Origin of the sequence: Chryseobacterium sp. KBW03 (assembly GCF_003852415.1) — a bacterium.
GTDB lineage: Bacteria > Bacteroidota > Bacteroidia > Flavobacteriales > Weeksellaceae > Chryseobacterium > Chryseobacterium viscerum.
The window spans coordinates 644,143-874,828 of record NZ_QAJO01000003.1 but is presented as its reverse complement, the minus strand read 5'-3'; the positions used below and the strand labels follow the sequence as shown (position 1 = coordinate 874,828).

The 230,686-nt window shown below is 35.8% G+C and carries 224 protein-coding genes and 1 other RNA gene (2 of these 225 running past the window's edge); 140 read left to right on the top strand and 85 right to left on the bottom strand.

Annotated features, from left to right (window positions below; translation table 11 throughout):
- Nucleotides 1–343, bottom strand: the beginning of a protein-coding gene (locus tag DBR39_RS07945) for a 2OG-Fe(II) oxygenase (RefSeq protein ID WP_124532022.1). 371 nt of this gene lie to the left of the window's left edge; only the first 343 of its 714 coding nucleotides appear in the window; the start codon lies at nucleotides 341–343; the stop codon falls past the left edge of the window.
- 192 nt (nucleotides 344–535) lie between these two features.
- Here DBR39_RS07945 and DBR39_RS07940 point away from each other — a divergent pair, with 192 nt between their 5' ends.
- The gene (locus tag DBR39_RS07940; RefSeq protein WP_124532020.1) at nucleotides 536–982 is read left to right on the top strand and encodes a GNAT family N-acetyltransferase; all 447 of its coding nucleotides are present in this window, start codon (nucleotides 536–538) and stop codon (nucleotides 980–982) included.
- A 368-nt stretch (nucleotides 983–1,350) separates the two neighbouring features.
- On the opposite strand, the gene DBR39_RS07935 is transcribed toward DBR39_RS07940, so the two are convergent.
- The 8 genes from DBR39_RS07935 to DBR39_RS07900 all read right to left on the bottom strand — a co-directional run bounded on the left by DBR39_RS07935 (nucleotide 1,351) and on the right by DBR39_RS07900 (nucleotide 7,911).
- A complete protein-coding gene (locus DBR39_RS07935) occupies nucleotides 1,351–1,932 on the bottom strand; it encodes a hypothetical protein (RefSeq protein WP_124532018.1) in 582 nt (193 codons plus the stop codon).
- Between the two features lie 330 nt (nucleotides 1,933–2,262).
- Nucleotides 2,263–2,829: a glutathione peroxidase gene (locus DBR39_RS07930; RefSeq protein ID WP_124532016.1), complete on the bottom strand. Its 567-nt coding sequence runs from the start codon at nucleotides 2,827–2,829 to the stop codon at nucleotides 2,263–2,265.
- Between the two features lie 38 nt (nucleotides 2,830–2,867).
- The gene (locus DBR39_RS07925; RefSeq protein WP_124532014.1) at nucleotides 2,868–3,536 is read right to left on the bottom strand and encodes a Crp/Fnr family transcriptional regulator; all 669 of its coding nucleotides are present in this window, start codon (nucleotides 3,534–3,536) and stop codon (nucleotides 2,868–2,870) included.
- 92 nt (nucleotides 3,537–3,628) lie between these two features.
- Nucleotides 3,629–4,396 (bottom strand): LytR/AlgR family response regulator transcription factor, encoded by a 768-nt coding sequence (locus DBR39_RS07920; protein WP_124532012.1) that lies wholly within the window; start codon nucleotides 4,394–4,396, stop codon nucleotides 3,629–3,631.
- Nucleotides 4,371–5,423, bottom strand: coding sequence for a sensor histidine kinase (locus DBR39_RS07915; protein WP_124532010.1), 1,053 nt, complete (start codon nucleotides 5,421–5,423; stop codon nucleotides 4,371–4,373). The genes DBR39_RS07920 and DBR39_RS07915 overlap by 26 nt, the downstream gene beginning before the upstream one ends.
- 104 nt (nucleotides 5,424–5,527) lie before the next feature.
- Entirely contained in the window at nucleotides 5,528–6,421 is an 894-nt protein-coding gene (locus DBR39_RS07910; RefSeq protein WP_124532008.1) for a hypothetical protein, read from the bottom strand.
- A gap of 56 nt (nucleotides 6,422–6,477) precedes the next feature.
- On the bottom strand, nucleotides 6,478–6,951 hold the full coding sequence (locus DBR39_RS07905; protein ID WP_124532005.1) for a hypothetical protein: 474 nt from the start codon (nucleotides 6,949–6,951) through the stop codon (nucleotides 6,478–6,480).
- 3 nt (nucleotides 6,952–6,954) lie between these two features.
- Nucleotides 6,955–7,911, bottom strand: coding sequence for a heme-binding domain-containing protein (locus DBR39_RS07900; RefSeq protein ID WP_124532003.1), 957 nt, complete (start codon nucleotides 7,909–7,911; stop codon nucleotides 6,955–6,957).
- Between the two features lie 529 nt (nucleotides 7,912–8,440).
- Between DBR39_RS07900 and DBR39_RS07895 the strand changes: the two genes are divergently transcribed.
- The 5 genes from DBR39_RS07895 (at nucleotide 8,441) to DBR39_RS07875 (ending at nucleotide 13,485) form a co-directional block, all read left to right on the top strand.
- The gene (locus tag DBR39_RS07895; RefSeq protein ID WP_103233056.1) at nucleotides 8,441–8,806 is read left to right on the top strand and encodes a BlaI/MecI/CopY family transcriptional regulator; all 366 of its coding nucleotides are present in this window, start codon (nucleotides 8,441–8,443) and stop codon (nucleotides 8,804–8,806) included.
- Nucleotides 8,807–8,810: 4 nt separating this feature from the next.
- On the top strand, nucleotides 8,811–10,853 hold the full coding sequence (locus tag DBR39_RS07890; protein ID WP_124532001.1) for a M56 family metallopeptidase: 2,043 nt from the start codon (nucleotides 8,811–8,813) through the stop codon (nucleotides 10,851–10,853).
- 56 nt (nucleotides 10,854–10,909) lie between these two features.
- The gene (locus tag DBR39_RS07885; RefSeq protein ID WP_124532000.1) at nucleotides 10,910–11,812 is read left to right on the top strand and encodes a GLPGLI family protein; all 903 of its coding nucleotides are present in this window, start codon (nucleotides 10,910–10,912) and stop codon (nucleotides 11,810–11,812) included.
- A 225-nt stretch (nucleotides 11,813–12,037) separates the two neighbouring features.
- Nucleotides 12,038–12,604, top strand: a complete 567-nt coding sequence (locus DBR39_RS07880) for a sugar O-acetyltransferase (protein ID WP_124531998.1) — start codon at nucleotides 12,038–12,040, stop codon at nucleotides 12,602–12,604.
- Between the two features lie 20 nt (nucleotides 12,605–12,624).
- Nucleotides 12,625–13,485: a GLPGLI family protein gene (locus DBR39_RS07875; RefSeq protein ID WP_124531997.1), complete on the top strand. Its 861-nt coding sequence runs from the start codon at nucleotides 12,625–12,627 to the stop codon at nucleotides 13,483–13,485.
- A gap of 48 nt (nucleotides 13,486–13,533) precedes the next feature.
- Here DBR39_RS07875 and DBR39_RS07870 read toward each other — a convergent pair whose 3' ends face one another.
- Both DBR39_RS07870 and fsa read right to left on the bottom strand, forming a co-directional pair.
- The gene (locus DBR39_RS07870; RefSeq protein WP_124531995.1) at nucleotides 13,534–14,526 is read right to left on the bottom strand and encodes a serine hydrolase domain-containing protein; all 993 of its coding nucleotides are present in this window, start codon (nucleotides 14,524–14,526) and stop codon (nucleotides 13,534–13,536) included.
- Between the two features lie 100 nt (nucleotides 14,527–14,626).
- The gene (fsa, locus tag DBR39_RS07865; protein ID WP_103234673.1) at nucleotides 14,627–15,280 is read right to left on the bottom strand and encodes a fructose-6-phosphate aldolase; all 654 of its coding nucleotides are present in this window, start codon (nucleotides 15,278–15,280) and stop codon (nucleotides 14,627–14,629) included.
- Nucleotides 15,281–15,490: 210 nt separating this feature from the next.
- Here fsa and DBR39_RS07860 point away from each other — a divergent pair, with 210 nt between their 5' ends.
- Entirely contained in the window at nucleotides 15,491–15,979 is a 489-nt protein-coding gene (locus DBR39_RS07860; protein ID WP_124531994.1) for a YdeI/OmpD-associated family protein, read from the top strand.
- Between the two features lie 79 nt (nucleotides 15,980–16,058).
- On the opposite strand, the gene DBR39_RS07855 is transcribed toward DBR39_RS07860, so the two are convergent.
- Nucleotides 16,059–16,595, bottom strand: coding sequence for a tetratricopeptide repeat protein (locus DBR39_RS07855; protein WP_228447789.1), 537 nt, complete (start codon nucleotides 16,593–16,595; stop codon nucleotides 16,059–16,061).
- A 195-nt stretch (nucleotides 16,596–16,790) separates the two neighbouring features.
- Here DBR39_RS07855 and pepE point away from each other — a divergent pair, with 195 nt between their 5' ends.
- The 4 genes from pepE (at nucleotide 16,791) to DBR39_RS07835 (ending at nucleotide 21,013) form a co-directional block, all read left to right on the top strand.
- Nucleotides 16,791–17,483 (top strand): dipeptidase PepE, encoded by a 693-nt coding sequence (pepE, locus tag DBR39_RS07850; RefSeq protein WP_124531990.1) that lies wholly within the window; start codon nucleotides 16,791–16,793, stop codon nucleotides 17,481–17,483.
- Complete coding sequence (locus tag DBR39_RS07845; RefSeq protein ID WP_124531988.1) at nucleotides 17,483–18,346, top strand: hypothetical protein; 864 nt, start codon at nucleotides 17,483–17,485, stop codon at nucleotides 18,344–18,346. The genes pepE and DBR39_RS07845 overlap by 1 nt, the downstream gene beginning before the upstream one ends.
- A gap of 110 nt (nucleotides 18,347–18,456) precedes the next feature.
- Entirely contained in the window at nucleotides 18,457–19,830 is a 1,374-nt protein-coding gene (gene dacB, locus DBR39_RS07840; RefSeq protein ID WP_124531986.1) for a D-alanyl-D-alanine carboxypeptidase/D-alanyl-D-alanine-endopeptidase, read from the top strand.
- 7 nt (nucleotides 19,831–19,837) lie between these two features.
- Complete coding sequence (locus DBR39_RS07835; RefSeq protein ID WP_124531984.1) at nucleotides 19,838–21,013, top strand: sensor histidine kinase; 1,176 nt, start codon at nucleotides 19,838–19,840, stop codon at nucleotides 21,011–21,013.
- 93 nt (nucleotides 21,014–21,106) lie between these two features.
- Here DBR39_RS07835 and DBR39_RS07830 read toward each other — a convergent pair whose 3' ends face one another.
- From DBR39_RS07830 to DBR39_RS07815, 4 genes are all read right to left on the bottom strand, one after another.
- A complete protein-coding gene (locus tag DBR39_RS07830) occupies nucleotides 21,107–22,963 on the bottom strand; it encodes a PDZ domain-containing protein (protein WP_124531982.1) in 1,857 nt (618 codons plus the stop codon).
- 134 nt (nucleotides 22,964–23,097) lie between these two features.
- Entirely contained in the window at nucleotides 23,098–24,729 is a 1,632-nt protein-coding gene (locus DBR39_RS07825; RefSeq protein ID WP_124531980.1) for a M1 family metallopeptidase, read from the bottom strand.
- Between the two features lie 142 nt (nucleotides 24,730–24,871).
- Nucleotides 24,872–25,699, bottom strand: coding sequence for a twin-arginine translocase subunit TatC (tatC, locus tag DBR39_RS07820; protein ID WP_124531978.1), 828 nt, complete (start codon nucleotides 25,697–25,699; stop codon nucleotides 24,872–24,874).
- Nucleotides 25,700–25,834: 135 nt separating this feature from the next.
- Nucleotides 25,835–26,794 (bottom strand): SIS domain-containing protein, encoded by a 960-nt coding sequence (locus DBR39_RS07815; RefSeq protein ID WP_124531976.1) that lies wholly within the window; start codon nucleotides 26,792–26,794, stop codon nucleotides 25,835–25,837.
- A gap of 157 nt (nucleotides 26,795–26,951) precedes the next feature.
- Here DBR39_RS07815 and recQ point away from each other — a divergent pair, with 157 nt between their 5' ends.
- The 7 genes from recQ to DBR39_RS07780 all read left to right on the top strand — a co-directional run bounded on the left by recQ (nucleotide 26,952) and on the right by DBR39_RS07780 (nucleotide 34,173).
- On the top strand, nucleotides 26,952–29,156 hold the full coding sequence (gene recQ / locus DBR39_RS07810) for a DNA helicase RecQ (RefSeq protein WP_124531974.1): 2,205 nt from the start codon (nucleotides 26,952–26,954) through the stop codon (nucleotides 29,154–29,156).
- A gap of 1 nt (nucleotide 29,157) precedes the next feature.
- The gene (locus tag DBR39_RS07805; RefSeq protein WP_124531972.1) at nucleotides 29,158–29,712 is read left to right on the top strand and encodes a hypothetical protein; all 555 of its coding nucleotides are present in this window, start codon (nucleotides 29,158–29,160) and stop codon (nucleotides 29,710–29,712) included.
- Nucleotides 29,713–29,722: 10 nt separating this feature from the next.
- Entirely contained in the window at nucleotides 29,723–30,802 is a 1,080-nt protein-coding gene (locus tag DBR39_RS07800) for a glycosyltransferase (protein WP_124531970.1), read from the top strand.
- Between the two features lie 68 nt (nucleotides 30,803–30,870).
- Nucleotides 30,871–31,215, top strand: a complete 345-nt coding sequence (locus tag DBR39_RS07795; protein ID WP_124531968.1) for a hypothetical protein — start codon at nucleotides 30,871–30,873, stop codon at nucleotides 31,213–31,215.
- A 50-nt stretch (nucleotides 31,216–31,265) separates the two neighbouring features.
- Complete coding sequence (locus DBR39_RS07790) at nucleotides 31,266–31,652, top strand: cupin domain-containing protein (protein ID WP_124531966.1); 387 nt, start codon at nucleotides 31,266–31,268, stop codon at nucleotides 31,650–31,652.
- Nucleotides 31,653–31,782: 130 nt separating this feature from the next.
- A complete protein-coding gene (gene lpdA / locus DBR39_RS07785) occupies nucleotides 31,783–33,186 on the top strand; it encodes a dihydrolipoyl dehydrogenase (RefSeq protein WP_124531964.1) in 1,404 nt (467 codons plus the stop codon).
- Between the two features lie 120 nt (nucleotides 33,187–33,306).
- On the top strand, nucleotides 33,307–34,173 hold the full coding sequence (locus DBR39_RS07780; RefSeq protein ID WP_124531962.1) for a DUF4476 domain-containing protein: 867 nt from the start codon (nucleotides 33,307–33,309) through the stop codon (nucleotides 34,171–34,173).
- 76 nt (nucleotides 34,174–34,249) lie between these two features.
- Here DBR39_RS07780 and DBR39_RS07775 read toward each other — a convergent pair whose 3' ends face one another.
- A complete protein-coding gene (locus tag DBR39_RS07775; protein ID WP_124531960.1) occupies nucleotides 34,250–34,696 on the bottom strand; it encodes a hypothetical protein in 447 nt (148 codons plus the stop codon).
- A 137-nt stretch (nucleotides 34,697–34,833) separates the two neighbouring features.
- On the opposite strand from DBR39_RS07775, the gene DBR39_RS07770 reads away from it, so the two are divergent.
- Nucleotides 34,834–35,658: a S1 RNA-binding domain-containing protein gene (locus tag DBR39_RS07770; protein ID WP_109738564.1), complete on the top strand. Its 825-nt coding sequence runs from the start codon at nucleotides 34,834–34,836 to the stop codon at nucleotides 35,656–35,658.
- 37 nt (nucleotides 35,659–35,695) lie between these two features.
- Here DBR39_RS07770 and DBR39_RS07765 read toward each other — a convergent pair whose 3' ends face one another.
- Nucleotides 35,696–39,721 (bottom strand): T9SS type B sorting domain-containing protein, encoded by a 4,026-nt coding sequence (locus DBR39_RS07765; protein WP_124531958.1) that lies wholly within the window; start codon nucleotides 39,719–39,721, stop codon nucleotides 35,696–35,698.
- A 178-nt stretch (nucleotides 39,722–39,899) separates the two neighbouring features.
- Here DBR39_RS07765 and DBR39_RS07760 point away from each other — a divergent pair, with 178 nt between their 5' ends.
- From DBR39_RS07760 to DBR39_RS07745, 4 genes are all read left to right on the top strand, one after another.
- Entirely contained in the window at nucleotides 39,900–40,493 is a 594-nt protein-coding gene (locus tag DBR39_RS07760; protein ID WP_124531956.1) for a TetR/AcrR family transcriptional regulator, read from the top strand.
- A 92-nt stretch (nucleotides 40,494–40,585) separates the two neighbouring features.
- On the top strand, nucleotides 40,586–41,938 hold the full coding sequence (locus tag DBR39_RS07755; protein WP_124531954.1) for a TolC family protein: 1,353 nt from the start codon (nucleotides 40,586–40,588) through the stop codon (nucleotides 41,936–41,938).
- A 9-nt stretch (nucleotides 41,939–41,947) separates the two neighbouring features.
- A complete protein-coding gene (locus DBR39_RS07750; protein ID WP_124531952.1) occupies nucleotides 41,948–43,009 on the top strand; it encodes an efflux RND transporter periplasmic adaptor subunit in 1,062 nt (353 codons plus the stop codon).
- Nucleotides 43,010–43,016: 7 nt separating this feature from the next.
- Nucleotides 43,017–46,205 (top strand): efflux RND transporter permease subunit, encoded by a 3,189-nt coding sequence (locus tag DBR39_RS07745; protein ID WP_124531950.1) that lies wholly within the window; start codon nucleotides 43,017–43,019, stop codon nucleotides 46,203–46,205.
- 84 nt (nucleotides 46,206–46,289) lie between these two features.
- Here the strand turns inward: DBR39_RS07745 and DBR39_RS07740 are convergent, their stop codons facing one another.
- Nucleotides 46,290–46,787, bottom strand: coding sequence for a hypothetical protein (locus DBR39_RS07740; RefSeq protein WP_124531948.1), 498 nt, complete (start codon nucleotides 46,785–46,787; stop codon nucleotides 46,290–46,292).
- A 226-nt stretch (nucleotides 46,788–47,013) separates the two neighbouring features.
- Between DBR39_RS07740 and DBR39_RS07735 the strand changes: the two genes are divergently transcribed.
- Together DBR39_RS07735 and DBR39_RS07730 are read left to right on the top strand one after the other, a co-directional pair.
- A complete protein-coding gene (locus DBR39_RS07735; protein WP_124531946.1) occupies nucleotides 47,014–47,208 on the top strand; it encodes a hypothetical protein in 195 nt (64 codons plus the stop codon).
- A gap of 54 nt (nucleotides 47,209–47,262) precedes the next feature.
- Nucleotides 47,263–48,039, top strand: coding sequence for a GLPGLI family protein (locus tag DBR39_RS07730; RefSeq protein WP_124531944.1), 777 nt, complete (start codon nucleotides 47,263–47,265; stop codon nucleotides 48,037–48,039).
- Between the two features lie 82 nt (nucleotides 48,040–48,121).
- On the opposite strand, the gene DBR39_RS07725 is transcribed toward DBR39_RS07730, so the two are convergent.
- From DBR39_RS07725 to DBR39_RS07655, 15 genes are all read right to left on the bottom strand, one after another.
- Complete coding sequence (locus tag DBR39_RS07725; protein ID WP_124531942.1) at nucleotides 48,122–48,568, bottom strand: KTSC domain-containing protein; 447 nt, start codon at nucleotides 48,566–48,568, stop codon at nucleotides 48,122–48,124.
- 143 nt (nucleotides 48,569–48,711) lie between these two features.
- Entirely contained in the window at nucleotides 48,712–49,614 is a 903-nt protein-coding gene (locus DBR39_RS07720; RefSeq protein ID WP_124531940.1) for a retropepsin-like aspartic protease, read from the bottom strand.
- A 201-nt stretch (nucleotides 49,615–49,815) separates the two neighbouring features.
- The gene (locus DBR39_RS07715; RefSeq protein ID WP_124531939.1) at nucleotides 49,816–50,580 is read right to left on the bottom strand and encodes a hypothetical protein; all 765 of its coding nucleotides are present in this window, start codon (nucleotides 50,578–50,580) and stop codon (nucleotides 49,816–49,818) included.
- Nucleotides 50,581–50,791: 211 nt separating this feature from the next.
- A complete protein-coding gene (locus tag DBR39_RS07710) occupies nucleotides 50,792–51,172 on the bottom strand; it encodes a VOC family protein (RefSeq protein WP_124531937.1) in 381 nt (126 codons plus the stop codon).
- 276 nt (nucleotides 51,173–51,448) lie between these two features.
- Entirely contained in the window at nucleotides 51,449–52,126 is a 678-nt protein-coding gene (locus DBR39_RS07705; RefSeq protein ID WP_124531935.1) for a DUF2306 domain-containing protein, read from the bottom strand.
- Nucleotides 52,127–52,152: 26 nt separating this feature from the next.
- Nucleotides 52,153–52,611, bottom strand: a complete 459-nt coding sequence (locus tag DBR39_RS07700; RefSeq protein ID WP_124531933.1) for a DUF2750 domain-containing protein — start codon at nucleotides 52,609–52,611, stop codon at nucleotides 52,153–52,155.
- Nucleotides 52,612–52,689: 78 nt separating this feature from the next.
- Nucleotides 52,690–53,064, bottom strand: a complete 375-nt coding sequence (locus tag DBR39_RS07695) for a hypothetical protein (protein ID WP_124531931.1) — start codon at nucleotides 53,062–53,064, stop codon at nucleotides 52,690–52,692.
- Nucleotides 53,065–53,153: 89 nt separating this feature from the next.
- Nucleotides 53,154–53,735 carry a GDP-mannose pyrophosphatase NudK gene (nudK, locus tag DBR39_RS07690; RefSeq protein ID WP_124531929.1) on the bottom strand — a complete coding sequence of 194 codons (582 nt, stop codon included), beginning with the start codon at nucleotides 53,733–53,735 and terminating at the stop codon, nucleotides 53,154–53,156.
- Nucleotides 53,736–53,790: 55 nt separating this feature from the next.
- Nucleotides 53,791–54,696, bottom strand: a complete 906-nt coding sequence (locus tag DBR39_RS07685) for a TIGR01777 family oxidoreductase (RefSeq protein WP_124531927.1) — start codon at nucleotides 54,694–54,696, stop codon at nucleotides 53,791–53,793.
- A gap of 27 nt (nucleotides 54,697–54,723) precedes the next feature.
- Nucleotides 54,724–55,068 (bottom strand): hypothetical protein, encoded by a 345-nt coding sequence (locus DBR39_RS07680; RefSeq protein WP_103233509.1) that lies wholly within the window; start codon nucleotides 55,066–55,068, stop codon nucleotides 54,724–54,726.
- 3 nt (nucleotides 55,069–55,071) lie between these two features.
- Entirely contained in the window at nucleotides 55,072–55,674 is a 603-nt protein-coding gene (locus tag DBR39_RS07675; protein ID WP_124531925.1) for an HPP family protein, read from the bottom strand.
- A gap of 171 nt (nucleotides 55,675–55,845) precedes the next feature.
- Complete coding sequence (locus DBR39_RS07670; RefSeq protein WP_124531923.1) at nucleotides 55,846–56,565, bottom strand: polysaccharide lyase family 7 protein; 720 nt, start codon at nucleotides 56,563–56,565, stop codon at nucleotides 55,846–55,848.
- Nucleotides 56,566–56,714: 149 nt separating this feature from the next.
- Entirely contained in the window at nucleotides 56,715–57,881 is a 1,167-nt protein-coding gene (locus DBR39_RS07665; RefSeq protein WP_124531921.1) for an iron-containing alcohol dehydrogenase, read from the bottom strand.
- Nucleotides 57,882–57,948: 67 nt separating this feature from the next.
- Nucleotides 57,949–58,824 (bottom strand): AraC family transcriptional regulator, encoded by an 876-nt coding sequence (locus DBR39_RS07660; protein WP_124531919.1) that lies wholly within the window; start codon nucleotides 58,822–58,824, stop codon nucleotides 57,949–57,951.
- Nucleotides 58,825–59,013: 189 nt separating this feature from the next.
- Complete coding sequence (locus DBR39_RS07655; RefSeq protein ID WP_124531917.1) at nucleotides 59,014–59,397, bottom strand: helix-turn-helix transcriptional regulator; 384 nt, start codon at nucleotides 59,395–59,397, stop codon at nucleotides 59,014–59,016.
- Nucleotides 59,398–59,745: 348 nt separating this feature from the next.
- Here DBR39_RS07655 and DBR39_RS07650 point away from each other — a divergent pair, with 348 nt between their 5' ends.
- The 11 genes from DBR39_RS07650 to DBR39_RS07600 all read left to right on the top strand — a co-directional run bounded on the left by DBR39_RS07650 (nucleotide 59,746) and on the right by DBR39_RS07600 (nucleotide 68,294).
- Nucleotides 59,746–60,078 carry a single-stranded DNA-binding protein gene (locus tag DBR39_RS07650; protein WP_076351611.1) on the top strand — a complete coding sequence of 111 codons (333 nt, stop codon included), beginning with the start codon at nucleotides 59,746–59,748 and terminating at the stop codon, nucleotides 60,076–60,078.
- Nucleotides 60,079–60,095: 17 nt separating this feature from the next.
- Nucleotides 60,096–60,548, top strand: coding sequence for an HRDC domain-containing protein (locus DBR39_RS07645; protein ID WP_124531915.1), 453 nt, complete (start codon nucleotides 60,096–60,098; stop codon nucleotides 60,546–60,548).
- A 147-nt stretch (nucleotides 60,549–60,695) separates the two neighbouring features.
- A complete protein-coding gene (locus tag DBR39_RS07640) occupies nucleotides 60,696–61,055 on the top strand; it encodes a hypothetical protein (RefSeq protein ID WP_124531913.1) in 360 nt (119 codons plus the stop codon).
- Nucleotides 61,056–61,176: 121 nt separating this feature from the next.
- Nucleotides 61,177–62,823, top strand: coding sequence for a histidine--tRNA ligase (hisS, locus tag DBR39_RS07635; RefSeq protein ID WP_124531911.1), 1,647 nt, complete (start codon nucleotides 61,177–61,179; stop codon nucleotides 62,821–62,823).
- A gap of 189 nt (nucleotides 62,824–63,012) precedes the next feature.
- Nucleotides 63,013–63,876 carry an SHOCT domain-containing protein gene (locus DBR39_RS07630; RefSeq protein ID WP_124532084.1) on the top strand — a complete coding sequence of 288 codons (864 nt, stop codon included), beginning with the start codon at nucleotides 63,013–63,015 and terminating at the stop codon, nucleotides 63,874–63,876.
- 11 nt (nucleotides 63,877–63,887) lie between these two features.
- Nucleotides 63,888–64,730, top strand: coding sequence for a PH domain-containing protein (locus DBR39_RS07625; protein ID WP_124531909.1), 843 nt, complete (start codon nucleotides 63,888–63,890; stop codon nucleotides 64,728–64,730).
- A 20-nt stretch (nucleotides 64,731–64,750) separates the two neighbouring features.
- A complete protein-coding gene (locus DBR39_RS07620) occupies nucleotides 64,751–65,398 on the top strand; it encodes a GNAT family N-acetyltransferase (RefSeq protein ID WP_124531907.1) in 648 nt (215 codons plus the stop codon).
- Between the two features lie 64 nt (nucleotides 65,399–65,462).
- The gene (locus tag DBR39_RS07615; RefSeq protein WP_124532082.1) at nucleotides 65,463–66,002 is read left to right on the top strand and encodes a PH domain-containing protein; all 540 of its coding nucleotides are present in this window, start codon (nucleotides 65,463–65,465) and stop codon (nucleotides 66,000–66,002) included.
- Nucleotides 66,003–66,189: 187 nt separating this feature from the next.
- Entirely contained in the window at nucleotides 66,190–66,717 is a 528-nt protein-coding gene (locus DBR39_RS07610) for a hypothetical protein (protein ID WP_124531905.1), read from the top strand.
- Between the two features lie 27 nt (nucleotides 66,718–66,744).
- Nucleotides 66,745–67,482, top strand: coding sequence for a hypothetical protein (locus DBR39_RS07605; RefSeq protein ID WP_124531903.1), 738 nt, complete (start codon nucleotides 66,745–66,747; stop codon nucleotides 67,480–67,482).
- A gap of 20 nt (nucleotides 67,483–67,502) precedes the next feature.
- On the top strand, nucleotides 67,503–68,294 hold the full coding sequence (locus DBR39_RS07600; RefSeq protein WP_124531901.1) for a class I SAM-dependent methyltransferase: 792 nt from the start codon (nucleotides 67,503–67,505) through the stop codon (nucleotides 68,292–68,294).
- Between the two features lie 167 nt (nucleotides 68,295–68,461).
- Here the strand turns inward: DBR39_RS07600 and DBR39_RS07595 are convergent, their stop codons facing one another.
- The 3 genes from DBR39_RS07595 to DBR39_RS07585 form a co-directional block, all read right to left on the bottom strand.
- Nucleotides 68,462–68,698 carry a YtxH domain-containing protein gene (locus tag DBR39_RS07595; RefSeq protein ID WP_124531899.1) on the bottom strand — a complete coding sequence of 79 codons (237 nt, stop codon included), beginning with the start codon at nucleotides 68,696–68,698 and terminating at the stop codon, nucleotides 68,462–68,464.
- A gap of 99 nt (nucleotides 68,699–68,797) precedes the next feature.
- A complete protein-coding gene (locus DBR39_RS07590) occupies nucleotides 68,798–69,640 on the bottom strand; it encodes an isoaspartyl peptidase/L-asparaginase (RefSeq protein ID WP_124531897.1) in 843 nt (280 codons plus the stop codon).
- 200 nt (nucleotides 69,641–69,840) lie between these two features.
- On the bottom strand, nucleotides 69,841–70,728 hold the full coding sequence (locus tag DBR39_RS07585) for a cyanophycinase (RefSeq protein ID WP_103234845.1): 888 nt from the start codon (nucleotides 70,726–70,728) through the stop codon (nucleotides 69,841–69,843).
- A gap of 201 nt (nucleotides 70,729–70,929) precedes the next feature.
- Here DBR39_RS07585 and cphA point away from each other — a divergent pair, with 201 nt between their 5' ends.
- On the top strand, nucleotides 70,930–73,560 hold the full coding sequence (gene cphA, locus DBR39_RS07580) for a cyanophycin synthetase (RefSeq protein WP_124531895.1): 2,631 nt from the start codon (nucleotides 70,930–70,932) through the stop codon (nucleotides 73,558–73,560).
- A gap of 65 nt (nucleotides 73,561–73,625) precedes the next feature.
- On the opposite strand, the gene DBR39_RS07575 is transcribed toward cphA, so the two are convergent.
- The 11 genes from DBR39_RS07575 to DBR39_RS07525 all read right to left on the bottom strand — a co-directional run bounded on the left by DBR39_RS07575 (nucleotide 73,626) and on the right by DBR39_RS07525 (nucleotide 84,586).
- Nucleotides 73,626–74,078, bottom strand: a complete 453-nt coding sequence (locus DBR39_RS07575) for a hypothetical protein (protein WP_124531893.1) — start codon at nucleotides 74,076–74,078, stop codon at nucleotides 73,626–73,628.
- Nucleotides 74,079–74,818: 740 nt separating this feature from the next.
- A complete protein-coding gene (locus DBR39_RS07570) occupies nucleotides 74,819–75,313 on the bottom strand; it encodes a hypothetical protein (protein WP_228447788.1) in 495 nt (164 codons plus the stop codon).
- Complete coding sequence (locus DBR39_RS07565; RefSeq protein ID WP_124531889.1) at nucleotides 75,306–76,484, bottom strand: hypothetical protein; 1,179 nt, start codon at nucleotides 76,482–76,484, stop codon at nucleotides 75,306–75,308. The genes DBR39_RS07570 and DBR39_RS07565 overlap by 8 nt, the downstream gene beginning before the upstream one ends.
- Nucleotides 76,485–76,558: 74 nt before the next feature.
- On the bottom strand, nucleotides 76,559–77,392 hold the full coding sequence (locus DBR39_RS07560; RefSeq protein ID WP_124531887.1) for a type 1 glutamine amidotransferase: 834 nt from the start codon (nucleotides 77,390–77,392) through the stop codon (nucleotides 76,559–76,561).
- Nucleotides 77,393–77,425: 33 nt separating this feature from the next.
- Nucleotides 77,426–78,544, bottom strand: coding sequence for a carboxylate-amine ligase (locus DBR39_RS07555; protein ID WP_103234824.1), 1,119 nt, complete (start codon nucleotides 78,542–78,544; stop codon nucleotides 77,426–77,428).
- A 27-nt stretch (nucleotides 78,545–78,571) separates the two neighbouring features.
- Nucleotides 78,572–79,525: a RimK family alpha-L-glutamate ligase gene (locus DBR39_RS07550; protein ID WP_124531885.1), complete on the bottom strand. Its 954-nt coding sequence runs from the start codon at nucleotides 79,523–79,525 to the stop codon at nucleotides 78,572–78,574.
- A 57-nt stretch (nucleotides 79,526–79,582) separates the two neighbouring features.
- Nucleotides 79,583–80,296: an alpha/beta hydrolase-fold protein gene (locus tag DBR39_RS07545; protein WP_124531883.1), complete on the bottom strand. Its 714-nt coding sequence runs from the start codon at nucleotides 80,294–80,296 to the stop codon at nucleotides 79,583–79,585.
- Between the two features lie 57 nt (nucleotides 80,297–80,353).
- The gene (locus tag DBR39_RS07540) at nucleotides 80,354–80,605 is read right to left on the bottom strand and encodes a hypothetical protein (RefSeq protein ID WP_124531881.1); all 252 of its coding nucleotides are present in this window, start codon (nucleotides 80,603–80,605) and stop codon (nucleotides 80,354–80,356) included.
- Between the two features lie 3 nt (nucleotides 80,606–80,608).
- Nucleotides 80,609–81,823, bottom strand: a complete 1,215-nt coding sequence (locus tag DBR39_RS07535) for an acetyl-CoA carboxylase biotin carboxylase subunit family protein (RefSeq protein WP_124531879.1) — start codon at nucleotides 81,821–81,823, stop codon at nucleotides 80,609–80,611.
- Nucleotides 81,824–81,964: 141 nt separating this feature from the next.
- Entirely contained in the window at nucleotides 81,965–83,380 is a 1,416-nt protein-coding gene (locus DBR39_RS07530; RefSeq protein ID WP_124531877.1) for a leucyl aminopeptidase family protein, read from the bottom strand.
- An 81-nt stretch (nucleotides 83,381–83,461) separates the two neighbouring features.
- Nucleotides 83,462–84,586 carry an alpha/beta hydrolase gene (locus DBR39_RS07525; RefSeq protein ID WP_228447787.1) on the bottom strand — a complete coding sequence of 375 codons (1,125 nt, stop codon included), beginning with the start codon at nucleotides 84,584–84,586 and terminating at the stop codon, nucleotides 83,462–83,464.
- Between the two features lie 196 nt (nucleotides 84,587–84,782).
- Here DBR39_RS07525 and glgB point away from each other — a divergent pair, with 196 nt between their 5' ends.
- The 8 genes from glgB to apaG all read left to right on the top strand — a co-directional run bounded on the left by glgB (nucleotide 84,783) and on the right by apaG (nucleotide 95,963).
- Complete coding sequence (gene glgB / locus DBR39_RS07520; protein WP_185147148.1) at nucleotides 84,783–86,729, top strand: 1,4-alpha-glucan branching protein GlgB; 1,947 nt, start codon at nucleotides 84,783–84,785, stop codon at nucleotides 86,727–86,729.
- Nucleotides 86,730–86,732: 3 nt separating this feature from the next.
- Nucleotides 86,733–88,139, top strand: a complete 1,407-nt coding sequence (locus DBR39_RS07515) for a glycogen synthase (protein WP_124531873.1) — start codon at nucleotides 86,733–86,735, stop codon at nucleotides 88,137–88,139.
- Between the two features lies 1 nt (nucleotide 88,140).
- Nucleotides 88,141–88,677 carry a hypothetical protein gene (locus tag DBR39_RS07510; protein ID WP_124531871.1) on the top strand — a complete coding sequence of 179 codons (537 nt, stop codon included), beginning with the start codon at nucleotides 88,141–88,143 and terminating at the stop codon, nucleotides 88,675–88,677.
- Nucleotides 88,678–88,694: 17 nt separating this feature from the next.
- Complete coding sequence (locus DBR39_RS07505) at nucleotides 88,695–89,963, top strand: glucose-1-phosphate adenylyltransferase (protein WP_124531869.1); 1,269 nt, start codon at nucleotides 88,695–88,697, stop codon at nucleotides 89,961–89,963.
- A 257-nt stretch (nucleotides 89,964–90,220) separates the two neighbouring features.
- Complete coding sequence (locus DBR39_RS07500; RefSeq protein WP_124531867.1) at nucleotides 90,221–91,261, top strand: SRPBCC domain-containing protein; 1,041 nt, start codon at nucleotides 90,221–90,223, stop codon at nucleotides 91,259–91,261.
- A gap of 125 nt (nucleotides 91,262–91,386) precedes the next feature.
- Nucleotides 91,387–94,200 carry a 2-oxoglutarate dehydrogenase E1 component gene (locus DBR39_RS07495; protein ID WP_124531865.1) on the top strand — a complete coding sequence of 938 codons (2,814 nt, stop codon included), beginning with the start codon at nucleotides 91,387–91,389 and terminating at the stop codon, nucleotides 94,198–94,200.
- A 39-nt stretch (nucleotides 94,201–94,239) separates the two neighbouring features.
- The gene (odhB, locus tag DBR39_RS07490) at nucleotides 94,240–95,493 is read left to right on the top strand and encodes a 2-oxoglutarate dehydrogenase complex dihydrolipoyllysine-residue succinyltransferase (protein WP_124531863.1); all 1,254 of its coding nucleotides are present in this window, start codon (nucleotides 94,240–94,242) and stop codon (nucleotides 95,491–95,493) included.
- 80 nt (nucleotides 95,494–95,573) lie between these two features.
- Nucleotides 95,574–95,963, top strand: coding sequence for a Co2+/Mg2+ efflux protein ApaG (gene apaG / locus DBR39_RS07485; RefSeq protein WP_065398091.1), 390 nt, complete (start codon nucleotides 95,574–95,576; stop codon nucleotides 95,961–95,963).
- 37 nt (nucleotides 95,964–96,000) lie between these two features.
- On the opposite strand, the gene DBR39_RS07480 is transcribed toward apaG, so the two are convergent.
- From DBR39_RS07480 to DBR39_RS07470, 3 genes are all read right to left on the bottom strand, one after another.
- Nucleotides 96,001–96,555, bottom strand: coding sequence for a 3'-5' exonuclease (locus tag DBR39_RS07480; protein WP_124531861.1), 555 nt, complete (start codon nucleotides 96,553–96,555; stop codon nucleotides 96,001–96,003).
- A gap of 176 nt (nucleotides 96,556–96,731) precedes the next feature.
- Nucleotides 96,732–97,709 (bottom strand): glycosyltransferase family 2 protein, encoded by a 978-nt coding sequence (locus tag DBR39_RS07475; RefSeq protein ID WP_124531858.1) that lies wholly within the window; start codon nucleotides 97,707–97,709, stop codon nucleotides 96,732–96,734.
- Between the two features lie 6 nt (nucleotides 97,710–97,715).
- Entirely contained in the window at nucleotides 97,716–98,600 is an 885-nt protein-coding gene (locus DBR39_RS07470) for a lysophospholipid acyltransferase family protein (protein WP_124531856.1), read from the bottom strand.
- Between the two features lie 83 nt (nucleotides 98,601–98,683).
- On the opposite strand from DBR39_RS07470, the gene DBR39_RS07465 reads away from it, so the two are divergent.
- Complete coding sequence (locus tag DBR39_RS07465; protein WP_124531854.1) at nucleotides 98,684–99,250, top strand: thioredoxin family protein; 567 nt, start codon at nucleotides 98,684–98,686, stop codon at nucleotides 99,248–99,250.
- Between the two features lie 48 nt (nucleotides 99,251–99,298).
- Here DBR39_RS07465 and DBR39_RS07460 read toward each other — a convergent pair whose 3' ends face one another.
- Both DBR39_RS07460 and DBR39_RS07455 read right to left on the bottom strand, forming a co-directional pair.
- Nucleotides 99,299–99,490, bottom strand: coding sequence for a bacteriocin-like protein (locus tag DBR39_RS07460; RefSeq protein WP_124531852.1), 192 nt, complete (start codon nucleotides 99,488–99,490; stop codon nucleotides 99,299–99,301).
- Nucleotides 99,491–99,558: 68 nt separating this feature from the next.
- A complete protein-coding gene (locus DBR39_RS07455) occupies nucleotides 99,559–100,920 on the bottom strand; it encodes an aldehyde dehydrogenase (protein WP_124531850.1) in 1,362 nt (453 codons plus the stop codon).
- Between the two features lie 189 nt (nucleotides 100,921–101,109).
- Between DBR39_RS07455 and DBR39_RS07450 the strand changes: the two genes are divergently transcribed.
- Entirely contained in the window at nucleotides 101,110–102,789 is a 1,680-nt protein-coding gene (locus tag DBR39_RS07450; RefSeq protein WP_124531848.1) for a hypothetical protein, read from the top strand.
- 18 nt (nucleotides 102,790–102,807) lie between these two features.
- Nucleotides 102,808–103,320 (top strand): hypothetical protein, encoded by a 513-nt coding sequence (locus tag DBR39_RS07445; protein ID WP_124531846.1) that lies wholly within the window; start codon nucleotides 102,808–102,810, stop codon nucleotides 103,318–103,320.
- A 2-nt stretch (nucleotides 103,321–103,322) separates the two neighbouring features.
- Here the strand turns inward: DBR39_RS07445 and DBR39_RS07440 are convergent, their stop codons facing one another.
- From DBR39_RS07440 to DBR39_RS07430, 3 genes are all read right to left on the bottom strand, one after another.
- Entirely contained in the window at nucleotides 103,323–104,885 is a 1,563-nt protein-coding gene (locus DBR39_RS07440; RefSeq protein ID WP_124531844.1) for a hypothetical protein, read from the bottom strand.
- A gap of 255 nt (nucleotides 104,886–105,140) precedes the next feature.
- Entirely contained in the window at nucleotides 105,141–106,187 is a 1,047-nt protein-coding gene (locus DBR39_RS07435; RefSeq protein WP_124531842.1) for an HlyD family secretion protein, read from the bottom strand.
- Nucleotides 106,188–106,192: 5 nt separating this feature from the next.
- Nucleotides 106,193–107,527 (bottom strand): TolC family protein, encoded by a 1,335-nt coding sequence (locus DBR39_RS07430; RefSeq protein WP_228447786.1) that lies wholly within the window; start codon nucleotides 107,525–107,527, stop codon nucleotides 106,193–106,195.
- A gap of 136 nt (nucleotides 107,528–107,663) precedes the next feature.
- Between DBR39_RS07430 and DBR39_RS07425 the strand changes: the two genes are divergently transcribed.
- Nucleotides 107,664–108,467, top strand: coding sequence for a helix-turn-helix domain-containing protein (locus DBR39_RS07425; protein ID WP_124531840.1), 804 nt, complete (start codon nucleotides 107,664–107,666; stop codon nucleotides 108,465–108,467).
- A 230-nt stretch (nucleotides 108,468–108,697) separates the two neighbouring features.
- Here DBR39_RS07425 and rplI read toward each other — a convergent pair whose 3' ends face one another.
- From rplI to DBR39_RS07390, 7 genes are all read right to left on the bottom strand, one after another.
- Nucleotides 108,698–109,201: a 50S ribosomal protein L9 gene (gene rplI, locus DBR39_RS07420; RefSeq protein WP_124531838.1), complete on the bottom strand. Its 504-nt coding sequence runs from the start codon at nucleotides 109,199–109,201 to the stop codon at nucleotides 108,698–108,700.
- 111 nt (nucleotides 109,202–109,312) lie between these two features.
- A complete protein-coding gene (gene rpsR / locus DBR39_RS07415) occupies nucleotides 109,313–109,615 on the bottom strand; it encodes a 30S ribosomal protein S18 (RefSeq protein ID WP_034706728.1) in 303 nt (100 codons plus the stop codon).
- A 32-nt stretch (nucleotides 109,616–109,647) separates the two neighbouring features.
- Nucleotides 109,648–109,989, bottom strand: a complete 342-nt coding sequence (gene rpsF, locus DBR39_RS07410) for a 30S ribosomal protein S6 (protein ID WP_103235592.1) — start codon at nucleotides 109,987–109,989, stop codon at nucleotides 109,648–109,650.
- 136 nt (nucleotides 109,990–110,125) lie between these two features.
- On the bottom strand, nucleotides 110,126–111,478 hold the full coding sequence (locus DBR39_RS07405) for a chloride channel protein (RefSeq protein WP_124531834.1): 1,353 nt from the start codon (nucleotides 111,476–111,478) through the stop codon (nucleotides 110,126–110,128).
- Between the two features lie 292 nt (nucleotides 111,479–111,770).
- Nucleotides 111,771–113,204 carry a serine hydrolase domain-containing protein gene (locus tag DBR39_RS07400; protein ID WP_124531832.1) on the bottom strand — a complete coding sequence of 478 codons (1,434 nt, stop codon included), beginning with the start codon at nucleotides 113,202–113,204 and terminating at the stop codon, nucleotides 111,771–111,773.
- A gap of 179 nt (nucleotides 113,205–113,383) precedes the next feature.
- A complete protein-coding gene (locus tag DBR39_RS07395; RefSeq protein WP_124531830.1) occupies nucleotides 113,384–114,691 on the bottom strand; it encodes a dihydrolipoamide acetyltransferase family protein in 1,308 nt (435 codons plus the stop codon).
- Nucleotides 114,692–114,754: 63 nt separating this feature from the next.
- On the bottom strand, nucleotides 114,755–115,582 hold the full coding sequence (locus DBR39_RS07390; RefSeq protein ID WP_124531828.1) for an S-adenosyl-l-methionine hydroxide adenosyltransferase family protein: 828 nt from the start codon (nucleotides 115,580–115,582) through the stop codon (nucleotides 114,755–114,757).
- Nucleotides 115,583–115,715: 133 nt separating this feature from the next.
- Between DBR39_RS07390 and DBR39_RS07385 the strand changes: the two genes are divergently transcribed.
- The 5 genes from DBR39_RS07385 to DBR39_RS07365 all read left to right on the top strand — a co-directional run bounded on the left by DBR39_RS07385 (nucleotide 115,716) and on the right by DBR39_RS07365 (nucleotide 120,074).
- Entirely contained in the window at nucleotides 115,716–116,675 is a 960-nt protein-coding gene (locus DBR39_RS07385; RefSeq protein ID WP_109738601.1) for a PhoH family protein, read from the top strand.
- A 120-nt stretch (nucleotides 116,676–116,795) separates the two neighbouring features.
- Nucleotides 116,796–117,461: a porin family protein gene (locus tag DBR39_RS07380; RefSeq protein ID WP_124531826.1), complete on the top strand. Its 666-nt coding sequence runs from the start codon at nucleotides 116,796–116,798 to the stop codon at nucleotides 117,459–117,461.
- 473 nt (nucleotides 117,462–117,934) lie between these two features.
- Nucleotides 117,935–118,591: an outer membrane beta-barrel protein gene (locus DBR39_RS07375; RefSeq protein WP_124531824.1), complete on the top strand. Its 657-nt coding sequence runs from the start codon at nucleotides 117,935–117,937 to the stop codon at nucleotides 118,589–118,591.
- 75 nt (nucleotides 118,592–118,666) lie between these two features.
- A complete protein-coding gene (locus tag DBR39_RS07370) occupies nucleotides 118,667–119,329 on the top strand; it encodes an outer membrane beta-barrel protein (RefSeq protein ID WP_124531822.1) in 663 nt (220 codons plus the stop codon).
- A 76-nt stretch (nucleotides 119,330–119,405) separates the two neighbouring features.
- Nucleotides 119,406–120,074, top strand: coding sequence for a porin family protein (locus tag DBR39_RS07365; RefSeq protein WP_124531820.1), 669 nt, complete (start codon nucleotides 119,406–119,408; stop codon nucleotides 120,072–120,074).
- A gap of 71 nt (nucleotides 120,075–120,145) precedes the next feature.
- Here DBR39_RS07365 and ffh read toward each other — a convergent pair whose 3' ends face one another.
- On the bottom strand, nucleotides 120,146–121,507 hold the full coding sequence (gene ffh / locus DBR39_RS07360) for a signal recognition particle protein (RefSeq protein WP_124531818.1): 1,362 nt from the start codon (nucleotides 121,505–121,507) through the stop codon (nucleotides 120,146–120,148).
- Between the two features lie 391 nt (nucleotides 121,508–121,898).
- Here ffh and DBR39_RS24200 point away from each other — a divergent pair, with 391 nt between their 5' ends.
- From DBR39_RS24200 to DBR39_RS07190, 35 genes are all read left to right on the top strand, one after another.
- Nucleotides 121,899–122,036, top strand: coding sequence for a hypothetical protein (locus DBR39_RS24200; protein WP_185147147.1), 138 nt, complete (start codon nucleotides 121,899–121,901; stop codon nucleotides 122,034–122,036).
- Nucleotides 122,037–122,095: 59 nt separating this feature from the next.
- Nucleotides 122,096–123,193, top strand: a complete 1,098-nt coding sequence (gene atpB / locus DBR39_RS07355; RefSeq protein WP_124531816.1) for a F0F1 ATP synthase subunit A — start codon at nucleotides 122,096–122,098, stop codon at nucleotides 123,191–123,193.
- 47 nt (nucleotides 123,194–123,240) lie between these two features.
- Entirely contained in the window at nucleotides 123,241–123,435 is a 195-nt protein-coding gene (atpE, locus tag DBR39_RS07350; protein WP_002979108.1) for an ATP synthase F0 subunit C, read from the top strand.
- Nucleotides 123,436–123,517: 82 nt separating this feature from the next.
- The gene (locus DBR39_RS07345) at nucleotides 123,518–124,015 is read left to right on the top strand and encodes a F0F1 ATP synthase subunit B (RefSeq protein ID WP_109738606.1); all 498 of its coding nucleotides are present in this window, start codon (nucleotides 123,518–123,520) and stop codon (nucleotides 124,013–124,015) included.
- Between the two features lie 2 nt (nucleotides 124,016–124,017).
- The gene (gene atpH, locus DBR39_RS07340) at nucleotides 124,018–124,557 is read left to right on the top strand and encodes an ATP synthase F1 subunit delta (RefSeq protein WP_103234313.1); all 540 of its coding nucleotides are present in this window, start codon (nucleotides 124,018–124,020) and stop codon (nucleotides 124,555–124,557) included.
- Between the two features lie 16 nt (nucleotides 124,558–124,573).
- The gene (atpA, locus tag DBR39_RS07335; protein WP_109738607.1) at nucleotides 124,574–126,151 is read left to right on the top strand and encodes a F0F1 ATP synthase subunit alpha; all 1,578 of its coding nucleotides are present in this window, start codon (nucleotides 124,574–124,576) and stop codon (nucleotides 126,149–126,151) included.
- Between the two features lie 76 nt (nucleotides 126,152–126,227).
- A complete protein-coding gene (gene atpG / locus DBR39_RS07330) occupies nucleotides 126,228–127,091 on the top strand; it encodes an ATP synthase F1 subunit gamma (protein WP_109738608.1) in 864 nt (287 codons plus the stop codon).
- 267 nt (nucleotides 127,092–127,358) lie between these two features.
- Nucleotides 127,359–128,717 carry a hemolysin family protein gene (locus tag DBR39_RS07325; protein ID WP_103234311.1) on the top strand — a complete coding sequence of 453 codons (1,359 nt, stop codon included), beginning with the start codon at nucleotides 127,359–127,361 and terminating at the stop codon, nucleotides 128,715–128,717.
- A 10-nt stretch (nucleotides 128,718–128,727) separates the two neighbouring features.
- Nucleotides 128,728–129,033: an ATP-dependent Clp protease adaptor ClpS gene (locus tag DBR39_RS07320; protein ID WP_124531814.1), complete on the top strand. Its 306-nt coding sequence runs from the start codon at nucleotides 128,728–128,730 to the stop codon at nucleotides 129,031–129,033.
- Nucleotides 129,034–129,242: 209 nt separating this feature from the next.
- The gene (gene udk, locus DBR39_RS07315) at nucleotides 129,243–129,857 is read left to right on the top strand and encodes a uridine kinase (protein ID WP_045497309.1); all 615 of its coding nucleotides are present in this window, start codon (nucleotides 129,243–129,245) and stop codon (nucleotides 129,855–129,857) included.
- 4 nt (nucleotides 129,858–129,861) lie between these two features.
- Nucleotides 129,862–130,218 carry an FtsB family cell division protein gene (locus DBR39_RS07310; RefSeq protein ID WP_103234308.1) on the top strand — a complete coding sequence of 119 codons (357 nt, stop codon included), beginning with the start codon at nucleotides 129,862–129,864 and terminating at the stop codon, nucleotides 130,216–130,218.
- Nucleotides 130,219–130,342: 124 nt separating this feature from the next.
- Nucleotides 130,343–131,506: a methylmalonyl-CoA mutase family protein gene (locus DBR39_RS07305; protein ID WP_124531812.1), complete on the top strand. Its 1,164-nt coding sequence runs from the start codon at nucleotides 130,343–130,345 to the stop codon at nucleotides 131,504–131,506.
- 15 nt (nucleotides 131,507–131,521) lie between these two features.
- Nucleotides 131,522–131,971 carry a hypothetical protein gene (locus DBR39_RS07300; protein ID WP_124531810.1) on the top strand — a complete coding sequence of 150 codons (450 nt, stop codon included), beginning with the start codon at nucleotides 131,522–131,524 and terminating at the stop codon, nucleotides 131,969–131,971.
- 9 nt (nucleotides 131,972–131,980) lie between these two features.
- On the top strand, nucleotides 131,981–132,421 hold the full coding sequence (locus DBR39_RS07295; protein WP_124531808.1) for a DinB family protein: 441 nt from the start codon (nucleotides 131,981–131,983) through the stop codon (nucleotides 132,419–132,421).
- Between the two features lie 42 nt (nucleotides 132,422–132,463).
- Complete coding sequence (locus tag DBR39_RS07290) at nucleotides 132,464–133,609, top strand: class I SAM-dependent methyltransferase (protein WP_124531806.1); 1,146 nt, start codon at nucleotides 132,464–132,466, stop codon at nucleotides 133,607–133,609.
- A 139-nt stretch (nucleotides 133,610–133,748) separates the two neighbouring features.
- Nucleotides 133,749–134,027 carry a hypothetical protein gene (locus tag DBR39_RS07285; RefSeq protein WP_103235351.1) on the top strand — a complete coding sequence of 93 codons (279 nt, stop codon included), beginning with the start codon at nucleotides 133,749–133,751 and terminating at the stop codon, nucleotides 134,025–134,027.
- 157 nt (nucleotides 134,028–134,184) lie between these two features.
- Complete coding sequence (locus DBR39_RS07280) at nucleotides 134,185–135,564, top strand: dipeptidase (protein ID WP_124531804.1); 1,380 nt, start codon at nucleotides 134,185–134,187, stop codon at nucleotides 135,562–135,564.
- A gap of 209 nt (nucleotides 135,565–135,773) precedes the next feature.
- Nucleotides 135,774–136,694 (top strand): T9SS type A sorting domain-containing protein, encoded by a 921-nt coding sequence (locus tag DBR39_RS07275; RefSeq protein WP_124531802.1) that lies wholly within the window; start codon nucleotides 135,774–135,776, stop codon nucleotides 136,692–136,694.
- Between the two features lie 210 nt (nucleotides 136,695–136,904).
- Nucleotides 136,905–137,828, top strand: a complete 924-nt coding sequence (locus DBR39_RS07270; protein WP_124531800.1) for a T9SS type A sorting domain-containing protein — start codon at nucleotides 136,905–136,907, stop codon at nucleotides 137,826–137,828.
- Nucleotides 137,829–137,908: 80 nt separating this feature from the next.
- The gene (locus DBR39_RS07265; RefSeq protein WP_121487973.1) at nucleotides 137,909–138,616 is read left to right on the top strand and encodes an SDR family oxidoreductase; all 708 of its coding nucleotides are present in this window, start codon (nucleotides 137,909–137,911) and stop codon (nucleotides 138,614–138,616) included.
- Nucleotides 138,617–138,765: 149 nt separating this feature from the next.
- On the top strand, nucleotides 138,766–139,512 hold the full coding sequence (locus DBR39_RS07260) for an electron transfer flavoprotein subunit beta/FixA family protein (RefSeq protein ID WP_103232816.1): 747 nt from the start codon (nucleotides 138,766–138,768) through the stop codon (nucleotides 139,510–139,512).
- A 49-nt stretch (nucleotides 139,513–139,561) separates the two neighbouring features.
- On the top strand, nucleotides 139,562–140,509 hold the full coding sequence (locus DBR39_RS07255; RefSeq protein WP_124531798.1) for an electron transfer flavoprotein subunit alpha/FixB family protein: 948 nt from the start codon (nucleotides 139,562–139,564) through the stop codon (nucleotides 140,507–140,509).
- A gap of 180 nt (nucleotides 140,510–140,689) precedes the next feature.
- Nucleotides 140,690–141,289, top strand: coding sequence for a bifunctional nuclease family protein (locus DBR39_RS07250; RefSeq protein WP_103232814.1), 600 nt, complete (start codon nucleotides 140,690–140,692; stop codon nucleotides 141,287–141,289).
- Nucleotides 141,290–141,311: 22 nt separating this feature from the next.
- Nucleotides 141,312–142,694, top strand: coding sequence for a nucleoside permease (locus DBR39_RS07245; protein WP_124531796.1), 1,383 nt, complete (start codon nucleotides 141,312–141,314; stop codon nucleotides 142,692–142,694).
- Nucleotides 142,695–142,808: 114 nt separating this feature from the next.
- Nucleotides 142,809–143,360, top strand: coding sequence for an RNA polymerase sigma factor (locus DBR39_RS07240; RefSeq protein ID WP_124531794.1), 552 nt, complete (start codon nucleotides 142,809–142,811; stop codon nucleotides 143,358–143,360).
- Nucleotides 143,326–144,033 (top strand): hypothetical protein, encoded by a 708-nt coding sequence (locus DBR39_RS07235; RefSeq protein WP_124531792.1) that lies wholly within the window; start codon nucleotides 143,326–143,328, stop codon nucleotides 144,031–144,033. The genes DBR39_RS07240 and DBR39_RS07235 overlap by 35 nt, the downstream gene beginning before the upstream one ends.
- Nucleotides 144,034–144,110: 77 nt before the next feature.
- Complete coding sequence (locus tag DBR39_RS07230) at nucleotides 144,111–145,205, top strand: hypothetical protein (RefSeq protein WP_124531790.1); 1,095 nt, start codon at nucleotides 144,111–144,113, stop codon at nucleotides 145,203–145,205.
- Between the two features lie 149 nt (nucleotides 145,206–145,354).
- Nucleotides 145,355–145,759 (top strand): hypothetical protein, encoded by a 405-nt coding sequence (locus tag DBR39_RS07225; protein ID WP_124531788.1) that lies wholly within the window; start codon nucleotides 145,355–145,357, stop codon nucleotides 145,757–145,759.
- Nucleotides 145,760–145,761: 2 nt separating this feature from the next.
- Nucleotides 145,762–146,172, top strand: coding sequence for a hypothetical protein (locus DBR39_RS07220; protein WP_124531786.1), 411 nt, complete (start codon nucleotides 145,762–145,764; stop codon nucleotides 146,170–146,172).
- A 59-nt stretch (nucleotides 146,173–146,231) separates the two neighbouring features.
- A complete protein-coding gene (locus DBR39_RS07215; protein WP_103232807.1) occupies nucleotides 146,232–147,410 on the top strand; it encodes an acetyl-CoA C-acyltransferase in 1,179 nt (392 codons plus the stop codon).
- Between the two features lie 106 nt (nucleotides 147,411–147,516).
- The gene (locus DBR39_RS07210) at nucleotides 147,517–149,007 is read left to right on the top strand and encodes an MFS transporter (RefSeq protein ID WP_124531784.1); all 1,491 of its coding nucleotides are present in this window, start codon (nucleotides 147,517–147,519) and stop codon (nucleotides 149,005–149,007) included.
- Between the two features lie 181 nt (nucleotides 149,008–149,188).
- Nucleotides 149,189–151,351: a M12 family metallo-peptidase gene (locus DBR39_RS07205; RefSeq protein WP_228447785.1), complete on the top strand. Its 2,163-nt coding sequence runs from the start codon at nucleotides 149,189–149,191 to the stop codon at nucleotides 151,349–151,351.
- 162 nt (nucleotides 151,352–151,513) lie between these two features.
- The gene (locus tag DBR39_RS07200; protein ID WP_124531782.1) at nucleotides 151,514–152,440 is read left to right on the top strand and encodes a mevalonate kinase; all 927 of its coding nucleotides are present in this window, start codon (nucleotides 151,514–151,516) and stop codon (nucleotides 152,438–152,440) included.
- Nucleotides 152,441–152,450: 10 nt separating this feature from the next.
- Nucleotides 152,451–153,380: a UbiA family prenyltransferase gene (locus DBR39_RS07195; RefSeq protein WP_124531780.1), complete on the top strand. Its 930-nt coding sequence runs from the start codon at nucleotides 152,451–152,453 to the stop codon at nucleotides 153,378–153,380.
- Between the two features lie 63 nt (nucleotides 153,381–153,443).
- A complete protein-coding gene (locus DBR39_RS07190; RefSeq protein ID WP_124531778.1) occupies nucleotides 153,444–154,610 on the top strand; it encodes a proline dehydrogenase family protein in 1,167 nt (388 codons plus the stop codon).
- A 485-nt stretch (nucleotides 154,611–155,095) separates the two neighbouring features.
- Here the strand turns inward: DBR39_RS07190 and DBR39_RS07185 are convergent, their stop codons facing one another.
- Nucleotides 155,096–155,632, bottom strand: a complete 537-nt coding sequence (locus DBR39_RS07185; RefSeq protein WP_124531776.1) for a helix-turn-helix domain-containing protein — start codon at nucleotides 155,630–155,632, stop codon at nucleotides 155,096–155,098.
- A gap of 968 nt (nucleotides 155,633–156,600) precedes the next feature.
- Here DBR39_RS07185 and DBR39_RS07180 point away from each other — a divergent pair.
- Nucleotides 156,601–157,710, top strand: coding sequence for a M14 family zinc carboxypeptidase (locus DBR39_RS07180; RefSeq protein ID WP_124531774.1), 1,110 nt, complete (start codon nucleotides 156,601–156,603; stop codon nucleotides 157,708–157,710).
- Between the two features lie 268 nt (nucleotides 157,711–157,978).
- Here DBR39_RS07180 and DBR39_RS07175 read toward each other — a convergent pair whose 3' ends face one another.
- A complete protein-coding gene (locus tag DBR39_RS07175; RefSeq protein ID WP_124531773.1) occupies nucleotides 157,979–158,476 on the bottom strand; it encodes a DUF4920 domain-containing protein in 498 nt (165 codons plus the stop codon).
- 142 nt (nucleotides 158,477–158,618) lie between these two features.
- On the opposite strand from DBR39_RS07175, the gene DBR39_RS07170 reads away from it, so the two are divergent.
- The 7 genes from DBR39_RS07170 to DBR39_RS07140 all read left to right on the top strand — a co-directional run bounded on the left by DBR39_RS07170 (nucleotide 158,619) and on the right by DBR39_RS07140 (nucleotide 167,646).
- Nucleotides 158,619–160,031, top strand: coding sequence for an APC family permease (locus tag DBR39_RS07170; protein WP_124531771.1), 1,413 nt, complete (start codon nucleotides 158,619–158,621; stop codon nucleotides 160,029–160,031).
- A gap of 170 nt (nucleotides 160,032–160,201) precedes the next feature.
- Nucleotides 160,202–160,642, top strand: a complete 441-nt coding sequence (locus DBR39_RS07165) for a GPW/gp25 family protein (protein ID WP_103235398.1) — start codon at nucleotides 160,202–160,204, stop codon at nucleotides 160,640–160,642.
- A 24-nt stretch (nucleotides 160,643–160,666) separates the two neighbouring features.
- A complete protein-coding gene (locus DBR39_RS07160; RefSeq protein ID WP_109738615.1) occupies nucleotides 160,667–162,550 on the top strand; it encodes a type VI secretion system baseplate subunit TssF in 1,884 nt (627 codons plus the stop codon).
- 143 nt (nucleotides 162,551–162,693) lie between these two features.
- Nucleotides 162,694–163,581, top strand: coding sequence for a class A beta-lactamase, subclass A2 (gene bla / locus DBR39_RS07155; protein ID WP_124531769.1), 888 nt, complete (start codon nucleotides 162,694–162,696; stop codon nucleotides 163,579–163,581).
- A gap of 293 nt (nucleotides 163,582–163,874) precedes the next feature.
- Complete coding sequence (gene uvrA, locus DBR39_RS07150; RefSeq protein ID WP_124531767.1) at nucleotides 163,875–166,706, top strand: excinuclease ABC subunit UvrA; 2,832 nt, start codon at nucleotides 163,875–163,877, stop codon at nucleotides 166,704–166,706.
- A 287-nt stretch (nucleotides 166,707–166,993) separates the two neighbouring features.
- Nucleotides 166,994–167,398, top strand: a complete 405-nt coding sequence (locus DBR39_RS07145) for a hypothetical protein (RefSeq protein ID WP_124531765.1) — start codon at nucleotides 166,994–166,996, stop codon at nucleotides 167,396–167,398.
- 113 nt (nucleotides 167,399–167,511) lie between these two features.
- Nucleotides 167,512–167,646, top strand: coding sequence for a bacteriocin-like protein (locus DBR39_RS07140; RefSeq protein ID WP_124531763.1), 135 nt, complete (start codon nucleotides 167,512–167,514; stop codon nucleotides 167,644–167,646).
- 34 nt (nucleotides 167,647–167,680) lie between these two features.
- On the opposite strand, the gene DBR39_RS07135 is transcribed toward DBR39_RS07140, so the two are convergent.
- Nucleotides 167,681–168,226, bottom strand: a complete 546-nt coding sequence (locus DBR39_RS07135; protein ID WP_124531761.1) for a DUF3828 domain-containing protein — start codon at nucleotides 168,224–168,226, stop codon at nucleotides 167,681–167,683.
- Nucleotides 168,227–168,418: 192 nt separating this feature from the next.
- On the opposite strand from DBR39_RS07135, the gene DBR39_RS07130 reads away from it, so the two are divergent.
- The 3 genes from DBR39_RS07130 (at nucleotide 168,419) to DBR39_RS07120 (ending at nucleotide 169,746) form a co-directional block, all read left to right on the top strand.
- Nucleotides 168,419–168,931 (top strand): DUF421 domain-containing protein, encoded by a 513-nt coding sequence (locus DBR39_RS07130; RefSeq protein WP_124531759.1) that lies wholly within the window; start codon nucleotides 168,419–168,421, stop codon nucleotides 168,929–168,931.
- A 5-nt stretch (nucleotides 168,932–168,936) separates the two neighbouring features.
- Nucleotides 168,937–169,428: a GNAT family N-acetyltransferase gene (locus DBR39_RS07125; protein WP_124531757.1), complete on the top strand. Its 492-nt coding sequence runs from the start codon at nucleotides 168,937–168,939 to the stop codon at nucleotides 169,426–169,428.
- 96 nt (nucleotides 169,429–169,524) lie between these two features.
- Nucleotides 169,525–169,746 carry a hypothetical protein gene (locus DBR39_RS07120; RefSeq protein ID WP_185147146.1) on the top strand — a complete coding sequence of 74 codons (222 nt, stop codon included), beginning with the start codon at nucleotides 169,525–169,527 and terminating at the stop codon, nucleotides 169,744–169,746.
- A gap of 34 nt (nucleotides 169,747–169,780) precedes the next feature.
- Here DBR39_RS07120 and DBR39_RS07115 read toward each other — a convergent pair whose 3' ends face one another.
- Entirely contained in the window at nucleotides 169,781–170,095 is a 315-nt protein-coding gene (locus tag DBR39_RS07115) for a DUF4286 family protein (RefSeq protein ID WP_228447784.1), read from the bottom strand.
- A gap of 149 nt (nucleotides 170,096–170,244) precedes the next feature.
- Here DBR39_RS07115 and gyrA point away from each other — a divergent pair, with 149 nt between their 5' ends.
- The 6 genes from gyrA (at nucleotide 170,245) to DBR39_RS07085 (ending at nucleotide 177,241) form a co-directional block, all read left to right on the top strand.
- On the top strand, nucleotides 170,245–172,845 hold the full coding sequence (gene gyrA, locus DBR39_RS07110; protein ID WP_124531751.1) for a DNA gyrase subunit A: 2,601 nt from the start codon (nucleotides 170,245–170,247) through the stop codon (nucleotides 172,843–172,845).
- Between the two features lie 28 nt (nucleotides 172,846–172,873).
- Nucleotides 172,874–173,908 carry a tetratricopeptide repeat protein gene (locus DBR39_RS07105; protein ID WP_124531749.1) on the top strand — a complete coding sequence of 345 codons (1,035 nt, stop codon included), beginning with the start codon at nucleotides 172,874–172,876 and terminating at the stop codon, nucleotides 173,906–173,908.
- 212 nt (nucleotides 173,909–174,120) lie between these two features.
- Nucleotides 174,121–174,957, top strand: coding sequence for a 1,4-dihydroxy-2-naphthoyl-CoA synthase (locus DBR39_RS07100; protein WP_124531747.1), 837 nt, complete (start codon nucleotides 174,121–174,123; stop codon nucleotides 174,955–174,957).
- An 85-nt stretch (nucleotides 174,958–175,042) separates the two neighbouring features.
- Nucleotides 175,043–175,972: a 1,4-dihydroxy-2-naphthoate octaprenyltransferase gene (gene menA, locus DBR39_RS07095; protein ID WP_124531745.1), complete on the top strand. Its 930-nt coding sequence runs from the start codon at nucleotides 175,043–175,045 to the stop codon at nucleotides 175,970–175,972.
- Between the two features lie 17 nt (nucleotides 175,973–175,989).
- Nucleotides 175,990–176,436: an SRPBCC family protein gene (locus DBR39_RS07090; protein WP_124531743.1), complete on the top strand. Its 447-nt coding sequence runs from the start codon at nucleotides 175,990–175,992 to the stop codon at nucleotides 176,434–176,436.
- A 118-nt stretch (nucleotides 176,437–176,554) separates the two neighbouring features.
- Nucleotides 176,555–177,241 (top strand): metal-dependent hydrolase, encoded by a 687-nt coding sequence (locus DBR39_RS07085; protein ID WP_103234280.1) that lies wholly within the window; start codon nucleotides 176,555–176,557, stop codon nucleotides 177,239–177,241.
- Between the two features lie 117 nt (nucleotides 177,242–177,358).
- On the opposite strand, the gene ffs is transcribed toward DBR39_RS07085, so the two are convergent.
- Nucleotides 177,359–177,456: signal recognition particle sRNA small type (ffs, locus tag DBR39_RS07080), an RNA gene on the bottom strand.
- A gap of 131 nt (nucleotides 177,457–177,587) precedes the next feature.
- On the opposite strand from ffs, the gene DBR39_RS07075 reads away from it, so the two are divergent.
- The 16 genes from DBR39_RS07075 to DBR39_RS07005 all read left to right on the top strand — a co-directional run bounded on the left by DBR39_RS07075 (nucleotide 177,588) and on the right by DBR39_RS07005 (nucleotide 191,233).
- The gene (locus DBR39_RS07075; RefSeq protein WP_124531741.1) at nucleotides 177,588–178,190 is read left to right on the top strand and encodes a DUF4199 domain-containing protein; all 603 of its coding nucleotides are present in this window, start codon (nucleotides 177,588–177,590) and stop codon (nucleotides 178,188–178,190) included.
- 16 nt (nucleotides 178,191–178,206) lie between these two features.
- Nucleotides 178,207–179,157 carry a glycosyltransferase family 2 protein gene (locus tag DBR39_RS07070; protein WP_103234278.1) on the top strand — a complete coding sequence of 317 codons (951 nt, stop codon included), beginning with the start codon at nucleotides 178,207–178,209 and terminating at the stop codon, nucleotides 179,155–179,157.
- A complete protein-coding gene (locus tag DBR39_RS07065; protein WP_124531739.1) occupies nucleotides 179,157–179,549 on the top strand; it encodes a hypothetical protein in 393 nt (130 codons plus the stop codon). The genes DBR39_RS07070 and DBR39_RS07065 overlap by 1 nt, the downstream gene beginning before the upstream one ends.
- 307 nt (nucleotides 179,550–179,856) lie before the next feature.
- Nucleotides 179,857–180,558 carry a GIN domain-containing protein gene (locus tag DBR39_RS07060; protein ID WP_124531737.1) on the top strand — a complete coding sequence of 234 codons (702 nt, stop codon included), beginning with the start codon at nucleotides 179,857–179,859 and terminating at the stop codon, nucleotides 180,556–180,558.
- 184 nt (nucleotides 180,559–180,742) lie between these two features.
- Nucleotides 180,743–181,099 (top strand): four helix bundle protein, encoded by a 357-nt coding sequence (locus DBR39_RS07055; protein ID WP_124531735.1) that lies wholly within the window; start codon nucleotides 180,743–180,745, stop codon nucleotides 181,097–181,099.
- Between the two features lie 204 nt (nucleotides 181,100–181,303).
- A complete protein-coding gene (locus DBR39_RS07050) occupies nucleotides 181,304–183,019 on the top strand; it encodes a phospho-sugar mutase (protein ID WP_124531733.1) in 1,716 nt (571 codons plus the stop codon).
- A 17-nt stretch (nucleotides 183,020–183,036) separates the two neighbouring features.
- On the top strand, nucleotides 183,037–183,948 hold the full coding sequence (locus DBR39_RS07045; protein ID WP_124531731.1) for a hypothetical protein: 912 nt from the start codon (nucleotides 183,037–183,039) through the stop codon (nucleotides 183,946–183,948).
- A 27-nt stretch (nucleotides 183,949–183,975) separates the two neighbouring features.
- Nucleotides 183,976–185,229 carry a pyridoxal phosphate-dependent aminotransferase gene (locus tag DBR39_RS07040; RefSeq protein ID WP_124531729.1) on the top strand — a complete coding sequence of 418 codons (1,254 nt, stop codon included), beginning with the start codon at nucleotides 183,976–183,978 and terminating at the stop codon, nucleotides 185,227–185,229.
- A 437-nt stretch (nucleotides 185,230–185,666) separates the two neighbouring features.
- On the top strand, nucleotides 185,667–185,939 hold the full coding sequence (locus tag DBR39_RS07035) for a hypothetical protein (protein WP_124531727.1): 273 nt from the start codon (nucleotides 185,667–185,669) through the stop codon (nucleotides 185,937–185,939).
- Between the two features lie 21 nt (nucleotides 185,940–185,960).
- Nucleotides 185,961–186,746, top strand: a complete 786-nt coding sequence (locus DBR39_RS07030) for a GLPGLI family protein (protein WP_124531725.1) — start codon at nucleotides 185,961–185,963, stop codon at nucleotides 186,744–186,746.
- A 109-nt stretch (nucleotides 186,747–186,855) separates the two neighbouring features.
- Nucleotides 186,856–187,002: a hypothetical protein gene (locus tag DBR39_RS24195; protein WP_185147145.1), complete on the top strand. Its 147-nt coding sequence runs from the start codon at nucleotides 186,856–186,858 to the stop codon at nucleotides 187,000–187,002.
- A 414-nt stretch (nucleotides 187,003–187,416) separates the two neighbouring features.
- The gene (locus DBR39_RS07025) at nucleotides 187,417–188,403 is read left to right on the top strand and encodes a phosphatase PAP2 family protein (protein ID WP_103234485.1); all 987 of its coding nucleotides are present in this window, start codon (nucleotides 187,417–187,419) and stop codon (nucleotides 188,401–188,403) included.
- 141 nt (nucleotides 188,404–188,544) lie between these two features.
- Nucleotides 188,545–189,267: a 3-deoxy-manno-octulosonate cytidylyltransferase gene (gene kdsB / locus DBR39_RS07020; protein ID WP_124531723.1), complete on the top strand. Its 723-nt coding sequence runs from the start codon at nucleotides 188,545–188,547 to the stop codon at nucleotides 189,265–189,267.
- A 101-nt stretch (nucleotides 189,268–189,368) separates the two neighbouring features.
- A complete protein-coding gene (locus DBR39_RS07015; RefSeq protein ID WP_124531721.1) occupies nucleotides 189,369–190,031 on the top strand; it encodes a histidine kinase in 663 nt (220 codons plus the stop codon).
- A 35-nt stretch (nucleotides 190,032–190,066) separates the two neighbouring features.
- A complete protein-coding gene (locus DBR39_RS07010) occupies nucleotides 190,067–190,642 on the top strand; it encodes a glutathione peroxidase (protein WP_103232275.1) in 576 nt (191 codons plus the stop codon).
- A gap of 75 nt (nucleotides 190,643–190,717) precedes the next feature.
- Entirely contained in the window at nucleotides 190,718–191,233 is a 516-nt protein-coding gene (locus DBR39_RS07005) for a VOC family protein (RefSeq protein WP_317127284.1), read from the top strand.
- Nucleotides 191,234–191,330: 97 nt separating this feature from the next.
- Here the strand turns inward: DBR39_RS07005 and DBR39_RS07000 are convergent, their stop codons facing one another.
- A complete protein-coding gene (locus DBR39_RS07000; RefSeq protein WP_124531719.1) occupies nucleotides 191,331–191,987 on the bottom strand; it encodes an NAD(P)H-binding protein in 657 nt (218 codons plus the stop codon).
- Between the two features lie 128 nt (nucleotides 191,988–192,115).
- Here DBR39_RS07000 and DBR39_RS06995 point away from each other — a divergent pair, with 128 nt between their 5' ends.
- Together DBR39_RS06995 and DBR39_RS06990 are read left to right on the top strand one after the other, a co-directional pair.
- The gene (locus DBR39_RS06995; protein WP_103232277.1) at nucleotides 192,116–192,469 is read left to right on the top strand and encodes an MmcQ/YjbR family DNA-binding protein; all 354 of its coding nucleotides are present in this window, start codon (nucleotides 192,116–192,118) and stop codon (nucleotides 192,467–192,469) included.
- 81 nt (nucleotides 192,470–192,550) lie between these two features.
- Entirely contained in the window at nucleotides 192,551–193,042 is a 492-nt protein-coding gene (locus DBR39_RS06990) for a YbaY family lipoprotein (RefSeq protein ID WP_228447783.1), read from the top strand.
- Between the two features lie 40 nt (nucleotides 193,043–193,082).
- Here DBR39_RS06990 and DBR39_RS06985 read toward each other — a convergent pair whose 3' ends face one another.
- On the bottom strand, nucleotides 193,083–194,003 hold the full coding sequence (locus DBR39_RS06985; protein ID WP_124531717.1) for a bifunctional riboflavin kinase/FAD synthetase: 921 nt from the start codon (nucleotides 194,001–194,003) through the stop codon (nucleotides 193,083–193,085).
- A 216-nt stretch (nucleotides 194,004–194,219) separates the two neighbouring features.
- On the opposite strand from DBR39_RS06985, the gene atpD reads away from it, so the two are divergent.
- The 3 genes from atpD (at nucleotide 194,220) to DBR39_RS06970 (ending at nucleotide 196,994) form a co-directional block, all read left to right on the top strand.
- Nucleotides 194,220–195,728 carry a F0F1 ATP synthase subunit beta gene (gene atpD / locus DBR39_RS06980; protein ID WP_124531715.1) on the top strand — a complete coding sequence of 503 codons (1,509 nt, stop codon included), beginning with the start codon at nucleotides 194,220–194,222 and terminating at the stop codon, nucleotides 195,726–195,728.
- An 85-nt stretch (nucleotides 195,729–195,813) separates the two neighbouring features.
- Complete coding sequence (locus DBR39_RS06975) at nucleotides 195,814–196,095, top strand: FoF1 ATP synthase subunit delta/epsilon (protein WP_103232280.1); 282 nt, start codon at nucleotides 195,814–195,816, stop codon at nucleotides 196,093–196,095.
- 80 nt (nucleotides 196,096–196,175) lie between these two features.
- The gene (locus DBR39_RS06970; protein ID WP_124531713.1) at nucleotides 196,176–196,994 is read left to right on the top strand and encodes a hypothetical protein; all 819 of its coding nucleotides are present in this window, start codon (nucleotides 196,176–196,178) and stop codon (nucleotides 196,992–196,994) included.
- A gap of 395 nt (nucleotides 196,995–197,389) precedes the next feature.
- On the opposite strand, the gene DBR39_RS06965 is transcribed toward DBR39_RS06970, so the two are convergent.
- Together DBR39_RS06965 and DBR39_RS06960 are read right to left on the bottom strand one after the other, a co-directional pair.
- A complete protein-coding gene (locus DBR39_RS06965; RefSeq protein WP_124531711.1) occupies nucleotides 197,390–199,579 on the bottom strand; it encodes a B12-binding domain-containing radical SAM protein in 2,190 nt (729 codons plus the stop codon).
- A 158-nt stretch (nucleotides 199,580–199,737) separates the two neighbouring features.
- Complete coding sequence (locus tag DBR39_RS06960) at nucleotides 199,738–200,499, bottom strand: hypothetical protein (protein ID WP_124531709.1); 762 nt, start codon at nucleotides 200,497–200,499, stop codon at nucleotides 199,738–199,740.
- Between the two features lie 562 nt (nucleotides 200,500–201,061).
- Between DBR39_RS06960 and DBR39_RS06950 the strand changes: the two genes are divergently transcribed.
- From DBR39_RS06950 to DBR39_RS06940, 3 genes are all read left to right on the top strand, one after another.
- Nucleotides 201,062–201,649, top strand: a complete 588-nt coding sequence (locus tag DBR39_RS06950) for a Crp/Fnr family transcriptional regulator (RefSeq protein ID WP_124531707.1) — start codon at nucleotides 201,062–201,064, stop codon at nucleotides 201,647–201,649.
- A 140-nt stretch (nucleotides 201,650–201,789) separates the two neighbouring features.
- Nucleotides 201,790–202,440: an NADPH-dependent F420 reductase gene (locus DBR39_RS06945; protein WP_124531705.1), complete on the top strand. Its 651-nt coding sequence runs from the start codon at nucleotides 201,790–201,792 to the stop codon at nucleotides 202,438–202,440.
- Nucleotides 202,441–202,544: 104 nt separating this feature from the next.
- Nucleotides 202,545–202,934, top strand: coding sequence for a YybH family protein (locus tag DBR39_RS06940; RefSeq protein ID WP_185147144.1), 390 nt, complete (start codon nucleotides 202,545–202,547; stop codon nucleotides 202,932–202,934).
- Between the two features lie 82 nt (nucleotides 202,935–203,016).
- On the opposite strand, the gene DBR39_RS06935 is transcribed toward DBR39_RS06940, so the two are convergent.
- From DBR39_RS06935 to DBR39_RS06925, 3 genes are all read right to left on the bottom strand, one after another.
- Nucleotides 203,017–203,895, bottom strand: a complete 879-nt coding sequence (locus DBR39_RS06935; protein WP_124531701.1) for a DMT family transporter — start codon at nucleotides 203,893–203,895, stop codon at nucleotides 203,017–203,019.
- Nucleotides 203,896–203,963: 68 nt separating this feature from the next.
- A complete protein-coding gene (locus DBR39_RS06930) occupies nucleotides 203,964–205,235 on the bottom strand; it encodes an aminotransferase class I/II-fold pyridoxal phosphate-dependent enzyme (RefSeq protein WP_185147150.1) in 1,272 nt (423 codons plus the stop codon).
- An 82-nt stretch (nucleotides 205,236–205,317) separates the two neighbouring features.
- Nucleotides 205,318–206,355 carry a PLP-dependent cysteine synthase family protein gene (locus DBR39_RS06925; protein ID WP_124531697.1) on the bottom strand — a complete coding sequence of 346 codons (1,038 nt, stop codon included), beginning with the start codon at nucleotides 206,353–206,355 and terminating at the stop codon, nucleotides 205,318–205,320.
- Between the two features lie 222 nt (nucleotides 206,356–206,577).
- Between DBR39_RS06925 and DBR39_RS06920 the strand changes: the two genes are divergently transcribed.
- The 8 genes from DBR39_RS06920 (at nucleotide 206,578) to DBR39_RS06885 (ending at nucleotide 219,449) form a co-directional block, all read left to right on the top strand.
- Nucleotides 206,578–210,063: a DUF2723 domain-containing protein gene (locus DBR39_RS06920; protein WP_124531695.1), complete on the top strand. Its 3,486-nt coding sequence runs from the start codon at nucleotides 206,578–206,580 to the stop codon at nucleotides 210,061–210,063.
- Between the two features lie 88 nt (nucleotides 210,064–210,151).
- Nucleotides 210,152–211,645, top strand: a complete 1,494-nt coding sequence (locus tag DBR39_RS06915) for a hypothetical protein (RefSeq protein ID WP_124531693.1) — start codon at nucleotides 210,152–210,154, stop codon at nucleotides 211,643–211,645.
- Between the two features lie 115 nt (nucleotides 211,646–211,760).
- Nucleotides 211,761–212,288 carry a DUF1697 domain-containing protein gene (locus DBR39_RS06910; RefSeq protein WP_124531691.1) on the top strand — a complete coding sequence of 176 codons (528 nt, stop codon included), beginning with the start codon at nucleotides 211,761–211,763 and terminating at the stop codon, nucleotides 212,286–212,288.
- 332 nt (nucleotides 212,289–212,620) lie between these two features.
- On the top strand, nucleotides 212,621–213,430 hold the full coding sequence (kdsA, locus tag DBR39_RS06905; protein ID WP_124531689.1) for a 3-deoxy-8-phosphooctulonate synthase: 810 nt from the start codon (nucleotides 212,621–212,623) through the stop codon (nucleotides 213,428–213,430).
- A gap of 43 nt (nucleotides 213,431–213,473) precedes the next feature.
- Nucleotides 213,474–215,711: a TonB-dependent receptor plug domain-containing protein gene (locus DBR39_RS06900; protein WP_124531687.1), complete on the top strand. Its 2,238-nt coding sequence runs from the start codon at nucleotides 213,474–213,476 to the stop codon at nucleotides 215,709–215,711.
- A 128-nt stretch (nucleotides 215,712–215,839) separates the two neighbouring features.
- Nucleotides 215,840–216,220, top strand: a complete 381-nt coding sequence (locus tag DBR39_RS06895) for an HYC_CC_PP family protein (RefSeq protein ID WP_228447782.1) — start codon at nucleotides 215,840–215,842, stop codon at nucleotides 216,218–216,220.
- A gap of 113 nt (nucleotides 216,221–216,333) precedes the next feature.
- The gene (locus tag DBR39_RS06890; protein ID WP_124531685.1) at nucleotides 216,334–216,807 is read left to right on the top strand and encodes a DUF3347 domain-containing protein; all 474 of its coding nucleotides are present in this window, start codon (nucleotides 216,334–216,336) and stop codon (nucleotides 216,805–216,807) included.
- A 104-nt stretch (nucleotides 216,808–216,911) separates the two neighbouring features.
- Nucleotides 216,912–219,449 carry a multicopper oxidase domain-containing protein gene (locus DBR39_RS06885; protein ID WP_410494253.1) on the top strand — a complete coding sequence of 846 codons (2,538 nt, stop codon included), beginning with the start codon at nucleotides 216,912–216,914 and terminating at the stop codon, nucleotides 219,447–219,449.
- Nucleotides 219,450–219,840: 391 nt separating this feature from the next.
- Here the strand turns inward: DBR39_RS06885 and DBR39_RS06880 are convergent, their stop codons facing one another.
- The 9 genes from DBR39_RS06880 to DBR39_RS06840 form a co-directional block, all read right to left on the bottom strand.
- Nucleotides 219,841–221,874: a S9 family peptidase gene (locus tag DBR39_RS06880; RefSeq protein WP_124531681.1), complete on the bottom strand. Its 2,034-nt coding sequence runs from the start codon at nucleotides 221,872–221,874 to the stop codon at nucleotides 219,841–219,843.
- 77 nt (nucleotides 221,875–221,951) lie between these two features.
- A complete protein-coding gene (locus tag DBR39_RS06875; RefSeq protein ID WP_124531679.1) occupies nucleotides 221,952–223,070 on the bottom strand; it encodes an FAD-dependent monooxygenase in 1,119 nt (372 codons plus the stop codon).
- A gap of 77 nt (nucleotides 223,071–223,147) precedes the next feature.
- Nucleotides 223,148–223,648 carry a GNAT family N-acetyltransferase gene (locus DBR39_RS06870; protein WP_124531677.1) on the bottom strand — a complete coding sequence of 167 codons (501 nt, stop codon included), beginning with the start codon at nucleotides 223,646–223,648 and terminating at the stop codon, nucleotides 223,148–223,150.
- Nucleotides 223,649–223,676: 28 nt separating this feature from the next.
- Nucleotides 223,677–224,261, bottom strand: a complete 585-nt coding sequence (locus DBR39_RS06865; RefSeq protein WP_124532068.1) for a hypothetical protein — start codon at nucleotides 224,259–224,261, stop codon at nucleotides 223,677–223,679.
- A 13-nt stretch (nucleotides 224,262–224,274) separates the two neighbouring features.
- Complete coding sequence (locus DBR39_RS06860; RefSeq protein ID WP_124531675.1) at nucleotides 224,275–225,075, bottom strand: alpha-ketoglutarate-dependent dioxygenase AlkB; 801 nt, start codon at nucleotides 225,073–225,075, stop codon at nucleotides 224,275–224,277.
- 8 nt (nucleotides 225,076–225,083) lie between these two features.
- The gene (locus DBR39_RS06855; RefSeq protein ID WP_124531673.1) at nucleotides 225,084–226,319 is read right to left on the bottom strand and encodes a hypothetical protein; all 1,236 of its coding nucleotides are present in this window, start codon (nucleotides 226,317–226,319) and stop codon (nucleotides 225,084–225,086) included.
- A 93-nt stretch (nucleotides 226,320–226,412) separates the two neighbouring features.
- Nucleotides 226,413–226,988, bottom strand: a complete 576-nt coding sequence (locus tag DBR39_RS06850) for an Imm26 family immunity protein (RefSeq protein WP_124531671.1) — start codon at nucleotides 226,986–226,988, stop codon at nucleotides 226,413–226,415.
- 87 nt (nucleotides 226,989–227,075) lie between these two features.
- Complete coding sequence (locus DBR39_RS06845; RefSeq protein WP_099767369.1) at nucleotides 227,076–227,942, bottom strand: RNA polymerase sigma factor RpoD/SigA; 867 nt, start codon at nucleotides 227,940–227,942, stop codon at nucleotides 227,076–227,078.
- A gap of 333 nt (nucleotides 227,943–228,275) precedes the next feature.
- On the bottom strand, nucleotides 228,276–229,067 hold the full coding sequence (locus tag DBR39_RS06840) for a S1/P1 nuclease (protein ID WP_124531669.1): 792 nt from the start codon (nucleotides 229,065–229,067) through the stop codon (nucleotides 228,276–228,278).
- A 461-nt stretch (nucleotides 229,068–229,528) separates the two neighbouring features.
- Here DBR39_RS06840 and DBR39_RS06835 point away from each other — a divergent pair, with 461 nt between their 5' ends.
- Both DBR39_RS06835 and DBR39_RS06830 read left to right on the top strand, forming a co-directional pair.
- Nucleotides 229,529–230,470 (top strand): type VI secretion system baseplate subunit TssG, encoded by a 942-nt coding sequence (locus DBR39_RS06835; RefSeq protein ID WP_124531667.1) that lies wholly within the window; start codon nucleotides 229,529–229,531, stop codon nucleotides 230,468–230,470.
- A 54-nt stretch (nucleotides 230,471–230,524) separates the two neighbouring features.
- Nucleotides 230,525–230,686 carry the start of a TssN family type VI secretion system protein gene (locus DBR39_RS06830; RefSeq protein WP_124531665.1) on the top strand. 741 nt of this gene lie beyond the right edge of the window, so only the first 162 of its 903 coding nucleotides appear in the window; its start codon is at nucleotides 230,525–230,527; the stop codon falls past the right edge of the window.

The following is a 230,686-nucleotide window of genomic DNA, read 5'->3' as shown; positions in this document are numbered from 1 at the left end:
GCTGTAAAAATTCCTGATGATCTGATGGAAATTGAATGTCAATATGCAAAGCTTTGAACCATGAATTGGCTATAGGAGCCAGATATGGATATATATTTGTTCGTACAGTCTGGATAATTTCAGGCAGGGGATAGTTAAAATATTTATATTCACCCAGGCCAAAACGATGCCGTGCCATGACAACAGTTTTGCGGTAAAGGGCAGTGTTATTATAATTTGACTTTATGATTTCACATTCTTCATCTGATAATAGATTGGAAATAACAGCATACCCGTTTTCATGCATCATTTCTGTAATATGCTGCCAATCTGTGTTTTTAATTGTCTGGATGATGTTTTTCATTGGTTTGATTTTATACGGCAAAAATCCGAAGTTGTTCAGATTAATAAAATCCAAAACATGTGGTATTTATATTTTTGTGAATGGCAGATCTCTCATGTTTCCAACTCTGGACTATGGGTATAAGATTAATCTGGATGATAAGACTGGTCCTGTTTAAGGCTACTTTTGCCCTGTTAATCAAAATAAATAACGATGAATTACATTATTAAAAAGGCAAGTCTTGAGGATCTTAATGAAACGGCAGAATTATTTGATCTTTACCGTGTTTTTTACAGGCAGGAATCTAATATTGAAAAAGGAAAGGCTTTTCTGAAAGAACGATTTTTAAACAGTGAATCGGATATTTTTCTTGTCATAGCCGATGGAAAAGCTGTGGGATTTGTACAGCTTTACAAATTATTTCATTATACCAAATTAGAAAAGCAATGGCTGTTGAGTGATTTGTTTGTTCACCCCGATTATAGAGGAAAAGGGCTTTCTGTAGCGTTAATTGACCGCAGCAAGCAATGGTGTGAAGAAACAGGAGCATGCGGACTAATGCTTGAAACAGAAAAGACAAATGATATTGGAAATACATTGTATCCGCGTTGTGGATTTGAATATGATGGGCAGCACAATTATTACCATTGGTGGAAATAGGTTAACAATATTTCAGCCCTAAATATTGTCATAATAAATAATAAAGCACCTGAAAAAACGGGTGCTTATTTAGTTTCTATGCTAAAAAGTAGTATTAGTTCTACAATTCCAAACATTTAATTCTACATGCATTTCCTATCATTAGTGGCGTATAGTTCTATTTTTGTAATGCTCTTACAGATCATGGGTAGGACAGTTGATCTGTAGAGTGTATGCAAAAAAATCTCTGCCTCATTTTCTACTTTTTCCCCAAGAGTTTTATGATTAGTACCACAAAACTGCTTTTTCCGGCGGAGATTTTTTGCTTTACATAAAAAGAGAACTGCAAATAGCAGTTCTCTTTTTTATGGGGTAAGGATCGTTTTATATTATTGAGCCAGCTGAGCGTAAGGAGTCAATTTGTTATCATCAGACATGGTCTGTCCTAGAAACTCTCTTTTCTGATCGGCTTTCATTCTTCCTGCAGCATCATTGGCATTGAAATAAGCTTCACTTAGTTTTGTAGCAATATCAGCAGGTTTAAAATCAAATTTTGTATCTCCTTCAACTCCTAAATATCCGTTTTTTCTTGTAAGATTAGAAATATAGTTGTTGTAATTGATGAATGTATTTCTCAGATACTGTGTGTGGTATTCCATACATTTTTTAGCTTTTTTAGAAGAATTGTTCAGAATACAGTTTTTCATATTGTTTCTGTATAAGAACCATTCGGATTCTAAAATGCCATATTCTTTACCTAAAGCAATTTTCCCGTTGTTGACAATATTATTATCCCCTTCTTTTGTAGAAATAGTCTGAAGATGCTGGATAACTAATGGAACGGTAGCTTCGATTTTTGATTTTGTATCTTTTAACAAGCTAAGATCGGCAGCAGGAGAACCCTTCTTTTGAGCTGTAGTAACATTGAAAATAAGCAGTAATAGTACAATCAATAAATTATATCTTTTCATGAGAAATTTTTAAAGCACTAAAATAAATATAATTTCCCAGTTAAAACAAATACATTTTAATATTATTTAATAAAATTTAACAATTCTTTAATGTATGGTATTCATTGTTGTATAAATGGTGTGGTTAGGGTCTTTATTGAAGCGATTTTTATAATTGAATTTATACATGAAAAGCAATTTCACCTACTTATAATGCTCTTTTTCCTGAAAATATCATTCTGAACCTTTCACCAGGATAGTTTAGGGATTAAAGTAAAGCAATAATAACAGGGGTAAAAAAATCCACTACTATCATTTCGAAAGTAGTGGATTTTTAATTGACTGATCAATTTATTTAAAATAATGAGTAATCTTATCACTTTCAGGAACCACTTTAGAATCAAAATGTTCCAATAGTTTTCCTTCCGGGCTGATCAGAAATTTGTTGAAGTTCCAGCTTATCGCTGCATCCAGTACTCCATTTTGAGACTTGTGGGTAAGGTAATCAAATACAGGCGTTATTTTTGAACCTTTCACGTTCACAGAAGTGGTAAGTGGAAAAGTTACCCCATAGTTTTTTTCACAAAAAGACTTGATTTCAACATTGTCATGAAATTCCTGGTCTGCGAAATTGTCAGACGGGAAACCGATTACAACCAGCTTATCTCCGTAATCTTTATACAGCTGCTCCAATCCTTTGTACTGAGGAGTATATCCACATTTGGATGCTGTATTCACGATAAGGATGTATTTTCCTTTGTAATCAGAGAAATTGATTTTTCCTCCGTCAATGGATTCAATCTTAAAATCATAAATTGATTTTACAGGTTTTGGAACTGTAGAATCATCTGACTTGATAAATGATGAAAGGCTTATAATTCCTATAAGTACCATTCCGATAAAAAGTATTTTTTTCATTTGAAAAAAGATTTTAATATTAATTTATAAAACTTAGATTATTTATTTAAGAGCATTGTTTGATCTGCAGCAAATACTTTGCCTTCTTCATCTTTAAAAATTTTTCCTTCATTTTCCATTTTTTTCAGTACTCTGCTTACCACTTCTCTTGAAGTTCCCAATCCTCCTGCTATTTCTCTGTGCTTTATCTTCACAGGCTGATTCCCTGCCAGGGTTACTTTTCTTTTAATATAATTCAAAACCCGGGTATCCAAATGATGAAACATGGCCTCGTTAATCATATCCATTACCGCTGAAAACCTTCTTTCATACTCATGAAAAAATATTTTGTTAATGGCCGGAAATGCAACCAGCCATCTGTTCATTACAGATAACGGAACCAATAATACTTCAGAATCCTCTTCCGCAGTAGCATATACCTTACTTATATTGTTATTAAAAATAGATGAAAAGGTCATCAGGCAGTTTTCATTATCTCCAATATGATAGTAAGTAAGTTCACGTCCATCATTAAGTGAATAAACTTTAATGGCTCCTTTTATTAAAAATAAAACATATTTCACACGGTCGCCTTCCCGGATAATCTCCTGTCTGGCCTCTATGGTATCATATACAGCATGAGTCTTGATCTCTTCCAGAAAGCCTTCACCCAAAAAGCCAAATTTACGGTTAATAAACTCGCTAATGATATTATTTTTTTGATCCATTTTATATTTTTAATAAGACAAAACATTACCTTTCTCCGATTATAATCAGAGAATTGTTTTAATGTATATTTTTATAAGGGTTGCTGCCTCTTTTATCGCTCTTCAAGCCATTGAAGGAAACGGGAAGCTTTATCTTTCGTGACGAGTGGCTTTTCAGGAGTGGTAATCTTCAAACTGACAAGAAGCTTGCGGGAAAAATAATGTTCCACTTCCACAATTGCTGTAAAATTGATCAGATATTGTCTGTTGATTCTAAAGAACTGAACTCCTGAAACCAGCTGCCCCACTTCATCCAGAGACTGGGGTATTGAATATTCTTTCTGATCGAAAGTTACCAGTACCGTACTTCCAAACTGACTATAAAAACAGGCAATTCTGTCGATAGGAATATTATTGTATTTATTATTGGAAAACACCAGAAAATTGGTCTTGCCTCTGCCGGTAGTCAGATTAGCCAGTATATCTTCCAGTTTCCGGTCCGGTGAAGGGGAGTGCTGAAAGAAATTTTTAAGGTTGTTGATCTTTTCAAAAGCCGACTGAATATCTTTTTTCTCAAAAGGTTTTAATATATAATCTACTCCGTTACTTTTAAATGCTTCTATTGCATACTCATCAAATGCAGTACAGAAAACAACAGGAACTTTTATACTGACCCGGCTGAATATCTCAAAACAGTTTCCGTCTGCCAGCTGGATATCCATAAATATAATATCCGGAGTTTCATTTTCTGAAAGATATTCTACCGCCATGGCAACACTCTCAATATATTGTACTACAGTAGCTTCCGGCTGTACCGCAACAATCATCCGACCCAAAGCCTTTGCGGTCTTTATCTCATCTTCTATTACTAAAACTTTCATCTACTATTGGTAATTTGACTGTGAAATTAATATCATTTTGCAGTATAGTCAGTTCTTTTTCAGCAAAGTGCTTGTAACGTTCCCTGATATTTTCAATTCCTATCCCAGCGGAATCCTGTGGAATATTCTTTGGCTGAAAATTGTTTTCAATAATAATATATCCTTCATCACTGTATAACTTTATGAGTAATGGATGTGCCATTGATACGATATTATGTTTGATACAGTTCTCACACAACAGCTGCAGGGTAAATGGTGGGATATAAGAATTTAATATCTCTTCCTTAATGTCTATTTTAAACTCAATACCATCTTCAAATCTTGAAGTCAGGAGAAACATATACGCATCCAATATGGCCAGTTCTTTTTTTAAGGGAATAAGATCCAGCTTTCTGTTATCTAAAGTAAAACGGTAGAAATCAGCGAGCCTGACAACAAAATCCCCGGAATTATCATCTTTTATATCAATCATAGACTTCAGCGTATTGAGGCTGTTGAACAAAAAATGAGGATTAATCTGTTGTTTCAACAGTTCATACTGAGCATGGAGGTTATCGGTTCTGATCTGCTCAAGCTCAAACTTGATCTGCTGTGAATTATAAGTCTGATACAAAAGATACAAAAACATATAAATAGTCAGATTAATCAGTATTCCTCTGAATTCATACATCAATACCATCGTATTGAATCCATATTTTGGAAAGATAATATGATGAATGAGTACTATTGCCGCCATCACTACAATCCCTATGGACAGACTGATCACAAGCTTTTTATTGAAAAAACGGGTCGATATATTCTGGATAGAAAACTTGGGCAGACTGTAAATATTAAAATACCATACAAACAGTGAGAATAGAAATGAGATAGAAAAATCGATCATCAGCTCTCCCAATGTAATATGGATACGGAGTATTTTAGGTACCGAAGCCAGAATCCCCATAAATAAGGAGCTGAAGAGGATGATTCTCGGATCAATCCTGAATACCTTCTTTCCGTTTGTGTTTATATATTTAGCATAGATCATAAATAAAAATCAGGCAGTTAAGCAATAACAAATATACAAAAGCTAAATAACGGCATGGCAGCACGTCCGCTATTTAGCACAGAGATTTCTATAAAAACAAAAAATTAAGGCATAGCTGCTGCCATATTTTTCACAGGAACAGGCCAGATACCGCCGGGAGAAGGGAAGGAAACTCCTTTATTGGACCCCATCACCATATTATCCTGACCAAAGCGGTAAAGCGGCCATCCTTTATAAGTAAGCTGTTTTCTTCCAAATACAGTAATCGATCCGAAAAGTGATTTATCCAAACCGGACGGAACCACTATTTTATCCGTTTCATAAATAGGCCATACCCCATTATTCGAAAAATCAGAAGCTGTAAAATTGTTTTTATTCTGCTTATCATTTTTAAAGGTGTATAGTGTTACTCCTTTAGCATCCGTAAAATATAATGTTTTTCCTGTGCCTTCTGTATAGGTTGACGTATAGTTTTTCCCGTCATGTCCTACAAGCTGGGCATTGGTAAGCATAATGGTATAATCTGGTTTTGCTACAAACCATACACCTCCGATATTTTCGCCTCCGGTTTTTCCTGCATCTTCTTTTACATTGGTTCCGTTCACCAAAGGGGCATAGTAATAAAGAGGTCTTCCTTTATAGGTTACCTGCTTTTTCCCGGAACCCGTTGTTATTGTTGTAAAATCAGAAAGTTCTAATCCTGATCCCAGTTTTTCAGCAGAAAGATGATCTATATTGAAAATGGGCCATACCGGTTCACATCCTCCTGTACAATTATTGGTAGCGGTGGCATCATTAGCAAAAGAATAAAGAGTATGCCCTTCTTTATCTGTTAGAACACTTCCAAGGCTTGCATCATTTCTCAATTGTACCTCCTTTACTGCAGGATCAGAGCTTTCATCCTGATTATCCTTTGAACATGCAACAGAAGTAAAAAGCAGTAACGTCGCTGAAATGCATCCCGTTACTATGCTTGAACTGAATTTAACTTTTTCCATTTTTTAATAGTTTTAATGAATATTATTTTTTTTAATGTGATTTTAAAAATCTTATGTTAAGGCATAATCGAAGGTTTCATACTGAGAATGGTATGGATTCTTTCCGTTCCGCTGGCATCTACTTTTTTAAGGTCTTTCCCTTCATATCTTTGGTAGCTGATTTCTGAATGATCTGAAAAAGGTTGTCTGCTTTTAATAACTTCTACAGATAACAGATGATCCGGGATTTTTGCCCCATACCAATAAGGATCTTCCTTCTGTGACCAGGTAATCAGGGTCAATATTCTTTCTGTATGTTCCTCTTTTCCGGCATTACCTTTCAGTTCATCTATAGCCGGGATATTACCATAAAGAGTTGTCATAGCCTGCTTTTTATGATTAATAGAAGAGGTTACCACTTTCAGATTCATGGCATTAAAATCAAAACTTTCAGGAAGTGAGGCATTTTCATTCACTGCTTCGTATTCTTTTTTAGAACTGCAGCTCACAATAAGCACACTCATCATTAAATAAACAATCAGATTCTTCATAGCTTAATGGTTAATAGGAGAGGTAAATACAAAATCATTATCTTTCATAGGACGGTGGCAGCTGATGCATTCGCTGGCAAAATCTGCTGTTTTTCCGTACGGTTCAAGCTTGGGAGATAAAAATCTTGCCCATCCCCATCCTTTTGTGGAAGCGAATTTCTTAGAGTCCTTGATCATATATTCAACCTGTTTGAAAGCTCCGGTAGTGACATTACCATCACTGTCAATAATCTGTTCCCATGCTACTTTCGCCAATATGGTTCCGTCAGGCCAGGGATTGGTTTTATGTTCTTTCGCTGCTTTTACCGCAATATCGTTTCCAAATATGATACGCATTGTCCCGTTATCGAATCTCTCAGTAGAACTTATTGGTTTCCAGTTTTTATAATCAGGGATATAGCTGATGCCGTTCAGAGCAGTTGGTAGTGAAAGGTTGGGTGCTGTAGCATGCATTGCATTCACTTGCAGGTATTGTTTGTTATAAGCAGAAACTTTTGCTGTATCAGGCTTTTGTTTAGGAGCAAGAGAGGTTACATATTTTTTTAGGATGTTGATATCATTTTCAGAAAGTTTAGCTTCCGGATGAAGCAGTTCATAACTTTTGAGTGGCATCGCTTTCAGATTAATCTGATTGAAAGCTTCCCAAAGTTTTGCATTTTGTGCCGGAGGAGCTAGCTTGTCCCACTCAGAAAAGTTCAGGCCTTTTTTTCCTTTTTTAATATGATCTGCTACCAGCCAGTAAGCCGGGGCAATCTGATCAAACCATTTCAGGTCTGTCTGATTAGAATGACAATCGAAACATGAACGCTGCAATATGGCTCTTACATCACTGGGAACATGAATCTCACCGGTTATTGGTTTTTGCGTCATTTCAGGTCTGTAAAACTGTATCCCTATAAAAACAATCAGTACAATGAGCAGTATATTTTTTGTTTTTATTTTTTTTACAAAACGGTTCATATCTGTCTATTTTTATTCAAATTTCGCGACTTTACAGGGGATGTTTTCTTAGAAATTTGATCAATCGGACAAATTTTACTTTGAATCTGACAATTGTGATTATGAATTTTTTTTAGCTTAAAAAATAAGTACAGAAAATATTTCCATGATACTTTTTTCACTTTAGTAATCATCCTTTTCAAGGTTTAAAATCTTGAAAAGGATATGAGTCCAAAAACTTATTTCTTAAATGAACTAAGCCTTTACTATTAATTAAGGTCTTGGAGTAATCTGAGACTTTTTACTATAAAATAACAACCCCATTGAGTGATTTTCTATACAATAAACAGCAAATAATTTCATTCATTAAAAATTTAATAAATTTTAACTATTTATATGTTGTTGATTTTCAAATAATTATATTTTGTTAGCGTTTATCACTAAAAAAATAGTTGTTTGATTCAATTTTATTTCTACATTTGTATAACTAATTTCTTAGTGATATAGAATTGGACACTTTATATCACGATAATGATAAAATGAACAGGATATGAAAATTCAGACTTTAACAAAAGCAGAAGAACAGGTAATGCAGTATGTATGGAAAATAGAAAGAGGCTTTCTAAAGGATGTTCTTGATCTTTTTCCGGAACCCAAGCCGCATACCAATACGGTTTCTACCATTTTAAAAGTATTGAAAGATAAAGAGTTTGTAGACTTTCATGTTCATGGAAGACAGCATGAGTATTTTCCGCTTGTTTCAAAAGAACAATACTCCGGGAAAACCATGAAAAGTCTTGTGAAAAACTATTTTAAGGGATCCTATAAAAGTGCTGTTTCGTTTCTGGTAGAAAAAAATGAAATGACCGTAGAAGATCTTGAGATGTTATTGGATGAACTCAAAAAGAAAGATTAATACTATGGAAGCAATACTTTTATACTTTGGGAAAACTATTTTATGTTCGGGTGTAACGTTTTTGTACTATCAGTTGTCTTTAAAAGACAAGACATTCCATCATTATAACAGATTTTATCTGTTGGCAGCGATTGTGATATCACTGTTATTACCGCTCATCAGAGTAGACGATTTTACGATAGAAGTAAATAATGATATGTACATGCTTCTTGACAAGATTCAGAATTTTAACACAGAAAAAAACATAGACAATGGTAACCTTTATTTTAACATTATTTTTTCAACTCTGGGACTGGTTTCTCTCTATTTTTTAGGGAAACTTATCTATGGGATTTTTAAAATCCAGCAGTTTAAAAAACAGTTTCAGAAAGAAAGTTTTGACGGGATCAATTTTTACCGTACAGACCTCACCGAAGCTCCATTTTCTTACTTTAAAAACCTTTTCTGGAAGAATGCCATCACACTGCATTCTGATATCGGGAAACAGATTTTAAAGCATGAGATGGTACATATTGAACAGAAACATTCCTTTGATAAGATTTTTATCGAGATTATTACGTCTGTTTTTTGGTTCAACCCGTTCTTTCATATTATCAAAAAAGAAATTAGTTTAATCCACGAGTACCTGGCTGATAAAAAAGCCGTAAAACAATCGGACACCAAAGCATTTGCGCAGATGCTTTTAGCAAGCCACTTTTCCGGAACACAGTTGCCTGCCGCCAGTCCGTTTCTAAGTTCAAACCTTAAAAAAAGACTTAAGATGTTACAAAAACCAAAAACCAAGTTCGGATATGCGCGAAGAATTTTTGCATTACCGGTTTTATTTTCAGTAGCTTTTGCTTATCTGGTAAATGCTAAAAACAGAGAAATTGAAGAAACAAACCTTTCTATTAAAAAAGTCGTTTCAGAAATCAAGAAAGATACCGTAAGACCTGAAAAATCTGGACAGGAAATAAATTCAGAATTGAAATCTTTATCAGCAGAAGATCATACAAAATTGACTGATTTAGAGAAAAAAATAAAAGAAAAGGAGAAGGAGCTGAATGGACTGGATCCTGAAAGTGCTCTCTTCAGTGATAAAATAGAAGAAATAAGCAATCTGGCATCTGAGATAGGAGAGATTGCAGCAAACGCTGAAGTTGATGAATATTTCAATTCTGCCGAATGGAAGAATCAGATGAAGGAGCTTGAAAATATAGATCCTCTTGATAAAAAAGAACTTCGTAAAATTGAAAGAGCGGCAAGAAAAGCAGCAAGAGCGGCAGCCAGAATAGAAAAATTGCCAGTTCCGCCTGCTCCTCCCAAAGAACCCAAAGAACCGAAAATAACGTATTTCAAAACCAATAAAACGATCTACTATAAAGACCTAAGCCCTAAAGATAAAGAAGAAGTACGCAAAGCAATGGCAGAAGCTAAAAATGCTATGAAAGAAGCAGCAAATGCTAAAGTGGAAGGAGAAAAAGCCAGAATAGAGAGTGCAAAAGCTAGGATAGAAGGCGAAAAGGCCAGAAAAGAAAGCGAGTCTTTCAGAATAGAGAGAGCAAATGCGAGAATAGAGAGTGAAAAAGCAAGAAAAGAAAGCGAAGTTGCCAGAATAGAGAGTGCAAGAGCAAGGATAGAAGGAGACAAAGCCAGAAAAGAAAGTGAAGTTGCCAGAATAGAGAGTGCAAGAGCCAAGATAGAAAGCGAGGCTTTCAGAAGAGAGGGAGCAAAAGCGAGAATAGAAGCTGAAAAAATGAGACTGGAAGCCCAGAAAAACCTTAAAGATATTCATTTTACAAGGATTAATGGTTCTTCCAAAGTAATGGTAATGAGTGCCGATTTTATCAAAAAAGATGGCAACGGAAACATTGCAATGAATGGGGTGAAAAAATTTAATATAACTGGCAGTGATGATATGAAATACAAGTATTACATTGACGGGAAAGAAGTTTCTAAAGACGAAATCAATGCATTGGACACAAATAATATATCAAGAGTGAATGTCAACACTCAGAAAAAAGGAGATGTTCAGCAGGGAGAAGTAAGAATCAAGACAAAGAATTAAAGTTCCATCAGGCTTTGTCAATATCAATTGGCAAAGCCTTTTTTAAAAAATACATTATGAAAGGTAAAATTCTATTTTTTATATTTCTGGGAGTACTTGCCAGTGCTCAGGTCAACAGATTCTTTTATGAATACAAGTTTATTCCGGATTCCAATAATAAGGAAAATGTGAAGACAGAAATGATGATGCTGGATATTGATAAAAATGGATCAAACTATTACAGTCGGGATAAATTTGTAGCAGATTCCACCGGAAAAGTAGAACTTGAAAAACAGCTGAAAGCCGGAGGTGGAAATATTAATATCAACAGACGGGAAAGGCCGGGACAGGTTTCCTATACAGTAACGAAAAAATATCCGGATTTTACAACCTATCTTTTCAGAAGCATTTCTACAGATAAGTATAAAATAAAAGAAGATAAAAAACCGGAATGGAAAATATTGCCTGAAAAACAAAAAATTGGCACATACCAAGCTCAGAAAGCAGTCGCCAGTTTTGGAGGAAGAGAATGGGCAGCCTGGTTTACAACAGATTTACCTTTTCAGGATGGACCCTATGTGTTTTATGGACTTCCGGGTCTTATTGTAAAGATTGAAGATGCTACAGGATCTCATGTTATGACGATGATCGGCAATAAAACGATCAATACCCCGGCTGCGGAGACAGAAATGCAGATTCCTGATCATGTAAGAGTATTGGGAATAGGCGGAAAAGAGCTTGAAGTGACAAAAGACCAGTTCAAAAAAGTATGGAAAGCTTATGTGAATGATCCTACCAAGAATATGAGAGAAATGATGATGAAAAATGGAGATGGGAACACCAAAGTAAGCTTTAAAGTAAAAACAGGAGATGGCAAGGAAATCTCAGACCCTAATCAGGTACTTAGGGAAATGGAAAAAAATACCAAAGAGGCCCTTAAAAAAGATAACAATCCGATAGAACCGGATTTGGTGAATTAAAATTATTATTATTTTCTAAAGTAAACAGGATGACATACGTGTCATCCTGTTTTTGTTTTTTCAAGCAGCAGATGTTAAGATGGAGGAGGTGAATGATAAATATCAATTAAGCTTATAATAACAAATTTCTTATCTTTCAATAGACAATAGACAATAGACAATAGACAATAGACAATAGACAATAGACAATAGACAATAAGCAATAACCAATCAACATTATATCTCATGACAGAAAAGGAAAAATGCGCAGCCGGACTTTTGTACAATGCCAATTATGATAAAGAACTGATTCAGGAACGTATTGCCTGCAAAGATTTGTGCCAGGAATATAATGGACTGAAAAATTCTGATACAGAAAATAGATACAGATTACTCAAAAACATTATCGGAAGTATCAAAGAAAATATCTGCATAGAACCTACCTTCTGGTGTGATTACGGGTATAACATAAAAGTAGGTGAGAATTTCTATGCCAATCATAACCTTGTCATTTTAGACTGTGCAAGTGTAGAGTTTGGAGATAACGTGTTCATTGGCCCCAACTGCAGTTTTTATACTGCAGGTCACCCACTGGATGCAAAACAGAGAAATGAAGGTCTGGAATATGCGCATCCGATCAAAGTTGGGGATAATGTGTGGTTAGGAGGCAATGTCGTAGTACTTCCCGGAGTTTCTATTGGAAATAACTCTGTAATTGGTGCAGGAAGTGTAGTAACGAAAGATATCCCGGACAATGTAGTGGCAGTGGGAAACCCCTGTAGGATTGTTAAAAATATAAAAGAAGAAAACTAAAACTATATCAAAAACTAACCATGAAAAAAATCATCATTTTACTCAGTCTTATATTGGCTGTGATAGCTAATGCCCAGAATCAAAGATTTATTTATGAATATAAATTTATCATCGATTCTACAGCTAAAGATAAACAGGAAACCGAAATCATGTTATTGGATATTGCCCCAAAAGGCTCCAAATTTTACAGTAAAGATTATTTTGAATCAGATTCCATAATGAGAGCTATGATTGACAAGCAGTCTCAGAGCGGAAATTTTAATCTTTCAGGATTTAAATTTAAAGGTAAAATGCGGTATAGTATAGAAAAAATGTACCCGGAATATTCTGTTAATTTCTTTACTACTCTTGCTTCTGAAGAATACCTGGTACAGGAAAGCAGAAAACAGGACTGGAAAATTCTTCCTGAAAAAGAAAAAATAGGAGAATTCAATGCACAAAAAGCTATTTGTGATTTTGCTGGCAGAAAATGGACGGCATGGTTTACAACAGATCTTCCCATTCAGGATGGTCCGTATAAATTTCATGGACTTCCGGGATTGATTGTAAAACTTGAAGACCATAGCCGTACCCATTCATTCGAATTAAAAGGAGCTAAAAAACTTCAGGCAGGCTATGAATGGAAGAGTACCAAAGATAAAGAACGGTATAATTCTATCATCACACTTAACGAAAAAAAATACAAAAAAGCATTTAAAGACTATTGTAATGATCCCATCAAGAGTGAAAGACAAATGATGGCACAGGGAGTTATCATGGAAATGATAGATGAATCAGGAAAATTGATGGACCCGGAAAAAGCCTTAAAAGATCAGGAAGCAGTGGCCAAAGCCAATATTAAAAAGGAAAATAACATTATTGAACTGGATCTGTTGAAATAATATTCCAATATATCATACAATGTCTGAAAACACAATTTCAGGCATTTTTTATTTCAAAATCTTATCCCAGAGTTCTCTGTGGAATTGTATCATATTGCTGTATACATTTGGATTTTCCCCCATTCTTACAATAATAAGATTCTTGCTGGGAACAATATCGAGGATTTGACCGTTTTTGCCCAATGCACAAAACATATCTTTAGGAGCACCAGGAACCAGTGACTGACTGAACGATTTTTCAAATCCGGGAACCCTTGCTTTTTCTTTTCCGTTAAGCCACCAAAGGTAACCATAGGAAGGGTTGAGGTCCTGTGAAGTATCAGTCATTTGCTGAAAATAGCTGTCGTTCTTGTAATAGATCTTTTCATTCAGTTTCCCCTTATTTAAAACAAGTTTTCCGAATTGTAAAAAGCTCTTTGCAGTACTTGAAAATACAAGTCCGTTCTCATAAGGCATCCATTTTCCTGAAATACCCGAACCTGAAAGCTTTTCAGAAGTATATTCATCCATGCTTTTATGACTTGCCTTTTCAATCACTTTTGCCAGTTGGGAATAGGCTGAAGTATCATAATACCAGAAATTCCCAGCCGGATTTTTAAAAACAAAGCAGTTTCCATATTCACAGACCTGATCTTTAGAATAGTCAAGCCCGGAAGTCATGGTCAGAAGATTTCTGATGGTAATTTTATCTTCAGCACTTTTATCCATTCCGGTCCATTTTCCAAGATATTTTGAGACCGGATCATTGATGTTGAGCAAATTTTCCTGTTGAGCAATTCCGATAAGAACAGCGGTCAGGGATTTCCCGGCAGAAGCCCAGTACCAATTAGAATTTGAATCGAAAGGCTGTTTGTCAATCATCTTTGTTCCAAAATATTTTTCATTAATGATTTCTCCATTCTGAAAAATGATAAAAGCACGGCTCTTATTTTCAAGATTAAACTGATTAAGCTGTTCCAGTTTTTCCTTTGAAAAAATGATGTTTTGAGAGAATCCTAAAACAAAAGAAAATAGGGTGAACAGAATGATATTTTTTTTCATGGCTCTTTTTGTTTTTGGATTCAGATATTGCGAAGTAGTTAAATCAAAAAAATCCCGAAACTTTGTTTCGGGATTTTTATATCTGAATAAGAGTCAGTTATTATGCTAATTTCTGAGAATCTGCAATAAACTGAGCCAAACCACTGTCTGTTAATGGGTGCTTCAATAAGCTCAAGATCGGAGGAAGTGGAGATGTAATTACATCAGCTCCGATTTTAGCACAATCGATGATGTGCATAGAATGACGGATAGAAGCTGCTAAGATCTCAGTTTCGAACATATAGTTATCGAAAATCAATCTGATTTCTTCGATAAGGTTCAGACCGTCTGTAGAAATATCATCTAATCTTCCTAAGAATGGAGAAACATAATTAGCTCCTGCTTTAGCTGCTAAAAGAGCCTGCCCAGCAGAGAAGATCAATGTACAGTTCGTTTTGATTCCTTTATCAGAAAAATATTTTAAAGCTTTGATACCGTCTTTGATCATAGGGATCTTTACAACGATATTTGGGTGAATAGCGGCCAATTCGTCTCCTTCTTTAATCATTTCTTCGTAGGTTGTAGAAAGAACTTCAGCAGAAATGTCTCCGTCTACAAGCTCGCAGATCGTTTTATAATGGTTTTTGATTGCTTCAGCTCCCTGAATACCTTCTTTTGCCATTAATGAAGGATTGGTGGTTACACCATCTAAAATTCCAAGGTCTCTTGCTTCCTTGATTTGCTCTAAATTAGCTGTGTCAATAAAAAATTTCATTTTGATAAATAGATTTATTGATACAAAGATAGGGAATTAATTGGGTTCTGAAGTATGAATTTTGAGTTACGAGGTTCGGGATTTTGGGGTAAACAGGTTTGAGTGTAGGAGAGTTTTAGGGTATGAGGGTTTTAGAGAATGAAAAAATAATTTTATGCTGATCTTAAATCAAATAGTTATTTTAGCTTCTAGCTTTTAAATTTGTTATCCATGAAAGACAGCAGCTTCACCGCCACATTAGACATCATAGGAATTAACCCTTTTGTATTTGTTCCGGAAGATATTTTGGACAAAATTTTTGACGAATCGGGGAGAAATAAAAGCCCGATTCCTGTAAAAGGAACTGTAAATGGAAAAGAATTTACACAAAATCTAATGAAATATCTGGGTGAATGGAGGTTGTATATTAATCTGATGATGTTGAAGAATTCCCCGAAGAGAATCGGCGAAATCATAGAAGTGGTATTGGAATATGATGATTCTGACAGAAGTATTCCTATTCATCCCCAATTGGAAAAGTCAATCAGAGAAAGTGCCTTAGCAGCAAAAAATTTCGAAAACCTGATTCCATCAAGAAGACATGAGCTGATTCGATACATCAATAATCTAAAAACAGAAGCCAGTATCCAACGGAATATTGAGAAAATAATGAAGCATCTGCATGGGGAAATTGATTTTTATGGTAAGAGGATTGAGTAGATGAAAGAATCAAGAGCCAAGATGGCATATGTCAGACTTTTATAATAAAAAAGACCGGAAATTTTTCCGGTCTTTCTTTTTATGAATTTAAAGCTTTGCTAAGCTTTACAGCATCTTGGTTGGTTGGGTCATACTGTATTGACTTGGCGATATGCTCTTTTGCTTTATTAGGATCAGTTTGCTGTTCTGAAAAGGCAAGATAGAAATAGGCATAAGCAAGATTCTTCTTATTTTGCTCTACTTCTTCCGGTTTTACAGTAGCAATGTACTTTTCATAGGCAATTTTTGCATTGGCATCATCTTTTGAAGCCTGATACACATAGGCCTGGCTGTAATAAGAAGGTGCCCAGTCCGGCAATAAAACGGAGATTTTCTTCCAGGTATCAAGGGCATTGGTCCAGTCTGATGCTTCCTGATAGGCATTAGCCAATTTTGCTAATGATTCTGCATCCTTTGGATTGGCCTCAATTTGTTTTTTAAGACCTTCAATTGTTGGGTTGGTCGATTGACTCGTTGAAGCCGATGTTTCCGGCTGAGTCGTTTGTGCATTTACAAGACTTACACTTCCTGCTAATATTAAACCTAAAAACAGGTTTCTGCTATTAATTTTACTCATTTTCATAATCTTATATTTTAAATTCATAATCTAAAATTCAATAATAATTCCACAAAAGCATAAATTTTAGAGGCTTTAAGGTTTTTTAGAAAATATTAACGGGATTGAGCTTTTTTTTAGATTAATTTTTGATTCGTTACTGTTTGAGGTTATCTTTGTGATTCACTTTTTTAATAATAAATATAATCTCGTGGTATGAACATCATATTAGCCTCAACATCCACAATTTTTGGTGGAGAATATCTGGAATATTTAAGAGAAGAATTAATCCAACTATACAAAGGAATTGACGAAATTGTGTTTATCCCTTTTGCAAGACCAGGGGGAATTTCTCACGATGACTATACTGCAAAAGCACGTTCTTTCTTTGAAACCATCAATATAAAAGTAAAAGGACTTCATGAATTTGAAGATAAGAAGGAAGCCCTAAACCAGGCAAAAGGGTACTTTACCGGAGGTGGAAATACTTTTTTATTGGTTAAAACATTACACGAAGAAGGTCTGATGTCTGTATTAAAAGAAAATGTATTGAACGGAAAAGCATATCTTGGATGCAGTGCAGGAAGCAATATCGGAGGACAGAACATGAAAACGACCAACGATATGCCGATTGTATATCCGCCAAGTTTTGAGTGTATGGGATTGGTTCCTTTCAATATCAATCCTCATTACCTTGACCCTAACCCGGATTTGAAACACAATGGGGAAACCAGAGAAACCCGTATTCAAGAGTTTCTTACCCAGAATGACATCAAGGTTGTAGGCCTTAGAGAAGGAAACTGGATCAGAAGAACAGATGATTCAATTACTGTAGAGGGAAGCGAACTGACCAGGATTTTTGAAAAAGGGAAAGAGCCTTACGAAATAGAAGCAGGCAGCAGACTTTAATGAACAAAGAAGAAATCAATCATTTTATAGAAAGAAATCTGACCAATTTTTCAGTGAACAGTACCGGATGGGATGACCTGATCCGGAAATTACTGTTTGAATTTGCCATTGCAGGCTGGAATATGGAAAATCGGGTCTTTGGAAAGGAGAAATTTGGTCAGCTGAGATGTTACACTTATTCTGAGGACGAAGTACTCAACATTCAACTTAAAAATATCAAAGACAAATATTCAGAATTGTCTGGGAAGATTTGTGAGATCTGTGGCAGTGAAGGTAAAATGAGGTCCATAGGTTCCTGGCAAACTACGTTATGCTTAAATCATTTTCTTGAACAGCATCATATTATTGAAGTTGATGCAGATCAGAATATCAGAATTAATAACAAAGCTGTTCTGAATATTAAAGACATCCGTAAAGCGGAACTTGAATATGATCTTCAGAAATTGTGGATTTCCAGAAAAGGATATGATGATCCTGAAGAAAAAAAATATTTTTCATGGAGGGATCCTAATTATTATCTGCTTTTAAAAATGATTCCACTCACCCTTTTTCCGGAAGACAGGCGAAATGAAATTTCAATGTTGTTTCAAAATTTGCAATATTGTGAGATATGCGGTCATAAAGCTGTTCATGAAAGAAGCTGTCTACGCTGTCATCAGGAGCCCTGGAATGATTCAGGATATTTTATAGAAGATTACGGCGAAAAATCTAATTATATAAAAGAATGCCAGATGGATATTTTTATAGATGAAGATGATTACGAGAAATATTTTAAATATGACCGTTCATTTGAAAAATCCACTGACCATCAGATTCTTTTCAGCCCCGAGGATCTCAGGGAGTATGAAAAGCTTTTATTTTAACTATATTTGATTAGAATTTAAATAAATGAAAAGGTCAGCTATTACCGGTCAGTATTACTATTGCTGCGGTAAGTGATACTTGAAACCGATCCATTTAAAACAATAATGCAATGAAAAAAATACTTGCTGTTCTCACACTTTCTGTACAGATGGTTGCTGCGCAGAATATGGCCCAGAAATTAGATAAAGTAACCAGGGATCTTATGGATTCTTCGGGGGCAGTTTCTTCGAGTTTATCATTTTATGTTTCAGATGAAAACGGCAACTTTATATACGAATATCAGGGAAGCAAAGGACTCTCCACAGCTTCTACACAGAAAATTTTTACCGCAGCTGCTGCTTTGGAAACGTTAGGAAAGAACTATACTTATACAACGACTTCCAGCTATTCCGGAAATATATCAGGAGGAGCGCTTAGCGGAAACCTTTTTATCAGTTCCAATGGCGATCCCACATTGGGAAGCTGGAGATATGATGCCTATAAACCTGAAAATTTTAAAAAGAAGCTGATGGATGCCATTAAAAATTCGGGGATTACAAAAATATCCGGAGATCTGGTCATTGATGATTCTTATTTTGACCATCAAACCATTCCGGGAGGCTGGCCGTGGGATGACCTTGGAAATTACTATGGAGCCGGTGTATGGGGAATCAACTGGAAAGAAAACCAGTTTGACATCAATATTAACGGAACAGATTTTAAAAGCTTTTCTTATCCTTTAGAAGGTGTACAATGGCTGAATGATCTGAAAACAGGGGGAAGCTCAGATCAGAGTCTGATTTTCACCGCTCCCCATTCAAATGTTGCATTGATCAACGGAATGCTACCGGCAGGAAAAACGGTAATGGTTTCCGGTTCTACTCCTAATCCACCTTTACAGCTGGCGGCAGAAGTAAAACAATGGCTGAAAGAATCAGGAATTGAACTTTCAGGAAAAGCTGTTACCAATTCACAGCTTGAAATAGAAGGAAAAAAAGCCTTAGAAGCTCCGAAAAATACCATTATTCTGACGTATCAATCTCCAACGCTGGATAAAATGGTGTACTGGTTTCTGAGAAAAAGTGTGAATCTGTATGGAGAAACATTTATTAAAACCCTGGGAAAAGAGAAAAAGGGAAATCCGAGTTTCAAAAGCGGGGTTGCCTATCTGAAAGAGTTCTGGAAATCAAAAGGAATCAATCCTAATATGATCAACTTTGCTGACGGAAGCGGACTTTCCCCACAGAATTATGTAGCGGCAAAAGCAGAAGTACAGGCCCTTTTATATGCTAAAAAGCAATCATGGTTTGAAGTATACTACGATGGATTCCCGGTTCAGGACAATGGAATGAAAATGAAAAGCGGAACCATGAGAGATACCAAATCTTTTGCAGGATATCACACCGCAAAAGATGGTAAAAAATATGTATTTTCGATTATTATCAACAACTATCAGGGAAGTGGAAGTGCAGAGCTGCAGAAAATCCTGAATGTTTTAAAATAAAATACCTTTGAGAAAATCCATACTCACCAGACTGAATAACTGGATCATTTTTGTGGTCATGACTACTTTGGTTATTGCCATTGTAGCGGCTTCAACATCGCTTATTAATTTTCTCAGAAAAGAGGAGATCAAAAGGATAAGCCTTCTTTCCAAAGCGATAAGAATACAGCAGGAAGTAAAAACTCCGGATACAGATGTTCTGGATCTGCTGCCGGATATCCTTAATATCAACAATACCATTCCGTTCATTGTAACAGATAAATATAAAAATCCGATTCTTGATCTTGGATACTACCGGAATATTCCTGAAAGTACCATAAAAGATCCTGAAAAGCTACAGGACGTGATCCTGAAGATGGAGAAGAATTATGATCCTATTGAAATCAAAGTACCCGATGGAAATAATCAGTTTGTGTACTATGATAACTCGCGTATGCTTAATAATCTTCAGTATTCGCCTTATATTTTAGGACTGTTTATTCTGCTGTATTTTGGTTTTTCGTTCTGGTTTTTCAGGACCATCAAAAAGACAGATGAAGGTTATCTTTGGGCAGGTCTGGCTAAAGAAACGGCGCATCAGATCGGAACTCCTTTATCCTCTATGATAGGCTGGATAGAAATAATGAAGCTGGATGATCCAAATTCGGAGGGGGTACATGAGATTGAAAAAGATATTGAAAGGCTTAGAACCATCTCTGAAAGATTCTCGAAAATAGGTTCTGTTCCTGAGCTGAATGATAGAAATTTCAATGAAACGATTCAGCAGAATTATGATTATTTAAAGACCCGTATTTCAAGAAAAATCAATTTTACGCTGAATCTTCCTACTTATACTGTCCTGGTTCCTCACAATAAAATTCTGATGAGCTGGGTGATTGAAAACCTGGTAAAAAATGCTGTAGATGCTATGAAAGGTGAAGGCGCTATTACCATGTCAGTTTTTGAAAGAAACAAAAATATTCTGGTCGAAGTAAAGGATAACGGAAGCGGAATGACAAAACAACAGGCAAGAAACGCTTTCAATCCCGGATATTCTACCAAAAAAAGAGGTTGGGGATTAGGACTGTCATTAGCAAGAAGGGTAATCCATGAGTATCATAACGGGGATATTAAAATTTCCCAGACTGAAGTAGGAAAGGGAAGTACCTTTAGGATAACAATAAGGAAAGGAGAGGATATTTAATTGGAAATTAGTTTTACAAACAATAAACCTATAAGGTTTAAATATACAACTTGAAGAAAATAAAAAGCGGGGAAAATTTCCCCGCTTTTCTGTTTATTTTTTACCTGTAAGCCACTGTGTCTGTAGTTTCAGTTCTTCCGGAGTTGGATTCGCCTTATATGAAGGTGTTTCCAATATCATTTTATCCAGAACAGCCTTTCCTTTCAGGTTCATTTTCTCTTTCTTACCGGCATTATCTCTTAAAATAGTTACCGTAACGTCTTGTCCGTCTTTGATGGTTCTTGTATAGGCAATAAAATCCTGTACCTTTTTGATGTCTACTGTTTTTCCATCTATAGCAAGTACCTGGTCTGTGATTTTAAATCCTATGCTTTTTGCAAATGGAGATAGAGCAGAATGGTCGTCAAAAGCAAATGCATTGTTCTTTTCATCAAAACCTGTCTGATTCGGGTCTTTGATAAACCAGAAAACGGGCTGGCTTTCCTGCTTTTTGATATCCACGCCTACCATGCTTAGATATTTTGCATAAGGAGTTGGCTGGTTTCCTGCAATATATTGATTATAAAAATCTTTCACCTGAGGATATCCGGTTACTGTTACCAATTCATCAATCAGTTTATCATCTTTAAAAGGCTTGTTTTCTCCAAATCTTTGAGACAATTTTCTGATCATATCACGGTATCCCATTTCTCCATTAGAAAGCTTTCTAAGTTCAATATCAAGACACATTGCCAAAAGAGCTCCTTTTTCATAAACATTTCTGTATTGGTCCTTATAAGGCTCCACCAATACATTCTTACTCATTACCGTAAACGGCATCGTATCATCGTAGCTCTTGGAATTAGCAATTTTTTCTGCCATTCTTTGAAGGAACTGATCTTTATTGATCAAACCTTCCTGAATCTGGAATAGATTGGCAAAATATTCTGTACCCCCTTCATACATCCATAAGTGCTGAGACATTTTAGGATCTGCATAGTCGAAATAGTGGATCTCTTCCGAGTGCGTCTTCAGAGGATTTACCGTGTGGAAAAACTCGTGAGAAACCACGTCAGTAATGGTATTGTCAATAGCCTCTTTCGGCATTCCCTCCGGAAGCACTACACTTGTAGATTCATGGTGCTCCAGTGCTCCGAAACCTTTTACTTGAGGTCCGTCACCGCCGGAAAGATAAAGCATGATTGCATACTTTTTATTGGTATTCATATCCCCCAGGAATTTCTTCTGAGCGACAACCATTTTTTCCAGATTTTCTTTGAAGTCTGCTGCTTTGTATTTTCCTGTTGGAGAATATACGCCCAGTACAAGATCCATTCCTCCAGCATTGAAGGTAATATAATCAGGTTTTGTGTACATTAGCGGAGAATCAGTTACCTTAGCATAATTAGCAAGAGTAAACGTATCTGTAGATTCAGATTTATCCTGATCTACCAAAGCTGTTGTTCCGTAGAAGTCAGTGGGTTTCTGAATTACCAGCTGATAAGGAACATCCTGCATATTTTCAATATATCCGATAAACCCATGGGTATTGATCATATAAATTTTTCCTGCTTCAATGTCAGTTCCTGACGGAGAAAATACCGCTTTATGCTTTGATGTATCATTTTCTTCATCAAAGCTGTCATTCACAAGATAAGAGATTTTGGAAAGGCCCTGGGCATTTTTCAATGAATAGGTATTATCATTTACTTTGGTAAAAGTAAGTTCTTTCCCTTTATTATCGTAAAATTTGATTCCTTCGATGAATCTTCCATAATCGTCTATAGAATAAGTACCCGGAACCGTTTTGGGGAAATGAAATTTGATATCTCCGGATTTCATTTTCGGGAAATCCATGGTAACGGCTACTTTATCATCTTTTACATTGACAAGATCAATGGTTGTTTTTATAGACTGAGCATTTGCTAAAAAAGAAGCAAAAATACCTAGACTAAGTACTGTTTTTCTCATTAGGTTTACATTAATAGTTAAATAGTTGCTTTTTTTGTCACTTTGTTACGGAAGAAGTATTAAACTTTTCTTAAAATTTTAAACTTAAAAAGCAAAAAGGCAAATTTGCTTGATCCGCGAATTTGCCTTTTTCTTTATGTAGTGCTATAAAAATTAATATAATAGTTGGGGTTAAACTCAACCGGAGTATTCTTTTTAAGCTTTACCGTCTGCCAGTTTTCTGTAGGATTGATAGTCTGGTCACCGCTAATGATGATAGGTAATTTCAGGTTCTTTACCCCATCTGCATATCGGAACTTTAAAGTATCACCATTTTGAGTATACTCAAGGGTTGGTATTTTTATTGTTCTCAGATACTGATCAAAAACAGTTGAGAAATCGATTCCTGATTTTGATGAAATATACTTTTCGATCTGCTGGGTGGTAACGGTCTGATGGTAAAAATCTTGGTTGAGTCCTCTCAGAATCTGTCTGAATTTTTCATCATTATTAATCACCTGTCTTATCGTATGAAGCATATTAGCTCCCTTTGGATACATATCTCCACTGCCTTCATTTCTTACTCCATACTGTCCAATAATAGGGATGTCGTTATTAATATTATTTCTAATTCCTATTATATAAGTTTCTGCCGATTTTTTATCTAGATATTTTTCTGTGAAAAGAACTTCAGAATACATGGTGAAACTTTCATGAATCCACATATCAGCCTGATCTTTTGCCGTAATATTATTAGCAAACCACTCGTGGCCACTTTCATGAATGATGATGTAGTCCCACTTCATTCCAACTCCCGTTCCGGAAAGATCTTTTCCACGATAGCCATTCTGATAACCGTTTCCGTAGGCAACATTACTTTGATGCTCCATTCCTAAGTAGGGTGAATCAACCAGTTTATAAGAATCTTCATAGAAAGGATAAGGTCCAAACCAGTACTCAAAAGCAGAAAGCATAGGCTTTACCTGCTGAAACTGTTTCTTTGCTTTATCCAGATTATAGTCAAGTACCCAGTAATCCAAATCAAGTTTCCCTTTTTCTCCATCATAAGTGTCCTTGAAGTTCACATACTTACCAATATTGGGAATAATAGAGTAGGCATTGATAGGGTTTTTTACTTCCCATGTGTATGTCGTTTTATTCCCCTCTGTTTTTTGGCTGGTAAGTCTTCCGTTTCCAACTCCTACAAGATTGCTGGGAGTAATGATGTTCATAACGATGCCATTATCAGGTTCGTCACTCCAGATATCCTTTGTAGGAAGCCAGATTGAAGCACCTATTCCTTCATCAGCAACGCTCATCCATGGATTTCCGTTTCTATCTTTAGTGAAAACCCAGCCTCCATCCCATGGAGCATTTTTAGCAATGGTAGGTTTTCCAGAATAAAGAACGTTGATGGTATATTTTTCTCCTTTTTTGAATTTTTTATTGGTTGTAATTAAAATAAAGTCTCCCTCTTGCTTGTAATTTACAATAGGAAGGCTTCCTTCTATTTTATCAGCTTTCATGGGCTGCTGAAGGTCAATCTGGAAAACAGGATTGGTAACATCTTTGATGATCTCAAAACTGATCGTATTATTTCCTTTAATGCTTTTTTGTTCAAAATCAGGCTCTACAGAAAGATCATATTTTTTGACATCCCAGAAATTTCTGAATTCAGTATTGGAACCTTTTAAAATATCCTGCTTGGTGAAAGTCTTACCTTTCTCAAAGAACTGCCCGAAGACAATCCCTGATGCAAATAAGAGTGTATATGATAATTTTTTCATTACAATTTTTATTAATACTTCTCAAAAGTATAAAATTAAATTAACAGGCACATGCCGGAGCTCAAATTAAATATAAATTTTTGGAAGGCATCAAAAAAGCCCGGCAATGGCCGGGCTTAGGTATAAAGTTGTAATTTTTTAATTATTTCTGTGCTACCGGAAGATTTCCGTTATTTTTCTGTGCTTTCTTATAGGTTACTGTACACATCATAATACTGAACTCATATAGAACAAGCAGCGGTAATGCAGCCATTATCATACTTAAAACATCTGCCGGAGTAATGATTGCAGCAACGACCATAATCAAAACAATAGCATGACGGCGATAGGTTTTCATAAATTGAGGCGTTAAAATTCCGATGCTGGTAAGGAAATAGATAAGAATAGGGAATAGGAAAATAATTCCCATACCTAAAACCACCTGCAAAAATAGAGTCGTATAATCACTTAAGTCATACAGAGGAACGATAATATCTGAGATTTTAAAAATAACCCCAAAATTAACCGCAAACGGAAGGATTAAAAAATACCCGCATAATACCCCGGTCATGAAAAGCATCCATACCGAATTGATGATATAAATAGAATTTTTTCTCTCTTTGGGATGTAAAGCCGGACCGATAAAACGCCATAACTCCCATACAATATATGGAAATGCAGCCACCATTCCTCCAAAAATAGAAACTGCCATCATCACATTGAACTGCTGATACAATCTCTGTACACGCACAGGGAATTCTTTTGGAAGGTGAATACTATCTTCCCCCAAAATCATTCTTGAAAAATGATTAACAATTCTGAATGTAGGAAAATCATTTCTGGTAGGTCCAAAAAAGATGTGGTCCATAATCCAGTTGATATTAAAGCCCACTACAAATGCCGCAATTATGATAGCAATAATCGAACGGACCAGGTGTCCCCTTAATTCTCCAATGTGCCCAAGAAAGGACATGTCTTTACCATCACTCACAGAATAAAATTTTTAATGCGCAAATTTATATAAAAAAATGATAGAAGTGAGATTATGTACATTATTAGTTAGATTTTACTTTTAATCCAAACATTACATCACCATACTTTCCAATCTCCTTCTAACTTCTAATGTCTAGTTAATCCCTTCGTCCAGAAGTTTATGCAGATCTATAATCCCGAAATAGGTCCCGTTTTCCGTTACAATCAGCTGGCCGATATTATTTTCTTTCAGAACTTTCATGGCTTCTTTGGCAAGAGCTTCTTTTTCAATCGTTCTTGGATGGGAAGACATAATATCTTTAGCCAAAACTTTATTGATATCTTCTCCTTTCATCAGCATTCTTCTCAAATCTCCATCTGTGATGACCCCGATGATCTGGTCTCCATTGGTCACCACTGTGATTCCATGGCTTGAAGCACTGATCGAGATGATCACATCCCTTATCGAAGCATCTTCTGCAACCTGAGGCTTTTGAGAAGAAAGGAACTGTTCTACGGTAGAGGTCAGGTTTTTTCCTAAGCTTCCTCCCGGATGGAATTTGGCAAAATCATTGGCCTTAAAATCGTTCAGTTCCATTAAAGCAACAGCCAAAGCATCTCCCAATGCCATCTGAATCGTGGTAGAGCTGGTAGGTGCCAGTTTATTCGGGCACGCTTCAACGTCCACATGAGTATCCAGGATAACTTCAGAGAATTCAGCAAGTTTGCTGGTTTTATTTCCGGTCATTCCGATCAAAGCTGAAGAATAACCTTTTAAATAAGGAACCAGATTGGCGATTTCGGGAGAATTTCCAGAATTGGAAATACACAAGACCACATCCTGCTTCTGAATAACTCCAAGATCTCCATGGATCGCTTCTGAAGCATGCAAAAATTGAGAAGGAGTACCTGTTGAATTCAACGTAGCTACAATTTTGTTACCTACATGGGCAGATTTTCCTATTCCTACTACGATGAGCTTTCCTTTTGCCGAGTGGATGATTTCTACTGCCTGGGCAAATTGATCGTCAATTCTATTTTTTAATTTTTCGAGCTCAGAAATCTCTATCTCTAAAGTGCTTTTTGCAATTGATATAATGTTGGTTCTATCCATTTTACGATAATAAGGTATACAAAAAAGTTCTTAAAAAACGTTATATTTTAAAAAGAATATTTAATATAAATTTTATTTTTATAAATTCGTTCGCTTTTATTTTAAGCAGAATTTTTATAACTTTGGGTGAGTTGCAAATTTAGCAATAGAAAATTAGATGAGCGCAAAAAAAGCCAATTTATCAGGCGAATTGAAAAAGTATTTTGGGTTTTCTACATTTAAGGGCCAGCAGGAACAAATTATAGAGAACCTATTGAATGGGAAGGATATATTTGTTTTAATGCCTACAGGAGGTGGAAAATCATTATGTTATCAACTTCCGGCACTGATTTCGGAAGGCACAGCAATAGTTGTTTCGCCCTTAATAGCGTTGATGAAAAATCAGGTAGATGCAGTGAACGGCCTTTCATCTGAAGACGGGGTAGCACATGTATTGAATTCATCATTGAACAAAACGCAGACCAAACAGGTTTTTGACGATATCAAAAGCGGCAAAACCAAACTTCTGTATGTAGCTCCTGAATCATTGATTAAAGATGATTACCTGGAATTTTTGAAAGATGTGAAAATTTCTTTCTTTGCTATTGACGAAGCCCACTGTATTTCAGAGTGGGGACATGATTTCAGGCCAGAATACAGAAATCTGAAACAGATTATAGACAAAATTGCCAATGTACCGGTGATTGCTTTGACGGCTACTGCCACTCCTAAGGTTCAGGATGATATCCAGAAAACGTTGGGAATGACCAATGCATTGGTATTTAAGGAAAGTTTCAACCGGCCTAATCTATATTATGAAGTATGTCCGAAAATCAACGTAGATAGGGAAATTGTAAAATTTATCAATCAGCATAAAGGGAAATCAGGGATTGTATATTGCCTGAGCCGAAGAAAAGTTGAAGAATTTGCCCAGCTTCTGCAGGTAAACGGCATCAATGCACTTCCTTACCACGCCGGTCTTGACCAGAAAGTCAGGGTGACCAATCAGGATAAGTTTCTGATGGAAGACGTGGACGTAATTGTGGCAACCATTGCCTTTGGGATGGGAATTGATAAACCGGATGTCCGTTTTGTGATCCACTACGATTTTCCAAAATCACTGGAAAGCTACTATCAGGAAACCGGAAGGGCTGGAAGAGATGGTGGTGAAGGCCATTGTCTGGCATTCTACGATCCGAAAGATATTGAGAAATTAGAAAAATTCCTGGCACAAAAACCTGTTTCTGAAAGAGAAATCGGATTACAACTTTTGAATGAAGTGGTAGGCTATGCCGAAACTTCTATGAGCAGAAGACAATATATTCTGTATTATTTTGGAGAAACTTTTGATCCGGTAAAAGGAGATGGTGCCAATATGTGTGACAACTCTTCCAATCCGCCAAAACTGAAGGATGCAACTGCCGACTTGAAAAAAGCGCTGGAACTGATCAATGATACAGGAGAAAAATTCAAATCCAAAGATCTGATTTCTGTCATCGTAGGAAAAGAAACTGCAGTGACGAAGTCTTACAAACTAGAGCAAACTTCTCATTTTGGTTTTGGAAAAGATGAAAAAGATAATTATTGGAAAACAATCCTTAGACAAGCTACTGTTCAGAACTTTTTACAGAAAGATATCGAAACCTATGGTGTTTTGAAGCTTACAGAAAAAGGAAAAACTGTTCTGAATGGAAAATCTAAAGATCTCTTTTTAATTGCTGAAGACAAAGAATTTGATCTTACGCAGGCAAAAGCGGAGAGCGATCAGATACAGCAGCAAGCCGGGGGAGGTTTGGATCAAAAACTTTTTAACCTGTTAAAGGAACTTAGAAAGAAAGTAGCCAAGAAACATGGGATTCCACCGTATACTGTATTTATGGATCCCAGTTTGGAGGATATGACGGTTCAGTATCCGATTACAGTAGATGAGATCACCAAAATTTATGGAGTAGGTGAAGGAAAAGCCAAAAAGTACGGTAAAGAATTTGCGGATTACATCAAAACATATGTAGAAGATAATAATATAGAACGTACTCAGGATATGGTATTGAAGCAGGTGGCCAACAAATCGAGCCATAAAGTTTTCATTATCCAGAGCACTGATAAAAAGATCGACCTTGAAGATATAGCAAGAGCTAAAAATCTTTCTATGGATGAACTTCTGAAAGAAATGGAAAGGATCGTTTATCAGGGAACAAAACTGAATATCGATTACTATATTGAAGATAATTTTGACGAAGACATCGTAGACGGCTTCATGGAATTTATGAACGAATCTGAAAGTGACAGCATGAAAGTATTGCTGGACGAGTTCGGGGATGAATTGTCTGATGAGGAAGTGAGGATGCTGAGAATAAAGTTTATCAGTGACGTAGCGAATTAAAATGATTTTAAATAATAACGAGATAATTTTAAAAGAAATTCTTCCTAAGAAGGGTTTCTTTTTTAATATGACAGAGAAGTTGAGAACAGCTTTTTCTATATTTTATTTAGCAATCGCTGTATTCATTATTACCAATAGTTTAATTTCCAGTTTTGGGCTTTTTTCAATAATAGGGATTGTTATTTTTTGCAATGCTTTGTATATTACTTTTTTTAGGTGGATTTTAAAATATAGGAACCTGAAAAACAATTGCTATATAATTACAAATCAAAGAATAGCCATTGTTGAAAGGGCAAATGGAAATATTGTAAAAGATAAAAAATTGAATGAAATAGATCAGGTGAATGTTGAAATGAATACGAAACACTTTGGCAACATCATTTTTGGTGAACCTGAAAATATATTTGGTAAAGATGATGAGAGTTTTTCTTTTTTTAGAAGAAGAGGTGCTAATTTTACTGAAGATAAATATACTTTTCTAAGTGTTGAAAATATTCACGAAATTATTCCTGTATTTAATGAGTTGGGATTGAAGGTTAATAAAACTTTTTACTAACTTTACATTGATGAAAAAGATATCTGTCATATTTATTCTGCCGGACTTAGAAACCGGGGGAGCAGAAAGAATTGTTACTACTATAGCGAATCATCTCTCCAGAGATCGGTTTGAACCCAAGATTTTGCTGTTACGTAAACAAGGCGGATATCTGAATTTTCTGAAAAAAGACGTTGAAATTATCGACATCAATACCGAAAGAATAAGGCATTCATTAAAGCCTATTTTAGGAGAAATATACAGAAGAAAACCCGATATCGTATTCTCCGGTTTTGGGGAAGTAAATGCTTATTTGTCTCTATTTATAAAACTTTTTCCAAGAACAAAATTCATTGCCCGCGAAACCAATGTCGTGACGCAGCATGTTACCCGAAAAGAAATTAAATTTTTCTATAATTTTTATAATAACTATCAGAAAATCATTGCTCAAAGTGATGATATGATGAAAGATCTTGTCGATAATTTTAATATTAAAAAGAAAAGAATTGTTAAGATCAATAATCCTGTAGACTTTGATTTCATTGAAGATAAAATGGCATTATCCTTAAAGCCTGAATGCTTCAAATACAATTATAAGAACGTAGTTGCAATTGGCAATTTATCTTCCAGAAAAGGATTTGATAACCTGCTGAAAGTTTTTTCAAGACTGAAAAATGAAAATATTATGCTTCATATTTTAGGCGATGGAAAAGATAAAGATCTTCTGCTTCAGACGAAAGAAATTTTAGGCCTGAAAAAAGTCATCTTCCACGGAAGACAGGAAAATCCTTATCAATACCTGAAATATGCAGATTTATTTGTTCTTTCTTCAAGATATGAAGGATTTCCAAATGTTCTTCTGGAAGCAGGTGCATGTGGTATTTATTCTCTGGCCAATAACTGTCCGGGTGGGATTAATGAGATTATCCAGCACAATATAAACGGTGAAGTTTCAAATATTGAAAACTATGATGGTTTTGCCCAGCAGATTGTAAGAGTGCTGCACAGCAATTACAATCGGGATGCTATAAAAAACTCGATTAAATCCAGGTTTTCGAAGAATATTATATTAGATAAATATGAGCAGGTTTTGCTGGATTTAATGAAGTAGTATTGCCCTATTATTTGCCTTATGGGGTTTTATTTTCTTAGATTTGGACCCGTATAAAATAAATGTCAATGAATAAAATTTCCAAAATAGGATGCTCTTGTGAAAAACCAGATTCCAATTATACAGAATATAGAAGTTCAGAACTGGGTATAGATCATACTAACGGAAGATATGGAGAAGTAACCATTCAACAGTGTAAGTTGTGTCAAAGAATATGGATTCGTTATTTTGTTGAATATGAAAGTTTTTCAAAATCAGGAAGATGGTACAAAGGAATCGTTTCGAAAAAAGATCGTTTACAGATAACCCCGGAAAATGCAGTAGAGTATTTGGAAAACCTTGAATGGTATGTGTATGGAGGGTCATTTTTTGAAAGCACAGGTAAATTTGGACAAGGAAAATTGAATTTATAGTATTTCCTGCTGATTTAATAAGAAAAACAGTAAAATTAAATATCATATCAATGAAACCATTTATAACTGGTATTTTGATACTGAATTCTGTTGTAATAATGGCTCAGCAGAAGACGATCTCCAGAAAAGAATTATTGAAAACGGCTATTGATCAGACGATCAAATCCGCAGAAATTCAGGAAATAGCAATGGCTGCAGGTCAGGGAGCTCCCGAACATCTGCATCCTTGCCCCGTTTTAGGAATGATAAAATCAGGAGAAGCTGTTTTTCAGATAGAAGGACAACAGAAAGTGGTACTTCATGAAGGTGATGCTTTTTATGAGCCCAAAAATGTAAAAATTCTTCATTTTGATAATGCTTCAGCAGAAAAGCCACTTGTCTTCACGGCAATTTATCTGAAAGAGGGGAATGAAGAAAATATAAAGTTCATAAAATAATACTTTTCATAAAACTAAAGCATATAATTATCATTTTTAAAATTGATAAAACTCACTTTGGTGCTTGGTAATTTATATGTAAATTTGTGAGAATTAAGATAGATAATAATAAACAAATTCATACAATAACATGAGTCAATTCGATGTTACCGTAATAGGTTCTGGTCCCGGTGGTTATGTTGCTGCAATCCGTGCAGCACAGTTAGGTTTCAAAACAGCAATTATTGAAAAATATTCAACTTTAGGCGGAACTTGTCTTAACGTTGGATGTATTCCGTCAAAAGCACTTCTTGACAGCTCTGAGCATTTCGAAAATGCAAAACACAATTTTGCAGGTCATGGAATTATCATCAATGAGCCGCAAGCAGATATCGCAAGAATGATTGCGAGAAAAAATGAAGTAGTAGAGCAGACTACAAAAGGAATCAACTTCTTGATGGACAAAAACAAAATTACTGTTTTTGAAGGTCTTGGAAGTTTTGAATCTGCGACTCAGATTAAAGTGACTAAAAACGACGGTTCTACTGAAACTATCGATTCTAAATATACAATCATTGCAACAGGTTCTAAACCTTCATCTTTGCCTTTCATCACTTTAGATAAAGAAAGAGTGATCACTTCTACAGAAGCTTTAAATTTAAAAGAAATTCCTAAGCATTTAGTAGTAATCGGTGGTGGAGTAATCGGTCTTGAATTAGGTTCAGTTTATTTGAGACTTGGAGCTCAGGTTACTGTTGTTGAGTTTATGGATAAAATCATCCCTACAATGGATGGAGCTTTAAGCAAAGAATTGACTAAAGTTCTGAAAAAACAAGGTATGAAATTCATGCTTTCTACAGCAGTTTCTGCAGTGGAAAGAAATGGAGATACAGTAAAAGTAACTGCAAAAGACAAAAAAGGAGAAGAAGTAGTAGTAGAAGGAGACTACTGTTTAGTTTCTGTAGGTAGAAAACCTTATACAGACGGTCTTGGATTAGAGAAAGCAGGTGTAGAACTTGACGAAAGAGGAAGAGTAAAAACAAATGATCATTTACAGACCAATGTTGCAAACATTTATGCAATCGGTGATGTAATTAAAGGAGCAATGTTGGCTCACAAAGCTGAAGAAGAAGGAGTTTTCGTTGCTGAAACTTTGGCTGGACAAAAACCTCACATCAATTATAATTTAATTCCTGGAGTGGTTTACACATGGCCGGAAGTTGCTGGAGTTGGTAAAACTGAAGAGCAATTGAAAGAAGAAGGTGTAGCTTACAAAGTTGGGTCTTTCCCGATGAGAGCTTTAGGAAGAAGCCGTGCAAGTGGTGATATCGACGGTTTGGTGAAAATCATCGCTGACGAAAAAACGGATGAAGTTCTTGGTTTCCACATGATCGGAGCAAGAGCCGCAGATTTAGTTGCTGAAGGTGTCATTGCTATGGAATTCCGTGCAAGTGCTGAAGATATCGCAAGAAGTTCTCATGCTCACCCAACGTATGCAGAAGCGATTAAAGAAGCTGCATTGGATGCTACGGGAAAAAGACCAATCCATATGTAATATCTGATTAAAGATTTAATCATTTAAATATTTAAAAATAAAAAGGCTGTTTCTTTTGAAACAGCCTTTTTTGCGCCATTTATGGCATGAAAATGGAAATAAATTTTGAAAATTTCATAGATGAAAAAGATTTTTATCAGTTGGATGCTTTTGGCAGGGATCAGCTCATTTGCCCAGGAAGCAGGAAAAGCAGGAGAATTATTAAAGAATGAAGCTTCTGCCACAGAAATAAAAGCTTCTAAAAGCCCGGATGAAAAAAATAGAACTTTTGATCAGTCGAGATCAGGAAATACTCCAATTCCTCAGAGAAATAGAAATGAAAACAGAATAAAAACCCCTAATTATCAATGGAACAGAAATTACGGTTATGCTGAAGTTTTTCTGAGAATTCCTGAACAGGGCTTTTTTACAGTTGAGGTTGGTGATCAGATGATGGCAAACGGCTCCGGAAAATACAGATTCTTTGATTTATCTTCAGGAAGAATGCCTGTCTCAATCTATGAAAATGGTTTTCTGATCTACAGAACCACTTTGATGCTTCGCAATAACAGTAGAATGGTACTCGATTTCTTTACCAATGAAGGTTTGTATCTTTTGGATTCTTATCCTGTTCAGGGGCAGTATGGTTTTAATGACTGGAATGATGTATGGAATAATCCGTACGGAAATCAGTCAGGAGACTGGTCTCATCAGGGAAATGTAATGGATCATAATTCTTTCCGTCAGTTTTTTGATATGATGATGAGGAATGAGAAGTTTGACGATGGGAAAGTTGCCATGATCAATCAGCAGATGCGGACTTCTATGTTTACTTCCGCACAGGTCAGGGATCTTGTAAAAGCAATCAGTTTTGATGATAAAAAGCTGGCATTAGCAAAATCAATGTACCGCAGCTGTGTTGATAAAAACAACTATTTTATGGTCTATGATGCCTTTGATTTTGAAAGCAGCAAACGAGAACTGATGGATTATATTTCTAAATTATAGTATTGAATAGGAACGAGCTTTAGCCCGTTTTAATTTTTATAGACATACCATTTGGCTTCAGCCCAAACTTATTTTTTTACATAAGTTTCATTTTGTCGTAAAACTTAGAATGTTTCGGTGTAATGTTGAATTGTATTCCAAAAGTCACTCCATTAAAATACTTTTCTTTATGAATAGGGAAACCGTATCCTGTATTGAGAAATATTGCATTAAATATCGAAAATCCTATCCTTGGCTCCAATGAATACGGATTACCTGATATTCCAAACAACAGTCCGGCGCGGATAAAATTAATATTCACCTCCGGAATGAATTTGTCCGTCTGATTGACACGGGTGTAAAGTAAGGAAGGTCCCAAAATAATAGATCCATCATAGGTTTCACCAAATCTATATTCTAATCCTGCCTGCAAAACATTTCTTCCGGTATACCGGTACGAAAGGTTAATTGCTGTTTTCTCCAATAATTGGGCTTTTGAAAAGACAGCAGAGAGGAGAAGGAGTAGAATAAAATATTTTTTCATGTTTTGTTTTTTTATTCAAATGTACAGGTTTTACAGCCTTTATGAAAGATTAAAAAGGATCTTCAAAAGATTATAATCGTATTGACTAGGTTGGCATCTTCAAATTTCCGTACCTTTGTCAGCTAATTTTATCATCAATGCAACTCGGAAAAACTCAAACTTTAACAATTTCAGAAAAAATTAATTCAGGATGGTTCCTCGCGGACGAATCCGGTGAAAGAGCTTTTCTGCCTAAAATTTTCATTCAGAATGAAAAAGAAATAGGCGAGGAGGTTGAAGTTTTTGTGTATCAGGATGACGATAAATTGAAGGCAACTACTGAAATTCCATTGGCGGAAGTAGGAGAATTTGCAGTAATGAGCTGCGTACAAAGTCTTCCGAGCGGAGCATTTATGGATTGGGGAATCATTAAAGATTTATTTATCCCTTACAAACAGCAGAAAACTAAAATTATAGAAGGAAAAAGGTATCTGGTTTATCTTTATGTAGATGAAGATATGGAGCTGATCACAGGAACTACAAAATTCAAGAGAAATCCACAGTATGACGATCTTGAGTTCAAAAAAGGAGATAAAGTAGACCTGATCATGATGAATGAAAGTGAGCTGGGCTGGAACGTTATCATCAATAAACAATATATTGGTTTGATATATGCTTCAGATGTTTTCAAAAAATTGTATCCTTTATCGGAAGAAAGCGGGTATATCAAAACAATACGTGAGGACGGAAAAATAGATATTTCCTTACAGCCGGAAGGGTTTGAAAATATTGACGAGTTCAAACAGAAAATCCTGAACAAACTGGAAGAAAATTATGGACTTCTGTATGTTTCAGATAAATCTTCTCCTGAAGATATTCAGGCTGAACTTCAGATGAGTAAGAAAAACTTCAAAAAGGCGATCGGCGGACTATATAGAGATAAGGTGATCGATATTTTGGAAGATAAGATCAAATTATTATAAAATAAAAAACGAGCAGAAATTTCTGCTCGTTTTTTTGTTACTCTCTGTTTTTGATCAGAAGCCATCCGTTGTAGATTCTTCCGTCAGAAACTTTTATAGTATACCAGTAATTTCCTGTAGAGATGGGTTGAGATTCATATTTTCCGTCCCATTGGAAAGGTTTCTTTTTAATGACTTCTTTATAGAGTATAGCTCCTTTTCTGTCATATAAATAAACTTCTGTTCCAGGATAGTTTTCCAGTCCGGCTATTCTCCATGTATCATTAATTCCGTCGCCGTTAGGGCTGATTGCATTAGGAATATTGAATATTGAGAAGTTTTTCTTTCCGATAATACATCCGGATTTTGTTCTTACATACACGGTATATTCTCCCATATTTAAATTGGTGAAAATATTAGAATCCTGCCATGTGAAATTATTTAAAGAGAATTCGTAGTTTCCACTCTGAGAAAGAATAACAGTTGCTGTATTATTTGTAATATTCACAGAAACAATATGGGCTAAAACAGAATAGCTTACCTGAGTAGAACTGGTACTTTCACACCCGAAAACATTGGTTACTTTCACGGTATAAGTTCCCGGAGTAGATACGGTAATGGTTTGGGTGGTTGCTCCGGTATTCCATTCATAAGATTTGAATCCAGGTCCTGCATCCAGAATGACCGATTTTCCTTCACAGAAATCAAGTTGATTAGGAAGCTGAACAAAAGGTTTTGGATTAAGGGTAAGATTGAGTCTCACAACTTTAAAACATCCGTCCGGAGTTGCTACTTTAACGTGGAGAAGGGTTGTTCCTACATTTAACACATACGCTGAAGGATTGGCAATAGGATTTCCTGCCGTATCCGTATAGGTAAAAATATAACCGCCGGGATTATTAATAATACCCGCTTCATACGAATGAAGGTTGACTACCATTGAAGTGGCTGTAGTAGTATTACACTGTACCTGTGTAAAGTCTTTAGCGGGAACATTATCTGTAGATAGAGTCACGGTTATAGCCAGTTTCTCAGATTCACAGTTGTTTAATGTCTGAGTTACATAATATGTTTGCCCATTTACAAGAGGAGTTGTCATAGGTATTACAGCTCCGGCTGCATTATAAAATGTCAGTGAGTTTCCAGTTACAACCAGCTTATCCAAAGTAGGATTGGCAGAAGCACAAAAATCCTGGTTTGCATTGGCTGTTGGTTTAGGGGTACTGTTTACTGTGACCTGAATAGCTGTTTTATTACTTTCACAACCATTAATAGTCTGAGAGGCATAATATGTTTGCCCATTGACAAGAGAAGTAGTCGCTGGTAAAATATTTCCTGCAGCATCATACCATTTTATATTCTGCCCGGTGATCTGGAGGTCAGAAACTTTTGGGTTGCTGGTAGCGCAGAAAGTTTGTTGAACGTTTGTACTTGTTGGAAGAGCGGGAGATGTTACAATTACATTCTGATTCTGAGTGGCTGTATTTCCATTCCCATCATTATAAGTCCAATGAATAATATAGTTTCCGGGGATTGAATAAGATAAAGGATCTGTTGTTGTTGCAGTAACTATTCCTGCACAGTTATCCGTAGCAGTAGGAGCAGTCGTAATTGCTGTATGACAGTCTCCTGTAATATCTGCTAGAGTAGCAATATTCGGAACCGGAGCGATATTGTCACCCACAACAACGTTTACTGTAAAAGTACCGTCGCAGGCTCCCGATCCTGAAACCTGACATGTATAGGTGCCCGCATGAGCTATTGTTGCATTAGGGATGGTTGGGTTTTGCTGGTTAGAAGTGAAACCATTTGGACCCGTCCAGTGATAGGTTGTTCCTCCTGTAGCGTTAAGCTGAACAGTTGAATTGGTACAAACCGGAGAGTTTGATGTGACAGATATTCCTGCAGCACAATCATAAAATTTAGCGAAATTATTATTAACTTGGGTTCCTCCTAAGGTATATATATTATTACTTTTTGCATAGATGGAATGAACGGATGAATAAAAATAAGTTCCCCAAACCTGATTACCTGCCGGATTAAATTTAGTAAAAAAACCTGAACGATAACCATTATTATTATCAGGCATATAACCATTTGGAGTTGCTATCTGAACTGCGTTTGATGTCTGCCCTGAAAATATAAGACTATTATTGTCATCTACGGAAAGTCCGAAGGCCTGATCATCATTTACAGCATTGCTTGTTGTTGCTCCGAAATAAGTTCCCCAAATTTGATTTCCTGCAGGATTGAATTTTGTTAAAAAGATATCATCACCAAGATTAGATGTACGTATTGGCTGATGTGTTCCTGGAGTTGATATTCTTTCATTAGCATTCGTATTTCCTAATAAAACTACATTGTTATCTTTGTCAACTTTTAAATCTCTTACTATTGTTCTCCCTTCATTATAATTGTGCTGAATACCATACGCGTTTCTACCTCCATAATAAGTTCCCCACAAAAATTGAAAATTACTGTCTAGCTTGGCTAGAAATGTATTGCCTTCTCCGATCAAAGTTTGCTGATGAGTACCTGCTGTTCCATTTCCGGTAATATTATACCCCTGATAAACATCGCCGGCCAAATAAATATTATTATTACTGTCTCTGTCAATTTTTTTAATTCCCGACTCTTTTAAAAAAAAATAGGAGCCATACATTTGTTGACCATTCGGAGAAAACTTTGCGATAAAAGAAACCCCATTATAAATATTAGGATTATTTTGAATATTTCCATTAGCTGTTACAATCCCATTGTTTCCGGTGGAAAGGCCCCCGATAATTAAGTTCTGGTTTGAATCTAATACAATAGAATTTGCTGTGTCAAATTGATCTCCTCCGAAATAGGTTCCCCATATTCTTATACCATTATCATTAAATTTCATGATGAAAGAATCAATGTCATATCCCATCCATTGCCCCTGGTAATTTGTATGTTCTTTATGGGCACCGGGAGTGGTTATATTGTTTATACCTCCCTGAGAATCTCTTGCCTGGCCAATAGCATATATTTCATTGTTATTATTAATGGCAATATCCTTCAGAAGATTGGTTTCATCCCCTCCATAATTGAATTGATGATTTCCTAAAAATACACCCCATATTTTATTTCCTGCCGGATCAAATTTACAGATATAACCATAGTTCTGAGAGTTAGAGTCCATTATTGTATAAGTACTAGTAGCAATATTATATCTTGCAATAGTAGTAAATCCAGTATAAACTTCCTGATTGGAATTGGCCAATACTCTGTAATAGGTATTAGATTGCCATACCCAGTTAGGATGATTTTTAATCCATAAAGGAGTTGGTACAGGATCAATAACCAAAGTTTTAGTAAAAGTGTCCTGTTTTCCAATAAAACCATAGGTGTCTTCACCAATCTGTCGATAACTAATTTGTGTTTCTTTCTTAGAATTTCCTTCTACGAGCCATGAAAGAGGAATATTTTCATGCATATCTCCAAAACGGAGGTTCATTACAATTTTTTTATCTTTTAATGAGGTCTTAACACCCTTGAATTGCATTTTAATATCTGAAACTTTTCCTCCAGGTTTTATAATAAAATTGTATTCCATAGGCTTCAAGGTATCTTTTGGCTTAAAAAAAACAAGATCAATATTATTGTAAATATTTTTATAAGTGACCTTTTTAAAGCGATAAACATTTAAGATTCCATTGGGTTTGCCAGGGACATTGTAAAAATGATCATAATCAGGGGATCTTTCTTCAGGAATTATTTCTGAGTTAGAATTAGAACCGATAAGGTCTATATCTATCCTGTGATATTTGTATTTAACATTCTCTTTCTGTTGGTTATATGACTTTTTAATCTTGTCATTTTTGGGGTCTGTTATACTTTCTACCTGATATACATCATAAGAAAAGCCGTTAGATCTCAGCTGTACATTCAGGCCATTAGAAAGAAAAAGATATTTTACATCACTATTTTCTTTTCCATCCTGATCTATAATCTGACCTTTATTTTCATAAAAACAATAGGAGTTATCTTCAGAAATTTTTTTTTGTGAAAATAGAAGTACTGCGCTCAAAATCGCGAACAGCGAAAGAATTTTCTTCATCAGGTTATTAATTTTGCGGCAAAGATATAAAAATAGCCTTCTCGATAGACATTAAGTAATCACAATCTTAAATTCAAAAATATGACGCATATCATAACATGAGTGTTTAATTTTTTTGTTTAACAATTTTGTCAAAAATAAAATTTAATATAAATTTGCACAAATTTGTTTAACAAAAATGTCAAATCAAGCAAAAAAAGACCAAACACAGGAATTGATCAAAGAGACAGCGAAGAATTTGTTCTTTGTGAAAGGAAAATTTGATGCTACTACGCAGGAGATTGCAGATGAAGCAGGGGTGAACCGAACCCTTATTAATTACTATTTCCGTTCAAGAGATAAGCTTATCCAGATCATCTTTGACGATGCGCAGAGAGTAGAGCAGGAAAAATCGAAGATCATTCAGAATTCTGATCTGCCTTTTAAAGAAAAGATCGGCCAATTTATAGAAAGTAGTCTTTCTACAAGTCTTCAGTATCCATATCTGGAAACGTATATCGTATCACAGATCAATAAAGGGACCTGCCATCACAGAGAAATTGAAGAAGATATCCTAAACGAGATGTATAGTGATATCGAAAAAGAAATGGAATTGGGAAATATTGAGAAAATGGCTCCGGTTCAGTTTATTCTGAATATGGTGTCGTTATTGGTGTTCCCAAGTGCCATAAGACCATTATTTATGGAGAATTTGTTAATTAATGATGAAGAATATGATAAGATAATTTCTGAGCGAAAACAGATTATTATCAATATGTTGTTCAAAAACTAAAAAAACTAAAGTATTTCTCACAATGATTCGTCATTTAGAAATAAATAATGACTGAACGAAAATTAAATAAAAAATAAACGAAGTATAAAATTATGAATAGAAAACGTATAACTGCTACAAAGCTAAAGATTGGTATAGCTTCAGCATTTATGATTTTCGGCTCTTCATTGGTGTCTGCCCAGCAGCAGGTTTCCCTGCAGGAAGCAATTAAACAGGCGCTTCAGAATAAAGCAGAAGCCAAAAAAGCTGCTTTACAGGTAAGAAAAGCCGAATATAAGATTGATGAGGCCAGAGCCGGTGCTCTTCCACAGATCACTGCGACGGCGGGCTTAACCTATAACCCGATTATTCAGGAATCTTTGTTGGAATTTGGAGGAGAGAAAATCAGGGCCCAGTTTGGTCAGCCATGGGGTTCTACAGCTTCTGTACAACTTCAGCAGGCGATTTTTGATCAAAGAGTATTTACAGGACTTAAAGCAGCCAAATCAACAAGAGAGTTTTATGTACTGAATGCTCAATTAACCAATGAACAGATTATTGAAAATGTAGCAACAGCTTATTATCAGGTGTTTGTACAGGAGGAAAATCTTAAAACGGTAACCGCCAGCTATGCCAACACTGAAAAAGTTAGAAATGTTATTAAAAGTCTAGTTGATAACGGTTTGGCAAAATCAATCGATTTAGACAGAACAAATGTTCAGCTTACGAATATTGGTTCCAATAAGCAGACTTTAATCAACTCTGTTGAGCTTTCAAAAAATGCGCTGAAGTTTTATATGGGAATTCCTATTGCTACAGACATCGAGCTTGAAGAAAAAGAGATCCAGCCAAAGCCTGAGCTGATTGCAAGCAACGTAAATCTTAATGATCGTACAGAGATCAAAGTTTTAAATAAAAACAGAGAGCTTTTGGTTTTCAATAAAAAAGCAACCGAAGCTTATCTTTATCCATCAGTAAATCTTACTGCGAACTACGGATGGGGAGCAAACGGAGCAAAATTCCCGTTGACAAGTGGTCTTAGTAAGGGAGTTCTTTGGAGCGATTATTCAGCAATTGGTTTGAATGTAAATATTCCTATTTTCACGGGAGGAGCTACAAAAGCAAAGATCAATCAGGCAGAAATCGATATTCAGGATCTTGATGTTGATATTGAAAACACTCAGTTGAGCTTAAGCTTAGATTATAAAAATGCAATCACCAATATGGAAAATGCATTGATTAATATCGAAAGCATGAAAGATAATGTAGGATTGGCAGAAAGAGTTCAGAAGAACACTCAGGCAAACTATCAATATGGTTTAGCAACTCTTACAGAAGTACTGGATTCTGAAAATGCTCTGACACAGGCAAAACAGAACTATTCCAATTCATTGCTAGATTACAAACAGGCAGAGATCAAGCTGATAAAAGCTAAGGGTGAACTAAACACACTACAAAACTTATAATAAACTAAAATGAAAAAAACTTTAATATATATCATCGTAGCAGCTGTACTTGTAGGTTTAGCCGCTTATAAGATTGCCGGTAACAAAGAAAAGCAGACTAAGGAAGTAAAAGAGGTTGCCAAGCAGGTAGATAAAATCAATGTTAATATTGTAACCGTTACAAGAGAAAATATTGATACAGACTACTCAGCTAACGGAACTTTTCTTCCAAAACAGGAAATGAACCAGTCTTCTGAAATCGCAGGACGTATTGTAAATGTTTTGGTTAAAGAAGGTTCAAGAGTATCAGCAGGTCAGGTCTTAGCAACTATAAAAAGAGATGCTATCGAAGTTGATGTTAGTCAGGCTCAAAACAACTTACAGAATGCAATCATTGACAACCAACGTTATGAAAACGCATACAAAACAGGAGGAGTTACAAAACAGCAGGTTGATAACTCAAGATTGCAGCTGAAAAACATGCAGGCTGCTGTTAAAGCTCAGGGAGTAAGAGTAAATGATACAAGTATCCGTGCAGGAATCAGTGGTACAATCAATAAAAAAATGGTTGAGCCGGGAACAGTAGTTTCTATAGGAACTTCCATGTTTGAAATCGTTAATATCAACAGCCTTAAACTTTCTGTATTGGTAGACGAAAGCCAGATTGGCAGAATTGCACTTGGTCAGGAAGTTCCAATTAATGTGAATGTCTTACCCGAAGATTCTTTCAGTGGTAGAATTACATTCATTGCTCCTAAAAGTGATGCTACTTTAAATTTCCCGGTTGAAATTGAGGTTCAGAATAGAGGAAATCTAAAAGCAGGGATGTATGCAACGGCTACATTTAAAACCAATCACGGTGCTGAAACCCAAAATATGTTGACTGTTCCTGCACAAGCTTTTGTAAACGGAGTAAGTTCAGGTCAGTTATTTATTGTAAACAATGGTACTGCTAAATTAATTAAGGTTCAGACCGGAAAAGTATATGGCGACAAAGTTCAGATCTTAAGCGGACTGAATGGAGGCGAGCAGGTAGTTACCAGCGGACAGATTAACCTTGATAATGGTTCGAAAATCAATATCGTAAAGTAAGCAGAAGATGAAGTTAGCAGAAATATCCATTAAAAGGCCATCGCTGGTTATCGTATTATTTACGATACTTACGCTGGGTGGTTTATTAAGTTACTCCATGATGGGGTATGAGTTGATTCCAAAGTTTGAAACCAATATGGTAACCATTTCTACGGTATATCCGGGAGCTTCGCCTGCTGAGGTGGAAACTTCGGTAACCCGAAAAATTGAAGATGCTGTAGGTTCCTTGGAAAACGTGAAAAAAGTAGAATCTTCATCTTACGAAAGTTTATCAGTTATCATGGTGCAGCTGAATACAGGTGCCGATGTAAACTATGCTTTGAATGATGCACAGAGAAAAGTAAATGCTATTTTGGCAGATCTTCCTGACGATGCAGATCCTCCTTCTTTGCAAAAGTTCTCATTGGATGATCTTCCGATTATGACTTTGAGTATTTCCAGTGATAAACTGAATAATAAGGATCTTTATGACCTTTTAGATAAAAAAATAGAGCCTATTTTTTCCCGTGTAAACGGTGTTGCTCAGGTAGACCTTGTAGGGGGCCAGGAAAGAGAAATTCAGGTAAGTTTGGATGAAAAGAAAATGCAGGGATACGGTCTTGCCATCGCAGATGTACAGCAGGCAATTCTTTCTTCCAATCTGGATTTCCCGACGGGAGCTTTAAAAACGAGGACTTCAAGATCTACGATCAGACTTTCTGGAAAGTATAAAAATGTTGCGGAGATGAATAACCTTGTCGTTTCCAATAAAAATGGGGCTCAGGTTCGTTTATCTGATATTGCAACCGTTTTCGATACACAGAAAGATGTAGAGAAAGTGGCAAGATATAACCAGAATTCAACGATTTTACTTCAGGTTAAAAAACAATCTGATGCCAATGCGGTTTCAGTTTCAGAATTAATTAAGAAAACAATCGCTGATGTTCAGACCAATTATAAAACTCAGGCGATTAAAATAAATATTGTAGATGATACAACAGACTTTACGCTTGAAGCTGCAGACCATGTAATTTTTGATTTATTCTTAGCGATTATCCTGGTAGCAGTAGTAATGTTATTGTTCCTTCATAACATCAGAAACGCATTTATCGTAATGGTTTCTATTCCGATGTCATTGATTGCAACGGTAATTGGAATGTATCTGATGGGATATACCTTAAACCTGATGAGTTTACTGGGACTTTCATTAGTTGTTGGTATTCTTGTGGATGATGCGATTGTAGTTTTGGAGAACGTTTATCGTCACATGGAGATGGGGAAAAGCAGAATTCGTGCGGCATATGATGGAGCTTCGGAAATCGGATTTACCGTAACGGCGATTACTTTGGTAATTGTGGTGGTATTCTTACCGATTGCAATGAGTTCAGGATTGGTTGCTGATATCCTGGCACAGTTCTGTGTTACCGTAGTTATTGCGACAATGTTTTCATTATTGGCCTCATTTACGATTATTCCTTGGTTATCTTCAAGATATGGTAAATTGGTACACCTTTCAGGTAAAAACCCTTTTGAAAAGTTTATTCTTTGGTTCGAAAAGCAATTGGAGAAATTCACACACTGGATTACAGGAATTCTGGAATGGTGTTTGAAAACGACATTAAGAAGAGTAATGACGGTTATTATAACATTTATTATTTTGATCTCTTCATTTATGTTGGTTGCATTTGGATTTATCGGAGGTGAATTCTTCCCTAAAATGGATAGAGGACAGTTCCTTGTTCAGATGGAATTACCAAAAGATGCTTCTGTAGAAAAAACCAACCAGGTTACTCTTGCCGTTGAAAAATATCTGAGAGAAGACAAAGATGTTGTAGATATGATCACGACAGTTGGTCAGCAGTCATCAGGTTTTGGTGGGGCACAGGCTACATTGTATCAGTCAGAGATTCAGGTGATTTTGGTAGATAAATCTGAACGTAACGAAAGTACAGATATCAAGTCTGCAAGAATCAAGAGAGCTTTAGAAGAAAAATTCACAGGAGTTGAATTTAAAACGGCACCGATTGGATTAATGGGAGCAGATAATGCACCTATTGAAATGGTAGTGACCGCTCAGGATAATGAAACAGCAAATAAAGAGGCGAACAGAATTCTAGAGTTACTTAAAAAAGTTCCTGGTTCTGTAGATGCCGAATTATCAACTGACGCCGGAAGCCCTGAAGTACAGGTGAATATTGACAGAGATAAAATGGCTTCTTTAGGCTTAAATCTTTCTAGTGTAGGACAAACAATGCAGACTGCATTTAACGGAAATACAGACGGAAAATTCAGAGCTGGAGAATATGAATATGATATTAATATCCGTTTTGGAGATGCAAACAGACAGTCTATTGAAGATGTAAGAAATCTTATGTTTACCAATCCTAAAGGAGAACAGGTAAGATTGAGCCAGTTTGCAGAAGTAAAAATGGGTTCTGGACCAAGTTTGTTGGAACGTAGAGATAAAGCACCTTCTGTAAAGGTAAAATCTAAAGTAGTAGGTCGTCCTGTAGGGGATGTTGCCAATGAATGGGCTGCTCAATTTATGAACAACGAAAAGACCAAACCGGCAGGAGTAAGCTACATCTGGAGTGGTGATATGGAAAACCAGACCGAAGGTTTCGGTACTTTAGGGATTGCATTGATGGCTGCTATTGTATTGGTTTATTTGGTAATGGTTTCATTATATGACTCATTTGTTTATCCGTTCGTGGTATTATTTTCCATCCCTCTGGCATTGATCGGGGTAATGGTTATTCTTGCCATCACCGGAAATTCATTAAACATATTTACGATGCTGGGGATGATCATGTTGATTGGTTTGGTCGCGAAGAACGCCATTATGATTGTCGACTTTGCGAATATGAGAAAAGAAGCCGGTGCAAGTACGCATGATGCTTTGATTCAGGCAAACCACGCACGTCTTCGTCCGATCCTTATGACCACTATTGCGATGATCTTCGGTATGATCCCGATTGCAATTGCAAAAGGTGCCGGAGCAGAAATGAACAATGGATTAGCTTGGGTAATTATCGGTGGTTTGACATCATCTTTATTCCTGACTCTAATTATTGTACCGGTAGTTTATTCATTATTTGACTCTATCTTAAGAAGAATGGGCAGACATGAAAAAGTGGATTATGAAGCTGAAATGAAGGCTGAATATGAACACAAAGAACTAAGTGAAGACGGTTACACACCGAAACACGTAGACTAAAATATAACAACCTTTAATTAACCGAAAGCGCCTCAGATTTTCTGAGGCGCTTTTTTATATCTATGTTTTTATCAATTGGATTGCTTACTTCTGATTGTGCCGCCAATGGATAAATTTCTGGGTTGATTGTGGATCACTTTTGAACCAGAGATCCATATCCTTTAAAAGTTCTGCCTTTTCTTTGGAGATGATCATATTGTCTTTCAGAATTTGTTCCTTATATTCTTTTTGAGTTTCTGCTTTTGCCTCTGCGGTTTTGGAGTAGACAAAAAAGAAGACACCAAAGCTGATGATAAGCATTGCGAAAGAAGAGATCCATACATATAAACTTAAGCGTGGAACCTGTAACCGCGAATTAAGACGCTTTATGTTTTCTTCAGTCTTTATTTTGTAAAAAGAATTTAAGTGGCTTAAATCAGGCTCTATGCGCATCGTTTTAAGCTCTGTAATTTTATACTCAAGCTGTGTTATAGCTTGCTCAATCTCTATTGCGATTTTCTCTTCTCTTTGAATGTTGGAATTTATTTTCTCAGCATTCGAAGACATAATTTTTACTAATTCCTCGTAGGTGTATTCTGTCATTTGTATTTTTTTTAATAATAATTTATTCGGGTAATAAAATCTTTTTACGAATTATATTTTATAAACATTCGAGTATTTAATAATTTTTATTGAATATGTTTTTAATTCAAGTAAATACTAGATTTTCAGTTGTTTAACATAATAAAATAATTCTCCATTGGTTTGAATTATTTGATATTTTTGATTCAAATTTAAAATTAATTATCAACTATTTTAAAAAACAATTATGAAAAAAACAATTTTATTAAGTGCATTATTAATAGCAGGTGTAGTAAGTGCATTTCCTTTCAGAACTTCTTGTGGACAGGTTGTAATGGTAAATGGAGCAACAGGCTCTTTGGCGCATATTGAAAATATTTGCGAATCAATTAACTTAGCTGTTTGTGGGACGTATGCTAATGTAATTTTATATACTCATTAATTATTAGCAAGCAAAAATCCATAATTAATTTGTGGATTCTTTCCCTTTTAAATTATGAAAAAACTTATTATATTTTTTGTCCTGTTGTCTGTAAAATTGATTTCTCAAATAAGTTTCAATGTTATTTATGAAGCAGATTATAAATTACAGTATAAAATGCTTAATATTCAAAATGCAAAGCTTGAAGAGGCTGCATTTGCATTATTAATAAATGAAAAAGAATCTTACTTCAAAAATATGAATAAATATGTCGGAGATTCTTTACGATACGAAAAGAGGCTGGATGAAAATAGTAGTAATGGCAAATACTTTACTCCTTTTCGTGAAAATATTGGTACAACCAATGGGAAAATCTATGTTACAGCTCCTATTTCAAATAAAAATTTCAAATATGAAGAAACCAATGATATAGATTGGAAATTAGTAAACGAATATAAGACGATTGGAAAGTATAAAGTTCAAAAAGCAACATCAAAAAAATATGGTAGAACCTGGATAGCCTGGTTTGCTAAAGATATTCCTTTTCCATTTGGTCCGTATAAATTCAACAAATTACCTGGATTAATTGTAGAGGTATATGATGATGATAATGAGTATCATTACACCTTATATAAGTTTGGGAAAAGAAAGTATGTATGTAAATCTGCAAATATGAATACGGATGCCAAACTTGTAGAGAAATCCAAAATATTTGATTACCAGCGTAAGGAAATAGGAGATCAAAATCAGTTTAACGAAGTTATTGAGGATAAAGAAACGTTGAATATGTTAAGGAAAAAATCTTCTGAAAGAGCAAAACAATATAATCCTATCGAATTAAGTATATACTGAAAACACCTTTTTTAAGATGTTTCTTTTATAAAAAAAGCTTCCAGAATACACTGAAAGCTCTTATATATTGTAATAAAAAAAATTAGTCTGCCATTGCTTCTCCGGACTTTCTATACACGAAATTTCCGTAGATATGTCTTCTTGCAAAACGGCTTGGTGAATCAGCGTTAACCATTTTGATGTAGGTATTTCTTGGAACTCCAATATACTCATACATGTTTCCATTCAAATGCTGAACAGTCAAAATCGATTTTTCAAGATAAAAATCCTGAATGTTAGATTTTGTAGTCGTTTCTGTGTATTCTTCTTTATATTTTTCCTGTGTTTCGGTATTAATGCTCACCAAAAAATGGTAGGCTTCAATTACAGACTTGCTTTTTTCCTCAGCTTCAAGTTTTCCAGCTTCATCATTTATGAATTTATCAGGATGTGTATCTTTCATCACATTTCTGTAAATTGTTTTCAATTCTCTTAAAGTAACATTTTTATCTACCCCAAGAAGTGTTCTGTGCTCACCAATTTTTTTCATATCTCTAATCCTTATTTTCGGGGTGCAAAATTAAGGATTTTAATTTGATAAACCATAACTTATTCATTATTAATTTATTTAGCACGTTATAAGGTGAGAATATGATTATGATTATAAACGTATGAAATTTGTACAATTAACTTTTACAATGAGTTAAACTCCGAATACAGGTTTTTATTCAATTTAAAATAAATAAAACCGTTCTTAAAATCAATTACAGTATTGAATCTTTTTAAAAACTGATTTCCAAAAAATCCCGCCATTTTTTCTGTAGAATCAATTCCTTCTGTGGAGCCGGAAAGAGTAATCGGCAGATTGTAAAGATATTTTTGTGCGAATTTTATAGCGGGACAAAGGACAACAGGCATTTCATACACAGAGCCATCTGAACCCTGAGCTGTAGCTTTTCCTATAGTTTTCATGGTTTTGGACAAAGCATTGTTTTTTGCAAAAGGAGAAGCTATAGTAAGCGCATCATCCGCACCGCTGTCGAGCCCGAAGAGCCCGGAATATTCTTTGCCATTCACGATAATACTGCTTTCTACAGAAGGGTAGTTATCCACCATATGAAGTTTCATTTTCTCATATCCTGTCAGGTCAACGGAAAAATTACTTTCTTCGTAAAACCGGATTTCGTTTTTATGATAATCAACTTCAATGATTTTTCCCTTCATCAGATCTGTTCCGAAAACCCCGTCAAAATTGGCAGAATCATAGGGGATAAGAGTAAACTGGATATCGTTTTTCTGGATATTTCCAAACTGTACAGTATTGTGGCTGCTGTATTCCACGATATTTACACCGTTTGATCCTTTGTTTTCAGATTTTCCATCAATTTTCAGCGGTACTTTTTTCTTTGAGTTGATATTAATAACAGAACCGTCAGCACCCGTATCAAACAGGAACTTAATGCTGTCGGTTTTATTCACTTTACAATACACATAAATGGAATTATTTTCCAGCGTAAAAGGAATGACAGTTGGTGATTTTTGAGCAGATATTGCGGTACAAAATAGCGATGTCAGGAAAATAACAATGAGTTTCATGTAAATGGTTGTTAGATGGACGAAAATAAATGGAATTATCGCTTTCCCAAAGAAATAACAGACCATTAACCCTCCTTTAACCGTTCCTTAACTGTTCTCAATTCTATTATCCCACCACTTATTCTCATAAAAAAACAGTACCCAATTCGGATACTGTCATTATATTTTTAATAATTAAATCTTTCAATCTTTTAATCAACCCTACGGCTCATCGCAAGTTCTCTTCAGTTTTGTAAAAATCTTGTCAAAATCCTTATAAGATGTTTCTTCATCATTACGTTTTTGTCTGAAGCTGCTGTTGGCACAGTTGTGAAAACCCAGACCTATCATATCGATCAAAGCATAATCTTCCTTTTGCGGGTCGCTCATCTTGGTATTGAATCTTGACATTACCCCCTGTGGATCAGAATTATTTTTGCTTTTAAGCTCAATATAGTTTTTCCAGGCAGCAAACATCTTTTCTCTGTCAGGAGACGATATAGCGTCAATCTGCTCTCTGCAGGTATTATAATATTTACTGTTTTTAAGGGTGAAAGGATCAGAATATGCGATAATTTCTTCTTTATTCAGTTGATATTCGTTTTCAAATGATTCCATAACTTCTTGCTGAAGCTTTTTCCATCTTGGAAGATCAATTATTTTAAGGCTGTACAATTCCTTTTTCTTTTCCTCATATTGCTTTTCAAGATCCTGTAAATAAGTTTCTCTGTTTTGACGGATTTCTTCAAGCTGGGAAAGTTTAAAAACAGGTCGGGTATCAAATACAACCCCATTGAATTGATATAAAAGCTTATTGACTCCGTCTATTTCTTCTTTTTTATATTTAGCCGAGTCAAAATACCCTTGATTGTCACAATTAAAAGTCTGATAGCTGTAAGGAGTCAGATTGTTTGCTTTAGCAGGAGTTTTTTGCCCCCATATAGTAATGGATAAGGCCAAAGCAAGCCCAATCATCATTTTTTTCATGCACATAACTTGTTGAAAGAATCCTGATTTTCTGAATTTCTATGCAAAATTAAGGCTTTAAATTCGAAATCTAAAGGATTAAATAGATTTTTTCAATTGATTTTGCAAATTTTATATAGATTTTGTACCATTATTCTAAAATTGTGCAAATTGAAGAAAATGGAATCCTAAAAAATGGGTGAATAAAACGGAGATCAAGGTCGTTTTTTACTTAGTAATAGTTACTTACCTCAATGAGATTCTGATCCGGATCGCGGAAATAAACTGATTTTATTTTTCCTACAGCTCCGGTTCTGTCTACAATTCCTTCAATAATATCCACATTTTTTTGCTTGAGTTCCTCCATTACATCCTCAATATTGGTCTGAGCAATGAAACAAAGATCCGCAGAACCACAGGTCGGACTTTCTGCTTTGGGTTCAAATTCATGTCCTTTCTGATGCAGATTGATTTTTTGATTTCCGAAAATCAGAGCTTTTCTGTTGTCTCCAAAAGTAACCCCTTCAAATCCCATGATTTTAGTATAAAATTCAATGGTTTTATCAATGTTGGCCACTGTTAATACAAGATGGTCCAGATTCTTTATGTCCATAATTTACCTTTTGTTTTTATTCATAAATATTGATCAAAAGTAAGGTTATTTATAAGTCTGCTATTGTTATTATTGATTGTTTTTTTGGATTTAAAATAATAGATTTACACGAATTAACACAAAACCATGATATATTATTTTTTTCTTTTATTCATTATCGCTGTTTTTGGAGGGATCGCTTATCTGATGATGCGTTTTTTCAGTAGATGGACCCGGAATAATAGATATGAAGTGCTTTTTAACACCTTACTATTTATCGGATCATTTTTTCTGGTATCATTTCTCAGTCTCTATATTTTCTTTTCCACTGTTGATTTTTCCAGGTAAGACTGCACTTTTTCTGAGAATTAAATAAGCAATGAAAAGGTTTATAAAAAAGGCTGCCCAGACATTCAAACCATAAAAAAGCTGGTAATCATGATGTTCTTCATTATAAAACAGATTTTTAACGATTCTGAAAGTAATGGCTGTGGTAGTTACTGCATAGCTTAGAATCATATAAGTTCTATGCCTGCTGACATTTTGTTTTTTAATAGAAAGTACAGCAGCAACGGTGAAAAAAGCCCAAAGGATGTCCTGTATCAGAAATCCTGTAATTCCGATAAGTCCTCCGTTTGAAAAAATTCCCAGGACAAAACATGCAGGAACATTGATGATAAGAATGTTGTAAACATATATTTTACCAATGATTCTATGAAGTTTTCTGTTTTCAACCAAAAATCGATTCGAAAACTGGGTCAGACCAGCCAAAAGACAAAGTGTGATTGAAAAGATATGAATGTAGAAAAAGGCCATCCAGTACGGATTGCCTACTACCTGCTGCTTAAAAGCCAGAAATCCAATATTTTTGTCAAGAGAGGTGTATTGCGAAATAGTTTTCAGCATTAGAATACTGAAAATAAGAATTGAAAATAAACCGGTTGCTTTAATGATTTTTATTCCCGAAGACTTCATCTTTTCTGATTAAAAGTATTGAATATCTAATCTTTCAAAACTTCCCTGATCTGATTTTCAAGATCTTCCATATTCTCAAATTTTCTCAGTTCCACAGTTTTCCCTGTGCTTCTCAGTTCTGTAATAATATCAAGGATCAGTTCTAAAGGCTCTGCCTCATAGCCAAACAGATTATTGTCAAAATTGGTTCCGACGATAAGCCCGTCACTATTCATTCCTAAGCACCAGTTTTCCAGGAATTCGTTCAGAGGAATAGAAGAAGCCTCATACTGATTCCACTCATTTTCTATACATGATTTTGCTCTTGCAGCATCTGACCAGAAACAAATGATCTGTACGGGGTCACCGTCTTCATACTCTATTTCGCTGGAGTAGGAGGTAGCATATCCTTTTTCATCCTTTAAGGCATACACTATTTCTGTCTCACTGATTTTTTTGATAAAGTCTTTATGGCGGTTCTGAACCGTAACATGGTCTTGAAGCATTATTTTTAATTATAAATGATTAGTTATGAATGATTAACTGGCTGTTGTACTGTTGAATGGTAAGTCTTATATTATATTCTATGAAATTTCACTGCTGTTGATATGAATAATTTGGGGATTTTGACCATCTGAATCTCTTTTAGATCTACCGTAAAGTCCTATTTCAAGATCATTTGGGGATTCATTGTCCAGTTCGGAAGAATGTACATACGTATACATACCATATCCATGCCCGGACACCAACCATCCTTCAGTAAGGGTTAAATGAATTACATTGAAATCACCGGCAGGACCTCCGGCAGAAACCGGGCCGAATTCTTTCATTAATTGTAATGCTTCCTCTTTTACATTTTCGATAGTACTGATGTCATCAAAAATAATATAAGTGCCATTTTCAAAAAGAACCCAATCCTGAAATTTGGGGTTAATGGCAAGCTTCACATGTTCAATCATATGTTAATAGTTTAAAATAAGAGTTATAAGTTAATAAATTTATTTAAATATGCAGTTTTCAAGTATCAATCAATATTGATATCTCATTCCTACAATATCCCTTTGATGCGTAAATGCTGCAAAAGCATAATTGTTTTAGCATCCTTGATCTCTCCGGTGTCGATCATGCTAAGGCTTTGCTCAAAAGGTAATTCCAGAACTTCTATATTTTCTCCTTCTTCTTCCAATCCGCCACCATCATTAATTTTCATTTCATGAGAATATTCTGCAATAAAGAAATAGAGTATTTCTGTCACAGATCCGGGTGACATATAGGCCTCAAATATCTTTTCAACTTTGGAGATTTTATAACCTGTCTCTTCTTCTGTTTCTCTTTTTATGCAGTCTTCCGGATTATCATTGTCCAAAAGTCCTGCACAGGCTTCAATAAGCATTCCCGTAGAGTTTCCGTTGATGTAAGTAGGCAGTCGGAATTGTCTGGTTAAGATCACCGTGTTGGAAGTTTTGTTGTAAAGAAGAATAACAGCCCCATTTCCGCGGTCATACGCTTCTCTGCTCTGGGTTTCTGTGGTTCCGTCTTTTCTTGAAACGGAATAGGTCACTTTATTTAAAGTATACCAGTTGTCTGAAAGAATTTCTGTGTTTAATAGGGTTATATTAGGATTTTTCATTAGGAATAAATAGGGGTAAAATTTTTTTAATTGAATACGGTTTTCTATTGTGCAGTTACTTCTTTAATAAATCTTTTAAAGCCTCAGTAAGATCCGGAAATTGAAAATGAAAGCCTGCATCCTGAATTTTCTTTGAGGAAGCTCGTGAACCTTCCAATATAGCGGTAGCCAGCTCTCCAAATATCAGTTTTAAAACAAAACCCGGGACATTGGGCATAAATAAAGGCTTTTCAAGCACTTTTGCGATTTTTTCTGTCAGATACCGATTGGTGGCATGCTGTGGCGAAACCGCATTATAAGCGCCTTCTGCTGCTGGATTTTTTAAAGCAAATTCATAGATAGAACAGATGTCCTCGATATGAATCCATGGCATATATTGTTTACCGCTTCCTAAGGGTGAGCCGATATAATATTGAATAGGAGGAATCATTTTTTTTAAAGCGCCATCTTTCTCAGAAAGTACGACAGCAGTCCTTATTTTGACAACTCTTTCAGCCAGATTTTGTTCCTTAAATTCATCAGCTGCTTTTTCCCATAGAACGACGACCTCACTTAAAAAATCATTGCCCCGCGGATCGGTTTCAGTATAAATTTTTTCTGAAGTTTCTGTACCGTAAAAATTGATTCCTGAAGCTGAAATAAAAGATTTGAGCTTTATATTTTTTTTCTTTAAAGTAGTTCTGAGTAACTCCGCTGAATCAACTCTGCTGGAGATCAGTTCTTTTTTTCTTTCCGTTGTCCAGCGCTTTTCTGATATATTGGCACCCGCAAGATGGATGATATGAGAAACATGATCTAAGGCAGACTCATCCATACTTCCTTTTCTGATGTCCCATTCATAGTCATAATCATGCTTCTTTTTTCGGGTCAGAAACCTGAGTCCGTATTCCTTGCCTATTTTTTTTGCCAGTTCTTTGGCAATCATACCGCTGGCTCCGGTGATCAGAACAACTTCTTTCATAATATTCTATTTAAGGTGTGTAAGGTTTTATGCCTGGTTTTTTACAATCAGCACAAAGTCTTCTTCCAGAAGTTTATAGCCGTAATCATAAATAAACTTGTATTCAGAACCGTTTTTATAAACTTTCAGGTTGGTGAAATAGTCAAAATCAAAACCTAAGCCATCCAGTCTGGCTCTCGTAACTTTTGTTTTGCCATCGGTATTGATTTCCATAAGGATACGGTAGTTTTTGCGGAGTTTGTTGTTCACATTCCGCATCAGGTTGCTAGAATCTTTATTCTGCTTATTGTTGTAGGCATTCCGGCAGGCGTCGTTGCAGAATTTTTTATCTGACCTTCCGATTATTTTCTCGCCACATTCCAGACAATTCATTATTTATTTTTTTATTTTGTGAGCATGTGTATGTCTTTTCTTCAGCAGCTTTTTAAACATGCTGTGAGTAGGATAGCTTCTGTTGGGCGTAATATTATTAAAAAATAGTGCTACGATGAGAAGAATAATACATCCTGAAAGAACAGGAGAGATGACATACCAATATCCTAATTCCGGAATTTTTCCCGTAGAACTTACCGCAATCAGAGCGGTAGCACCACCTGGCGGGTGCAGGGTTTTTGTATACTGCATCAGTACAATAGAAAAAGCCACTGCCAAAGGAGCCGAAAGCCAGATGATATCTGGGATGAATTTATAGACTGTAACCCCCACTAATGCTGACAGAACATGTCCGCCTATAAGATTTCTGGGTTGTGCCAGCGGGCTCTGAATGGCTCCATAGATAAGAACGCTTGAAGCTCCAAAAGAACCAATCAGAAATATATTCTCCGTTTCCATTAATGAATGAGATTGGATAAATGCGATGAGCCCAATCCCAAAAAATGCACCCAGAAATGACCAGAAATGTTCTTTGTAATCTACAAGCGTTTCTTTATAGATCACATATTTGGAAACTCTGAACGTTCTTTTTATTGTCTTCTTCATTTAGTCTTCTTTATTTTTTATAATTGATTTTCTGCAAAATGCATTCGCTTTTTTCGAAAGTAGAACAAAGATACAGAATTATCCGTTTGTAAATGGATAGAGGTCAGAAGGCAATGATAATGATCTGAAAAATAAAGAAGACAATCCTTACAATAATCTTGATGAAAAAAATTATTGACTAACTTTAATTTGGTAAATAGCCACGGTTCCAGATGTTAACGGAGTTTTATTATCCTGAAGATAATTTCCAGCTTTAAAATATACAGATTCAGATTTCCAGCTTTCTCCAAGATTAAAAGTCGTAGTTTGTTGATTAATAGTGACCTGAATATCCAAATTGTTTTGCTGGATACTATACTCAAAGATCTGTCCTAAAGCTATATTTTTCAATAGGGTAGTGCGTTGCTCCTTACCAACAACTTCTTTTTTAAATCCAGCCTGAATTTCCCCATTATTCCACCAGATTTTTACAGCTTCTGTACCCTTGGAGCTTCCATGGATCTGACCAATAATGATTTTCCCGGTGCCGGGCTGCTTTAGAACAGCCATTTTAACCTGCAAATTATGCCTGTTTTCAAAATGCCATTCATCTATCTGGCGTAATTCCGTTCTTGGATAATGAGATCCCTGAGTAGCTTTTCCATCTGAAGAACAAAAAAAACGAATACTTTTATCCTCAGTTGAATAATAGAAATTTTCTGACGAAAATTGAGCAAGCTCCGAACCCTTAATAATGGTAATAGAATTGTTTTTTTGAATCGGGAGCTGAAGATTAAAGCCTTTCAGATCAAACTGTGTGGTAGGAACTGTAGTATAAGTGGTTTTTTGTGCATGAAAAAGAATAGGACACAATAATCCGCAGTGTACTATGATTTTAAAAATGTTTTTCATAGTAAATTTATTACTGTTAAATATATAATACGAATGTATATAATTTCTTTGATAATAGCTTCAAATAAGGGCTAATTTCTATTGATATCTTGTACAAAAAAACAGGAAGCCAATCAGACTTCCTGTTTTTAAATGCTAAAATTTAAAGATTATGCTAAAACCAATTCCTCAGTATACACAAGGCCTTCATAACAAGCATTATAAATAGCCTTTAACTCATCTAAAGAAGGAACTCTGGGATTGAACCCTGTACAAGGATCTGCCAGTGCATTGGCTGTGATATAGTCAATGTTTTTATCCCAATCCTCTCTTGAAATTCCGAATTCTTTAATCGCTGACTGATTGTTAACCTCTGAACGTAACGTCTCGATTGCCTGAGCAAGATCTTCAGCCGTTTCTTTGCCTATTACTCTGGCTAAATCAGGGTAACGTTCTGTAGCTTGGGCGTTATAACGGATAACATTAGGAAGGAAAATAGCATTTGATGCGCCATGAGGAATTCCGTACAGAGCTCCAACCTGGTGAGATAATGAGTGAACAATTCCTAACCAGGCATTATTGAATGCCAGACCTGCCATAAAAGAAGCATCGTGCATATTCTGACGAGCTGTAATATTGGTTGGATTTTCTACTGCTTCCTTTAAGTTATTGAAAACAATCTCAAGTCCACCTTTTGAAAGTGCATCTGCAATATTATTATCAATATTGGAAGCAAAAGCCTCTACACAATGAGTCAATGCATCAAGACCTGTATTTGAAGTAACGTGGGCAGGCATTGAAGCACAAATCTCCCCATCTACAATAGCAATATCCGGTGTTAATTCATAAGAAACAATTGGATATTTTACCCCTTTTTCTCTGTCTGTAATTACAGCAAGACCTGTTGTTTCAGTTCCTGTTCCACTTGTAGAAGGAATAGCGATAAACTTTGCTTTATTTCTTAAAACCGGAACCGTGAAAGGTTTAATCATCGCATCAAAATCAGCATCAGGATATTCATAAAATACCCACATGATTTTAGCGGCATCAATGGCAGAACATCCTCCTAATCCGATAATCCAATCCGGCTCAAATGTTTTGATCATTTCTGCTCCTTTCAGACATGTCGCTGATGATGGATCTTCCTCTACACCTTCGAAAATTTGAGTTTGGATTCCTGCTTCTGTAAGGTAAGCAATCGCCTTATCAAGAGTTCCGCTTTTTCTCATAGAGCTTCCTCCCGTTACAATGACTGCTTTTTGTCCTTTAATATTTGCTAATTCTGAAAGACTTCCGGCACCATGGAATACTTCTCCTGCAATAAATAATTTGCTCATTTTTTTTGTTTGATTTTAATGAGACAAAATTAAACAAGGCCAAACGGACGATGTTATACAAATAGGATTATGTGTTATACATTTGCGCCAATTCCTGCTGAAGAGCAGTAGGCGTTTCCTTCAATTTTGCTTTTACAAATTTGTTGAGGGCAGAAGGAGAATTAAAACCAAGGTCAAAAGCAATTTCCTTATGAGAAAGATCAGAAAACATCAATTGTCGCTTAATCTCCATTAAAATTCGGTTGTGAATGGCCTGAATGGCCGTTTCTCCACAATGCTTCTTCGTGATAGCGTTTAGTTTTTTGGGAGTAATGGCCAGTTCATCAGCATAGTATTGAACGGTTCTGTATTGTTTATAATGTTCATTCAATAATTTTTTAAAACGGACATAAATAGGTTTGTCTGCCGTTTCTTTATGCAAAATAGGATGTAACCCATGAACAGACTCAATTAAACCTAACAGAAAAATTTTGATCTGAAACCTTGCCTGCTCTTTTTTGATGAGACTTGGCTGCTGATAAATTCCTTGAATGATGGATATCAAATATAAACTCTGCTGGAAATCTTCTGAAGATAAAACAGTACAATGAAGTTGTGTAGAAAGATTGACATTATAAGTACTCAGTTCGTTTTTCAAAATATCCGAACAGAACAGTATTTCTTCAAACAGAATGATTTTTCCTTTCAAATCATCGCTTGTATCAGAAATAAAATGAACCTGCTCCGGAAATATTACAGAGATTTTTCCGGGTTTTAAAAAATGAATTTTATCCTCAATATGAAGTTGTAATGTCCCCTTTTCAATAACGATAATGAAAAAATGGTCTTTCTTGTGAGGCTGATCATAATCTTTCAAATATTCATTAGTCAAATCAAAAACCCGAAAAGAAAGACTCTTATCCTCTTCTTTCTGAATATTCTTTTTAATCTCTAGCTTCTTCATAAACTCATTTCTTTATATTAAAACACACACGGTGCATTCTTTATATGGAACAGAATGCAAAAATAATTTAAATCAAAATAAAATAACCACAAATACATGAATAAAAAGAATTCGTGCATTCGTGGCTAATAAAAAAAACAGAATAGAAAATAATCTATTCTGATTTATATATAGGTTGAAGAAAATCGTTTACTGTTTATTTTTCAGTTCATTGATTTCTTCTTTCAGTAGACTGATATATTCCTGCAGATTTTTAATGATTTCTATACTTAATTCATTACTGATATTTGTAACGTTGCTATTGTCACCATTATTATTAGCATTTACTGAAGATCCAGGGCTGTCATTAAATACAGGGTTTTCAATAATAATCTTAGCATCCTCTTCTTCGTAAATTTCCTCAACAGGAACATCTAAAAAATGAGCAAGCTTGGTCCATTCTGTCTGTGTTATTGATACAGCGCCGCTTTCTTTTCTGCTATAATTGGAAACGTCAGTCGGGATCACATCAGCCAATTGCTGCTGAGTGTAACCTTTACTTTTTCTTACTGTACGTAGTTTTTCTTTTTGCATATCAGACATTTTTACAAATTTGCAAAAAAAAATTAAATTAAGTAGAAAAAATCCTTTGTAATACATCTATTTTTCAATGTTTTTTAATTAAGAAAAACATTTTAGGAGATGATTCTTTATCGTTGAATTTTTTCATTTTACATTGGAAATTAATCTCTATAATCCTTATAAATCCTGTTTTATATAGAATTCTTTTTATTTTATTATCCGTTTTCAAACGACTACAAACGGATTTAAATAGTTTACAACCGACTGTGATTTGATAACGTCGCAATCTTTGCAACAGAGATTTGAGAAAAACAGTGAACGTCTCTTATCTGAATTACTAATCTTTAAAATCTAAAAGTTATGTCACTAAGAAACAAAGTAACACTAATTGGTTACACAGGTAAAGAAGTTGAAATGGTAAACTTCGACAATGGAAATGTAAAAGCAAGCGTATCCTTAGCAACCAGCGATCATTACACAAATGCTAAAGGAGAAAAAGTAGAAGAAACGCAATGGCACAATCTTATTGCATTCGGGAAAACAGCAGAAATTTTTGAAAAATATGTTCCCAAAGGAAAAGAAATTGCTATCGAAGGAAAGCTTACCTACAGATCATATGATGATAAAGATGGGGTGAAGCGGTATATCACAGAAATTCGTGTAGATGAGATCCTATTATTAGGAGGGAAATAATTCTAAAAACACAAATGATGAAAGTAAAAATTTTTAAAATCAGGCTTCCTGAAGAATTTCTCTACAAGGATCAGGGAATGCTGGATAGCTTTCTGGAAGCCCATGAGATTATAAAAGTGGAAACAGCTTTTGTAAGCGAAGAACGGTATTGGTCTGTAATATTGTATTTTGAAGATGTAAAACTGATAAAAAATACGGTAAAAGAACCAAAACCAGTTAAGTATTCTGCAGAAAACGACTTTTTGAATACCGATGAAGAAAAAATACTGGATGCCCTGAAACTTTGGAGATCAGAAAAAGCCCGCGAACAGAATCTTCCAATTTATTTCATTGCCAGTAATAAAGAACTCATGTCTGTAGCGAAGTATAAACCGGCTAGAAGAGAGGAATTGCTTGAGATCAAAGGATTTGGAAAACATAAGATTGAAAACTATGGTGAAGAAATTCTTGAGATTCTTGAAAGCATTTGATTTTTCAGAATAATTGATAACACAACAGCCAAAGCTGGAGTAGATGGTTTGTTCAGCTTTGGCTATTATGTAAATTTCACTTAGAATATTTTATAAACCCCTATTATCAAAAAATAATATTATTTTTAGTTCCTAAACAAAATAACCATGAAAAAACTATTTTTTGCATTTTGCATACTTATTTTAAGTGGTGCCACTCAGGTAGCAATGGCACAATCAAAAAACACAGAGACCAAAGCTTCTATGCTAAAAGGATTGCGCAGCAAAATGACTAAAGGGATGATTGAAGACGGTACTTCTAAAGAAAAGTCTGAAAAATTCGCGGATTGTTTTACAAAAGAATTGGGCGAAAAGTTAACGCTGGAAGAGCTTAAAATATTCTATAAGCTTAATAATGTAAAATCCGGACAGGCACCTCCAAAAGAACTTGTGAAACAGGCTGAAAAAATGGGAATAAATGAAAAAATGAGAACTCTGGGAAAAGATTGTGGACCTATCCTTCAATAGTCATACAATCAAACAGCCTATATTATCAAAAGGATTAAAGATTATTTCTTCAGCTTGATAATACTGTGTAAAATTCCTTTCAATTCCTTACTTTTGCATCTATCAAAATGACATACAACAAATGAAGCCAAGTTTAGCAAAAGGGACGAGAGATTTTACAGCACAGGAAGTTTCCAGAAGAAAATATATCATCAATATTTTACAGAATAATTTTGAATTATTCGGGTTTCAGCCATTGGAAACACCAAGCTTTGAAAATCTGTCTACATTGACGGGAAAGTACGGAGAAGAAGGTGACCGTTTGATCTTTAAGATTTTAAATTCGGGAGATTTTCAATCAAATCTTGAAGAGAAATTGGAGAAATATGATCAAAATGTAAGGGAATTATTAATAAATTATTTTAATAAAATAGCTGAAAATAATATTGTTGTTAATGATGTTGATAGTTATGTAGAGTCTTTAAGACTTTATTTCGTTACTGATAATTTATTCAAAGTTTTGGATGACAATGAAAAAAACTTTGTTGAAAATTCAGTATATAGATTAGGTCCTCTTGTTAAAAATAAACTAAATGAATATTTAGACAATTTAATAGATGATAAGGATGTAGCAGCTAGAGATTTTTCAAGAGTTATTAGTAAGACCGTTTTGAACATAAGAGCTAATTCTCAAACAATTACAAAAGAAATTTCAGATAAAGCTCTTCGATATGATCTTACAGTACCCTTTGCAAGATTCGTGGCTATGAATCATGGAAAGCTGACATTTCCATTCAAACGTTCTCAGATTCAGCCTGTATGGAGAGCTGACAGACCTCAGAAGGGAAGATACAGAGAGTTTTACCAATGTGATGCAGATGTTGTAGGAAGTGAGAGTTTATTGCAGGAAGTAGAGCTGGTTCAGTTGTATCTGAAATCTTTTGCAGATCTGAAAGTTCCGGTAACTATTCATATGAACAACAGAAAGATTCTTTCCGGATTGGCAGAATATGCAGGAATCACAGATAAATTGATTGACTTTACGGTAGCATTAGATAAACTGGATAAGATCGGAAAAGAAGGAGTTGTAAAAGAACTACTGGAAAGAGAAATTGCTCAGGAATCTATTGATAAACTGGATTTCCTATTCAGTCAGTCAGATGATGCACTGGAAAATCTTCTTCAGCTGAAAGAAAAATTTGCAGGAAATGAAATCGGTCTGAAAGGAGTAGAAGAACTTGAATATGTTCTTACACAGTCTCTGAACCTTGGTGTGGATATGCAAAACCTCGTATTCAATATTACCTTGGCAAGAGGACTGGATTATTATACAGGAGCCATCTTTGAAGTGAAAGCAGATGAGGTTGCTATGGGATCCATCGGTGGTGGAGGGAGATATGATAATCTTACAGAGGTTTTTGGAGTGAAAAACATTCCGGGAATAGGAATTTCATTCGGATTAGACAGAATTTATCTGGTCATGGAAGAATTGAATCTTTTCCCTGAAGAAGCATCTTCTAAAATAGAATATCTGTTTGCTAATTCTGGAGGAGAAGAAACAACAGAAGCTTTGAAACTGATCATACAGCTAAGAGCAAAAGGAATTTCGGCTGAATTATATCCTGAAAATGCTAAAATCAATAAGCAATTTACGTACGCAGAAAAGAAAGGAATAAAGAAAGTGGTTTTCCTGGGTGAAGAAGAACTTAAAAACAACACCGTTACTTTTAAAGATCTTGAAGCTGGAGAAAAGAAAACAGTTTCTTTAGATGAATTCCTAGGGCAATAATACGATACACATATTAAAAAATAAATCAACCACAAAAGCAATTTTTGTGGTTGATTTATTTGATGGATGCTAAGATTTAAATACTTTTGACCTTTACAATCGGTTCAGAATTTGTAATTTGGAGTCGATGTTATAAAGTAGGGCAAAAAGATGTCCTATATTCATAAAAACTTTTAAACATAAAACCAAATGAATACTATTTGTGCATTGTGCGGTACACTGCTTACGGAAACAGATCTATCCGTAGGTAAAAATAAACTTGCTGATGGTGGCTACTTATGTGCGGATTGCTTTACTAAAGCCATTCATATTAATAGAGACCTCATCAATAATCTGGATCAGTTTTATTTTGCAGAAATTACAGGAATGATTCTGAAAAGTAAAATTGATGCCAGCCAGAATTCTGGAGGATTTCAATCTACAACTAACAGCCATTACGAATATGATGCACCTACCAGACTGGATGAAATCAAAGATCAGATTGTTGCACTAAACGCAAGACTGAGTGTGCTGGCTAACGAAGAAGTGAATGAGCTGGCCAATGTGCTGGATAGAGACGAAAGATTGCTGGCTATTGCAGAAGGAATAGATCTTCAAAGTAACAGGGAAGGAATCATATTTTCAACCCAGAAAAGAATTGCTTTTATTGATAAAAAATTTCTGGGTGGAGTTGCAAAGAATGAATTCCTTATTCAGGATGTCGCTTCCATTGATCATGATGAAAACCTTTTGTATTCAATACTTAAAATCAATACTTACAGAGGTTCAGCACAGTTTAAGTTACACAATAAAAATGACGGAAGGGCATTTTCCAATGTTCAAAGCAGAAGCATGACTTATACTGAAAATGAATTCAGACAAAACTCAAGTCCGTTTCAGGCATTTACTCAAACCATTCCGGATCTGGTGCAGGAAAATGTATACAGTACGAATAAGGAAGATTCTGGAAATATTCTTGAACAATTGGAAAAATTAGGAAAGCTGAGAGAAAGCGGAATTCTCACAGATGAAGAGTTTGCAGAACAAAAGAGAAAACTGCTTGATAAATTATAAAAGAAGAAGAAATGAGCAATAATTGTGCATTGTGTAATACGGAATTAACATCCATGGATACCCTTTTGGGTGCTAATAAACTCTCGGATGGCAATGTTTTATGCAATAAATGTCTAAATAAAGTAAGCAATATCAAAGATGAATTGCTGTATAATCTTAACAAATTCAGTATTGATGATATTCATGAAATGCTGAACGCAGACAAAACTGAAGCAGTTCAGGCATTAGCGGTTACAGAACAGAATCTTCCTGCGGCCATCAATTCCGGTTCTCGTCATATCTCAAAAGAGGTTTATAAACGAAGGCATCAGAAAATAAAGAACGAACTGGAAGTGCTGAATGCTAACCTTTCCGTCTTTACCAAAGGAGAAATTAAAGAACTTCCTTATCTGATCTCCGAAGAAGAACAGATCATCGCCATTACAGATGCCCAATTTGTCAATACCCTGGCAGCCGGAATATTGGTAGCAACCCCAATAAGATTGATTTCTGTATCAAAGGCAATGTTTGGAGCAGCAAAAATCAACGATTATCCTAACGAAACCATTAAGGCTGTAAGCTTTGTGTCACATTCAAAGTCCCCAATTATTAAATTGCATCTTGATGAAAGAGTAGTAGAGTTTGAATGTTTTATGGATAAAGATGATGCTGAGAAGTTTTACGACAAAATAAAAACTATTTATAATAGCCCTAAGGAACAATCTCCAAAACAGATTGATAATACTGTAAATAAAGGGGCTTCATCAGAAGAGATTCTCAACCAGCTTGAAAAATTAGGAAAGCTGAGAGAAAACGGAATCTTAACCGATGCAGAATTTGCGGAACAGAAAAAGAAACTGTTGGAGCAATTATAATAAACTTTTAATACTGAATCATGAAGGATAAAGTATCGGCAGAAATAGTAGAAAATTGGCTTAAGGGATGGTGTTTATCAAGAGAAGTATCTTTTCCTGTTCAATATAAATCCGGATTACATGTGATTGTAGGAGATGAAAAACAAAAAGAACGTTTTGTATTTCCTGAGCTTAATGACGATTTTTTTCAACTTGCTCATTCAATTGATATCCCATGGATTTATCTGAAAGTATCTACTTCCCCTGATGAATTGATGGGAAAAATTCCTGAAAGATGGAAACTGCAGCCACAGGGATATATGATGACCTGTTTTCAGCCGATGAATTTCCCGGAAATCAGCCTTGCAGAAGGATATCACTTAGAATTTTCTGAGTACAATACAACTTTTGTGGTCAGAATTGTAGCAGAGAATGGTGAACAGGCTTCTATAGGCCGTGTCTCTTTGATAGATAATATTGCTGTTTACGACAGGATTGTTACCGAAATAAATCATCAAAGGAAAGGGCTTGCTACTTTTTTATTGAAAGAACTTGAAAAGATAGCTTTGTCAAAAGGATTTTCAAATAATCTTTTAGTTGCAACAGAAGAAGGAAAACGATTGTATGAAACTTTAGGCTGGAAGATGTACTGTCTGCATACTTCTGTCGTGATCCCTTCAGAAAATTAATATTTTTATTGAATTAAAACTTTTATTACTAATAAATAGTAATTTACAACCATAAACTAACGCTATGAGTGAAAAATCAAGACTTGACGAAATAAGAGAAGAACTTGAAAAGCTGGATATCAGCCCTACCATATTTGCCAGAAAAGAGATCCGTGAATTGCCGGACATCATCTCAAAAGAGGAAAAAATTGTCTATCTCGTTGAGGGCAGAAATAAAATAAACAATCATCATATCATTTTAGTAGCTACAGACAGAAGAGTGATCTTTGTGGATAAGGAATTTATGTATGGATTGAAAGTAGAAGACTTTTCTTACAGCAAAATCAGTTCAATACAGTATGAAAGTGCATTATTGCTGGCTTCTATAGATATTCAGGTTACAGATGATATTGTGGAAATTGATGGAGTAGGAAAGTATCATGCTGAGCTTTTTTGTGAAAAGGTAAGAGATTTCATGTCCCGTCCTGAAGAATACATTCAGCAAAAATCTGAACCCAGTGTTTTGGACCAGCTGGAACAATTAGGAAGGTTAAAAGAAAGCGGAGTTTTGAGTGAAGAAGAATTTCTAGAGCAAAAGAAGAAATTAATGGAGAAACTGCCATAAAATGTGGAAATTTTTTAATGAAAGATGGAATAATTCAGTTATAGTCTGTGTCTTTATAGCTTTTCTCTGTTTTTGGGGACTTTCTATACCTAACAGATACATACTCTATACCTGCTGTTTTCTTCCTTTTATTTTTCTTCTGATTACCTTTATTCTAGGTATTATCAGGATTGTCAAAAAAGATTATTTGAAAGGAATTCTGCAAATCCTTTCAACAGTAATACTGGCCGTACTAACCTATGGATACTTCTCTTTTGCCTTGATGTTTTATCCTTATGATTTCTTTGCGGAGGGATTAAAAATTCCAGATAATATTAAATTTGAAAAGCCATTAAAGCTTAATGATGCAAAAGACAAAATAAATACTAATCAACAAGATTTTATTCTTTATGATTATTTTCAGTCGGGTATTTATAAATATGATCTGTTTTTAAATAAGATTGAAAAAGGAAAAGTATATCTTAAAATATTTGAAATCACCAAAAACCAAAAACTTTCAGAGAGAAGTATAAAAGAAGAAAGCCAGATAGAAGTAGAAAATAAAACAGATGAATTAAAAAAATTTGAGTTAAAAGATGAATTTACGATTTTTGAAGGTGATTGGGGGCAGTTTTATGGAGCTAGAATTGAAGTGTGGTTTAAACCCGATGATATAAATAAACCTGAAAGAAAATTAATGATAAAAAACTATATTGTTCAGGGATGGATGAGATAGTTTTTCAAACAAAATAAAAAACAAATTATGATAAAAGAAGTAGTTTTTAGAGCATTAAACTGGAGGTGGTATTTTACCTCTTTCATTGCCTTGTTTGTTGGAATTATCTGTTGGCTGCTTATTCTTATTTTGCCAATCAGTAGTTTTACATGGAATTTTTTCTCTGCTGTACCATTTTTGATCGCTTTTATAAGTTTTGTCCTGGGGATTTCGAGAATGTTCAAAAAAGATGAATTTAAAAATGGTCTTTGGCAATGTCTTCTTAGCTTTATGATGTTCTTTGTCATTGGTGGCTTATTTGCTTTTTGTCCGCCCAAAAGCCCTTATAAAGCTTACAACAATGATATCAAGAATCCAAAGAATGCAAAGTTTTCAATGCCTTTAAAACTGTTTTCAGATGAAAAAGAACTGGTTGAGGTTACCCGGCCCGATATACTTATTTATGATTACTTACAGCCGGGATCTTATAAATATGATGTTTTCCTGAATAAAATAGAAAAAGGGAAGGTGTATTTAAAAGTGTATGATTTCAATACGAACAGGATTCTTTCTGAAAAAGAAATTAAAAAACAATCCATCAGAAATGTCTTTAATCCCAATGATGAGCTGAAAGAGTTTTCGAGTGATGAAAAGGATTTTACAGTGAAAGAAGGAGATTGGGGCGATTATTACGGAAGCAGGGTTGAAGTATGGTTTCAACCGGATGATTCTAATCAACCTGAAAGAAAATTAGTGGAAAAAAATTATATTATTCAGGGAAACTAAAACTATTTTAAACTAAAACCATGGAAAATTACTTAGAAATAAACAAAAAATCGTGGAATGCTAAAGTAGAACCTCATTTGAAGTCGGATTTCTACTTTGTAGATGAATTTTTAAAAGGAAGAACCTCACTGAATTCAATAGAACTGGAACTTCTGGGAGATATAAAAGGAAAGACTATTCTGCATTTGCAGTGCCATTTCGGGCAGGATTCTATTTCACTGTCAAGAATGGGTGCAAAAGTTACCGGGATTGATCTTTCCGATAAGGCGGTTGATACAGCCAGAGACCTTGCACAAAAGTGTGGAACTGATACAGAATTTATCTGTTCGGATGTATATGAACTGCTGAATGTTCTGGATCAGGAATTTGATATCGTGTATACAAGCTATGGTACAATAGGCTGGCTTCCAGACCTTGAAAAATGGGCTGGCGTTATCAGTCATTTCCTAAAACCCGGAGGGCAGTTTATCATGGCAGAATTTCATCCTGTCGTTTGGATGTTTGATGATGACTTTACAAAAGTTACCTACAACTATTTTAATGAAAAACCGATTGTAGAAACATATGAAGGAACCTACGCAGATCAGTCTGCAGCTATTGTACAGGAATATGTAATGTGGAATCACTCTTTATCAGAAGTTCTTGACAACCTGATTAAAAAAGATTTGCAACTGAATACTATTAAGGAGTTCGACTGGTCACCCTATGCATGTTTCAAGCATGTAGAAGAAGTTGAAAAAGGAAAATGGAGAATTCCACAGTTCGGAAATAAAATGCCTCTTGTGTATGCATTGGCAGCACAGAAAAAATAAAAATTTAAAATAAGGTATTTATTTTAACCATTAAGATTTGATAAGTTTTTAGGAAAATTAAGATGGGCGCCTCACCTTATTGGTCTAATAAAACTAAAAAGTCATCGTAGTGCTATTACGATGACTTTTTCTATATATGAATGTTAAAAAAAACTGCTTTTTGTTGGTTAGCTTAGAGAATCTTCAGCCTTTGTTTTTACTTCGTCCACTTTATCCTGAACCTGAGAAGCAACATCATTGGCTTTGCTTTTAAGATCATTTCCCCATTTGTTAAGATTATCTTTTGCTGTGTTAAGTTTATCCTTAACAGCTTGTTGATCTTCAGGGCTTGAGTTCTTATATTTCCAATAAGCTAATGCACCTAAACCTAGTAAAGCTAATAATCCTTTTGTTTTGTTTCCCATGATTTCTATTTTTTTATGTATTAATATTAAAATTTGTTATTACTATTAATGTAAAATACGTGCCAAAAAAATAAATACAATTATAAAAAAATGTTAAATTTAAGAGAAGACTTTGAAATTTTTGCCGTCAAAACTAGCAAAGACCATAGTAGGATAAGAATCCTGATGGTGTATATTTCCATCCTTATCAATAGCGATGGCACCTGCAAATCCATCAATGGTTTTAAGTTCATCAAATGTCTTGCTGAAAGCCTGCTCAAGACTCATTCCGTCTGTAACTCTTGTTACGATTTTTGTGGCAGTAGCATTGCTGACAATATCTTCTCCTACACCAGTACAGCTTACAGCACAGAATGCGTTGGCATAATTTCCTGCCACTGTGGCGGAATCTGAAATCCTTCCGGGAATTTCAAAACCTTTCCCTCCCGTAGAAGTAGCAACGGCAAGTTTTCCGTCATGATCTATTGCTACACAGCCAACAGTGCCTTTTCCGCCGTTTTTAAGCTTAGCTTCATATTCTTTTCTTCTTTGAGGGATTTCCGTGGAGAAATTTTCAAAACCATGTTCATTAGCATAATTTTTCGCGCCTTGCCCTCCTAAAACTCTATCATCTTCACTGATCAGATCTTTAGCAACAAAAATAGGATTCTTTACATCCTGAATATTGATCACTCCGCTTAGCTTCTGAGTGTCTCCATTCATAATCGCAGCACTCATGCGGATAACGCCGTCACTTTGAATCTGAGAGCCTATTCCGGCATTGTACAATGGGTTGTCTTCCAACAGTGAAACAGCATAAGCCACCGTATCGAAAGCGGAATGGGTTTCAAGATAATCAAAAGCTTTTTGTGCTATTTCTTTTAAAGATTCCTGCTTTGCAGTTTTTACTTCATGGCTTTGGTCACTTTCAGAGAAAAAACCGCCGTGGATAATGATTTTCATAGTAGATATAGGTTTCGTGTTCCGGAGTTCCGTATTTATAATAATCAATAATACGAATCCCGGTTATTAATACGAATAAAAGATAAGAATTTTATTAAGATCCTGCATTAATCCGAGTTTCGTGTTCCGTGATTTCGAGCTTTACGGTATTTTCAAAACACGCACCTCGCACTCCAAATCTTAAAACGCTGCAACCCGTACTATTTATCCTGTGGTATCGGATTAAACTGAGAGTTCTCAATAGTTAATGTTTTTGTGGTAAGATCATAATGATCATTCATAGACATCACATGTACCGTTAAATTATCAATAGAAATGGGTTCTCCAAGGTTAATATTGGTAAGATTGGTATCCTTAATAAACCTTCCGTCTACTAAGATAACAAGACCTGAACCTACAGCAGTCATTACATCATTATGAATAAAAAGTCCCGTATCTTCTCCAAGCCCGATTCCCAAAGTTCTAGGATTGTTAACTACTGCCTGAAAAAGACGCCCGATTCTGCCTCGCTGTACAAAATGCGTATCGATAATTACGTTATCTATAAGACCCAATCCCTGGGTTGTTTTGATTTCTCCTTTCAAAAGAGCTTCAGAGCTGCTTCCCTGGTAGATCATATTTTCAGAAGCTGCCGCAGCACCTGCAGAAGTTCCTGAGTAAATAAAATCCTGTTCCTGATATTTTAATAAAATGGTATCATGAAATCTCGTCCCTCCCAGAATAGAAGTCAGTCTCAGCTGATCTCCTCCGGTGAACATCATTACATCTGCAGCATTGGCTCTTGCCACCATTGCATCAGAATTGGCCTCTTCACGGTTGTGGATGTCCAGGACATTTACATTTTTAGCACCGAGGAATTCAAATGCTTTTTTATATTCAGAGCCTACGATCTGGGGAATTTGAGAAGCGGTGGTAACGATTTCAATGACAGAATCTTCTTTATTTTTTGATTCGTTGATGATCTTTCGTAAGATCCCACGTTCAAAAAAGTTAAGATTCTTTTCTATATTCTGATCATAATCGGTTTCAGCAAAACTTCCTTTGTTTACAGCTCCTCCAATAACTATTAATTTTCCAACAGGTTTCATCATGGTACAAAATTAAAAAATAATTAACATTCTTTCGCGAATTTTATGCCATCTTTAATTGATTTTTAATGATTTAGAAATGTTAATGGAAATTAATATTTTTTTAATAAATCTTTAATTTACCTATGGTTTCATTTAGGGTTTTACATTATCTTTGGCTATGAAAGGAGTTATTGTTAACTGTTAAAATGCCAATAGACTATGAAAATCGAAAAGATTCAGGCACTACGAGGTCCTAACATCTGGAGCATCAGAAGAAAGAAGCTGATACAGATGAGGTTGGACTTAGAAGAAATGGAGGATTATCCTACCAATAAAATAGAAGGTTTCCGCGAAAGGATTGAAAAATTAATTCCTTCATTGATTACCCATCGATGCTCGGAAGGAGTAGAAGGAGGCTTTTTCCATAGAGTGGAAACAGGAACCTGGATGGGGCATGTCATTGAGCATATTGCTTTGGAAATACAAACCCTGGCAGGAATGGATGTAGGGTTTGGAAGAACCCGTGAAACAAAAACTCCGGGAGTGTATAACGTAGTATTCAATTATATTGAAGAAAATGCCGGTATTTATGCTGCGGAAGAAGCAGTGAAAATTGCGGCCGCTATTGTAGAAGGGAAAGAGTATGATATGCATGCATGCATTCACAGATTAAAAGAGATCAGAGAACGTGTCCGCCTGGGACCTTCTACAGGAAGTATTGTGGAAGAAGCTGCTTCCAGAAAAATCCCATGGATCAGGTTAGGAACAAATTCCCTGGTACAATTAGGGTATGGAGTGAATCAACAGAGATTTCAAGCTACTATTACCGGAAAAACAAGTTCTATTGCGGTGGATATCGCATGTAATAAAGAATTGACTAAGAGAATGCTTCATGATGCTGCTATTCCAGTTCCGATTGGAGACCTGATAGTTGACGAAGAAGGATTGAATGCTGTGATCAGGAAAATAGAATATCCTATTGTTTTAAAACCTTTGGATGGAAATCACGGAAAAGGTTCGTCCATTAATGTCAACGACTGGGAATCTGCTAAAATAGGCCTGGAGCATGCTCAGAAATATTCCAAAAAAGTAATTGTTGAGAAATATATTACAGGCTATGATTTCCGTATCCTGGTCATCAATAATAAAATGGTGGCAGCGGCAAGAAGGGTTCCTGCTCATGTTGTAGGAGATGGTGAACTTAATCTTCAGCAGCTTATTGAAAAAGAAAATAAAGACCCAAGAAGAGGATATGGTCATGAAAATGTCCTTACCGAAATTGAGGTAGATAAAGATACATTGGAGCTGCTTGAGAAGCTTCACTACACACTGGAAACGATTCCTCAAAGAGGAGAAGTGGTTTACCTGAAATCAACAGCCAATCTTTCAACGGGGGGAACATCCATTGATGTAACAGATATGGTGCATCCGGAAAATATCACAATGGCTGAAAGGATTTCCAAAATTATTGGTCTGGATGTCTGTGGTATTGATGTGATGGCGGAAAACCTTACACAACCTCTGAAAGAGAGTGGCGGAGCGATCATAGAAGTTAACGCAGCACCGGGATTCAGAATGCACCTGGCGCCAAGCGAAGGATTACCAAGAAATGTAGCTGCTCCGGTAGTGGATATGCTTTATCCGCAGGGAAAACCCTTTACCATTCCAATCATTGCGGTGACGGGAACCAACGGTAAAACAACCACGACAAGGCTTATTTCACATATTGTAAAAAGCAACGGCTATAGAGTAGGATTCACGACTTCGGATGGGATCTATATTCAGAATACGATGCTGACAAAAGGCGATACTACAGGACCTATTTCTGCAGAATTTATTTTAAAAGACCCTACGGTAGAATTTGCGGTTCTGGAAACTGCCAGAGGAGGAATTTTACGTTCCGGACTTGGTTTTTCACAATGTGATATCGGAGTTCTTACCAACATTGAGGAGGATCATTTGGGAATGAATGATATTCACAATTTAAAAGATCTTACCAAAGTAAAAAGGGTAGTTCTGGACAGCGTAAAGAAAAGTGGTTGGAGTGTACTGAATGCAGACAGCGAATATTCTATGAGGATCATCAATGATCTTGATTCTAATGTTGCGATCTTCAGTATGGATGAAAATAATCCTCATATCGTAAAATTTGCGAAAGAAGGAAAAATCACTTGCGTATATGAAGAAGGTTTTGTCACCATTAAAAAAGGAGACTGGAAGATCAGAATAGGAAAAGCCAAAGATTTCCCGATTACGATGGAAGGGAAGGCAAGATTTATGATTGAAAACGTATTGGCGGCGAGTTTGGCGAGCTACCTTTATGGATTCGGGATTGAAGATATTTCCAATTCTTTGAGAACCTTTATCCCAAGTGCTCAGCTTACGCCGGGAAGACTGAATGTTTTTAAATTTAAAAACTTTAAAGTTCTGATCGACTTTGCTCATAATCCTTCAGGATACGAAGCGATTGAAGATTATCTGAAAAATGTAGAGTCTACGAAGAAAATCGGTATTATTTCCGGTGTTGGAGACCGAAGAGACAGCGATATCAGAGAATGCGGAAAGATTGCAGGAAGAATGTTTGATCATATCATCATCCGAAACGAAAAACATCTTCGTGGAAGAACCGAAGAGGAAATCAATGGATTGATTATCGAAGGAATGCAGTCTGCAGGAAAAGATGTAAGCTACGAGATTATTCCAAAGGAAATAGAAGCATTAAAACATGCTATGGGAATGGCAGAAGAAGGAACGTTTATTACGGCTCTAAGTGATGTTATTTCCAATGCAATTGATCTGGTACAGGAATATCAGGCAAGAGAATTATTGGAAGACGATAAGAATATATAATAAAAGAATCGGCTGAACCAAAGGTTCAGCCGATTCTTTTATCTACTGATATTGAAAATACCAACTTAGTTTTTATCAGAATTAGCATAAATTTCTATTATAGTAAGATTTTCATATCCTTTTAAAATATCTTCATTGGTCTTATATTTTACATTGTCTCTCTTAATTCTTTTTTTGAGGCCGGAAGTACTTTGGAATAACTTGTTAGTGATACTATCATGTTCCTTAATGAAAAGTGTTATTTTGGCCGATTTTGCATTTTTATCAGAATTTCTGATATCATCAATAAACCTTATTGTGATAAAGTTATTGGCTTCAGGTGAACCTCCTCCAAAAGTAACCAGTTGAATATCCAATTTTAAGTCTTTTAATAGGTCCTTAACTTTTTTTTCGATATAATTATTTTTTTTAACCTCAAATGTCCCTATAGTTTGCTTTGAGGATACTTTTTCCTGTGCATTCATTTTATAAAAGAAACTTAGAGTTATCAGTAGAATGAAAGTAAATGTATTTTTCATGACTTAAGGGCAGGTTGTTTGAGTGTTAGTAATAGTTCCGTCAGGATTTCATTCAACTTCATTATTTTTAAATTCTTATTGGTTTTATTAGTTTCACTGATAGACTCATTTAAGGTAATATATCCAAGACTTACAAATTCCATAAGGATAACTTTTCTTCTGTCAAAATTTACTGATTTTGATTTTCTTCCTTTGATATCAGAACTCTCATTAATTATGTAAATCGGCTTGAATCTCTTTTTTAATTAATCATCATTGTTGAACCTATTGACCTCATCATTAAAATTATCCTGTATGCAAGAGAGCAAAGTGGTACCTAATCCGGCATATAAAAATCCATGAAAAGATTTTTGAATAAATGTTTTTCTGTTCATTCTAATAGTTAAATTTTAGCTTTTGTAAAAAAAACTTTAGAACTTCCCATCCTATTGAATCATCTTGCTAAAACCCACATTAACCCATCACAATTTTGGTTTTTCTCTAAGAGTTTCCAAATAGAATAGGGCGCTCACATCATTTTTTCCACAGCACAAAGATACAATAGACATATAATAAATCACTACTGATAGAGCTTCAAAGCCTTTTCTGTATAGGGTTTTGTGATGGGTTGATGATTGGGAATTTAACAAATTAGAAAGAAAATGAGCTGATAAATAGTTGTTTATATTAGACAGATAAATTCATGACAGATCATAAGAATAAATAAAAAATAAAACCTCCGATATTTCGGAGGTTTTATTTTATGAGTTTTCCCAGATGGTCTTTATTTTCTGCATTTTAACAAGATAAAAATACAGCGGAATAAGCTCTAATCTAAGGGTGAAATTAATATTGGGAACCGTAAATGGGATGATAGCCATCATGATTAAGCAAATAGCGATACCTATGATCGCATCAACTATTGCTGCCTGTACTGCCCATTTTTGCTCAAACCAAAGTCCATAAGCAACAATACCTTTGTAGATAAACAAGCTAGAGATCAAAAGACCTGTCATTGAATAAGAATGGTTGGCATTTATTCCATATAATGATAAGTCAGTATGAGATAAAAAAGGGCCTGCCATCAACAAAATAACAGCTATTGCTCCTCCAATTAAAAAGATCCATAAGAAAATTTTAATCCATACAGGTAATAAATTTCTTCTTCTTGTAAAATTGTTTGGGGTGTCAAATTCTTCAAAAGGTGTTGACCTTTCTTCCATGTGTATATTAGTTTTTAAAGTTATTTTATCCAAAAAAAACATTTGAGCTTCCGATCCAGATCGCATCTTTTTTATTGAAATCCACATTTACCATTGCAGCTTTGGTCATTCTCCCCAAATTTTCCAATAGGATAGGACGTTCATCATTTTCCCGCCAAATATACAACAAACGGATCTCTGCTTTTGAAAACTCTCCATTGGTATCTTCAAAAATAGGCGCATAATGCACTTTTCTCTGTAAAATATAATTTTCCTTATCCTGAATAGAATCTGTAATTTCCTTTGTAGGATTTAAATCAACACCGCTTCCTGCGAAGGAGAATAAAGGCTTTAACACAAAATCCTGAAGGTTTTCGTTGTTGGGAAACTCATGCAAAAAATAACTCTTTGGAACAAACTGATGCTGTAACAATGGCAAAAGGAACTTTGAGATTTTAAAGAACCAGTTGGGATGGGTAATCCATTTTACATCAACTTCTTCACGGAAATCAAACTCTGTGATTAGATCAGGAATGTTGTCCAGTTCATCAAATATAACACGGTTGTAAATTCTCTTGATTTCAGTCAGTTTTCCATTATTTTCATAATACAGCTTCTTGCCTTCCTTCTTTACCTTGGTAAGGCATACTGTTTTGATTCCCAGTAATTTCTCTGTCAGAGCAAAATCAATGGCTGTTTTCTGTCTTTCCGGGAAGATTTCAAGCAAGATGACATTTTCAGGATTTTCATCGCCTACAATGAGTTCCTTCAAATAATTTTTGAACGTTTCACGAGGCATAGGGTTTTTGATTTCTGAGATAAAAGGATAGACTTCACAATACGTTTCTTCATATACTTTCTGGAAAGCATACAGAGAAGGAAATGCCTGAAGTTCTATCAGCTGAGGTTCTATTTCACCGTTTTCATTTTTGCAGATTCCAAAATCTATGGTGAAAAAATGAGGTTGATGGGTATCATTGGGAACTCTGCAATTGTCAGGAATGGCTTTCTGAAGTGTTTCTGCAGGAAGCGCTTTAATCTGGCTGATAATGCTTTCACTGGCTTCAATTAGCTGGCTTTCAAATTTTTTAGTCAAAAAAATAGGGCTTTCTGAAACTCTGAAAGTAGGTTCTGTCCCTCCTTTTTCTGCCAGTATATTTTTTAATTGACTGTATTTTTCTTGTGAAAACTCCTGGTTAAATTGTTTTCTGTATTTTGGGATCATATTTTTTTCTTTGTGATGTTAAAAAATCGAGCATTTCTGCCCGATTTCAGTATTTTTATAAACCTTTTTTCTTTTCAGACTAAAGATTCAGCTTCTTTCAAGATGTTTTTTTTTGCAAACTGAAGGAATCTCGGAAGAATCTGATTTCTGGTCAGGATAATCTTGTCTTCATCATCTATTCTGTCCATGGTTTCAAGATATTTTTCCATTCCGAAATTTTCGATCATCGCTTCTCTGTTTTTTTCATCTTTCAGATTTTCAATCAGAGATTCAGGATTAGCTTCAGGATGAAACTGTGTACCAAAAATTTCATTGGAGAAACGAACTGCCATTACGGCTCTTTCCAGATTGATATGAGGACGGAATTTTTCAATCGCCATCACGGTCATTCCCAGTTCTTCCAAACGGTCATGATCCGGCTCAATAAACTGGTAGGCTCTGGAGTCTACGGCATAAAAAGGATCTTTAAGATTTTTTAATAAAAATTCTTCTCGCCCTTCCTCCGTTTTATGAACAGGCATTACTCCAAAAGAATAAGATTTTCTTTTGCAGATATTACCCAGTTTCCAGTGAATACTTGCCAGCTGAAATGAATGGCAGATAAGGAAAAGGTATTTTTTATCTTCGCTGTATTGATTGTGTTCAAAAACGGCATCTAAAAAATGAGCAAATCGGTCTTCCCAAGCCAGCCCTTCACGGTGTGGATCTCCCGGTCCGCCTGAAGAAATAAAAATATCAAAGTCTCCAATTTCCGGCATTTCATCTTTAAATCTCACATCAAATGTCTTGATGACAACATTTTCTTCAGAGTTCTGCTGAAATGCTTCAGAAATTTCTTTAATGTTTCTAAAACCTTGATTCACATGATTATTGTTCATGTCCAGCAGAGCAATTCGAATATCTTTCATTACATCATATTTTTTGTAAAGTTACCAAAAATATTATGAAGCATTTTCACCATGTGTTATGCCATACTCTGTTTCAGAGATCATATAATCAACGACTTTCTTCAGATCACCAGTCTCCTTAAAGATTTGAAGCTGTCTGTCTGCACCCGTTCCGTTTTCAAGAATTTTCCAGGCATACTCAACTTCATGACGGCATCCTAACTCGTCTACCACATCGTCAATAAACTCTAAAAGTTCTTTTAACAAATGAGGATAAGGAACAGATTCTTCTTTTCCGAAATCGATCAGATGAGCTTCGATACCACTTTTGGAAGCGCGCCATTTATTTTCGTTCAGCAACAGCCTTCTGTAGCTTCTGAAACTAAGATTTTGCTGGTGAAGTTTATAGATTTTAGCAACTAAACATTGCATGATTGCCGCAAGACATACGGTTTCATCAATCCTTAACGGCATATCACAGATTCTGAATTCAATCGTAGGGTAGAAAGGGTGTACGCGTAAATCCCACCAGATTTTCTTAGCATTGTCTATGGTTCCTGTCTTTATAAGAAGGTCAACATAGCTGTCGAATTCCCCCAGAGAGTTAAAATAACTTGGAATACCGGTTCTCGGGAATTTTACGAAGATTTCCTGCCTGTAAGATTTAAAGCCGGTGTATCTTCCAATCCAGAATGGTGAATTCGTAGAAAGGGCATACACGTGAGGAAGGAAATAACGCATTACATTCTGAATTCTCACGCCTTCTTCACGGTTTGGAATTCCGATGTGGACATGCAGTCCGAAAATAAGATTTTCACGGGCTACATCTCCCATATCATCTACGATTTTGATGTATCTTTCTCCCTGAGTGATATTGTTTTCCGACCAGTGAGAAAATGGATGGGTGCCTCCTCCGGAAACACGCAGTCCCTGTTCATGGGCGATATTGATGAGATGTCGCCTTAAATTTGTTAATTCTGCTCGGGCTTCCTGAATATTCTGGCAGATCCCGGTTTCCATTTCAATCATAGATTCGTGCATTTCGTGCTTTAAATTTTCACTTAAAACCGCTTTGCCTCCTTCAATGATTTTTGAAACATGAGAAACCAGATCTCTGCTTTCTACATCGATGATCTGATATTCTTCTTCAATTCCAATAGTAAACTGATGCATTCTTCTTGTGTTTTTTGTTTTTTAATATTATTTTATGGAATCTTTCACGAAAGTACCCCAGGTAATATTGGGTTTCCCCGGAACATATTCTTTGGCTTTTTCGATAGCTAGTTTTGCAGCATGTTCTATGATCCACGCAAAATTTTCTTCTCCTACAGAATTTTTGTCTGCATCCGGAGCCGGATTACAAAAATCGATCGCATAAGGAATACCATCTCTTACAGCAAATTCTACTGTATTGAAATCATATCCCAAAGCTTCATTCATAGTAATCGTATAATCATGAATCGTTTTCAATAATTTTTTGAGCTCTTCACCCTGTGTCTGATGGGTGGTAGCGTATCTTAAATGAGGGGCATTTCTAGGCTCATAAGGCATAATGTGAACATATTTCCTGCCCAGACAGTAAACTCTGTAATAATCATCAAAGACAATTTCTTCCTGTACCATCATGACCAACTGCTCTGTTTCTCCTAATTTGTTCCAAAGATCATCCGGATTCTCAACTCTGTAAACACTTTTCCAGCCTCCGCCATCATGAGGTTTCATATAAGCAGGAAAACCTACATAATTGAAAATATATTCCCAGTCATGCGGAAATTTCAGGTTTCTAAATGAAGTTTCAGAAGTATTTTCAGGTCTTTCGTGCGAAGGAAGCAAAACCGTTTTAGGAAGTGGAATTCCCAGTTTGGACATCAGGGCATTGTTGAAAAATTTCTCATCAGCACTCCACCAGAAAGGATTGTTGATTACATAAGTACCGTTAAGTGCTGCATTTTTAAGATAGGCTCTGTAAAAGGGAACGTCCTGTGAAATTCTGTCGATGATTACTGCATAGCCATAATCTGCACCCTGTTCTAATTTATCAATATGAACAGGTTCAGCTATGATATCTCCGCCTCCCAGCTCATTTACTTTGTCTATAAATGCCCAGGGAAATGTGTCTTCCATACCGAAAAGAATTCCTACTTTTTTTGTCATAATTTTTGTTTTTTAAGGTGAGTGTATATTTTTTTCTATTTGTCTTTTCTATTGTTTTTAAGAGAAAAAGGCTCCTATGAAGGTAGGGAAAACCATTCTCCACAAAGGCCAGTCGTGGCCGATCCATTTTCTTTCATCATACCAGAAGTCTATGCCTTTTACCCTTAGGATCTCCGCCATTTCAACATTTTTTTCTTTACAGATATCCTGATCAGAGGTGCTTAATACAATATGCATGTGTTTGTACTTCCATGCTTCATCATTTCTTATAAACTCTCTTGGACAGTTGAAGTATACCAGCTCATCAGAATAACCATCCATGAAATTTCTTATGCTGAATGCCCCTGAAAGGCAAAAAAGATGAGAAACCACATCAGGAAATCTAAAAGCAAAGTTGGCGGCGTGATATCCTCCGAAACTGGCTCCGGCAACCGCCACACGATGGGTCTTATGAAGTTTCTGAATGTAGGGCACAAATTCTTTGATCAGGAATTGTACATATCGTTCATAGTTTCTTATTCTTTGCTGAGGAGATATATTGTCATCATAAAAGCTCCATTTGTCGATGGTCTGTACATTGTAAAGTTTTACTTTTCCTTGCTCTATAAACCAGTTGATGCTTCCGTTCAGATGAAAATCGTGGTTCTGGGTATATTGTCCCTGAGAAGTAGGAAACATGATGATAGGATGACCGTAGTGCCCGGTCACCTCTACCTGGAGACTTGTTCCCAATATATTGGAATAATATTCTGTATGTTCTATGTGAGGCATTTTTCCTTATTTAGTTTTTACTATTGTGTTTTATATTAAATTGATAAATTCAATTCCTCAAGGTTGATCTTTTTCTAAAACATCCAGTACCAGGGTTCCTAATTTTGGATGTTCCAGAATGATATTTTCTTTAAAAATCCATTTTGAGCCCGGTGTATTGGCATTATGAGAGTCAACGAACTGATAATATGCTTTGTTATGCCATTTTCCGGAACTTATGTTTTCTAAGTTACGTTTTAGAATGGATTCTTCTGGAAGATTATATATTATGAATTCAATAACATTTTTGATGTCAATATTAGACTTCATGATCTAGGAAGTAAGCTTGTTGCTTTTGGGAGGCAGAATGTTCAGCATATCTGCATGAATCATTTCTGCGGCAGAATCCAGCCTGTCCTGTATGACGGAGGCATCACTGGATTTGTAAACAATCCCGACATGATAATCTATCGGAAGGAATTTCACGACCTCCTCACATTCAAAATTGCTGTAATCGGGTTCTTTATCCTTAATCAGGGCAACGATCAGCCCGGAATAATATCCTGTAGGAGGTGAGATACTGTAATGATTGCCTCTTAAAAGAGCATCTTCAATTTTAGCCCATTCCCTCCAGATATTAATTCCGCTTGAAGCCTCCACCAAATCGGGAATGTGAGCACCGCCAACTCTTGATGACGTTTCAAGGAAGTACCATTTTCCATCTTCTTTTCCACGGATAAATTCTGTATGAGTGGCACCATTGATAAGCCCAAAATTGGAAAGGACTTTGGCATTAATTTCTTCCAGCGCTTTAAATTCTTCAGAGTACCTTCCCAGAGTCTTGGAACGGAATACACCTCCTTCGTGCGAAACCTGCATAGGCGGAGCCAGATATTTTGAAGCAGAAGTAAATACAATCTCTTTATTGAAAGTCAGGCTGTCTACATGGTAAACATCTCCTGGTTTAAAACTTTCCAGTAAAAAAAGATGGCGTTCTTCTCCAAGAATATCTAACGCTTCATGCAGTTGTTCTTTGGTCGTTATTTTCTTAATTCCTGATGCTGAAGCTTCCGATCTTGGTTTCAGTACCCATGGTGCCGGAACGAGGTCTGTAAATTCATTGACTTCATTATCATTGAATACAGCTGTAAATTCAGGAACACTGATTCCGGAATCTTTAGCTTTTTGCCGCATAGCCAGTTTATCCCTGAAATAGCGGTGAGTGGTTTGTCCCATTCCTGGAATACGGAATGTTTCTCTGATTAATGCTGCTTTCTCTACATCATAATCATCCAATGCCACTACAGCATCTACTTTTCTGGTTTTCATGAGGTGGGAAAACCCCTGAATCAGATGTTCCAGATTCCATACGGACGGTTTGAGTTCAGGCATATAAAATACCTCTTCAATAGCATGCCAGGGCCAGTTTTTTTCTTTGAGGTTTTCTGAAGTTACCAGGATGATTTTATTGCCGAGATTCTTCATTTCGTCCATAAAATCGTAGCCTTTGTAATAGCACGAAATACACACAATAGTTTTCTTCTCCATATAATGTTTTTTAATATTTAGTGAATTTTCAAAAATAAAAGCGTTTATTTATTATTTTATTAATATTAAAAAATGCGATATCGTGCGTTTTTGAAAATTCACTAATCAATTATACAGAGATTTTTTGTAAAAAACTAATTTTTAGTGATAATTTTCGATTAAATCCGCGAGCAATTGAACTCCAAAACCGGTAGCTGCTTTTTCCTTGGCATAGCCTACACTTCCGAAGGCTACTCCTGCAATATCCAGATGGGCCCAATTGGGATGATTTTCAATGAATTGTTCTAGGAATTTAGCGGCAATGATACAGTCTCCGATAGGTTTCAGAGAGATGTTCTTCATGTCAGCCACATCAGACTTAAAGTCGTCTTTCCATACATCCCATAAAGGCAGGTTCCAGAGCCTTTGGTTGGTTTGGTCTCCGGTTTTTATAAGCGTATTTTTCAATTCTTCATTATTGGAGAACATCGCGGCACAAGTGTCCCCGAACATTCGTACTGAGCTTCCTGTTAAAGTAGCCAGATCAATCAGCAAATCGGTCTTATAGTTTTTAGAAAGATAAGACAATCCGTCGGCAAGAATCAGTCGGCCTTCAGCATCGGTATCAATGATTTCAATAGTCTTTCCGTTATAAGCCTTGATAACATCACTTGGGATGAGTGCTTTTTCGGAAATGGCGTTGTCTGTGATAGGAAGAACGGCTACAATATTGACAGGAAGTTCCATTTCCGCAGCATAGATTAATGCTCCCAGAACAGCTGTTGCTCCTCCCATATCAGACTTCATATAATGCAGATTGGTTGAATCTTTCAATGATATACCGCCTGTGTCAAAAAGTACACATTTTCCGACCAGTCCGAAAGTTTTGGCATTTTTAACCGTAGTTTTATATTCTAAAATAGTGAAGGCTGCATCATAGGCACTTCCCTGATTAACGGAAAGATAAGCACCCAGTCCAAGTTCCTCACATTTTTTTCTGTTGAAGACCGTATATTTTAATTCATGTTTTTTAGCCAGATTTTTTAGATAGGCACTGAAAATATCCGGTTTTTTAAGATTAGCAGGTTTGTTGAGCCAGTCCTGGCAAGCGGTTTGTCCATTAATTAAGGCTTCTGTTTTCTGGCTGATATGGTCTAATTTCTTTTGGCTTAAATTCTCAAAATGCAATTCAAATTTTGCGTTCCAGAAAGCATGTGTTTTTTCAAAAGGGTAGTTGTACGTTCCAGCCAATAGACCTTTTACCAACTCTTCAAATTGTTTTTCATTCATGAAATCTGCCAGTGCCAGTGTAGGAACAGCCTGCAGTTTTTCTTTCTGTGTCTGTGAGAATTTGGCAGCAACCTGCTGGATTTCGAAGTTTTGTAATGTCGATTTTCCTAATCCGATGAAATAGGTAATTCCCTCCTCATGAGCATTGATGAAAACTTCATACTTCTTTCCCGTGAAAAAAGTGGAAATATTTTTATTGAAATTTTTACTGGTTTTAGTCCATTCTTCCTCTGTGAAGATGTGGAAAACCTGAGTGTAATTTTTGTTTTTTTTATTAATTAGTTTCATAAATAGATATTATTTTTTTTCTAAGATCATACGCAATCACCAGCTTCATATGCCCGAATTTTATCCAGTGATTGTGTATCCTTAGTTTTTAATGCTTTGTTGTTGTGGTTTTACTTCTACAGGGTTTTCCGTATTGTCATAAAACAGCCATTCAATAGCTCTTGGGAATTCCTGTGACCAGTAAAATTCATTATGGGTCCCTTCAGGATTGATATTGGTTTTAAACTCAAAATCAAAAAGCTTTTTCTCTTCCCATCTTTTCAGATATTCTTCAAAAATATGAATCCTTTTGACCATTTTAGAGCCTTCCTGACCACCACCGTAGAGATATATTTTTGTTTTAAAAGGAACCCTGAAGTTCATCATGGGGAAGTTGTTATTCGGTTCTACCCAAAGGGAAGGGGAGAAAATCAACAATTTGGAATACACTTCAGGGTAAAGGAATCCGCTGTAGATACTGATTAGTGCACCCAATGAGCTTCCTCCGATTCCGGTATTGTCGCGGTCTTTTTTGGTTCTGTAATTTTCATCCACAAAAGGCTTTAAAGTATCTGCGATAAATCGGATGTATTTTTTGCCTTCAGAGCCGTTGGCAACATGATCGTTATCAAAAATATATTCTTTGATTCTTTCTTCGCTGCCATGTTCTATCGCGATGATGATAAGATCACCACGGCCATATTCTGCAAGGATAGATAGTTTTTTGTCAATTTCCCAGTTCCCGAACCCACTTCCTTCATTAAACAAATTCTGTGCATCCTGAAGATACAGCACCGGATAACGTTTATCAGTAGTATGATAGTCATAAGGAAGCAGTGCCCATACTTTACGATAACGGTCAAGCTGCGGGATATAGAATTTTTCGGAAATTACCTCTGCGGTGGGAAAATATTCTTCTTTGAATGGTCCCCAGTTCAACCTCCATTTTTTTATAGTATCAGACGCTTTACCTGCTGATCTTTTTACTTTCCGGTTGGGGGTTATATTGCCATATTGATCCAGTTCCCCATTCTCCCAGCCTCCTCTTGTGAATTTGTATTCAATGTCTTCAGGAAGGAGCTGATCCTCAATTTCGATAAAATAATGAAGAGAATCCTCTTGTTTAAGCTGAAAATTGTAGTCCTTAGGGTTCCAATTGTTGAAATTTCCGGTGATAAATACCGGTCTGTCGTCTTTTTCTTCTGTATAAAGTTCAAACCTCATCATATGTGTTTAATAAAATGTAGCGCTAAATTTATAAAAAAGATTGTTTTGAAATCATAAAAAATGTGAGTTAAAAAATGATATATTTGATAGATAGACGAAATCCGAAATTAACTTGACAATTATTTGACGAATAATTAATCGCTGTTGTCAGTATTTTTCGTAGTTTCAAACAAAATATAAATACAAACCGATCTTGATGAATTCTGTTAAAACCTACACGCTTTTCACCGATCATGATGTGTATCTTTTCAAAGAAGGGAGACACTATAAGCTGTATGGTAAATTTGGAGCACATTCTGCAGAAAAAGATGGAGTAAAGGGAGTGTATTTTTCAGTATGGGCGCCCAATGCAAAGAAAGTTTCCGTCATCGGAAATTTTAATAACTGGAATCATAAAGATCATATTTTGTTTCCAAGATGGGACGAATCAGGAATCTGGGAAGGATTTATTGAAGGACTAACCTGGGGAACATTATACAAATATGCTATAGAAACACCAAGAGGAGAGATCCTGGAGAAAAGTGACCCTTATGCAGCAAGCTGGGAACAGAACATCCAGGCGGCTTCATTGGTTTCCACAACGTGGTATGAATGGAGTGATCAGGAATGGATGGATAACCGCTGGAAAAAAAATACGCTGGAAGCTCCTCTATCTGTATATGAACTTCATCTGGCTTCGTGGGTAAGGGAAGGAGATCATCCTGACCGTTTTCTGAATTACCGGGATATTGCTGAAAAACTGGTTCCTTATATCGAAGAAATGGGTTTTACTCACGTAGAATTTATGCCGGTGATGGAATATCCGTATGACCCAAGCTGGGGATATCAGATTACGGGCTTTTATGCAGCGACTTCACGTTTCGGCTCACCTCAGGATCTGATGTTTCTCATTGAAGAACTTCATAAAAATGAAATAGGCGTTATCCTGGACTGGGTTCCATCACATTTTCCGGGAGATGCTAATGGTCTTCACCGTTTTGACGGGTCATATCTCTATGAGCATGAAGATCCGAGAAAAGGGTTTCATCCCGATTGGAAATCACATATTTTCAATTACGGAAGAAATGAAGTGAAATCTTTTCTGATTTCAAATGCGATGTTCTGGCTGGACCGCTATCATGCTGACGGATTGCGTGTAGATGCCGTAACTTCTATGCTTCACTTAGATTATTCACGAAATGAAGGGGAATGGGAGCCTAATATCTATGGAGACAATGTAAATCTGGAAGCGAAAGCCTTTTTGCAGGAATTCAACACAGCGGTTTATAAGGAATTCGGAAACGCTATTATGACGATTGCTGAGGAAAGTTCAGATTTTCCCATGCTTACAAAACCCGTTCATGATGGCGGAGTAGGTTTTGGAATGAAATGGATGATGGGATGGATGCATGATACTTTGGATTATTTTAAAGAAGATTTTGATAATCGAAAGTTCCATCACCACAAGCTGACTTTCGCCTCTATGTACATGTATAATGAAAATTATATGATGCCTTTGTCACATGATGAAGTCGTACATGGAAAAGCAAGTCTTATTTATAAAATGAAAGGGGACGAATGGCAGAAATTTGCCAACCTGCGTACCTTATATGTATATATGTACACCCACCCCGGGGCCAAATTGCTTTTTATGGGTGATGAATTCGGGCAGACCAGTGAATGGAACTTTACAAAAAGCCTCGACTGGCATTTGCTGAAATATCCTGTTCATAAAGGAATGCAGGAAATCGTCAAAGAACTTAATCATTTGTACACATCGGAAACAGCATTGTATGAAAATCAGTTTGACAAGCACGGTTTTGAATGGGTGGAGGCAGATGATATGGAGAACTCGGTATATGTGTATCTCAGAAAGGGCAAAAAAAGAGATGATATGATGATGGTCGTCCTGAATCTGGCCCCAAAAGTACTGGATTATAAAATTGGGATTCCTGCAGGGACCCACTGGGAAGTCGTTTTGAGTTCCGATGATGAAAAATACAGCGGAAGCGGCGTAGAACCTGAAATATTGGAAGAAAAACATGAAGAATGGAGAGGACATCAGAAATCAATGACTGTAAAGCTTCCTCCATTGTCAGGTATTATTTTGAGACAGAAGAAAGATAAAAAGTATAAATTACACAGAATTAAACACAAGAGATAAAGGATGGTTATTTATCATTTAAGCACAGAATGTTATCCTGTAGCCAAAGTAGGAGGTCTTGCGGATGTAGTTGGAGCACTTCCGAAATATCAGAATAAAATAAAAGGAATAGATGCCAAGGTGGTGATGCCATGGTACAATAAACCTTTTGTTTATGAACATGAATTTGATCTGGTTTTTGATGGGTTTATTCATCAGGGACCTGATATGTTGAAGGTTCAGGTCATGAAAGAAAAAACAAATGTTCTGGGATTTGAATTATACATGGTGAAAATCCCCGGATTATTAGACAGGGACAATCCTTATGGATACCAGGATGAAAGTTTCCAGTTTCTGGCTTTTCAACATGGGGTATTGCATTGGTTGTGTGCTATGGAAATCCGTCCCGATGTACTGCACTGCCATGATTATCATACCGGATTGGTTCCCTTTATGGTAGAGAACTGCCCGGAATTTGAATTCTTAAAAGGAGTAAAAACAATAGGTACCATCCACAACGGTGAATATCAGGGAATGATGAGCTGGAATATGGCGAATTATATGCCTTCTTTTGATTCTTACAAATGGGGACAAATGGACTGGAATGGATTTATGAATCCATTGGCAAGTATGATCAAATGTGCCGATGCCTTTACTACCGTCTCCGAAGGATATCTGGAAGAACTTTTTATAAGCTTCCGCGGACTGGAAAGCCTCGTTCGTCAGGAATTCGGGAAAGCATACGGTATTATCAACGGTATTGATGCAGAAGTCTGGAATCCCGAAACCGATCCGATGCTGGATTTTAATTTTAACAGTAAAAATGCAGTCGCTCAGAAGAAAAAAAATAAAGAAAAACTGTGTAAGGAGTATGGACTGAAGCCTGAGCTTCCTCTTTTTGCGTTTATTGGAAGATTTGCCACAGAAAAAGGAGCAGATTTGCTGCCGGATGTAGTATGGCGAAGCATCAAACAAAGTTATGGAGCTTTAAATATTATGATTCTCGGTTCAGGAAACACCTACATTGAAAATAAACTGAAAGAATACGACTATACCTACACCAATTTTGCCCTGGATCTGGGATATAAAGAACATCTTTCTCATAAGATATACGCCTCGGCAGATTTTCTTTTGATGCCTTCCAGAGTTGAGCCTTGCGGACTGAATCAAATGTATTCCATGAGATACGGAACCGTTCCTGTAGTAAGATATACGGGCGGCCTTAGAGATACCGTAGAAGATATTTCAACCGGTGGAGCAGGACTAAATTTTACTTATCCGGGTGTAGATGATGTTGTACATGCGATGAACAGGGCAATGGCAATTTATAATCAAAAAGGAGTGATGAAAGAACTTATCCATGCCAACATGAATTTTGATTTTGCATGGGAGAAATCTGCGGAAAAATACATAGCTTTATATAATAGCTAAAATGGCAAAGTTTTTTTCCTTTTTATTCATAGTAATCATAATCTCGTCCTGTAAAAAGGAAGACGATGGACTTCGTAATGGTTATTTCTGGTTATATGGATACGGACTTAAAGATGGGTACGGTGAAGAAGCAGCTAATGGCATTTCTGAAAAGTGGAAAATAAAAATAGTAGATGCCGGAGGATGTATTATTGATGAAGAATCGGGAAAAAAAGTAATCAGAGCAAATAATAAAACCTTGGCTGCCATTACAAAGAAATATGGTAAAGGATGGGAAGCAAAATATGATCAGGACTTAGAAGGTTTTGTCTTAAAAAGCGCTGATGTAATGGATGTTTTGATTGTAAATAAATTATTCAGGAGTATGCTGAGAGATCACAATATTCCCATTGATAATGTGGATAAAGAAGTTAAAGAACTTAATGATCAGGGACAATACGAAGTGGTAGTGGTTAATCCGAATCTGAAATATGAAAATAAAGAATGCTTTAAAGTAGCAGTGAACACTAAGAATAGAACAGTAAACTTAATAAAATAAAAAAACGCAAGATATTTATGAATCGAAATGTAATCTCCATTGTTTTAGGAGGAGGCAGAGGGACAAGGCTATTCCCGTTAACGTATTCCAGATCAAAACCTGCTGTACCTATCGCAGGAAAATACAGACTGGTAGATATTCCTATTTCAAACTGTCTGAATTCGGGATTGAATAAGATTTTGGTTTTAACGCAGTTTAATTCTGCTTCCCTCAATTCACACATCAAGAATTCTTACCACTTTGATATTTTCAGTAAAGGTTTTGTTGATATTCTGGCAGCCGAACAGAATGTAGAAAATGAAAGCTGGTATCAGGGAACGGCAGATGCTGTACGCCAGTCGATGAAACACCTTGAAAAATATGATTATGACTATATCCTGATTCTTTCAGGAGATCAGCTGTATCAGATGGATTTCAGGGAAATGCTCGATTTTCATATCGAAAACGGAGGGGATCTTACTATTGCAACCATTCCGGTGAATGCAAAAGATGCCACTGGTTTTGGGATCTTAAAATCGGATGATGAAGGAAATATTACCTCTTTCTATGAAAAGCCCGATTATGATATGCTGGAAGGGCTGCAATCTGAAGTTTCAGAAGAAAATAAACGCGCCGGAAAAGAATATCTGGCTTCTATGGGAATCTATATTTTTACCAAGAGTATCCTTAAAAAAATGTTTGATGAAGGAGCAGGTGATGACTTTGGAAAAGATATTATTCCAAGTTCTATTGGGAAATACAAGACCTTGAGCTATCAGTATGAAGGCTATTGGACAGATATCGGAACCATAGAATCTTTTTACGAAGCCAATCTTGACCTTTGTCTGGATCTGCCACAGTTTAATCTTTTCTCTTCTTCTCCAATCTATACCAGAGCAAGGATGCTTCCTCCATCAAAAATCAACGGATCTTATGTGAGTAAGGCAGTTTTTGGAGACGGATGTATCATCATGGCAGATAAAATTGAAAATTCGGTGATCGGAAACAGAACGAGAATTGATAAAGGAAGTACGATTGTGAATTCCTATGTCATGGGTGCTGATTTTTACCAGAATACAACAGAAATTGTTCTGAACGACAGAAGTGGCCGCCCTAATATGGGGATCGGAAAATATTGTTATATAGAAAAAGCAATCCTTGATAAAAACTGTTATATTGGTGACAATGTGAAGATTATTGGAGGAAAACATATCCCGGATGGAGATTATGGAACCTATTCGGTACAGGATGGGATTGTGGTAGTGAAAAAAGGAGCTGTAGTGGCGCCGGGAACCCATATAGGGTAAGAGAAAGGAAGATGGATGCTGGAAGATGGAAGTTATTAAGGACGAAGAATGACCAGAGATTTTATCATATAAAATTCAGGTTTATTGGGTAAGGTCGAATATTTTTAATCAAAAAAGGATTAGTATTTATCGCCTGATAGTAACATCGAGCTTCCTTCACCCAGCTTCCAGCCATAAACTAGGTTAATTATTGTTAAACATAAAATCAGAGTGATCAGCATATTGGTCACTTTTTTTATTTGTATTACTTTTGTGCGATGCGTATTTTTAAGATATTAACTTTTATCATTGTTCTGTTGGGGGGAGCTTATGCTGCTTCCATGTACTATTTTGTGGAGGAAAGCAAAAATTTCACGATTGAAAAAGAGATCGATTATCCTGTGGATAAAGTTTTTGCTCAGTTTAATAATCTTCAGAACTTTACAAGATGGAACAACTTCTTTACCAGTTCACAATCTATAGACATAGATTATTATACGCCTTATGAAGGACAGGGAAGTGCTATCAGCTATGTGGATCCTAAAAATGATAGCGATGGGGAAATGTTCATCAGATATGAGAATCTTAACAAGACTCTGAAATATCAGCTTTTTCAGGATGAAAATGAAAACCCAACACTGGTTGACGTTAAATTTAAGCCGGTTTCTGCAGAGAAAACAAAAATAATCTGGTACGTACATACCCCTAAACTATCTGTTTGGAGAAGGGTAGAGAACTTCTGGACGGAAGACCGCTTTGCTGAAAATATCGACAAAAGCATGGCGAATCTTAAAAACTCTTTAGGAAATAAAGTAGAAAAAGATAACCAGATGGCAGCCATCAAATATGACAGTCTGATGGTGGAAAAAGAAGAAGACAAGCAGTTGTTGGGGATCAATGTGAGTACATCCAACAAAAAAGATGCTCTTTACAAAAATATCGTGATGAATTATAACAAAGTTTACAATTTCGTGACGATGGACCTTGGTAAAAAAGATGATGAATTCGGATATCCGATCCTGATCACTGATGCGGATAATTACAAAGACAAGGAGGTTTCTTATTTCCTCGGAATTCCACTTTCTAAGAAAATTGGAGTATCTGATAACAATTTCAATTTTAGGTCCGTAAATCCATCTCAAAATTACGTTATTTACTATAAAGGCAACTATGAGGGACGAATTCGGGCAATCCAGCAGTTGATTCAGAAAGCCAAAAAAGACGAGATGCGCTTCAATGAGATTCGTCAGACCTTTATTGAACGTCCGATGGAAGGACAGGATACTAATGTTAAGCTCTCATTATCAGTATATAAGTAAATTTCCTTTAATTATTTTTTTCTTAAGTTTTTTTAACGGTTTGAGACTGTTCTAACTCGGTTTTTTTTATTAAATTTGAAGATTAATTCTACAAATAAATTTTAATAAATAGATAAACTGTAATAATGGACAGATTTTCATTCCTAAACGCAGCTCATTCTCAGTTAATTGAGGATTTATACCAACAATACTTAAAATTCCCGGACTCTCTAGAACCATCATGGAAAGCTTTCTTTCAAGGCTTCGATTTTGCTTTAGAGAACTATGGAGATGACGATAGCATTCAATTTATCCAGGCTTCGGCCAATGCTGCCCCGGCAGTACAACAGATTTCTCAGGCGGTATCAAATGGAGAAGTTCCTGAGCACATCAAAAAAGAATTTAAAGTAGTAAACCTTATTGAGGCTTACAGAACAAGAGGACACCTTTTTACAAAAACTAACCCAGTTAGAGAAAGAAGACATTACACACCTACTTTAGACATCGAAAACTTTGGTCTTTCTAAAGAAGACTTAAATACAAAATTCAACTGTGCTGTTGAAACAGGAATGAAAGAGCCTGCTACTTTAGCAGATTTGATCAAGCATCTTGAAAGCATCTACTGTGATTCTATCGGAGTAGAATATATGCATATCAACAATGTTGAAGAAAAAGATTTTATCAAGAGATGGCTTCAGGTAAACGAAAACCACCCGAATCTTTCTGCGAATGAAAAAACAGAAATCTTATTAAAATTAAACCAGGCTGTTGCCTTTGAAAATTATCTTCATACAAAATTTGTAGGTCAGAAAAGATTCTCATTAGAAGGAGGAGAAACATTAATCCCGGCTTTAGATCAATTGATCTCAAGATCTTCTCAGTTAGGAGTAGATGAAGTGGTATTAGGAATGGCTCACAGAGGAAGACTGAATGTACTGACGAATATTTTCGGAAAATCTTACAAGCAGATTTTCTCAGAATTTGAAGGTAAAGAATTCGAAGAGGATGTATTCTCAGGTGACGTTAAATATCACTTAGGATCTTCTAAAAAGATCAAAACAGCTTCAGGAGAAGAAGTTTGTATCAACCTTACTCCAAACCCATCTCACCTTGAAACAGTTGCTGCTCTGGTAGAAGGTATCTGCCGTGCAAAAGTAGATGATAAATACAAAGATTATTCTAAAGTATTGCCAATCATTATCCATGGAGATGGAGCTATTGCCGGACAGGGTATTGCTTATGAAGTGGCTCAGATGATGACATTGGAAGGATACAGAACAGGAGGTACAGTTCATATCGTTGTAAATAACCAGGTTTCATTTACAACAAACTATATGGATGCAAGATCTTCAACATATTGTACAGACATCGCAAAAGTTACAGAATCTCCTGTAATGCACGTGAATGCTGACGATGCTGAAGCGGTTGTTCATGCTATTCACTTTGCTGCTGATTTCAGAGCAAAATTCGGAAAAGATGTTTATATTGACCTTTTAGGATATAGAAAATACGGACATAACGAAGGGGATGAGCCAAGATTTACTCAGCCTAACTTATATAAATCCATCTCAAAACACCCGAATCCAAGGGAAATTTATAAAGATAAATTACTTAAAGACAGCGTTACTTCCAATGATGTAATTGCTAAAATGGAAACGGAATTCAAAGCTCTTTTAGATAAAGACTTTGATGCTTCAAAAGAAATTGAGAAGAACGTAATGGATTTGTTCATGGCTGAAGACTGGACAAACTATCCAATCGGAAAAAGAGGTGCTGTTCAGCTGCCGGTTGATACAAAATATGATATCGCAAAACTGAAAGAATTGGCGCTTAAAATGTCAACACTTCCAGTTGATAAGAAATTCATCAATAAAATTACAAGACTTTTCGAAAACCGTATCAAAGCTATTGAAGGTAATTCATTAGACTGGGCGCTAGGAGAGTGGTTAGCTTATGCAACACTCCTTGTAGAAGGTCACAACGTAAGAATCTCTGGAGAAGATGTAGAAAGAGGTACATTCTCTCACAGACACGCGGTAGTAAAAACTGAAGATACAGAAGAAGAATATATCCCGTTAAGACACGTATCAGAAAGCAGATTTGATGTATTCAACTCTCACCTTTCAGAATACGGTGTTTTAGGTTTCGACTATGGATATGCAATGGCTTCTCCTAATACATTAACAATCTGGGAAGCTCAGTTCGGAGATTTCGTGAACGGTGCTCAGATTATCGTTGACCAATATCTAGCGGCTGCAGAAGAAAAATGGAAAATCCAGAACGGATTAATAATGCTATTGCCTCACGGTTCAGAAGGACAGGGTGCTGAGCACTCTTCAGCAAGATTGGAGAGATTCCTTACCCTTTGTGCTAATGAAAACATGGTGGTAGCCAATATTACTTCACCTGCCAACTACTTCCACTTATTGAGAAGACAGTTGAAATGGGGATTCAGAAAACCATTGATCGTAATGAGCCCTAAATCTTTATTGAGACACCCTAAAGTTGTTTCTCCGCTTGAAGATTTTGCAACCGGTTCATTCCAGCCAATCTTAGACGATCCTACTGCAGATCCTAAAAAAGTAGAAAAAGTAGTTCTTTGTTCAGGTAAATTATACTTCGAATTATTGGCGAAGAAAGAAGAACTTAATTGTGAAAATATTGCATTAGTAAGATTCGAGCAGTTATATCCACTTCAGGCAGATGCTATTGAAGCGATCTTCAACAAATATGAAAACAGAAAACAATTGGTGTGGGCTCAGGAAGAACCTGAAAACATGGGGGCTTGGTCTTATATCCTGAGAAACTTCAGAGATACAGGTATTCAGGTAGTAGCTCCGGTACCAAGCGGTGCTCCGGCTCCAGGTAGCCACAAAATGTTTGAGAAAAATCAAAATGCCGTAATCAACAGAGTTTTCGACAGAGATGATGCTCCGGCAAAAAGACCAGTTACAGCTTAATTTAAATAATATTCCATTAAAAAATAAAAAATACTCGATATGTCAGTTTTAGAAATGAAAGTTCCTTCACCGGGCGAATCAATTACAGAAGTTGAAATTGCAACTTGGCTAGTAAAAGATGGTGATTATGTAGAAAAAGATCAACCAATCGCCGAAGTGGATTCAGATAAAGCAACTCTTGAATTGCCTGCAGAACAAAGTGGTGTGATCACTTTAAAAGCAGAAGAAGGTGAGGTAGTACAGGTAGGTCAGGTAGTTTGTTTAATTGATATGGATGCTGCAAGACCAGAGGGTGCTGCACCTGCTGCTGAAGCTCCAAAACAGGAAGAAGCTCCGAAAGCTGCTGAGCCTGCTAAACAAGAAGCTCCAAAACCAGCTGCTCCGGTAGCTGCACCACAAACTTATGCAACAGGAGCTCCATCTCCGGCTGCAAAGAAAATCCTTGATGAAAAAGGAATGAATGCTGGTCAGGTTTCAGGAACAGGAAGAGACGGAAGAATTACTAAAACTGATGCTGAATTAGCAGCTGTTCCTGCATTAGGAGGAACTCCTTCTACAGCAACAGGGGCAAGAACTACCACTACGACTAAACTTTCAGTGTTAAGAAGAAAAATCGCTCAAAGACTGGTTTCTGTAAAGAACGAAACAGCAATGTTGACGACTTTCAACGAAGTGGATATGTCTGAAATCTTCAGATTAAGAAAACTATATAAAGAAGAATTTGCTCAGAAACATGGAGTGGGACTTGGTTTCATGTCTTTCTTTACAAAAGCTGTTACAAGAGCATTACAAATGTATCCGGATGTAAATGCATCTATCGACGGAGATTTCAAAATAAACTATGACTTCTGCGATATTTCAATTGCAGTTTCAGGTCCTAAAGGATTAATGGTTCCTGTATTGAGAAATGCAGAAAACATGTCTTTCAGCGGAGTTGAAGCAAACATCAAGGATCTTGCTACAAAAGTAAGAGACGGTAAAATTACTGTTGACGAAATGACTGGTGGTACGTTTACTATTACAAATGGTGGTACTTTCGGATCTATGTTGTCTACACCGATCATCAACCCTCCACAATCTGCAATCTTAGGAATGCACAACATCATCCAGAGACCGGTTGCTGTTGACGGGCAGGTAGTAATCAGACCAATGATGTACGTAGCAATGTCTTATGACCACAGAATTATCGACGGAAAAGAATCTGTAGGATTCCTTGTAGCGGTAAAAGAAGGTATCGACAATCCTGTTGGAATATTAATGGGAGGTGACGAAAGAAAAGGCCTTGGATTATAAGTTTTAATAAATTTTTAACATAAATATATAATCTCGCCTCAAAAAGGCGAGATTTTTGTATTTATTAAGAAAATACTACAATGATGTTTTCAAAAATGACTTCCAATATCAAAGTTTCAGTAATACCTGAATATGATAGTAAAAACAGTTATCCATCCGAAAACCGTTACGTTTTTAAATACAATATCACGATAGAAAATGACGGAAGCTTTCCTATCAAAGTATTGAAAAGAAAATGGTTAATTTTTGATGTAGGATTTGGATACACAGAGATTATAGGTGATGGCGTAATCGGCCTTACTCCTGAAATAGGAACAGGTGAAAATTTCGCTTACTTCTCCAATGTAATGCTTCGTTCCGGAGTAGGAAATATGAGCGGAAAATACCTGGTTAAAAACCTGGAAACACAGGAGACATTTGAGATTGATATTCCGAAATTCAATCTGTTGTCTGAAGTGTTGAGTAATTAATGATTAATAAATTGCAGACTAAGAACCCGGGTTCTTATTAAAGCTTTTTGATTTTCGCTTTCATATAATCGTTTACTTCATCATTACTGGTGAGAAACAATTTCTCAAAAGCCAGTAGCGAGATCTTGGCACATACTTCAGCATCAGCTCCCGCTCTGTGGTGGGTAAAATCAATTTTGTGATATTCTGCCAATGGTTTTAAGCCGTATTTCGGAAGGTAATTCCATGATTTTTTCGCAAGCTGTATGCTGCACAGGTAGTTCAGATTGGGTGTAAACATCCCATAATGCTGAAGACATCCTCTTAAGACAGAAGCATCAAAACCTGCATTATGAGCAATCATAAGACTGCCATACATCATTTCCTGAGCTTCATACCATACTTCATCAAAACTCGGTGCGTCTTTTACATCTTCAGGATGAATTCCATGCACCGCAATATTGAATCTACTGAAATAAGGAAAGCTAGGAGGCTTGATCAGCCAGGTTTTAGTTTCCACAATTTTAGAATCCTGTACTACACAAATTCCCATCTCACAAGCTGAACTTTTCTCGTGAGTGGCCGTTTCAAAATCTATTGCACAGAAATCCATTGTTTTAAAGGTATAAATTATAAATTGGTTGTTGGTCCTCTAGTGTAGAATTTAATGCTTTAGGTTCAAAGTGATGAAACGTATAGGTTTCTCTCATAACAGTTCCCAGTCCTTAGTATTACAGATATTTGTATTTTCCTAATTCCCACAACCTATTACCTGCCACCTTTTATCTTCTACCTTCCTCCCAAAAAATGTTTAAAAATCAGCCATTTCGATTGATAGAACTGCTGCTTCTGATTTTTCTGACGCAGTTTCCATGTTCCCGGAAGTTGTGCGTAGAATCCGAAATGAGCCCTTACTACCGCCCACAGGTGTGGGAAGCCATGTTTTAATCCAAAATAAATTCCGGCAACACTATCCAGACATAATCTGAAAAAAATAAGCCAGATCAATTGAGGAAAAGGAAGATTCTTAAGCATCATAGAAAGGTTATTTCTGATGTTGAGATAGGTCTTTTGCGCACTCTGCTTGTTGAGCGTTCCACCGCCCACATGATATACGCTGGATTTTCCGGTATAATAAATCTTTTTTCCAGAATTGATGAGCCTCCAGCACAAATCAATTTCTTCCTGATGGGCAAAAAACCTTGCATCGAAACCATTCTGCTCCCAGAAATCTTTTGAACGGATAAATAAACAGCATCCTGATGCCCAGAAGATTTCTGTTTCATCATTATATTGCCCTTTGTCTTCTTCCAGATCATCAAAAACTCTTCCTCTGCAATAAGGATATCCAAGATTATCAATCAAACCACCGGCTGCTCCGGCAAATTCGAAAGAATTTCTATTATGATAGGATAAGATTTTAGGCTGTACTGCGGAAGCTGCGGGATTCTTTTCCAATAATTCCAAAGCCGGTTCTATCCAGTTCTCTGTAACTTCTACATCAGAATTGAGAAGACAGTAGTATTCATTTTTGATTGATTGTAATCCTTCATTATAGCCGCCTGCAAACCCGTAGTTTTTATCATTTTTAATAATGCGTACTGTGGGGAAGTTCTTTTGTAAGAAATCTATAGAATCATCTGTAGAAAGATTGTCAATAACATAAATATCCGCATTCCGGGAAAATTGAACTACACCCGGAAGAAATTTCTCAAGCCAATTTCTGCCGTTCCAGTTTAAGATGGCAACTGCCAGTTTTTTCTGCATTTCAATCTAATTTTTTTCAGAATCAAAATTTTTGATAGAGTCCTGATATTTCCATTTTCTGTGTGACCAAAGATAGTTGTCCGGATTTTTATGCAGTGTATTTTCCAATAATTTATGAAACTTTCTCACGACTTCATTTTCCGTGAATTTTTCGCCATCCGGATATATTCTGTGATAATTAACCTGATAATAACCCCGTTTCACCTTCTTCATCTCGCAATAGATAATAACAAGATCCATTCTTGTAGCGAGTTTATCGTATCCTATAAAAGCGGGAGTTCGTTGGTTCAAAAATTCTAATCCATAAGTGACATGAGCATGGTGAGGAGTCTGGTCAGCAACAAACATATAGGCTGATTCACCATTGTTTTTGGATCGGAAAATATTCAGAATTACTTCATTGGCTTCCAATGCTTCATTTCCGAATTTGTTTCGGACCTTCTTCATCTGATTCTCCCAAAAGTCATTATTCACCTTTCTGTATACAGGGTGACAGTGAGCCTGGGGAACAATCTTTGCCAATGCATTGATCCATTCCCAATTGAAAACATGTCCTGCCAGCAGGATAATATTTTTACCTTCCTTCTTAGCTTCATGAAACAACTCCTGATTGATATGCTGCATTCTCACCCGGGCCTCTGTCTCAGAAATACTGAAGGATTTTATAGTTTCTACCAGATAATCTGAAAAATTAAGGTAGAATTTTTTTCGTATCTCTTTGATCTCTTCTTCAGATTTCTCTGGAAATGAGTTTCTCAGGTTCTGAGTAATGACCTCTTTTCTATATCCTACGAGATAATAATTTAGGAAGAAGATGACGTCCGAAAAAATATACAATATTTTAAGCGGAAGCTTAGAGATCAGATATAATATTTTGATTAGGAAATTCATAAAACAGGCAAATTTAGTGATAATAAAATTATGGTTCTATTTTTGCAGAGGGATATTATATTATTTTTTTTACTTTTAATGTTATGAAAAAATTGACAATATTAGCTTTCGTGGGATTAAGTACTCTGGCTTTTTCACAGGATGTAAAGAATTCACCAGATAAAGGAAAGCAAAAAACGGCGCTTATCGTACCGACTGGGCAGGCAGAATTGGATGCTAAGAAAAAAGCGGCTGAAGAAAAAGCTAAGCTTCCTAAACCATATGATCCAAAAGCAGATGCACAGGCAGATATAATTAAATTAGTCGCTCAGGCTAAGAAAGAAGGTAAGAATGTAATGATCCAGGCTGGTGGAAACTGGTGTATCTGGTGCCTTCGTTTTAATAACTTTGTACAGAATACCCCTGAACTGAAGGAGATCGCAGATAAAAATTATGTATACTATCACCTGAACTATTCTCCTGAGAATAAGAATGAAAAAGTTTTTGCTCAATATATCAATATTAAAGAACAACAATTTTATCCTTTCTTCATCATTTTAGATAAAGAGGGTAAAAAGATTCATGTTCAGCAGAGTGAGGTTTTGGAAGAAGGAAAAGGATATAGTAAAGAAAAAGTAAAAGAATTTCTGGAAAAAGGAAAAGTCCTTTAAAAGAAAAACCTTTCTAAAAATAGAAAGGTTTTTTTGTTTTTTATCGTCTTAAGCACAATTTTCCACACGGATTGCACCTCTTCCATTGGCATCATAACAAGCCGCTCCACCTGAATATTGGATGCATGAAGAGCAAGAACTTATATATACCATACCTCCATCTGAACAAGATGAAGCACATGATAGTCCTCCTGCTAGTTTACTTAATTTTTCTCTTGATAATTTTTTTAAATTTTTCATGGGTTATAAATTTAGTTTAGGCTGTAAATATATTGTTTTTTTATTTAAAATCCCCGATTAGGGAGAAATTAAAGCAATTTTTTAATCCAGCTTAATTTCTTTTCAGAATAAGGCGGATATTTGATATTGGGTTCACCCCAGGTAGCTTTTTCGAGAACAGATTTTTGATGGGAAAAGGCTTCAAAACCATATTTCCCGTGATAATTTCCTGTTCCTGAGTTTCCCACCCCTCCAAATGGCAGATTATCATTGCTTAAATGCATAATAGTATCGTTAATACAGCCTCCTCCGAAAGACAATCTCCGGGTAAACATCTCTTTTTCTTCAGAATTATTCGTAAAAAGATAAGCGGCTAGAGGTTTTTCAAGTTCCAGAATAGAATTCAGTGCGGCATTGTAATTCTGAAAACTGATAACAGGCAGGAGCGGACCGAAAATTTCTTCCTGCATGATCTCATCATTCCAATCTACATGATTCAGAATTGTGGGTTCTATGTACAGCTTTTCTTCATTGAAGTTTCCCCCGGAATAGAGTTTTTCCTTATCAATTAAGCGTATAAGGCGCTGAAAATTCCTTTGATTAATGATTCTTGTATATTGTTCAGAATCGGAATCATATCTGAATTCTTTGATGTATTTCCTTAGCATTTCCAGAAATTGCTCCTGAATAGTTTCTTCTACCAACAGATAATCGGGAGCTACACAGGTTTGTCCGGCATTGAGAAATTTCCCCCAGACAATTCTTTTGGCAGCGATTTCGAGATTGGCATTTTTGGTAACGATAGCAGGAGACTTTCCGCCCAATTCAAGGACTACGGGAGTAAGATGCTCTGCAGCAGCTTTGTAAACGATCTTTCCTACTTTGGTACTTCCGGTAAAGAATATTTTATCAAATTTTAATCGCAGAAGAACCGTAGTTTCGTCAATACCGCCTTCATATACATATAGATATTCAGGAGGAAAATTTTCATTGATGATGGATGCCATAGCTTTCATCGTATTTTCAGCGATTTCGCTGGGCTTAAGAATACAGCAGTTTCCGGCCGCTATGGCTGCAATAAGAGGGGAAAGTGATAACTGATAAGGATAATTCCAGGCTCCGATAACCAAAGTACAACCCAAAGGATCAGCATGAATTTTACTGCTTCCTAGTTGATTAGGAAGATTGGTACTTACTTTTTTAGGTTTTGAAAGAGATTTTAAATGCTTGAGATAATAATTAATATCATTCAGAATAAAGGACAATTCTGTCGTGAAAGTATCAAATTTTGATTTTCCGAAATCTTTGTTAATCGCTTCATACAGCATATTCTCATTAGAAATAATAAGACTTTTAAGCTTTTCAAGATACATTTTCCGGAAAGTAAGACTTTTGGTTTGCTGGGTGGCAAAAAAATCTCGTTGCTTCAGTAGGATACTTTCAATTTCCATGGGTGATTTTTATATTAAACGTTCTTATTTCCAAGATAGTATTACTGGGAAATTTATTAATAATAATGGAGTATTAATTTAATAAAAAATTAGATAACATTATATTTTAATGAATAGAATTGCGAATCTTAGAAAACTCATTGGTTGGTGATAAAAAATATTGTAATTTTAATTATTTAAAATTTGAGGATGAGAAAATTGTTCTATGTGTTCCCCTTACTCTTTTGTTATTTCAGTTACGCACAATGTACAAATTGTGGCATTCAAAACCCTACAGATCCTAATTATCATTTTCCCGATAATACAACAGTTTGTTTCAGTTCTGATATGACATTCAATAATCCGACTTTTGGAACAAACTCTAAGATTTGTATTGCTTCCGGTGTTACCTTACAGTTTCAGAATAATATAAGTGGCGTTACCAATGCTCCGGTGAGTTTTGAAGTGCATGGAACTCTTAATTTTAACCAAACAATAACGAGTGTTGCTGATCTCGATGTACATGTTTACAATACTGGAAATATAATAGTAGGAGGAGGGAATGGAAATCTGACGATTGACGGGCAGGTTAATAAAATTGTAAATGAAGGCCTTATTGAGCTGGGAGTTTTACAGTTAGGAGATAATACGACCAATACAATAGATAATTACGGAAATCTGAATATCAATGGGAACCTGAATATGAGCAGTTCTGCCACGACTTTGTTCAGGAACGAAGGAGGCGGATTGATATTAATCAGCGGGAACTATGGAAATAGTGAGCAGAGTGTCTATGTCAATTGCGGTACCATTATATCTCAGAACGGATTTAATATTAATGGCGGGAAGATTATTAATACAGGATTTTTTACAGTAGGAGGAGATATCAATTTATCAGGAAACAGCAGCGAAATTTATAATTTTGGGCTTTTTACCTCTAACGGAAATATGAACAATGCACCTGCTGATGCGGTTATTTATAATGAGGGGGAATTGGCACTGAACCAATTTCAGGGAGGAAATGCTGCGATTCAGGGACCTTCTTCATCCACAAAAAAAGGATATGTAGTGTTGCAAAATCCTATTCAGGTAGGAAATGTGGCATTGGGGCCTAATCTTGATTTTAGAAGAACTACGGGAGTATCGGATCCAAGTACCGTTTTTATGAACAGTACTCCGAGTTTCCTGACCAATGTTACCTATGATTGTGCTTCTACAAACAGCTGTAGTGCGCCTTTGATCATCAATCCGGGATTTTGTCCTGCAATTAATGGTGCTCTGCCCCCAATGGCGGTAGATGATACATACACAATTGTTGCAGGAGGGTCTTCTGTAGGAATTGTTTTGGATAATGACTTTGAAACTTATGGCGGGGCACAGGCAACACTTTCCAATGTTATTTTGTCCCAGATATCCACTTCAAATACAAATATCTCACTGAATATTTCCGATGGTCATATTCTGGCAGCTCCGGGTACAGCTCCGGGAACTTATACTTTGGTCTATCAGATCTGCCAGACTGCTTCTCCATCAAATTGTGATACAGCAACGGTGACGGTAACGATTCAAGGGGCTGTCCCTTGTTATAAGCCTGCTGTGACAGCGGGTACAGTACTTTCTTCAGATTTTGGAATTACTTCATTGAACAGGGCAAATAATGGTACAAATAGCTGGCCGGGTGTAAGAAAAGGAGCGTGGACAGTATTGGAATCGAAGAATAAAGGTTTTGTTCTTAACAGGCTTACGGATGCTCAGGTAGCTGCAATTCCGCAGGCAGACCTCAAAGAAGGAATGATTGTGTATAATACTTCACAAAATTGTTTGCAGGTCAACATTAACGGAACCGCTACGGGTTGGAAATGTTTTAATACCCAAACCTGTCCTGATTAATAGAAAAACTGAATAGTTATGAAAAAAACAGCTTTAATAATAATTACAATAATGGCTTCGGGGAGTTTTAATGCTCAGGTTGCTTTGGGAAAAACGACTTTAGAATCAGCTTCATCATCTATTGAGTTTGGAAATGAAAACAGAGGGCTTGTTCTTCCCTGGGCAGCAAATACAGCCGGTATTCAGAATGTGGTGAATGGTACTCTGATCTTTGATACCTCAGATATGAAGGTAAAAGTCTATCAGAATAATCTTTGGAAAGATCTTTCAGTGGATGCAGCGGGCACTGCTGATACGAGTCTGCAGGATAATTTAACAGACCATCCGGACGCAAAAGTTTCCATAGGATCACCGTCGTCTGTTCCCGGAATTCTGGTGTTGGAAGACAATAATAAGGCTATGATTTTACCTAAAGTAGCTTCTCCTCACCTCAATATCATTTCTCCTGCAGCGGGTATGATGGTATATGATACTCAAAAAAAGCAACTGGCTGTTTTCAACGGAACAGTTTGGTCTTTTTGGGGAGAGTAACTCTACATAATATTCCTTACGGCGATCTTTACAGGATGATAAAGCAGTAGACCGATTGCCGTAACAAGTGCCAGCCAGAACAGTCCTGTGAAAATTTCCATGTTGGAAAGAAGAATAGACTGAGCCATTATTTTAGCTTTAAAAGCGCCTGCTGTCATAGATAGCGATTCATTGACCGGAAGTTTTGAAATATTAGATCCGAAAAGCTGGCTCCATTGACTGTAAAAAACGGGATTGGTATCGATGAGATTAGAACTCAGTGTATCAGAATGTTTTAAGGTTAAAAATAACATCAGGTTCTGCATCAAAGCGTACCCGATGGCTGTTGTCCAGAAACGGGTTGTAGTTCCTAAAGCTGTAGCATTGGCAACATATTCTTCCGGTGTAGCTGAAATTAAAAAGAAAACCAACGGAGTAAATAATAGTCCCTGAGCCACACCCTGCAAAAATAAAGGCGGACAAATGGTGGAAAGGGTAGTGTCAGGGTAAAAAGTGTACGTAAACCATGCACAATCAATGGCAAGCAAAAGGAATCCTGTGAAGAAAACAATTCTCGAAGAAACCCCGCGAACCAGACAGATTCCCGATAATAATACCCCCAAAAGAGTTCCTGCAACATTCCAATACTGGATGTTTACAATATAATCCCATGGCCATTTCCATACGGTTGCCATAATGCTGTATACATTATTAAGCCCTGAGCGGATGAGATAAAAAATGAAAAACAGAATCATTCCTGCAATCACATTTTTTGAACTGAAAACTTCAAAGTGAAACAGCGGTCTTTTGGAGTTTCTCTGCTTAAGCATGAATAATCCTCCGGAAAGCAGGAATACAAACAAGCACATGATAACAGTATCAGACTCAAACCACATGAGTCTTTTACCATAAATAATGGCATATCCGCCAGCCTGCAGGCATGCCCAAAGTAAAAACCAGCTGGTAATATCCAATTGGTATAAAGGTTTTTTAGGGAAAAATCTGTTTTTGTTGAATAAGGCAATACCAATGATGAGTACAAATACATGAAAATAAAGCATCATCAGGATCATATGCTGGAAATCGTAATTTTCAATGCTTGATTTTAACAGAGAAGTAGTGATTGTTCCTCCGGTCAGCATGATCGTATACATAAAGAGATACGCTACAACTTTAGCATGCCTTGTTTTTAGTTCGGCAATAATCAGGGGAAGAAAAATGGCCCCTTCCAATAATCCAAAAATACCTTCTAAGAAGCGAATCACCAGAATAACATGATAATCATGGGTAACCGATAAAACATAAAGAATAATCACTGAAACAGAGGCCATCAGCAGGACATAATATTTTACGCTGAAATAAGCCATAAACCGCTGTAAAACTAAAAGGGTAACCACAAATGTCCCGTACATCAAAATCATTAAGTATTGGATGTCGTCTGAATCTACATCCATAAAAGAAGACGTGAAGGCGCTATTGGAATGCAAAAGCGACAACAACATCAGGTGGGGAAACAATGCCAATATAAGCAAAGGCAGTTTCAGCCATTGTGGTACCCATTTATGATAAACTGTATTATGTTGCATAATTTTTGGAAAGCACTAAGCTTAGAAAAAGAAATGGCACATTGCTATTGAGCCAGATTTAAAAAAAGCGAAAAGACAAAAGGGATAAAAGTGTAAAAGGTAAAATGACAAATATGCTCAAGAAAAAATTCGCAGATCTGTTATATTGCCCTTTTGCCTTTTCGCTAAAAAAATAATTTAATTTGAAAGTCCGAAATGTGTCAATTGAAAGGTGATTTTGTACTCTAAAACTCTAAAACCCTCCCATACTCAAACTTATATTTTCTTCGCACTCACCAGAACATTCATTCCGGAAAGCAGTTTTTCGTTGTCTTTATTATTATCAAGAATAATTTTAACAGGGAATCTCTGTTCTATTTTTACAAAGTTTCCGGTGGCATTATCCGGTTTTACCAAAGAAAACTGTGATCCTGACGCAGGAGAAACGGAAAGGATTTTTCCTTTAAATTCAACATCGGGATAAGCATCTGCAGTGATGATTACTTCCTGCTTCTGATCAATCTGCCCAAGCTGTGTTTCTTTATAATTGGCGATGATCCATTTTTCTTTGCTGACAATCTGTACCAGGGCTTGTCCTTCTTTGATCAATTGTCCTTCCTGAATGGTCTTTTTTCCAACCCATCCATCATACGGAGCGGTAATCACGGTATAAGAAAGATAAAGCTTAGCATTGTTCAGGCTGGCAGAACTCTGCTGAATCTGGCTTTTAACGGGAGCCACTTTAGTCTGTTGTTCATTGGCTCCGGCTCTTACTGAGTTTTTCTGTTGTTCCAGCGCCAGGAGATTAGTTTTTGACTGGTCATAAGACGCTTTTATATTTTCAAATTCCTGTTCTGTTGCTGCCCCTTCTGCCAGTAGATTTTTATATCTTTTATAATCCTGTTCTGTTCGCCAGATATCAATTTTAGCGGAAGCAATTTTAGCATCAATGATCTTAGTATCACTTTCTTTGGTATTTACACCGCTTTCAATAGTACTTATGGTTGCTGCATTAGCATGAAGGTTGGCTTCTGCCATATTCACCTGATTCACAAACTCTCTGTTGTCTATGACGATTAAAGTGTCACCTTTACGCACAAACTGATTTTCATTAAACTTTATTGTTTTAATAAACCCGGAAACCTTACTGGATACAGGCGTAATATACTGCTCGATCTGCGCATCATTGGTCGTAACATTTTTTCTCGAAAAAAGATAAAAGCTAACCATACCCGTAATTCCACTGATGATCAGGATCCAGGCCAGTAAAGTAATGGACTTGTTGATTCTTTTTTCCTTTTGTGTCAATTGTTTCTGTGCCATAGTTTTTATAAGTTCCCAATCGTATATTGGAGTTGGTAATATTTAAGTTGTCTGTTGATTTTTATAGAAATAAGATTAGATTCAGCCTCCAGATAAGTATTGTCAGCATCTATCAGTTCAGTGATAAGACTTAGCTTATTGGCGTATTTTGTTCTTACAATACGATAATTCTCTTTAGCCTGGGTAATGGCTTCTTCCGCAATTTTTACTTTCTGATCTGTTTCTTCAAACTTTTTGTACGCTTCATAAACGCTGTGTCTGATCTTCTCTTCATTTTCCTCTATCTGAAGTTTGGCAAGATCAATATTTTCCCTTGCTTCCTGCATTTTGTATTTATTTTTATACAAATTTTCGATAGGATAGGTAAGATTCACACCCACCATTCCCAGACGATAAGCGTAGGGTTCAGGAGGAAAGAACATCATATTGGGATACTTTAAAAAATACTCTCCACCCGCTGTAATTTTGGGTAAATAATTCGCTCTGGTAATTTTTTGATCCAATTCCTTTAATGAAAGATTTTTGTGAGTGATTTCAACGGATTCATTTTTGTGTAAAGCTGTTTCCGTCAATTCATTGATATAAGGTATTGAAGCATTATCCGAGATCAGATCTTCTGTGTTGACATGCATTTCCTGGCTTTCCGGAAGGGAAAGAATCGTTTTAAGCTTATGCTCTGCAATCTGAATATCATTATCCAGTTCTGTCCAGCTCATCGTATGATTGGAAAGCTGCAAAGAAGTTCTTAACACTTCATTTACGGTTACAACTCCGTTGGCTTTAAGCGCTTTTACCTGTTTGATGTTCACAGAATCTTCCTTCATTTTATCATTGATCAGACTCTGCTGTTCTTTTAAATGATGGATCTGTAGAAAAGCTGTAATAATTTCCATGGTAAGCTGTCTCTCATCCAAATGGGTTTTTAAAGATGAAATTTCAGTGTCAATGGCGGTCTTCTTTTCCGTATTCTTTATTTTTCCACCCATATACACCGGAATGGATGCAGATAATGTAAAATCATACATACCATTGATCACATCGTATTTTGTTGCTTTGTTGAATACGCCGTTCTCATGTTGAAAAAGGTTCGTTACCTGATTGTAGCTTGTATGGAATTCAATGTCCGGAAGTTTTTCCATTTTAAGATCTTTCTCTTTGGTAACGGACATTTCCTGTTTTAGATGGCTTATCTGTATATTCTTGTTGTTTTTCAGACCGATCTCTACAGCTTGCTGTAAGCCGAGATGTTGGTAGTCTATCATCTGTGAATGTAAAAAACTGCTCAATAATAAGCACAACGCAATATACAGATATCTGTATGCGTTAAATGTGATATTCATAAATTAATTAAAGGATTTTTGCTAAAATGATTTTGATGCAGCAAAGTTACGACAACAAGTATGGGACCCTATTTGTGAAAACAGAAAAAGATTTGCTCATTTACGCCAGTTTAAAAATTCTTCTTATCTTTATTTCATGAATGACAGCCATTTTAAAATAGTAGAAGAGGATGATACAGAATTTTACGTTTATCATGTTCTTACGGGGAATGTAACAACAGAGGTTCATTATCACAGTTCTGCACAATTGGTCTATGCAGAAGGCGGTATCGTGCATGTTTTTACAGATCAGAAACATTGGTACCTTCCGGCAAGATGCTTTATGTGGATTCCTGCAGGAACCCCTCACTATATTTTTTCTACCAGCCCAAAAGTTGATTTATATAATTTTTATTTTAAAAAAGAAGAAAATGAAAGTGGCTTTTTTGATGAAATTAATATTTATTCTGTTAATGAGCTGCTTCGGGAAATGATTTTATATACTAAAGAATGGGATGGGAAAATCACAAAAAATGAGAGTTCTAAATACTTTTTCCTCAAAGCACTTAAAGGAATTTTACAGGAAAAAGAACACAGACACCTGGCATTTCCAATACAGCATCCTTTTCCAAAAGATGAGACCTTATTAAAGATCGCAAGATACATTCATGCTAACCTTGAAAAGCCTCTGACCATCGAATCTACGGCCAAAGAATTCGGAATGAGTACAAGAACCCTTTCGAGGAAATTTAAAGAGATTCTGGGGATGAATTACGTTCGTTTTCTAAGATCATTAAGAATCACCCGCTCTCTTGAACTGATGCTGGAAGGGAAATATAACATGTATGAAATCTCAATGATGGTGGGGTACAACAGCCTGTCTTCTTTCAGTAATATTTTCAAAAAAGTAATCGGTATTGCCCCTACAGAATATCAGCAGAAACTGAGAGGGAGTAAATGATGCGGAATTGGGCTATAACGCGCATTTAGCCCTCTTTAACCGCTTTTATTTTGCATTTCAACAAAGTGTATTCAACTCGGGAATACTATGAGTTATGATGTCCTTAATTCCCCTTCTCTGAAGGGGTGGATTTTTGCAAAACAAAAAGACGGGGTAGTTATTATACAAAAGAAAAACCACCTCAATACAATTGAAGTGGTTTATATTATGAGAAAATCTCAGTTGCTTAATTAAGCTTCTTCAGATTTAACTTCTTCTTTTTTAGCAGCTGGAGCAGCTACAACTGGAGCGTCAGATACGATTTCGAATTCGAAGTTGTACTCAACGTTTCTGTGTAATCTGATGTTTGCAGTTACTTTACCAGTTCTCTTAATAGAGTTTCCTGGGATTTTGATATATTTCTTCTCTACAGAAACTCCAGACTTAGCAAGAGCAGCAGAAAGATCTGCATTGTTGATAGATCCGAATAATTTGTCACCAGAACCTACTTTTGCAGGAATAGTAATAGAAGTTTTCTTCAATTGATCTACTACAGCGTTAGCAGCAGCGATTAATTTAGCTTCTTCTTCTTTTCTAGCTTCCAAAGTAGCTTCTAGAGCAGCTTTGTTTTTAGGTGTAGCTAAAAGTGCAATACCTTGAGGAAGTAAGAAGTTTCTTGCGTAACCTGGCTTTACACTTACTGTATCAAACTCAAGTCCTAAGTTTTCTACGTCTTGTTTTAGGATAATATCCATTGTTGTTGTCCTTTTTTTAGATTTTAGAGTGGTCTAAAATCAAGTTAGAATTAATTATTTATTCAGCAACAAAAGAAGAGATTGCTCTCTTCTCTTATTTATTTTTTTGTCTTATTTCAATAAGTCAGCTACGTAAGGTAGTAAAGAAAGGTGTCTTGCTCTTTTGATAGCAGCAGAAACTTTTCTTTGGTATTTTAAAGAAGTTCCAGTGTATCTTCTTGGTAAGATTTTACCTTGCTCGTTTACAAATTGTAATAAGAAATCAGCATCTTTGTAATCAACGTGCTTAATTCCGTATTTTTTGAATCTACAATATTTCTTTTCAGATTTTGTATTGATATCAAGTGGAGTAAGAAACTTTACTTCTGATTCTCCTCCTGCAGAGGCTTGTTTAGCCATTTCATCTATTGCCATGTCTTGTCTTTTTTAAAAAATAGGGTTAATAATTAAGCTTTAGCTGCTTTTACTTTAGTTCTTCTAGTTACAGCGTACTCAATAGCATGCTTGTCAAGTTTTGTAGTAAGGTAACGGATTACTCTCTCGTCACGCTTAAATGCCAATTCTAGATCAGCTACTACAGTACCTTCACCTTTAAATTCGATTAAAGTATAGAACCCGTTCTTTTTTAATTGGATCGGATAAGCTAATTTTTTTAATCCCCAGTTTTCTTTAGCAACGATTTCGCAGTTCTTTTCTTTGATAAGATCTACATACTTGTTTACTGCTTCCTCTACCTGTGACTCAGATAGAACGGGAGTTAAAATGAAAACAGTTTCGTAATTGTTCATAATGTTAAATGAATTTGTTAATTATTTCGAGGTGCAAAATTAGACAATATATTTCTTATATACAAGAGTATTGGTGAAATAGTTGAGCAATATTGACAATACTTATTCTCTTTTAATAATAACTTTTGATCTCTGGTTACTCTTTGGCTCTGATTTCGGCCAGGAAATTTGCTTTCAATACATCATATAAAGAATGTCTGCTTACCAGAATAGAAGCAATGGATGAGACCATACCTGCCAGCATCAGATGGAAAATCAGAGAATGCCTGTCCGTCATTTCCAGAACAATAATGGCTGAAGTGAAAGGAGCCCGGGTGATTCCTGTAAGAAAAGCGACCATTCCGGCGAGGACCACTACATTGGTTTCGTTGGGTGTCAAGTGAATAAGACCTGAAATAACAGAACCTATACTTGCTCCCGCGCTAAGAGCAGGAGCAAAAATTCCGCCTGCACCCCCGGAAGTGAAAGAAAGGGCAGGGCCAAGCATTCTTAGAATCGGAACATACCAGTCTTCGTGCTTATCTTTGGTAAAAAGAACACGCTCCATAATCTCTTTTCCTGAGCCAAGAATTTCCCTGTTGATGAAATAGGCTATAGAAGCAATAATTAAAGCACAAATGATCAGGAATACCACATTCGCTTTATCTGTTTTCAGTTTTTTCTTCTTCCAGCTATTGATTTTAAGCATAACAACCGAAAGCTGGCTGGCCAAAATACCAGCTGTGGCTGCAACGAGCATGATCGGAAACATGACCATTAAAGAAACATCATTGGTCTTCGGATATCCCAGATATAAATAAGACCCGGCAAGGGTCTGCGCTGTGAGACCAGCAATAATAACCGCGGTAAATAAAGCTGTTTTGAAATAATTAATATGGGTTTTTGACAGTTCTTCAACCGCGAAAACAATTCCTCCCAACGGAGTGTTGAAGGCTGCCGCAAGCCCGGCTGCCGCTCCTGTCATAATCATATTTTTCTTAGAAATCTTCGGCCACCACTCGGGAAGATATTCATTCACTTTTCTGAACACTGAGCCTGCAATCTGAATCGTAGGTCCTTCACGCCCTACAGCACCTCCTCCGATAACCAGAATGACAGAGGACAGGATTTTGAAAAAGATAATCTTAATGCTTAGCAGACTTCTGATCTTACGGTGTTCTTTGGGGTTGGCAAGTTCTACAGCTGCCATCACCTGCGGAATGCCACTTCCTTTAGCGTTTGGAGCAAATTCTTTTACCAGCCACCAGGAAAGTACAAATCCAACGGGAGCGATAATAAAAATCATCCACGCATGCCAGTCAAAAATGAAATTCATAAGATGCTCACCCCAGGCAAATATCTGCGCATACATAACGGCAAAAAAGCCTGTAATGACAGATCCTATCCAAAAAGGAATAGCCTGAAGCAGATTGTTCTTCAGTTGTTCATTCCGGATATTGTCGAAGGATTTTTTGAGGGATCTTCTAATGAGGATTAAAAATTTCAGCATTTGTTAATTTTGATAGGTAAAAATACGGGATCTTCTATAATCGGTATCTATTTTCAAATAATATTTGCTTTAAAATTAATACTAATAACTTAGACATCCAAGAAAGTGATTATAATGTAAAATGAATCAGCTTTAATTATTGATATTTTATTAAACTGTCATTTTGTTTGAATTATTTTTAAATTTAAAAATCAAATATTATGAATTTTAAATAAAATAAATAATGTTTAAATCAAATAAAAAATCCCGACTTTTGTCAGGACTTTATTGAGTGAGATTATGTGATTTTTAATTATTTTTTCTGAGCGAGAAGAGCTTCTATTTTAGTGATCATAGTAGAACCATTCGTATTTTGTGGATCCAGTTCAAGAGATTTTTTATAATTTTTTAATGCCAAAGGATAGTTTTTAGCATTGAAATAACCTTCTCCCAGGCTGTCATAAGCACCTCCGGATTGTGGATGTTCCTTTACATTCAATTCAAAAACTCTAACAGCGTCATCCACTCTTGAACCTCTCATTAAAATATACCCAATATTATTCAAGGTGTTTTCAAAATCCCATTTTGGATTTTTAGCTTTAATGTTGAAGTAGTTTTTTTCTGCGTTTGTACTGCTGGCTTTCGCAAATTCAGCAATAATAGATTCCTCAGCTATAGAATAAGCGTCGGTCAAATTTTTATCAATAATGGATGCAATATGATTGACAATATGGTACTGTGCCGGGAAGAAATTATATCCGTTCGACATCATAATAATGGCCATGTTATTCTGTGGGAACACTCTGTAAGCGCTTACATTTCCACCAGAAAAACCATAAGACAGAATATTGTTTGCTTTGCTGATCTCCCATCCGTAGGCAAAAGAATCTTTTTTGTTTCCATAATCAAACGGTTTCCACATCATTTCTTTTGTGTTTTGATTCAATAGATCGTTTTTGCTGAGATGGCTGCTCCATTGTAAAAAAGCGGGAAGGGTAATGGCTAATCCATTTCCGGAATGTGATCTTACGCCGTTGTCAAATGGCGTTTTCTCATATTGTTTTGTTTCATTGTTGTAGTTGTATTTCTGAACTCTGTTGGGAATCTGCTCAAGAGAATTTGATGAGAAATAGACCTGGTTTTTTACATCAGAAAATTGATTGCTTATAATAAAATCATCGAATGACTTCCCTGTAATCTTTTCTATGATCATGGTAAGCAGCATGTAATTCGTTTGATTGTATCTGAATTCATTTCCTGTTTTAAAATCCATTTTTTCTTTGGAAAGACGTTCAATAACCTTTGCATTGGAATCATTAACCGGAATATCCTCAAAAGCAATAAAATTTGGAATTCCGGAAGAATGAGTCAGCAGGTTTTTTACTTTTACTTCCTGCCATTCTTTGGGAATATTTTCAACATATTTGGAGATATTGTCTTCCAAAGATAATTTTCCCTGCTCAATCAGTTGAAAAATACCGACATTGGCTGTTAATTTTGAAGTAGAGTATATCCTAAACATCGAACTTGGGCTCACTTTTTTAAGGTCTTCCAGATTTTCTGTTCCGTAATATTGCTCAAAAATTACTTTGCCGTCTTTTATAATTCCAAGAGCCAGTCCCGGGATTTTATTGTTCTTCATTGCTTCTTTCACATAGCTGTCAATCAATTGAGACTGATTGGTTTGCTGCGAAAAAGCGGCCGTGGAAATATGTAATGCAAATGCTGCTAAAAGAATTTGTTTCATGTGTTGGTAATTCAGGTGTATGGTTCTTATATAAGACAATTGAGTGACACCCTCTGTTACATTGTTTGTAAGTTATTTGTATAAAATATTCAGTTTTTTCCAATAAAAAAAACCTTCGATTTAATCGAAGGTTTAGTATGTAAAATCGGCAAAATAACTTATTGCTGATTACTCATTACTTATATTTCTGTGTTCAGATCCCAGTTTTGAAGGTAGTCGTGAACATGCTTCAGCATCATTCCTCCTAAAGATCCGTCTACCACTCTGTGGTCATAAGAGTGAGACATAAACATTAGGTTTCTGATCGCGATTACATCACCGTCAGCTGTTTCAAGAACTGCAGGCTTCTTAACGATAGCTCCGATGGCTAAGATAGCTACCTGAGGCTGAGGAATAATCGGTGTTCCCATAAGGTTTCCGAAGCTTCCTACGTTAGAAATTGTATACGTTGCTCCCTGAGTATCTTCAGGTCTTAATTTTTTGTTTCTTGCTCTGTAAGCCAGGTCGTTGATTGCTTTCGCAAGGCCTGAAAGAGATAGCTGATCTGCATTTTTGATTACAGGAACGATAAGGTTTCCGTCTGGAAGGGCAGTCGCCATACCGATGTTGATGTTTTTCTTTTTGATGATATTCTCACCATTGATAGAAACATTGATCATTGGGAAATCCTGGATTGCTTTCACTACCGCTTTTACGAAAATTGGCATGAACGTAAGTTTTTCACCTTCACGTTTTTCGAAAACTGCTTTGTTTTTATTTCTCCATTTTACAACGTTGGTAACGTCTGTTTCAATGAAAGAAGTCACGTGTGGAGCAATTTGTTTTGCTTTTACCATGTTCTCAGCGATGATCTTTCTCATTCTGTCCATTGGAATGATCTCATCACCTGCATTTACTGAGATAGTAGCTGCAGGAGCAGATACCGCTGGTTTTGGAGCTGAAGCTGCTTGTGCAGGAGCTGCCTGCTGAACCGGCTGGCTTCCTCTGTTAGCAACATAAGCTAATATATCTTCTTTTGTAATTCTTCCTTCCAAACCGCTTCCTTTGATGGATTTCAGTTCAGTTTCAGAAATATTTTCCTGTTGTGCAATAGATTTTACAAGTGGAGATAAATAAAGGTCTCCTGAAAATTCTACATTTGAAGCAGCTGCTGTTTGTAGAGGCTCTTCAATTGCTTTTAAAGTGCTAGCATCCGGAGTAGCTGCCGGAGTTTCAGTAGCTGCTTCTTCTGAAGCTGAACCTTCTCCTTCAATTTCTAAAATAGCAATGGCTTCACCTACTTTTGCAACTTCATCTTTTTGCTTTAAAATCTTTACTATTTTCCCCGAAACTGGTGTCGGAACGTCTGAATCTACTTTATCTGTTGCAATTTCTACTATGGAGTCATCCTCCTTTACGCTATCACCTTCATTGAATAACCAAGTGATAATTGTCGCTTCCATAACACCTTCTCCCATGGAAGGAAGCAATAATTTGTATTCTGCCATTTTTGATTTTTAGATTTTGACAAATATATAAAAAAAATCGGTTTTTTTATGAAATATATAATCTTAGCTGAATTCGATGTAGATATTTTCACCTACATTCAATCCAAACAGGCTTTTAGCGCCATTTTTCTTACTTCCTTTGTAGATCGTAAGCTCCAATAATTGACTGTCATTGAAGATTGCAGCCGACTGCCCGTGGAATTCGGTCTCCCTTTCCCAGTCTGAAACGACTTCTGTATGGCTGGAAAATATCCTTGAAAGACTCAGATTTCTGAATTTTATTGTGAAACTGCTGTAGCCTTTACTGATATTTTCGAAAAAATCTTTGTTGATATTTGAGATTATATTTCCGAAATTATCAATATAGGAAACATCACCAATAATCATACCTTCTGATTCATTATAAACCGGTCTTGGGAACATCAGCTGTTTAGCCGAATGTATTTTTCTTCCGATCACTTCCGGAAGTCCGCCATTGGCAAGATGTACCGCTGCAGGAACAAAAATATCTGTGGACGTAAAGTTGATAACGTCATCAAAACGGTTGTTCAGCGTAAGCTCATAGATCGCTTCCGGTTTAATATCGAAAAATACAAGGCTCAAAAGTCCATTGTCGGCCGCCAGAAAGTAAGATCCGTCGGCTTTATAAATGAGATTTTTTCTTGATTTGTTGTAAAAACTGTCTACGGAAAGGATGTGAATGGTTCCTTTCGGGAAATATTTATAAGCATTTCTTACAATATACGATGTCTGTATAAGGTTGAATGCCTGGATGTCGTGGGTTATATCAATAATATTAACCTCAGGATTTAGAGACAGAATTTTGCCTTTCACAGCGGCAACTCTGTAATCTAAATTTCCGAAATCCGAAGTAAGGGTAATAATTGACATGAGCAATTTATAGAATAGTGTAGTATTGCAAAGTTATTTAAAATAAAAAGAAAGCCCGAAAGATTGTTGAAAAGAATTTGATATAAATTTGAAAAAAAGCTTTAATTTTAAAATCTAATAAATAAAATACTGCATGTTTGAATTAACATATGATTTGGAAGATATCGACAAGAAAGTCTTCTATGGAGTTAATAACCAATATTTCAACTTATTAAAATCAAGCTTTCCAACCATTAAAATTACAGGAAGAGATCATGTTATCTTTGCAATGGGAAATCAGGAAGCTTTAGACATACTGAAGCAAAAACTGAACGACATTGTCTCATTTATCTCTAAAAACAATTCAATAGAGCTGAAAGACGTTGAAAATATATTGAATATTAAAGATGAAAACGAGAAACAACTGATCTTTGACCAGGATATTATTGTAAAAGGGGTCAACGGAAAAGTCATTAAGGCTAAGACCACCAATCTTAAAAAGCTGGTAAAGGAAACGGAGAAAAAGGACATGGTATTTGCCATAGGTCCTGCAGGAACCGGAAAAACGTACACCAGTGTGGCATTGGCAGCAAGAGCATTGAGAGATAAGGAAGTGAAAAGAATTGTCCTGACAAGACCTGCCGTAGAAGCAGGAGAGAGTCTGGGATTCCTGCCAGGTGACCTTAAAGAAAAGCTGGATCCGTATTTGCAGCCTTTATATGATGCACTTCGTGATATGATTCCTCATGAGAAACTGGAGGGATTCATGGAGAAAAAAGTAATTGAGGTGGCTCCATTGGCTTTTATGAGAGGACGTACCCTTGATGATGCCTTTGTAATTCTTGATGAAGCACAGAACACCACTCATGCGCAGATGAAAATGTTCCTTACCAGAATGGGGATGAACGCCAAGTTCATTATTACAGGAGATCCAAGCCAGATTGACCTTCCTAAAAATCAACAGTCAGGACTGAAAGAGGCTATGAGAATTTTAAGTGGAGTAAAGGAGATCGGATTTGTACATCTTACAGAAGAGGATGTAGTAAGACACCCTGTGGTAAGAAAAATTATCCTTGCCTATAATGATGAAGATAAAAGAGTGAGAAACGAGTAGTTCTGAATGAGTAAAAGTCTCTGTTAACCTTTCATTAACCTTTTATTATTTTATTAAAATTTGTTAATTTGAAAAAAATAATTAGATTTGCAGTCCTTAAATGTAAAAACTAATTTAAACATGAAAAAACTTTTACTTGTTGCAGCCGTTGCTGTTATGGGAATTTCTGCAAACGCACAAGAATTTCGATTTGGTCCTAAAGCTGGATACTCTTACTCTACAGTTAAATTAAAAGGAGACGGACAGTCTGAAACTTCAGATCCTGTACATACTTTCTATATTGGTGGTATTGCTGAATACAAATTGAGCGATAAATTTGCTCTTCAGGGAGAACTTTTATACTCGCCACTTGGAGGAAAGGTAAATGTAGCTGAAGCTGATCCTGATAATCCAACTACTTTTTTAAATGTAAAGGCAAAGCAGACTTATCATACTTTATTGATTCCTATTTCTGCTAAATATTTCATCACTGAAGGGTTGTCAGTTTCTGCAGGAGCAAGCTTCGGGTTGATTCTTTCTGCTAAACAAAAGCTTACCGCTGATTTCGGATTCGGAATTCCAGGATTTGAGCTTAATGCAGATGATGAAAGAGATATCAAAGATCAAATGAATACTTTGAACATCGCTCCTTTCCTTGGTGCAGAATATGCTTTGGAAAATGGATTGTTCTTTGATGCAAGATATAATCTTGGAATTTCTAACCTTGCAAAACATCCAGATGGGAACGAAAAAGCGACTAACAGCTTTGCACAAATTGGTGTAGGTTTCAAATTCGGAGGAAACTAATTCTGAAATTTTAATATCAGATTATAATATAAAGCAGGACAATTTTGTCCTGCTTTCTTTTTTGTGGCTTATATATAGCTTATACGAATATTGCATCAATTTTTTTTAATACAATGAGCCTACAGCGATTAGAAAAGACGAAATTATTCCTCCACAATAAACATTTGTTTAAATTTTAAGAGTTAATAACTTAAAAATTAATATTTTAGGTTAATTAATTTTGGTATTTTTGTAGAATTCATGGGGGTTTAGAAAAAAAAGTAAAATGTAAAAAAGTAAACATATCTGTCTCTTGTTGATAAAATGTAGTTTTTTTATTCATAATATTGTGAAAAACCTAAAGGTCTCTCCTGAATAGGATTTATTCTTACAAAACCCTTAATTTTAACAATGATATTAATCACATTAACAAATTTTAATATTCGTGGTAGCCACTGTAAATTTGCCCTCAGAAAGTATTAAAATTTTTTAAAATGAAAAAAATATTATTAGCGGGTGCTGTTGCACTTTTTGGTTTATCAAACGCTCAAATTGCTAAAGGAACTACATATTTATCAGGATCTGTTGAGTATTCTCAAAAAGAAACTAACAACGGTAACGATAAAAAAGAAAACTTCAACGTATTACCTACAGTTGGATATTTCGTTAACACTAACTTAGCAGTTGGATTAGGAATTGGATACCAAACTGAAAAGAACACTACCACTACTACTGCAACTTTAGGAAACACTACAATTGTCAACGAGAACGTTACTAAAACTCCAGCTTTTGTTGTTGCTCCATTCGTAAGAAAATACTGGACTTTGTCTGACAAGTTATATTTCTTCGGACAATTAGCAGTACCAATGCAGTTTGGAAAAACTGAAACTGAAACTAGCTCTGTAGCTACAACAGGAAATACAGTTGTTTCAAACTCTACTTCTACTGAAGCTAAGTACACTAAAATCGGTGTTACTGTGAAGCCAGGTTTAGATTATTTCTTAAACAAGAACTGGTCTATCGAAGCTACTATCGGTGAGTTCGGTTATAGCAACTACAAGCCAAAAAATGGTGATGCTACAAACAACTATAACTTCGGATTGAATTTATCTTCAGTAACTTTCGGAGTTAAATATGTATTTGCAAAGTAATAAACAAAGCATATAGCAAGAAAGCCCTGAGTAACCCTTAGGGCTTTTTTTAATAAAAAAACTAATATAATAATCATGAAAAAAATCGTATTGATGGGCGCTGTAGCGCTTTTCGGTTTATCAAATGCACAAATTGCAAAAGGTACCTCTTATCTTTCAGGACAGGTAGGATATTATCACAGTGAAAAGAATGAATTCGGAACTGAGAGAAAGAATGATGTGATCAGAATCCTTCCTACAATAGGGTATTTCGTTAATAGCAACTTAGCTGTAGGGCTTGGTATAGGTTATAAAAATGCTGTTACAAAATATAAAGTAAGTGGTTTTGGATCTCTTAATACAATTGAAATTAAAGATACGGATAACGCATTTGTTGTTGCTCCATTCGTGAGAAAATACTGGACTTTATCCGATAAATTATACATCTTTGGACAATTGCAGGTTCCATTGGAATTTGGAAAGGAAAAAGTGGATTTTAACAGCGAAGGTGACGGTGGAGATCCTATACTTTCCGCTCCGTTTAAACAAAAAAATAACTACACGAACATTGGAGTGAATATTAAACCGGGTCTGGATTATTTCGTGACTAAAAACTGGTCAATTGAAGCTACAATAGGGGAGTTCGGATACAATACTTACAAAAGAGACATTGATGGAGCTAAAAGAGCTGATGACTACAAATTTGGGATCAGTTTAACTTCCGTGACTTTTGGAGTTAAGTATGTATTTGCAAAATAATAAACAAAACACATCCGTTACAACGAAGATGCTTATCTTAGGTATTCTTAAGTTTAAAACTATTTAATATATAACCATGAAAAAAATCTTATTGGCATCTGCAATTGCTTTATTTGCAGGCTTAAATGCACAAACCACTTTCGGTTTGAAAGCAGGTTACGCTTTATCAAAACTAAATTCCAGTGAAAATGATTTTGAATTAGGAGGAATAGCAGGTAGTATGAAATCAAAGTCTGGATTTTATATCGGAGCTTTGGTTGAGCACAAATTTAATAACAAATTTGCTATTCAGGGAGAGGTAGAATATGCTAATCTGGGAGGAAAAGCAGAGGTTGGAATACCAGGCACAGGTATTACCTTAACTGAAAAGATGAATCTTAATAGAATCGTAATTCCTGTATCGGCAAGGTATTATGCAACTCCGGAGCTGGGAATTTACGCTGGTCCTTATGTAAGCTTTAAAACGAACAATAAAGCAAAATTTGAAGTAAGTGGTCCTAACGCCGGCATGGTAGATCCTTCAGGCCTTAAAGAAGGGGAACGCTATTTAGAAAGAGAGCTGAATAATGGATTGAAATCTACTGATTTCGGTTTATTCTTAGGAGTTGACTATAATCTATACAAAGGATTATTCGTGGATGCCCGCTATAGCTTTGGTCTTACCAATATGATCAAAAACCCTGTGGATGGTGAGAAATTAAAAATGAATTTCTTCCAGCTAGGAGTAGGATACAAGTTTAAATAAACAAGTATTTCCATAAAAATAAAAAACTCTCAGAAATTCTGAGAGTTTTTTTATGACTGATTTTGTCTTTTTTATTTTCCACCCATACCAGGCATTCCGGGCATATTTGGCATTTTGCTCATCATCTGCATCATCTGCTTTCCTTGAGGTCCCTGCATCATCTTCATCATTTTACCCATCTGTTCGAATTGTTTCATCAATTGATTTACATCTTCGATTTTTCTTCCCGCACCTTTAGCAATTCTGCCTTTTCTCTGAGTATTGATAATAGAAGGTCTTCTTCTTTCTTCAGGAGTCATAGAATAGATAATCGCTTCAATGTGTTTGAATGCATCATCGCTGATTTCTACATCTTTGATCGCTTTTCCAACCCCAGGAATCATTCCCATCAGGTCTTTCATGTTACCCATCTTCTTGATTTGGTTGATCTGCTTAAGGAAATCATCAAATCCGAACTCGTTTTTAGCGATTTTTTTGTGAAGTTTTTTAGCTTCTTCTTCATCAAACTGCTCCTGAGCTCTTTCTACTAAGGAAACAACGTCTCCCATTCCCAGGATTCTGTCTGCCATCCTTTCCGGGTAGAAAAGATCTAAAGCTTCCATTTTTTCCCCTGTAGAGATGAATTTGATTGGTTTTTCAACAACAGAACGGATTGTCAGTGCAGCCCCCCCTCTTGTATCACCATCTAATTTCGTTAAAACAACCCCGTCAAAATTCAATGCATCGTTGAATGCTTTTGCCGTATTTACAGCATCCTGACCTGTCATAGAGTCAACTACGAAAAGAGTCTCCTGTGGCTTGATGAAATAATGTACAGATTTGATCTCGTTCATCATCTGCTCATCAATCGCCAAACGACCCGCGGTATCCACGATTACTACATCATGATTGTTGGCTTTTGCAAAATTGATTGCATTTTCAGCAATGGTAGAAGGATTAGTAGATCCCTCTTCAGTAAAAACAGGAACATTAATCTGTCCTCCCAATACTTTCAGCTGATCAATTGCAGCAGGACGATAAACGTCACATGCTACCAATAAAGGCTTTTTATTTCTTTTTGTTTGTAAATAATGAGCAAGCTTTCCTGAGAAAGTAGTCTTACCAGATCCCTGAAGACCTGCGATAAGGATTACAGATGGCTTTCCAGAAAGGTTGATCCCTTCCTGAGAACCTCCCATAAGTTCCACAAGTTCATCGTGAACGATTTTTGTCATCAGCTGTCCAGGAGTAAGGGAAGTAAGAACGTTCTCTCCTAATGCTTTATCCTGAACTCTTTTTGTAAGATCTTTTGCAACTTTATAGTTAACGTCGGCATCTACCAATGCTCTACGGATCTCCTTTACGGTTTCCGCTACATTGATTTCTGTAATTTTTCCTCTACCGGAAATATTGTGTAATGCCTTGTCTAATTTATCCTGTAAACTATTAAACATATTGATTGTAAATTATAGGTTTGCAAAAATAAGGAATTTTTAGCATATCTAAAGTGTCCGGCACGTAATATTATATATATAAGAAAAAATGATATATATCAAATCATATCATAATACGATAGAAAAAGTCTATTTTTGCGATCAATTAAAATTTAGAATGAAAATCAATCCTAATATTCTTGTTGTCATTTTATTCTTTCTGACGTTTCTTGTACATTTTTCCATTTGGAAATTTGTTTTTCATCTGGATGAAATTATAATCATTAAATTTTATCTTTTTCTAAGCGTCATGTTTATGATGATGGTCACTCTTATTATTTTAATTAATAGAGTAGCACCACAATTTTTAGGATTGTCTGTTATTGGTTTGATCCTTTTAAAATTTGGTTTAATGTACCTAATCAGAAAAAAACTGAACTTTGAAGTCATTCCAGGCTATAAATTTCATTTCATCATCCCGTATTTTGTCCTGACAGCAATGCTTACCTACTATGCGATCAAGCTGATTAATCATGATAAAAAACAGTAAAATAATTTATTGAAAATAGAAAAAATATCATATTTTTGCACAACGAAAAAAACCTATCAATGTTTAAGAAATTCGCAGTTTTATTCTACAGTATTTTTGTATTAAACTTAGTGTCTGCACAGCACGGTGAGGCTCCTGCTGGGGCAGCTCCTGCTCAAGAGCTTTCAGAGAAAGACAAAGTAAGCAAAGAAAACAAAGAGTTCATCGATCATCACTTGTTGGATGCACATGATTTCACATTGATGGTAGATAAAGATGGTCACCACATCGGTTTCCCTCTTCCTGTTATTGTATATGATAACGGTTTTCACGCTTTCATGAGTAACAAAGAAGGGTTTATGCATGGAGAGCCTACTGAAGTAGATGGTTCTTTTTATGTACTGCACCATGAGAAAATCTATAAGACTGATGCTGCTGGAACTATAACTCTAGATGATCACGGTCACCCAACTAACGTAAAGCCATTAGATCTTTCTATTACAAAAAGTGTACTGATGATTTTATTAGTATCAATCTTTATGCTAGTGTTATTCGGTGGAATGGCTAAATCTTATAAAAAATCAGTTGTTCCTACAGGGGCAGCAAGATTTTTAGAGCCGCTAATTGTTTTTGTAAGAGACGAAGTTGCAATCCCAAATATCGGACATAAGTATAAGAGATTTATGGGGTATTTATTAACTGTATTCTTCTTTATTCTTTTCCTTAACGTTTTAGGATTAATGCCTTTCGGAATCAATGTTACAGGTAATATTACAATGACATTCTTCCTGGCTATCCTTACGTATTTGATTACAACATTCTCAGCGAATAAAGATTACTGGAAACACATCTTCTGGATGCCGGGAGTTCCTGTTCCAATGAAACTGATCATGCTTCCTATCGAATTATTAGGAACAATCACGAAGCCGTTCGCATTGATGATCCGTCTTTTTGCAAACATGACTGCAGGTCACATCGTAGTAATGAGTTTGATCGGATTGATCTACGTATTTAAGAATTTTATCGCAGGTGTTGCATTCCCATTCCTTACATTGGTAATTTATTTACTGGAAGTATTGGTAGCATTCCTACAGGCTTATATCTTTACAATGTTATCAGCTTTGTTTATCGGAATGGCAGTACAGGAGCACGAGCACGAACATCATGCTGCTCACTAATTGAAAGAGTTAATTAAAGTAAAACAAATTTTTTAAAATTATATATTATGGAAATCCCTAAAATTGTAGGTGCTGGTATCGTAGTACTAGGTGTAGGTATCGGTCTTGGTAAAATCGGAGCTGCTGCTCTTGAAGCTATCGCTAGACAACCTGAGCAATCTGGAAAAATCCAAACAGCTATGCTTATCGCAGCTGCACTTGTAGAAGGTGTTGCGTTTGCTGCTCTATTCGCAGTAAACTAATTAAAATCAGACCATTATCTGTAACGGTTGGTTGCAGATAATGGTTCTTTAAAAAAGTAATAATTATTTATACATTTATATAATGGAATTAATTCATCAGTTTTCATCAGGATTATTTATTATCCAGTCTGTTATTTTTCTAGCATTATTATTCTTGTTAGGTAAATTCGCTTGGAAACCTATTTTAACGTCTATCAATGACAGAGAAACATCTATTGTTGACGCTCTTAACCAAGCTAAATTAGCTAGAAAAGAAATGGAAACTTTAAAAGAGGATAACGAAAGAATCATTCGTGAAGCAAAAATCGAAAGAGATGCTATCCTTAAAGAAGCTAGAGAGATTAAAGACAGAATCGTAGGGGAAGCTAAAGATGTTGCTAAAGCTGAAGGAGACAAAATGATCGAAGCTGCTAAACAGACTATCAACGCTGAGAAAAATGCTGCTATGGCAGACATTAAAACTCAAATTGGTACTTTATCTGTAAACATTGCTGAGTCTATCTTGAAACAAAAGCTGGATAACAACGAAGCTCAAAACGAATTAGTTCAAAATTATTTAAACAAATCAAACCTTAACTAAGAATGCTTACATCTAAAGTAGCTAAAAGATACGCACAAGGTTTACTTGACTTCACCAACGAATCAGGTCAAACGGCTACTGTATTTTCTGAAATGAAAGATGTGGCAAAGATCATGAAAGAGTCTGCGGACTTAAATAAATTTTTCATGACTCCTTACATCGATTCAAAAAAGAAGATAGAAGTAGCAAACGAAATTTTCAAAGGTTTATCTGTTTCTTCCCAAAATCTGATCAGATTGGTGATTAAACACGGACGTGAAAACCAATTGAAAAATATCGCTCAGGAATTTATCAATAAAGTAGAAGACCTTAGTGGTATACAAAGAGTAACGCTTACTACAGCAACTCCGCTTTCAAAAGAAAATCTTGACCAGATTTTAAGATCTACCAATCTTGTAAATGCTGATTCAAACTTCGATTTGAAAGTAATTGTAAAGCCTGAAATTCTTGGAGGATATGTTCTGAGAGTGGGTGACCAGCAGGTAGATGCGTCTGTGAAGACAAAACTTAACCAAGTTAAAAAAGATTTCCAATTAAATTAAGAAAAACAACCATACAATGGCAGAAATAAATCCGGCAGAAGTATCTGCGATCTTAAAACAGCAATTGGCCAACTTCGATACTCAATCCAACGTTGAGGAAGTAGGTACAGTTTTAACCATCGGTGATGGTATTGCTCGTGTATACGGGTTAGAAAACGTACAATACGGAGAGTTGGTGAAATTTTCTAGTGATGTAGAAGGTATTGTACTTAACCTTGAAGAAGACAACGTAGGTGTTGCTCTACTTGGTGAAAGTAAATTAGTAAAAGAAGGTGATACAGTAAGAAGAACAAACAGAATCTCTTCTATCAAAGTAGGAGAAGGAATGTTAGGAAGAGTAGTAGATACTCTTGGTAACCCTATCGATGGTAAAGGTCCTATTACTGGGGATTTATACGAAATGCCATTGGAAAGAAAGGCTCCTGGAGTTATCTTCAGACAGCCGGTAACTGAGCCTTTACAATCAGGTATCGTTGCAATTGATGCGATGATTCCGGTAGGAAGAGGTCAGAGAGAGCTTATCATTGGTGACAGACAGACAGGTAAAACTACTGTTGCGATTGATACGATCATCAACCAAAGAGAATTTTTTGATGCAGGTAACCCTGTATATTGTATATATGTTGCGATCGGTCAGAAAGCTTCTACTGTAGCACAAATCGTTAAAACGCTTTCTGATAAAGGAGCTTTAGCGTATACTGTAATCGTTGCGGCTAACGCATCAGATCCAGTTCCAATGCAGGTATATTCTGCAATGGCAGGAGCTTCTATCGGAGAGTTCTTCAGAGACACTGGTAGACCAGCGCTTATCGTTTATGATGATTTATCTAAACAAGCTGTTGCTTACCGTGAGCTTTCTCTACTATTGAGAAGACCACCGGGCCGTGAAGCTTATCCTGGAGACGTTTTCTATCTTCACTCAAGACTATTGGAAAGAGCTGCAAAAGTAATCGCTGATGATAACATTGCTAAGCAAATGAACGATTTGCCAGAATCTCTTAAACCAATCGTGAAAGGAGGTGGTTCATTAACTGCTCTTCCAATCATTGAAACTCAGGCTGGTGACGTTTCTGCATATATCCCTACAAACGTAATCTCTATTACGGACGGACAGATTTTCTTGGAGTCTGATCTATTCAACTCAGGGGTTCGTCCAGCGATCAACGTTGGTATCTCTGTATCGAGAGTAGGAGGTAATGCTCAGATCAAATCAATGAAAAAAGTTTCTGGTACTCTTAAATTAGACCAGGCTCAATATAAAGAACTAGAAGCGTTCGCGAAATTCGGTTCTGATCTTGATGCTTCTACTTTAGCAGTGATCTCTAAAGGAGAAAGAAACGTAGAAATCCTTAAGCAGCCGGTAAATGCACCACTTCCTGTAGACAGTCAGGTAGCGATCGTATATGCTGGAACAGAAAACTTAATGAGAAACGTTCCTTTGAACAAAATTAAAGAATTCCAACACGAGTATATCGAGTTCCTAAGATCTAAGCACCCTGATACAATGGCTGCTATTAAGTCTGGAAAAATCGATAACGATATTACAGGTGTTCTTAAGCAGGCTGCTAACGATTTAGCTTCTAAATACAACTAAAAAAATAAATGTTTAAGGTTTAAAATATAACATTTTAAGCCTTAAACTTTAGACCATAAACTTTGAACCCAAATTAATGGCAAACTTAAAAGAAATACGAGGAAGAATTACGTCAATTTCATCTACGATGCAGATTACCCGTGCTATGAAAATGGTTTCCGCTGCGAAACTTAAAAAAGCACAGGACGCAATCGTAATGCTAAGACCATATTCTGAAAAATTACAGGAGCTTATCCAGAATGTAAATTCTAGCTCAGATCCTGATCAGATTTCTGTATATGCTCAGAAAAGAGAGGTTAAAAGAATACTTTTCATCGCTGTTACTTCAAACAGAGGTCTTGCAGGAGCTTTTAACTCTTCAATTGTAAAAGAGCTTAACCTTCAGTTTCAGAACAATTCTCAATACGAGGTTGAAGTTCTTCCTGTAGGTAAAAAAGCATTTGATGCTGTAAGAAGAAGCCGTTCGGTATATGCTAATGGAAGTTCTGTTTATGATAATCTGAACTTTGATGCCGTTGCTCACATCACTGAAGGAGTAATGACAAGTTTCAGAGAAGGTAAATTTGACGAAGTATATGTTATCTACAATAAATTCGTTAATGCAGCGACTCAGGAAGTAACAACAGAACAACTTCTTCCGATCCTGATGCCTGAAAACGCAGAGCCACAGGTGGAAACAGATTACATCTTTGAACCTAACAGAGCTGAGATTCTGGATAACTTGATTCCAAAGTCTATCAAAACTCAGGTTTTCAAATCAATCCTTGATTCAGTAGCATCTGAGCACGGAGCGAGAATGACAGCAATGCACAAAGCTACAGACAATGCAGAAGCTTTGAGAAATGATCTTAAGATCTTCTACAACAAAGCAAGACAGGCTGCAATTACCAACGAAATCTTGGAAATTGTTTCCGGAGCAGAAGCTTTGAAAAATTCATAAAGAATTATTTTAACATACAATTAAAGCACCGATACATTCGGTGCTTTTTTATTTACATAAGGTTAAAACCGCTGTTTGCCACCCAAAAGCTTTCTTTTTGCGGAGAAATGAAAGTTACCCTTCAGTTATTTTTTTATTGGAAAATAGCCATATCCTATCCATTCATATTTTTCTTTCAAAAAATACTCAATTGAAATAATCTATCCCGATTCAGGTTATTTTTATTTTGCATATCTTTGTAGCTAATAAAATTTATACAACTTCTAAATGGACTCGGACATAGTCAGGCTTTTGCTGGCCTTATTTCTTGTTTTACTAAATGGCTTTTTCGTAGCCGCAGAATTTTCAATTGTTAAAGTTCGTTACTCACAAATTCAGTTAAAAGCCGCAGAAGGCAATTCTATGGCTAAACAGGCAGAGCATATCATCAAACATCTTGATGAATATCTTTCCGCCACACAATTAGGAATTACATTGGCATCACTTGCCCTTGGATGGGTAGGGGAAAGTGCCCTGCATCATATTGTTGAAAATATTTTCGTGTCTTTGAGCATTGAATTGACTCAGACAACGATTACTACAATTTCGGTAGTGACAAGTTTTGTATTGATTACCATTATGCATATTGTATTTGGTGAGCTTATTCCAAAATCAATCGCGATCAGAAAATCTGAAGCAACCACGATGGCAACTGCGGTTCCATTGAGGGTTTTTTACACGGTTTTTAAACCATTTATCTGGTTGATGAACTCGATGTCAAATGGTTTCCTTAGATTGGTTAAAATTCACCCGGCTTCCGAGCAGGAAATCCACTCTACTGAGGAACTTCAGCTTTTGGTAAAACAAAGTGCTGACAGCGGAGAAATTGAGGAAGAAAACTATGAGATCATCAAAAATGCATTTGATTTTACAGATCACTCTGCTAAACAGATCATGGTTCCAAGACAAAATATTACTTCCATCGATTTTGAAGAAGATGTCAATGACATTATCAACAAGATTATGGATAGCGGATATTCGCGTATTCCTGTATATATTGATTCTATTGACAATATCATTGGTATTTTCTATACAAAAGAAATCATCAGAGAATTTGTTAAAAGAAAAGGAGAGTTGGATCATGAAGACCTTAAAGATCTGATGCGTGATGCATTTTTCGTAGTAGAAAGCAAGAAAGTATCAGACTTACTGAAAACATTCCAGCTTAAAAAACAACATATAGCGGTCGTTATAGACGAATTTGGAGGAACTGAAGGGATTATCACATTAGAAGATATTCTGGAAGAGCTTGTAGGAGAAATTCAGGATGAAGAAGATGATGAAGAAAAGATCGTTGATAAAATAGCAGACAATACCTACTGGGTACAGGCTACACAGCCTTTGGACGAAATCAATGAATTCCTGCCAAAAAGACTTCCTCTTTCCGAAGAAAGCGAATATAATTCATTAGCAGGATTTATTCTTTATGAATTGGAAGAAATCCCGGAAGAAAACCAGGAGTTTGATCTTGAGGATTATCACTTCAAAATTCTGAAAATGAATAATAAGAGTGTAGAGCTTGTAGAACTGATCTATCAGGAACCTAATGCTATAGATCATTTAGCAGATAAAATTGGAGAAGTTTAAAACCGTTAGGATGAATTTTTATAATAGCATAAAAGATTACGAAAACCCAAAACGTCAGTATGAAGAAGAAGTCCTCGTTTTGGATGATACAGATGAAGTTTATAAACTCGTATTGCATAACGATGATATTCATACATTTGATTATGTAATAGACTGCCTGATCGAAATCTGTAAACATTCTTTGGAACAGGCCGAGCAATGTACGATACTTGTTCACTACAAAGGTAAATGTACCGTAAAAACAGGCTCAATGGATGTTTTGAAACCCATGCATGACAAATTAATTTCGCGCGAATTAACAAGCGAAATCGTATAAAATAAAAAACCGACAAATTAATTGTCGGTTTTTTTTATTAAATCCGGAGATGAAAATCAAGTAATAGCAATACATCACAAAGAGTAATGGCCTTTCAGGAAATCTTTTAATCTTTAAATGCTTTAATCTTTTAATTTCTCAATATTCTTACATTGTCATATTTTATCTAAAATAGTATATTTGTACCAACTATAAAGAAACAAAAAAGAATGCTTGTAATAGGAATTGCCGGTGGTACTGGATCCGGCAAAACTACAGTTGTTGATAAGATACTTCAGCAGCTTGATATTGAGGGAATGAATATCCTCTCTCAGGATAATTATTATCACGACAACCAAGGTCTGACACTGACAGAAAGAGAGGCTCTGAATTATGACCATCCGAAGTCTATAGATTTTGAATTATTGATAAAACATGTGAAAGCTTTAAAGAATAACGAGCCTATTGAACAGCCGATTTATAGCTTTGTCACTCATTCCAGAACAGGAGATCATGTCACTGTAGAACCTAAAAACGTATTGGTAGTAGAAGGAATTCTGGTGTTGACCAATAAAGAACTACTGAAAGAGTTTGACCTGAAAGTATTCGTTCATGCAGACTCTGATGAAAGGCTGATCAGGAGGATCAGAAGAGATACCCAGGAAAGGGGAAGAGATCTGAGCGAGGTACTACACCGTTATCAGACTACTTTGAAACCAATGCATCAGGAATTTATCGAGCCATCTAAAAATGATGCCGATCTTATTATCCCTAATATGAAACAGAATTCCGTAGCAATTGATTTTTTAACTACTGTTATTAAAAACTCGTTGAAAAAACATTAAAAAAATGGAAGAAAACAACCTTATCAAAGACATTCAGCCGAAATCTGAAACATTCAAACTTATCCAGAAATATGTTTTGAATAAGTATACCATTACGATCTGTCTGTTTTTGGTATGGATGGTTTTTTTCGATAAAACCTCATTTCTTGTTATTAACGAACTGAATGGTGAGATTCACAAGTATGAAGAGCAGCTGGATTATTATAAAAAAGAATATGATAAGAACGATGCTTTTTATAAAAAACTGATGAACAACAAGTCAGAGAAAGAAAAATACGCAAGAGAAAATTATTTTATGAAGAAACCAAATGAAGAAATCTTCATTTTGGTGGTAGACAGCACAAAGGTGCCTAAAAAATAATAGAAGTCGAATAAAATAGGTCAATGGTGAATAGTCAATTCGCTTTGCTTGTCAATTTTCAATTCAATGGAAATTCACTTGTGGAGCCAACTTCATCATAGACAATTCATAAAAAATAAAACTAATGTCAAATACAGATATCCTTTCAAACTGGGAGAGTTTAGTCAAAAAACAACTTAAAACAGAGGACATTTATCCCATTTTAGAAAAACAGAATCTAGAAGGAATAGAGGTGAAGCCTTTTTATACAGAAGTTCAGAAACCTTTGGTAAACCTGCCTAGAGTTGAGGAAAGTACCCATTTGGTAGCAAGATACCATGAAAGTTTGGAAGATGAAGTATTTGCATTTATGTTGGATCAGAACGTAGAAAATCTTGATCAGAAAGCTATTTTTGTCAATAATAAAGACCTTGCAGGACACATCAGTCCCAAAGAGGAGGACCAATATTTTTCTTTGATCGATGTTTTTAATGAAAAAGAAGGAAACATTGATGATCAGCTGGCAAAAGAATTACTGGCAAAAGACTTTAAAAGAAATATTTGTGTAGATATTTCACTGCACCAGAATGCCGGAGCGGCTATTTATCAGCAGCTGGGTATTGCTTTAGCCAAAGCTAAGGAACTGGTGGAAGTATATGGAGCAGAAATTTTAAATAAACTGATCTTCAGGATAGCAGTGGGTGGCAGTTATTTCTTTGAAATGGCAAAACTGAGAGCTTTTAAAATAATTTTCAACCAACTTTCCAAGGAATACGGGATGGATGAAATCCCTTACATCTTTGCAGAAACTTCGCAGAGAAATAAAGCCATTGCTGATAATGAAAATAACCTTATCCGTTCTACCTTAGAGCTTGCTTCGGCAATGATAGGAGGAGCAGATGCTGTTTTTACCAATAACTACCTTGTAGCGAGAAGTACTGATAACTCAGAGGAGATTTCTTTCAAGCAACAGATTGTGCTGGCTTATGAAAGTATTATCAATGTATTTGAAGATGCCTCTAACGGAAGTTATTATATCGAAGACATTACTCAGCAGATTGCAGAAAAGTCATGGGCGCTATTCATTGAAATCGAAGAAGCAGGAGGATATCTTGAACTTATAAAGCAAGGAGTTGTACAGAAAAAGATCTATGATCATGCTGTTGAAGAGCAGCAATGGATTGAGGAAGTGAAAATAAAGCTGATAGGAGTGAATTTATACCCTAAATTAGACGTTAAAAAGTCTATTGCAGATCTTTACAACGAAAAGGAGATAAAAGCGGTACGTTGGGCTGAAATGTTTGAATAAAACATTAATCATACTATGAAAAAAAGTTTTCTAATTTTCCTTTTATTGTTTTTTGGATTATGTTTTTCTCAAACGGAGAAAAATTTATACGGAAAATGGATTGGAACAGATGCTGGTAGTAACGGATCATTTACTTTTTTTTCCGATGGTTTTGTAAAAGTAGAACTTGATGGACTGAATATTGACGGTAGAAATCATGTAATTCCTGACGGACCCAATAAAGGTAAAGTTGCCCATGTAAAATATACTACGGATTTTTCAAAAAAAGTTGTTAAATTTAATTTGATTGCATCATACAATGATTTCAATAATAAACTTGAAGAAAGCAAGTTTTTAAGTGGACTTATTAAATTTGTTAATGAGAATGAATTTCTATTATTCTTAGACTTTGAAAATAAAAACCCGACAGATATTGATCCTGCGTCCCCAAATGTGTTGACGTTGTATAAAGATAAAAACTTATAGTTTTTAGTAATGAAAGAAAAACTGATTGATTTATTTGAATACACCTATCATTTCAACCGTGAAGTGATTAAAGTTATTTCTGAAAATAAAGAAGCTTTGGATGAGAAGATAATAAGTCTCATTAATCATACAATAAATGCACAGCAGATCTGGAATGCAAGAATATTGGGCGAAATAACTTTTGAAGTCTGGCAGATCAATCTTTTTGAATCTCTTGATGAAATCAATCATGGGAACTTTCTTAAAAGCATTGATATTATAAATAATCTTGATCTCGAGAAAAGAATAGAATATCAGAATTCAAGAGGGACAAAGTTCGATAACAGTATTTTTGAAATGCTTTTTCATGCGGTCAATCACTCTACTTATCACAGAGGACAGATCAATTCTTTGTTGAAGCAGAATGGTATAACCCCGCTATTGACCGATTATATTTTTTATAAAAGATAATTTTTAGCATGCTATCCATCATTTACAATCTGGGAAAAATCTGTGGTTAAAATACTCAACAAAGACGTTCAACATTATATCAATGCAAATCTGAATACAGATTTACATGCATTATTACTGAAAAAATCTCCATTTCCAGAAGTTTCTATGCAGGAAATTGTACAGCAGATCAAAGGAAAACAGGTAGCAGAAAGAAAATTTCCTTTTCTTTTGAAAGAAGGCATTATTTTTCCGCCACAGTTGAATCTTGAACAGGCTTCATCAGAAAAAACAGCCCTGTACAAATCCGGAATTTTAAAAGGAAGGAAATTCATTGATCTGACAAGCGGTTTTGGTATAGATGCTTATTATCTTTCTCAAAATTTTGATGATATTACTCTGGTAGAGCAAAATACGGAGCTTTTAGAGATTGTTGAAAATAACTGGAGTACTTTGGGCCGTCAGGCGAGATTTATCAACCGTAAACTGGAAGACTTCCTGAACGAGAATCAGGAACATTTCGACGTTATTTACCTTGATCCGGCCAGAAGAGACCAGCATAAAAATAAAGTTTTTCTTTTGGAAGACTTGTCTCCTGATATTCTTGAAATTCAGAAAAAGTTACTTTCTATCTCCAATCAGGTGGTGATTAAGCTCTCTCCGCTTATTGATCTTAAATATCTTGTTTCAGTGTTACCTGATATTTCAAGGATTGAGATCATTGCTCTGAAAAATGATGTAAAGGAAGTCGTTGTTTTCTTATCTAATGAAAATAAGGATGGAATTATATGCAACTGTGTGAACCTTGAGAGTGGTGAATCTGCTTTTACCTTTACATTTGGAGAAGAGGAAACTGCAGAATCGGAGTATTCGGAACCTGAAAAGTACATTTATATTCCCAATAACGCTATTTTGAAGGCGGGTGTCTTTAATTTGATTTCAGAAAAATTCGGATTGAAAAAGCTTCACCCCAACAGCCATTTTTATACTTCCAACGAAAAAAAAGAGGGATTTCCAGGGAGGTTTTTTGAGATTGAATCAATTGATTCAAAGCAGATTAAGAAGAAAAGTCAGTTCAATATCATTTCAAAAAACTACCCTTTAAAACCTGAAGAAATCAAAAAGAAATACGGGTTGAAAGACGGAGGCGAACACTACCTTATTTTTACACAATCCAAAAAAGGGAAAATTATTTTAAAATCAGTATAAAAATGTTGCTGAAAAATATAGGATTTCTTAATTTTGGGCAATCAAAAATATAAGCATGAAATCGCCCGCTGTTTAAATAACCGGAACAGACTACAATAAGGCGGTTTTATATGACTTTTAAAAAAAATAAATTTTGCATATGAAAAAATTGATTATATGTTTAGCTATTGCAACTGTAGCTGTAAGCTGTAAAAAAGTATCTGCTGGTGGGAATAAGAACACTCTAAAACTAGAAGAAGGAGTAGAAAGATATTCTGATGACGCACAGGGAGGAGAAGCTCACGGACACGGTCATGAGGCTGCTGCCGCCGCTGAAGGACACAAAGAAGAAGCTGCAAAACCTGAGGCTCACAAAACAGACAGTACTGCTGCTGCAAAACCTGCTGAAGCAGAAAAAGCTCCTAAAGCTGAACACTAATTAGTCGTATAAGATATACAAGTGCCCTGTTTCTGCAGGGCATTTTTTTATGAAAAAGATGGCTATAGGGCTCATTAGCATAAGGTTCAGAAAATACTGCCTTTTTGCTTGGTCCTGCCAGGCATTTTTTTTAATTTTAACAAAATAAAATTTTACAATGCAAGAGACATTAAATTACATTAACGAAAACAAACAGCGTTTCGTGGATGAATTATTTGAGTTATTGAGAATTCCTTCTATTTCTGCAGATCCTGCGTATAAAGATGACGTTTTGAAATGTGCAGATGTAGTGGCAGCATACCTTAAAGATGCAGGCGCTGACAATGTTGAAATTTGCCAGACAAAAGGGTATCCAATTGTTTTCGGAGAAAAGATTTTAGATAAAAGCTTACCTACAGTATTGGTATATGGACATTATGATGTTCAGCCGGCTGATCCATTGGAACTATGGACAAAACCACCTTTTGAGCCTTATATTGAGAAAACTGACCTTCACCCTGAAGGAGCAATTTTTGCCAGAGGTTCAGCTGATGACAAAGGACAGTTCTTTATGCATTTGAAGGCTTTCGAAGCTATGATGAAAACTAATGCTCTTCCTTGTAATGTTAAATTTATCCTGGAAGGAGAAGAAGAAGTAGGATCTGTAAGCTTAGGAGAATGGGTGAATGAAAATAAAGAGAAATTAGCTTGCGACTGCATTTTAATTTCCGATACTCATATTTACAGCAACGAACAGCCAACTGTTACCACAGGATTAAGAGGTTTAAGTTATGTAGAAGTAGAAGTGGAAGGTCCGAACAGAGATCTGCACTCAGGTCTTTACGGAGGAGCCGTTCCAAACCCTATTCACGTTCTTTCAAGAATGATCGCTAATCTGATTGATGAAAATGGTCATATTACCATTGATGGGTTCTATGATAATGTAGATACGGTTTCAGATGCGGAAAGAGCTGAAATGAACAAATTGAAAGATAATCCGGAGGAATTCAAAAAATCAATCGGATTAAGCAATATTGAAGGGGAGAAAGGATATACAACCTTAGAAAGAACGTCTATTCGTCCTACTTTAGACTGCAACGGAATCTGGGGTGGTTACACAGGAGAAGGAGCGAAGACGGTAATTCCTTCAAAAGCATTTGCTAAAATTTCTATGCGTTTGGTGCCTTACCAGACTCCTCAGGAGATCACAGAGAAATTCACGAAATATTTCGAAAAAATTGCTCCGGATACAGTAAAAATTAAAGTAACGCCTCACCACGGAGGAATGCCTTACGTTTTACCAACGGATACTAAAGAATTTGCTGCGGCAAAACAAGCTATGGAATCTGCATTTGGAAAAGAAGTTCTTCCTTACAGAGGAGGAGGAAGCATTCCGATTACAGCCATGTTTGAGCAGGTTTTAGGAGCTAAATCTGTATTGATGGGATTTGGGTTGGATTCTGATGCGATCCACTCTCCAAACGAGCATTATGGATTATTTAATTTCTATAAAGGAATTGAAAGTATTCCATTGTTTTTTGAAAATTATTCAAAGTAATTCAATAAAAATAAAATATGGTAAGGCGTTTCTGCAAAGAAATGCCTTATTTTTTTTGCTTTTTTGAATCAGATAATAGACTTTTAAGTAGCTTTTTTCAGGAATTTGAAAATTAAATCCCTGAAAACAAAACGGTTAATTTTTATTTGCAATAAGTTATTTCACCATTCGTGGAAAGTTTATATTTTTAATACAAAACTTGATTTACCATGAAAAAATACTACTCAATTGCATTTATGATTTGTTCAATGTGCATTTTCGCCCAACAAACTGTATCTTTTGAATCTAATGAAGGATTCAGTGTTGGAAATATCAACGGACAGGCAGGATGGATCAGTACCCCTACAGGAGGAATGCCGGAAAATGTGACCAATCAGATCATCACCATAGATAAAGCCAGTGATGGAAGCAGTTCTCTGAGAATCGTCAAAGAAAATGTCTACGGAACCCAGTCTGATCCCATCATCGGAGGCTTTTATAATTTATCTGCACCTCTTGCCTTCAATAACTTTTCGGTATCATTTGATATTAATATCTCACAGCTTAACGGTTCTGATTTTGGTTTTCAGGGTGTGAGCAATATTGATGATCAGTATGTTGTAAGATTGGATTTTGATAAAATAGGATTGATGAAAATTCTGAATACTGTGTCTGGCATACAGGATTTGATTTCTATCCCTTCAAGCTGGCTGCCTAATACCTGGTACAGATTTAAGATTGTAGGAACTGCCACGGATGTCAGGTATTACGTTAATGATATTTTAATTTATACAGGATCGCCTGCTGCTTCGCTCAATATCAACCAACTGCGTTTTGTACACAATAATGCATTAGGATCTGCTTATATTGATAATATTAAAGTGAACAGTGAACTGCAGGTAATGGGGGTTAAAGATTCTAAGATAAATGCTAAAGAAATATCTCTTTATCCTAATCCTGCAACTGATTTTATACAGATCAATTCTGTCCGCAAAGTGAAAAGTGTAGAGATGTATGACGCTTCCGCAAGGCTTGTGAAGACTGAAATAACCAACAACACAATAGATGTAAGAGGCTTATCAGCAGGCACATATTTCGTAAATATAAAAACAGAAGGAAGAAATTTTACAGAAAAAGTGATTATTAAGTAAATTATTTTATTGATCTGAAAATAGGTCTGTTTTTTAGTGTATTGTTTGATTTACAGATGGTTTTTGGGAAATATGACTTTTCTACAGGTTTAATATCTTTATTTGTTTTGGTTAAAATATATTATGTTAATTTCATATAAAGTGTAAAATATTAACTTATTTGGCTTTTTTAATTAAAAAATATATATTTGCTCAAAACAAAAAAATATCATGAAGAAGCTTTACATTTTCGCAATTTCGTTGATTTCAATATCATCTTTTGCTCAACAGACTATTTCTTTTGAAGCCAGTGAGGGATTTACAGCAGGTAATATTAATGGGCAGCAGGGTTGGACATCAACCAGTGATGGGGAAGTACCGCCGACATATATAACAAGCCAGTTGGTATCCACTGAAATGGCAACTCAGGGTTCAAGTAGTTTTAAAATAACACCAGATCCTCTTTTTGGTCCACAGCAGGGCCCTGTAATAGGTGGTTTTTATACCTTTACTGCACCATTAACGTATAATAGCTTTACACAATCATTTGATGTAAGACTTACCCAAAAAAATACATCAACTTCAGATTTTGTATTCAGAACAGTGAATACGGCAGGAGCAGGAAGTATTGTTACCTATATCAATTTTTCTTTTAATGGGAAAATTTTAATTGTGACTGCAGGTTCAGGGACTTTAGTAGATACCACTCAGACCTGGAATGCGAATACCTGGTACAGAGTTAAAGTGGTTTCGACAGCTACCGGAATCCAGTATTACCTGAATGATACTCTTATCTATACAGGACAGCCTTATAGTAACAGTAATATTAACAGGATGGATTTTGTACACGATAATTATGGAGGTTCTGCCTATATCGATAATATCAAAATCAATAATGAAGCATCATTATCTACAAAAGATGCGGTTAAAAATGATGTGAAACTATCCATTTATCCAAACCCGGCAACTGAATTTATAAAAATCACAACTCCTAACAAGATAAGACATGTTGAAGTATATGACATGTCAGGAAAAAGAGTAGATATAACATTGAATGGTGACCAGGTAAATGTAAGAAACTTATCTTCCGGAGCCTATTTACTGAATGTAGAAACAGACGGAAGAAACTTTACAGAGAAATTCATTAAAAAATAATTCCTGATAAATCTTAGTATCAGCAAAACGCTCCAATTGGAGCGTTTTTGTTATTTTAGAGAATTAAAATTTTGAAGCATATGTCAGAAAATAAAACAGCTTATATAACAGGAGGAACCAAGGGTATTGGTTTCGGGATTGCTAAAATTTTACTTGAAAATGGGATCTCAGTAGCATTTTCAGGAAGAAAAAGAGAAGATGTCATGAAGGCAGAAGAAGAGCTTAAACAATATTCAGAAAATGTTTTGGGAATTGTTTCAGATGTAAGAAGCCTGGAAAGCGAGCAGGAAGCCGTAAAATATACAGTAGAAAAATTCGGAAGACTGGATTATATCATTGCGAATGCAGGATTGGGTATTTTTAAACCCGTAGATGAACTGACTGCAGAAGAATGGAATGATATGATAGAAACCAACCTTACCGGTGTTTTTTATACCTTAAAAGCCTCTGTAGAAGAATTAAAAAAGACTGAGGGTTATTATATCACCATTTCAAGTCTGGCGGGTGCCAACTTCTTTGAAAACGGAACCGGCTACAATGCTTCGAAATTCGGAGTGGTAGGTTTCACACAGGCAGCCATGATCGATTTAAGAAAATACAATATTAAGTCTACGGTGATTATGCCGGGTTCTGTAGCCACTCATTTTAATGGAAATATTCCGTCAGAAAAAGACAATTGGAAGATTCAGCCTGAAGATATGGGGAATCTCATATTGGACATTTTAAAGATGAATCCACGAGTTTTGCCAAGTAAAATAGAGTTTAGGGCAACAAAACCAGCTAAGTAACTACATCTAATGTATTGAATAATAATTTAATAAGTATTATGCATGCATAATATATTTTTTATTTATATTAGCAAAAATTAATTCAAACAAAATCTCTGCATAAACTGTCATGATTTTATGCATTAAAGGGAAAAAATAAAATAGTACACATGAAAATATTAGTTTGTATTAGTAGTGTTCCGGATACTACTTCCAAAATTAACTTTACAGCAGATAAGTCTGCTTTCGACAAAAACGGAATTCAGTGGGTAATCAATCCGTTAGATGAATTTGCGTTGACAAAAGCGGTTAAACTTCAGGAATCTCAGGGAGCAACAGTAACAGTAATCAACGTAGGGGATGCTGCTACAGAACCTGTGATCAGAAAAGCTTTAGCAATTGGTGCTAATGATGCTGTAAGAGTAAATCTTGATCCAAAAGATAGCTATTCTACAGCAAAAGAAATTGCAGCTGTAGCTCAAAATGGAGGATATGACCTTATCCTTTGTGGAAAAGAATCAATCGATTATAACGGAGGTTCTGTTCCTGGAATGGTGGCTCAGCTATTGAACCAGCCTTTCGTAAACGCTTCAGTAGGATTAGACGTAAACGGAAGCGAAGCTACTGCAGTAAGAGAAATTGAAGGAGGAAAAGAAACTATTTCTGTAAAATTACCAGCAATCATTGCAGGTCAGAAAGGATTGGTAGATGAAAAAGACCTTATCATCCCGAATATGAGAGGAATTATGTCTGCAAGAACAAAACCTCTACAAGTAGTAGAGCCTACTTCTTCAGAGGTAAAAGTTCAGGGAGTATCTTATGACAGTGTGCCTGCAAGAGCAGCTGTGAAAATGGTTTCTCCTGACAATCTGGATGAATTGGTAAGATTACTTCACGAGGAAGCTAAAGTAATCTAATCATTGCTTCTTTAAATTTTTCAGTCTTTTAATTTTTAAATTTAAAAAAATGGCAGTATTCGTATACGCAGAAAATATAAACGGAGTTTACAAAAAAGCAGCTTTCGAAGCAGTTTCTTACGCTAAAGCTGTTGCTAACAAAGCAGGAGATACCGTTACGGCAATCTCTGTAAACCCAACAGATTCTTCAGATTTATTATATAAATATGGAGCATCAAACGTTATCAATATCAAAGACGAAGGTCTTAAAAATTTCTCAGCAAAAGCATTCGCACAGGCTGTAAATGAAGTGTTAGACGGAAATATCATCGTTTTCCCTCATACAACCGATGCTTCTTCAATCGCTCCAATGCTTGCTGTAATGAAGAATTATTCTTTAATCACTAACGTGTTAGAAGCTCCAGAAAGCCTTTCACCTTTCCAGGTAAAGAGAAGAGCATTCTCTGGAAAAGGATTCATGCATGCAAAAGCTGAAGGAAACGGAGTAATCGTTACGGTTTCTCAAAACGCTTTCGGTGTTAAAGAAAATGCAGTATCAGGTTCAGAAGAAGTGAAAAACTTATCAGTAGCCAATGAGGATACTAAAGTGATTTCTCACGAGCAGAGTTCAGGTAAATTAGACCTTAAAGAAGCTGAAATTGTTGTTTCTGCTGGTAGAGGATTGAAAGGACCTGAAAACTGGGGAATGATCGAAGATTTAGCAAACGTTTTAGGAGCTGCTACAGCATGTTCTAAGCCAGTTTCTGATATCGGATGGAGACCTCACACAGAGCACGTAGGACAAACAGGTAAAGCGATTTCACCGAATCTTTACATCGCTGTAGGGATTTCAGGGGCAATTCAGCACCTTGCTGGGGTAAACTCTTCAAAAACGATTGTAGTAATCAATAGCGATGCTGAAGCACCATTCTTCAAATCTGCTGATTACGGAGTAGTAGGAGATGCTTTCCAGATTATTCCTGCATTAACAGAGAAAATTAAAGCAATAAAAGGATAAGAGTCAATTGTAAATAGTCAGCCCGCTTTGCGTGTCAATTTTTAATGATTCACCTGTAAAGTAATTCATTATTGACCATTTACAATTCTTTACTATACCAATAAAAGCTCGGCTTTCCGGGCTTTTATTTTTGCGTAAAAAAGTGAAATCACAATAAAAAATTAATCTATATTTGTAGCTATGGATTATAAGCAGCTAATTATTCGCGGAATATCGTACAGCCAGACGCAATCGGGGGCTTACGCATTGTTATTGGAGCATGAAGAAACACACATAAAATTACCTGTTGTTATAGGAAATTTCGAAGCCCAATCCATCTCTTTAGGATTGGAAAAAGACATCCATCCGCCGCGTCCTCTTACTCATGATTTATTTACAAAATTTATAGTTTCTGCCAATTATGAATTGGTGTCTGTTGTTATTTATCAGATTGTAGACGGAGTATTCTTTTCAAATATCAACTTTAAGAATAAAGCAAACGAAGAAGAATTAATCCTTGATGCCAGAACCTCTGATGCAGTGGCAATGGCTGTAAGATTTGATGCACCTATATTTACCACTCAGCAGGTCCTGAATGAGGCCGGGATTTTATTGGAACTGGAAGATGTTTCAAAAGAAGAACAACCTTTCTCAGAAACTGTACAGACAGAAGATAACTTAACATCTCTTTCTATGGAAGAACTTCAGAAATTATTAGAAGATGCCGTGAAAGAAGAAGATTATGATACTGCCCTTGAAATTCAGGAAGAAATCAAGAGGAGGAAAAAGAAAATTGATTAAAGAGATACTTTTTATATAAATTATGAATTTAAAATTACGACTGACCATCCTCAGTTTTCTCCAGTTTTTTGTTTGGGGAGCATGGCTGATTACGATGGCAAACTTTTGGTTTGGCACAAAACATTGGGAAGGAACTCAGTTTGGAGCTGTTTTCGGAACAATGGGAATTGCTTCCATCTTTATGCCTACCATTACTGGGATTATCGCTGACCGCTGGATCAATGCGGAACGCATATTTTCAGTATTACACATTCTGTATGGGGTTACTCTTTTCATATTACCTCATTCCACAGATCCGAATTCTTTCTTTTCGGTAATGCTTCTGGCGATGTGTTTTTATATGCCTACGATAGCACTTGCCAACTCAATTTCTTATACAATCCTGAAAAATAATAATCTGGATGTCGTAAAAGATTTCCCACCCATTCGTGTATGGGGAACTATTGGTTTTATTGTTGCCATGTGGATTACAAACCTTAGTGGAAACAAAGCTACAGAAGGACAATTTTATATTGGAGGGGCAATCGCGATATTCTTAGGAATTTATGCTCTTACATTACCAAAATGTCCGCCGCAAAAGCTTATTGATAAAAATTCGCCATTATCCGAACAATTAGGATTGAATGCATTCAAGCTTTTTGGGAACTATAAAATGGCATTGTTCTTTTTGTTTTCAATGCTTTTGGGAGCTGCACTGCAGCTTACCAATGCATACGGAGACGTTTTCTTAAGTGAATTTGCTCATTTTCCAAAATATGCAGATTCGTTTGTAGTACAGAGATCTACCATTATCATGTCAATTTCCCAGGTTTCAGAAACCTTGTTTATTTTGGCAATTCCTTTCTTTCTGAAGAAATTCGGAATCAAAAAAGTAATGCTGATGTCAATGCTGGCATGGGTTCTAAGATTCGGATTCTTTGCGTACGGTGTTCCGGACGGGTTAGGGCTTTCACTGATCATTCTTTCATGTATTGTATACGGAATGGCTTTTGATTTCTTTAATATCTCAGGATCACTTTTCGTAGAAACAACGACTGATAAAAAAATACGTTCTTCAGCTCAAGGGTTATTTATGATGATGACCAATGGTTTTGGAGCTGTTTTTGGAAGTTATATTGCAGGATGGGCAATAGATAGGTTCTTTACACACAAGTTTACGACAGCTTCAGATCTGTCTACTTATCTGGAAACGACCCCTGATAATCCTACTTTCCTGGAAATTCTGAAAAATAGTTTCAATGCTGCTGTTAACTCAGACGGAACCCTTTCTTCTGTAGTGATGGTAAAAGACTGGCAGCAGATATGGCTTTCTTTCGCAATCTATTCATTAGTATTGGCAATATTCTTTGCTTTATTGTTTAAACATAAACATAACCCGGAAGATGTTTCATCTGTTAAACATTAATTTTAACTAACATTTATTAAGATATTAAATTGCATTTTTGAAAAAAAATGCAATTTTTTTTATTTTCAGGCAACCTTTTACAAAATATGCTGTCTTATAGATAGAAACAGATCCATGAAGAACATCGAAGAGAATTTTTTATTGGCTAAAAAACAGGACCGGAGAGGGCAGAAAGCTCTTTACGAGATGTTTTCTCCCAAAATGCTGGCCATTGCAAATTCTTATGTCAATAATCTTCATGATGCGGAAGATATCCTGCTGAATGCCTTTATGAAATGCTTTACCAAGCTTGATGAATGCAGAGACTGGAAAAGCTTTCCGTTCTGGCTTAGAAAAATTATTGTGAATGATTCTATCTCTTTCCTCCGGAAAAACAAAAATATCCTCTATGCTGATGTGGAAATCGCAGATGATTATAGTGAAGATGATGATGAATATCCGGAAGAACTCAATATTGAAGAAATATTTTCTCAGATGCCGGTAGGATATAGACTGATTTTTAACCTCTATGTCTTTGAAGAAAAAAAGCACAGTGAGATTGCTGAAATTCTCAATATTTCTGAAGGAACTAGCAAAAGCCAGTTGAGCAAAGCAAAAAAATGGCTTGCTGAATTTTTAAAAGCAAAAGAAAATGAAAAAAGAACTCCTGAAACAGTTAAGATCTGATTACGAAAAGCTTGAAATAAAGCCTTCTGCGGATCTTTGGAGCATATTGGAGCAAATGGACCTGGAAATAGAAAAGAGTCCTGCTATGAGCCCTAAAAAGGCTTTCCGGTGGTGGAAATATGCTGCAGTATTGATTCTGTTGTTTTCAGTAGGGGTATTGCTTTATTTTAACGAAAATCATCCTGTCAACACCATCCATTCAACAGCTCATACAAAACCGGCAAAAAAGAACATTGAAAAACTTTTTTCACAAAATCCGGATATTCATGTAGCGGAGAACATAAAAACGGAAAACAATACGAGTCAGAAAAGGGTAGAAGAGAATGTAAGCCTTCCTCAAGCTTATCAACAGGAAGAAATTGTACAGAAAGAAAGATTCAGCAGCAAAGAAGAACAGATTATTGTTTCTGATTATGAGATCAAAGCTCCTGTATTGGACAGAAATATTGATCTTTTGCCCGGTAAAGCTTCTTTAGCAGAAAAGAAAAAAACGGAATACATCAATGCTGATGAACTTCTGCAGGGGAGGGAATTTCAAAAAAAACGGGAAGAAAATAAAACCGACATCAGAAAATTCGGAACTCTGGATATGACGAAAATTAAGGTTAAAAGTCCAAACTCGCTTAAGGTCTTTGGAGTAACAGTCTTTTCTGATTCACTGGAAAGTAAATAAACAATCATTTTTTATCTTAAAAAAACTGCCCCGAAACAGGGACAGAGATCGGATATTGTCTTAAAATTAATAGAAATATGAAAACAAAACTAATATTGATGGGTGCTGTTATGGCTTTTAGCTATGGGCTTGCTCAGGAATCTCCTGAGAATAACCTCAGTATCTATTCCAAAAAAATTGACAGTATTGTCATGACTGAAAAAGGTAAAATGAGCATCGAGCTGGATCAGATTGACAAGAGTTTCAAAGCAAATAAAATCACATCCGATGAAAAACAAAAGCAACGTAATGTAGTAGCTTCAAAATATGAGCAGATTATTAATGAAAAAATAGATTCCCAGAAACAGGATCTTGAGACGGCTACCAAAGAACTGGTGAAAGATGCCGTTTTTAAATCTGATGATACCTTAAAGAACAGAAAAGATCAATTCTGGCTGGGACTGAATGGACTTAATATGAAACTCAACGAGAAGAAAAAAAGAAACAATCCCAAAAACTATTTGCAAACATTTGAGCTTTCTGCAAGTATGGGAGGAGCGGGATTAACCTCAAAGAATGAACCTTTTGGCTTTTACAACAAGAATTCCGATATTAAAAACAGTGTTATAAATTCCTGGCAGCTGACCCTTTGGTATGGCAATCAGATAGGAAGTTACACCAGCCCTTTTTTCTACCGTTTCGGATTGGGAGTGAGATCAGACCAGCTTACGCCAAAGTATGGGCAGGCATTTAAACAGGATAAATACAATATATTCGTTGGCGATTTTGACCGTGGAAATCTTAAAAAAAGTATTCTTTACAATACCTATATCACTGTTCCTGTAGATCTTAAATTTGTTTTAAATCCTAAATATAAAGAATATGAAGGAATAAAATACCTGGATAACAACCAAAACCAGTTATCTCTTATTCTGGGCTTTTATGGAGGCTTTAAAGTAGGAAGCATAAATTATTCTAAGTATTCCAATGAATTTTCCGATAGAATTGTTGAAAGAGAAAAAGTGATGCATGGGGTAAATGATTTTGTTTTCGGAGGGAAAATCGGGATCAGTTATGCAGGGTTCAATCTGTTTATTCAGAAAGACTTTACTCCTGCTTTCAATGACAATGCTTTGCTGAAGAAAAAATATGGACTTCAGATCGGAATAGAAATAGCAAATGTTAATTTTTAATTTATCAATAAATGAATTATTTTTTTAATTAATAGATAAAAATAGTAAGTTTTTTTTATGACTAACGAACGTTTGTACAAGGAAATCCTATTTTTAAAACACACTATTTAAAAGTGTGTTTTTTTTTGTATTTTGGCACTTTAGTAAATATGAAAAATATTCAGTTATTAGGATTACTATTAGTGATTATAGGCAGTTTTTTACCTTTGGTACATGTACCTATCATTGGGAACTGGAACTATTGGAAACTCGATCATTATCTGGCTATTGCATGCTGGATCTTTGCCGCGTGTGCTGTTTTTGGAATTGTCAATAACAGTGCAAAAATCGTAAGGTTTTTTGGTATTCTGCTGATCCTTTTATTCGCATTTACCTTATTCGCTGTGAAGATGCAGTCTTTACAATACTTCAGCTTTTTACCTTTCAAATCCTGGCAGGAAACCTTTGCAGGAGTTGTCAAATTGAAATGGGGTTGGGCTGTAGAATTTTTAGGTGCTTTTCTAATGGTTTTTGCAGGAGGAAATAAAAAAGTAAATAACCGCACACAAATATAAAAATGAAGTTCTTAAAGATATTTTCAGCAGGAGTTTTGTTGATGAGTGCCACACAGATTTATGCTCAGTCAACAGACCAGAAAAAACCGGATAATCCGGCTAAATGTACCAATATAAAAGAAGGTAAATTTGTAAGACCCAATTACCCGGAAGCAATATGGTATATGACCATTAAAGACAATGTTCAGACCGAATATTTCAATAATGGAAAAGACTTTATCAAATCAACACTGGTTTTTGTGGATGATTGCAACTACAAAGCAATCGTTATGGAGAAATCTGATAAAAATGATCCCGCACAAATTGGCGATGTCTTCAATAATAAAATAGTAGCGACTCAAGATAATCTTTTGAAAGTCAATACTAAAATTGAAGAAACGCAATTCGATGTGGTCTATGTAAAAGTAAAATAAATTCAAATTATAAAAATGGGGCGCTTGTTCCGTTTTAGCTAAAAATAAAAATTATATACATGAAAGAAGTATTCATCGTTTCCGCAGTAAGAACACCTATGGGAAGTTTTATGGGAAGCTTATCAACAGTTCCGGCTACAAAACTGGGAGCAGCTGCTGTAAAAGGAGCATTAGATAAAATCGGTTTAGATCCTAATGCTGTTCAGGAAATCTATATGGGAAATGTTCTTCAGGCAGGAGCAGGCCAGGCGCCGGCTCGTCAGGTAGCTTTAGGAGCAGGTCTTTCAATCAATACACCTTCTACTACAGTCAATAAAGTTTGTGCTTCAGGAATGAAGGCTGTAACAATGGCTGCTCAGGCAATCAAAGCTGGAGATGCAGAAGTAATTGTTGCAGGAGGTATGGAAAACATGTCTTTAGTTCCTCACTATTATAATGCAAGAGTCGCTACCAAATTAGGCGATATCAAAATGCTTGATGGGATGGTGCTTGACGGTCTTACAGACGTATACAACAAAGTACATATGGGAGTTTGCGCAGAAAAATGTGCAGTAGACTATAATATCACAAGAGAAGATCAGGATAACTTCGCTGTAGAATCTTACAAAAGATCAGCAAAAGCTTGGAGCGAAGGTAAATTCAACGAAGAAATTGTACCGGTTTCTATTCCTCAAAGAAAAGGAGAGCCTGTAATCTTTGCTGAAGATGAAGAGTACAAAGCCGTAAACTTCGACAGAATTTCAACACTTCCAACAGTATTCAAAAAAGAAGAAGGTACCGTAACAGCAGCTAATGCGTCTACTTTAAATGACGGAGCTTCTGCATTGATCCTTGTTTCAAAAGAAAAAATGGAAGAATTAGGATTAAAGCCTCTGGCAAAAATCGTTTCTTATGCTGATGCAGCTCACGAGCCTGAAAACTTTACAACTGCTCCGGCGAAAGCATTACCTATCGCTCTTAAAAAAGCAGGATTAGAGGTTTCAGATATCGATTTCTTCGAATTCAATGAAGCTTTCTCAGTAGTAGGATTGGCAAACAATAAAATCTTAGGATTAGATGCTGCTAAAGTAAACGTAAACGGAGGAGCGGTAGCTTTGGGACACCCACTGGGAAGCTCAGGTTCAAGAATCATCGTTACATTGATCAACGTATTGAAGCAAAATAATGCAAAATACGGTGCTGCAGCTATCTGTAATGGCGGTGGCGGAGCTTCTGCTATCGTGATTGAGAACATATAATATTCTGTTTTATAATATATTACCATTAAGGAATCGATAATTTTTTTAAAAACTTATCCATTTCTTAATGGTTTTTCTATTTTTGTGCTACTAATATTTATTTGAAATGTCTGAAACTGAGAATCGACACCCTAAAAACATAAAGAATAATCCGAAGATTATGAAAGCCTGGGCCGTATATGACTGGGCAAACTCCGTTTATTCCCTTGTTATTACCTCTACTATTTTTCCGATCTATTATTCTATCCTTACCACGGCTTACGAGAAGAAAGAGTATATCGCGGAAACAAAATCATGGATTGATGTTCCCGTAAGGCATATGATCAAAATTTTTGGAAAAGAATATCAGCCGGATGCGGTATATGGATATTCGCTTACCATATCTTTCTTTGTTGTTGTATTATTGTCACCATTTTTATCTTCTTTAGCAGATACGATCGGAAACAAAAAATCTTTCCTGCAGTTCTTCTGTTATCTGGGAGCAACATCATGTATGGGATTGGCCATGTTTACAGGGATGCATAATGTATTTCTGGGGCTCTTATTCAGTATTACAGCCAGTGTCGGATTCTGGGGAAGTTTGGTGTTTTATAACTCGTTCCTTCCTGATATTGCCACACCGGACAGGCAGGATGCACTTTCTGCAAAAGGATATGTTTACGGATATATTGGTTCTGTAGTGTTAGTCGTACTCTGTTTGGTTCTTATTCAGGTTTTTGCGAAAGGAGCTGCTCAGCAGTTATTATTTACACGAATAAGTTTCCTGCTGACAGGTGCCTGGTGGTTCGGGTTCTCCCAATATACATTCAAACATCTTCCTCAATTTGGAGATGTGAAAGATAAACTGCCTAAAGATCTTGTATTGCTGAATTATAAAAACATCTTCAAAAAGCATGAAGAGCAGGGAGGTTTTTTTGAGGTATTTAAAGACAATCTGAGCTTCTATAAAGATATTGCAAAAGAAAGTTTCCATGAGCTGTTTAAAGTAGGGGGAGAACTTTTCAAAGATAAAAACCTGAAATTCTTCCTGTCAAGTTTCTTCTTTTACAGTGTAGGAATGCAGACGATTTTCCTTATGGCAACCTTATTTGGAAAGAGTGAGATCAACCTGGCTCAGGATAAACTCATCGGAACCCTTTTGGTGATCCAGATTGAAGCGATCATTGGAGCCGTTATTTTCTCAAGATTATCCAAAAGAATTGGTAACAAAAATGTTATTTCAATTGCGATCATACTATGGATTGTAGCTTGTCTCTGGGCTTTTTTCCTGAACAAAGAAAATCCAACCGTAGAATACCAGTTTTATGGAGTAGCTGCAGTAGTAGGTTTGGTCATGGGTGGGCTTCAGGCGATGTCCAGATCCACGTATTCAAAACTGCTTCCGGAAAACTCGATGGAAAATACAACGTACTTCAGTTTCTATGACGTATTGGAGAAAATTGCCATTATCATCGGAACATTCATCTTTGCAACATTGATTGAACATTTCAACAATATGCGTATCGCAGCATTGTCAATGACCATATTCTTCGCTGCAGGATTAGTATTAATCAGATTCCTGAAAGTCAAAATGAGGACAGACAGAGAAACTTTATAGAAAAATTAAAAGACGTTATTTTTAACGTCTTTTTTTTATTTTAACGAATAAAAAACACTCATACAGCTATTTGATTTAATTTATTTATATAGTTGTTACAAATGTTAGAATGCAGCAATAATTTTTCACTATATGTTGATATTTTTTGTTTATTTGTAAAAACGATAAAATTATCAAAATAATGAGAAAGATTCTATTAATTTGTTTTTTACAATGTTTTGCGCTGGGTTTTTCTCAGAAATTAAAACCTTTTGCCCAAAAAGTTTTGGAATATCATAATTCTAAAACTGAACTTGCAAGCTATAATTTATTTGAAGAGAATAAAGCGACTGATAAGCTGGCTGAGTACAAACGCGCTGCAACAGACATTACAGTGATGTCTCTGAAGGCTGCTGAATTGAAAAGATTAATCAAAGAAAAACCTGACTTTCTTGAAATCTCTTTCCCCTTTGATGGAGGCAGACAGATTACTATTGAAATGTACAGGCATCAGATCTTAACTAACGATTTTAAAGTCGTTACAGACAAAGGCAAAACAGTAGAGTATACACCAGGAGTTTATTATCAGGGAATTGTAAAAGGAGATAATGCTTCTATTGTAGCTTTTAGTTTTTTTAATAATGATATTGTAGGAGTTGCTTCTACACCCGAATTGGGAAATATAGTGGTAGGAAAAGCTAAAAATTCTGAAGATTTTGTAAGCTACTCAGATTCTAAATTAACAGGTTCTAACCCATTTGCCTGTGAGGTAGACGGAATGAAAGAAAACAAGACCCAAAGACCTGTTTTTAATCCTAACAATACCAGTAAGAAAAAAACGGATAATTGTGTAAGAATATACTATGAAGCAGGCTTTGGTCCTTATACTCAAAACGGAAGCAATACTACCACTACCACTGACTGGGTGACTGCTATGCATAATAATATTTCAACATTGTATGCCAATGAGAATATTAATGTCGCTTTGAGCGGAGTTTTTGTTTGGACAACTACTGATCCTTATACAGGGTCACCAAGTGCAATTCTGAGCCAATTTAGAACCACCAGAACTACTTTTAATGGAGATGTAGCACAGTTATTAAGAAACCCTGCTACAACAAGTATTGCTTATGTTAATTCATTATGTACCAATTATAAGTATTCTTATTGTGGTGTAAACTTCACCTATCAGAATGTTCCTACGTATTCTTGGAATATAGAGGCGATGACCCATGAACTTGGCCATAATTTAGGTTCACCACATACTCATGCCTGCTTTTGGAACGGAAATAATACGGCTATTGATGGATGTGGACCCGCATCAGGAAATAATGAAGGATGTAATGCTGCCCTTCCTGCTGCCGGCGGAGGAACTATTATGAGTTACTGCCATTTGGTAAGCAGTGTAGGGATTAATTTCGCTAATGGTTTTGGTGTGCAGCCAGGAACATTGATCAAAAACACTGTAGATTCAAAAGGATGCCTTGGAACTAATTGTACAGCATCATGTCCTGCATCGATCACGAATTTTAATATTAACAATATCACACAGACCTCTGCAGGGGCTGCTTTTACAGATGCTGCCTCAACGACATGGAAGTATAAATTAGCGACAACTAGCGGAACGGTAATATCTGCTGGAAATGCAAATACACCGTCCTTTAATTTTACAAATCTTCAGCCAGCTACTTATTACAGACTAAGTGTAGGGACAGATTGCAGTGGCCCTAATGCCTTCCAGCTATCACAGCTATTTTTGACTGATGGAGCATGGTGTGATGGAACTCAGTTTACAGATACAGGAGGGTTATCAGGTCAATATAAAGATAATGAAGAATTGGTAAAAACATTTTATCCTACTTCCGGTTCCTCTATGACCATGACATTTACTACATTCGATCTTGAACAGGGTTATGATTTTATGTATGTGTACAATGGGCCTTCTACCGCTTCACCATTATTTACCAATGGGAATAATCTGAGTGGAAGTACAGCTCCCGGTCCATTTACATCAACAGATCCTTCAGGGGCAATAACGGTAAGATTTATTTCAGATGGAGGTGTTACGGGAAATGGCTGGAATGTGAATTTCTCCTGCAATGTCTTGGCAGTAGAAGACGTCAATATAAAAAATAATGCAATAAATATTTATCCGAATCCTGCCAAAAATATGATAACCCTCTCTTCAAAAGAAAGACTAAAGTGGTATAAAATTTATGATGAATCGGGAAGACTGGTCATTTCTGATTCTTCTTTAAAAGGAAATAAACAGGAAGTAGATCTTTCCTCAATTCAGACAGGAAACTATGTGATCACCATAGAAACAGAGAAGCAGACCATCAACAAAAAGTTAATCAAAGAATAATTTCCAAATAAATTTATTGTAAAAGCCTGAGAATATCAGGCTTTTTTCTTATCTTTAATAGGTGAAAGAATGAAGTAAGCTCAAATAACTCATATTTCGGTCTGAGTTTTGCTTATATTCAGCCGAATAATTTTTAACTTTGCAAAAAGATTTATTGTCAACATGACCAACCCTCTATTTTATGCAAAAATAATTCTGTTTGGAGAATATGGAATGATTGAAGATTCCCAGGGGCTTGTAGTACCCTACAGCTTCTATAAGGGAACCTTAAAATTTTCCGATCTGAGTTCTGAATTTGAACTTACTTCCAACAGACATCTGCAGAAATATTCTGAATTTCTTACAGCACTTGATCTTTCCGATGATTTTAAGTTGGATATTGAGAGCTTCAAAAACGATATTTCAAAAGGACTTTTCTTTGATTCCAATATTCCTCAGGGATATGGAGTGGGAAGTTCTGGAGCTTTGGTAGCTGCAATTTTTGAAAAATATTCGATCAGTAAGCTGAATCCTGAGAATATTTCAAAAGATAATCTTAAAAAATTAAAAGCTGTTTTCGGCGAAATGGAAAGCTATTTCCATGGTAAAAGTTCAGGGATGGATCCACTGATCTGTTATATGAACCTGCCGATTCTTATCGAAAATAAAGAAAACTTAGACAGGGTAGACATTCCGGAAGGAGAAGAAGGGAGAGGAGCTATTTTCCTGATCGATTCTGGGATTACAGGAGAGACAGGACCAATGATTCAGATTTTCTTTGAAAAAATGAAAACAGAAGGTTTCCGTAAAACCCTGAAAGAAGAGTTCATCCGTTACAATAATGCATGTATAGACTCTTTCCTTAAAAAAGATATGAATCCTTTCTTCAGAAACCTTAAAAAACTTTCTCACTGGGCCTATGAACATTTCCGTCCTATGATTCCTGAAAGTATTTTTAAGATCTGGAAAAAAGGGCTGGACTCTAACGCTTATTATCTAAAACTCTGCGGAAGTGGCGGCGGCGGCTATATCTTAGGATTTACCAAAGACTATGCAAAAGCAGAAAAAATGCTTGAAGGCTTCCAAAAAGAAGTGATTTACAGATTTTAAATAAGTTGGAATGAATTCTGAAAAAGAAACTTTCCAATCTAAAAATTATCTCTCAAAATCTCTATTTTACAGATTTTCACAATTCGTGGGCTTTTTGCTCGGAGCACGTTTTTTTGTAGCTGCTTTGTTGACATTTGCCCTCTATGTTTCTACTTTTTTCCTGTTCAATCAGGATGAATCTTTCGGAAAATTCGTATTTGATTTCAAAGTACACGGTATTATTTTCTGTACTGTTCTTACCATTCTTGCGGGTGGCATTATCAATCAGTTTTATGATCTTGAGAAAGACCATATTGTAAAACCTTTCAGAACAAGGGTTCAGAGCTTTATCAAACAGAAATATTTCCTATACGCTTATCTGGTGCTCAGTGCTATTTCTTTAGGAGTAGCGTGGATGATTTCCCATAATGTCTTTGTTTTTTTTGTTGTCTATCAGTTCTTTATGTGGTTTTACAGTCATAAACTGAGCAGAATACTCATTGTAAACAACCTTACCTTTGTCAGTCTAACCCTATATCCGTTCTTTGGAATGATGGTATACTACGAAACCTTTTCCAAAAAGGTATTTCTGATGGCTGTTTTTCTTTTCCTTATCTTACTTTGCATTGATATTGTGAAAGATACCCTTACCAGAAGTGTAGACAAAACGTTCGGATACATCACCATTCCTAATTATTTTAAAAGCAGGAACACAAAAATTATCCTGACTTCTTTACTGATGGTTACCATGGCAGTTTCTATGAAAATCATCACCAAAACTGGTGTTACCGGATTTATGGCTTATTATTTTGCCGGAGGACTTTTTATCATGATACTGTGTATCTATCTTCTTATCAATGCTTCAAGAAGAAGTAACTTCCTCACATTGAATGTATTGCGATTTTGGGTATTTGTAGGAATTATTGCGATGCTTTTAAACGGAATAGAGCATAAATTATAAAAAAATTCTTTAAATAAACTGAGGTTATTATTACCTTTGCATAACTAAATTTAATAAATAGGAATGCCCATTTTTAACGATACTAAAGTTGCATTTGCAGACAAGTCTGATGCACAATTGAGAAAGGCTTACTGGATGTTTAAAATGATTGAACAGCCCGCTCTTACAAGCCTTGGAACATCTGTCCTGAATTTTACAGTACACAACAACTTTCCTTTCGTTACCGGAATTGTAAAAAACACTTTATTTGCACAGTTCTGTGGAGGTGAAACCCGTGAAGAAAGTATGAAAGTAGTGAAGCAGCTGTTCAAGAGAGGAGTTGGAAGTATTTTCGATTACTCTATTGAAGGGAAAGAAGATGAAGAAACTTTTGATGCAGTCTGCAAAGAGATTAAGGATATTATAAGATTCTCAGTGGGAAATCCGGCGATTCCTTTTATAGTATTTAAACCTACAGCTTTCGGAAGAATTGATCTTTATGAAGCAGTTGGAAAAGGGGCAGAGCTTACAACCAGTCAGAAAGAAGAATGGGAAAGAGTCGTAAAAAGATTTGATGAAGTATGCCGTCTTTGCCACGAAAATGATAAGAAAGTAATGGTAGATGCCGAAGAAACCTGGATGCAGGATGCAGCAGACCACCTTTGCGAAGAGATGATGGAAAAATATAACCAGGAAAAGCCTATCGTTTGGAATACGATTCAGATGTACAGAACCGGCAGACTGGAATATATGGAAGCGAATCTTCAGAGAGCAAGAGAGAAAAACTACTTTATCGGTTACAAGATTGTTCGTGGTGCTTATATGGAAAAAGAAAGAGCCAGAGCAGCAGAAAAAGGATATGCAGATCCTATTCAGCCGACTAAAGATGCTTCAGATAAAAACTACAATGCCGGAATCGACTTTGTGATGGATCATTTGGATAAAGTTTCAGCATTCTTTGGAACCCATAACGAAATCTCTTCAGAGCTGATTATGGATAAAATGAAAGCAAAATCTCTTGAAAGCGGTAACCCCCATGTTTATTTTGGGCAGCTTTATGGGATGAGTGATAATATTACCTTCTATCTATCAAATAAAGGCTATAATGTGGCTAAATATCTTCCCTACGGGCCTGTAAAGGATGTTGTTCCGTATCTGACGAGAAGGGCCCGGGAAAACACTTCTGTAGCCGGACAAACCGGAAGAGAGCTTGGATTGATCAAAAAAGAGCTTGAAAGAAGGAAAAAATAATAGTATTGTTCTCTATAAAACGATCAGGCCCGCAATTTTGCGGGTCTTTTTTATTGAAATTAACTCTATTAAAAATCCATAATAATTCCTGAGTTGCCAGATTTGAAGACTTTATCTGAAATTAGTAATAATAAAAACAATAATCCATTATATTAATTATCTCTTAAAATAATCTTATTTTTATTGTTGATTTGATTTTAAATTTTTATATTTGATAGAGCCATAAAAACTAATGTATGAAAATGTTTTCGTTTACCTTTATAATTCTGCCATACGACAGCATCACATCAGTACAATAAACAACAGTATTACCCTTATCAATAACCGAAATTGTAAAATACATAGAATGGGCGCAGATGATCATAATAAGATAAAACGCTATGCGCTGGATGCCCATCAATATTTTAAAAATAAAATAAAGCAATAGCTTTAGTTTTCTTCTTCAAATATTTTTTAACCTGATCATTTTCTTTGATCAGGTTTTTTTAGGGTTCAAAACTTTCGAATTTTCCGTTTTCGTAGAATAAAACAATACGCTTTATTTTACCCTGTTGATTACCAAATAGTTGTCCTAAAATCTGATCGCCAGAATTTTCTAATCGCTGAGAATCGGATATTCTTTCAGGAGCTTTATCTTGGGTCGGTATAAACGATTCTCCAGAGCCTGATTTTGGGGCTTCCGGTTCTGCCTCCTCACTTCCGAATTCATCATCATCGTTCATCATGGTAAACAAATCGGGGAGAGGAGTTGTTTTTATTTTTTCCTCATCAGTATGTTCTTCTTGAATTTCTGTTTCGGGCAGTTGAGATTTCAGCATCTCACCCTCGCCAGTAACCAACCAATCCCAAAGAAGTTCCGGGAAACGGGATTTTATTTTTATGATAAACTCAAGAGACGGTTTATTTCTTCCCGAAGTAATATGGGAAATAGATGAACGCTGTACATCAATTTCATCAGCAAACTCTGAAGGGGTAAGATTGGAGTACTCTATAATTTTGGAAATTCTTTCATTTAAACTCATAAAAATAAGCTTTTAATTATTTTACAAATGTAACTTATATAATTTACAAATGCAAAATACAAATGTAAATAATTGAAATTATTGTCTGTATACATTTGTAACTTATCAATAGTATGTTTTAAATCAATAGTTTACAACTAAATTACAATTGTATTAAATGATTATACTCATCCGTTATAAAATTCACCTGGATTCATTCAACCTATACTATTTGACATATTATTACACCTAAATACTAGTTTAATAATGTAAATCGATGCTTTTTCAAAGGTTATTTTGTCCTTTAAACCCCTTAAAATTGATTGTTTACATTATTAATCAATAAAACTCCATCTCCTAGACAATAGACCTTATAAATACCTTTTAAAGGCTTATAATAAGCATTTATAGGCTGTTGCAAATGTAAATTACTGATGTAAATACTTTATATAAGCCCCTATTATGCTTCATTTGAGAGAAATACTGTTTCGGCTAAACAACTTTTTTATTGCAAACTAAAAATGCTTAAAAAAACTTCATCTGAATAAAATTTCACGCTAAATTTTTGATTTTAAGATGTTTTACATTTGTATAAGATAATAAAATACTGAGTTTTCCACATTTTATATGTTTAATAAAATACCCCTCAAATGGCTTAAAACAGCTATTTTTTCACTTCAAGTAATGTTACAAATACGGTTTATATAAATATTGTAACTTACTGACTTTTAGCAATTTATATATGATGAATTATATTATTCGCAATCCACAATTTTATCAACAGACAAATTGTCTTTCTGTGTTGTTTAATAACATTACAAATGTCAATAGTATTTCTAAATTTAAAAATAAGAGAATTTAAGTATTGTAAACAGTTTTCAAAACAAGTGTCAAATGTGAATTGCTGGATTTTGCTGATATTTACAAATGTTAATTTAAGTTTTTGCCCAAAAATCGTTAAATTTGATTTTTGTAAACTATTCCTAAAAATGAATTTTGAACAGATCTATTCTCAAACCCCCGATTTCTCAAATCGCTATATTTTCCCTGAAAAATTATTTTCTTACCTACAGACCAATCTCGGCGATTATATTAAAGAGGTCGGAACATCTTATTTAGATAAACCCATTTATCAGTTAAGCATCGGAACCGGAAACATTCAGATATTAGCCTGGTCACAAATGCACGGAAATGAATCCAACGCGACTCATGCCATGCTTGATCTTCTAATAAGCCTTGATAAAGCTCCTGAAATGAAAGAGGATCTTTTCAGTAAAATAAGACTGGATTTTATATTCATGCTCAACCCGGACGGATCTGAAAGATGGACAAGACTGAATGCAGCCGATATTGACCTTAACAGGGATTTTCATAATGAAGCAAGTAAAGAGATTAAGTTTCTTAAAAATGCAGCAGCTTCAAAGAAGTATGATTATGCATTAAACCTCCATGAGCAGAGAACCATTTTCACAACAGATGGCATTCATCCCGCTACACTTTCTTTTCTGGCTCCTTCTGAAAATGTAGAACGTACCGTTACTGAAAACAGAAAAAAATGTATGGCAGTGATCGGAAGTGTGTACAATCATTTAAAGGAAATGATCCCTGATCAGATCGGAAGATATTCTGATGAATTTTACCCGACTTCTACAGGAGATAACTTTATCAAAGCAGGAATGCCGACCATTTTATTTGAAGGAGGCCACTTTGTAGATGACTATACCAGAAAAGAAACCCGAAAATATTATACAATAGCTCTTTATTATGCGTTGAAAGCTATCAGTGAGCTTAACTCTGATACTACAGGTTGGGAAACGTATCTTGAAATTCCTGAAAACCAGGAAACCCATTATGATCTTATTTACAGAAATGTAAAACTGAATACAGATCATGAATGTATTTTGGATATAGCAGTTCAATACAGAGAGATCAAAGAAGAAGGGAAAGATGAGATTTCTTTTATTCCTTTTGTAATGGAAGCCGGAGACGTTAAAAAAAGAAAAGGCTGGCTGGAAATAGACTGTACCGGAAAGAAATTTATTTCTGCTACTAAATATCCGAAACTGGATTCCGTAGTAGATTTTAAAATTGAAGACTAAAAGATTCTAAACAGTATCACAACTCATCAGAAGTCTTTGAAAAAGAAAATACGTCAATAAAATGCCACCATAAAACAAAATTCGGCAGTCCTGAAGGACTGCCGAATTTTTATTTTTATATCTGATTTCCGAATCTGGGAAGGTTCATAAAATTCATCTTCAACAGGAATGGGCTTTAGCCCATTTGATTTAAATAAATATTCATTCGGCTTTAGCCAAAACCTAACCTTAGAAATATAGGATTCAGAGTTTATACAATGATTAAAGCTTAGTTTACTACTTTAATTCCGTTCGCTACAAACCTGATTTCTTCTTTCGGCTGGGTAATCGCATCGATTTCAGCTTGAGGTTTTTTAGCATCTTCAGCATAATGTTTCTGCTCATTTACAGAAGTTACCTTTCTCTCAGCAGTTCCATCCAATACAACGGTTTTACCTTTTAAAGCTGTAGGCACAAAGAATGCATAGTCTTTCATTTTTACAAAAAACTTAGAGTTGTCTTCTGTCTGAATAGTCAGCCAACATCCTTTTTTATCACAGACATCAGTTACTTTTCCTTTAACGGCTACACCTTCAACCTTTTTGTTATCTTTTTTAAGCTGTTTATTCAATTTATCTACTGTGATCGCTTTAGATTCAACGGATGAAGTTACCTGATCTCCATAAGTGTCACCTAACAAAGCTTTTCCTTCTGGTGGACCAGACTGGGCAAATGCAAATGTAGAAGCAGTTAAAGTAGCAGCAAGTAATATAACTTTAAATTTCATGTTTAATATTTTTTCCAAAAATACTAATTAAAATTGAATCATAACAGAATAAAGAATGATAAAAAACAGATGTTTTGAGGAATTTTCAATAAAATTCAAAATCAAAGACAGATTTGATTATATTTGACCCCTATACTTGACTATGCAGAAAAAACTGAAATTATGGGACGCCATCATGCTGGTGATGGGGTCTATGATCGGAAGCGGAATTTTTATTGTAAGCGCTGATATGATGCGGAATCTGGGGTCCGGATTCTGGCTGATTGTAGTGTGGGTGATCACAGGAGTGATGACAGTAGCCGCGGCAATAAGCTATGGAGAACTCTCCGCCCTGTTTCCGAAAGCCGGAGGACAATATACTTATCTGAAAGAAATCTTCGGAAAAAAGATGGGATTCCTTTATGGCTGGGGCCTTTTTACAGTAATACAAACCGGAACTATTGCTGCAGTGGCAATGGCTTTTGGTAAATTTACAGCCTATCTTATCCCTTCACTTAACGATGCTGCTCCTATCTTTCAAAGTGGTGAATTTAAAATCACCTGGATCCAGATTCTGGCCATTGGAGTTATTGTTTTACTTACTTATATTAATACCAGAGGAGTAGAAAGTGGAAAAATCCTTCAGAATGTATTTACCGGTTCCAAAATTATTGCATTATTAGGCTTGATTGCTGCCGGTTTTATTTTGGTTGATATTTCTCATTTATCAGAAAACTTTAGCTGGGGATCAGACTCCTTTAGTAATCTTAAAAAAGATTTGAGTGGTAATTTCCTTAAAGAAGGCTGGGAACCCATTGGAGGCATGACTCTGCTGGGTGGAATTGCAGCGGCAATGGTAGGTTCTGTTTTCAGTTCTGTTGCCTGGGAAAGTGTAACATTTGTTTCCGGTGAAATTGAAAATCCTAAAAAAAATGTAGTAAAATCGATGATTTACGGTACTTCTGCTGTAATGATTCTGTATATCGCAGTGAATTACATATACTTAAATGCACTGGATAGAGATGGAATTGCATTTGCAACCAATGACAGGGTAGCAGTAGCGGCTTCACAGAATATTTTTGGAAGTGCAGGAACCATTATCATCGCTTTATTGGTAATGATTTCCACTTTTGGATGTAATAACGGATTGATTCTGGCGGGAGCGAGAGTTTTTCAGACCATGGCCAAAGACGGAATGTTCTTTAAGTCAGCGGTAAAAAACAATAAAAATGAAGTTCCTGAAAACGCTTTATGGATGCAGGGAGTTTGGGCTTCAATTCTGTGTCTGAGCGGGCAGTACGGAAACTTACTGGATATGATATCCTTTGTAATTGTTCTGTTCTATATGATTACAGTTTTTGGCGTTATTTATTTGAGAATGAAACAGCCCGATCTGGAAAGACCCTATAAGACATGGCTGTATCCGGTGACTCCTATTATTTATCTGATTATAGGATCTTGTTTCTGTATCTTATTGCTAATTTATAAACAACAATATACATGGCCAGGCTTTGTATTGGTATTATTGGGGCTTCCTGTATACTATTTCATCAACAGGAAAAAGGCAGATCATTAAACTAAAATACAGGATATAAAACATACAAAATATTCAGGGCTTTCAATTCAGTTTGAAGGCCCTGATTTTTGAACAATATTTTAAAGTATTGTAATAATTATTGGGTGAAAATGTGTACTTTGGTAGTTCGTTTTTAAATAAACAGGACCATGAAGTAAAAACAATAAGCTATGGATACACCAAATTACAGAATGCCTTTCGTACCGTCTACTTTAATGACCGAAGGCGGAAGTATCGATACCTGCGATATGGGGGAAAGTATTGCCCACAATATTATGCTGCTGATCACTACCAAAAAAGGGGAGAACAGATACGATGAAAACTATGGAAACGATGTTTGGAACCTTGAATTCGATAATGGAGTAACAAGTGCCATCTGGGAAAATGTTTTCGTCAAAAGCCTCAGAAGACAGATTCAGGAATATGAACCACGAATCGTAAACCCACAGATCGACGCACATATACAATTTGTAGAGCACAGCTACGATACTAAAGAACACACCGAAATTAAAAAGAAAGTAAGAATTGCTATCAATGCAAAAATGGAAGAAACAGGAGAACGTTTCAGTTTTTCAACAGAACTGTTTCTAAGCCCAATGTCTATTGATTAATATTTTTAACAGCGAAAGAAAATTATGAATTTAGATCAGAATATTTATTCCAAAGAATCTGTAAAAGCAAGAATGCTGCAGAATGCCACTAAAGTATGGGGACTCAGAAGTCCGCAGTCTTTAGATCCTTTTGTAAAACTATTGATAGATGCATTCAGTACAGAAGTTTTTAAAGCGAATAATGAAATACAAACGGTGAATGCCCGTATATTGGAAAAACTGGCAAAACTTCTTACACCGTCCATTTATACACATCCTATCCCTGCTCATTCTGTGGCTTTTACACAGCCTTATGATTCTTCTGAAGTTTTATTGGAGCACACAGAATTCTTTTTCCGTAAACAGATGACTTCCACGGTAAAATCAGAATCAGATAAACAGTTGAATATTCCTTTTACTCCGGTAGGAAATGTAAGAATCAATAAAGTTCACACATCCATTATGTTTGTAGGAAATACCTGCTACAGTATTGATGACCGGTTTAATAAAATTCCGATTGCAAGATTTCAGGGAAGACCCGAAGATTACAGGAAAATAACAATAGGAGTAGATGTCAGCAAATATATCAGTGAAAACTTTCCAAAATACCTGAGTATATTCTGCTCCAATCCGGCTTTTGAACACCTTGATTTTGTGTATAAATTATTGCCATATATCACGGTGACCAGCAATGGAAATCCTTTATTTGTAAGAGAAGGATTAAGCTATCTTTCAGAAAGTCATAATGATGGCTATGAACAGATGTTCAAAGAGCAGTCTATCAGAAATAAGGTGATTGAAGACATTAAAAGTATTTACCGTCATAAATTTATTGAAGTAACAGGGATTTCTCAAAGTCTGTTCTCAGAACCTGGACAGCTTCCTCAGAATCTTGACTTTTTATCAGAAAAAGAAGAAATTACAAAGTTCCTCGATAATAAAAAATATTTGTGGCTTACTTTTGAATTTCCACCACAGTTTTCAGCGGAAATCCTTGATAACTTTTCCTTTGTACTGAATGCTTTTCCGATTTATAACAGAGGCTGGAAAAAAACAGAATACAGCCTTGACATCATGGGAAATAATATTCCTTTGGTAACAGATGAAGGCGAACATTTCCTGTATGTAGATGAGGTGCAGGATGGTGACGGAAGAAAATACACTGAAATACCTTTCACCCCGGCCGATGACCTTAAAAAAGGCTTGTATACTGTAAGAAAAGGAGGAATGGAGCGTTTTACAAGCAGAAATGCCGTTGATATGATTGCCAACGTTCTGGAACTGACGAGAGATGAGATTGCAGCATTTTCCCTTTTAAACAGAGATAATGTAAAAGGAGTTCTCAGTGAAATGTCCGATAAGATGAAATCCATGGTACAGAAAGTAAACAATGCCAAAAGGAATATCAGACAGGAACTGAACTATGTGATCATGGAGCCGGTAGAAAAAACCGATCATACGTACGCCTCTTTCTGGGTAACACACTGTACTTTGGCCAATCATATGCGTCCCGGAACCGAGCTTTCCAACCAGTTGAAATCACAAACGGTTATATTGCTTACCGAAACATTGGGTGGAGCTGAAGAACAGAAAGGAACAGACAGCATTCAGGCATATAAATATGCTTTAACGACCAGGGATAAAATCATTTCCCTGGAAGATGTTAAAAACTATTGCCGCATGATTCTGAAAGATGAGGTAAGAGAAGTAAGGGTAAGAAGAGGAACAATGATCAGCAATAAACCTAAAGAAGGTTTTGTAAGAACCGTTGAGGTAGAAATCATTCCTCAGAACTATTCTTTCTATGGAAGAGCCTATTGGGAGAACATGGCAAATATCATTAGAAATCAAATTATTTCTAAAGCCATTGACGGAATTGAATATATTGTAAGAATAAACAACGAAGACATTGATTTTCAGGATATGTAAATTTCTTGTAAATAAATGAGTAACACTTTAAAATATAAAAATGCCGTACCATTACGGCATTTTTACTATGTCATGATGAGGATCAAAATCACAATTACAAAATTTTCATCCCTGAAAAAACAGCCATACAAAGAATCAATTGAATGAAAAAAATATCACTCTTAATACTGCTTCTCCTTTTCGGTCTTCCATTAAAAAGTCAGACGATTAAGGATTTGAGAAATAAAATCAATGAAATAATTTCTACGAAAAAGGCAACTGTCGGCATATCTTTAAAAGGAATAGAAGATAAAGATACCCTCAGTATCAATGGAAATAAAGAAACGCCGATGATGAGTGTTTTTAAATTCCATATTGCACTTGCCGTCTTACATCAGGTAGATAAAGGAAAGCTGAAGTTAGATCAGAAATTCTTTATTAAAAAAGAAGCTTTACTCCCTGAAACCTGGAGCCCGATGAGAGATGAATATCCGCAAGGAAATATCTACCTCACTTTGGATCAATTGTTAAGATTTACCGTTTCCCACAGTGATAACAATGGTTGTGACATCCTGTTGAATATCATTGGCGGAACAGAGGTTGTTCAGAAATTTATCAATCAGCAGGGGATCAAAGATTTTACCATAAAACTGAATGAGCAGGAAATGTCGTCCTTTGATAAATACTACATTAACACAACAACTCCTCTGGCAACCACAGAACTTTTAGAAAAATTCTATAAAGGAAAAATTCTGAAGAAAGAAACTACAAAATATTTGTACCAGGTAATGGTAGAAACCTCAAGGGGACTTACTTGGATGAAGGCAGGTTTGCCAACAGGAACAGAATTGGCCCATCGCACTGGAATTTCCGGGAGAAATGAAAATAACCTACGCGCTGCTATGAATGATGTAGGAATCATAAAACTTCCCAATGGGAAACATGTTATCCTATCTGTTTATTTGAAAAATATCAATGAAGAAATGGCTGATACCGAAAAAATCATTGCAGACATCAGCCGTGCAGTCTGGGAATACAATACACTGAAATGATATTTTTGTTAAACGTGAATAAAGATGTATTTATGAATAAGAACGGGCTTTATCCCGTTTGATAAAAAGAATATATTCATACGGCTTTAGCCAAAACTCACTGATCAACAGTATAAATATTATTCCTATAAAATTTCAAGCGATCTAGGCTTAAATACTTTTAAAACCTTTATCCATACCCAACAAGCCCAAAGTATTTTTTATGAAACTTTTATAGCTTTTATATTCAAAAAAATTCTATAAAATTTCGTATTTTTGCACGTTGTGATTTTCAGGCAAAATTACTCCAAATTATGAGCAAATCAACAGAATATATAGAAGTTTACGGAGCACGTGAACATAACCTGAAAAATATTAATGTAAAAATTCCACGTAATGAATTAGTCGTTATCACCGGTCTTTCGGGAAGTGGAAAATCTTCATTGGCTTTTGATACCATCTTTGCAGAAGGCCAGCGTCGTTATATCGAGACCTTCTCTGCCTATGCACGTCAGTTTTTAGGAGGATTGGAGCGTCCTGATGTTGATAAAATTGAAGGACTTTCACCGGTTATTGCCATAGAGCAGAAGACGACCAACAAAAATCCTCGTTCTACGGTGGGAACGGTTACAGAGCTGTATGACTTTCTGCGTCTTTTGTATGCGAGAGTTTCGGATGCGTACTCTTTGTCTACAGGACAAAAGTTGGTAAGCTATACCGAAGATCAGATTCTTGAAACCATCAAAGGAAATTATAAAAAAGAAAAAATCATGCTTTTGGCGCCCGTAGTGCGTTCCAGAAAAGGACATTATCATGAACTCTTTGTACAGATGGCCAAAAAAGGCTATGGACAGGCAAGAATTGATGGTGCGCTGCAGGATATTGAATATGATTTAAAACTTGACCGTTACAAGACCCACGATATCGATATTGTGATCGACCGTTGGATTATCGGGGAAAATGCTTCAGAAAGCAGAATGGAAAAATCATTGCGTACGGCGATGGAAATGGGAGAGGGAATTATCGGAATTCAGAAACTGGGAAGTACAGAGATCGAATACTTTTCCAAAAACCTGATGGATGCAGAAACAGGACATTCTTTGGCCCTGCCGGAACCCAATACTTTCTCATTCAACTCTCCGAAAGGAAGCTGCCCGAACTGTAAAGGATTGGGAATGATCAAAAAGATCAATACCGATTACTTTATTGATAATCCAAAACTATCCATCAATCAGGGTGGATTGCTACCATTGGAAGATATCAAGTCTAATAAATGGATTCTTTCACAGATCAAAAATATTCTTGAAATCTTTGGATTAGGATTAACAACTTCATTGAAAGATATTCCTGAAGAAGCATTGGATTATATCTACAACGGATGCCACAAAGAATTCAATAAAGATCTTAAATATGCAGGCATTACCAAGAAAATAAAAATTGGTTTTGACGGACTGATTGCTTTCATGGAAGAAATTATCGATGAAAGAGAATCTTATGAAGCTATTTTGCTGGAAAGACACTTCACTACAGAAGAAATCTGTCCGGAATGTCATGGAACCCGCCTTCAGCCTTCAAGTTTAAGCTTTAAAATAGATGGGAAAAATATTGCTGAGGTCAATGCTTTAAGTTTATCTGACTTAAAAGAATGGTTAGCTGACGTTAAAGATAAATTCTCAGAAAAAAATAAAATCATTGCTCACGAGATCCTAAAAGAAATTGAAACCAGACTTCAGTTTTTACTGGATGTAGGTTTGGATTATCTGAGCTTGAGCAGAAGTTCAAAAACCCTTTCAGGAGGGGAATCCCAGAGAATACGACTGGCTACACAGATCGGTTCTCAGCTGGTGAATGTATTGTATATCCTTGATGAACCGAGTATCGGACTTCATCAGAGAGATAACGAAAGACTGATTCATTCCCTGAAAAACCTTAGAGACATCGGAAACTCCGTATTGGTGGTAGAACATGATAAAGACATGATTATGGAAGCCGATGAGGTACTGGATATTGGTCCAAAAGCTGGTAAATTCGGTGGTGAGATTCTTTGGCAGGGAAAACCAAAAGACTTATTGAAAGCAGATACCATTACCGCTCAGTATATTAATGGAAAAAGAAAAATAGAAATTCCTGCAGAAAGAAGAGCAGGAAACGGTAAAAGTATTGTTTTAAAAGGCGCTACAGGAAATAACCTTAAAAATGTAACTCTGGATGTTCCTCTTGGAAAACTGGTAGTCGTAACCGGAATTTCAGGGAGTGGAAAATCTTCTCTGATTAACGGAACGTTATACCCGATCCTTAACAAACACTTCTACAGAGCTGTTCAGGAGCCTTTACCATACAAAAAAATAGAAGGGTTAGATAATATTGATAAAATTGTAGACGTAGACCAAACTCCGATTGGGAGAACACCACGTTCGAACCCAGCTACCTATACCGGAATGTTTACCGATATCAGAAACCTTTTTGCCGAACTGCCGGAAAGTAAGATCCGTGGTTATAAGCCGGGAAGATTCTCATTCAACGTAAAAGGCGGAAGATGCGAAACCTGCCAGGGTGGAGGATTGAAAGTCATTGAAATGAATTTCCTTCCGGATGTATATGTACACTGCGAAACCTGCAACGGAAAACGTTTCAACAGAGAAACGCTGGAAGTTCGTTACAAAGGAAAATCAATCTCTGACGTATTGGATATGACGATTGATGAAGCGGTAGATTTCTTCCAGCCCATTCCTAAGATTTTTGCCAAAGTAAAAACATTACAGGATGTAGGACTGGGATATATTACCCTGGGACAGCAGTCAACCACACTTTCAGGAGGAGAAGCCCAGCGTATCAAGTTAGCAACTGAACTTTCAAAAAGACAAACAGGAAATACCCTTTATATTCTTGATGAACCCACTACAGGACTACATTTTGAAGATGTAAAAATTCTGATGGATGCCATCAACCAATTGGTAGAACTTGGAAATTCATTCATTATCATCGAACATAATATGGATGTAATCAAATTAGCCGATCACGTTATAGATGTTGGTCCGGAAGGAGGAAAATATGGAGGAGAGATTATTGCTAAAGGAACTCCTGAAGAAATTGTTAAGTCTAAGAAGAGCTTGACTGGGAAGTTTTTGAAGAGGGAATTGGAATAAACATTGTAAAAATTATCCAGCATTTTGATCTGCTGAAATACTTATAGAATAATAAGAACTGATAAAAAAGGCTAAACCTATATAGTTTAGCCTTTTTTTATGCCTGAAATTTGCTCCCAATATTAAATTTTTAATTATTTTAAAAATTTATAACACTGTAAATCAATCAATTATATTTCAATGTTAACCCAATGTTAACTCAATGTGAAATTAATATGAATTATTTTTAATAACTTTGGGTAAGAGATACAAAATAAGGTTAGTATAATATTTAAAACCAGTTAGTTATGAAAAATAGAATTCAAATATTGTTCGCTTCACTTTTCGTTTGTGGAATTGCTGCCGTTTTGAACACTGCCAACGCCCAAACAACAGATCATAATACCATTGAGCCTATTCAACTGAGTAAAAGTGAGACTTTCAGTGATATAAGAAATAAATTGGAAGCTAATTTTGATCTTACGAATCCTGATTATAAGCAGGGAACCGTAAACTCAGTAGTGAAATTTGATATTGCCAAGAACGGCAAAATTGTAAATGTTCATTCTACAGGGGATTGCAAAACAGTAAGTAAAGAAATTGAAATGGTGTTGAGCGACCTGGACTATAGAGTAGATCAAAAAAAACTGACTGATAATATGGTTGCTTACACGTATGTAATGCCTGTGACAGTGGAGATCCATAGCAGATAATAGGTTTTCATATTATTCAATTAAATGTGAATAATGAAAACTTATACGGTTATATTGTAAGAAAGAATAATCAGATCTGTTTTAATTTTGCCCTACCATAAAATTAAAACGATATGAAAAATCTTAAGAAACTGGCGAAGTCAGATTTGAAGTCCGTGTACGGAGGAGAACCCAAAAAATACTGTACGTTTTGCGAATGGGCAAATAAAGTAATTTGCAGTGATGTTCCAATCGTTCAGTGTCCGTAAAAAAATCAAGCCGCTTATAAAAGCGGCTTTTCTATTATTTTGTACTTTGAACAAATTCTGTTAATCTTGCTTTAAGACCCTTAGAATTTCCTATTGTATCAAAAATAACATTATCTATTTTCCATCCCTTCTCTGTATTGATCAGGTGTACCGTATCGATCCATGTTACTTTTGGTGACGACATATTATACTCAAATTCTACCTGCGCATCGGCTGTTTTATCCTGTATATTGACAGATTTAATTTTATAAGCTGTAAATCCTTCATACAAGCTGGAGAACATAGCGCCTTCAAAAATTAATGGCTTCTCATCAGGATGATTACTGTTTTTCACCTTTTCAATATCTGCTTTTGATGCATGAATAGCATTTTCTAATGTTTCCTTTAAATCCTTTGAAAATAAATCCTCCGGAATAGGTTGATTGTAAACGGCTTCATTAGACTTGCCATACTTTGAGTAAAGTTCATTCACTTTCATCCGCACAGCATTGTCAGAAGATGTATCTGTTGCTGGCTTTTTCTTTTCACAGGCCACAAAAAACAGAAGGATACCCAGATAGAAAAATAATTGTTTTTTCATTTTAAAATTATGATTTTATGAAGATGGTCAAATCTCATACCAATAGAAATACAATTTATTTTACCTTTAGATACCATAAATTCTCAATAATTAATTGGCAGTCAGTAACCAATCAACGCCCGTAAATACATTTTCCGCCAACACATCAATACAATAGCAAAAAATCAATACATTTGAGTAGATATAAAAATTGTGGATCCTATACTTAACGTTGCAGTTCGTTCCCTCTGCGTTTACCTTTTCATGGTAATCGCTATTCGTTTATTTGGTAAAAATCAGCTCTCTCAGCTCAATGCAGGAGATGTTGTATTGTTGCTGTTGATCTCAAATGCTGTTCAGAATGCCATGGTGGGTCCCGATACATCACTGCAGGGCGGTATTATTGCGGCACTTGTTTTGTTTGCTGCTAATTTTATTTTAAAAAGGCTGATGTTTTCAAGCCGTTCTTTTCAGACTTTTATGGAAGATGAGCCCATCATTCTTATCAGGGATGGAGTTGCAGATCAGGCAGCTCTGAACCGGGTAAAGATTACTGAAAGTGAACTGGAAGAAGCCATAAGAGAACATGGGATTGAAAAGATCAGCAATGTAAAACTGTCTGTTCTGGAAGTTGACGGGAACATCAGTGTGGTTTCTGAAGACGAGAAAAGCAAGCAGACCCATTATGCGAGAATCAAAAGAAAAATGAAAAGAAAATACCATTAAATACGATGAATTACGAATTAAGAGAAATGCTTCCCGGTGACGAAGCCAGAGTGCTGGAGATTTTCCGCCAGGGAATAGATGGTGGAATTGCCACTTTGGAAACAGAAGTTCCTTCAGCTGAAGCCTGGAGTATGGAATATTTCAACGACTGCCGATGGGTTTTGGAAAATGAAAATAATGAAGTGGTGGGATGGTGTGCTTTAAAACCTGTGAGCAAAAGAGAGTGTTTTAAAGGAGTTGCAGAAGTAAGCATTTATTTTGATAAAGAATACCAAGGCAAGGGATTGGGTTCTGTGCTGCTTAAAAAGATAATTTTGGACAGCGAGGATCACGGATTCTGGACATTACAGACCAATCTCTTCTCCGAAAATGAAATGGCAATCAAATCTCATGAGAAAAATGGTTTCAGAACCGTAGGAGTCCGCAAAAAAATAGGAAAACTCAATGGTGAATGGAAAGATCTTGTCATGATGGAAAAGAGAAGCGAGATTATTTAGAAGAAAATTGAAAATTAACCCTTGATCTATTTTCAGCTTTGAACCTTGGCATCAACCTTGTTATATTTCACTATCGAAATTGAAAAAGCGGAAATAATGAAAAGTATGTTTAAAATTGCTGGGGTAGGTATCGTTCTGCTAATGCTGTTATCGTGCGTGGTGAGTGAGCCTTATGGAAGAAGAATGCCACCCGGACATGCAAAAAGGTATTATGGGGGAAGTGCAAGATATTATGCACCTGGCCATGTAAAGAAAGTATATATTTATGAAGATCGCGGTCATCATCACAGAGGCCGGGGTCATGGACATCACAGATAAAAAATAAAGCACTGATTTTTTCAGTGCTTCTTTTTTATAATCTCGTTTTCTTTGGATTTAGGAACGTATTGAAGATCATAACCTCCTGTCCAAATTTTTTATCAATGATTTCAGAAATGTTTAAAAGTTCACTTTTAATGAAATCTTCCCTCAGTCCATTATTATCAAATATTAATAAAAGATTGTAATTCTTACCATCTTCAATAAAATCACTGTGTACCTCAGAAAGGATATATTTGTCTACATCCATCAGGTTTTCTGTCATTAAAACCAGTGTTTCATCAATATAATTTTCCCATTCTTCTAGGTTATCTTTCGTACAGTGGAAAGTTATACTTAATACGCTCATATTTTTATGAATTTTTAAGATTTTTTGGATAAATTCTACAGCAAAAATCGGCATTTTTTTCGTAAATTAGCCCGTTAATAAAAATCGGAAATAAATAATTTTCAGACTTACAGCTAAAGGTCTGACTATCATTATAATAAAATTTGTTTATGCAAAAAGAAGGAGAAAGACTGATTCCTATCAACATTGTTGATGAAATGAAGTCGTCTTATATCGATTATTCGATGTCCGTTATCGTTTCAAGAGCGTTACCGGATGTAAGAGACGGCTTGAAACCTGTTCATAGAAGAGTACTTTATGGTATGTATGGACTAGGGGTGTTTTCTAATAGAAAATATTTAAAATCTGCGAGAATTGTTGGGGATGTTTTGGGTAAATATCACCCGCACGGAGATTCCTCTGTTTATGATGCAATGGTAAGGATGGCCCAGAACTGGAGCTTACGTTATCCTCAGGTAGACGGGCAGGGTAACTTCGGTTCAATGGATGGTGACCCGCCTGCAGCAATGCGTTATACTGAAGCAAGATTGAAAAAAATCTCTGATGAGATTCTTTCAGACCTAGACAAAGAAACGGTAGATTTCCAGAATAACTTTGACGACAGTTTACAGGAACCAACAGTAATGCCTACTAAAGTTCCGAACCTTTTGGTGAACGGTACTTCAGGTATTGCAGTAGGGATGGCAACCAATATGGCGCCACACAACTTGTCAGAATCTATAGATGCAATCTGCGCTTATATCGATAATAAAGAAATTACGATCGATGAATTGATGCAGCATATTATTGCTCCGGATTTCCCTACAGGGGGGATCATCTATGGATATGATGGGGTAAGAGATGCATTCCATACAGGGAGAGGTAGAGTTGTTTTAAGAGCTAAAGTTAACTTTGACGAAATCGGAAACAGAAACGCTATTATCGTTACTGAAATCCCTTATCAGGTGAACAAAGCTGAAATGATTGCCAGAACAGCAGAACTTGTTAAAGATGAGAAAATCCCTGGTATCTATGAGATCAGAGATGAATCGGACAGAAATGGACTTCGCGTTGTATATGAATTGAAAAATGACGCCATCCCGAATGTTGTTCTTAACCTATTATATAAATATACAGCGCTTCAGACATCTTTCAGTGTGAACAATATTGCACTGGTACACGGAAGACCAGAGCAGCTGAACCTTAAAGATATCATTCATCACTTTGTAGAGCACAGACATGAGGTCATCGTAAGAAGAACGAAGTATGAGCTTAAAAAAGCGAAAGAAAGAGCCCATATCCTTGAAGGGTTCATGAAGGTGATTGGAACGCAGGATTCTTTAGATAGAGCAATTTCTATTATCCGTCACAGTGCAAATCCTCAGGCTGCAAAAGAAGGCTTAATTGAGGCGTTTGAACTTTCTGACATCCAGGCTCAGGCGATTCTTGATCTTAGATTGGCTCGTTTGACAGGAATGGAGCTTGATAAGATCCGTGATGAATACGATGCAATCATGAGTGAGATTGCCAATTTGGAAGATATCTTAGCGAATGAGCCAAGAAGATTCCAGATCATCAAAGAAGAATTGGTCGAAATCAAAGAAAAATACGGAGACGAAAGAAGAACTGAAATTGATTATTCAGGAGGAGAAATGTCTATCGAAGATATTATCCCGAACGAATCTGTAGTTCTTACAATCTCTCACGCAGGATATGTTAAGAGAACTTCACTTTCAGAATATAAAATCCAAAGTAGAGGTGGTGTAGGAAATAAAGCGGCAACAACAAGAGATTCTGATTTCCTTGAATATATTGTTTCTGCAACCAACCACCAGTATATGTTATTCTTTACAGAAAAAGGAAGATGTTACTGGCTAAGAGTATTTGAAATTCCTGAAGGCTCCAGAACAGCAAAAGGAAGAGCAGTACAAAACCTTATCAACATAGAACCGGATGATAAGATTAAAGCATATATCAGAACCAACAACCTGAAGGACTCAGAATATGTAAATCAAATGAGTGTGGTGATGGTTACCAAAAATGGTACAATCAAGAAAACTTCATTAGAAGCATATTCAAGACCAAGGGTAAATGGTGTAAATGCAATTGAAATCAGAGATAATGACCAGTTATTAGGAGCTTACCTTACCAATGGAACATCTCAGATCATGATCGCTACTAAAAATGGTAAATGTATCCGTTTCCCTGAAGAAAAAGTAAGAGAAGTAGGTAGAGGATCTATCGGGGTAAGAGGTATTGCGATGGAAGACAATGACGAAGCTATTGGTATGATTGTTGTGAACGATGTGGAGAACGAAACAGTACTTGTAGTATCTGAAAAAGGATACGGAAAAAGAACTGCAGTAGAAGACTACAGAATTACCAACAGAGGAGGAAAAGGAGTTATTACCCTGAACATTACCGAAAAAACAGGAAATCTTATTGCGATTCAAAACGTAACAGATGAAGACGGATTGATGATTATCAACAAATCCGGTGTTGCCATCAGAATGGGAATGGACGAAATGAGAGTAATGGGTAGAAATACTCAGGGAGTAAAAATGATCAATCTTAAGAAAAATGACGAAATTGCAGCTATTGCAAAAGTAGCAATGGATAAAGATGTAGAGGAAGATTCTGAAGAGATTGAAGGAGCTGAAGAAACAGAAGAAGGAATAGGATCGCTATTTGATAACCAGGAAAACAATGAGGAACCTCAGGCTGAAAATGAAAATCAGACAGAGGAAAATGAGAATGATTCTGAAGAATAAATTGTACAATTAATATAAAATAGTTATTATGAAGAAACTAATTTTAGGAATGGCTATCGTAGCGTCAGCTTTTGCTTTCGGACAGAAAAAAGATGCCGCTGCTTTGAATGCCCAGCTTCAGGAAGCTAATAAGGTTGCTATGGATGCATACAATGCGAAAAACTATGCAGCTGCAGCGCCTAAGTTTATAGAAGTTTATGACTTATTGAAGTCTAGTGGTCAGGACAATAAAATATACATGTATTATGCAGGACTGAGTCATGCGTTAGCTAACAACAGTGATCAATCCATCAAAATATATACAGACCTTGTTAATTCTGGATTTACAGGAGTAGAAACTACTTATACTGCAAAAGAAAAGAAAACCGGCAATGTAATACCTTTAGATAAAGCGACTTGGGAGCTTATGAAGAAGAATGCTGATTATTCTGATTTCAAAACAGAACAGTCAAAAAGTATAGAACCGGATTTATATGAAACTTTGGCTTCATTACTTCTTAATGCAAAGAAAGGGCCTGAAGCTCTTGCTGTTATCGAAAAAGGGTTGGTAAAATTCCCAAACAGTGCTAAACTAAAAGAAGCGCAGACTACAGCATATCTTCAGTCAGGAAACACGGATAAATTTGTTTCAGGATTGAAGGAACAGTTGGCTAAGAATCCAAATGATCCAACAAACTGGTATAACCTTGGAGTAATGCAGGCTAAAAATCCAGCTACTGCGAATGATGCTGTAGCATCTTTCAAAAAAGCAATCGAGCTTAAGCCTGATTTTTCTGATGCGTATCAAAACTTAGTGTACACTACTATTGGTGATGATTCTAAAGTAGTAGGAGAGATCAATGCATTGAGAAAAGACAAGCCGGATGAAGCTTCCAAATTGATCGACGCAAGAAGAGAAAGATTTGGTAAAGCATTACCATATGCTGAAGGATGGTATAAAGCAAATCCAAAGAGCATTGATGCGGTTTCTGCATTAAAAGAAATTTATGTAGTAACTAAAAACATTGAAAAAGTTAAAGAAATGAAAGCTAAAGAAGCTGAACTGAGTGCAGCTGCAAAGTAATCATTGATAACTCAATAATAAAAAGCCGGAACAGTAAGTGTTCCGGCTTTTATTTTTTAAAGCAATAATATCACTCTGAAACTACCTTTTTACTCAATATCTATACCTTGAAATTAGCCATTCAAAATTTCTCTTCCTTATTGAAATGATGGGTGAATTTCACCTTTAGAATTTCTCTGTAATTCCGTATCTTTGAGAAAAATTTTTATAAGATGATCGAGTGGAAAACCGCCAAGGAATACGAAGATATTACCTATAAAAAATCTAACGGAGTAGCAAGAATTGCTTTCAACAGACCGGAAGTACGCAACGCTTTCAGACCCAAAACAACTTCAGAATTATACGATGCTTTTTACGATGCCTATGAAGATTCTTCAATAGGAGTGGTATTGCTTTCAGGAGAAGGACCAAGCCCCAAAGATGGGGGATGGGCATTTTGTAGTGGAGGAGACCAGAAAGCAAGAGGACATCAGGGATACGTAGGAGAAGACGGAAGACACCGTTTGAATATTCTTGAAGTTCAGCGTCTTATCCGTTTCATGCCGAAAGTGGTTATTGCAGTTGTTCCGGGATGGGCAGTTGGTGGAGGACACTCACTTCATGTTGTATGTGACTTGACTTTGGCAAGTGAAGAACATGCTATTTTTAAGCAGACAGATGCTGATGTTACAAGTTTCGATGGAGGGTACGGTTCGGCTTATCTTGCTAAAATGGTAGGTCAGAAAAAAGCCCGTGAAATTTTCTTTTTAGGAAGAAACTATTCGGCTAAAGAAGCTTTCGAAATGGGAATGGTGAACAAAGTAGTTCCTCATGCAGAATTAGAAGATACAGCGTACGAATGGGCTCAGGAAATATTGGCTAAATCTCCAACTTCTATCAGAATGCTGAAGTTTGCCATGAACCTTACAGACGATGGGATGGTAGGGCAGCAGGTTTTTGCAGGAGAAGCAACCCGTTTGGCGTATATGACAGAAGAAGCTCAGGAAGGAAGAAACGCATTTCTTGAAAAAAGAAAGCCCAACTTCGGAGAAGATCAATGGATATCTTAAAAAAGAAATTAGAGGTTAGAAGCTAGATATTAGACAGAATGGTCTTACTAACTTCTAACTTCTACTATCTAACATCTAAAATAATATGACTGATTGGATAAAAGCCGCAAGGCTAAGAACTTTACCGCTTTCACTAAGCGGAATTATTATGGGAGCTTTCATTGCAAAATGGAGACTTTACGGAGAAGGAGGAACCTGGGATTGGAAGATTTTTGCGCTCGCCCTTTTGGTAACACTTCTATACCAGATTTTATCAAATTATGCCAATGATTACGGCGACGGAATAAAAGGTACCGATGCCAAAAGAATCAATGAAGCGGAAGCAAGAGCGGTAGCATCAGGAAAAATTACAGCAAAACAGATGAAAAATGCAGTGATTCTTTTCTCAGCTTTATCTTTCATTGCGACCATTGCTTTATTGTATGTTGCTTTCATTCCAAACTATATGAATGAATTCTATATCTTCATAGGATTAGGAGTGGCAAGTATTCTGGCAGCTATTGGATATACAGTAGGTAAAAAACCTTATGGATACATGGGATTGGGAGATATCTTCGTATTTATCTTCTTTGGACTTGTTTCTGTATGTGGAAGCTACTTCCTGTTTACAAAAACTTTCAGCTGGGATATGTTATTACCCGGAACAGCAGTAGGAATGATGAGTATGGCTGTTCTGAACCTTAACAATATGAGAGATATTGAAAGTGATAAATTATCAGGAAAAAATAGCTTTGCATTGAGAATTGGATTCAGAAATGCAATGATCTATGAAATGGTTCTGTTACAGCTTCCTTTATTACTGATCCTTGTATTTCTAGGAATAAATGGATTTATGCAGGAACAAAATTATTATGTGTTCATCGTAATGATCCTGTTGATCCCATTATCGAAACTAAGAAGAAAGATTTTATCGGTAAAAGAACCGAAAGAATTAGATCAGTATTTAAAGCAGGTAGGGATCATGACGTTTGTAATGGCAATCCTTACAGCAGCCGGACTGAATTTATTTAACTAAATCTAAAATATTACACCATGAGTTCTACGATCTATGTTGAAGCTCAAATGCTTATCAGAAAACCGATTGAAGATGTTTTTGAAGCATTTATCAATCCTGAAGTAACCACTAATTTCTGGTTTACAAAATCTACCGGGAAATTAGAGGAAGGCAAGACCGTTACCTGGGAATGGGAAATGTACGGAGTAAAAAATGCCGTAAAAGTACATCAGATTATTCCTAATCAGCTGATAAAAACAGAATGGGGAGAGCCTTCAACAAACGTAGATTATGAATTTAAAACCATGGAGAAGGGGACTCTTGTTGTGATTAAAAGCTACGGATTCAGCCAGACTGGCGAAGATCTGTTAAAAGTAATTAACGACAATACAGGTGGTTTTACGACTGTTTTAGATGGTTGCAAAGCCTATCTGGAACATGGGATTAATCTCAGACTGATTGAGGATAAATTCCCATCGAAATAATAAATTAAAGAAAACACAGATGGCACGAATGCTTTCACAAATGTCACTACTCTCATTGTGCTATTTGTGAAATTATTTGAGTCATTTGTGTTTAATAATAATTGAAACTAAATTTAAAATGAAAATACAATTCTTAGGGCAAAATTGTTTCTTGTTTACATACAAAGACAAGACTATTTTGAGTGACCCTTTCTACAATTACAAAAAAGCGGAATCAGGGTTTGATATTTCCGCGCAAAAAATCGATTATATTCTGTTGACTCACGCACATGGTGATCATATTGCAGATGTAGGAGAAGTATTGCAGCATTATCCGGAAGCTACCATCATTGGAGTTCCTGAAGTATGCGCGTATTTCACGCAGGCTAAAAATAGAGACGATGTGAACTTAGGAGGGTCGGCAAAAATCGACGATCTTAAAATTTCCATGGTTCCGGCTCACCATACAAGTTCTTTCCCGGATGGAAGCTATGGAGGCGTTCCTGTAGGATATATTTTCAGATTACCTGAAGGTAAGAATATCTATTTGGCAGGAGATACAGGAGTAATGGCAGATATGGAGCTTTTCCCAAGACTATACGGAAATCTGGACCTATCTATACTTCCCATCGGAAGCCACTACACAATGTGCCCTAGAAAAGCTTCTTTTGCAGCAGCAGAGCTGTTGAAAACACCGAAAGTAATCGGCTGTCACTTTGATACTTTCCCTGCAATTGAAATCAACCACGAAAGTGCATTAAAGCATTTTGCAGATAAAAATGTAGAACTTGTTTTACCAAAACTAGGCGAGACGTTCGAATTTTAATCAATAAAGAGATCGGAAGTAATCTGAAAATTAGAAAAATGAAAATGATGCGTAAGGTATTAAAAACAAAAAAAGATAATTATCAAATTACCTCTCTTCTCACTTTAAACCAAAAAAAAATGGCAAGCTACCTAAATCACACCGCTACGACCAATTACCTTTGCTGTGTTCCCACCCTGGAGGATTCTCAGGAGCTGGTTGTTTAGGACTTGCCGTTGCAAAGGTAGGAATATTTTATAAACTTCAAAACTTTATTAGAAAAAATTAGTCGAAAAAATGCAGTGGTAAAGCTAAACCCTTGACATTTAGAGAGAAAATTTTTCAACTTTTTTCTAAAAATTTAAACATGACGAAAAGTCCATCAACACTAGGAATTATACTTTTTATCGCTACAATGATCGTTTTCTTTGTAGTGTATACATTTTTTTCAGGAATCAATTATTTTGATATCTCTTTGAAAGCCAATGCTTTTGTGCTGCCTCTTTTGTATGCAGGTGCTGCTTTCTGGTCTGTAAAATCACATTGGAACAACCATAGAGTGGTAAAATTCAAAGATGCTTTCAAAAGAGCATTTGTTCCGATGTTTGTCGGAGGAATTCTTTCCATCTTCAGTATTTATGCTTTTTTAAACTTTGTAGATCCGGCTGCAAAAAAGCTCTTGAACTATCAATACGTTCAAAGGCAAAAATCAGAATTGGATACAGAATATACTTCTGCAAGAAAAATTATGAAGCATCAGAAAGATATTGATGAGCTGGATCAGAAGTACAAAGAAAGAGTACAAAGCTTCACTCCTGAGGCGGTTAAAGGAAAAGATATGCTTACCGCAAGCCATTTTTCAGGATATTTTGCAGCAATTCTTATATTTTACGTAGTTTTGTCGGTGTTTTTCGGAGCATTTTTCAGAACAAGAACGATACATCAGCCCGAAGAAACAAATCAAGAATAATTTTTATTAAAATTAAATGAATTTATCTATAGTTATTCCGTTACTGAACGAAGAAGACTCTCTGGAAGAGCTTTTTTCAAGAATTGATAAAGTATGCACAACCAGCAATTTATCTTATGAAATCTGGTTTGTAGACGATGGTAGTACGGATTTGTCGTGGAGCATTATTGAGAATATGAAAGTACAGCATCCTCAGATCCACGCTATTAAATTTTCCAGAAATTATGGAAAATCACAGGCGCTTCATGCAGCCTTTGAAAGAACAAACGGTGATGTAGTCATTACCATGGATGCCGATTTACAGGATTTCCCTGAAGAAATTCCGGAACTGTATAATATGGTGATTCATGATAATTATGATATCGTTTCCGGTTGGAAAAAGAAGCGTTTTGATAATGTAATGACGAAAAATATTCCGTCAAAACTATTCAATGCAGCAGCGAGAAAGGTTTCAGGAGTTTATCTTCATGATTTCAACTGTGGTTTGAAAGCTTACAAAAGACAGGTTGTAAAATCTGTTGATGTATACGGAGATATGCACCGCTATATTCCGGTATTGGCTGCCAATGCAGGTTTCAGAAGAATTACTGAAAAAGAAGTACAGCACCAGGCAAGACCTTACGGAACTTCAAAATTTGGAACCGAAAGATTTGTCAGAGGGTTCCTGGACTTGATAACCCTTTGGTTTGTAAGTCGTTTCGGGGGAAGGCCAATGCATTTCTTCGGAGCAGTAGGAACCTTAATGTTTATTGTCGGTTTTCTTTCAGCACTTTGGTTAGGTATTTCCAAACTGATTGATGTTGCCAGAGGAGTATACGGACATTTAATAACCAATAATCCTTGGTTCTATATCGCCTTAACAATGATGATTATGGGAAGTCTTCTGTTTGTAGCAGGATTCTTAGGAGAAATGATTATCAGAACAAACCGCGAGCACAAGAATTATAATATTGATGAAGTGATATAATGGAAGAAAAATTGCCCAAAATTTATTCTAAAAAAGCTATTTTAGGATTTTCTATTTTTCTTTCAACTCTTTTCGGAGGGGTTTTGTTATACCAAAATCTAATGGAGGTTAACAAAAAGAAAGAAGCGTATACTGTGTTGGCAATTTCTATTCTACTAACAATTGTTACTGCAATTATTGTAAATATTCCAGATAATCCTAAAAGTTCACTTGCTTATTTGTGTGGTCTTGGAGGAGGGTGTTTGCTTTCATATTATTTTATGCCAAAATATTTTCCGGATGAAGAAAAATATCCTCAGAAAGCAATATGGAAACCTTTAGTTATTGCTGTGGTTATAGTTGCAATTCTTTTGTTTTCAGTAATTTATACTGCTTCAATTGAAAATAGCTAAAACAAAAAAGCGATACTTGTTTCAATCATTATAGTTTAATAATGAAATAGAATAAAAAGCACTCTGGCAGCAGAGTGCTTTTTTGTATTCTTGAACATATCAGATAAAAAGAAATAGTCTTTTCCTGAAAAGCCAAAAATTGAAAATTATCAGGTATTTTATTGTCAAAAGACAAAGATTTTTAGAAATTTTAATCCTATTTTTGTTCAACATAATATTGAAAGTTCTGTGAGAGACGTGAAAAAAACTTTCTAAGAATTTCAATAAATATCGTTGCAATTGTAATAAAGAATATTTAAAATTACATATGAAAAAAGTTTTATACACATTGATGCTGGTGGCAGTAGTTTCCTGTGGAAAAGTTTCTCCAAAAGGAAATATTGAAAAGAAAGATGTGGATGTATCAGAATTCGTAAACCTTGATCTGGAAGGGAAATTTCGTGTTTTCTATGCCAGAGGACCTAAGAATTTTGTTGAAATAGAAACCTATCCAAATGTGGCGAGCAATCTGGATGTTGATGTAAAAGACAAAACACTTTTTATTAAAGAAAAAAGAGGAACAAAGGGAGTTGATTTCTATAATGTGACCATTTATTCAAAATATAACCTGGAAAAAGTAGCGGTTGCAGACTCTGTAGAAGTGAATATTTCTAGCGAAATTAAAACCGATAATTTCAGGCTTACGATGAAAAATAATGCAAGTTTCATGGGGTCTGTCAACACCAGAAGAGCAGAATTGGAAATGCACAACAGAAGCCGGGCCAACTTCCTGGGACTATCCAAAGATGCTGTTATAAAAATCTCAGATACAGCAAGTTTAATTGCTCCTTACTGGAAAATTACCAACCTGAATATCGATTCTAAAAACGGGAATTATGCAGAGGTAAATGTAAAAGATTCTTTGAAAGGACATGTTCAGAACACTGCAAAATTTATCTATTATAACGATCCAATCAGAGCGTTCAAAATTGATAAGACAACGAAAGTTGAGAATAAGAAATTACAATAACTTTGGCTGGAAGTCTGGAGCTGGAGGATGGGAGAAATATTAGTTTTTCATACCTCTTGTTTTCAAAATTAGAAATTTGCTTCCAACAAAATTGATAAATAAAATAAAAATAAAGCCGGGATTTTGAAGCCAAGTATGATATAACTTTCAGCCTCCAGCTTCCCTCTTCCAACCTAAGAAAAATATGAGTTTTAAATTTGAGAAATTGATTATCTGGCAGAAATCTATGGAATTTGGAGAAATTATTTTTAATTTATCCCAACATTTTCCAAAGAATGAAACCTTTAATCTTACCTCTCAGATAAGAAGAGCATCAGACTCTATTGCTCTTAATATTTCTGAAGGATGTATTTTGCAGTCAAAATTAGAATTTAAAAAATTTTTAGGATATTCAATTCGTTCTTTGGCAGAAACAGTAACTTGTTTATATAAAGCAAAAAACAGAAAATATATTACGGAAGAAAAATTTAGTGAAATATATAATGAAAGCTATAGCTTAATGAATCAAATTATTGCTTTCAGAAATCAAATAAAAGAGTAATTTGGCTGGAAGTCTGGAGCTGGAGGATGGGAGAAATATTAGTTTTTCATACCTTTTGTTTTCAAAATTAGAAATTTGCTTCCAACAAAATTGATAAAATAAAATAATATAAAAATAAAATAAAGCCGGAATTTTGAAACTAGGCACGATATAACTTCCAGCCTCCAGCTTCCTTCTTCCAGCTTAAAAAACTTAGACATAAATATGAATACACTAGAAAAAGCGAAACTTTGGTTAAGTGATACCTTCGATAAAGAAACGAGAGATGCTGTACAGACATTGATCGACAGCAATTCCCCTGATCTGGAAGATTCTTTCTACAGAGAGCTGGAATTCGGGACAGGAGGAATGCGTGGAATAATGGGAGTAGGAACCAACCGCTTGAATAAATATACATTAGGACAGGCTACACAAGGATTGGCGAACTATATGCTGCAGCAGTTCAAAGGAGAAGAAATCAAAGTAGCTATTGCTTATGATGTTCGTCACAACTCAAAAGAATTTGGGAAACTGGTAGCGGATGTTTTGACAGCCAATGGAATCAAAGTATTGCTTTTCAAAGATCACAGACCAACTCCGGAATTGTCTTTCACAGTTCGTGATAAAAAATGTAACGGAGGAATTGTATTAACGGCTTCTCACAACCCGCCGGAATACAACGGTTATAAAGTATATTGGAATGACGGGGCACAAATTGTTCCGCCTAATGATGAAGCGATTATCAATGAAGTATATTCTGTAAAATTTGAAGAAATTAAATTCAACGGAAATGATGATCTGATCGAATGGATCGGAGAGGAGCAGGATGATGTTTATATCGATGCTTGTCTTGAAAACTCTACGTATCAGAATGTTGGAAAAGAAAATTTAAATATTGTTTTCACATCCATCCACGGTACAACCTATACTACCATTCCGAAAGCGTTGGAAAAAGCAGGATTCAAAAAAGTAGATCTTGTAAGAGAGCAGATGATCCCAAGCGGAAATTTCCCAACAGTAGACTCTCCAAATCCGGAAGAGCCTGCAGCATTGGAAATGGCAATGGATCTGGCAAGAATTACCAATGCCGATATCGTGATCGGAACAGACCCGGATGGGGACAGATTGGGTATTGCGGTAAGAAATCTTGATGGCGAAATGCAGCTCTTGAACGGTAACCAAACCAATACCATCCTTACTTACTACATTCTGAACGAATGGAGAAAGCAGGGAAGAATTACAGGAAAAGAATTTATCGGCTCTACGATCGTAACTTCAGATATTTTCTTTGATATTGCACAGAAGTTCGGCGTAGAATGTAAAGCAGGTCTTACCGGATTCAAATGGATTGGAAAAATGATCCGCGAAGCAGAAGGAACACAGAAATTTGTGTGTGGTGGTGAGGAGAGTTTCGGATTTATGACCGGAGATTTTGTTCGTGATAAAGACTCTTGTGGAAGTATCCTTTTAGCTTGCGAAATTGCAGCTTGGTGCAAAGCCAACGGAAGAACAATGTATCAGTATATGATCGAGATCTATGAAGACCTTGGAATGTATTATGAAGGATTGATAAACATTGTAAGAAAAGGAAAAGAAGGCGCTGAAGAAATTCAGGAAATGATGAAAAACTTCCGTGAGAATCCACCAAAAGAATTGGCAGGTTCATTAGTAGAAGAAGTGAAGGATTTCAAAGAACAGACAAGTCTTACCATTTCTACAAATGAGAAAAAAGTAATGAACGATATTCCGAAGTCTAACGTATTGATCTATTACACTCAGGATGGAACGAAAGTATGCGTAAGACCTTCCGGAACAGAGCCAAAAATTAAGTTTTATGTTTCAGTGAAGGATTCCATTACTTCAGAAGCAGATTTCAGAGATAAATTAAAATCATTGGAAGCTAAAATCGGAGCCGTTAAAACAGATTTGAAACTGGATTAATTCTTTGAAAAAAGCAGATGATTAAAAAAATAATAGCAGTTTGCTTGTTATCTGCAGCTGTAGTTTCCTGTAAAAAGGAAGCTGCAGTTTCGGAAGTAAAACCGGTAAACAATTCGATTGCTCAAACAGAATTCAAAGAAGATCTGTACAAGCCCATAGACACAGCTTGTTCATCCACCAGCAAAACGGAGGATTATATTACATCTCTTCAATGGTACCGTACCAAAATCGACAAAGAGATGGCTGGAAACAGTCCGGAACAGAATGACAAAGTATACGAGGATTATATAAAAATAAGAAGCAAGTATACAGAATGTCTGATGAACCTGCATAGCAATGTTTTGGATAAATATGTGAATTATTATAATTATGATAAGGATCAGTACAATCTTCCGGACAATGTTAAAAAAATTGCTTCAGAACTGAAAAAAGCAGGTCTTGAATTTAGGGAAGTAGGGGAAGGAATGACCGAAATATGGACCATTCCGGGATATTATTCTTCTATTTTTAAAAATAAAGTGACTCCGGATTATGAAGCCTATATTTCAAAGACCGACAAGGAAAGTGAAACCAATTATGCCGCGGATGCAGGATTGATAATTTCCTGGGAACAGCTGGGAGACAGGCTTATGTTCTGGGAAAATTTTATGAATAAATATCCTAAGAGCAAGCTGATAAAAACAGTAAAACAGGACTATAACTACTATTTGTCCGATTATCTTTTAGGGATGGATAATACCCCCACTTACGAAAGAGAGCAGGACAATAGAACCGGAAAACTAAACGATGAAAACAGAGCGGAATTCAACAGGATAATCAAGAAATATCCGAATTCCAATACCGCAAAAAAAGCAAAAGAAGTAATCTCCCTTTTTGATGCACAAACGCCGGTAGATCAAATAGATGAGAGAATTAATGGAGAACGATAATAATAGTAAATTTTAAATAAGAAAAAAGTGAAAGTTTCAAAATTAGCAGCGAACCTGATCGGTTCTGAAATTGTAAAAATTGGTAACGAAGTAAATGATCTAAAAGCAAAGGGAGCAGAAATTGCCAATCTTACTATTGGTGATCTGAATTCTAATATCTATCCTATTCCGGCATTGCTGAAGGAAGAGATTCAGAAAGCATATCAGAATAATCTGACGAACTATCCTCCTGCAAACGGACTTTTATCTTTAAGAAAAGAAGTTTCCAAAGACCTTAAAAAAAGATGGAACCTGGACTATTCTCCTGAAGATATCCTGATTACTGCAGGATCAAGACCATTGATCTATGCTGTATACAAAACCATCGTAGACGAAGGAGATAAAGTGATATATCCTACACCATCATGGAATAACAATCACTATGCTTACCTTACTTCAGCCAACGCTGTAGAAGTAAAAACAAAACCAGAAACCAATTTCCTTCCCACTGCAGATGATTTGAGACCTCATTTAGATGGAGCAGTTCTGTTAGCATTATGTTCACCATTGAACCCTACAGGAACAATGTTTACAAAAGAACAGCTTTCAGAGATCTGCGAACTGGTAATCGCTGAAAACAAAAAAAGAGGAGAAGATGAAAAGCCGTTATACCTTATGTATGACCAGATCTATTCTAACCTTACTTTTGGTGCTGAGCATGTAGATCCCGTATCACTTTTTCCTGAATTGAAAGACTATACGATCTATATCGATGGTATTTCTAAATGCCTTGCTGCAACTGGAGTACGTGTAGGTTGGGGATTCGGTCCTTCTCATATCCTTGATAAAATGAAGGCACTTCTTACCCACGTTGGAGCTTGGGCACCAAAACCAGAACAGGAAGCAACGGCTAAGTTCTATGAAAACCCAGAAAATGTAGATATTTTCGTTGACGATTTTAAAGCTAAGCTTGAAGAAAGCTTAAAAGTTCTTCACAACGGAGTTCAGGATTTAAGAGGAAAAGGACTTTCGGTAGACAGTATTGAGCCGATGGGAGCACTTTATCTTACCATCAAATTAGACTATATCGGAAAAACAAAACCAGACGGAGGAGTTATTGAAAACTCTTCAGATCTTGTATTCTACCTGATCAATGAAGCAGGAGTGGCTCTAGTACCATTCTCAGCCTTCGGAGAAGACAAATCTGAACCTTGGTTCCGTGCTTCTGTAGGTGGATTGGCTGTTGATGAGATCAAAGTAATGCTTCCGAAACTGGAAAGCGCTTTGAACAATTTAAAGTAATCTTTACATAAAATAAATGCTTCGACTCTGTTCGGCATGACATTGTTAAAACAAACCAATCGTATTAGCCGTGTCACGCTGAGCGGAGTTGAAGCTTTTTTTCATTAAATTATCATCACGAAAATCAAAAGTGCACAATTTTCAAAACCAAATGCCCCGAAAATGCCTTTACAATTACAACAATAATATAACGGTATCCACTTAGAGATCTTTTTTAATTTAATGACGTTCTAAACCAAGTTTAAACACTCCTGAAAAAATCTTTTATTATAACCTTACTGATTACTGTAAATGAAAATAAATCATTATTTATAGCTATGTAAAAGTAAATCATATCGAGCGATTTAACATAAAAAATAAATCCTTTATCGTTTGATTTATTTTTATATTTTCAAGTTGATTTTTAAATTAATAACTAATCATTAAAAAAAACAATTATGAAAAAAATGATTTTATTAGGAACAATTTGTGTTGCAGGATTAGTAAGTGCAAAGAGCACCGAAGTTAAAACAGAAACTAAAGAAGTAAAGGCTACTTTTGCTTCAATGTATTACTACCATCCAATTACCCTTACATCATCTTGTGGATATACACAAACTGTTGAAGTCGGTCCAAACGATGCACCTGATTGTTTTTTGACCGACATGCAACAAATGGAGGATGAATGTTCTGCTCCTTTTACTAACCCTATTATGGCAGGAATGTGGTAATTGAATAAATTAAACTTTACGATGCGTAAATACTTTTTAATAATATTACTACTTTCTTTTACTTATTTGTTTTCCCAAGAAAAAAGTAATAAGTCGATTTCAGAACTCGAAGTTCAATATGAATATTCTTTTGTTAGGGACACAACAGACACGGACCCAAATCATCGGTTTAAAGAGCTTATGCTTTTAGATTTTAATTCCAAGTCTTCGATATTTTTTAGTCAACAATATGCAGCTGCAAGAGAAGCGGTAAAAAAAGCAACTGTTGCTGCTCAAACATCAAGTAACGTTGAAATTAAAGCTGCTGAACTACCAAAATATAAAGTGGGATATTCTGTATATAGGGAAGATTCTAAAATTTATTTTACATCTAATATAAATCGTGACTTCTTTACATTTGAAAACACTTATTTGAATTGGGATACTAACTATAAAGACGTAAAAACTATTCTTGGATATAAGTGTAATAAGGCTACTACAAAATTCGGTAATAGAGTTTTTACAGCTTGGTACACTAAAGATATTCCAATTTCTGAAGGACCATATAGATTTAAAGGTCTGACTGGTTTAATTTTAGAAGTTAGCGATGAAAATAAATATCATTCATTTAAAGCGGTTGGAATTGTAAAAAAAGCTGTTGAAATTGAACCTTTACAGAAAGGAATTCCGGTAACAAAGGAACAGTATATTAAAAAGAGAGAAGAATTTAAAAATAATCCGTATCCACAAAGTAAAACTCTTACAAAGGAAAGAAGAGATCAAATGATTGAGGCTTTTAAAAAAGATAATAATTCAATCGAAAACTAAAATGTGAAGCTGTCCAAAAGGACAGCTTCATTCTTTTATATCGCAAAATCAATCAGCTTTATTTTAGTCATTTTTTATCAGTCCACTTCCAGGATTTTACCCTTATTACATGCCGGATAGAGTTGTATTACAGTTTAAAATTAAAGACAATGTAGGAAGTATTTTAACCCAAGAAAGAATAAAACGGTATTCTGATAAAACCCCCAAAATTGATACATTTGATTTTGACTCTCCAGCTGTAGGCGAGATGGAATAGGAGGTGCTATACTTTCTGTTATTGTATGGATTGTATTTTCTATTGTACTGATATTCCTTTTATATTTTCTTGGACTATTCTTTTGGTCATCCGTCTTATTTTTGGCAGCTATGTTGTATCGGATTTTTTTCCGGGCTTTGAGATTGGTATTTAAAAACTCAGGAAAATGTAAAGGAAACATAGTAAAAAGCCTTGGATTCGGATTTTTATATTCTTCATTATATGTTTTTTTGATTTATGGAATTATTCTTTTGATCAAGTATGTTAACTAAACAACCCATCAGATTACAGTATTTCATGTAAAAAAATTAAATAAATATTAAAAATTAAATAAATATTTTGTTCTAAACTCAGCTAGGAACTAACTTTGGGCTTTTACACACACCTAAATATAATAAAGTCGAAAATTACACGATGAAAAAACTGAGATTTCTACTCTTACCAGTTTCAATACTGGTATGCTCACAAGAGGTTGATACACTGAAGGTAAAAGAACCACCAAAGGAAGTTGATTTACCAAAAGTACAGACCTACACCTTAAAAGACGGTTCTGTCAGAACTTACCCCAAACCCAAATTATTTGATTTTGTAACCAAATTACCCAGAAACTTTATCAATACAAATAAAGATTTCGTAGCCAAAGATCATGCTTATTACCTGGGAGGAGCCGTTGCAAGTACTTTGATTCTTCTGCCATTTGACCAAAAACTAATTGATAATTCAAGAGAGTTGGGAGAAAGATGGGGAATGGATAAGGATAATAACTACAACAAAGTGGCTGGCGTCTTTAAAATTCCTAAAGATATCGGATCTACCCTATACCTGATTGGTAATGGTTCCACACTAGTCTTGCTGGGAATTGGTTTTGGAACCTATGGTTTGATCAAAAATGACTATAGAGCACAAGCTACAGCCAGTGGCTTGATGGAAAGTTTAATTCTTTCCGGAGTTTTCACTCAAACTATTAAAAGAATTACCGGAAGAGAAAGCCCTTTTATTGCAGAGATCAACGGTAATAAAGGAGGAGCCTGGAATCCCTTTCCAAGTTTTTCAGAATTTGGGAAGAATACCTCAAATTATGATGCAATGCCATCCGGGCACTTAACGACATTTATGGCGGGTATCACGGTAATTGCAGACAATTACCCGGATGCAGTATGGATAAAACCGGTAGGGTATACATTAGCAGGAGCTTTATGCTTTCAGATGATGCAAAGTAAAGTTCACTGGGCTTCAGATTACCCATTAGCCTTATTAATGGGGTATTTTATTGGTAAAACCATATCAAAAAGCAGATATACTTCATCAGAAGGAACGATAGGAAAAACAAAATATAATCTCAACTTTACAGCATCCCGCCAATGGGAATATAATATGGTAGGGGTAAAACTCTCTTTCTAAACTGCTGAAATCTCTGTTTTGTAGAGTAAATAAGATACTTTTCACTACATTTGATCTCAATATAAAAAGATCATTACAGCTTTTATAAAGACTGGAATGAAACCTATTGAATTAAAGAGAATTACTTAATATTTTTATTGAATGAAAATAATCGCTGTTATTCCTGCACGTTACGAAGCAAGCCGTTTTCCGGGAAAACTAATGCAGATTTTAGGAGAAAAAACCGTTATCACCACCACTTATCAGAATGTAGTGGAAACAGGACTGTTTGATGAGGTTTTTGTGGCAACAGACTCAGAAATTATTTTTGATGAAATCGTAAAAAACGGGGGAAAAGCTGTAATGACAGGACAGCATGAGACAGGAAGCGACCGTATTGCTGAAGCAGTACAGAATATAGACTGCGATATCGTGATCAATGTTCAGGGAGATGAGCCTTTCCTTAAACTGGAACCTTTACATCAACTGATTGAAGTTTTTAAGCATGATGAGCAACAGGAAATTTCCTTAGCTTCTTTAAAAATACAGCTGCATGAAAAAGAAGAGATTGAAAACCCTAATAATGTAAAAGTGATTACTGATAACAATGGTTTTGCTCTGTATTTCAGCCGTTCTGCAATTCCTTTTCATAGAGAAGTTTCCTATGATGTAAGCTATTTTAAACATATTGGAGTCTATGCTTTTAGAAAAGAAGCACTGCTGCAGTTTTCAAAATTGGAAATGAAACCATTGGAAATTTCCGAAAAAATAGAATGCATCCGCTATCTTGAATATGGAATGAAAATCAAAATGATAGAAACCAATTTCGTAGGAGTAGGCATCGATACACCGGAAGATCTTGAAAAAGCCAGAAAGTTGATTTAAAAGAATGCTGAAGGTCAAAAAGCCAATTCGCTGATTGTGCCCTTCACCTTTTTTGCAATTTTACATAAATCCCCCTATATTTGAATTTATAAATAAAATTAATGAAGAAGTTACTATTAGTATTTGGACTGATATTTTCGCACTTGACATTCGCGCAGACCGCAAAGGAAATTATAGACAAAAACATTGAATTATCCGGAGGGTTAACCAATTGGAAATTGTTGAATTCGGTTCTGCTTCAGGGAAAAGTGGTATTGGGAATCAAAGATGAATATCCAATAAGAATTTTTCAGCAGCGTCCAAATCTTACCAAAACATTGATTACTACCGGAGGAAAAGAAAATGCAATTGAAGGTTTTGACGGAACCAAAGGGTATGCAATGAACTATGCCGCCAATAAACTTCAGGAATATCCTGAATATGTGCCGGAAAGCTTTGATAATGACTTCATAGACTGGGAAAATAAAGGATTTGATGCCAAATACCTTGGAAAAGAAAAAGTAGGAGAGATCTACTGCCATAAAGTAGAACTTACCAAGAATGTCAATAAGAATATGTATTATTTTGATACAAAAACTTATATGCTGATAAAAGAAGTGAAAAAAGATGAAACGCTGGTATATTCCGATTTTAAAAAAGTAGGAAACTTTACAATGCCTTTCAGAATTGAATCTTCAAGTACAAAAAAAGACGGAGACTATGTGATGTTGCTAAACAGAGTAGACATCAACAAAGTTTTCCCGGCTAATATTTTTAAGTTTTAGTTCAACTGCAGCCTGGCTGTACAAAACGAAAAAAAATGAAGAAAATTTTTTTACTGCTGCTTTCTTCTATCGCATTCCTGCAAAGCTGCACCAATCAAAAAAGTGAAATTTCTAAAGCCAAAACCAACGAACTTATGGGAAAAACAATATATGACTTCAACGTAGAAAGTCTTGACGGTAAAGAAATCAATTTTGCTGATTTCAAAGGGAAAAAAATCTTGATTGTCAATACCGCTTCAGAATGTGGATTTACCTCTCAGTATGCAGATCTTGAGAAAGTATATGAGGAACATAAAGATAAATTGGTCGTAGTAGGTTTCCCTGCCAATAATTTTGGAGGACAGGAACCCGGAACCAACACTGAAATTGGAGCTTTCTGTCAGAAAAATTACGGAGTGACATTCCCTTTGGCAGCTAAAGTTTCTGTAAAAGGAGATGATACAGCACCGATTTTTAAATATTTAACAGAACAGGAATTAAATGGAGTAAAGAATACAACTATTCTTTGGAACTTCACCAAATTCCTGGTTGATGAAAACGGAAAGCTGATCGATTCTTTTGTAAGTACTACAAAGCCTACGGATGAGGCAATTACAAAATATCTGAAATAAAGATAAAAAAGTATATTTTTACAAGTGGGTGTTTACATCCACTTTTTTTATTGTAAAACCAATACATGATTCTTTATGAAAAAAATAATTTTTACCCTTTGTGTCCTGGCTTCCTTTATGTTAGGATTTGCTTTTAAAGCCGTTACAGGAAATAAGTCTGATGAAACGAAAAGAGTAACCGGTATTGGCGGAATCTTTTTCAAATGTAAAGATCCTAAAAAAATGAGAGATTGGTACGGAAGTCATCTAGGCCTTAATACCAACGAATATGGAGCTGTTTTTGAATGGTATCAGGGAGCTGATAATTCTAAAAAAGGATTTAGCCAATGGAGTCCTTTCAGTGAAAAAACAAAATACTTCCAGCCTTCTGAAAAAGATTTCATGATTAATTATCGGGTGGAAAATCTTGAAAAACTAGTTGAACAGCTAAAAAAAGAAGAGGTAACGATTGTTGATAAGATCGAGACTTATGAATACGGAAAATTCATCCATATTATGGATATTGAAGGTAACAAAATAGAACTTTGGGAACCTAATGATATCGAATATGAAAAATTAGGGCAAAAAATGAATAGTAAAACCACGAAGTAATTTGTTAATAGGTGGCAGGTAGCAGGATTTAGGGTTTAGGGAAATTAATAAGAAGGTTTTCAGTTTTAACACCAACCTCGTACCTCGAATCTTTTAACTATTCATTGGTTTTCTCAGCAAAACAAAAGATATTGCCCAGTTTTATACTGGAGTAGCCATTGCTTTTTATTTTTGAAGATTTAATCATTGCTTTTGCCAGAATATTGGTTGGCAGAGGTTTTTGGCTTTCCAGGAGCCCAAGTTTATTCGCAAATTTTATAATACGGCTTCCCAATACTTCTCCGGTTCTTTCCGAATTATTCCTTTCAAGCATTCCTGGCTTGAAAATGGTTATTTTATTGAAATGCAGCTGCTTTACAGCTTCTTCCAGTTCGCCTTTCATTTTGGAATAGAAAATTTTTGATTGTGGGTTCGCTCCATAAGCGGATACCAGAATATAATCTTCCACATCATTTTCTTTGGCGGCCTTTGCAAATTCATATTGATAATTGAAATCTACTTTCTTCTGGGCATCCTTGCTCCCGGCATCCTTTAGAGTAGTTCCCAGACAAGAAAAGGCAACATCTCCCTTCACCATATCTTTCCATTCATCGGGTTTTTCAAAATTTACAATATGAATATTTAGCTTATCGTTTTGAATATCAACGGGTTTTCTAACGAAAATATCCACTTCATCAAACTCTTTGTCATTCAATAGCTGATTGACCAAATCTTTTCCCGTAGCGCCTGTAGCACCTATTACCAAAGCTTTCATAATAATTGTGATTTTGTGAGATTATTTCTTTCTTAAATTTACTAAATTTGAATTAAAGATTGAAAGATTATATCAAATAACATTTACAATCATTCTTAATTATTGATCACTCATTACTCATAATTTACATGGATGCCAACGAAATTTTAGATTACTGTCTTGCCAAAAAAGGAGTTACGGAAAGTTTTCCTTTTGATAATGAAACACTTGTAATGAAAGTGGATACAAAAATGTTTCTATTAATGGGGCTTGAAAGACAGCCTTTAGCGGTTAATGTAAAAACAGATCCCGAGTGGAGCGCTGAGCTTCGTGAGCAATATCCGCAGATCACAGGTGCCTATCATATGAATAAAACCCATTGGAATTCTGTAACAGTAGACGGATTGAAAAGAGATTTGATCTTTAAACTTATTGACCAGTCCTATGATTTGGTTTTCAAATCCCTTACAAAAAAGGCTCAGAACGAAGTGAATTCTTTATAAAATATAAAAAAGATTGAGGTACGGAATTTGTTATCTAATATCAGTGAAATATAGATTCAACATTAATAAAATAGAGAACAAATGAGAAACCACCTTTTATTATTGATGGCAGCCGGTACATTGATGCTGTCAAGCTGCACCAAAACAGAGAAGAAAAATACAGCTGAAAACACAGCTCCTGTTGCTTCAGCTTCCGAAACGGCTTCAGAAAATATTAAACTAGAATTTTCAGGAGCAGAGAATTTTACGATTAAAAATCCAAAATTGAAAGTAAGTTTGTACGGAATGGATGAAAAGTTAGCAGATGCTCCTGCCACCTTGATTACAGAAAAAGAATACGAGCAGAAATCTGTACCGTTTACGATAGACCTGCCAGTACCTAAAGATGCTGAAAGCAAGATCAATCCAAAACCTGCAGGACCTGCAAAATACTACGTAACAATAAGCTGGGACTCTGATGGAAATGGAAAAGCGGATGAAAAAGGAGATATATTTATTGACTACGACAAGCAGTTTCCGAATGTGAAACTGAGTAGTGAACCTCAGAAACTCTACTTAAAAGTATTGAAATAAAACAAAAAGGCTATTCGGTGATGAATAGCCTTTATTTATTTTAAAAATTGAATTCTTTTGTTATTCTTTTATCCTCGTCCAGCCTTTCAATCAGCTTTTCAAGACCTTCAAATTTGATTTCGTCATGAAGAAAGTCTCTGAAACTTACGGTAATCTTTTCATCATAAATATCATCATCAAAATCAAGGATATAAACTTCCACAGTGAGTTTTTCTCCGTTTACCGTAGGATTGGTCCCGATACTCAGCATTCCTTTATATTGGTTGCCTTTCACAAATACTTCTACAATATAAGCTCCTTTTTTAGGGAGAAGCTTTATAGATTCCGTATCAATATTGGCTGTTGGATATCCGATTGTTCTTCCAATCTTTTTGCCATGAACCACCGTTCCGGAAACAGAGTAGGAGTAGCCCAGCATTTCGTTGGCATCTATAATATTCCCTGTTAAAAGGGCATTACGCACTTTCGTGGAACTGATATTATTTTCGTGAATATTAATCGCTTCCATCTGCTCAACCTCAAAATCAAGTTCTTTGGATAATTTCTGAAGAAGCTCAAAATTTCCGCTTTTGTTTTTTCCGAAAGAATGGTCGTATCCTATAATAAGGTATTTCACATTGAGTTTATCAATTAAAATCTGACGTACAAACTCTTCTCCGGTTAAATTTCTGAATTCCTCATCAAATTCCTTCAGGAACAAATTATCAATGCCATATTTCTCAACCAGCTGTTTCTTTTCTTCCAATGTATTCAGAAGTTTTAAATCTTCATTGGGATTAAAAACAAACCTTGGATGCGGCCAAAAAGTAAGAATAGCAGTTTCCAGATTGTTTTCTGTACCTACTTTAGTCAGTTCATCGATAATACTCTTGTGCCCGAGATGTACCCCGTCAAACATGCCCAAAGATAATGCTAAAGGCTTGTATGAAGAATAATCTGTAAAATTCTTGAAAACTTTCAAAACGGAAAAATTTGATTGCAAATATAGAAATAATGTGCCAATCTATCAATATAACAAGAGACTAATCCCTGTAAGCTTAGAATTGCTATACCGATATGCTGTTATATAGGTATATTCTTAAATTTATCTATTATCAAAAGCATGATAAAAATCTTTTTTTTACCAATTGCAGGTTTATGAAGAATCATTATATTTGCACCAAGAAAAAATTTAGCAATGGCAAACCAAATTAAAGGTAAAATTTCTCAAATTATTGGTCCGGTAATCGACGTTGTCTTCAGAGATGTGGAAGCTGTTCCAACAATCTATGACGCGTTAGAAATTACAAAAGAAAACGGTGAAAAAGTAATCTTAGAAGTAGAACAACATATTGGCGAAGATACAGTAAGATGTATCGCAATGGACGCTACTGACGGTCTTAAAAGAGGGCAGGACGTAATTGGATACGGAAATCCTATTATGATGCCAATCGGTGATGCCGTAAACGGAAGACTATTCAACGTTGTTGGTGATGCTATCGACGGACTTCAAAATATTTCTAAGGAAGGTGGTCTTCCAATTCACAGACCAGCTCCAAAATTTGATCAACTTTCAACTTCTGCAGAAGTTTTATTTACAGGTATTAAAGTAATCGACTTAGTTGAGCCTTACGCAAAAGGAGGTAAAATTGGTTTGTTCGGTGGTGCTGGTGTAGGTAAAACAGTATTGATCCAGGAGTTGATTAACAATATTGCAAAAGGACACGGAGGACTTTCTGTATTCGCCGGAGTAGGTGAAAGAACGAGAGAAGGAAATGACCTTTTGAGAGAGATGTTGGAATCAGGTATTATCAAGTATGGTGATGATTTCATGCACTCTATGGAAAACGGAGGTTGGGATCTTTCTAAAGTAGACTTAGAAGTTATGAAAGAATCTAAGGCTGCATTCGTTTTCGGACAGATGAACGAGCCGCCAGGTGCAAGAGCTAGAGTAGCACTTTCTGGTCTTACATTAGCTGAGTACTATAGAGATGGTGGAGAAAGCGGACAAGGTAGAGATGTACTTTTCTTCGTAGACAACATCTTCCGTTTTACACAGGCTGGTTCTGAGGTATCTGCACTTCTTGGTCGTATGCCTTCAGCGGTAGGTTATCAACCAACTCTTGCTTCTGAAATGGGTGCGATGCAGGAAAGAATTACTTCAACTAAAAATGGTTCAATTACTTCAGTACAAGCGGTATACGTACCTGCGGATGACTTAACTGACCCGGCTCCTGCAACTACGTTTGCTCACTTGGATGCAACTACGGTACTTGACAGAAAGATTGCTTCATTAGGTATCTATCCAGCGGTAGATCCATTAGCTTCTACTTCAAGAATCCTGTCTCCAGAAGTTATCGGTCACGAACACTACAACTGTGCTCAAAGAGTAAAAGAAATTCTTCAAAGATACAAAGCGCTTCAGGATATCATCGCAATCCTTGGTATGGAAGAACTTTCTGAAGAAGATAAATCAGTTGTTTACCGTGCAAGAAAAGTTCAGAGATTCTTATCTCAGCCTTTCCACGTAGCAGAGCAGTTTACAGGTATCCCAGGATCATTAGTTGATATCAAAGATACAATCAAAGGATTCAACATGATTATGGATGGTGAATTAGATCACTTACCAGAAGCAGCTTTCAACTTGAAAGGAACTATCGAAGAAGCTATCGAAGCAGGACAAAAAATGTTAGCTGAAAACGCTTAAGAAAATTTTAAATGTTAAATTTTAGATTTTAGATTGAAAAAAATTCATTTAAAATTTAAAATCTATAATCTATAATTCATAAAAAATGAATATAAAAATTTTAACACCAGAATATGTAGTTTTTGAAGGAGAAGTAGATTCAGTATTATTGCCTGGAAAAAATGGTGAATTTCACATCATGAAAAACCACGCAGGAATCGTTTCTTCTTTGATCGGAGGTGATGTAAAGCTTTTTGCTAATTCTATTGATGAAGCTTTTGCTAAAAACTTTACCAAAGAAACTGGAAAAGACTCTGTTTTTGCTTATGCTATCAAAAGCGGTGTTGTAGAATTTAATCATAATAAAGGAATTATCCTTTGTGAATAATTAAATGAAAAGCTAAATATATTTTCAAGAAAGTGTAACTTTGTGTTACACTTTTTTTATTGTTGTAAAAGTCTGATTGGATGAAGAAAAGCATAATCATATTCTTTACAGTTCTGGGTGTTTTCCTTCATGCTCAGAATTTCAAAACCAAAAGAGGGATAATCAATTTAGATGGTATTCCGGTTGCCAAACTGTCCAATAAGTCCAACGAATATACGTTTATGGATCTTAAGGAAACTCCGCTGTATACGATAAAATTCATTGATAAAAGTATCGTTGATTCAGTACGTGACAGCTATATCATGATCAACAGGATATATAACAGGGATAAAACCATTGAACTTGATTATTCATCACCTTCTGCATTTTCCGGAGAAGAAAAATCGGCTGTATTTACTTCTATTAAAGATCTTAAAATAATTGATAACAAAGGGATCAATGTCAAAAATCTTGATGAGCTTTTTTCAAATGTACCCAAAAGAAAACTGGATACTAAAACTAAAGAAGCATATGTCATAAGAAAGAAAATAGACAAACTGAATATTGAGGTCAATAAAGTGGGCGAGATCCTTAGCAATGGTGTTCCGGTAGGTTATTTTACCAATTTACCGGTAAGTTTCGGCTCAGAAGACACAATTATGGATAAAACGCCTATAGATATTGAAATTTACGATGCCAAAAGCAAACTTATCGGAAGATATATCACTACCACAAAACAACTGAAAACTGCTGGTGGAAAGTCTTTTGTCGTTTATAAGGAAATGTCAGGAAGAGCCTCTATTTTAAAGTATCCTACTTATAAAGCACTGGCTGAACGTATGGCTATTATGGATCCTAATTTTATTAAAATACAGGAAAAAGTATCTGTAGGTCCCGTATCAAAAGAGACTCAAAATTAATTATTTATCAGAAAGAAACACACTTTTTATATCAATAGGAACGGGCTTTAGCCCGTTCTTTTATTAAAGATCAAATTTCATCTGGCTTTAGCCAAAACTTATTGAAATCTCGTTAGTATTTATAACCACCCCGTCAAAAATCCTTTGAATTTTCGCCACCCCTCCAGAGGAGGGGAATATTTTGCCGTTTTATTTATGGTAGTGATAAATTTGGATTTGATCTGTTCGGAATGAAAAAAATAGAACGCTTTATCCTTTCAAATCAAGATCTGCGTAATCTGCAAAATTCGCGAGAGATTCTCATTCAATCAAAACAGGCTTTATTCATACAGAAAACTAACAATTCACAGAAAATCGTCTCTTTTTAAAAATCCCTGAGAAAAAAACGAAAATTTTTATAAGCTCAAAATCACTCCATTTTCCTTCAATTGCTGCATTGGTTTTGAGAACCAGAATAGCTCAAAATCTTCAAAACTTTCTTCAAATTGAGTCTTAAGTTGCTGAATAGTAGGTTTTTTTAAATTTTCAATCGAATTCTCTTCCAACACATTTACCAGCCATTCTGCCTTTTCCTGTTCCAATTCTACCTTAACAATATTGGTTTTTAAGTGGAATGTAAGAAGCGTATACGTACCAGAACATTTCTTTTTATTTTTTACGTGATTCTCAGCGATTACATTTTTGGTTAGAAAGACCACTTTTGAGTTTGCCTTCAGAGTAAACTGCGCATCTTCCAAAAGACAGTCATGAATGTAATCCGGATGAATGGTCGTTCTCGGAATTTTAAAGTCGAACCACTCCTGAAGCGAAAGTTCAAAATTCACTCCATGCATATAATTGAATAACGATTTTTTTAATCCGAAGCTGAACTTGTTGTGATCGATTCCGGTTTTATCTTTAAAATCTATGTCGTTATTGGCAAACAGTATTTCCTGCTTTACCGGAACAATTCCAAAATCCTCAGGACTCATTCCTACAGGCGAGTGAGCAGTCATCGCAAACTGGTGCCAGAAACCACTTTGAAGAATTCCCATCTCAAACATCTGACGAACCATTTCCAGGGAATCCACTGTTTCCTGAACAGTTTGAGTAGGGTAGCCATACATGAGATAAGCATGAACCATAATTCCAGCTTCTGTAAAATTTCTTGTTACATTGGCAACCTGCTCTACAGAAACTCCTTTGTCAATTAATTTCAACAATCGGTCACTGGCCACTTCAAGTCCACCGGAAACAGCAACACATCCTGAAAGTTTCAGGAGATAACATAAATCACGGGTGAAGCTTTTTTCAAAACGAATATTCGTCCACCAGGTTACCACCAGATTTCTTCGGAGAATTTCAAGGGCTACCTCTCTCATCAAAGCTGGCGGTGCAGCTTCATCTACAAAATGGAATCCTGTTTCACCCGTTGTTCTGATCAGTTCTTCAATTCGGTCTACCAGAATTTTAGCAGAAATAGGTTCATAGATTTTGATATAGTCTAAAGAAATATCACAGAAGGTACATTTCCCCCAATAGCATCCATGGGCCATTGTCAGTTTGTTCCATCTTCCGTCACTCCATAAACTGTGCATCGGATTGGCAATTTCGATAACGGAAATATATTGATCAAGTTTTAAATCGGTATAATCCGGAGTACCCACTTCAGACTGTTTGTAATCATGTCGTTTAGAATTGTTCTTATAAACGACTTCTTGATTTTCAACAAGAAAAGTTCTTTTAAATTCACCTTCCGGACTTGATGTTTCCAGATTTTGATAAAGGAGTTCCAAAGGAATTTCTCCATCGTCTAAAGTAATAAAATCAAAAAATTCAAATACTCTAGGGTCTTTAACTTCTCTTAATTCCGTATTGGGAAAACCACCTCCCATAGCAATTTTTATGTGAGGGTGATGCTTTTTGATCCATTGGGCGCATTTAAAACTGGAATAAAGATTCCCAGGAAAAGGGACTGAGAAGCAAACCAGTTTGGGCTGGATATTCTCTATTTTTTCACGAAGAATTTTTAAAGTAAACGCATCGATAAATGTAGGATCACCAGATAGTTTTGAATACAATTCATCAAAAGAATTGGCGCTTTTTCCGAGACGTTCTGCATATCTGCTGAAACCAAAATCGGCATCAACATTTTCTACAATATAATCTGATATATCTTCTAAATATAAGGTTGCAAGATGCTTGGCTTTATCCTGAAGCCCCATATTTCCAAAAGCAAATTCCATATCATCCAGCTGGTTGAAACGGGAAGCTTCGGGAAGGAAATTCATGCTGCAGATCTGTCTTGCCAGTGTAGGGGTTTTACCCTGTAAAAAAGGAATAACCTGATCTATGGTTTTTAAATATTCTTCTCTCAGCGCATAGATTCTCTGAGAATTTTCTGAGATATTCTGAAGATCAATTTCTTTGCTGAAAACCTTCTGAATTCCATCCTTTGAAAATAATTCCAAAATAACATCAATCCCCAAATCGACCTGATAGCTGGAAATATTTTTGGTATTTAAAAATCCTTTAATATAAGCTGTTGCAGGATAAGGTGTATTAAGTTGGGTAAAAGGCGGAGTAATAAGAAGCAGGTCTTTCAACAGAAATTTTTTGCAAAGTTATTCTAAAGTTTTTTTAGAAAAAAATTTTTTCTCCTGATTATAAACAGTGAAGAAAAGTCTTCTGAATTCTGTTATATGAAAATGGGTTTCTTATCCAATAGAATACTTCCACTTTGTCATTCCATAGCCATACAATCTCAAAATAAATCTGTCGGTTTAATAAACAAAGCATCAGGAGTATTACTGTCAATAAAGTTTAAAAAAGAATCTTCATCAAAATATCCGTCTTCATCTAGGATTGCAGGATTCAGTAACCCGCTTTCGCTAGGTTTTTCGAAGCTGATATTTTCAATGAATTTTCCGGTTTTCCCCATGATTTCATTATGAAAACTGATCAGATACCGAGAATATATATTACCTTCTGCCACAGTGTAATGTCCGTTTTCTGCAATAAGGGAGCTCATAATACTTCCTCCAATATAGGTTTCGTTATCGTTGCCCGATGCCCCGAATAATACTTTGCAGGTAACAGTCCCTGCACAGTAAAGCGAACCATTGATGATAATATTCTCTGCCTGTATGTTGCCTGTAACGATAAGAACAATATAGTCTTCAACAAAGAGTTTTTCGGATAAGTGAATATCTTCTTCTATAAGAATAATTTTATATCCTTCTCCTTCCTGAGTGATCAGCTCAAGAGAACGATCGCTTTCATTTTCTATGAGAACAATTTCAGGGGTATCATTTTCATTATTGATGTGCAGAGAAGCATCTTTTATTTTTTCTGCGGTTTCATCATCCAGCATTTCAAGAAACTCGGCAAGGCTTTCTTCGTCTAAAGAACTTTCATTAAAGAAATTACTTTCCAGCGTTTCATGAGTGATGGTATAGAGGTTCTCTGATTTCTCCCTGATTTTATTATATAATTGTTTTTTGGTAAGTTTTTGTAGTTCCTTCATCTGTTTTATGATAAATACAATGGTCTGATATAGGGGGGAACTCCTATAAACAAACGGATGCAATATAATCAGATAAATTTTCTTACACCAGAAAGCCGAATTTATTTTTTGAAAATTTTTCCAACAAATAGAATCGTTTTTTCTGTTCAGCCACTACATTCATGACTCCAGATATTCGTAAAATAAACAAAATCAATCCGATATCATTAAGAAAAAGGAGTGATGGGACGGTCGATATTATGAGAGAAAGACTAGTATTAATAACTAGTGATAACAGGAAAAAGCCAAATATCTGCTCAAAATGCTATGGAGCAAGACTTTTTTCGGGGTAAGATCATTACTTTTAACGTACACAATGATCCAGTTAATGATTGTAATATGGGTTCCTATGGAGTTGGTTCAAAAAATTCTTTGGAAAAACGGTAGATATAGATAGGTTCTTTTAAGTGTTGTAAGTTGATCTTATTTGTATCATTAAATATTCCAATAAAATAAGTTCCGGTATTTTTTAATATATTGTCTCAATATTTTTTAACTCAATATAAAATTACACCCATTCACAATGTCAGATGAAACAGCTCCGCTTATCGAATATTTTAAAAGCTATATTCCGCTTTCAAAGAAAGAAATTGAAGTACTGAATGAAAGATTCATTGAAAGAAGGATCAAACGGAAGCAGTTTATCCTGCAGGAAAACGAAGTGTGTCAGTATTATACATTCGTTGTTTCCGGCTGTTTAAAAATGTACAATATCGATGGCAGTGGAGAAGAACATAATCTCCAGTTTGCGGCAGAAAATGACTGGATTGTAGATATAGACAGTTTTCATAATAAAAATCCCAGCAAACTGTATATTGTTGCGCTGGAAACTTCTGTAGTACTGCAGATTGAAAAAAATGACCTTTGGTTTCTTTATACTTATTATCCCAAATTTGACAGGAACTTCAGAGTGATTATTGAACAGAAATTCATTGAACTCCAAAATAGGGTGCTTCAAAATATAAGCGCTACCGGAGAGGAGAAATATGAATTTTTTATCAGGCAGTATCCACAGTTAGCGAATCGTCTTCCCAATACACAGATTGCTTCTTATCTCGGAATTACCCCACAATTCCTGAGTAAAATCCGACAGAAAAGAATTAAAAGCTGATTATATTCCCTTTTAGTATTAAACTAGTTTCATCATTGACCTTACCAAATGTCAAGGCTATTTCTTAAACTTGTTTGTCTTTTTTTGAATGCCTTTCCTCCTAATTTTGACATAGATAAATAACACAAAAATCAAAAGAAATGGAAACATTAAAAAAAGTGGCCGTTATCGGTCTTGGAAACATTGGGAAAGCAATAGCTGGAGATTTGATCAAGAATAACCATCAGGTGATTGTAGCATCAAGAAATAATGAGGAATCCGATAATTTTGCCCAGCAATCCGGTGGCTTAGCTCAAAGTATGAATATTGATGCAGCCATCAATAGTGCTGACATTATTATACCGGCAATATGGTTTGGTGCCTTTAAAGACTTCTTTAATGAGTATGGAAATATTCTGAAAGACAAAATTATTGTGGATGTCTCCAATCCGATTGCTCCGGATGGAAATGGAGGATTCAAAAAAAACATTGGAGAAAGAGAATCTGCGGGAGAGCTGAATAAAGCAATTCTTCCTCCGGGAGCTCAATTGGTAAAAGCATTTGGAACACTGGGAGCGGGAAGTCTTGCCGGAGCATCCAACGGAAATCCTGAAAAAGCAGTATTGTTTTATGCTTCCGATAATCCATCCATTGATAAGGATATTGAGAAAGTGATTGAAAAAGCAGGATTTGATCCTTTAAAAGTAGGAGGGCTTGATCAGTCAATTCGTATTGAAGTTTTTGGAGATCTGCATGAATTTGGAGCGCTTGGAAAAACGGTGAACCTTTCTGAAGCTAAGTCAAAGCTTTAAAAAAATAGATGAAAAACATTCTTATCATCATCCAGGTATTGTTAATATTAACATCCTGTTCAAAAAAACAAAATTCAACTCTTAAAACATCAGATAGCAAAAATATGGAGACAACAGTAAAAAAAGATATAGAGGAATTACTTAATAGCTATCAGAATGCACTGAATGCCTCATCTACTGAGCAAGCCGTTTCTTTATATAGTGAAACAGGTATTTTCATGCCGTTAGGCGGTCCCACATCTCAAGGGAAAGAACAGCTTAAAGAATCTTATGATTTTGTATTTAAAACTCTTAAGCTGAATATAAAGTTTGAAATTGAGGAAATCACGGTCATCAATGAAAATTATGCCATAGCACGTACTATGTCAAGAGGAACACAATTACTCCATGCAGATAACAAAACCACGCCGGAAGAAAATCGTGAATTGTTTGTATTGGAGAAAGAAAATTCAAAATGGAAAATTGCACGATATATGTTCAATAAGGTAAAGTAACCTTTATAAAGTGATATACAAAGCCGGACTTCTTGCTGAGTCCGGCTTTTGTATTATTGATATCAGTCTATGAATACAAATTCTAGGCATGACGTATTTTCTTTTGATCTCCAATTACATTAAGAATAACCCCAAAAAGGATCAAAGTGATTCCTATCAGCAGGTTCGTAGTAAATTTTTCATGAAATAGCAATACACTTACCATTACCGCAACTACCGGTTCTAATGCTCCTAAAATGGCCACTGGTGTAGAACCAATATGTTTAATGGCATATACCAGGCATAAACTTGAGATAACTGTAGTAAGAAATGCAAAAATAAGAAAGTTCATAAAGATGGATATGGAAGGAATAGCAAATGATTCATGACCCATCACCGCCTTTGTCATAAAAAACAGCGAAGTAAAAAGCATAGAAAAAAAAGTAAGCTTAAATCCCGATACCTTTAGGTTTGCCTTGTTCACAATGACCATATAAAGTGCATAAAAAAGAGAACTCAGCATCACGATTCCTAAACCTGCGAAATTAATTTCCAATCCGTTTCCTTTTAAACATAAAACAATGACCCCTGCAAAAGCAAACAATAATGAGACTACAGATAATCTGGAAAGTTTTTCCTTATAAAAGAAAAACATGATCAAAGCGACAATAACCGGATAGATAAACAACACGGTGGAAGCAATGCCCGGAGTAAGAAAATCATACCCTAAAAATAGAAATTCTGAAGAAAGGGCATAGCAGATTCCCAGAATAGCTAATATTAAAGCTTCTTTCTTGTTGAGCCTGAAATTTTGTCTGGAATATATCAGATAACCGCCGATCATTAAAGCAGAAAAGAAAAACCTGTAAAACAGGGTTATGTCCATAGAAAAGTGCGCCTGTTTGATAGGCAGAATAAAAATCGGAATCAGACCATATGAAACAGCCGACAGAATTCCCAGTATGTAACCTCTAAGTTTCATTTATTTTTATGGTTATTTAAACAAAAAAGCCACTGAATCAATCAGTGGCTTTTTTTATTTTTTTATGATTAAATTGGTTTAAAACTTAATCCTTGTTCCTGCAGTAATTTTTGCTCCTGATCTTTATAGTAGCCACCTACTAGTTTATCATGAATAGCTTCAAACGCGGCCAGAGTTTCATTGATCTCTGCATCCGTATGAGAAGCGGTAGGAATTAATCTTAAAAGAATCATTCCCTTTGGAATGACCGGATATACCACAACTGATGTGAAGATACCGTAATTCTCTCTTAAGTCTTTTACCAATAGAGTAGCTTCTACCGGAGTTCCCTGCATCATTACCGGAGTTACACAAGTATTAGTGTCTCCAATATTAAAGCCTCTTTCTGTAAGTCCGTTTTGTAGTTTGTAAACATTCTCCCAAAGTTTAGCTTTGATCTCAGGTTTTGATCTCAATAGCTCCAATCTTTTCAATCCTCCGATTACCATTGGCATCGTAAGAGATTTTGCAAAGATTTGTGATCTTAGGTTGAATTTCAGATATCTGATGATTTCTTTGTCACCCGCAAGGAATGCTCCAAAACCAGCCATTGATTTAGCAAAAGTAGAGAAGTATACATCGATCTGATCATTACAGTTCTGCTCTTCACCCACACCGGCACCTGTTGTCCCAAGGGTTCCGAAACCATGCGCATCATCTACCAATAGTCTGAACTGGTATTTTGATTTAAGATCGCAGATTTCTTTGATTTTTCCCTGCTGGCCTCTCATTCCGAAAACCCCTTCTGTAATCACAAGAATACCTCCTCCTGTTTCTTCAGCTACTTTAGTCGCTCTCTGAAGGTTTTTCTCAAGACTTGCCATATCATTGTGCCTGTAGGTAAATCTTTTACCAGAATGAAGTCTTACTCCATCCACGATGCAGGCATGAGAATCCATATCATAAACAATAACGTCATTTCTGCTTACCAAAGCATCTATGGTAGAAACCATTCCCTGGTAACCGAAATTCAATAAATATGCTGATTCTTTTTTTACGAAGTCTGCCAGTTCTCTTTCCAATTGAAGGTGCTGATCTGTTTCTCCAGACATTGCTCTTGCTCCCATTGGATAGAACATTCCGTATTCTGCAGCCGCTTTTGCATCTGCTTCTATTACTTCAGGATGATTACACAATCCTAAATAGTCATTGGCACTCCAGAAAATTACTTCTCTACCCTGAAATTGCATTCTAGGGCCAATAGGTCCCTCTAATCTTGGGAAAATAAAATAGCCTTCACCATAATCTGCAAATTGTCCAAGTGGTCCTGGATTTTCTTTTATTCTTTCAAAAATATCCAACATTGTATCGTAATTTTTAAGTAAAAAGCCTTTTTTGTAGAACACGCAAAAGGCTTTATTTGTATTGTGATTTTATTTGTTCTTATTTGATAAACTCCGTTTTGAAAACTTCGTCATAATTGTGAACACAGTTGTTGACAAATCCCTGTTCGGCCATCCATTGATCACTGTATACTTTAGTGATGTATCTGGAACCGTGGTCAGGATAGATTAAAACAACCAGGTCATTTTCTGTGAGCTCATGAGATTTTGCATACTGCATGAGCCCCTGCGTTACAGCTCCGGTAGTATAGCCACCCATGATCGCTTCTTTCAAAGCAATTTCGCGGGTTCTGTATGCTGACATTTCATCATTTACCCTTACAAATTCGTCTACCTTGTCAAAAAGCAGGGCAGCAGGGATAAGGTTCTTACCCATTCCTTCAATCTGATAAGGATGTACATCTTCTTTGTGAATTTCTCCAGTCTCATGATAGCTTTTTAGAATAGAGCCATCTGCATCTACTCCGATGATCTTGATATCCGGATTTTTCTCTTTCAAAAACTTGGCTGAACCCGACAGCGTACCTCCGGTTCCGGTGCAGGCAAAAAGGTGAGTGATCTTACCTTCTGTCTGTTCCCAGATCTCTGGACCTGTAGTCTGATAGTGGGCATCAATATTAAGCTCATTAAAATATTGATTGATGTAAATAGAATTAGGAGTTTCCTGAGCGATTCTTTTAGCTACTTCATAATATGATCTTGGATCATCCGCCGGAACATTGGCCGGGCATATATACACCACAGCACCCAATGCTTTCAGATAAGCAATTTTTTCTGGTTTTGTTTTATCACTTACTGCAAGAATACATTTATATCCCTTAATAATACATACCATCGCAATAGAAAACCCGGTATTCCCGGAAGTAGTTTCTACAACTACAGAATCTTCTTTTAAAAGGCCTTTTTTTTCTGCGTTCTCTATAATATGAAGTGCGATTCGGTCTTTGGTGGAATGTCCAGGATTATATGATTCTAACTTGGCATAAACGGTTGCTGGAATATCTTTTGTAACAGTATTTAGCTTCACCATAGGAGTATGTCCTATTAGGCCAAGAATATTATCGTAAACATTACTCATTATTTGTTATTTTCAATAAAAATCTGACTGCAAAAATACAAAAAAATAAATAATTACTAAACTTTTGTTTGATTTCTAGGGCATAGTTTTGTAAAACTTATTTTCGTATTTACAGTTTTGACACGTGTATATTCGCAAATACTACGCCAAAATTTTTAAATTTTGTTAAAACCCGCATAAAATAAGATAAAAGCCTTATTTTCGCATAATTGATTTAATACTATGAAAAATTGGACTTTTAGGCAATGGAACACCGTTTCAGGATGGGTGATTTTCGTCATTGCGTTTTTCACGTACTTGTCCACCATAGAACCCAATTTCAGTTTTTGGGATTGTGGCGAGTACATTTCTTCTGCAGTAAAACTTGAAGTAACGCACGCTCCCGGAGCTGCTTTATTCCAGATAGTGGGTGCCGTGGCAGCCATTTTTGCATTAGGGAAAGGCGAAAATTATTCTATCGTGATCAACGCGATGTCTGCATTGTTCAGTGCGCTGACTATTTTATTTTTGTTCTGGACGATCACGCACTTTGTGAGAAGACTTCTGAACAAAGATTTTGATGAAATTACGAAACATCAGGAAATCTCTATTTTATTTGCCGGAGCGGTAGGAGCACTTTGCTTTACGTTCTCAGATACCTTCTGGTTCTCGGCAGTAGAGGGAGAGGTTTACTCCATGGCTTCCATGTTTATTGCGCTTTTGGTCTGGTTAATCACCAAATGGGAGAACGAATATCTGGCGGGAGACAGTGAAAGATGGATTATTCTTATTTTCTTTGTTTTAGGACTTTCTGTGGGAGTGCATATGATGTGTATGTTGGCTATCCCTGCAGTATGTCTGGTATATTATGCAAGAAATTATAAGTTTACCTGGAAAAATTTTATCTGGGCAAACCTTATTACACTGGGGATTTTGATTATTGTTTTCAAAATTATCTTCCCTTTAATTATGACCATGTTCGGAAGACTTGAAATTTTCTTCGTGAATGGTCTTGGACTTCCTTTCCACTCTGGGACAATTGTAGCTTTTATTTTGATGGTAGCGATCTGCTATTTCTTAATCAAATATGCAAGAAAAGCAAAGAAGAAAATCTATCAGACGGCTGCATTATCTGTGGTTTTCATGATGATAGGATTCTCTTGCTGGATGGTTATTCCAATCAGAGCCAATGCTAATCCGCCGATGAACCTTAATGATCCGGATACAGCAATTGGGATGTTGGATTATTATAACAGAGAACAGTACGGTGACTGGCCAACAATCTACGGACAGAATTATACAGCATTCCTTGATGCTAACGGAATCGAGAAGAATGAAGACGGAAGTTTTAAAACTCAAAAAACCGGTGAAATCTACGAAAAAGATGAAAAAACCGGAACATATAGAAAAACCGGAGACCGTTTCAATTATGTATTCAACAAGTCTCAGGTAAGCTTAATGCCAAGAATGTTTAATGAGGATAAGGATGTGATGGCTAACTATATTTCAATGTATGGTGCTCCTGATTTTACATTCAATTATGCTAACGAGGACGTGGCAGACAATCCACAGGCTAAGCAGATCTTTGACGAATTGAGAGGGAAATATGAAGATAAGTCGATTACAGCTTCAGATTATCTGAAAGTAAAACCTTATAACCTGATCAACGTTCAGAAGCCTTCATTGCTTCAGAATATGGATTATTTTATTTCTTTCCAGAACGGATATTACTTTGTAAGATATCTGATGTGGAACTATGTTGGAAGACAGAATGATCTTGAAGGAAACATGGAAAGCACAAAAGGAAACTGGATTTCCGGTATTCCTTTTATTGATAATGCAAACGTAGGAAATCAGGATAAAATGCCTGCTAAATTCAAGAATGAAAGTACAGTAAAATTCTTCTTCCTTCCGTTAATTTTAGGTCTGATTGGATTCTTCTTTCAGTTGAACAGAGACTTCGGAAGATTCTATGCACTGTTATCATTATTTATTTTAACAAGTGTTGGTATTGTTTTCTACACAGGAGTAAAACCTTTCGAACCTAGAGAAAGAGATTATGCAATGGTAGGTTCATTCTATGCATTTGCGATCTGGATCGGTATGGGAGCCGGAGCTATTTTATGGTTCCTGCAGTCTAAAATAAAATCAAACGGAGCTAATATTGCTTTAGGAGTAGTTTTATTAGGAGTACCTTTCATGATGGGCTTCCAGAACTATAATGTTCATGACAGAAGCAGCAGATATACAGCTTACGATTATGCGTATTCAGTTTTAAAATCATTACCGAAAAACGATATCCTTTTCGTTTACGGAGATAACGATACTTACCCGGTTTGGGCGATCCAGGAAACAGAACAATTCAGAGATGATGTGAAGGTCGTTAACTTTACTCTTGCTTCAACTCCTTGGAATCTTGATCAGGTAAAAAGAAGAACTTACAATGCTATGGGAATCCCTAGCCAGTTGACACACGAAGATTACAGAGATGGTGTAAACGATCAGATCTATATGATGAAGAAAGAAGATTGGGAAGGTGTTTTCTCTATGTTGAAAGAACAGGGAGCTCCGGAAACACAATTCCAGTCGTTCAGAAAGTATCTTACTCAGGATTCTTTAACGTTAAAACAAGCGATTGAATTCATTAAATTCAAATCTCCTGAGAAAGACGAATTGTTGAAAATGTACTTCGGAGAAGAGAAATTTGAAAAATACAATATCCTTCCGGTAAACAAATTCATTCTTCCTGTAAATAAAGAAAATGCTTTAAAAGCCGGAATCATCAACAAAGAAGATCTTCCAAATGTTGCTAATCAGATTATGATTACTTACAAAGGGAATACACTGTATAAGAACAACCTGATTCTGATGGATCTTTTGGCCAACTTCGACTGGAAACGTCCAATTAACTTCTCATCAGGAGGTATCTATGACAGTGAAAACATTTTCTATCTGAACGATTACCTTCAGTTTGACGGATTCAGTTACAGATTAATCCCTATCCAAACGCCTCCGACAGCTGATGGAGATATGGGTAGAGTAGATGCCAATTCTCTTTATAATGTAGTGAAAAACTTCAGATGGGGGAACTTCAAAAACTTAAATGCTCACTTTGATGAAACGGCAACTTCCAATATCATCAGCTACAGAATGTCAGCGAGCAGAGCTGCTGCTGCACTTGCATTGAGCGGACAGAAAGCTAAAGCATTGGAAATTCTGGATCTTGCAGCTAAAGAAATTCCTGCTGAGAAATACAACGATCCTCGTTCATTAAGCTCCATTGTATCAGGATACATCATCGCTGGTCAGGAGCAGAAAGGTCTTCAGCTTGCTGAGGTTCTTAAAAAAGGAATCTTTGAAGAATACGATTACTATTTAAGCCTTTCCAAAGCAGATCAAAGCTATCTGAGAAGACAAATGAGAACAAAACCGATGGAATATTCTCTTGTTGTAGCTGCAGTAACGGATGCTTACACGAAGATCGGACAGAAAGAAAAAGGATATGCTTATCTGGTAAAATCCATAGAGCCGATTGATAAGAAGTTCAATGTATTTATCAAAGATCTTCAGGAAATGGGTAAAGATAAAGCGATGAAAGAATCGGAAAATGTTCAGCAGATCACACCATTCTATCAGTATTTATTTGATGTCATGGAACCTTATGATTCTACTTATTCAAAAGAAAAAGAAAATCAGATAACCACTGCGATTATCAAAGCAACAAAATAAAATATTTTAAAACGGGACTTCGGTCCCGTTTTTTTATTATTGGGAATCCTGAATATTAAGGTTATATTTGTGAAGTTAAAAATACATAATGGCTGAAACAAAAAATAGCAGGTTCCCAATCTATGCTGTAATTGCTACAGTTGCTTTTAAGCTTCTTTTTTTATTGACACATTATATTCAGGAAGATGCATTTATTACCTGGAGAGTGGCCCAGAATCTATTGGATTATGGGGTAATTGGTTTCAATGGAGACACCAAAATTTCTGCATCTACCACTCATCTGTATGTTTTTGTGTCTTACCTTTTCAATCTTGTTTTTGGAAAAGAAAATTTTATTGAACCTCTTTTGATTTTCAATTCCATTCTGTTTACAATAGGAACTTTACTTCTTTCTCATTTGGTTCTTAAAAATCCATGGCATAAAGCTATTTTTATATTTTTGGTGGGTATTTTACCGCCAGCCATTAAAATCTCAATTCTCGGAATGGAGTATGGAATCCTGTTTTTCCTGGAAATGGCGCTCCTGTACTACGGGTTCCATAAAGGAAAGAAATGGGTAGTAACGTTTCTTCCGGTTCTAATCATGTTTACAAGGATTGATACTGTGATATTCCTGGGAATTGTATTTCTTGTAGATCTATTCTGGAACAGAAAAATAAGATGGAATTATATTTTTGGCGGAATTCTGGGCGTTTTGTTAACGGTTGCTTTCAACTGGTTTTACTTTGGTGAGCTGGTGAATAATACCATTACCGCAAAAAAACTGCTTTACAGTGAAAACTTCACCATCCAGCAACATATCGGCTACTTTTTTAAGAGTTTCGGGAACTTCTGGGGAATGCTTAAAGTTCCTGGAGATTTTAATCCTATGACTGTTGTTATCTTGATTTTTGAGCTGGTTTGCTTCATTTACCTGATCAGACAAAGAGAAAAGAGAAACTATTTTTTATGGATGATCTTTATCTTTGGATGGGCAAAACAGATTATTTTTCTTTCTCAGAAAAGCCTGTTCGACTGGTATTACTGGGTACCACAGCTGCTACTTTTCGTTCCTATTCTTATCTTCGTATTGGAGCAGAAAGAGAAGAGAAACCTATGGCTGTCATTACTGGTTATATTCTATATCTTCCCGATGCTTGTTTTCCAGACTGTTCACTGTATTGCAACAGGAAACGGAGAATGGAACTACCGTAGAACGATTGGAACATTTTTAAACCAATATGAGAAAGACAAAAATCAGTGGATTTTACTGGAACCGGCTGGGTATGTTCCTTATTTTTCAGGATTAAAAATAATTGATGAGGTTGGGTTGGTAGACAAGCAGATTCAGGAAGAAATTAAAAAAGACAAAGTGAATTACTGGATCAATACGGTAAAAACAAGAAAACCGAAATATCTACTTTCCTACCAAAATATCTATGAAGGAAATAATGCCAATGCATTGTATTACCAAACCCATTACAAACTTTTAAAGGAATTCAGAGTGAAAGACCACCTGAAAAGTGACAATAAGATTTTAGAAAAAATTTACCACCTGAAACCTTCCGGAACAGACTATAATTTGTACATTAGGGTTGATTAAAGGATTAAAAATCGCAGAGAGTTCAGAAAACAAGGGTCAAATAACTCTAATACTCTCTCAAACCCTCAAACTTAAAACCTGCAACCTAATATCTAAAAACTAAAACCTAAAAAAAATGAAATACTGTGCTTTTCTCCGCGGTGTCAACGTAAAAGGAACCAATATGAAAATGGCTGATGTCTGCCAGGTTTTTAAAGATGCCGGAATGAAAGATGTGAGTTCAATATTAGCTTCAGGAAATATTGTTTTTTCTTCAGATAAAAATGCAGAAGATTTAAAAACAATTCTGGAGAAAGCAATGTCAGAGCATTTTTCTTATGAAGCTTTTCTGTTTGTAAAATCTCAGGAAGAGACAGCGGTTTTCTGGAATGATATTCCTTTTGAAAAGAACGAAAGTCTCCATATTTATAGTTTTGTCGGAATGCCAGGCGTAGAAACAGTCCTGATGGACGAGTTTCAAAAAGCTGCACAGGCAGAAAACGAAAAGGCAGAAATTATCAATGGTATATTTTACTGGCAGGTCCCGAAAGGCAATACCTTAGATTCTACCTTCGGAAAAGTATTAGGCAAAAAAAGTCTTAAAGATCAGTTTACCAGCAGAAATGTAAATACGTTTGAGAAAGTCCTGAAAAAGATGGATTAGAATATTTCGTCTGTGAGTTTTTAACGATCTGTTTTTTTTAGGTTTTGGCTGAAGCCGAATTGAGGGTTTGATTTCATTAAACGGGCTAAAGCCCGTTCCTGTTGAATGTTAGAATTGCCCACAGATTGCGCAGATTTACACAGATGATTCTGCTTAATTAATAATAGAATAAAAACGTACGGTTTGTCATTCCGAGGAATCTAATCTATTAAAGAAACATTCTGTTCTCGGCATTTTAGTCTTCGCTTTCCCTAAACCCTAACTAACCGCCAAATAATTTCCAAGTCTGAAACTTTCTCAGTATTTTTACTGAACTTTTTAATTACAACAAAATGATTCAGTATTTAGATAATATTTCGCACAAAGATTCAAAAAACTTTTTCCTTATTGCCGGACCTTGTATTATTGAAGGAGAAGATATGGCATTGAGAATTGCTGAAAAAGTAATCACTATCACGGATAAATACAATATTCCTTATATTTTCAAAGGGAGCTTCAAAAAGGCCAACAGAAGCCGTGTAGACTCTTTTACAACCATTGGCGAAGAGAAATCTCTTGAAATCCTTAGAAAAGTAGGAGAGACTTTCAATATTCCGACAACTACAGATATTCATGAGAATGAGCATGCAGCATTAGCCGCTCAATATGTAGATGTTCTGCAGATTCCTGCATTCCTTGTACGTCAGACCGATTTATTGATCGCTGCCGCTAAAACAGGAAAATGTGTTACCCTGAAAAAAGGACAGTTCCTTTCACCGGAAGCAATGAAGTTTGCTGTTCAGAAAGTGACAGATTCTGATAACCAGAAAGTAGCCATTATTGAAAGAGGAAATTCTTTCGGGTATACAGATCTGATCGTAGATTACAGAGGAATTCCTACCATGAGAGAATATGCTCCTGTTATTCTGGATGTTACACACTCTCTACAGCAGCCTAACCAAAACTCAGGAGTTACAGGAGGAAGACCAGACCTTATTGAAACCGTTGCCAAAGCAGGAATTGCAGTAGGTGCAGATGGAATTTTCATCGAAACACACCCTACACCGGAAACTGCTTTATCTGATGGTGCAAACATGTTAAGATTAGATTTATTAGAAGATTTGTTACAAAAATTGACAAGAATTAGAGAATCAATTTTGTAATTGTTAAAAAAACATTAATTTTAGAAATTCTAAAACATTTCTTTTGAAAAAACTAGTTTTACCGCTAAGCCTTATGGTCCCTTTTCTGATTTTCTCCCAACAAAGAAAAAAGGATACAGCGACCACTAGAGTGACCGATATAGAGGAAGTTGTCTTCCAGAAAAAAGTAACAGGAAGAACCAATGACCTTACCAATGTGAGAATTTCAGCAAAAGAAGCGAAGTCAGTAGCTTCTATTAATGGTGGGATTGAAGGATTGCTTAAGACGCTTCCTTCCGTAAACTCCAATACCGAGCTGTCTTCCCAGTATATGGTTCGTGGTGGAAACTATGACGAAAACCTTATCTACATCAATGATATTGAGATCTACAGACCTTTCCTGATCAGAAACTCTCAACAGGAGGGGATGAGTATCATCAATCCGGATATGGTGTCTGCAGTGAATTTCTCAGCAGGAGGATTTGAAGCCAAGTATGGTGATAAAATGTCTTCTGCTTTAAATATCTATTACCGTGAACCTGAAAAATTTGAAGTTTCAGGAGAGGCAAGTTTAATTGGAGGCAGACTGACAACTGGTTTGGCTTCAAAAAATAAAAAATTTACAGCTTTATTTTCCGGAAGATACAGAAATACCAATCTTGTTCTTAATACCTTAAAGGAAGATACAGATTTTAACCCAACGTATTGGGATTTCCAGTCTTATCTGAATTACCATGTTAATGATAAGCTCTCCATGTCATTTATTGGATACTATTCCAAGAATGACTATGAGATGATTCCTAAGGCAAAAAGTGTCACTTTCGGAAGCCTTCAGCAGCCTATTACAGTGAATATAGGATATGCAGGTAAAGAAAATGACCAGTATAAAAATATGATGGGGACATTCTCCATGAACTATAAGCCGACAGACAAATGGAAGCTTACATTGGATGCCTTTGCTTATCAGAACAGAGAAAGAGAATATTATACAATACAGTCCGCTTACGAACTGCAGACCTTTGATCCTGTTACACAGCAGCCTGTGACATCTTTCGATGTTGGTGGGCAGATAGAGCATGCAAGAAACGATTTGTTTGTAAGAACATACGGAACACAGTTCAGAGCGAAATTCTCTCCTAATGTAAATACAGATATTGAGGTTGGATTCAAATATGAAAAAGAAAACCTTAAGGATTTTACCAATGAGTGGAAACTCGTAGATTCTGCAGGATACAGCATTCCAAGACCGGAAATTATTGATCCGAGAACCGGGACTACAGGAGATCTGAAGCTTGCTTATTATATTGCCGGACAAAACAATATTGAGCCTACAAGACTTTCTGCATATGCACAGTATTCTCAGAAATTCTATTGGGGAGCCAGTAAAGTATTTGTGAATGCCGGAGTACGTGTTGCCAACTGGAGTTTCAATAAAGAAACCATATTCTCTCCAAGAGTTCAGTTTGCAATAAAGCCTGACTGGGATAGTGATATGTTGTTCAAGATTTCCGGAGGAATCTATTATCAGTCTCCTTTCTATAAAGAGATCAAAGATTTAGATGGTAATTTTAACTCTAATATAAAGTCACAGCGCTCTATTCAGGTGATTCTTGCCAACGATTATGAGTTCCAGATGTATGACAGGCCCTTTAAGCTGACTACAGAACTGTACTATAAAAAAATGGATAACCTGATTCCGTATTATATGGATAATGTGAGGATCCGTTATTCCGGGCAGAATAATTCTAAAGGATATGCGTATGGTATTGATACCAGATTATTTGGAGAATTTGTTCCTGGTGTAGATTCTTGGTTGTCTGCGAGTTATGCCAGAGTATACGAAAATATTGACGGAAGGGGTGATATCCCAAGACCTACAGATCAAAGACTGAGGTTTGCGATGTTCTACCAGGATTATATGCCGAGCTTCCCATCTATGCGTGTCAATCTTACTTTAGTATATGCAATGGGATTACCAACAGGAGCCCCTGTACTATTCAACAGCAATGGACAGCCTGATTTTAATGCAGCTTATAATTATCAACAGACTCTTCCTTCTTATAAAAGGGTAGATTTAGGATTGACAAAAGTATTTATCGATCCGAAAGAGAAAAATAAGAGATCTGGTTTCTGGGGTAATTTTGAGGAACTGACATTAGGGGTTCAGGTTTTCAATGCATTTAATATCAACAATACGGTAGCCAACCAATGGATTACAGATTACAACAGCAATTACATGTATCCGGTTCCAGTACGTCTTACAGGACGTTTCTTTAATGTAAAACTGGAATTCAGACTATAAATTGAAATCAAAAAAATAATAAAAAGCTTCCGGAAAATTCGGAAGCTTTTTATTTTCCTGAATTTTATAACAACATTACCAAATTTTATAACAATGCTGTCATAGATATTTTTAAATTTGTCTTACCAATGAAAAAGATTCTTGCCATATTGTTTTCTATTTTCTACTTCGGTTTTTCTTCCGGAGCAGCTTTTAGCATTCATTATTGCATGAAAGAATTTGTTTCTGTGAGCCAGAAAACAAGTGATATCTGTGCTAAATGCGGTGTTAAAGAGAAAAAAGGATGCTGCAAAACAGAAATCAAAATAGTAAAAGTAGATGACTCCCAGAAGTCTGATTTCCTGAAAATTGATTTTTTAAGTCAGATTTCAGAAATTCCGGTGAGACATCAGGTTGCTGTTGTTGATAAGTCTTTTTCGGCCACCAAGTTTACTCAAATCCAGATCAATGCACCACCTGAATATCAGCCGGTACCGATCTACATCAATCATTGTAATTTTAGAATTTAGAATCCGTCTTCTGGTATCATCAATTGTATACTGTTATGAACGGCATGTCCTGATGCATTTTCTGATGCATTACCCATTCTTTATTAAAAAAATTAATTCTAAAATTTAAAACAATGAAAAAATATATCATTACAGCAGCTTTCTCTTTATTTTCAATTATTTCACTATCAGCACAATCTAAAAAGGATGCTCAGGTTTCTAAACTGTATCAGAACTATATCGCTATCAAATCGGCTTTAGCTTCAGATGATGCTGACAAAACTTCAAAGGCAGCAACAGAATTCATTAAAACAGCATCTGTTATCGATTACAAAGTAGTTTCTGAGGGCAATCTTAATGTTCTCAGAAAAGATGCTTCTGTTATTTCTGAAGCAAGAAATGTTGCTGCACAGAGAGAAACATTTTTAAATCTTTCGGACAATATGATTGCTTTGACCAAGCAGTTTAAACTTTCTGAGAAACCAGTCTATGTTCAATATTGTCCAATGGCAGACGGAAGCTGGTTAAGCGATGAAAAACAGATTGCTAATCCATATTACGGAAAGTCTATGCTTTCTTGTGGAAGTGTAAAGTCGGAGATTAAATAATTACCGTATTATTCTTTAAAATAATGAGTTGCATAGTTTGATGTACAATTAACTTTAAGCTGTGCAACTTCTAAAAAGTTCGAAATATTATGAAAAAGCTAATAATGTTTCTGGTACTTTTGTTCTCTGTATTTACTTTCGCTCAAACTACAAAAACATTTTATACCTGTCCGATGCACCCTGAAGTGGTGTCCTCTAAACCTGGAGACTGCCCGAAATGCGGAATGACTCTGGAGGAGAAGACTGTTGTCTTAAAACCGGAAGCGAAATCTATATCCAACAAAGAGACGAAGACAAAACTCTCAGAAACAAAAATAAATAAGGATAAAAGTGAGAAAAAAGAAACTGAAAATCCAAAAGAAGAAAAATCTGTTTTAAGAAGGAACTCCGAAAACGGAAGAATAACCTTCGGAGGAAAAAAAGTTCGCTATGACCTGTATGTAAAAGATACTATTGTCAATTTTACAGGGAAAAACAGGAGAGCGATAGCGATCAACGGGAAGCTTCAGGCTCCGACTTTATATTTTACAGAAGGAGATACAGCTGAAATTTACCTGCACAATATGCTGAAGGAAAAAACAGGACTGCACTGGCACGGAGTAATTCTTCCGAATGAACAGGATGGGGTTCCGTTCCTTACCACAAAACCGGTAATGCCGGGAGAAACGCACTTATACAAATTCAGAGTTTCCCAAAACGGAACGTATTGGTATCATTCCCATGAAGCGCTTCAGGAACAGATTGGAATGAATGGGATTCTGGTTTTCAAAAAAAGAGAAGGCGAGCCTAAAACAGAATATAACGCTGAGATTCCTGTATTGTTGGGAGATTGGAGTGATGATGACCCGATGCAGATTGCCAGAAGGCTTCATATGGCCAATACAGACTGGTATGCTGTAAAGAAAAATGCCGTACAAAGTTATTGGGAAGCCATTAAGTCTGGAAACTTCGGGACAAAAGCTCTGAATGAATGGAAGAGGATGGAAGCCATGGATGTAAGTGATGTCTATTATGACAAATTTTTAATCAATGGTGTTCCCAGTTCAGATTATTCCAATTTAAAACCTGGAGATAAAGTAAGATTAAGAGTGGCAAATGGAGGTTCCTCCACTTATTTCTGGCTGAATTATGGAGGTGGAAAGATCAAAGTAGTAGGAAATGATGGGAATGATGTGGTTCCGGTAGAAGTTGACCGTTTGATTGTTGGGGTTTCCGAAACCTATGATATTGAAGTCACTATTCCTGAAAATAAAAGCTTTGAATTCCGAGCCACTTCAGAAGATAGAATAGGACATGCTTCCCTTTGGCTGGGTTCCGGTGAAAAGGTAGAAGCTCCCAATCTTCCAAGATTAATGCTTTTTGAAGGAATGAAAATGATGAACGGAATGATGGAAATGAGCGGGAATATGAAGCCAATGAATATGACGATGGGAAATCAGATGATGGATATGAACGAGGTAATGTACCCGGAATTGTCTGAAAACCAAAGAAAAACTACGGCAAAGCACATCAATGAGATGATGGGAGTAAAAACGAAAGATAATAAAGGTGAAGATCATTCCCAACATTCCGGAATGGATATGAAAGAGGAAAAAACGATCAAAAGATTGTCTTACAATATTTTAAAGTCTCCTGAAAAAACAATTCTTCCAACAGACAGTATTCGTGAAATGAAATTTACGCTGGAAGGAAATATGAATCATTATCTGTGGACATTAGATAATAAAACCGTAACGGAAACAGATAAAATTCTGATCAAAAAAGGAGAAGTTCTTAGAATTAAAATGTATAATAATTCGATGATGCGCCACCCGATGCATCTTCACGGTCATGATTTCAGGTTAATCAATTCAAAAGGAGAGTATTCACCATTGAAAAACGTAGTGGATATCATGCCTATGGAAACGGTAACAATAGAATTTGCAGCAAATCAGGATGGGGACTGGTTTTTCCACTGTCATATTTTATACCATATGATGGCGGGAATGGGAAGAATCTTCAGTTATGAAAACTCTAAACCCAATCCACAGCTTCCGAACAGAAAACTGGCCTGGAAAAACTTTATACAGGATAATAGAATGACCAGTTCTATGGCCATGATGGATGTAGCAAGCAATAAGATTCATGCAGAAACCATGACGATGTTCGGACCAAGATGGGCCAACCTGAATGAGTTTCATTCCAACTGGAATTTTGATCACTTTGAAGGAAGTGCAAAAGTAGGACGATTCTTAGGAAAATTTCAATGGGCGCTTCCTTATGCAGGAATCAGAGTTCAGAAAAATCATGAAATCATGGAAAGACAGATGGCTGAAGATATGGGAACGGATTTTCATGGTAAAAAGACCTGGTTTGGACAGCAAAAAGCTTCAAAAAACAAATTTGCTTTTATGGTGGGGATGCAGTATGTATTACCCATGTTGATTACCGCTGATGCAAGTGTCGACCAAAACGGAAAAGTACTCTTAGAGCTGAGCAGAGAAGATATTCCACTTTCCAGAAGACTGAGAGGAAACTTCAGTGTAAACTCCGATGGCGAATTTTCTACCGGAATACGATATATCGTTCAGAAATGGTTTTCGCTTTCCGGAAATTATGATAATGAAATGGGCTGGGGTGCAGGTGTTACTTTAACGTATTAAATACAACTCAATTATATTAAAAAAGCTGTCCAATGAGACAGCTTTTTGGTCAAATAGATGTCAGCTATTGGGAGTCTTTATTTAAACGCAAAGAATAGATAATTGCAATGTTTAATTTTAGGAGGCAAAGGGCCGCGACTTTGTCGCTGATGAAGCTTTAAAGTAATACATTCGCTTAAAAAGAATCAATGAAATTGATTCCGGCTTTGCTCCCTTAAAATTTTACTATTCAAAAGTAAAACCTTTGCGTTTTAAATACTATCCTGCAAAGTGTCTTTATACCTACTTTGATATGTACATTTAGATGCAAAACAAATGTTATGAGTTTATGTAAAAAACAAAAAGCCACCTCATTTTCATGAGATGGATTTGTATAATTGATACAAGTACTTTATTTAGAAGCTCCTGCAGTCTTTTCAGTTTTTGCTGGTGTATACATCACTTTTGAAATATCAACAGTCATTTCTTTCAGACGTTTTGCCACATTTTCAGGCATTTCTTTTTGGTATCTTCCACCAATGACTTCTGAAAGGAATTTCTCTGTTTCGGCATACATCGCCATGCTGTTCACTGGCTTACGGAATCCGTGGCCTTCATCATCAGCAAGGATGTAATTTACCTTTTTACCTTTATCACGAAGGGCAATTACAATCTGATCTGCTTCAGCCTGTTTTACCCTTGGATCATTAGCGCCCTGAACGATCAGCAAAGGTTTGTTGATTTTATCTACACTAAATAACGGGCTTGCAGCATGCATTAACTTTTTACCTTCTTCAGTTTTAGGATCACCTACCATACCATACAGGAAGGCGCGTGCAGCTTCCCAGTAAGCAGGAACGGAATCCAATAGAGTAAACAGGTTGCTTGGTCCTACGATATCTACTCCGGCAGCATATACATCAGGAGTAAACGCTAATCCTGCCAGGGTTGCATATCCTCCATAGCTTCCTCCCATGATAACGACTTTATTTTTGTCTGCAATTCCTTGATCAATAAGGTATTTTACGCCCCATGTAATATCATCCTGCATCAGTTTTCCCCACTGAAGATCTCCGCCATTCTGGAACTTTTTACCATATCCGCCACTCGCTCTGAAGTTAGGCTGTAATACGGCATATCCTCTGTTGGCAAGAAACTGTACCGTTGAGTTGTATCCCCAGTAATCTCTTGGACCTTTTGGACCTCCGTGAACCAGAACCACTACAGGAACATTTTTTCCGGTTGATCCCACAGGTAATGTCAGGTATGCCGGAATTTCAAGTCCGTCACTGCTTTTATAGGTAATAGGCGTCATAGGAGCCAGATACTTTTCAACTTTTTTCAATTCTGTTCTTGGAGTATACTGAAAAATAAGCTGTTTGGTTTTTGCATCAAAGAAATACGCTTCGGAAGCATATTTATCACCTCCAACACCAACTAAGAATTTAGAATAATCATTGGTTGAGCTTGAAAAACTAACTTCTCTTCCCGGGAATTTACTTTGCAGGAATTTATAATTAGCTTCCCATGTCTTATCTTTCCAGTAGTATTCTGTTTTATCTCCGGTGTAAGAGGTATAGATCATTTTTCTGGTATTTCTGTCCATGGACAGCCCTCCAAAATCTACTTTATCTTTGGGATCGCTTTCTATTTTTGTAATCTGCTTGGTTTTTGGATCCATCAGGAATAATGTAGATTTGTCAAGATTCCCTTTGTTGGTTACCAGGTAAAATTTAGAATTATCTTCATTCCAGTTTGAGATATAAGCACTTTCCGTTACCAAAGTCTCATAAATAGGGGTAAGTTTATCGCCTTCTTTATAAAAAAACTGGGTAGTCCCTTTATCATCCGTTTTGGACAGCACTCTCAAGTTTTCATCCCAGTCAAACTCATAACTTGTGATACGGTCTGTATTTTCAAAAATCTTTTTCAGCTCGCCTGTAGAAATTTTCAATGAATATAAATCATGCCACGCTTTATCACGATTGTTCAGTCCAATCATCAGTAAGTCAGGATTTTTTCTGCTTACCATGTAGATTTGGGCGGTTACATCTTTAAGAGGTGTTATATTTCTAGACTCAGGAACTCCACTCGTGACTTTTGCCATGGGGTCTACGGCGAAAATATTCATGTTTTCATCCCCGTTACCATCTTTTACGTAAAGAATATACTTCCCGTCTTCTGACCAGAAATATCCGCTCATCGGTCGTTTACTATCCGTTAATGGGCGGGCTTTTTCAAAAGGTTCATCAATTTTTTTCACCCATATATTCATGATGCCTCCGTATTCTTTTGTAAAGGAGATCCATTTTCCATCCGGGCTCAGCTGTCCTCCGGCAATTTCCGGGTTTCCAAAGAATAAACCTCTGTCCAGTACCGGGACTTCCTGTGCTCGTGCTGTATGAACTCCTATGAATAAGAGTAATACATAAAAGATTTTTTTCATGTTTTTTTTGATTTAGTTGTTATTAATACATTGAATATAATTTTTTTACATTGTATCTTTTCTTAAAAATGTAATCTCTACATTTCCAGTTCTATAATCTTTTTAGCCATTTTTTGATTCATGCTTTCCGGAATTAAGCCCATCAGAAAATTACGCAGAGAATTTCCTCTTTCCCATTGAGAAACCTTTCCGATAGTCCGGCTTGTATTGACAATATAATCTACTTTTTTTCTTCTGATGCTTTGAAAAGTTTTAAAAATGGTATTGAAATCCTGACTATTTTCCAGCAGTTTTCCAATAATATAAGCGTCTTCGATAGCCTGGCAGGCACCTTGCCCCATATTGGGAGTTGTTGCATGGGCGGCATCTCCGATCAGGCATAGATTTTCAGAATACCATTGGGGAATAGGAGTGAGGTCGGAAATGGTGTTACAAATAATATTTTCGCTTGCTGTACCTTCAATAAGTTGTAAAACTAAAGGATCAAAATCATTAAAAATATCCGCGATTTCAACAGATCTCCCGAAACTTTTCTCGTTGACACAAGCATACCAATACACTTTTTTGTCAGAAATTTTCACAAATCCAAAGCGTTTTCCCTTTCCCCACATTTCAAAAGCTTCCTGATGATGTTTTTCAGGCAGATCGAAATCCAAGAGACCACGCCAGCATTTCTGCCCCGAATTCCTGATCGTTCCGGTTTTTAAAATCTGATTCCGGATAGGGGATTTTATACCATCAGCTCCAAAAACGATCTGACTTTCAATTTGATTTCCGTTTTCAAAATCCAGGATATAGTTTTCTCTCTTTTCTATTTTTTGTAATGAATGATTGAGCTGAATGGCATCAGGAGATAGGTTTTCAGCCAGAATTCTTTGAAGCTCTGCCCGGTGAATGGCAACATTGCAGGAGTTGTACTGAGCTTCCAGTTCCAGAATTTCCGTTTTGGAGATAGTTTGTAAAGATTCATTGGCGATAACAATCCTGTGAACTTTATTTCCTGCATTTTCAATCTTCTCTTTTAAACCCAATTGATCAAAAACCTGCATCGCATTGACTGCCATCATGATTCCGGCTCCTACAGGTTTTATTTCGGGAGCAGCTTCATAGATCGTGAAATCATACTGATGCTGTTTCAGTATATTTCCGAGGGTAAGTCCTCCGATTCCGGCTCCGATGATTGAAATGGTGTTCATAAAGATTTGGTTTTTGTTATCTGCTGTAGGACGCTGGAATTTTTATATTTGATACAATTTCACACTATTATTTTAATTTATAACGTTAAAATATAGCTTTCCGATACCTTTTTAAAGCCATATTTACTAAAAAAGTTGTGAGCTCCATGATTGTTGACCCCGCTTTCCAGCAAGATAAAACTGATATTCCAGCTTTTAGACTCCAGAAGGGCTTCCTCCAAAAGTTTACTTCCAAGAGATTGACCTCTTATAGATTGGTTCAAAAGCATATCCTCTAAAATCGCATACTTTTTGAAAGGGCTGTTGATCACATTGAAAACAAGCATTCCTACAATATCCCCGTTTTCATTTTCTGCAATTAAAATATTCAATTTTGAAGCTTCATTATAGTCATAATCGTTCATAAGCTGCTCTGTGAATACAGCTCTTACATCAGGATTCCAATGATTAGAATCTAAAGCTCTTCCATACATGATTTCACTATGGGAGATGTATGAATCTGTTTTATGAGTAATAAAAAAGTCTACCAGTTCTGCTACGCGTGTTTTATCCGTAAGCCATTTTGTAGTATATTTCATGAGGTGTAGTGTATTTATTTTAATTTTTTCAGTTCTTCAGTTCTTCCAGCAGTGTATTCTGCTTATTGATGAATTGAGTGAGGCTGTCCGTTTTCAAAAGATGAGCATTCTGATATTTTTCAATTTCCGGAAGCGTTTTTCTGATTTTGAATGCAGAATACAAACTATAAATGCTCTGTTTATTGCGGCTTATTGCATGTTTAAGCTCTTTTATTTTTTGAATTTTCAAATAATATTTATCTGAACTTTCTTTGACAAGGTTCATCATTTCCTTTCTTAAAACCGAATCGTTAATCGCTTTTGCCTCGCTTTCCGCAATCAGATAATAATCTTCGGAATTAGCAATAATAGTATTATATATACTTTGCATTTTGCGGGCATCTTCTTGCATTAAAGAAATTTTTTCATCCATTTTCTTTAGTGCATCATCATTTTTTATTTTCTCATAATAAATGCCATTAAATATATCTTGGGTTTTGCTAAGTCTCTTTATTGGCATACTGGATTCTGTGTTCTCAGCAGCTTTCTCAACAATATCATGATTTTGCGATTTGTTTTCTCTACAGGAAAGTACAGATAATACCAGGGCAGAGGCGAAAAGTATTTTTTTCATACGTGTTTGTTTTTTAATATTTTTTCTCAACAGGAGGAATCAGATCTCCCGGGCTTATTGTATACAACAGATGGGGATAAACGAAATCCAATGATCTGTTTTCCTGACCTCTGAGCTTAAAAAAAACTGATTCCTGCTCTTTATCAGCTAATGTTAATACTTCTCCGGAAGAAAAATAAGGTTTTTCATTATTAAACTGAATAGATGTTTTCGATTTTCGGAAGGTAATTCCCAGCCATTTATTATCATTAACAGTCTTTTTTTGATCATGGGCTGAATTCAGGATAATCTTATGTTGAAATTTTTTATTGGTTTCCACAGAAAATAAAACAACAGAGTTATGATGTAAAATAATTTCAAATTCTTCATCTGTTATTTTATCTTTCACTACAAGCTTTCTCAACTGAAAATCTTCTAATTCGTCCGGCTGCTCATAACATGAAAAAAGTCCTATAAAAGAATTATTTTCTAGGTCTAAAGCCTGGTCAGAATGAAAATTCATCTTGGAGTAGGTAGAATCATAAACTTCAATTAACGCATTGTCAAAATACTGTACAGGTATTTCTGTATTTTCAGATAAAAGAGTCACATTAATCTGTTCAACAAGTTTCTCATGAATTTCCGAAAATGCAGCTGCCGGAATATGATATCGGGTAGTGGTTCTTACAATTGAGATATACTTACCTTCTACTTTTACCAGATGATTTCCAAGTCTTCCTTTTCCTGTTGACTCAAAATCAACAGAATGGAATAAATTCATAAACATATTGCTGTCTAAGGGAAGCCGTATTTTTTGAAACTCAGTTTTATTCATTCTTTCTATTAAAATATAGGTTTTTCATAATCTCCTGAGTTCATACTAAAATGAACTTTGCCATATTCTACCATGTTTTCAGTACTGTTTTCTTCGTAATAAGAACTTCTTAGCTCTTCACGAAGTTCCGGAGTCATCTCTTCAAGCTTAATATAATGGTCATTTTCTTTTATATAGGTCTGATTATTGGTATGCATCGCTTCCACATTAGAGCAACGAACTACATATCCCATTCTTATTGGGATTTGGTTAACACCCAAAACTGAAGGTCTGATTTCATGAGTATACAGCCTGTTAGTAGAAAGTGGAATAAAAAATGCAGAATTTGGGTATAAAGTAACAGTGAATTCTTTTTCCAGTGAATCATCCTCAACCGTTTTTTTTAGCCTAAAATGAAGTCTTGTTAAAGCACTTGTCTGTTTATAACACCAGTCGAACCTGTCAGTAGCTGACGGCTTTAATTGTTCTATATTTGATTGATCATAAAACGTACAAAACGCAATAAGCCCTTCTTTAGGCATATCTTTGGTCTTGTCGGAATGGGCTTTGATTTTGGCTTTTACTTCCTTGTCAGAATCAGCTGTTTTCTGTTTATTTTCATAAATCTGGACAAGAGCATGATTCATATCTGTTCTATACTCAAATGTATCCTGTACACATTCATTCAAAAGATTGATAATCTGAGTATCTACATCGCGGAAATTATCAGTAGGACCTGTTAAATTGCTTGAACATCGTAAAAGGTTGTAATGAAAAGCTTCTTTTCCTTCCTCAGTAATTTCTTTGGTCACTTTACTCAGATAAATTCCTTTTCTGAAAGCTTTAGTTTCTTTGTTAGACTCTGTTAATTCTTGAAAGTCGTGTTGAGATTTAATGGTATCGAAACTGTAGTCATCACCAAAGAGTTTTCTATAATAAACTCCGGCATTGCTGATAATAATAGGAACTTCTCCTAAACTTACTGTTTTTAAAAGGTTCTCAGGATAATTTTCATAATTCACCGAAAGCTCTTTTATAACGGATAAATATAAAGTATTTTCTTCAAGGCTCTTGAGATCCCCACAAATATAGATTTTTTTACTGCTTACATTTTTAATGTTTATATCAGAAAATCTATTGACAACCGATCCGCAAAAATGATCAATTAAATATTGAAGTTCCGGATTGATATCTTTATCATGCTGCAAAACAACAAGAATATTTTTGTCATGTGTAATTTTATTTTCAAATGGTAGAATAGTCATTGCTTTTTTAATAAGGTATTATAGGGTATTAGTTGAAAATATTTTTAGGTTTGTTACAAAAACATATGAATAGAGTTTAGATTATTCAACCCTTTATCCCCAGCTTTTAAACTTGTCATGCATTATTTCTGCAATTTCGTTTACTCTTTTCTGAGCTATCTCATTATCTTGTCTGTATTCCATAGGTATCTTGTCATAGTCCATAACTTCATCGTTAGACAAAAATCCTTTTAAATGGTTTAATACTCTAAATATAATATGGTCCATACGCCAGCAAATAGAAGGCTCCATGTTTTGCATTTCATCAGTTTCTTCTCTTTTCGTTTCACCACCGACCCAGAGGCTTCTATCAAATACGAAAGTAATGTCTTTATAATTTGACTCAGATTTATCATATTCAGGATTACTGAATAGTATTTTCCATCTTGGGGTACCTGCTGCGAAGCGCATACTGCAAAATATGGGCTGGAATAATCTCTTGCTTGTATCTACATCAGAAATGTTTTTTGGAGGCTTGGTGTAAAAATGGTCAAAAATTTCAATAAGATGACCTAAATTGGGTTTAATAAATTCAATATAACGGGCAATAACAAATCCATTTTCATTCGATTTACTGATTGTAGGAATATAAAACAGATCACCTGGTTTTGGCTTCATTAATGACTTCATTATACAATATTTTAATAGTACTATCTGGATATTTATAAAAAAACGGAGCCTGAAAACAGACTCCGTATAAAATTTTTTACGCTAAAATTATTTACCTAGATAAGATTTAAGGATCTTGCTTCTGGTATTGTGTTTTAGTCTCTTAATTGCTTTTTCTTTGATCTGACGAACTCTCTCTCTTGTAAGATCGAAAGTTTCACCAATTTCTTCTAAAGTCATTGGGTGTTTTCCGTTCAGTCCGAAGTATAATCTTACTAAATCAGCCTCTCTTGGCGTCAATGTATTCAATGCTCTTTCGATCTCGATTTGTAGAGATTCAAGCATCAGATCTTTATCTGGACTTGGAGATTCTCCTGAACGCAATACATCATAAAGATTAGAATCTTCACCTTCTACCAAAGGTGCATCCATAGACAGGTGTCTTCCGGAGTTTTTCATAGATTCTTTAATATCTTCCTCGCTCATGTCAAGAACTTCAGCCAATTCTTCCGGAGAAGGTGGTCTTTCATTTTCCTGCTCAAGGTGAGCGTATGCTTTATTGATTTTGTTGATAGAACCAATTTTGTTCAATGGTAGTCTTACAATTCTTGACTGCTCAGCCAATGCCTGTAAAATTGATTGACGGATCCACCATACTGCATAAGAGATAAATTTGAAACCTCTAGTTTCATCGTACCTTTTTGCCGCTTTCATTAGTCCTAAGTTACCTTCATTGATCAAATCGGGTAAAGAAAGACCTTGATTTTGGTATTGCTTAGATACAGAAACTACGAAACGAAGGTTGGCTTTGATTAATTTCTCCAGTGCGGCTCTATCGCCAGCACGTATTTTTTGTGCCAATTCTACTTCTTCGTCCGCAGTGATCAGTTCCACTTTACCAATTTCCTGCAAATACTTGTCTAATGAAGCAGTTTCCCTGTTGGTAACCTGCTTAGTGATTTTTAATTGTCTCATTTATTTTATCCTCAAAAAAAGAGTTACTATAATATATACGTATGAAAAGGTAAAAAGGTTACACGAGGTAGAATCTTTTTTGTACAATGTACACCATAAAATGTGTTAATGTTTTTATAATGCTTTTTAATTGTTTGATAATAAGTGTGTTGATGCTCTTTTTTTATTGAATATTAATATGTTTTTTAATGGTAAAAGAATTAATATTCGGGATACTTTGTTATAGATGACATCAAGTTTTTATAATGACCAGACTTTAAAACTCATATCTTAAACAAAAAAAACGAAACCGAAGTCCCGTTTTATTTTATATTATTTTAAAATAATTTTCAACTAAAAAAGCTCGTTTAAAACTTTTGCCAGTCTCAATCCTCCGTATAGAAGCTGTCTTTCCATCATATCGTTGAACTTATACTGATAGTCGTAAGATAGTTTAGAATCGTTAGGAGTCTGTGCATAGATTTTATTGGCGATTTTATGAGAATCATATAACCAATCTTCTAATGTCCCGGACTGGATCTGTGCTACTTCTTCTTTAGATTTAATGTCTAAAAGCTTAGAGTATTCTGTGTAGCTGTATTTTTGAGAATCTACTAATTTTCCGTCCCAAACTGAGTGTAAATTGGTTTTTTCCCCGAAATAGGTAACATTGATCTTGTTTCCACCCAAATCTTCCGCTCTTCCTACGTGTAGAGGCTGTGCGAGGTCTCCCATAATATGGATAAGGAAGATCAAAGCAATTTTTCTGTCTTTTTCAGACGTGTTTTTGTCTTTGATCTGGCTGGACAGTGTGTTTACCTGTGTATAAAGGCTTGGTCCTGCCTGTGCTTTTAAGTTTTGTTCAAAAGCTTTAAAGTCAGTCTGTGGATCAATGTTTACATAATGCCACGATGAAGCCTGCTTCCATGCACCTGTTGTATCAGATTTGATAAAATCCGGCCAGTTTGCCCAGTAAGCCAGACGTTCTCTTCCCATCATCTTTTTAATTTCTCTTCTCGCCTTGCGGGAAAGATGGTTTTCTGCAATGTCTGCGATAACCCTGTGTCCCGTTAATCCCCACGCATAAGAATAAAGTGAAGAGGCCATGAATGCTAAAATCAGAATTTTAGAATAAATACTTTTCATTTTGAATAACAATTTTCAGTCTGCAAAGATACGGCCCGCTTTCGGAATGAGCACGCATTATCCTGAATTTATTCTATAAGATGGTGTTAATAAAAATTAATCTAAATAAAAGAGGTAATTACCCTAGGTTTGAAAGGTTGTTTTTTGAAAAATACAGAAAGAAAAACTGATGTATACTATAAGGATAAGGAAGAGCAGAGAGAAGAAGTACAGTAAGATAGTAAGCATCTGAAATATCCATGCAGCTTAAACATTGAAGTATAAACATCTGATCCTGAACAAGGAATTTTATTTTTAAAAAACAAGCAAATCTCGTATTTACCGTATTTTTACGGAATTTGTTAGAATTTATTCTATCTAATGTTAATAAATTACTATTTTTAGGATAAAATTATTGTAAAAATATTTTTTCAAACTTATGAGATATATTATCTTTACAAGTCATAATCAGAGGAAACACTATGTATGAGAATAATATTGTAGATATGCATTACAATAAGCTGCAGACAGATTTTAAAGCTGAAGCTGTGGCGGTTAACCTATTGAAGTACCACCGTGCGGTAAGCAATATATTCATCGAGCGTGTCGGAGTGAATGACCGTGCCTACCTGAAAGATATAAAAAGTATCTCAAGCAGTTATCTAGGATTTGATGAAGAAGTATTTACCATAGAGAGTTACAGGGAAGGCATTTATGACTACCTTCCGGAAGGATTGTTCCATCCGCCGTCTCTTGGAGCTTCCAGAAAGAATGTGGATACTGTGGTAAGGGAAATCCGGAAACAGAAAAGGGTAGAAGATGACGCCCGTAAGTTTTTCCGTCCTTTTGAACTGGAAGTATTTTTTACGGAGATCAGCGCTTTGCTTAAGGAGTCTGAATTTGATATGGCAAGCAATACAGATTCTTTACTGGAAACGGTGAGTGAGCTTTGGCCTCTGGTAAAAATGCTGGATAAGCAGAGTGCGTATGTCTTCATGCATATTTTACCTTTTTTCCATCAGATCAGAGGAGATAAAAGATGGTTTGAAAGATGTATGACTGCTTTTCTGCAGGTACCGGTAAAAGTAAGTTTTTCACCCAATATTATCGATCAGATTGAGAAAAATAATGATTCGATGTTATTGGGCAATTCAAGATTAGGGGTAACCTATATCCCAAGTGGTCCGCATATGGACGGGCAGCGAAACTGGGTGGTAAACATTGGTCCTATTCCTTATGGAGATATGAAGAAGTATATTCCGGGAAGTCCGTTCAGAAATGTGCTTCAGGCATTATATGATTATTTTCTTCCGGTAACTGTGGATGTGGAAGAGAATTTTGTCACAGAAAAAGAGGAATACTCATTCAGCCTTGAGGATGATGAAAGAAACGCCAGCCGCCTTGGATACTCTACCTTCCTCTAATTTATTTTATTATATTTACAGCTACCAACAAAGTATAAATTCGAAAAGAAAAAAATGGAAATTTCTTCAGTAAAAGGTATTTTTCTAAGGTATATCTTAATGCCTTTAATCGCAATTATTATGATGGTTATACTCGGTGTAATCAGGAGAAATAAACCTGCGATCAAAATTAAAGTGATTATTGTATACGTACTTCTGTGCAGTTTATGTCTGGCG

What these genes read in the sequence shown, in the direction of transcription:
- DBR39_RS07535 (WP_124531879.1), bottom strand. Translation starts at nt 81,823, where the DNA reads ATGGAGAAGAAAACTATTGTGTGTATTTCGTGCTATTACAAAGGCTAC.
- DBR39_RS07670 (WP_124531923.1), bottom strand. Translation starts at nt 56,565, where the DNA reads ATGAAAAACATTTTTAAAATCATAGTACACTGCGGATTATTGTGTCCT.
- DBR39_RS06970 (WP_124531713.1), top strand. Translation starts at nt 196,176, where the DNA reads ATGAAGAAAAGCATAATCATATTCTTTACAGTTCTGGGTGTTTTCCTT.
- DBR39_RS07780 (WP_124531962.1), top strand. Translation starts at nt 33,307, where the DNA reads ATGAAAAAGATTTTTATCAGTTGGATGCTTTTGGCAGGGATCAGCTCA.
- DBR39_RS07060 (WP_124531737.1), top strand. Translation starts at nt 179,857, where the DNA reads ATGAAAAAAGTTTTATACACATTGATGCTGGTGGCAGTAGTTTCCTGT.
- DBR39_RS07430 (WP_228447786.1), bottom strand. Translation starts at nt 107,527, where the DNA reads ATGAATATCACATTTAACGCATACAGATATCTGTATATTGCGTTGTGC.
- DBR39_RS07695 (WP_124531931.1), bottom strand. Translation starts at nt 53,064, where the DNA reads ATGATTGAACATGTGAAGCTTGCCATTAACCCCAAATTTCAGGATTGG.
- DBR39_RS07240 (WP_124531794.1), top strand. Translation starts at nt 142,809, where the DNA reads ATGAAGAACATCGAAGAGAATTTTTTATTGGCTAAAAAACAGGACCGG.
- DBR39_RS07895 (WP_103233056.1), top strand. Translation starts at nt 8,441, where the DNA reads ATGAAAATTCAGACTTTAACAAAAGCAGAAGAACAGGTAATGCAGTAT.
- DBR39_RS07620 (WP_124531907.1), top strand. Translation starts at nt 64,751, where the DNA reads ATGAAGGATAAAGTATCGGCAGAAATAGTAGAAAATTGGCTTAAGGGA.
- DBR39_RS07560 (WP_124531887.1), bottom strand. Translation starts at nt 77,392, where the DNA reads ATGAAAGATATTCGAATTGCTCTGCTGGACATGAACAATAATCATGTG.
- DBR39_RS06895 (WP_228447782.1), top strand. Translation starts at nt 215,840, where the DNA reads ATGAAAAAGATTCTTGCCATATTGTTTTCTATTTTCTACTTCGGTTTT.
- DBR39_RS07935 (WP_124532018.1), bottom strand. Translation starts at nt 1,932, where the DNA reads ATGAAAAGATATAATTTATTGATTGTACTATTACTGCTTATTTTCAAT.
- DBR39_RS07675 (WP_124531925.1), bottom strand. Translation starts at nt 55,674, where the DNA reads ATGAAGAAGACAATAAAAAGAACGTTCAGAGTTTCCAAATATGTGATC.
- DBR39_RS07765 (WP_124531958.1), bottom strand. Translation starts at nt 39,721, where the DNA reads ATGAAGAAAATTCTTTCGCTGTTCGCGATTTTGAGCGCAGTACTTCTA.
- DBR39_RS07100 (WP_124531747.1), top strand. Translation starts at nt 174,121, where the DNA reads ATGATCGAGTGGAAAACCGCCAAGGAATACGAAGATATTACCTATAAA.
- kdsB (WP_124531723.1), top strand. Translation starts at nt 188,545, where the DNA reads ATGAAAATAATCGCTGTTATTCCTGCACGTTACGAAGCAAGCCGTTTT.
- DBR39_RS07730 (WP_124531944.1), top strand. Translation starts at nt 47,263, where the DNA reads ATGAAAAAACTTATTATATTTTTTGTCCTGTTGTCTGTAAAATTGATT.
- DBR39_RS07540 (WP_124531881.1), bottom strand. Translation starts at nt 80,605, where the DNA reads ATGAAGTCTAATATTGACATCAAAAATGTTATTGAATTCATAATATAT.
- odhB (WP_124531863.1), top strand. Translation starts at nt 94,240, where the DNA reads ATGTCAGTTTTAGAAATGAAAGTTCCTTCACCGGGCGAATCAATTACA.
- dacB (WP_124531986.1), top strand. Translation starts at nt 18,457, where the DNA reads ATGAAAAAAATACTTGCTGTTCTCACACTTTCTGTACAGATGGTTGCT.
- DBR39_RS07245 (WP_124531796.1), top strand. Translation starts at nt 141,312, where the DNA reads ATGAATTTAAAATTACGACTGACCATCCTCAGTTTTCTCCAGTTTTTT.
- DBR39_RS07370 (WP_124531822.1), top strand. Translation starts at nt 118,667, where the DNA reads ATGAAAAAAATCGTATTGATGGGCGCTGTAGCGCTTTTCGGTTTATCA.
- DBR39_RS06990 (WP_228447783.1), top strand. Translation starts at nt 192,551, where the DNA reads ATGAGAAACCACCTTTTATTATTGATGGCAGCCGGTACATTGATGCTG.
- DBR39_RS07465 (WP_124531854.1), top strand. Translation starts at nt 98,684, where the DNA reads ATGAAAAAATTGACAATATTAGCTTTCGTGGGATTAAGTACTCTGGCT.
- DBR39_RS06840 (WP_124531669.1), bottom strand. Translation starts at nt 229,067, where the DNA reads ATGAAAAGTATTTATTCTAAAATTCTGATTTTAGCATTCATGGCCTCT.
- DBR39_RS07255 (WP_124531798.1), top strand. Translation starts at nt 139,562, where the DNA reads ATGGCAGTATTCGTATACGCAGAAAATATAAACGGAGTTTACAAAAAA.
- DBR39_RS07770 (WP_109738564.1), top strand. Translation starts at nt 34,834, where the DNA reads ATGCAACTCGGAAAAACTCAAACTTTAACAATTTCAGAAAAAATTAAT.
- DBR39_RS07740 (WP_124531948.1), bottom strand. Translation starts at nt 46,787, where the DNA reads ATGACAGAATACACCTACGAGGAATTAGTAAAAATTATGTCTTCGAAT.
- DBR39_RS07755 (WP_124531954.1), top strand. Translation starts at nt 40,586, where the DNA reads ATGAATAGAAAACGTATAACTGCTACAAAGCTAAAGATTGGTATAGCT.
- DBR39_RS07230 (WP_124531790.1), top strand. Translation starts at nt 144,111, where the DNA reads ATGAAAACAAAACTAATATTGATGGGTGCTGTTATGGCTTTTAGCTAT.
- DBR39_RS07900 (WP_124532003.1), bottom strand. Translation starts at nt 7,911, where the DNA reads ATGAACCGTTTTGTAAAAAAAATAAAAACAAAAAATATACTGCTCATT.
- DBR39_RS07605 (WP_124531903.1), top strand. Translation starts at nt 66,745, where the DNA reads ATGATAAAAGAAGTAGTTTTTAGAGCATTAAACTGGAGGTGGTATTTT.
- DBR39_RS06950 (WP_124531707.1), top strand. Translation starts at nt 201,062, where the DNA reads ATGTCAGATGAAACAGCTCCGCTTATCGAATATTTTAAAAGCTATATT.
- DBR39_RS07455 (WP_124531850.1), bottom strand. Translation starts at nt 100,920, where the DNA reads ATGGAAATTGAAAGTATCCTACTGAAGCAACGAGATTTTTTTGCCACC.
- DBR39_RS07805 (WP_124531972.1), top strand. Translation starts at nt 29,158, where the DNA reads ATGATTTTAAATAATAACGAGATAATTTTAAAAGAAATTCTTCCTAAG.
- DBR39_RS07930 (WP_124532016.1), bottom strand. Translation starts at nt 2,829, where the DNA reads ATGAAAAAAATACTTTTTATCGGAATGGTACTTATAGGAATTATAAGC.
- DBR39_RS07760 (WP_124531956.1), top strand. Translation starts at nt 39,900, where the DNA reads ATGTCAAATCAAGCAAAAAAAGACCAAACACAGGAATTGATCAAAGAG.
- DBR39_RS07055 (WP_124531735.1), top strand. Translation starts at nt 180,743, where the DNA reads ATGAGTTTTAAATTTGAGAAATTGATTATCTGGCAGAAATCTATGGAA.
- DBR39_RS07320 (WP_124531814.1), top strand. Translation starts at nt 128,728, where the DNA reads ATGAATTTTTATAATAGCATAAAAGATTACGAAAACCCAAAACGTCAG.
- DBR39_RS07735 (WP_124531946.1), top strand. Translation starts at nt 47,014, where the DNA reads ATGAAAAAAACAATTTTATTAAGTGCATTATTAATAGCAGGTGTAGTA.
- DBR39_RS07235 (WP_124531792.1), top strand. Translation starts at nt 143,326, where the DNA reads ATGAAAAAAGAACTCCTGAAACAGTTAAGATCTGATTACGAAAAGCTT.
- DBR39_RS07725 (WP_124531942.1), bottom strand. Translation starts at nt 48,568, where the DNA reads ATGAAAAAAATTGGTGAGCACAGAACACTTCTTGGGGTAGATAAAAAT.
- DBR39_RS07720 (WP_124531940.1), bottom strand. Translation starts at nt 49,614, where the DNA reads ATGAAACTCATTGTTATTTTCCTGACATCGCTATTTTGTACCGCAATA.
- lpdA (WP_124531964.1), top strand. Translation starts at nt 31,783, where the DNA reads ATGAGTCAATTCGATGTTACCGTAATAGGTTCTGGTCCCGGTGGTTAT.
- udk (WP_045497309.1), top strand. Translation starts at nt 129,243, where the DNA reads ATGCTTGTAATAGGAATTGCCGGTGGTACTGGATCCGGCAAAACTACA.
- DBR39_RS07645 (WP_124531915.1), top strand. Translation starts at nt 60,096, where the DNA reads ATGAAAGTAAAAATTTTTAAAATCAGGCTTCCTGAAGAATTTCTCTAC.
- DBR39_RS06845 (WP_099767369.1), bottom strand. Translation starts at nt 227,942, where the DNA reads ATGAGACAATTAAAAATCACTAAGCAGGTTACCAACAGGGAAACTGCT.
- DBR39_RS07830 (WP_124531982.1), bottom strand. Translation starts at nt 22,963, where the DNA reads ATGAGAAAAACAGTACTTAGTCTAGGTATTTTTGCTTCTTTTTTAGCA.
- atpD (WP_124531715.1), top strand. Translation starts at nt 194,220, where the DNA reads ATGGCAAACCAAATTAAAGGTAAAATTTCTCAAATTATTGGTCCGGTA.
- DBR39_RS07925 (WP_124532014.1), bottom strand. Translation starts at nt 3,536, where the DNA reads ATGGATCAAAAAAATAATATCATTAGCGAGTTTATTAACCGTAAATTT.
- DBR39_RS07010 (WP_103232275.1), top strand. Translation starts at nt 190,067, where the DNA reads ATGAAGAAAATTTTTTTACTGCTGCTTTCTTCTATCGCATTCCTGCAA.
- DBR39_RS07105 (WP_124531749.1), top strand. Translation starts at nt 172,874, where the DNA reads ATGAAGAAACTAATTTTAGGAATGGCTATCGTAGCGTCAGCTTTTGCT.
- DBR39_RS06855 (WP_124531673.1), bottom strand. Translation starts at nt 226,319, where the DNA reads ATGACTATTCTACCATTTGAAAATAAAATTACACATGACAAAAATATT.
- DBR39_RS07440 (WP_124531844.1), bottom strand. Translation starts at nt 104,885, where the DNA reads ATGCAACATAATACAGTTTATCATAAATGGGTACCACAATGGCTGAAA.
- DBR39_RS07090 (WP_124531743.1), top strand. Translation starts at nt 175,990, where the DNA reads ATGAGTTCTACGATCTATGTTGAAGCTCAAATGCTTATCAGAAAACCG.
- DBR39_RS07365 (WP_124531820.1), top strand. Translation starts at nt 119,406, where the DNA reads ATGAAAAAAATCTTATTGGCATCTGCAATTGCTTTATTTGCAGGCTTA.
- DBR39_RS07495 (WP_124531865.1), top strand. Translation starts at nt 91,387, where the DNA reads ATGGACAGATTTTCATTCCTAAACGCAGCTCATTCTCAGTTAATTGAG.
- DBR39_RS07790 (WP_124531966.1), top strand. Translation starts at nt 31,266, where the DNA reads ATGAAACCATTTATAACTGGTATTTTGATACTGAATTCTGTTGTAATA.
- DBR39_RS07015 (WP_124531721.1), top strand. Translation starts at nt 189,369, where the DNA reads ATGAAGAAGTTACTATTAGTATTTGGACTGATATTTTCGCACTTGACA.
- DBR39_RS07500 (WP_124531867.1), top strand. Translation starts at nt 90,221, where the DNA reads ATGCGTATTTTTAAGATATTAACTTTTATCATTGTTCTGTTGGGGGGA.
- DBR39_RS07165 (WP_103235398.1), top strand. Translation starts at nt 160,202, where the DNA reads ATGGATACACCAAATTACAGAATGCCTTTCGTACCGTCTACTTTAATG.
- DBR39_RS07200 (WP_124531782.1), top strand. Translation starts at nt 151,514, where the DNA reads ATGACCAACCCTCTATTTTATGCAAAAATAATTCTGTTTGGAGAATAT.
- DBR39_RS07205 (WP_228447785.1), top strand. Translation starts at nt 149,189, where the DNA reads ATGAGAAAGATTCTATTAATTTGTTTTTTACAATGTTTTGCGCTGGGT.
- DBR39_RS07615 (WP_124532082.1), top strand. Translation starts at nt 65,463, where the DNA reads ATGAGTGAAAAATCAAGACTTGACGAAATAAGAGAAGAACTTGAAAAG.
- DBR39_RS07905 (WP_124532005.1), bottom strand. Translation starts at nt 6,951, where the DNA reads ATGAAGAATCTGATTGTTTATTTAATGATGAGTGTGCTTATTGTGAGC.
- DBR39_RS07910 (WP_124532008.1), bottom strand. Translation starts at nt 6,421, where the DNA reads ATGGAAAAAGTTAAATTCAGTTCAAGCATAGTAACGGGATGCATTTCA.
- DBR39_RS07185 (WP_124531776.1), bottom strand. Translation starts at nt 155,632, where the DNA reads ATGAGTTTAAATGAAAGAATTTCCAAAATTATAGAGTACTCCAATCTT.
- DBR39_RS07460 (WP_124531852.1), bottom strand. Translation starts at nt 99,490, where the DNA reads ATGAAAAATTTAAAAAAATTATCAAGAGAAAAATTAAGTAAACTAGCA.
- DBR39_RS06935 (WP_124531701.1), bottom strand. Translation starts at nt 203,895, where the DNA reads ATGAAACTTAGAGGTTACATACTGGGAATTCTGTCGGCTGTTTCATAT.
- DBR39_RS07300 (WP_124531810.1), top strand. Translation starts at nt 131,522, where the DNA reads ATGAAAAAAAGTTTTCTAATTTTCCTTTTATTGTTTTTTGGATTATGT.
- DBR39_RS06940 (WP_185147144.1), top strand. Translation starts at nt 202,545, where the DNA reads ATGGAGACAACAGTAAAAAAAGATATAGAGGAATTACTTAATAGCTAT.
- DBR39_RS07030 (WP_124531725.1), top strand. Translation starts at nt 185,961, where the DNA reads ATGCGTAAATACTTTTTAATAATATTACTACTTTCTTTTACTTATTTG.
- atpB (WP_124531816.1), top strand. Translation starts at nt 122,096, where the DNA reads ATGTTTAAGAAATTCGCAGTTTTATTCTACAGTATTTTTGTATTAAAC.
- DBR39_RS07380 (WP_124531826.1), top strand. Translation starts at nt 116,796, where the DNA reads ATGAAAAAACTTTTACTTGTTGCAGCCGTTGCTGTTATGGGAATTTCT.
- hisS (WP_124531911.1), top strand. Translation starts at nt 61,177, where the DNA reads ATGAAGCCAAGTTTAGCAAAAGGGACGAGAGATTTTACAGCACAGGAA.
- DBR39_RS06975 (WP_103232280.1), top strand. Translation starts at nt 195,814, where the DNA reads ATGAATATAAAAATTTTAACACCAGAATATGTAGTTTTTGAAGGAGAA.
- DBR39_RS06995 (WP_103232277.1), top strand. Translation starts at nt 192,116, where the DNA reads ATGGATGCCAACGAAATTTTAGATTACTGTCTTGCCAAAAAAGGAGTT.
- DBR39_RS07220 (WP_124531786.1), top strand. Translation starts at nt 145,762, where the DNA reads ATGAAGTTCTTAAAGATATTTTCAGCAGGAGTTTTGTTGATGAGTGCC.
- DBR39_RS07510 (WP_124531871.1), top strand. Translation starts at nt 88,141, where the DNA reads ATGGCAAAGTTTTTTTCCTTTTTATTCATAGTAATCATAATCTCGTCC.
- DBR39_RS07920 (WP_124532012.1), bottom strand. Translation starts at nt 4,396, where the DNA reads ATGAAAGTTTTAGTAATAGAAGATGAGATAAAGACCGCAAAGGCTTTG.
- DBR39_RS07120 (WP_185147146.1), top strand. Translation starts at nt 169,525, where the DNA reads ATGAAAAGTATGTTTAAAATTGCTGGGGTAGGTATCGTTCTGCTAATG.
- DBR39_RS07160 (WP_109738615.1), top strand. Translation starts at nt 160,667, where the DNA reads ATGAATTTAGATCAGAATATTTATTCCAAAGAATCTGTAAAAGCAAGA.
- atpH (WP_103234313.1), top strand. Translation starts at nt 124,018, where the DNA reads ATGCTTACATCTAAAGTAGCTAAAAGATACGCACAAGGTTTACTTGAC.
- DBR39_RS07590 (WP_124531897.1), bottom strand. Translation starts at nt 69,640, where the DNA reads ATGAAAATCATTATCCACGGCGGTTTTTTCTCTGAAAGTGACCAAAGC.
- DBR39_RS07745 (WP_124531950.1), top strand. Translation starts at nt 43,017, where the DNA reads ATGAAGTTAGCAGAAATATCCATTAAAAGGCCATCGCTGGTTATCGTA.
- DBR39_RS07880 (WP_124531998.1), top strand. Translation starts at nt 12,038, where the DNA reads ATGACAGAAAAGGAAAAATGCGCAGCCGGACTTTTGTACAATGCCAAT.
- DBR39_RS07260 (WP_103232816.1), top strand. Translation starts at nt 138,766, where the DNA reads ATGAAAATATTAGTTTGTATTAGTAGTGTTCCGGATACTACTTCCAAA.
- DBR39_RS07940 (WP_124532020.1), top strand. Translation starts at nt 536, where the DNA reads ATGAATTACATTATTAAAAAGGCAAGTCTTGAGGATCTTAATGAAACG.
- DBR39_RS07470 (WP_124531856.1), bottom strand. Translation starts at nt 98,600, where the DNA reads ATGAATTTCCTAATCAAAATATTATATCTGATCTCTAAGCTTCCGCTT.
- DBR39_RS07195 (WP_124531780.1), top strand. Translation starts at nt 152,451, where the DNA reads ATGAATTCTGAAAAAGAAACTTTCCAATCTAAAAATTATCTCTCAAAA.
- rpsF (WP_103235592.1), bottom strand. Translation starts at nt 109,989, where the DNA reads ATGAACAATTACGAAACTGTTTTCATTTTAACTCCCGTTCTATCTGAG.
- DBR39_RS07385 (WP_109738601.1), top strand. Translation starts at nt 115,716, where the DNA reads ATGTTTGAATTAACATATGATTTGGAAGATATCGACAAGAAAGTCTTC.
- DBR39_RS07325 (WP_103234311.1), top strand. Translation starts at nt 127,359, where the DNA reads ATGGACTCGGACATAGTCAGGCTTTTGCTGGCCTTATTTCTTGTTTTA.
- DBR39_RS07575 (WP_124531893.1), bottom strand. Translation starts at nt 74,078, where the DNA reads ATGAAAAATACATTTACTTTCATTCTACTGATAACTCTAAGTTTCTTT.
- DBR39_RS07630 (WP_124532084.1), top strand. Translation starts at nt 63,013, where the DNA reads ATGAATACTATTTGTGCATTGTGCGGTACACTGCTTACGGAAACAGAT.
- DBR39_RS07890 (WP_124532001.1), top strand. Translation starts at nt 8,811, where the DNA reads ATGGAAGCAATACTTTTATACTTTGGGAAAACTATTTTATGTTCGGGT.
- DBR39_RS07650 (WP_076351611.1), top strand. Translation starts at nt 59,746, where the DNA reads ATGTCACTAAGAAACAAAGTAACACTAATTGGTTACACAGGTAAAGAA.
- DBR39_RS06920 (WP_124531695.1), top strand. Translation starts at nt 206,578, where the DNA reads ATGAAAAATTGGACTTTTAGGCAATGGAACACCGTTTCAGGATGGGTG.
- DBR39_RS07085 (WP_103234280.1), top strand. Translation starts at nt 176,555, where the DNA reads ATGAAAATACAATTCTTAGGGCAAAATTGTTTCTTGTTTACATACAAA.
- DBR39_RS07395 (WP_124531830.1), bottom strand. Translation starts at nt 114,691, where the DNA reads ATGGCAGAATACAAATTATTGCTTCCTTCCATGGGAGAAGGTGTTATG.
- DBR39_RS07505 (WP_124531869.1), top strand. Translation starts at nt 88,695, where the DNA reads ATGAATCGAAATGTAATCTCCATTGTTTTAGGAGGAGGCAGAGGGACA.
- DBR39_RS07555 (WP_103234824.1), bottom strand. Translation starts at nt 78,544, where the DNA reads ATGCATCAGTTTACTATTGGAATTGAAGAAGAATATCAGATCATCGAT.
- DBR39_RS06885 (WP_410494253.1), top strand. Translation starts at nt 216,912, where the DNA reads ATGTTTCTGGTACTTTTGTTCTCTGTATTTACTTTCGCTCAAACTACA.
- DBR39_RS07885 (WP_124532000.1), top strand. Translation starts at nt 10,910, where the DNA reads ATGAAAGGTAAAATTCTATTTTTTATATTTCTGGGAGTACTTGCCAGT.
- DBR39_RS07190 (WP_124531778.1), top strand. Translation starts at nt 153,444, where the DNA reads ATGCCCATTTTTAACGATACTAAAGTTGCATTTGCAGACAAGTCTGAT.
- DBR39_RS07425 (WP_124531840.1), top strand. Translation starts at nt 107,664, where the DNA reads ATGAATGACAGCCATTTTAAAATAGTAGAAGAGGATGATACAGAATTT.
- rplI (WP_124531838.1), bottom strand. Translation starts at nt 109,201, where the DNA reads ATGGATATTATCCTAAAACAAGACGTAGAAAACTTAGGACTTGAGTTT.
- DBR39_RS07750 (WP_124531952.1), top strand. Translation starts at nt 41,948, where the DNA reads ATGAAAAAAACTTTAATATATATCATCGTAGCAGCTGTACTTGTAGGT.
- DBR39_RS07295 (WP_124531808.1), top strand. Translation starts at nt 131,981, where the DNA reads ATGAAAGAAAAACTGATTGATTTATTTGAATACACCTATCATTTCAAC.
- DBR39_RS07600 (WP_124531901.1), top strand. Translation starts at nt 67,503, where the DNA reads ATGGAAAATTACTTAGAAATAAACAAAAAATCGTGGAATGCTAAAGTA.
- DBR39_RS07685 (WP_124531927.1), bottom strand. Translation starts at nt 54,696, where the DNA reads ATGAAAGAAGTTGTTCTGATCACCGGAGCCAGCGGTATGATTGCCAAA.
- cphA (WP_124531895.1), top strand. Translation starts at nt 70,930, where the DNA reads ATGAAAATCGAAAAGATTCAGGCACTACGAGGTCCTAACATCTGGAGC.
- DBR39_RS07270 (WP_124531800.1), top strand. Translation starts at nt 136,905, where the DNA reads ATGAAGAAGCTTTACATTTTCGCAATTTCGTTGATTTCAATATCATCT.
- DBR39_RS07525 (WP_228447787.1), bottom strand. Translation starts at nt 84,586, where the DNA reads ATGATGAGGTTTGAACTTTATACAGAAGAAAAAGACGACAGACCGGTA.
- DBR39_RS07445 (WP_124531846.1), top strand. Translation starts at nt 102,808, where the DNA reads ATGAAAAAAACAGCTTTAATAATAATTACAATAATGGCTTCGGGGAGT.
- nudK (WP_124531929.1), bottom strand. Translation starts at nt 53,735, where the DNA reads ATGAAAAATCCTAATATAACCCTATTAAACACAGAAATTCTTTCAGAC.
- atpG (WP_109738608.1), top strand. Translation starts at nt 126,228, where the DNA reads ATGGCAAACTTAAAAGAAATACGAGGAAGAATTACGTCAATTTCATCT.
- DBR39_RS07660 (WP_124531919.1), bottom strand. Translation starts at nt 58,824, where the DNA reads ATGAAGAAGCTAGAGATTAAAAAGAATATTCAGAAAGAAGAGGATAAG.
- atpA (WP_109738607.1), top strand. Translation starts at nt 124,574, where the DNA reads ATGGCAGAAATAAATCCGGCAGAAGTATCTGCGATCTTAAAACAGCAA.
- DBR39_RS06910 (WP_124531691.1), top strand. Translation starts at nt 211,761, where the DNA reads ATGAAATACTGTGCTTTTCTCCGCGGTGTCAACGTAAAAGGAACCAAT.
- DBR39_RS07135 (WP_124531761.1), bottom strand. Translation starts at nt 168,226, where the DNA reads ATGAAAAAACAATTATTTTTCTATCTGGGTATCCTTCTGTTTTTTGTG.
- DBR39_RS07280 (WP_124531804.1), top strand. Translation starts at nt 134,185, where the DNA reads ATGCAAGAGACATTAAATTACATTAACGAAAACAAACAGCGTTTCGTG.
- DBR39_RS07530 (WP_124531877.1), bottom strand. Translation starts at nt 83,380, where the DNA reads ATGAAACTAATTAATAAAAAAAACAAAAATTACACTCAGGTTTTCCAC.
- fsa (WP_103234673.1), bottom strand. Translation starts at nt 15,280, where the DNA reads ATGAAATTTTTTATTGACACAGCTAATTTAGAGCAAATCAAGGAAGCA.
- DBR39_RS07390 (WP_124531828.1), bottom strand. Translation starts at nt 115,582, where the DNA reads ATGTCAATTATTACCCTTACTTCGGATTTCGGAAATTTAGATTACAGA.
- DBR39_RS07310 (WP_103234308.1), top strand. Translation starts at nt 129,862, where the DNA reads ATGGAAGAAAACAACCTTATCAAAGACATTCAGCCGAAATCTGAAACA.
- DBR39_RS07225 (WP_124531788.1), top strand. Translation starts at nt 145,355, where the DNA reads ATGAAAAATATTCAGTTATTAGGATTACTATTAGTGATTATAGGCAGT.
- DBR39_RS07845 (WP_124531988.1), top strand. Translation starts at nt 17,483, where the DNA reads ATGAACAAAGAAGAAATCAATCATTTTATAGAAAGAAATCTGACCAAT.
- DBR39_RS06890 (WP_124531685.1), top strand. Translation starts at nt 216,334, where the DNA reads ATGAAAAAATATATCATTACAGCAGCTTTCTCTTTATTTTCAATTATT.
- DBR39_RS07775 (WP_124531960.1), bottom strand. Translation starts at nt 34,696, where the DNA reads ATGAAAAAATATTTTATTCTACTCCTTCTCCTCTCTGCTGTCTTTTCA.
- ffh (WP_124531818.1), bottom strand. Translation starts at nt 121,507, where the DNA reads ATGTTTAATAGTTTACAGGATAAATTAGACAAGGCATTACACAATATT.
- DBR39_RS07405 (WP_124531834.1), bottom strand. Translation starts at nt 111,478, where the DNA reads ATGCTGAAATTTTTAATCCTCATTAGAAGATCCCTCAAAAAATCCTTC.
- DBR39_RS07345 (WP_109738606.1), top strand. Translation starts at nt 123,518, where the DNA reads ATGGAATTAATTCATCAGTTTTCATCAGGATTATTTATTATCCAGTCT.
- DBR39_RS07655 (WP_124531917.1), bottom strand. Translation starts at nt 59,397, where the DNA reads ATGCAAAAAGAAAAACTACGTACAGTAAGAAAAAGTAAAGGTTACACT.
- DBR39_RS07170 (WP_124531771.1), top strand. Translation starts at nt 158,619, where the DNA reads ATGCAGAAAAAACTGAAATTATGGGACGCCATCATGCTGGTGATGGGG.
- DBR39_RS07915 (WP_124532010.1), bottom strand. Translation starts at nt 5,423, where the DNA reads ATGATCTATGCTAAATATATAAACACAAACGGAAAGAAGGTATTCAGG.
- DBR39_RS07305 (WP_124531812.1), top strand. Translation starts at nt 130,343, where the DNA reads ATGTCAAATACAGATATCCTTTCAAACTGGGAGAGTTTAGTCAAAAAA.
- DBR39_RS07705 (WP_124531935.1), bottom strand. Translation starts at nt 52,126, where the DNA reads ATGAAGTCTTCGGGAATAAAAATCATTAAAGCAACCGGTTTATTTTCA.
- DBR39_RS06870 (WP_124531677.1), bottom strand. Translation starts at nt 223,648, where the DNA reads ATGAAATATACTACAAAATGGCTTACGGATAAAACACGCGTAGCAGAA.
- DBR39_RS06850 (WP_124531671.1), bottom strand. Translation starts at nt 226,988, where the DNA reads ATGAAGTCATTAATGAAGCCAAAACCAGGTGATCTGTTTTATATTCCT.
- DBR39_RS06915 (WP_124531693.1), top strand. Translation starts at nt 210,152, where the DNA reads ATGGCTGAAACAAAAAATAGCAGGTTCCCAATCTATGCTGTAATTGCT.
- DBR39_RS07175 (WP_124531773.1), bottom strand. Translation starts at nt 158,476, where the DNA reads ATGAAATTTAAAGTTATATTACTTGCTGCTACTTTAACTGCTTCTACA.
- bla (WP_124531769.1), top strand. Translation starts at nt 162,694, where the DNA reads ATGAAAAAAATATCACTCTTAATACTGCTTCTCCTTTTCGGTCTTCCA.
- DBR39_RS07585 (WP_103234845.1), bottom strand. Translation starts at nt 70,728, where the DNA reads ATGAAACCTGTTGGAAAATTAATAGTTATTGGAGGAGCTGTAAACAAA.
- recQ (WP_124531974.1), top strand. Translation starts at nt 26,952, where the DNA reads ATGAGCGCAAAAAAAGCCAATTTATCAGGCGAATTGAAAAAGTATTTT.
- DBR39_RS07700 (WP_124531933.1), bottom strand. Translation starts at nt 52,611, where the DNA reads ATGCTTCAAGACCATGTTACGGTTCAGAACCGCCATAAAGACTTTATC.
- DBR39_RS06835 (WP_124531667.1), top strand. Translation starts at nt 229,529, where the DNA reads ATGTATGAGAATAATATTGTAGATATGCATTACAATAAGCTGCAGACA.
- DBR39_RS07855 (WP_228447789.1), bottom strand. Translation starts at nt 16,595, where the DNA reads ATGAGTAAAATTAATAGCAGAAACCTGTTTTTAGGTTTAATATTAGCA.
- DBR39_RS07145 (WP_124531765.1), top strand. Translation starts at nt 166,994, where the DNA reads ATGAAAAATAGAATTCAAATATTGTTCGCTTCACTTTTCGTTTGTGGA.
- DBR39_RS07815 (WP_124531976.1), bottom strand. Translation starts at nt 26,794, where the DNA reads ATGGATAGAACCAACATTATATCAATTGCAAAAAGCACTTTAGAGATA.
- DBR39_RS07180 (WP_124531774.1), top strand. Translation starts at nt 156,601, where the DNA reads ATGAATTTTGAACAGATCTATTCTCAAACCCCCGATTTCTCAAATCGC.
- DBR39_RS07450 (WP_124531848.1), top strand. Translation starts at nt 101,110, where the DNA reads ATGAGAAAATTGTTCTATGTGTTCCCCTTACTCTTTTGTTATTTCAGT.
- DBR39_RS07050 (WP_124531733.1), top strand. Translation starts at nt 181,304, where the DNA reads ATGAATACACTAGAAAAAGCGAAACTTTGGTTAAGTGATACCTTCGAT.
- DBR39_RS06945 (WP_124531705.1), top strand. Translation starts at nt 201,790, where the DNA reads ATGGAAACATTAAAAAAAGTGGCCGTTATCGGTCTTGGAAACATTGGG.
- DBR39_RS06860 (WP_124531675.1), bottom strand. Translation starts at nt 225,075, where the DNA reads ATGAATAAAACTGAGTTTCAAAAAATACGGCTTCCCTTAGACAGCAAT.
- DBR39_RS07375 (WP_124531824.1), top strand. Translation starts at nt 117,935, where the DNA reads ATGAAAAAAATATTATTAGCGGGTGCTGTTGCACTTTTTGGTTTATCA.
- DBR39_RS07140 (WP_124531763.1), top strand. Translation starts at nt 167,512, where the DNA reads ATGAAAAATCTTAAGAAACTGGCGAAGTCAGATTTGAAGTCCGTGTAC.
- uvrA (WP_124531767.1), top strand. Translation starts at nt 163,875, where the DNA reads ATGAGCAAATCAACAGAATATATAGAAGTTTACGGAGCACGTGAACAT.
- DBR39_RS07565 (WP_124531889.1), bottom strand. Translation starts at nt 76,484, where the DNA reads ATGATCCCAAAATACAGAAAACAATTTAACCAGGAGTTTTCACAAGAA.
- DBR39_RS07550 (WP_124531885.1), bottom strand. Translation starts at nt 79,525, where the DNA reads ATGACAAAAAAAGTAGGAATTCTTTTCGGTATGGAAGACACATTTCCC.
- DBR39_RS07665 (WP_124531921.1), bottom strand. Translation starts at nt 57,881, where the DNA reads ATGAGCAAATTATTTATTGCAGGAGAAGTATTCCATGGTGCCGGAAGT.
- atpE (WP_002979108.1), top strand. Translation starts at nt 123,241, where the DNA reads ATGGAAATCCCTAAAATTGTAGGTGCTGGTATCGTAGTACTAGGTGTA.
- DBR39_RS06960 (WP_124531709.1), bottom strand. Translation starts at nt 200,499, where the DNA reads ATGAAGGAACTACAAAAACTTACCAAAAAACAATTATATAATAAAATC.
- DBR39_RS07275 (WP_124531802.1), top strand. Translation starts at nt 135,774, where the DNA reads ATGAAAAAATACTACTCAATTGCATTTATGATTTGTTCAATGTGCATT.
- DBR39_RS07640 (WP_124531913.1), top strand. Translation starts at nt 60,696, where the DNA reads ATGAAAAAACTATTTTTTGCATTTTGCATACTTATTTTAAGTGGTGCC.
- kdsA (WP_124531689.1), top strand. Translation starts at nt 212,621, where the DNA reads ATGATTCAGTATTTAGATAATATTTCGCACAAAGATTCAAAAAACTTT.
- DBR39_RS07070 (WP_103234278.1), top strand. Translation starts at nt 178,207, where the DNA reads ATGAATTTATCTATAGTTATTCCGTTACTGAACGAAGAAGACTCTCTG.
- DBR39_RS07475 (WP_124531858.1), bottom strand. Translation starts at nt 97,709, where the DNA reads ATGCAGAAAAAACTGGCAGTTGCCATCTTAAACTGGAACGGCAGAAAT.
- DBR39_RS07625 (WP_124531909.1), top strand. Translation starts at nt 63,888, where the DNA reads ATGAGCAATAATTGTGCATTGTGTAATACGGAATTAACATCCATGGAT.
- DBR39_RS07825 (WP_124531980.1), bottom strand. Translation starts at nt 24,729, where the DNA reads ATGAAAAAATTATCATATACACTCTTATTTGCATCAGGGATTGTCTTC.
- DBR39_RS07680 (WP_103233509.1), bottom strand. Translation starts at nt 55,068, where the DNA reads ATGAATTGTCTGGAATGTGGCGAGAAAATAATCGGAAGGTCAGATAAA.
- DBR39_RS07065 (WP_124531739.1), top strand. Translation starts at nt 179,157, where the DNA reads ATGGAAGAAAAATTGCCCAAAATTTATTCTAAAAAAGCTATTTTAGGA.
- DBR39_RS07545 (WP_124531883.1), bottom strand. Translation starts at nt 80,296, where the DNA reads ATGCCTCACATAGAACATACAGAATATTATTCCAATATATTGGGAACA.
- DBR39_RS07800 (WP_124531970.1), top strand. Translation starts at nt 29,723, where the DNA reads ATGAAAAAGATATCTGTCATATTTATTCTGCCGGACTTAGAAACCGGG.
- DBR39_RS07215 (WP_103232807.1), top strand. Translation starts at nt 146,232, where the DNA reads ATGAAAGAAGTATTCATCGTTTCCGCAGTAAGAACACCTATGGGAAGT.
- DBR39_RS07870 (WP_124531995.1), bottom strand. Translation starts at nt 14,526, where the DNA reads ATGAAAAAAAATATCATTCTGTTCACCCTATTTTCTTTTGTTTTAGGA.
- DBR39_RS06865 (WP_124532068.1), bottom strand. Translation starts at nt 224,261, where the DNA reads ATGAAAAAAATACTTTTCGCCTCTGCCCTGGTATTATCTGTACTTTCC.
- DBR39_RS07250 (WP_103232814.1), top strand. Translation starts at nt 140,690, where the DNA reads ATGGATTATAAGCAGCTAATTATTCGCGGAATATCGTACAGCCAGACG.
- DBR39_RS07285 (WP_103235351.1), top strand. Translation starts at nt 133,749, where the DNA reads ATGAAAAAATTGATTATATGTTTAGCTATTGCAACTGTAGCTGTAAGC.
- rpsR (WP_034706728.1), bottom strand. Translation starts at nt 109,615, where the DNA reads ATGGCAATAGATGAAATGGCTAAACAAGCCTCTGCAGGAGGAGAATCA.
- glgB (WP_185147148.1), top strand. Translation starts at nt 84,783, where the DNA reads ATGAATTCTGTTAAAACCTACACGCTTTTCACCGATCATGATGTGTAT.
- apaG (WP_065398091.1), top strand. Translation starts at nt 95,574, where the DNA reads ATGATGTTTTCAAAAATGACTTCCAATATCAAAGTTTCAGTAATACCT.
- DBR39_RS07265 (WP_121487973.1), top strand. Translation starts at nt 137,909, where the DNA reads ATGTCAGAAAATAAAACAGCTTATATAACAGGAGGAACCAAGGGTATT.
- DBR39_RS07045 (WP_124531731.1), top strand. Translation starts at nt 183,037, where the DNA reads ATGATTAAAAAAATAATAGCAGTTTGCTTGTTATCTGCAGCTGTAGTT.
- DBR39_RS07875 (WP_124531997.1), top strand. Translation starts at nt 12,625, where the DNA reads ATGAAAAAAATCATCATTTTACTCAGTCTTATATTGGCTGTGATAGCT.
- DBR39_RS06880 (WP_124531681.1), bottom strand. Translation starts at nt 221,874, where the DNA reads ATGAAAAAAATCTTTTATGTATTACTCTTATTCATAGGAGTTCATACA.
- gyrA (WP_124531751.1), top strand. Translation starts at nt 170,245, where the DNA reads ATGCAAAAAGAAGGAGAAAGACTGATTCCTATCAACATTGTTGATGAA.
- DBR39_RS24195 (WP_185147145.1), top strand. Translation starts at nt 186,856, where the DNA reads ATGCCGGATAGAGTTGTATTACAGTTTAAAATTAAAGACAATGTAGGA.
- menA (WP_124531745.1), top strand. Translation starts at nt 175,043, where the DNA reads ATGACTGATTGGATAAAAGCCGCAAGGCTAAGAACTTTACCGCTTTCA.
- DBR39_RS07715 (WP_124531939.1), bottom strand. Translation starts at nt 50,580, where the DNA reads ATGAAAAAAATGATGATTGGGCTTGCTTTGGCCTTATCCATTACTATA.
- DBR39_RS07125 (WP_124531757.1), top strand. Translation starts at nt 168,937, where the DNA reads ATGAATTACGAATTAAGAGAAATGCTTCCCGGTGACGAAGCCAGAGTG.
- DBR39_RS07035 (WP_124531727.1), top strand. Translation starts at nt 185,667, where the DNA reads ATGAAAAAAATGATTTTATTAGGAACAATTTGTGTTGCAGGATTAGTA.
- pepE (WP_124531990.1), top strand. Translation starts at nt 16,791, where the DNA reads ATGAACATCATATTAGCCTCAACATCCACAATTTTTGGTGGAGAATAT.
- DBR39_RS07075 (WP_124531741.1), top strand. Translation starts at nt 177,588, where the DNA reads ATGACGAAAAGTCCATCAACACTAGGAATTATACTTTTTATCGCTACA.
- DBR39_RS07795 (WP_124531968.1), top strand. Translation starts at nt 30,871, where the DNA reads ATGAATAAAATTTCCAAAATAGGATGCTCTTGTGAAAAACCAGATTCC.
- DBR39_RS06875 (WP_124531679.1), bottom strand. Translation starts at nt 223,070, where the DNA reads ATGAACACCATTTCAATCATCGGAGCCGGAATCGGAGGACTTACCCTC.
- DBR39_RS07005 (WP_317127284.1), top strand. Translation starts at nt 190,718, where the DNA reads ATGAAAAAAATAATTTTTACCCTTTGTGTCCTGGCTTCCTTTATGTTA.
- DBR39_RS07000 (WP_124531719.1), bottom strand. Translation starts at nt 191,987, where the DNA reads ATGAAAGCTTTGGTAATAGGTGCTACAGGCGCTACGGGAAAAGATTTG.
- DBR39_RS07480 (WP_124531861.1), bottom strand. Translation starts at nt 96,555, where the DNA reads ATGGATTTCTGTGCAATAGATTTTGAAACGGCCACTCACGAGAAAAGT.
- DBR39_RS07595 (WP_124531899.1), bottom strand. Translation starts at nt 68,698, where the DNA reads ATGGGAAACAAAACAAAAGGATTATTAGCTTTACTAGGTTTAGGTGCA.
- DBR39_RS06925 (WP_124531697.1), bottom strand. Translation starts at nt 206,355, where the DNA reads ATGAGTAATGTTTACGATAATATTCTTGGCCTAATAGGACATACTCCT.
- DBR39_RS07025 (WP_103234485.1), top strand. Translation starts at nt 187,417, where the DNA reads ATGAAAAAACTGAGATTTCTACTCTTACCAGTTTCAATACTGGTATGC.
- DBR39_RS07400 (WP_124531832.1), bottom strand. Translation starts at nt 113,204, where the DNA reads ATGAAACAAATTCTTTTAGCAGCATTTGCATTACATATTTCCACGGCC.
- DBR39_RS07710 (WP_124531937.1), bottom strand. Translation starts at nt 51,172, where the DNA reads ATGGACATAAAGAATCTGGACCATCTTGTATTAACAGTGGCCAACATT.
- DBR39_RS07860 (WP_124531994.1), top strand. Translation starts at nt 15,491, where the DNA reads ATGAAAGACAGCAGCTTCACCGCCACATTAGACATCATAGGAATTAAC.
- DBR39_RS07515 (WP_124531873.1), top strand. Translation starts at nt 86,733, where the DNA reads ATGGTTATTTATCATTTAAGCACAGAATGTTATCCTGTAGCCAAAGTA.
- DBR39_RS24200 (WP_185147147.1), top strand. Translation starts at nt 121,899, where the DNA reads ATGTACCTAATCAGAAAAAAACTGAACTTTGAAGTCATTCCAGGCTAT.
- DBR39_RS07435 (WP_124531842.1), bottom strand. Translation starts at nt 106,187, where the DNA reads ATGGCACAGAAACAATTGACACAAAAGGAAAAAAGAATCAACAAGTCC.
- DBR39_RS07210 (WP_124531784.1), top strand. Translation starts at nt 147,517, where the DNA reads ATGTCTGAAACTGAGAATCGACACCCTAAAAACATAAAGAATAATCCG.
- DBR39_RS07115 (WP_228447784.1), bottom strand. Translation starts at nt 170,095, where the DNA reads ATGAGCGTATTAAGTATAACTTTCCACTGTACGAAAGATAACCTAGAA.